A 217303-nucleotide genomic window follows, 5' to 3' on the forward strand; every position below is an offset into this window, starting at 1 on the left:
GACCCAAGCCCTGGTAATCCTCGCCCGCAAGCTCTGCCGGGTGGCATTCGCGCTGATGAAAAACCAGAGCGAATACCAACCGAACTTAAGGTTGCAGGGTTTACCTGCAACATAGAATCTCCCACATGAGATATGCGGTATTGCGTCGCACTGTTACCAAATCCGAAAGAATCCATCTTGCGATTAGCGCTTTCTCTCCCCGAGCCGGCGCTTTATCCTTGTCGGCAACAACCTGAAACGTTTCATCTGCCGCTCAAACCTGACGCGCTGGCACCCCCGCCGGTCGCCGTTTGCGTACTAAAACCAAAAACTATTAAGACCTGCCCTTGCCTATGCCTGCTTTCCCAACACTGCGCCTGTGCGCTGCGCTGCTGCCTTTGTGCCTGATCACCTGTGCCCAGGCCGCCCCTGCCTTTGACCGCGAGTCGCCGTGGATGCTGGGCGATTTCGGCGGTTCCCGGACAGCGCTGTCTGAACAAGGCTACGACTTCAAGATCGACTACACCGGCGAGATGGGCAGCAACCTGCACGGCGGCTCGAACCATGACCGCACCGCCCGCTACAGCGATCAATGGGCCTTCGGCAGTCACCTGGACTTGCAGAAGATCCTTGGCTGGCACGACGCCGAGTTCCAACTGACGATCACCGAGCGCAGTGGCAATAACATCAGCAACGACCGCATCAACGACCCACGGGTCGGTGGCTTTACCTCGTCCCAGGAAGTCTGGGGCCGTGGCCAGACCTGGCGCCTGACGCAGATGTGGTACCAGCAGAAATTCTTCGACCAGAAGCTGGATATCAAGGCCGGGCGTTTTGGCGAAGGCGAGGACTTCAACAGCTTCCCCTGCGACTTCCAGAACCTGGCGTTCTGCGGCTCCCAGGTGGGCAACTGGGTCGGCGGCATCTGGTACAACTGGCCCGTCAGCCAGTGGGCACTTCGGGTCAAATACCACCTGACGCCCGAGCTGTACGCGCAGATCGGCGCCTATGAACAGAACCCGTCCAACCTCGATCGCGGCAATGGCTTCAAGCTCAGCGGCAGCGGCACCCAAGGCGCCCTGCTGCCGGTGGAGCTGGTGTGGACGCCCAAGCTCAACGGCCTGCCAGGCGAATACCGCGCTGGCTATTACTACAGCAGCGCCAAGGCCAGCGATGTGTACAAGGACCGCAACGACCAGCCCGCCGCCGTCAGTGGCGAGGCCTATCGCAGCGCCTCCAGCAAGCACGGGGTGTGGCTGGGCGTGCAGCAACAGGTCACGAGCCTGGCCAGCGACAACAGCCGAGGCTTGAGCGTGTTCGCCAACGCGACGATGCACGATAAGAAAACCAACGCTGTGGATAACTATGTCCAGGCCGGGGTGGTTTACAAAGGCCCCTTCGATGCCCGCGCCAAGGACGATATCGGCTTTGCCGTGGCCCGCGTCCACGTCAACCCGGCGTACCGCAAGAACGCCCAGGCCAGTAACCAGGCCCGCGCGGTCTACGACTTTGACGACGCCGCCTACCTGCCGGTGCAAGACACCGAATACAGCGCCGAACTGTATTACGGCGTGCACGTCAGCAACTGGCTGACGGTACGCCCGAACCTGCAATACATCCGTCATCCAGGGGCCGTCGCCCAGGTGGATGACGCGCTGGTCGGCGGGATCAAGCTGCAAGCGTCCTTCTGAATCGCAATAAACGCAATTAGCCCTGAACCAAGCCCGCGTGCAAACGTCATCTACAGTGAACAAGCGCGGGACTACTTTAAACGTCACGGAGAATCACACTATGAGCACTGATGGTGCTTCAAGTCCAAGCCGCCTGCTGCCCAGGCTGCTGGGGATCTTGCTGCTGATCATGGGCCTGGCCTTGTTGGCCGGGGGCATCAAGCTGAGCATGCTCGGCGGGTCGCTGTACTACCTGCTGGCCGGTATCGGCATCACTCTGACCGGCGTCCTGCTGCTGGCTACGCGCCGCGCGGCGCTGGGCCTGTACGCTGTGGTGCTGTTCGCCAGTACGGTGTGGGCTCTGTGGGAAGTCGGCCTGGACTGGTGGCAGTTGGTGCCGCGCCTGGCCCTGCTGTTCGGCCTGGGCATCGTCATGCTGCTGCCGTGGTTCCGCCGCCCCCTGTTGCGCGGTCAACCTGCCCCGCTGGGCACCGCTGCGCTAAGCGTGGCCGTGGTGCTGGCCGGTGCAACCGCCGTCGCCAGCCAGTTCACCAACCCCGGTGAAATCAAGGGCCAACTGGACCGCGACGCGGTACCGGGCATGACCAATGCCGCGCCGGCCCAGGCCGATGGTGACTGGAACTCCTATGGCCGTTCGGCCTTCGGTGATCGTTACTCGCCATTGGCGCAGATCACCCCGGAAAATGCCCACAAGCTGGTACCCGCCTGGACTTATCGCACCGGCGACCTGCCTGGCCCGGGCGACCCCGGTGAAACCACTGCGGAAAACACCCCGCTGAAAGTCAACGGCATGCTCTACGTGTGTACGCCGCACAGCCAGGTGATTGCCCTTGACCCGGATACCGGCAAGGAAATCTGGCGTTTCGACCCTAAGCTCTCGACGCAAAAAGCCGCGAACTTCAAGGGTTGGGCCCACATGACCTGCCGTGGCGTGACCTATCACGATGACGCCGCCTATGCCGCCACCGAGCAAAGCCCGGCCACTGACGCCGCCGCGCCAGCCGCCAATGCCTGCCCGCGCCGGATCTTCCTGCCGACCGCCGACACCCGCCTGATCGCGCTGAACGCCGACACCGGCAAGATGTGCGAAGACTTCGGCGACAAAGGCCAGGTCGACCTGGGCGCCAACATCGGCACCTTCGCCCCAGGTGGCTACTACTCCACCTCGCCGCCTGCCGTCACCAAGAACCTGGTGGTGATTGGCGGTCACGTCACCGATAACGTCTCCACCGACGAGCCGAGCGGCGTGATCCGCGCGTTCGACGTGCACACCGGCAAGCTGGTGTGGAACTGGGACAGCGGCAACCCGGACGACACCACGCCGATTGCCGAGGGCAAGACCTACACCCGCAACTCGCCCAACATGTGGTCGATGTTCGCCGTCGATGAAAAACTCGGCATGCTCTACCTGCCGATGGGCAACCAGACCCCGGACCAGTTCGGTGGCTACCGCACGCCTGCGTCGGAACTGCACGCTGCCGGCCTGACCGCGCTGGATATCGACACCGGTAAAGTGCGCTGGCACTACCAGTTCACCCACCATGACCTGTGGGACATGGACGTGGGCGGCCAGCCAAGCCTGATCGACATCAAAACCGCTGCCGGCGTGAAGCAAGCCGTGATGACCTCGACCAAGCAAGGCAGCATCTACGTGCTGGACCGTGCGACCGGCGAGCCAGTGGTGCCGATCAATGAAATCCCTGTGCCGCAAGGCGCGGTGGCGGGCGATCACACCTCGCCAACCCAACCCAAGTCCGACCTCAACTTCATGCCACCGCCCCTCAAGGAACGTGACATGTGGGGTGTGACCCCGTTCGACCAACTGCTGTGCCGGATCGACTTCAAGTCCCTGCGCTACGACGGCCCGTTCACCCCGCCATCGCTGCAAGGTTCGATCGTCTACCCAGGCAACTTCGGCGTGTTTGACTGGGGCGGCATCTCGGTTGACCCGGTGCGCCAGATCGCGTTCGTCAACCCAAGCTACATGGCGTTCAAATCGACCATGATCCCGGCCGAGAAAATCGCCGCCATGGGCCCGCGTGTCAGCGAAACCGAAGGCGTGCAGCCGAACAAAGGCACCCCTTATGGCGTGGTCCTGGAAGCGATGCTCTCGCCCATGGGCCTGCCGTGCCAGGCTCCGGCCTGGGGTTATGTGGCAGCCGTGGACTTGACCAACAACAAGACCATCTGGATGCACAAGAACGGCACCGTGCGCGACAGCTCGCCGGTTCCCATCCCCCTGAGCATGGGCGTGCCAAGCCTGGGCGGGACCTTCACCACTGCCGGTGGCGTGTCCTTCCTCAGCGGTACCCTCGACCAGTACCTGCGTGCCTATGACGTGAAAAACGGCAAGCAGCTGTGGGAAGGCCGCCTGCCTGCAGGCGCGCAAACCACCCCGATGACCTACACCGGCAAGGACGGCAAGCAGTACGTGCTGGTCGTGGCGGGCGGTCATGGTTCCCTGGGGACCAAGCAGGGTGACTATGTGATGGCGTTCAAACTGGCCGACTAAGCCAGCCAGCCACAAAAAAGCCCCGGAATTCCGGGGCTTTTTATTTGCAATACAACTCAACTGTGGGAGCTGGCTTGCCTGCGGTAGGCATAGTTATCCACACCACTTTCAGAAACTGCCGAACTCTCTGTGGCGAGCGGGCTTGCCCCGCGCTGGGCTGCGAAGCAGCCCCAAACCAGCCGCTACGGAATATCTGATACACCTCATTCGGCTTGTTGGGGCTGCTTCGCAGCCCAGCGCGGGGCAAGCCCGCTCGCCACAGGAGAGTTCGGTAGTTCCTGAAAGTGGTGTGGATAGCTATGTCTATCGCACGCAACCCCACACATTTCAAACAGTGCTGCGGTCGCGGCGCATCCATATCTCAAAGGCCATGGCATTCAGCGGCCGGCTGATCAGGTAGCCCTGGGCCGTGTCGCAATTCCATTGTTTGAGCAGCCTCAGGCTCGGCTCGAACTCCACCCCTTCGGCCACGACCTTGAGCCCCAGGTTGTGGCTCATCTCGATGGTCGAACGCACGATCACCGCGTCGCCGCTGGTGCTGTCGAGGTTGCGCACGAAGGACTGGTCAATCTTCAGTTCCTGCACCGGCAGGCGCTGCAATTGGGCCAGGGATGAATAGCCGGTGCCGAAGTCGTCCACCGACAGGCTGATGCCGCAGCCGCGCAGTTGCTCGAGGATGCGCAAGGCTTGTTCCGGGTTGTGCATGATCGCGCTTTCGGTAATCTCGAAAATCAATTGCCCAGCCAACACCCCGTGCAATTCCAGCAGCTCAGTCACGCGCGGCGCCAGCCCTTCGTCGCCCAGGTCGTCCACCGAGATGTTCACCGACAATTGCACCTCCAGCCCCCGTAGGCTCCACTCAGCCAACTGACGGATAGCCTCTTCGATCACCCAGTGCGTCAGGCTGGCCATGCTGCCGGAGCGTTCGGCCAGGGGGATGAATTCGGCGGGGGACACCAGGCCCAGGGTCGGGTGCTGCCAGCGCAACAGCGCTTCGGCCTGGCGCACGTAGCCGTGGCGCAGGTCGAGCTTGGGTTGATAACACAGGAACAATTCGTCTTCGACGGCGGCACGCCGCAGGTCGCGAATCAGGCTGATCTGGCGTTGATGGGCAAGGTCACGGTCCTGTTGATAGATCTGCAAATAGCCGGGCAGCGCGGCGGCATCGTGGCGGGCAATGGCGGCGCGGCTGATCAGTTCTTCGACCTGCAGGCCATCTTCGGGGTAGGCGGCAATGCCCATGCTCACTTCGTGGCGCAGCTCATCGTCGCCGACCCGCTGCGGTTCGGTGAGCAAGCTGTAGAGGCGGTCGGCGCGGGCCACGGCGCTGTCGAGCTTGGTGTTTTCCAGCAACACGAGGAATTCGCTGCCGGTAATGCGCGCCGCCGAATCCCCCGCCGCCAGGCTCGACAGCAGGCAGCGACTGGCTTCACGCAGCATTTCCTCGACACCCTGGGGACCGAAGCCTTCGTTGATCACCCGGTAGTTTTCAATCCCCAGGTACAGCAACACCACAGGCCGCCGCGCACTGATCGCACTGCCCAGGCGCTCCATGGCCAGGGCGCGGTTGGGTAGCCCCGTCAGGGCATCGTGCAAGGCGTTATGGGCCAGTTGCCGTTCACGCACGGCGATGCCGCTCTGCATCGCATTGAAGGCACGGGCCAGCAGGCCGAACTCATCCTTGCCACGCACCGCAACGGGTGTGCGGTAATCACCGGCGCCGATGCGCTCGGCCGCCTGCACCAAGGCATCAAGCGGGCGCGATACGCGGCGCGCCATCAACAGTGCGCCCACCAGAGAAACCATCAAGGCCGCCAGGGCAATCCCGAGAAATTGCCGGTCCAGCGGCGCGAAGGATTGCAGGGCATGGTCCAGCGGGCTTTGCAGCAAGGCCATGACTTGCCCGCCATCGCCGGTGTTGGCCAGGGCCAGCACCTGGCTGAGAAAACGCTGGCCGTGCAATTCGCTCATCTGCGCCAATTCGTTGGTGCCCGAGTCCTGCAGCGCCTGGATGATAGCCGGGCGGTCGGCCACGGGCTGGGTGCTGAACAAGGTGCCTGGCTGGCCGTTGTCCACGCTCATGAACGACACTTCCAGATTGCTCAGGGAGCGTAGCTCGGCAGCGAATGCCTCATCCATGGAGAACCCCATGACCACCCGAGCGATGGGCAGCGGGTCGAGGACATCTTCCTGGACCAGCAAGAAAGGCTGACCGGCCAGGGCGACGATGAGCATTTGCAAGGCATTGCGCCGGGCATGGCGCAACGCTTGGGCATAGGGAAAGGCTTGTTGGGCGGGCACCCCATCGAGGGTACTGACGATCACCTGCCCATCGAGCCCCAGCACAAACACCTCGCTGCTGCGGATCCCCGTGCCATGGCGCTGCAGGGCCGCGAGGATCTGTGCCGGCTGGCCTGCGGCAACCGCGCGGCGAAACTGCTCGTCCACCGTGAGCCAGTCCAGCCCGTATTGCAGGCGGCGGCCACGCAAGTCCAGCAAGCGTTCGAACACTCGGCTGCCGGTCTCCAATTGCACTTGGGCCTGGTTTTCCACTGCGCGGGAGGTAGCGCCCTGGACGGCGAAATACACCGCGCCCACCACGACCAGCAGCAATAACGCCAACACCCCCGCCAGACGGGTCTGGAAGGCATGGCGCCATTTCATCCGCTTGCCTCCTGGCAGCGTGCCCGCGCCCCAGCTCAAGCGTCCTTTTGTCATACGCATCCCTCGCGACTGCAGAGCCGGTGTCAAATAAATGCCCGTTCACTCAAGGCATTCGGAAAACCCAGATTAGCCCTCGCAGGGCAGAAGTAAACCTAATAAACGCGGGAGTTTGGCTGACATTATTTTGACGACAGATCACCGTCTAAAAGGCCCGGGAAGGCCGCAAATCGCCCCTTGTTTTGTGTCGATACGGCGCGCCAATTCAACTTGCCCGCTCCCAAGGGATTAGTGCAGCGACATTCGAAAATGTCATGCAATTTGTTGCTAACCACGCGCGGCCATTGAAACCACCACTGACCTGCCCCATCTAACCTCCATACTTCACTATGCAGGTGCCCCATGAGCGACCAGCAAGAATTCCCCGATATCGACCTCAACGACTACGCCGACCCCGAAAACGCCGAAACTCCGTCGTCCAACACCGGCCTGGCCCTGCCTGGGCAGAACCTGCCGGACAAGGTCTATATCATCCCGATCCACAACCGCCCGTTCTTCCCGGCGCAAGTGTTGCCGGTGATCGTCAATGAAGAGCCCTGGGCCGAGACCCTGGAGCTGGTGAGCAAATCCGACCATCACTCCCTGGCCCTGTTCTTCATGGACACCCCGCCCGAAGACCCACGGCATTTCGACACCTCTGCCCTGCCGCTGTACGGCACCCTGGTCAAGGTGCATCACGCCAGCCGCGAGAACGGCAAGCTGCAATTTGTCGCCCAGGGCCTGACCCGTGTGCGCATCAAGACCTGGCTCAAGCACCACCGCCCACCGTACCTGGTGGAAGTCGAATACCCGCACCAGCCCAGCGAGCCGACCGACGAGGTCAAGGCCTACGGCATGGCGCTGATCAATGCGATCAAGGAACTGCTGCCGCTCAACCCGCTGTACAGCGAAGAGTTGAAGAACTACCTCAACCGCTTCAGCCCCAACGACCCGTCGCCCCTGACCGACTTCGCCGCCGCGCTGACTTCGGCCACCGGTAACGAGTTGCAGGAAGTGCTGGACTGCGTGCCGATGCTCAAGCGCATGGAAAAAGTGCTGCCGATGCTGCGCAAAGAGGTTGAAGTCGCGCGCCTGCAAAAGGAAATCTCCGCCGAGGTAAACCGCAAGATCGGCGAGCACCAGCGCGAGTTTTTCCTCAAGGAACAGCTCAAGGTGATCCAGCAGGAGCTGGGGCTGACCAAGGACGATCGCAGCGCTGACGTCGAACAGTTCGAGCAACGCCTGGAAGGCAAGGTGCTGCCAGCCCAAGCGCAGAAACGCATCGATGAAGAACTCAACAAGCTGTCGATCCTCGAGACCGGCTCGCCGGAATACGCGGTGACGCGTAACTACCTGGACTGGGCCACCTCGGTGCCGTGGGGCGTGTATGGCGAGGACAAGCTCGACCTCAAGCACGCGCGCAAAGTCCTGGATAAACACCATGCGGGCCTGGATGACATCAAGAGCCGCATCCTCGAGTTCCTCGCCGTCGGCGCCTATAAAGGCGAAGTCGCCGGCTCCATTGTGCTGCTGGTGGGCCCGCCGGGCGTGGGCAAGACCAGCGTCGGCAAATCCATTGCCGAGTCCCTGGGGCGGCCGTTCTATCGTTTCAGCGTCGGCGGCATGCGCGACGAGGCCGAGATCAAGGGCCATCGCCGCACCTACATCGGTGCCCTGCCGGGCAAGCTGGTGCAGGCGCTCAAGGATGTCGAAGTGATGAACCCGGTGATCATGCTCGACGAGATCGACAAGATGGGCCAGAGCTTCCAGGGCGACCCGGCGTCGGCGTTGCTGGAAACCCTGGATCCGGAACAGAACGTCGAATTCCTCGACCACTACCTGGACCTGCGCCTGGACCTGTCCAAAGTGCTGTTCGTGTGTACCGCCAACACCCTGGATTCGATCCCGGGCCCGTTGCTGGACCGCATGGAAGTGATTCGCCTGTCGGGCTATATCACCGAAGAAAAAGTCGCCATCGCCAAGCGTCACCTGTGGCCAAAACAACTGGAAAAGGCCGGTGTGGCCAAGACCAGCCTGAGCATCACCGACGGCGCCCTGCGTGCCCTGATCGACGGCTATGCCCGCGAAGCCGGGGTGCGTCAGCTGGAGAAACAACTGGGCAAACTGGTGCGCAAGGCGGTGGTCAAGCTGCTGGATGAGCCGGATTCGGTGATCAAGATCGGCAACAAGGACCTGGAAAGCTCCCTGGGCATTCCAGTGTTCCGCAACGAGCAAGTGCTGTCGGGCACCGGCGTCATCACTGGCCTGGCCTGGACCAGCATGGGCGGCGCGACCCTGCCGATCGAGGCGACGCGTATCCACACGCTCAACCGTGGCTTCAAGCTCACCGGGCAGTTGGGTGAAGTGATGAAGGAATCCGCCGAAATCGCCTACAGCTACATCAGCTCCAACCTGAAGTCGTTTGGCGGTGATCCGAAGTTCTTCGACGAAGCCTTCGTGCACCTGCACGTACCGGAAGGCGCCACGCCCAAAGACGGCCCGAGTGCCGGGGTGACCATGGCCAGTGCGTTGCTGTCGCTGGCACGCAACCAGCCGCCGAAAAAAGGCGTGGCCATGACCGGCGAACTGACCCTGACCGGGCATGTACTGCCGATTGGCGGCGTGCGTGAGAAGGTGATTGCGGCGCGGCGGCAGAAGATTCACGAGTTGATCCTGCCAGAGCCGAACCGTGGCAGCTTCGAGGAGTTACCGGACTACCTGAAAGAGGGCATGACGGTGCACTTTGCCAAGCGGTTTGCGGATGTGGCGAAGGTGTTGTTCTGATAGATCTGTAGCGTCGGCACTGGCCTCATCGCGGGCAAGCCCGCTCCCACACTTGAATGTGTTCACATATCAAAATGTGGGAGCGGGCTTGCCCGCGATGAGGCCAGCCGCCTCAACACAAAACCCCGCTGTAACACCTTGTCTCATCTTCGGTTATGCTCGCCCTTCGTCGCCAATAAACGGAGCCTTCATGACCGCTGCCCGCCTGCTTCTTCCGCTAAGTCTCGCCCTCCTCGCGGCTTGCGCCAGTGCACCGAAGCAAAACGTCACCGTCGAAAAACAGAGCACCTGCCCGCTCACACTCAAGGCCGGGCAAAACCTGACCCTGACCTTACCGAGCAACCCCACCACCGGTTATCGCTGGGCGATCCAGGATTCGGCCGGCGGCGTGCTGCGCAGCCTCGGCCCCGAGGTCTACAGCAATCCCGAGGACGCCGGTGTGGTCGGTGCCGCGGGGCAATCGACCTGGCGCTTCCAGGCTTTTACCGCCGGTAGCGGCCGCCTGCGCCTGACCTCCCAACAACCCTGGGCCCCGGAAGTGAATCCGGTGGATACCTTTGACTGCGCCATTACGGTGAACTGATATGCCATGGATGATTCTTGCGTTGATGGGTGCGGGTACCTTTATCTACGGTTTGAGCACGCACGCCACGTTACTTTGCCTGCTGGTCAAGCCGCTGCCGGTGCTGGCGATGTTGGGATGGCTGCATGACGCGCCGCCCAGCGACTATCGACGCTGGATCAGCCTGGGGTTGATCTTCTCCCTGGTCGGCGATGTGTTGCTGGCCTGGCCGGGCGATCTGTTTATCTTTGGCCTGGGCGCGTTTTTGTTCGCGCACCTGGCGTACCTCAAGGCCTATTTCAGCGACTGCCGGCGCCCGGCGCTGTTGCCGTTGGCCTTGGCGCTGGGGGTTGGGGCGATTCTGTTGAGCATCCTGATTTCCCACGGCCTGGGCGACTTGCTGATTCCGGTGGTGGTGTATGCGCTGGTGATCAGCGCCATGCTCTGGCGTGCACTGGCTCGCCTGGGCAGCGATGTGCCCAAGCGCTCGGCGCAGTTGGCGGCCATTGGCGCGGCGCTGTTTGTGTTTTCCGACACCCTGATCGGCATCAATCGCTTTGTGGTGACCTTCGATGCCGCGCCGTATCTGTTGATCATTACGTATTGGTTGGGCCAGTGGGGTATCACCGCGTCGGCGTTCCATCAGACAACCCGCGCATCCAAGGAGCAAGTTGGCTAAAATGCCGGCCTTTTCCCCTTCGTCGCCGGAACAGCCGTGAGCAAAGAACCCGATCGCCTATTCGCCCAGCCCTTGCCCCAGGTGCCGGACTTCGCCTTTAACGAGGACGTGGTGCGGGTGTTCCCGGACATGATCAAGCGCTCGGTGCCCGGCTACCCGACCATTGTCGAGAACCTCGGTGTGCTCGCCGCGCAGTTTGCCCAGCCCAATAGTGTGCTGTATGACCTGGGCTCGTCCCTCGGCGCGGTGACCCAGGCCCTGCGCCGCCACGTGCGCACCGACGGTTGCCGGGTGATCGCTGTGGATAACTCGGCGGCGATGGTCGAGCGCTGCCGCGAATACCTTAACGGCCAGGACTCGATGTTCCAGGAGCTGCTGCCGGTAGAGGTGATCGAAGGCGATATCCTCGCCCTGCAGTTCCAGCCGGCCTCGGTGGTGGCGCTGAACTTCACCCTGCAATTTATCGCTCCCGAGGAACGCCTGGCGCTGCTTGGGCGGATCCGCCAGGCGCTGCTGCCCGGTGGCGCGCTGATCCTCTCGGAAAAACTGCGCTTCAATGACCCCGAAGAACATGCACTGCTCACCGACCTGCATGTGGCGTTCAAGCGCGCCAACGGCTACAGCGAACTGGAAATCGCCCAGAAGCGCAGCGCCATCGAAAACGTCATGAAGCCCGACAGCCTCGAAGAACACCGCGAACGCCTGTTGGCGGCCGGGTTCTCGAAAGTCGTGCCGTGGTTCCAGTGTCTTAACTTTGCCTCGTTGATTGCCTTGCCATGATTGATCTGTCTCCCCTCGCCCGCCATCTGGTCGGCACTCCCCTGGCCGTCTGGGCTCAGGGCCTGCAAGCACAACTCGATGCAAAAATGGAAAAGGGCCATGGCGACCTGGCGCGCTGGCAAAGCGCGCTGGATGCCCTGCCCAAGATCCTGCCCAGCAAAATCGATCTGCTGAACGGCCTGATCCTCGACACCGATTGCGATGACGCGACCCGCACGCAGATGCATGCCGCGTTGATGGGCCTGAGCCCGTGGCGCAAGGGGCCGTTCGATCTGTTCGGGGTGCATGTGGACACCGAATGGCGCTCGGACTGGAAATGGTCGCGGGTCGCGCCGCACCTGAACCTCAAAGGCAAACGCATCCTCGATGTGGGTTGTGGCAACGGCTACTACATGTGGCGCATGCTCGGCGCCGGTGCCGACAGCGTGATTGGCGTCGATCCCAACTGGCTGTTTTTCTGCCAGTTCCAGGCGGTGCAGCGTTACCTGTCGGCTCCCAACGCCTGGCACCTGCCCTTCCCGTTCGAAGACCTACCGCCGAACATGGAAGGTTTCGACACGGTGTTCTCCATGGGCGTGTTCTACCACCGCCGCTCGCCGATCGAGCATTTGCTGGCGCTCAAGGATTGCCTGGTCAAGGGTGGCGAACTGGTGCTGGAGACCTTGGTGATCGAAGGTGATCAGCAGCAGGTGCTGGTGCCGGAAGACCGCTATGCGCAGATGCGCAACGTGTGGTTTCTGCCATCCGTACCGGCACTGATGCTGTGGCTGCGCCGTGCTGGCTTCAGCGATGTGCGTTGCGTGGATGTCAGCGTGACCACGGTCGAGGAACAACGCGGGACCGAGTGGATGAAGTATCAATCCCTGAGTGACTTCCTCGACCCTGAGGATCACAGCAAGACAATTGAGGGGCTGCCGGCGCCGATGCGGGCTGTAATCATCGCCAAGAAATAACCCTCAATCTCGCTGAAAAAATGAAGATCAAACATGTGGGAGCGGGCTTGCTCGCGAAGGCGGTGTGTCAGTCAATTGATTCGTTGGCTGATACACCGCCTTCGCGAGCAAGCCCGCTCCCACACTTGATTGGGTCTCACATTGAGGTCAGGTGTTAGTCAAGCGTGGGTTTAGCCCGGCGCGCCTTGAAGAACTCACTCAACACCGCCCCGCACTCCTCGGCCAGCACCCCGCCTTCATACATCACCCGATGGTTCAAAAATCCCTGGGTAAAGAACTGCCCCTGGCTCTGCACAATCCCCGCCTTGGGCTCCAGTGCGCCGTACACCACCCGGGCGATGCGCGAATGCACGATCAAACCTGCGCACATACTGCACGGCTCCAGGGTCACATACAGGGTGCTGCCCGGCAGGCGGTAGTTGCTGACGGCCTGGGCGGCCGCGCGGATGGCGACCATCTCGGCGTGGGCGCTCGGGTCGCTGCCGCTGATTGGGCAATTGAAGCCGCGACCGATGATTTCACCGTCCTGCACCAGCACCGCGCCCACCGGGACTTCACCCAGTGCTGCGCCTTGGGCGGCGAGGGCCAGGGCTTCGCGCATAAAGTCTTGGTCGCGGCTGCGGTCGATGATGGCCGTCGGGCGGATCTGGCGCATCACGCCACCTCGATGGCGGCCATCAGGCCGGTTTCCATATGGTCGATCACGTGGCAATGGAACATCCATACCCCGGGGTTATCCGCTACCAACGCCACACGGGCGCGCTCGTTCTTGCCCAGCAGGTAGGTGTCGGTGAAGTACGGCGTGACCTTGTGGCGGTTCGAGGCGATCACCTTGAAGCTCATGCCATGCAGGTGGATCGGGTGTTGGTACTGGGTCATGTTTTTCAATTCAAAAATATAGCTCTTGCCCAACTCGAGCTTGGCAATCGGCCGGTCGGCGCAGGTCTTGTCGGTGATATCCCAGGCCTGGCCGTTGATTTGCCACAGACTCGGCGGTTTGCCGTTTTCGACATTGACCGAGACCGAGCCGACCCATTCGAAATTGAAGTTGAGCTTCTCGGCATTGGCCAGGTCTGGCTCGGCAATCGGGTTGGCCGGCAAGGCTGGCGGCCACTCGCCGGGCGCATCGGTGTTGGCCACCGAGCGGAAGGTGCCCAGGCGCACCGGGCCATTGCGGATAGACAGTTCTTCGCCGGCCGGCGGGGCCTTGATCGCCAGGCAAATACGCATGCCAGGGCCCAGCCAGTACTCCTTGCCCAGGGGCCGTGGCTCGATGGGATTGCCGTCCAGGGCGTAGATCTGCGCCTCGGCGTTGGGGATATTCAGGCGATAGGTCAGGGTGTTGTCGAGGTTGAGCAGGCGCACCCGGGTGATTTGCCCGGCCGGCAGGTCAATGACTGCCTGAGGCACGCCGTTGATGGTCGACAGCCGTCCAGCGGTACCGCCACGCGCCGCTTCGCGGGGGATGCTGAACTCGACAAATTCACCCTGTTCGTCGATATGCCAGTTTTTCAGGCTCAGGGTGCGCTCATGCTTGAAGCCAGTGGGCTCGCGCTCTTCGACAATCAACGGGCCGACCAGGCCACGGCCCAGTTCTTCGCTGCTGCTGACATGGGGGTGATACCAGTAGCTGCCCGCATCCGGCACGCGGAACTGGTAGTCGAAATACTCGCCGGGCAATACCGGCAGTTGCGAGACGTAGGGCACGCCGTCCATTTCCAGGGGCAGACGGATACCGTGCCAGTGAATGGTGGTGGCGACTGGCAAGTGGTTGATAAACCGCACCCGCAGCCATTCGCCCTGGCGTACGCGCAACTCGGTACCCGGCGCCGAGGGGCCGAACGCCCAGGCCTGGGTTGTGTGCCCCGGCACCAGTTCCACGTCCAGCGGCGCGGCGATCAGTTCGTAATCGCGCCCGGCGCTGGCGTCCGCAACTTTCCCCAGCCAGTAGCGATAGGCGCCACCGGCACCCACGCCCACCACTGCCAGGCCGGCGAGGCCACCTAGGATTTGTCGACGGGAAAAGGATCGGGACACAACAACCTCACGTATCTGCGCGGGCGCAAGGCCCGCAAAGGGCAAATACGATACACCCCCACAGGCTAAACAGTAAGGCTTCGCATTGCCGCATGACACCTGTAGGAGCGAGCTTGCTCGCGAAGGGCGTTAACGATGACGCGGGGATTCTGGCCCCCCGCGCTGTTCTCAGGTTTTTCGCGAGCGAGCTCGCTCCTACAGGTTGATCGACGGTCAGGGCTTGGCGGCGGCCAGGATCAGCGCTTTCATCTCGGCAACCGCGCCTTTGAAACCGACGAACAGCGCATGGGCGACCAGCGCGTGGCCGATGTTCAGTTCGTTGATGCCCTTGATCGCCGCCACGGCTTCGACGTTGTGGTAGTGCAGACCATGACCGGCATTGACGATCAAGCCCTCGCGCAGGCCGCAGGCCACGCCGTCAATGATGCGTTGCAGTTCGTCGGCGACTTCGGTCGGGGTGGTGGCATCGGCGTAGCGGCCAGTGTGCAGTTCGATCGCTGGGGCACCCACGCGGCGCGAGGCTTCGATCTGCCGTTCGTCGGCATCGATAAACAGCGAGACTTCGCTGCCGATCTGCGACAGGCGTTCGACCGCTGCTTTAATCCGCGCTTCCTGGCCTGCCACGTCCAGGCCGCCTTCGGTGGTCAGTTCCTGACGGGTTTCCGGGACCAGGCAGATGTGCGCCGGGCGGATGCGCTCGGCGAAGGCCATCATTTCTTCGGTGATGCCCATCTCGAAGTTCATGCGGGTCTGCAGCACGTCCTTGAGCACCAGCACGTCGCGCTCCTGGATGTGCCGGCGGTCTTCGCGCAGGTGCACGGTGATCCCGTCGGCGCCTGCTTCTTCGGCGTCCAGCGCGGCCTTGACCGGATCAGGGTAACGGGTGCCCCGGGCCTGGCGCAGGGTGGCGACGTGGTCGATGTTGACGCCAAGAAGAATGCGATTGCTGGTGGTCACGGAAGCGCTCCTGAAAAGGGAAAGAATCGGCGCACAGCATACACGGGGATGTCAGGGCTTTCGAAACAACTCGCGACTGACCAGGGGCCGACCGCCCAGATGCACGGCCAGGGCCTGGCGCATCAGGCGCTTGGCGGCAGACAGGGCGCCAGGTGCGCTCCAGTCGGCCTCGGCCATTGCCAACAACTCAGTGCCCTGGAACAGGCCCGGTTGCAGCAGGTAAACCCGCTCCAGCCCGGCATCCACTTGCAGGCGGTACATGCCATCGCTGGCGATCGGTTCGCCGTGCAAGTCATTGCTCAATTCGAAGCCGTAGCCCAGGTCGTCAAGCAGGCGCCATTCGAACGCGCGCAACAGCGGCTCCAGCGGGCGGCCTTCGGCCAGGGCCAACAAGGTGGCGGCGTAGTGATCGAACACCGCAGGGTGCGGGTCTTCGGCGGGCAGCAGGCGGATCAGCAGTTCGTTGAGGTAGAGGCCACTGAACAGCGCCTCGCCATTGAGCCAGGCAGAAGTGCCGATGCTTTCCAGGCGCCCGACGTTTTTCAGCTCGCCCTTGCCACGAAACTCCACGTCCAGGGCCACGAATGGCCGTGCCAGCGTGCCCGCCTTGCCCCGCGCACTGCGCAACACCGCGCGCAGGCGGCCTTGGGGCGTGAGGAAGTCCACCAGGGCACTGGTCTCGCGGTAGGCGCGGCTGTGCAGCACGTAGGCGGGTTGGCTGGGGGGTGGAGTTGGGGACATTGGGTTCTCGCTGCGGGAACACGGTCTTGAAAACTACGACGATCCAATGTGGGAGCGGGCTTGCTCGCGAATGCGGTGGGTCAGCCAAAGCATCCGGTGACTGATCCACTGCATTCGCAAGCAAGCCCGCTCCCACATTTTGTCCTGCGATGTGACTGGAGACTGATTACAGGTCGCCGTAGCCCAGGGAGCGCAGTGCGCGCTCGTCATCGGACCAGCCACCCTTAACCTTCACCCACAGGTTAAGCATGATCTTGGAATCGAACAGCAATTCCATGTCCTTGCGCGCTTCGGTGCCGATGCGCTTGATGCGCTCGCCCTTGTCGCCAATGATGATTTTCTTCTGGCCGTCACGTTCGACGAGGATCAGCGCATGAATATGCAGGGTCTTGCCCTGTTGCTTGAACTCTTCGATCTCAACGGTGATCTGGTACGGCAGCTCGGCGCCCATCTGGCGCATGATTTTCTCGCGGACCAGCTCGGCGGCGAGGAAACGGCTGCTGCGGTCGGTGATCTGGTCTTCCGGGAAGAAGTGCTCGTTCTCCGGCAGGTAGCCTGCGATCACCCGCTCCAAGGCTTCAAGGTTGTGCCCGTGCTGGGCCGAGATCGGCATGATCTGGGCGTTCGGCAGTTGTTCCTGCAACCAGCTCAGGTGCGGCATCAACTCGGCTTTGTCTTCGATGCGGTCGGTCTTGTTCAGCGCGACGATCAATGGCCCGGTGACGTACTGCACCCGCTCCAGCACCATCTGGTCTTCATCGGTCCACTTGGTGCGGTCAACCACGAAGATCACCACGTCGACGTCTTTCAACGCCGCCGAAGCGGTCTTGTTCATGTAGCGGTTCAGGGCTTTCTCGCCGCCTTTGTGCATGCCTGGGGTGTCGACGTAGACCGCTTGCACGTTGCCTTCGGTCTTGATGCCCAGCATGTTGTGGCGGGTGGTCTGCGGCTTGCGCGAGGTGATCGCCAGCTTCTGCCCCAGGATATGGTTCAGCAGCGTGGACTTGCCCACGTTGGGACGGCCGACGATGGCAACATAGCCACAGCGTGTTGCGGTTGAATCAGTCATGGCCATTCTCCACGCCCAGGGCAATCAGTGCTGCAGCGGCCGCTACCTGTTCGGCAATACGACGGCTCACACCCTGACCTCGGCTTTTTTCGTTCAATAAGGTGACTTCGCATTCGACGAAGAACACACGGCAATGCGGCTCACCCTGGATATCCACCACTTCGTAGCGTGGCAGTTCGCAGCCGCGCGACTGCAGAAATTCCTGCAGGCGGGTCTTGGGATCCTTGTTGGTGTCCACCAGGGTCAGGCTGTCGATTTCCGACGCCAGCCAGGCCATGACCCGCTCCTTGGCCACTTCCATCCCGGCATCGAGATAGATCGCACCGATCAAGGCTTCCAGGGCATCGGCCAGAATCGACTCGCGACGGAAACCGCCGCTTTTCAACTCGCCGGACCCCAGACGCAGGTACTCGCCCAGGTCAAAACCACGGGCCAGCACAGCCAGGGTCTCGCCCTTCACCAGGCGCGCGCGCAGGCGCGACAGCTGGCCTTCACGGGCCAGGGGGAAGCGGTTGAACAAGGCTTCGCCAGCGGCGAAGTTGAGAATGGCATCACCCAAAAATTCCAGGCGTTCGTTGTTGCGCCCGGCAAAACTGCGGTGTGTGAGGGCAAGGACCATCAATTCCTGGTCCTTGAAGGTGTAGCCGAGCTGACGCTCAAGACGACTCAAAGAAACGCTCACGGTTTACCTACTTTCAGTACGTGGCGGCAAAGGCCATCGACGATTAACGCTGTGTTCAAATTCAAATCCTGGCAATGCTGTGTGTTGCTCGAGACCGGACCAATGTCCAAGCCCCAGAAAAGCATTCGGCGCTGTGTTCACAGCGCCGCATGGATTACTTGATCAGCCCCACCCGCGAGAAGTTCGGCAGGTGGCTGAGCTTGGGTTCCGGCCAGCTCATCCAGACCGCGAAGGCCTTGCCGACGATATTCTGGTCGGGAACCATGCCCAGCAGCTCCTTGGGAATACTTGGATCATCCCAGTAGCGGCTGTCATTGGAGTTGTCGCGGTTGTCGCCCATCATGAAGTAGTGCCCGGCAGGCACGGTCCACTGATTGTCGGGCGGCGAACGGTAGCGGCTCATTTCCTTGCGGATCTGGTGCTCTACCGCCCCGAGTTTTTCCTCGTACAGCTCGGCGCTGCCCAGGGTGTTCGGCTCGGAACCGATGAGTTTTTCAGCCACCGACTCGCCGTTGACGAACAGGCGCTTGTCGCTGGTGTAGCGGATTACGTCACCCGGCAGGCCGACCACACGCTTGATGTAGTTGACGTTCGGGTCGCTTGGGTAGCGGAATACCATCACATCGCCGCGCTGCGGATCACCCACCTCGATGATTTTCTTGTCGATCACCGGCAAGCGGATCCCGTAGGAAAACTTGTTCACCAGGATGAAGTCGCCAACATCCAGGGTTGGTTTCATCGAGCCCGAAGGAATCTGGAACGGCTCTACCAGAAACGAGCGCAGCACCAGCACGATGAACAACACCGGGAAGAACGACTTGCCGTATTCAACCAGCAAGGGCTCTTTGTTCAGTTTCTCGATCACCACGACATCGGGCTGGCTGACGCTGCCCTGATAGGACGCGATGGCCGCCCGACGACGCGGGGCGAAGAACAGCAGATCGAGCAGCGCCAAGAGACCACAGACGGCAACGGCGATGACCAGCAACAGCGGGAAATTTAGTGACATAGGACCTAACTATCCAACCTGAGCACCGCAAGGAAGGCTTCTTGTGGAATTTCCACGTTGCCCACTTGCTTCATGCGTTTTTTACCGGCCTTTTGCTTCTCAAGCAGCTTGCGCTTACGGCTCACGTCGCCACCGTAGCATTTGGCCAGTACGTTCTTTCTGAGAGCCTTGACGGAGGTCCGCGCAATGATCTGCCCGCCAATGGCGGCCTGGATCGCAACGTCGAACATCTGGCGCGGAATCAGTTCCTTCATCTTCTCGGTAAGCTGACGACCTTTGTAGTGCGCATTGTCCTTGTGGACGATGAGCGCCAGGGCATCCACCTTGTCACCGTTGATCAATACATCGAGCTTCACCAGATTGGCCGATTGATAACGGTCAAAATGGTAATCCAGCGAAGCATAGCCGCGACTGGTGGATTTGAGACGGTCAAAGAAGTCCAGGACCACTTCGTTCATCGGCAAATCATAGGTCACTTGGACCTGGGTACCGAGGAACAGCATGTCGTGCTGTACGCCACGCTTTTCGATACACAGGGTAATGACGTTGCCCAGGTGTTCCTGCGGCACAAGAATATTGGCGCGCACGATCGGCTCGCGCATGTCTTCGATGGACGACAGATCCGGCAGCTTGGACGGGTTGTCGACGTAAATCGTTTCACCGGTTTTCAGCGCCAGCTCAAAAATAACCGTTGGCGCGGTGGTGATCAGGTCCAGGTCGTACTCGCGCTCCAGGCGCTCCTGGATGATCTCCATGTGCAGCATGCCCAGGAACCCGCAGCGGAAACCGAAGCCCAGGGCGTCGGAGCTTTCCGGGGTGTACTGCAACGACGAGTCGTTGAGGGTCAGCTTTTGCAGGGCTTCGCGGAAGTCTTCGAAGTCGTCGGAGCTGACCGGGAACAGGCCGGCGTAGACTTGGGGCTGGATGCGCTTGAAACCTGGCAGCACGTCGACGTCCGGCGTCGAGCTGAGTGTCAGGGTGTCACCAACCGGTGCACCATGGATGTCCTTGATGCCGGCGATGATGAAGCCCACTTCGCCAGCTTTCAGGTCAACGGTGGCGGTGTGTTTCGGGTTGAATACACCGACGCTGTCCACCAGGTGGATCTTGCCGGTGGACTTGACCAGGATCTTGTCGCCCTTCTTCACCCGGCCATGGCGCACACGTACCAGGGAGACAACGCCCAGGTAGTTGTCGAACCAGGAGTCGATGATCAACGCTTGCAGCGGATCTTCGATGTTGCCGGTGGGGGCCGGAATGGTCTTGACCAGGCGCTCGAGCACTTCGTCGACGCCCAGGCCGGTCTTGGCGCTGCACTCGACGGCGTCGGTGGCGTCAATGCCGATGATTTTTTCGATTTCTTCCTTCACCCGGTCCGGATCGGCCTGTGGCAGGTCGATCTTGTTCAGCACCGGCATGACTTCCAGGCCCTGCTCGATGGCGGTGTAGCAGTTGGCCACGGACTGGGCTTCTACGCCCTGCCCCGCGTCCACCACCAGCAGCGCGCCTTCACAGGCCGCCAGGGAACGGCTGACTTCGTAGGTGAAGTCGACGTGGCCCGGGGTGTCAATGAAGTTCAGTTGGTACTTGATACCGTCTTTGGCGGTGTAGTACAGGGTAACGCTGTGGGCCTTGATGGTGATCCCGCGCTCGCGTTCGAGGTCCATGGAGTCCAGGACCTGGGCTTCCATTTCACGCTCGGCAAGGCCGCCGCACATCTGGATGAATCGATCGGCCAGCGTCGACTTACCATGGTCAATGTGGGCGATGATGGAGAAATTGCGGATATGACTCAAATCACTCACGGATCAACACTCAAAAAGGCTGCAGGCAGATTGCCCGCTGAAAAATAGCCGGGAATTGTACCTGATGCTCAGGCCAGACGTCATCTTTGGCGACCAATAACAAAAATGCCCCACTCTTGCGAACGGGGCATTTTTTGTTCAACACACGCGGATCAACCGGCCCGCCGCAGCAGCCAGAACCCGGCCAGGGCACAGATGCCGGTCGGCACCAGCACCGCAAACAGCGGCGAGAAGCCGAATACCAGGCTCGACGGCCCCAGCAGGTCCTGGGCAATGCGGAAGGTGAAACCGACCAATACCCCGGTAAATACACGCTGGCCCAGGGTTACCGAGCGCAACGGGCCGAAAATAAACGAAATCGCCATCAGCACCAGCGCGGCGGTCACCACCGGCTGCAACACCTTGACCCAAAATGCCAGCCAGTAGCGGCCGTTGTTCAGGCCCTGGTCCTTGAGGTAGTGGATATAGCTCCACAAACCGGAGATCGGCAGGCTTTCCGGGATCATCACCACGGTATTGAGCAGTTCCGGCTTTAGGGCAATGTCCCAGGCCTGGGTCGGCTCATTGATGACCTCGGTACTGGCCTCGGTGCCTTTGCCAGGATTGCGGAAATGGGTGGTAGTGACATCGCTCAACACCCACTGGTTGTCACTGAACTGTGCCCGTTTGGCAAAGCTCGACGACAGCATGTGGCGTTCTTCATCAAAGCGATAACGGGTGACACCCACCAGCAGGCCGCCGGGTTGCACCGCGTTGATGTGGATAAATTCGTCACCCTGGCGGTGCCACAGGCCCCGCTTGGAGCTCTGGGCATCGCCCGAGCCCTGGGCCAGCGCACGGTTGGCCTGGGCCGTGGTTTCAGCCGGTGGCGCCACATATTCGCCAATCAGCACGCTGGCAGCCATCAGCAGCAGCATGGGTTTCATCACGGCCCAGACGATACGGGCAATGGACACCCCGGCCGCGCGCATGATGGTCAGTTCGCTGTTGCTGGCCAGGCTGCCCAGGCCGATCAGGCAACCGATCAGTGCGGCCATCGGCATCATGTCGTAGAGCCGGCGCGGCGCGGTCAACGCCACGTAGCTCAATACGTCAGTGACCGTATAGGTATCGGTGACGTTGCCCACTTCATCAATAAAGGCAAACAACGAGGCCAAGCCGAGGATGATGCCCAATACCGCCAGGATGGCGACCAGTACGCTGCTGCCGATGTAGCGATCCAACTTACCCACGAGCCATCTCCTTCATGCCGCGACGGCTCTGCATTTTCAAACGAATCGGTTCCCAATAGAGCAGGCCCAGGCCAATCACCAGGAAGATGCCGTGGACCCACCACAACCCCAGGGTCGGCGACAGCTTGCCCTTCTCCAGGGAGCCACGGGCGGAAATCAGGATGGTCAGGTAGGCCATGTACAAAAGGATCGCCGGCAGCAACTTGAGGAAGCGGCCCTGCCGCGGGTTGACCCGGGACAGTGGCACCGCCATCAAGGTGACGATAAACACCAGCAACGGCAGGGAAATACGCCATTGCAGCTCGGCAATCGAGCGCAGTTCCTTGCTGCCGATCAGGGCCTGGGTCGGAATGGCATCGCGGTCGGTGACCTCGTTGCTCACATCCGGCCGGGCCAGCATGACGCCGTAGGTCTCGTACTTGATGGCACGGTAGTCGGCCTGGCCGGGGCTGCCGTCGTAGCGGTAGCCGTTTTCCAGGATCAGGTAGCGGCTGCCGTCCGGACGCACTTCCTGGCGCCCGCTATCGGCCACCAATACGGAAATGCCACGGTCTTTCTTGTCCTGGCCCAGGCGTTTCTCGGAGATGAATACGCCGCCGAGGTTGGCCCGATCATCGGTCATGCGCTCGGTGTAGGTCACCCGGGTGCCGTCGTTGAGTGCCTGGAAGCGGCCCGGCTCGAGGGTGTCGAACTCGGTCATGGCGTCCTGTTTGTTGAGCACCAGTTGGAATTGCATGGCGCCCTGGGGGGCCAGGCTCAGGCTCAGCCAGGCCACCACCAGCGCCACGCCGGTGGCCGGGACCATGGTCATGGCCAACAGGCGCTGCTGACTCATGCCGGTGGCCGACAGTACGGTCATCTCGCTTTCAAGGTAGAGCCGGCCATAGGCCAGCAGAATCCCGAGAAACAGGCCAAGGGGCAGGATCAGTTGCAGGAAGCCTGGCAGGCGAAAGCCCATGATCAGGAACAGCGAACCCGGATCCAGGGCACCCGAGGCAGCCTGGGCCAGGTATTTGACGAAGCGACCACTCATGATGATGACCAGCAATACCGCACTCACGGCACTCAGGGTCAGCAGGACTTCGCGGGACAGATAACGGAAGACGATCAAACCAGACACTCCAGGGTTGTCAGGCTAAGGCGGCCAAACAAGCAAGCATATCAAGTCGCCCCGTTGACACGGGCCGGCGAAAAAGATGGCGCATTATCCTGTGATTGTCGGCGCCTGTCACGGAGCTTGCTCACACCGGCGCACAAAGCTGGCTTCAAGGGTTGTCAGGCTCGGGCGGCGCGGTACAAACTGCGGGCTTTGTCGCGGTCACCCACAGGTGGCCCAGCCTACAGGCCGGAGTACAGACTCCAGGCTCTTTGACCTTATATAAGGGACCCGAACATGGAATTGGTTGTAAAAAGCGTTAGCCCCGAAACGTTGAAGACCGCCACCCTCGTGGTCGCCATCGGCGAAGGCCGCAAGCTCGGCGCTGCTGCCAAGCAAGTCGATGAGCTGAGCGGTGGCGCCATCAGCGCCGTACTCAAGCGTGGCGACCTGGCCGGCAAAGTCGGGCAAAGCCTGCTGCTGCAAAGCCTGCCCAACCTTAAAGCCGACCGCGTATTGCTGGTAGGCGTGGGCAAGGACGCGGAACTGGGCGACCGTCCGTTGCGCAAGATCATCAGCGCCATCCTCAGCACCCTCAAGGGCCTGGGCGGCAGCGATGCGGCACTGGCGCTGGACGAAATCGTAGTCAAGGGCCGCGACAGCTATGGCAAGACCCGCCTGCTGGCCGAAACCCTGCTGGACGGTGGCTACACCTTCGATCAGTTCAAGAGCCAGAAAGCCGAGCCCCGCGCCCTGAAGAAAGTCACCCTGCTGACCATCAAGGCTGCCCAGGCCGAAGTGCAGCGCGCCGTCACCCACGCCCAGGCCATTGCGGCCGGCATGGCGTTCACCCGCGACCTGGGCAATATGCCACCAAACATCTGCCACCCCACCTACCTCGGCGAACAGGCCAAGGCCCTGGGCAAAGAGTTCAAGGGCCTGAAAGTCGAGGTCCTCGACGAGAAGAAGATCAAGGAACTGGGCATGGGCTCGTTCTATGCCGTGGGCCAAGGCAGCGACCAGCCACCACGCCTGATCGTCATGCAATACAACGGCGGCAAGAAAGCCGACAAGCCGTTCGCCCTGGTCGGCAAAGGCATCACGTTCGACACCGGCGGCATCAGCCTCAAGCCGGGCGCCGGCATGGACGAGATGAAGTACGACATGGGCGGCGCCGCCAGTGTCTTCGGCACCCTGCGCGCCGTGCTGGAACTCAAGCTGCCGATCAACCTGGTGTGCATCCTGGCCTGTGCCGAGAACATGCCGAGCGGCGGTGCTGCGCGCCCAGGCGACATCGTCACCACCATGAGCGGCCAGACCGTGGAAATCCTCAACACCGACGCCGAAGGCCGCCTGGTGCTGTGCGATGCCCTGACCTACGCCGAGCGCTTCAAGCCGCAGGCAGTGATCGATATCGCGACCCTGACCGGTGCCTGCATCGTCGCCCTGGGCTCCCATACTTCGGGCCTGCTGGGCAACAATGACGAGTTGATCGAGCAACTGCTCAGCGCCGGCAAGGCTGCCGACGACCGCGCGTGGCAACTGCCGTTGTTCGATGAGTACCAGGAACAACTGGACAGCCCATTCGCCGACATCGCCAACATTGGCGGGCCAAAGGCCGGCACCATCACCGCCGCCTGCTTCCTGTCGCGCTTTGCCAAGAACTTCAACTGGGCCCACCTGGACATCGCCGGCACCGCCTGGACCAGCGGCGGCAAGGACAAGGGCGCTACCGGTCGTCCGGTTCCGCTGCTGACCCAGTACCTGCTGGATCGCGCCAAGGCCTAAACATCACGGCCCCTGCTTGACCCTGTAGGAGCGAGCTTGTCTCCTACAGGTAAAGCGTGCAGGCTGCTGCAGGACATGTAATGACCCAAGTCGACTTCTATATATTGCCCAGCGCCGATCCCTCGGCTCGCCTGGACTTTGCCTGCAAACTCACGGAAAAGGCCTGGCGCATGGGCCACCGTATCTACCTGCATTGCAGCGATGCCGCCCAGCGCGACGACCTCGATGCCCGCCTGTGGCGCTTCAAGGGTGAGAGCTTCGTGCCCCACGGCCCCGCAGAATCGGAGCCAGAGGGGCTGGTGGTGCTGGGCTTGGGCGACAGTTGTGGTGATCACCATGACCTGTTGGTCAACCTGGACCTGAAAGTGCCAGCCTTTGCCAAGGGTTTCGCCCGTGTGGCAGAAGTGGTGGTGGAAGACCCGGCTATTCGTCAGGCCGCGCGGGAGAGTTTCCGTTTCTACCGCGAACAGGGCTATTCTCTGCAAGATCACCGATTACAGCGACTCTGAGCACATGATGGACACTTCAAACCCGCTAAAACCCTCTGACCACCTGCTGGACGACCTTGAGTCGATCCGTCAGTTGCTCGGTGATGACAACCTGCAACCGCCGCTGCTGACCGATACCGTGGCGGAAGAGGTACAGATCCCCCTGCTGTTCGATATGGTCGGCGCCAAGCCCGCCGCAGCCGAGCCTGTCGAGCCGCCCGTCGTCCAGGCAGAGCCCGCCGCCGAAAAAGCCCCCGATGCCCTGCTGCTGCACCTGGACAACGAACTGCGCGCCGCTGCGCAATTGATCATGCAGGACGTGATCGACGACTTCGCCCCGCATATCGAAACCGAGATCAAGCGCCGGATGGATGCGCGCATGGAGCGGTTGCTTAGCCAGTACCAGTCCTAAGCCACATAGATATCCCCTGTAGGAGCGGGCAAGCCCGCTCCCACATTTGACCCGCGCCAGCCTTAGCCCCTCTCTTCGTCTCGCCCTCTCCCCTATCCCTCGTTATACTTGCCGGCTTTCCTGAATAAATGCCAACTAGGGTCCCGCCGCGCATGGATAAGACCTACCAGCCGCACGCTATTGAAACTTCCTGGTACCAAACCTGGGAGTCCGAGAACTATTTCGCTCCGCAAGGTGCGGGCGAGTCCTACACGATCATGATCCCGCCGCCGAACGTCACCGGCAGCCTGCACATGGGTCACGGTTTCAACAACGCGATCATGGACGCCCTGATCCGTTTCCGCCGCATGCAGGGTCGCAACACCCTGTGGCAGCCGGGCACCGACCATGCCGGTATCGCCACCCAGATGCTGGTGGAACGCCAACTGGAAGCCACCGGCCAGAGCCGTCACGACCTGGGCCGCGAGAAATTCCTGGAGAAGATCTGGGAGTGGAAGGACCAGTCCGGCGGCAATATCAGCCGTCAGATCCGTCGCCTCGGCTCGTCCGTAGACTGGAGCCGCGAGCGCTTCACCATGGACGATGGCCTGTCGGAAGCGGTCAAGGAAGCCTTCGTACGCCTGCATGAAGATGGCCTGATCTACCGCGGCAAGCGCCTGGTCAACTGGGACACCAAGCTGCACACGGCGATTTCCGACCTTGAAGTGGAAAACCACGACGAGAAAGGTTTCCTGTGGAACCTCAAGTACCCGCTGGCCGACGGCGCCAAGACCGCCGAAGGCAACGACTACCTGATCGTCGCCACCACCCGGCCGGAAACCATGCTCGGTGACTCCGCCGTGGCCGTTAACCCGGAAGACGAACGCTACAAGGCCCTGATCGGCAAATTCGTCGAACTGCCACTGGTTGGCCGGCGCATCCCGATCATCGCCGATGATTACTGCGACCCTGAGTTCGGCACCGGTTGCGTGAAAATCACTCCGGCCCACGATTTCAACGACTATGAAGTCGGCAAGCGCCACAACCTGCCGCTGCTGAACATCTTCGACAAGAACGCCGCCATTCTGCCGGCCTGCCAGGTGTTCAACCTCGACGGCACGCTGAACGACAGCATCGACGGCAAGATCCCGGCCCAGTTCGCCGGTCTCGACCGTTTCGAAGCGCGCAAGCAGATTGTTGCCGCCTTCGATGCCGCCGGCTTGTTGGTCAGCGTAGATGACCACGCCCTGAAAGTACCGAAAGGCGACCGTTCCGGCACGGTGATCGAGCCGTGGCTGACCGACCAGTGGTACGTGTCCACCAAGCCGCTGGCAGAACCTGCGATTGCTGCCGTGGAAGATGGCCGTATCCAGTTCGTCCCCAAGCAGTACGAAAACATGTACTTCTCGTGGATGCGTGACATCCAGGATTGGTGCATCAGCCGTCAACTGTGGTGGGGCCACCGGATTCCGGCCTGGTACGACGAGTCAGGCAAGGTCTATGTCGGCCGCGATGAAGCCGAAGTGCGGGCCAAGCACAACCTCGGCCCGGACGTGGCGCTGCAACAGGACAACGACGTACTGGACACCTGGTTCAGCTCAGGCCTGTGGACCTTCTCGACCCTGGGCTGGCCACAGCAGACCGAGTTCCTGAAGAAATTCCACTCCACCGACGTGCTGGTCACCGGCTTCGATATCATTTTCTTCTGGGTTGCCCGGATGATCATGCTCACCATGCATTTGGTGAAGAACGAGGACGGCACCCCGCAGGTACCGTTCAAGACCGTGTACGTGCACGGCCTGGTGCGTGATGGCCAGGGCCAGAAGATGTCCAAGTCCAAGGGCAACGTCCTTGACCCGCTGGACATCATCGACGGCATCGACCTGGAAACCCTGGTGCAGAAACGCACCTCGGGCCTGATGCAGCCGAAACTGGCGAAAAAGATCGAGAAGCAAACCCGCGACGAGTTCGCCGACGGCATCGCCAGCTACGGCACCGACGCCCTGCGCTTCACTTTCTGCTCGCTGGCGTCCACCGGTCGTGACATCAAGTTCGACATGGGCCGCGTCGAAGGCTATCGCAACTTCTGCAACAAGATCTGGAACGCAGCGCGCTACGTGCTGGACAAGGGCGAAGACTGCGGCCAGAACGGCGAAGCCTATGAACTGAGCCTGGCTGATCGCTGGATCATCTCGCAGTTGCAGCGCACCGAAGCCGAAGTGACCCGCCAACTCGACCAGTTCCGTTTCGACCTGGCCGCCCAGGCGCTGTACGAGTTCATCTGGAACCAGTATTGCGACTGGTACCTGGAACTGTCCAAGCCGGTGCTGTGGGACGAGAACGCGCCGATCGAGCGCCAGCGCGGCACCCGCCGTACCTTGGTACGCGTGCTGGAAGTGGCGCTGCGCCTGGCGCATCCGTTCATGCCGTTCATCACCGAAGAAATCTGGCAGCGCCTCGCGCCGCTGGCCGGTATCGAAGGCAAGACCATCATGCTGCAACCTTGGCCAGTAGCCAATGAAGCACGCATCGACGAGGCCGCCGAAAGCGATATCGAATGGCTCAAGGCCCTGATGCTTGGCACGCGCAACATCCGCGCCGAGATGAACATCGGCCCGGGCAAGCCATTGGCGGTGTTCGTGAAGAACGCCAGCGCCGAGGACCAGCGCCGTCTCACCGAGAACGACGCCCTGCTCAAGAAGCTGGCCAAGCTGGAGTCGATCACCGTATTGGCGGCTGGCGCCGAAGCACCGCTGTCCGCTACCGCACTGGTCGGCGAGATGGAAGTGCTGGTGCCGATGGCCGGCCTGATCGACAAAGGTGCCGAACTGGCGCGTCTGGACAAGGAAATCCTGCGTCTGCAAGGCGAAGTACAGCGCGTGGGCGGCAAGCTGTCCAACGCTGCCTTCGTGGACAAGGCCCCGGCCGAAGTCATCGACAAGGAACGCGCCAAGCTGGCCGAAGCCGAACAGGCGTTGGGCAAGCTGGCGGAGCAACATGCGCGGATTTCCAGCCTGTAAGGGCCGGCCTGCGTTAAAAAAGAGACCTTCGGGTCTCTTTTTTTGGGTGTTGAAAACCCAATCAATGTGGGAGCGGGCTTGCTCGCGAATGCGGTATATCAGACACATACCCAATAACTGACACACTGCATTCGCGAGCAAGCCCGCTCCCACATTTAACCGAGATCAACTTCGGAATGTGTGACAATACCCACCACTTTTGAAGCAACCCCAGAATCGACGTAGCCCATGACCGCCCCCAGCACGCCAAAACCTCCGCGCAAGAAGCCTAAAACCGCAGCCACGGCCAAGCCCGTCGTGCCGCGCAAGGAAGCGACCCTGCACCCGCGCAACCGCCACCAGGGCCGCTACGACTTCCCCGCGCTGATCAAGACCACGCCAGAACTGGCCCAGTTTGTGATCCTCAACCCCTACGGCAAGGAAAGCATCGACTTCGCCAACCCGGACGCGGTGCGGGTGTTCAACCGGGCGCTGCTCAAGGCGTTTTATGGTGTGCAGCACTGGGATATCCCGGCTGACTACCTGTGCCCACCGGTGCCAGGGCGTGCCGACTACGTACACTTCCTCGCCGACCTGCTGGCCAGCGTCAACGACGGCAAGATTCCCCGTGGCTCAATCGTCAAGGTGCTGGACATCGGCATGGGCGCCAACTGCGTCTACCCGCTGATCGGCTACATGGACTACCGCTGGAACTTCCTCGGCTCCGAGATTGACCCGACAGCCGTCGCCGCCGCCAAGGCCATCGTGCAGTCCAATGACCTGAGCAAGGTCATCCAACTGCGCCAGCAAACCAATCCCAAGCATATTCTGCTGGGGCTGCTGGAGCCGGGTGAGCGGTTTGACCTGACCATGTGCAACCCGCCCTTCCATGCCTCCATGGACGAAGCGACCAAAGGCAGCGAGCGTAAATGGCGCGCCCTGGGCAAGGCTGACCCCAAGCGCAAGTTGCCAGTGCTGAACTTCGGCGGCCAGTCGGCAGAGCTGTGGTGTGAAGGCGGTGAAGCGCGGTTTGTCACGCAATTGATCGCCGAAAGCGCGCATTTCGCCCATAAAGTGCTGTGGTTCAGCACCCTGGTGTCAAAAGCCTCCAACCTGCCTGCCATCGAGACCGCCCTGAAAAAAGCCGGTGTCCTGGAAAGCCAGGTAGTGGAGATGTCCCAGGGCCAGAAACAAAGCCGTTTTGTGGCCTGGACCTTCCAGACCAAGAACGAGCAGCAGATCTGGCGCCAGCGCTGGGTGCGCTGACCCCGCTCTTGTAGGAGCGAGCTCGCTCGCGAAAAACGCCAACGCACACGTGTCCATTCTGGATGAACGCGTCGTTCTCAGGTTCTTCGTCGGAACGCCGCCCGGAGACAAGCTCGCTCCTACAGATAAAACAGGAAATGCAGGCAACAAAAAACCGTGCCCGGATCGCTCCGGTGCACGGTTTTTTTTACTGCGTCTTACTTGTTGATCGCGTCGGTCAGGCCTTTGGCCACAACCAGCTTGATCACTTTCTTGGCAGCGATTTCGATGGCAGCGCCAGTCGAAGGGTTACGGCCGGTACGGGCTGGACGCTCGGTCACTTTCAGTTTGCCAACACCTGGCAGAGTGATTTCGCCACCGTTTTCCAGCTGGTCAGCAACAACTTGGCTCAGTTGGTCCAGCAGAGCGCGCACGGTAGTTTTCGGTGCGTCTACTGCTTCAGCCAGGTCAGCGATCAGTTGGTCTTTAGTAATAGCCATTGTGGTGTTCCTTCCCTATCAAATTCATTTGGATTGCAGAGTGCAGTGTCAGCCATCGAGCCCGACCGTCATGGCCTGGCACCCCTGGCCATAACCGCGAGAGATCGGGGTTATAGATGCTTGAAACGGGGTTTGGTTCGACCTGACAAATGCTGAATGCACGCTTAACGCCGAGACATCGCGTAAGACGGGGCAAAACTAGCACAGAGACGGGGAAATATCCGCTTCTACCTACCCATTTGGTCAGCTTTATCGCTCTAAACCGTGAAAAAAAGGCATATGGGCCGTCAGAGGCCTCCCGAAACCGCTTCAAACGACGCCGCGACCAACGGGTGCGGTACACTGGCGACTTTTTCCGGGAGGCCAACCGCTCCCGCTCAACCAGCCGAGAAGCCCATGCCGATCCGTCATTGCATCGTCCACCTGATCGACAAAAAACCCGACGGCACGCCCGCAGTTCTCCATGCCCGCGACTCTGAATTGGCCGAGTCCGCTGCCATCGAGAACATGCTCGCCGACCTCAACGAGAGCTATAACGCCAAACAAGGCAAGGCCTGGGGTTTCTTCCACGCCGAGTCCGGCGCGCACCCGTTCAGCGGCTGGTTGAAGGAATACTTCGATGGCGGCAAGGATTTCACCGCCTTCAGTCGGATTGCCGTGGAACACCTGCAAAAGCTGATGGAAGAGTCCAACCTCTCCGTCGGCGGTCACGTGCTGTTTGCCCACTATCAACAAGGCATGACCGACTACCTGGCCATCGCCCTGCTGCACCACAGCGAAGGCGTGGCAGTGACCGACGAGTTGGACGTGACGCCGTCGCGCCACCTGGACCTGGGCCAGCTGCACCTGGCAGCACGCATCAACGTGTCCGAATGGCAGAACAACAAGCAGTCCAAGCAGTACATCTCATTTATCAAGGGCAAGAACGGCAAGAAGGTCTCGGAGTACTTCCGCGACTTTATCGGCTGCCAGGAAGGCGTCGATGGGCCAGGTGAGACCCGCACCCTGCTCAAGGCCTTCAGCGACTTCGTCGAGAGCGAAGACCTGCCAGACGAGTCCGCCCGCGAGAAAACCAAGACCCTGGTGGACTACGCCAGCAGTCAGGCCAAGCTCGGCGAACCCATGGGCCTGGAAGAACTGTCGGGGCTGATCGATGAAGATCGGCCAAAAGCGTTCTACGACCATATCCGCAACAAGGATTACGGCCTGTCCCCGGAAATCCCGGCGGATAAACGCACCCTCAACCAGTTCCGCCGCTTCACCGGGCGCGCCGAAGGGCTGTCGATCAGCTTTGAAGCGCACTTGCTGGGCGACAAGATCGAGTATGACGAAGCCGCCGGCACCTTGATCATCAAGGGGCTGCCGACCCAGCTCACCGACCAGCTCAAGCGTCGTAACTGATGCTTGGCGGGGTTCTGAAGAAAGTCCTGCTGGTATTGCTGGTGGTGGTGGCGATCCAGAACTGGGGCAAGATCGAGCGGCTGTTCAACCCCTCGCAGGTGGTCCCGGAGCAAACCCGGGCGTCTGCGCGGGTGGTGCTTTATGCCACCGACTGGTGTGGCTACTGCAAGCAGATCCAGCGATTCCTGGATCAGAAGGGCATTCCCTACAAGAGCGTCGATATCGACAAGGATCCTGAAGGCCGCAAGGCCTATCAGGCGCTGGGCGGCGGCGGGATTCCGTTTGTGGATGTGAACGGCACGCTGATTCGCGACTACAACCCGGACGCGATCCTGTCTGCCCTCAAATAACTGTGGCGAGGGGGCTTGTCCCCCGTTGGGCTGCGCAGCGGCCCTAAACCCAGGCGCTGCGGTCTGCCTGATAAAAAGCGGCGGTCTTACTGGGGCTGCTGCGCAGCCCAACGGGGGACAAGCCCCCTCGCCACTGAAACATCCAACCTGCACCACAGATACACCTAACCCACACCACTGAACATCCAACCTACAGCTGCTGGATACCGAACCCCAGGCGCGGGAAGTGCACATGTACGGTGCCGCCGCGCTCGTCTTCGCGGCGCAGGATCAATTCTTCACGACCGGCAAACAGCAACTCGCCCGCCACCGGGTCCACACCGTAGTCTGTCGCGGCAATGGTCACTTGCTGGCCCACCTTGAACCCGTTGGGGTCTTCAAACACCTCGTCCGGCAACGCCGCAGGCGCGCTATCGCGGGCGATTTCCAGTGCCTGGCTGGCACTCATCTCGCTGGCGGTGCCATGCCCAAAGCCCAGCACCCGAGCAAGCCAGGCGCCGACAACCGGATAGTTATCCACCAGCGGCGACGTCACCGACGAGCCCTTGAGGAACCACAGCGGATGGGCCATGGAGAAGTCGGCAATCGACGGTTCGCCAAACAGGAAATCCCCCGACTGGCGCTGCAACTGTTGCTCCAGCCGCGCAATGATGGCCGGCCACTGGTGCCGGGCCACGTCCAGTTGCACACGGCTGGCGCTGCCATCGCCAAACATCTTGCTGCGGTCGGCAACCAGCACCTGCAGCAAATGCGGCGGCACCTTGGCAAATTTCACCGCCAGGGATTCGGGTTGGAACACCAGAGCCACGGCGTGGGAAAACACCACCGAATCGGCCCAGGCCGCAAAGCTCTGGCTGACCAGTTCCTGACCTTCGGGAAACAGCGCAGGCGTGGCCTTTTCCTGTTCCAGGCGGCGTGCGATCAGCGCAGTGTCACAATAAATATCCGCACCGACCTGCAGCACCGGTGTTTTGCGGTAGCCGCCGGTCAGGGCCGTCAGGTCGGGCTTGGGCATCACCGGAGGAATGGTCACCGATTGCCAGGACAGCCCTTTGAAGCCCAGGAGCAGGCGGGCTTTTTCCGCGAAGGGGGATTGGGGGTAGTGGTGCAGGATCAACTCAGACATGCCGGACTCCGCCAGATGAAGGAACCGCCAGCTTATCGTGCAAAAACCCAGGGGCCTACCCATTGGCCTGATGGGAACCGATCAGTCAGATTGATAAGCCCGCGCCAGACACTCCTTGGCGCTTTTCTTGAGCTTTTTTATCAAGCGTTCCTGGCGCAAGGCCTCGCCCTTGCTTGCGCAGGCCTCGGTGTACACCAGCGCCACCGCCGGGCTGGAAAGAAAGAACCGCGCGCCTTTGCCGCTTTGATGGGTCGCAAAGCGGCGCACTGGATCATTGCTGATCCCGCAATAGAGTGAGCCATTGGCGGCACGGACCAGGTAGACAAACCAGGGTTTCGGTACGGCGGGTTCAGGCGAACTGTTCACGAAGTATTGACCAGCGAAAAGAGCGTCAATCTTATCAACGACCGGCCTGGAACGCTTTCAAGCCTTTCAATGCCTGCGCCCGCACGGCGTTGCGTACCAGTGGCGTCCAGCCCAACAACAGGCCCTTGGTACCGAGTGCCTGGCGCGACCAGCGCCACAGGTCAAAGTGATCGTGGTGCTCGCAGATCTTGCCTTCACGGAACACGAAGCGTGCCTGGATATCGTTGACCACGGTGTTGCCGGTCTGGCTGAACAGGTATGTCGCCACCCAATGGGCGCTGCCGGTGGTGTCGTCGCTGCGCACTTGGTCAAAGGTCAGGGAAAAGTCCTTGGCCCGGGTGGTGAGCATGCGCCACATATCGCCGGCATCGCGTCCACGCAGTTCACCAAATGCAGGATCGCTGAACAGCACGTCGTCGGTGTAGCAAGCGCTCATGGCTTCAGCATCCAGACGTTCAAAGGCGCTGTAGAACTCGGCAATCAGGGCGTTGTGGGCATCACTCATGGGCAGCTTCCAAAAGAGAGGTAGTCAAGCCAAGCACTGTACCCGTGTCGAGCGGGCCGTGGCGAGCGGGCTTGTTGTGGCGAGCGGGCTTGCCCCGCGCTGGGCTGCGCAGCAGGCCCAAAACCAGCCAGCTCGGTTTGCCTGAAGAACCTCGGTGGGTTTGGGTTTGGGTTTGGGTTTGGGTTTGGGGCTGCTGCGCAGCCCAGCGGGGGACAAGCCCCCTCGCCACAAAAAGTCCGTTTAACCACAACAGCAGGCTTGCCAACATCCACCTAAGGCACCATCCCGCAGTTACGCGCATAGGCAAACAAATCCACATCGGTGGAAATGCACAGGCGTTGCATCGCGGTACTTTTCTGCTTGCTGATCGTGGAAATACTGCGATTGACCCGTGCGGCGATCTGGCTGACGGTCAAGCCGCTGGCCAGCATCCGCACCACTTCCCGCTCTTTGCCCGACAACTGCGGCAGTTGTGACTGATCCCCCGTCCCGGCTTCCACCAATTGCACCCGCAGGCACTCGCTGGCAAAGGTCTGGCCGCCGATCACGGCGTTGATGGCCTGCGGCAACTCCCTGGCCGACGCGCTCTTGGCCACGATGGCGCGGGCGCCATGGGCGAGGGAGGCACGCAGGGTGGCGACATTGGCGAACATGGTTACCAGGATGACCGGCAACTCCGGATACTGACGGGCCAGCAGGCTCAACAAGCCATAGCCGTCAGCCTGCTGCCCTCCAGGCATGGCGAAGTCGGTGACCAGAACATCGCACGGCGTAGTACTCAACAGCCTGAGCAGCGCGTCGGGGCCGTCGGCCTCCCCCACCACTTTGCAGCGACCGTTCGCCTCGATCACCACTCTCTGCCCGATACGGACAATGGGATGATCGTCAGCAATAATTACTCGAAGCATAGATACCCACGGATGATGGCTACTTGAATCCGCGCAAAATAACCCCGCTGGCGATCCTCAACAACCGTCCAGAATGAGCCCCCCAGGGCGGCGTCCCGTGTTTTGTAGTTACAAATTTTTTCCCTACATAACAAAAGGAAAATCCCTACAGCCAAAAACCAGACAGCCAGGTTGCCAAATACGTATCGACACAAGTTGCCGCCATCGCCCTTACAAACTGCGCAAAGACTCAAGACACCGCCGCAAATCCATCCGGAATGCCTGCAACGCTGGAGCGTGCACCAATACGCCATCGGCATGAACTTGCTCAATCAGCTTCACCCCTCTGAACTCAAGGTCCGTCCCGCCCAAAAACGCCAGACTGCCTACCAGGCGATGCAACCGCTGCGCGGTCAATCCAGCGTTCAGGGTGCAACAGGCTTGATCGAGGATCGCAAAGTCTTCCCAGGCCTCGTCCAGCAGGCTGGGGAGCATTTGTTCGACGACCTGCTCATTGCCGAAGGTTTGCACTAGGTGCGCACGCGTCGGCCATCCTCCGGCCCAGAGCCCGCCCCACGCCGGCGAAGTACCCGGCAACCAGCGCACCAACACCGCGTGCAGTTGCTCCAGCGCCAGCGGCTTGAGCAGCCAGGCGTCCATGCCGGCGTCGCGGCACCGTTGCGGGTCGTCATTTTGCAGATTGGCAGTCAAGGCAATGATCGGCACGCGCTTGAGCCCCTTGCGCTGCTCATGCTGGCGAATGGCGCGGGCCATGCGGTAGCCATCCATCTGCGGCATTTGGCAGTCGCTGATAATCAGGTCGAAAGGCCGGTTGAGAACCGCCAACAGCCCCTGGCAGCCATCGCCCACGGCTTCATGCCCGACGCCCAGCTTTTGTAGAAAGTAGCCCAACAGCGCGCGATGAGCGGAGTGGTCGTCCACGACCAAAACGTTCAGATGCGCGGCTGGGGGAGGCTCCGACGTTCGGCCCTCCCCGGCGGTTGAACGGACCAGAGAGCCCATGTACACCCCTTGCGCGCTATCGGACTGGAGACAGGCAGCCCCCTGAGATCACAACCTCCGGCAGCGCTGGCGTAATAGGCAAGACGACACGGTGCAGCACCGAGAAAAGAACGTATGTAACTATCATCGCCGCAAAAATATAGCCTTTCGGATGTTCCTACGCCGATACAACAACTACGAAAAACAACTTTCCTACAGCACTGAAAACCTATTCTTACAGACTTCCCGCAAGACGGCCCATTGTCGTATTTGTTGTATTTGCCCCCTGCCCCGCCCTCGCTAAATTGCGCCCCACCCCAGAGAGGGACGGCTCGCCACCCTTCGTGCCAGCCACCAATAAACCATGCTCTGCAAACCGCCCGCCCATTGAAGGCCAGGCCTTGCCGTGCATCTTTTTTATCGATCAGCCTTGCAGTGGACAATTGAAATGAACACCTCCCGACACCGGATGAGCGCCACCCCCAACGTCCTTTCGACACCCGCGAATCAGGCCCTGTGACCGTGAACACTTTTACCTCTCGCCTCATGGTTGCGTTGCTGTTCACACCGTCGGTATTTGCAGCCAGCTCCGTCGAACTGGCCGTCAGGGGGAAGATCACCCCTAGCGCCTGTACGCCCGCATTCGCTGGCAGCAACATTATCGAACACGGAAAAATCGCCGCCAAAGACCTGGTGCAGAACAACCCCACGCCCCTGCCCGTAGCCACCGTGAAACTGTCGATCACTTGCGAGGCCAGCACGTTTTTCGCGATCAAGCCCATCGACAACCGCAGCGGTACCTCCACCTCTCCCTTCAACTTCGGCCTGGGATTTGTCAACGGCGACAAAAAGCTCGGCAGCTTCAATCTGACGCCCAAGAACATGCTTGCCGACGGCATCGGCGTGCAGCCAATCGCATCAATGGACGGCGGCAAGACCTGGTATGCCGAGTGGGGATGGGAACTGTGGACGCTGTGGGGCGCGGGCGCCATGGACGACGCGTCCACCCCGCTGCCATCCAAAGTGTTGGAGATGGACATTGAGGTCGGTACCACCATCGCCCGCGCCGATAGATTTGACCTGAGCGAAGAGGTCGCCATCGACGGCTCGGGCACCCTGGAAGTGGTGTACCTGTAGCCCCCGTTTCACTCACAAGGAAGGTCCATTGGATGAAACTCTCCAGCGCAATACCTCTGGTTGCACTGTTGTTCGCCACATCGTCGGTATCGTTGGCCGCCAGTGACACAGAGCTGGTCGTCAAGGGGGCGATCACCCCCAGCGCCTGCGAACCGATGATCTCCGGTGAGGGGCTGATCGATTTTGGAAAAATGTCGGTCAAGCAACTCAATACCGACGCGTACACCACCCTCCCCCGGGAAACCCTGGATTTTCAAGTGCTGTGCGAGGGACCGACCTTTTTCACTTTCAACACCATTGATAACCGCTCTGGCTCCTCTGCCCACAACGAGGGCTATCACGGCCTGGGCATGACACCCAACGGTGAAAAACTGGGGGGGGCCGGATTTGGTATCTACCAACTGGTCGCCGATGACGTGAGCAGACGCCCCATTATCTCAACGGACGGCGGCGTGACCTGGCAGCGCGCCTCGCTTGTCAGCCCCCAGGTGTTGACGGCTGTCGCCACCGACGGCGAGCTGGCGCCCATTGCCGTGCGGGAGCTGAAGGCAACGCTTTCGCTATTCACCCACATCGCCCCCGCCGACAGCCTGACGCTAACTGACGAAGTCCCTCTGGATGGCAACGTCACCGTGCAAGTCAATTACCTCTGACGGCTTGAACAGACCCACTTAAAAGGAACTTATCCCGATGAAAACCCTGCTGACCACCCTGGCCACCAGCGCTCTGCTGCTCGGCTCCACCGCCACCTTCGCCGCCTCCACCGTCGACCTGGTCGTCAAAGGCAAGATCATTCCTGCGGCCTGCACCCCCGGACTGTCCAGGGGTGGCGTGATCGACCACGGCAAGATCTCCGCCAAAGATCTGCGACCGGATAACCCGACGCAAATCGGCAGCCACGTGCTCAATATGACGGTCGACTGCGACGCGCCGATCCTGTTTGCCCTGCATTCGATCGACAACCGCGCCGCCTCGTCATTGATGCCTGAGGTCTACGGCCTGGGTTTCATCAATGGCAACCAGAAACTTGGCTGGTACTCCCTGCAACTGCTCAACCCGGTGGCCAATGACGGCGTCGTGGTGCAACCGATTGCCTCCGGCAACCAGGGCAACACCTGGTACCGCGAAAAGAACTGGGAACCTGCCCTGTACATGTCGGTGGCCTCGATGGATGACGACACCCAGCCCCTGCCGGTCGAGAAACTGGAGCTGGACCTGCAGGTGTTCACTAGCATCGCCCGCACCGACGGCCTGGATCTGAGCAATGAAGTGACCATCGACGGCTCCGCCACCCTTGAAGTGAAGTACCTGTAACCATGCCCGCCCATGCCCCGGACTCGTGCAGGCATGGGCGGCGCCCACCTGTGCCAGTGACTGACCGATGAATACACGCACCCATGTCGTTGCAGTGCTGCTGTCTGTGGCCGTCACCACCCAGGCCAATGCGGTTTCCCATGTCGACCTCACGGTGACCGGTCGATTGACCCCGGATGCCTGCCATATCGAGCTGTCTGATCAGGGCACCATTGAGCATGGAGAAATCCCCACCTACCGGCTCAATACCCACGAACCCACGGTGTTGCCCAGCCAGAAGCTGGACCTCACGGTGAACTGTGCAAGGCCGATGCTGTTCGCGCTGGTCGGTATCGACAACCGCCAGGGCTCTTCGCCGGCTCCCGATACATTCGGCCTGGGCGTCAACCCGCATGCCCCGGACCAGGCCCTCGGTGCCGTGACCCTGACCTACCGCGCCACCCTCGGTGATTTACGGCCGATGCAGGTGCTGGCCTCCCGCGACAACGGCGAAACCTGGGCCCCCCAGGCCGAGGCACCTCCACAAGCCTATATGGGCTTTGCTGAGGCGGGTGCGCGCCAACCGGATTTCATCAGCCAACTGTTCACCCAACTGTGGGTGGACACCGCCATCAATGCCGCGCGCTACCTGACCCTGGATCAGGAGGTGCCGCTCGATGGTTCCATCGTCCTGGATCTGCGCTACCTCTGACGCTCGCCCCTTTATGTTGCCCCAACGGAACCCGCTGTCATGACCACGACATTTTCAACGACCGCTGTCGGTCTTATTGCCTTGCTGCTCATGCTCGGCAATCAAGTCAAAGCCGACGGGATGGTGCCCGACACCTCCGTGGTGATCGTTCACGAAGCCGACGGCGAAACCGCTGTGTCGGTGACCAATACCGACAGTCAACTCGCGCTGCTGCACGTCACCCTGCAGGACATCCCCGAAGACAAAGAACCCTTGCTGGTGGTGACGCCGCCCTTGGCCCGGGTGGAGGCGTCCAAATCGCAATTGGTGCGCTTCATCCTGCAAAACAAGACACCGCTGCGCACCCAGCGCCTCAAGCGCGTGGTGTTTGAAGGCATGCCCCAGGGCCGTGCCGCACCGGCTGCCGGGCATGCCCGGGTGGGTGTGACCGTGCGCCAGAATCTGCCGGTGATCGTGCATCCCAAGGGCCTGCCGCTCCACCGCACGCCCTGGACCGAGCTGACCTGGACCCTGCGCGACGGCCGATTGCACGTGCGCAACGACACCCCCTACGTGGTGCGTATGGCCCAGGACCTGCGCCTGCTGCCCGGCGACGGCAGGGCCATGCTGCCGCGCAACTATGTGTTACCGGGCGAAAACCTGAGTGTGCCGGCCACCGGCGGCCCAGCCACCAAAGTCCGACTGCAGCCGGCCACGGTGTACGGGTTTGCCGTCAAAGCCTACGAAGCACCGCTGAGCCTCTGACGGAACCACCACAGACGCCGCAGCAGATCGGCGCGGGATAAAGAAGTGGCGGCGCATCAACCGTTACCGCAACGCCCGCCAGCACCGGAATAACCGGGCCGGGACGTTCACCCTTTGAGTGCCTTGCGTGAAAACAGTATTGAATTACCGTGACGGCGTAGCCGTGCCCATGGCCGTGCTGCTGTGGCTACTGCCGGCTCCGGCCTGGGCCACCGGTTTTGACGCCCAGACCCTGCAGCAGCGCGGCATTGATCCGCAGTTGGCCAGCCTGTTGCTCGACGCTCCGCGTTTCACCGCCGGGCAACACGCCATCAGCCTGCGGGTCAATGGCCAGCGGCGCGGGCGGCTGCAGGTCAGTTTCGATCAACAGGGCAACCTGTGCTTCGATCGGACGCTGCTCGACGCGGCTAACCTGGTCATCCCTGAAGGCACTGCGCACTGCCATGACTTCCTCGCGCAGTATCCACAAAGCCTGGTGGAGCCAGACCCGGCCACGCTGACCGTGACGCTGGTGGTGCCCACCGACGCCCTGCGTCCGGTGCCACAGGATATATCGGGCTATGAAACCGGCGGCTTCGCTGGCTTGCTCAATTACGACCTCAGTGGCTTCTACAACCGCTATGGCGACGACGCCAGCCGGTTTGGCTCGGCCAACACCGAGGTGGGGTTCAACGCCGGTGACTGGATCGTGCGCAGCCGCCAGGTCCAGACCTGGCAGGATGGCCAGTCAAGCAGCACCCACCTGGAGGCCTATGCCCAGCGCACGTTCGCTAGCCACTAGGCGGTGCTCCAGGCCGGGCAGATCAGCCTGTACAACCCGGTGCTGGCCGGGGCGCAGATCACCGGCGTGCAGGTCCTCACCGAGCACGCCCTTCAAGAGCAAGGCCAGGGCGCCGTGATCGAAGGCATCGCCAACAGCCCTGCACAAGTGGAAGTGCGGCAGAACGGCGCGTTGATTCATTCCACCGTGGTGCCCGCCGGACCTTTTTCCCTGAACGATGTGCGCCGCCTGAATACCCGTTCAGACGTCGAAGTCACGGTCAGGGAAAGTGTCGGCGGCGACCGGCGCTTTACCGTGCCGGCCGCGATGCTCGGTCTTGGGTTGCCGGCACCGGGCTACGCGGTGGCGGCCGGTCGGGTGCGCAATGTCGGCGATACCGAAGGGGACGCGCCGTGGGTGGTGAGCGCCGGCTGGACAGGAACCGTGCATCCGCAACTGACCCTGGGCGCCGGGGTATTGGCGGCCAGCGAATACGGTTCGGCCGGTTTGAGCCTGGGCTGGCTGCCGTGGCTGGACAGCCAGTTGCAGCTGTCGACGCAACTGTCCAACACCCACTCGCGGGAAAAGGCCTCCGGGGTGCAGACGGACCTTGCCTGGTCCCAGCGCCTGAGTGAAAGTTGGTCATTGGGCGCCAGCAACTCCTGGCGCAGCATGGGCTATCGCGAGCTGGAAGAAAGCACCTACGAACGCAACGAGCAGTCGCAACGCTCACGCTACCGCGATCAACAAAGCCTCAATCTGGGTTGGTCCCATCCTCGGCTGGGCGCCTTCAGCGCCGGGCTCTCCCGCTCGGCCAACTTCGCCGGAGACAGCAGCCGCCGTGCCTTGTTGGCCTGGGGCACCAGCGTCGGCGCCGTATCGTTGTCGGTCAGCGCCGAATGGCAAATGGGCGGCTACGCGCAACAGGACAACGCGGTGTACCTGAACATCAGCGCGCCCCTGGGCGAGAAGCGCAGGGTACGCAGCTGGTCACGCTACAACGGCGGCGAGAACCGCACCGGCGTGGGGTTGAACGAGCAGATCGACGATCAACTGAGCTATCACGTCAGCGCCGAGCGCGATTCCCGCGACCGTCAGGTCGAAACCTCCGTCGGCCTTTCGGCACTGCCGCGCTACAGCCAGCTGGATGTGAGTTACAGCCGCTCCGATGCCGAGCGTTCAAGCTATCAGGGCGGTGCCCGGGGTGGGGTGGTGATGCATGGCAGCGGCGTGACGTTTTCCCCGTATCCGGTGCGCGACACCTTCGCCCTGGTCGCCGTGGGCGATATGAGCGGCATCCGCATCAGCACCCCCAGCGGCCCGGTCTGGACCGACTGGCAAGGCCAGGCCGTGGTGCCGCAGGTCACCGCCTATGGCCGCAGCCCGGTGGAAGTCCAGACCCGCTCGCTGCCGCGCAATGCCGATATCACCAATGGCCTGGCAATGATCTCCGCCGGACGTGGGGCGGTGGATCGGGTCGAGTTTGGCGTGGGCCTGACCCGCCGCGTCTTGCTGACCGTCAGCACCGAGCATGGCGCGCCGTTGCCGCCGGGCGCTTCGGTCAACACCGCCGAGGGTGAGTTCATCACCCTGGTCCAGGACGGTAGCCAGGTCTTCCTGCCCAATGTGATCGATCAACCGACCCTGTGGATAACACTGCCGGGGGGCCAACGTTGCCAGTTGCGCTACACACTTGCGCAAAAGGCCGACCCCTCGGTGTACTTCGAAACTGCCCCGGCCCGTTGCCACGCGCCTTGAGGACGACTGCCATGCCCCTTACCCGTTTGCGCCACTTGAGTTTCTGGCTATTGATCGGCGCTGCCGGCACCGCCCATGGGCTGGAGGAATGCCAACTCAACCTCAGCGAACCGTCGGTGGATTTCGGCCTGATGAGCCGCCTGTCCCAAAACGACAGCGCGCCCGAACGCCTGCTGGGCGAGCGTCGGCTGAACCTGACGTTCAATTGCCCCCAGGCCGGCGACTTGAGTCTGTTCTACCGCGCCCTCGCAGCCTCGACTGAGCGCCTGCAATTTACCGAGCACGGCAGCTACCAGATCGAGGTCAGTCACGGCGTCCTGGACGGGCAGGCGGTGGAGTTGGGCCTGATTCCAGGCCTGCGCCAGCCACCGGTGAGCAGCGGCACCGTGCTCAACTGGCGCAGCGGGCATGGGATCGCCCCGGTCGAACACGGGGCCGTGCGGGCGGGCAAAAACCTGTCGCTGCAATTGACCCTGCGCGCCTGGGCCGATCCTGCGGCCACCCATGTGCGTGACGCCACCACCTGGGAAGTCTCTGGCCTCTTCTTCAGCGCCAGCCACGGGCGCTATCGGGAGTTGGCGCTACGGGCGCACTTTGCACCGGTCGCCTGCCACCCGTCGTTGTCCGACCAGGGGGTGGTGGACTACGGAACTCTGTTCGCCAAGAACCTCAACCCCACCGACGAAACGCCCTTGCCCATCCGCACCCTGCGCCTGGGTGTGACGTGCGATGCACAAACACGCTTTGCCTTGCGCATGCATGACAACCGGGATGGCTCGGCCACCGGCGGCACCGATGAAACCTCCTATGGCCTGGACCTGGACGCCAGCCACAACAAAATCGGGCGCTTTTACATGACCATCGACCCCGCCGAGTTCAGTGCCGACACCCTGGGCACGCTGTACCGGACCGACTCCACCAGTAACGGCGCGGCCTGGAGCAGTTCCAGCGCACGCCAGATTCCCATGGGCGCCAACAGCTATATGGGCTTTACCGACAGGAGCGGCCTGACCACCGGCCCCGTGGCGATCCAGACCCTGGCCGGCACCGTGCGGATCAAGACCTACCTGGCCCCCATGCAGTCGCTGGACCTGCGCCAGGTGGTGCACATCAACGGTTCCGGCACTCTCGAAATCATCTACCTGTAACCCGACCCCACGAGGCGTGCGCCATGAAACTCGTTGCCCTATCCCACCTGTTGCTGCTGGCCTGTGCGCAATCGGCCCTGGCCGTGTCGACGGTGGACCTGAGCGTCCACGGCCAGATCATTCCCAGCGCCTGTACGCCGCTGTTGTCCAGCGGTGGTCTGATCGACTACGGCAAGATCTCCCGCCAAGACCTGAACCTTGCGCAAGGCACGCGCCTGCCGCTCAAAACCCTGCACCTGAGCGTCAACTGCACCGGGCCCAGTCGCTATGCCTTGCGCATGCGCGACAACCGCGACGGCTCGGCCACGGTCAATAGCGAGATTTACTACGGGTTGGGATTCGACACCGCCGGCAATCGCCTCGGCCTCTACTCCATGAGCTTCGACCCGCGCCAGACCCAGGCCGACAGCACCGCGCAGATCTACGGCACCGAATCCACCACCGGCGGCCTGGGCTGGCGCACCGCCAACCTGAACCCCATCGACATCGGTGCCAACAGCTACCTGGGCTTTACCGACATCGAGAGCAGTGTCGCCGGGCCGTCAGCCATCACCACCCTGAGCACCACCGTGCAGATCCACACGGTTATCAATGCCCGGCAGAACCTGGACTTGAGCGTTGAAACCGACCTCGATGGCTCGGCGACGCTGGAAGTGGTGTACCTCTAGAGCCTCTGGCTGGTGACATGAACATAGCGGGCGCGCCCGGCACCGAGGCCGGCGATGATCGCTCCCGCGCCCAGCAGCGCGAAGATCCAGCCGGTCGCCGCCCAGCCACCGGTCCAGTCATGCACCAGGCCCACCGCCAGCGGGCCAAGGGAGGCCAGGGTGTAACCGATGCCCTGGGCCATGCTCGACAGGTTGGCGGCCACATGGGCATCCCGTGAGCGCAGCACGATCAAGGTCAGCGCCAGGCTGAACGTACCGCCCTGGCCCAGACCCAAGACAATCGCCCAGCCCCACAGGCCATCGAGCGGCGCATACAGGCAACCGAACAGGCCGCCGAGGGTCAGCAGCATCACCACCACAATGGCCAGGCGCTGGTCCTTGCCACGGGTGGCCAGCCACGGCGCGGCCAGGGAACTGGCCAGTTGCACGATCACCGATCCCGACAGCACCAGCCCGGCCTGGGTCGCGCTCAAGCCACGGTCGATCAGGATCGACGGCAGCCAGCCAAACACGATGTAGGCCAGGGAGGATTGCAGGCCCATGTATAACGTCACTTGCCAGGCCAGGGGATCACGCAACAAACCGCGCACTCGATAGGCCACTTGATGGCCACCCTGCTTCTGTCCGACCTGAGGCAACCAGCACAGCGCCGCCAGCAGTGCCGGCACCATCCAGAAGCCCAGGCCGATTTTCCAGCTGTCGCCAAAATGCTGGCTCAACGGCACCGTGGCACCGGCGGCGAGCGCCGCGCCCAGGCACAGGGCCATGGTGTAGACACCGGTCATGACCCCTGCATGCCGGGCAAAGTCACGCTTGACGATCCCGGGCAACAGCACGCCGATGATGCCGATGCTGGCCCCGGCCAGCAGGCTGCCGGCGAACAACCCGACAGCGCCTAGCGAGCTGCGCAGGATGATCCCCGCCGCCAGTGTCAGCAAAATCCCCAGCACCACCCGTTCGGCGCCGAAACGGCGGGCCAGGACCGGCGCCAACGGCGCAAACAGGCCCAGGCACAGAACCGGCAGCGTCGTCAGCAACCCAGCCCTGGCCGCCGAGAGACCGAGGCTGTCGGACACGTCGTTGAGCAAGGGCGCCATGCTCGACAATGCCGGACGCAGGTTCAACGCCACCAGCACCAACCCCAGCAGCAACAGCCAGGCCCGGCTGACGACCGGCTGACTGTGCTGCACCTGGTCATCATCGGCTTCGGCGTCGATCAGCAATTCTTCAAGTGCATTTTCTGGGCGGGGCATGGTGCTCTCGGGTTCAAGGCGGGATTGTGCGCGAGGGAACCATGGTAATGCCCTGCACCACTTTGTGGCGAGCAGGCTTGTTGTGGCTAGCCCTCGGCCACAACAACAGGGATCTAGATCAATGCAGAACCCGGCTGAGAAACAACCGGCGCCGCCTGTTCGACGGGTTCACTCAGGTTTGCTGTGGCGAGCGGGCTTGCCCCGCGTTGGGCTGCGTAGCAGCCCCAAGAGCACCACCGAGGAGTGTCAGGTGTAACCAGGGGGGTGGTTTGGGGCTGCTGCGCAACCCAGCGCGGGACAAACCCGCTCGCCACAAGCAAGCAGGCTTACCACAGCGGGGGGTGGATTAATGCAGGATCTGACTCAGGAACAACCGGGTCCGCTCGTTCTGCGGGTTGTCGAAGAAGTCGTTCGGCGCCGCCTGTTCGACGATTTCGCCCTTGTCCATGAAGATCACCCGGTTGGCCACGGTGCGCGCAAAGCCCATCTCGTGGGTCACGCAGAGCATGGTCATGCCGTCTTCGGCCAGGCCGATCATGGTGTCGAGGACTTCCTTGACCATCTCCGGATCGAGGGCCGAGGTCGGCTCATCGAACAGCATGATCTTGGGCTTCATGCACAACGCCCGGGCAATCGCCACGCGTTGTTGCTGGCCACCGGACAATTGCCCCGGAAACTTGTGAGCCTGCTCCGGGATGCGCACGCGCTCCAGGTAGTGCATGGCAATTTCCTCGGCCTTGCGCTTGGGCATCTTGCGCACCCACATCGGCGCCAACGTGCAGTTCTGCAGGATGGTCAGGTGTGGGAACAGGTTGAAGTGCTGGAACACCATCCCCACTTCGCGGCGCACGGTTTCGATCTGCTTGAGGTCGTTGGTCAGCTCCACGCCATCGACCACAATGCGCCCCTGCTGGTGCTCTTCCAGGCGGTTGAGGCAGCGGATGGTGGTGGACTTGCCCGAACCCGACGGGCCGCACAGCACGATGCGCTCGCCCTGCTTGACGTTGAGGTTGATGTCTTTCAGTACATGGAACTGGCCGTACCACTTGTTGACGCCCTGCATCTGGATAATGCCTTCAGGGCTCACCGGCTGTTTGATCGCTTCGCTCATAACAACAACTCCTAACGCTTGTGGCCAGTGTCGAGCTTGTGTTCCAAATGAATGGAATAGCGCGACATGCCAAAACAGAAAATCCAGAACACCAGGGCCGCGAACACATAGCCTTCAGTAGCCATGCCCAGCCATTTCGGGTCGGCGGCGGCTTGCTTGACGCTGTTGAGCAGGTCGAACAGGCCGATGATGATCACCAGGCTCGTGTCCTTGAACAGCGCGATAAAGGTGTTGACGATGCCCGGTATCACCAGCTTCAACGCTTGCGGCAGGATCACCAGGCCCATGCTGCGCCAGTAACCCAGGCCCATCGCCGCCGCGGCTTCGTACTGGCCTTTGGGAATGGCCTGCAAGCCACCGCGCACCACTTCTGCCACGTAGGCCGACTGGAACAGGATCACGCCGATCAACGCCCGCAGCAGCTTGTCGAAGTTCATGCCTTCAGGCAGGAACAGCGGCAGCATCACCGACGCCATGAACAGCACTGTAATCAACGGCACGCCGCGCCAGAACTCAATGAAGGTCACACAGATCACGCGAATCGCCGGCATATTGGAGCGCCGCCCCAACGCCAGCACGATCCCCAGCGGCAAGGCGCCTGCGATACCGACGGTGGCGATCACCAAGGTGAGCATCAGGCCGCCCCACTGGCTGGTCGCGACGTTGGTCAGGCCAAAGAGCCCGCCATGCAGTAGGAAGAAGGCAATGATCGGGTACAACACCAGAAAGCCCAGGCCATAGATCGCCTTGGGTTTAAAACGCGAGATGAACAACGGCGCCACACCGACGATGGCCAGCCATACGGTCAGGTCCACGCGCCAGCGTAGGTCGCCGGGGTAATAGCCGTACATGAATTGCCCGAAGCGCTGCTGGACAAACACCCAGCAGGCGCCCTCCTTGGTGCAATCGGCCTGGGTAGTGCCGACCCAGTTGGCGTCGAGAATCGCCCAATGCAAAATCGGCGGCACCACCAGATAGACCAGGTAGATCGCCAACAACGTCAGCAGGGTGTTGAACCAACTGGAGAACAGGTTGGCGCGCATCCACGCCATCGGCCCGAACACTTTGTTCGGTGGCGGCATGTCAGGTTTGAAAATATGGGAAGTCATGCAGGTTTCCTCACCGCTCGATCAGCGCAATGCGCTTGTTGTACCAGTTCATCAACAGGGAAATGCTGATGCTGATCGCCAGGTACACGCTCATGGTGATGGCAATGACCTCGATGGCCTGGCCGGTCTGGTTGAGCACCGTGCCGGCAAACAGCGAGACCATTTCCGGGTAGCCGATGCCGGCGGCCAGGGATGAGTTTTTCGCCAGGTTCAGGTATTGGCTGGTCAGCGGCGGGATGATCACCCGCAGCGCTTGCGGGATGATGACCTTGCGCAGCGTAGGCCCCGGACGCAGGCCCAGGGAGCGCGCAGCTTCGGTCTGGCCGTGGCTCACAGACTCAATGCCCGAGCGCACGATCTCGGCAATAAACGCGGCGGTGTAGACGGTAAGCGCCAGGGTCAGTGCCAGCAGTTCGGGGATCAATACCCAGCCACCGACAAAGTTGAAACCCGCAAGCCTTGGCATTTCCCAGTGCAGCGGCACACCGAAGATCAGGACGCACAACGCCGGAATCACGATGAACAGCGCCAGACCCGCCCAGAACTTGTGGAACGGTACGCCGGTGGCTTCAAAACGCTTGTTGGCCCAACGCGCCATCAGCACGATTGCCACGATGGCCACCACTACACTGACCACAAACGGCCAGAAACCCTCAGCCGCCAGCGCCGCCGGCATGTTCAGGCCCCGGGCGCTCATAAAGAATGTATCGCCCAAGTTATGGCTGTTGCGCGGCAACGGCATGGTCAGGAACACCGCGAAGTACCAGAACAGGATCTGCAACAACGGCGGAATGTTGCGGAACACCTCCACATACACCGTCGCCAGTTTGTTGATCATCCAGTTCGGTGACAGGCGCGCCACCCCAATGATGAAACCGAGCAGCGTCGCCAGGACCACACCGATCACGGTCACCAGCAACGTGTTGAGCAGGCCGATCACAAAGACCCGGGCATAGCTGTCCGATTCGGTGTAGTCGATCAAATGCTGAGCGATGCCAAAACCGGCACTGCGCTCGAGGAAGTCGAAACCGGAGGTAATACCCCGGTGCTGAAGATTGGTTTGCGTGTTGTTGAACAGATACCAGCCCAACGAAACCACCGCCACGATGGTGATGATCTGGAATAGCCACGCACGCACTTTTGGATCACTGAAGCTGAGCTTCTGTTTTGGTGCGCCGATTTGAGTTTGCATTAAGTGCCCCAGAAGTAATGGAACAGAACATCACCCGGCGGTTGGCCCACCGGGTGATAGAACCATCAGCGATCAGCGCACAGGGGGTGCGTATTGAATGCCACCGTTGTTCCACAGCGCGTTCAGGCCACGGTCGATTTCCAGGGGAGTGCTCTTGCCCAGGTTGCGCTCGAACACTTCGCCGTAGTTACCGACCTGCTTGACGATCTGTACGACCCAATCCTTCTTCACTTTCAGGTCTTTGCCGTATTCGCCGTCCGCCCCGAGCAGGCGCGCGACGTCCGGGTTCTTGGTGGACTTGGCCTCAGCTTCAACGTTTTTCGAGGTGATGCCGGCCTCTTCAGCGTTGAGCATGGCGTAACCCACCCAGCGCACGATGGCCAGCCACTCGTCATCGCCATTGCGTACCACCGGGCCCAGGGGCTCCTTGGAAATGGTTTCCGGCAGTACCACGTAGTCCTTCGGCGCGGCCAGCTTGCTGCGCTGGGCGAACAGTTGCGACTTGTCGGAGGTCAGCACGTCGCAGCGCCCGGACTCCAGGGACTTGGCGCTTTCATCGGAGGTGTCGAAGGTGATCGGGGTGTACTTGAGGTTGTTGCCACGGAAGTAGTCGGAAACGTTCAGCTCGGTGGTGGTACCGGCCTGGATGCAGATGGTTGCACCGTCCAGTTCCTTGGCACTTTTTACGCCCAGCTTGCTGTTGACCAGAAAGCCGATGCCGTCGTAGTAGGTGATAAAGCCCGGGAATTTCAGGCCCATGCCCGCATCGCGGGAGCTGGTCATGGTGGTGTTGCGCGACAGGATGTCGACTTCGCCCGATTGCAGCGCGGTGAAACGCTCCTTGGCATTCAACTGGCTGAACTTGACCTTGGTCGCATCGCCAAACACGGCAGCGGCCACGGCGCGGCAGTAGTCAGCGTCGATCCCGAGGATCTTGCCGCTGGCATCCGGCACCGAGAAACCCGGCAGGCCGTCGCTGACGCCACATTGCACAAAACCTTTCTTCTGCACTGCATCCAGGGTGGCGCCGGCCTGGGCCAGGCCACTGATCCCTAATACGGTCGCCGCGGTCACGATGGCCAGGGTGGACTTCAATACCTTCATTCAAACCTCCAGTTGCTCTTGTTGTGTCGGAGCTCGAACCTTTGCGCACCCTTGTGAGGCGATATCGACCCGTGTTGGCTTTTTTTGGGGTCAAGCAGCAGAGGCTGTCGCTGTCATTGCAGCGGCTATCCCAGAGGCGGCAGTCACTGATAGTGTTACCGTCCTCGAATAGTTCTGACATCGACCTACCCATAGCAAGCGCCGTACCAGAGTGTCGGCTGAGCCGTTTCAGCCCAGGATCTATCGCAAAACAGTCAACCAGGCGACATCTTGTTAACTGAGCCACCTTCCACGCACCGCCCCGACGCCTCCCATCGGCGCGCACGCACTTTTTTGGAGCAAACATGACCGAACCCTTGATTCTTCAGCCCGCCAAGCCCGCAGATGCCTGCGTAATCTGGTTGCATGGCCTGGGTGCCGATCGCTACGACTTCATGCCGGTGGCCGAAGCGTTGCAGGAAACCTTGCTGTCCACCCGCTTCGTATTGCCCCAGGCGCCAACCCGTGCGGTGACCGTCAATGGTGGCTACGAGATGCCAAGCTGGTACGACATATTGGCCATGAGTCCGGCGCGGGCCATCAGCCGTGAACAGCTGGATGAGTCGGCCAAAATGGTCATCGATTTGATCGAGAAACAAAAAGCCGACGGGATAGACGCCTCGCGGATTTTCCTGGCTGGCTTTTCCCAGGGTGGCGCCGTAGTCCTGCACGCAGCGTTTTTGAAATGGCAAGGCCCCCTGGGTGGCGTGCTTGCCCTCTCCACCTATGCGCCCACTTTCAGCGATGAGCTGGAACTGTCCGCCAGCCAACAGCGCATTCCGGCCCTGTGCCTGCACGGCCAGTACGATGACGTAGTGCAGAACGCCATGGGCCGTAGCGCCTATGAGCATTTAAAGCAGCGTGGTATCAACGTGACATGGCAGGAATACCCAATGGGCCACGAAGTGTTACCCCAGGAAATACGCGACATCGGCACCTGGTTGTCCGCCCGCCTGGGCTGAAAACCGACCATTGTGTAGCCGCATGACCAACGCACTACGCCGCGCCCGATTCTTGCATTACACTGGCCGGCGTACATTCCTTAACCAATTGATGAGATGACCGTGCTCAAAGCACTCAAGAAGATGTTCGGTAAAAGCGAGGCTGAACCACTCGCCCCTGTTCCCAGCGCCCCTGTCCAAACGTTTGGCAGCCGCAATGACGGTAAACAGCCTGGCCGAACAGCGCCTGTTGCCTCGCCAAAACCGCCGCCCGCAACGCCTGCTGCCCCGGCCCCTGTCGCCGCCCAGCCCGCAGCAGAACCGGCGCGTGCAGAAAAACCGCGCCGCGAACGCGCGCCGAAACCGGTGGTAAAGCCGTGGAAGCTGGAAGACTTCGTGGTCGAGCCCCAAGAAGGCAAGACCCGCTTTCACGACTTCAAGCTCGCCCCGGAACTGATGCACGCCATCCAGGACCTGGGCTTCCCGTATTGCACGCCGATCCAGGCACAGGTATTGGGCTTTACCCTGGCCGGCAAAGACGCCATCGGCCGCGCCCAGACCGGTACCGGCAAGACTGCTGCGTTCCTGATCTCGATCATCACCCAACTGCTGCAGACCCCGCCGCCCAAAGAGCGCTACATGGGTGAGCCACGGGCCCTGATCATCGCCCCGACCCGGGAGCTGGTGGTGCAGATCGCCAAGGACGCCGCCGACCTGACCAAGTACACCGGCCTCAACGTCATGACGTTCGTGGGCGGCATGGATTTCGACAAACAGCTCAAGCACCTGGAAGCGCGGCACTGCGACATCCTGGTCGCCACCCCGGGCCGTTTGCTGGACTTCAACCAGCGCGGCGACGTGCACCTGGACATGGTCGAAGTGATGGTGCTGGACGAAGCCGACCGGATGCTCGACATGGGCTTTATCCCACAAGTGCGCCAGATCATTCGCCAGACCCCACCGAAAAACGAGCGCCAGACACTGCTGTTCTCCGCGACCTTCACCGAAGACGTGATGAACCTCGCCAAGCAGTGGACTACCGACCCGTCCATCGTCGAGATCGAAGCGCTGAACGTGGCCAGCGAAAACGTCGAACAGCATATCTATGCTGTGGCCGGTGCCGACAAATACAAGCTGCTCTACAACCTGGTCAACGACAACGGTTGGGAGCGGGTCATGGTATTTGCCAACCGCAAGGACGAAGTGCGGCGCATTGAAGAACGCCTGGTACGCGATGGCGTCAACGCCGCGCAATTGTCCGGTGACGTGCCGCAGCACAAGCGCATCAAGACCCTGGAAGGCTTTCGCGAAGGCAAGATCCGCGTGCTGGTGGCCACTGACGTCGCGGGCCGTGGGATTCATATCGACGGCATCAGCCACGTGATCAACTTCACCCTGCCGGAAGTACCGGACGACTACGTGCACCGCATCGGCCGTACCGGTCGCGCCGGCGCTGCGGGTGTGTCGATCAGCTTTGCCGGGGAAGATGACTCGTACCAGTTGCCATCGATCGAGACGCTGCTGGGGCGCAAGATCAGTTGCGAGACGCCGCCGACGCATCTGCTGCGTCCCGTGGAGCGCAAACGCCCTTAAGCTGGAGCGCGGAAAAAGATGTGGGAGCGGGCTTGCTCGCGAATGCAATGGATCAGTCAATATATCCAGAGACTGACACACCGCATTCGCGAGCAAGCCCGCTCCCACATTTGCCTTCAGCGCTTTCAAATTCAAGGAGGACCACATGAACCAGGCTGATTACCTCATCATCGGCGGCGGCATTGCCGGTGCCAGTGCCGGTTACTGGCTGTCCCGACACGCCCGCGTCATCGTGCTGGAGCGTGAGTCCATGCCGGGCTATCACTCCACTGGCCGCTCCGCCGCCCTATATATCGCCGCCTATGGCACGCCACAAGTGCGCGCCTTGACCCTGGGCAGCCGCGACTTCTTCGATCACCCACCTGAAGGCTTTACCGAGCACCCTTTGCTCACGCCCCGTGGCGAAGTGCTGGTGGATCTGCTTGGCGACCCAGAAGAGCTGCAACGCCAATACCTGAGCGCCAAGGCGCTGGTACCCGAAACACGCCTGCTGGACACCGAAGAAGCGCTGCAGATGCTGCCCATCCTGCGCCGGGAAAAAGTCCACGGCGCGATCTACGACCCGACGGTCTGCGATATCGACACCGACGCGTTGTATCAGGGCTATTTGCGCGGCATTCGGCGCAATGGCGGGCAGATCCACACCGACAACGAGGTACACAAACTGGCCCGCGACGATCAAGGCCAGTGGCAGGTACGCACCTCGCAACAGCGCTTCAGCGCGCCGGTGATCATCAACGCCGCCGGAGCCTGGGCCGATACCATCGGCGAACTGGCCGGCGCCCAAAAAATCGGCCTGCAACCCAAGCGCCGCAGTGCCTTTGTGTTCGCCCCGCCGGCTGAAATGAATATCCATGGATGGCCGGAGTTGGCCGCCCTCGACGGTTCGTTCTATATGAAGCCCGACGCGGGGATGTTCCTCGGCTCACCGGCCAATGCCGACCCAGTCGAGCCCCACGACGTACAGCCTGAAGAGCTGGATATCGCCACAGGCATCTATCACATCGAAGAAGCCACCACCCTGAGCATCCGCCGCCCGACGCGGACCTGGGCGGGACTGCGCAGTTTTGTCAGCGACGGCGATCTGGTCTGTGGCTTTGATCCGCAGGTAGAGGGTTTTTTCTGGATCGCGGCCCAGGGCGGTTACGGGATCCAGACCTCGCCGGCGATGGGCCAGGCCAGCGCGGCGCTGGTGCGGGGGCTCGGATTGCCCGAGCCTTTGCAGCGCGCCGGGTTGACCGAGGCGATGTTATCGCCTGGTCGCCTGGGTTGATCGTGCTGCTGAACTCGTCCAATACAGCGGCCAGACGATAGGGTGTGGCGGGCACACGGAGGGCCACTCACGCCTTCCAGCGATCAGCCGCCCTATGATCACTGGCCCGCCCTTCCACCCAGCGCGCCCCTTCGCTGGTGTTTTCCTTCTTCCAGAACGGCGCTCGGGTCTTCAGGTAGTCCATCACAAACGCACAGGCATCAAACGCCGCCTGGCGATGGGCACTGGCGGCGGCGACGAACACAATAGGTTCGCCGGGCTCCAGGGCGCCAATGCGGTGCAACACCTCGAGCTTGAGCAACGGCCAGCGTTGCTCGGCTTCGACAGCGATCTTGGCCAGGGCCTTTTCGGTCATGCCGGGGTAGTGCTCAAGGAACATTCCCGCCACGTCGAGGCCATCGTTGAAGTCGCGCACATAGCCAACAAAACTCACCACGGCGCCCACGCCAACGTTGGCGGCGTGCATGGCGTTGACTTCGGCGCCGGGATCGAACGGTTGGGCTTGCACGCGAATAGCCACGGTCAGCCTCCGGTCACGGGTGGGAAAAACGCCACTTCGTCGCCGGCCTGCAAAGGCTCGTCGAGGCCACACAACTCCTGGTTGCGCGCGCACATCAGGCTGGTCTCGTTAAGCACCTCGAAGCCCGGGTCAGCGGCCAACGCCTGACGCACCGCATCGACTGTGGCGAAGTCGCCTTCCACCTCCAGGGAATCGAGGCCCACCGCTTCGCTGTAGCGTGCAAAAAACAGTACGTTGATGCTCATGCCTGGTCCGCCTTGAAATGCCCGCTCTTGCCACCGAGTTTTTCCAGCAGGCGAATGTTTTCGATGGTCATGCCACGGTCCACCGCCTTGCACATGTCGTAGATGGTCAGCGCGGCGACACTGGCCGCCGTCAGCGCTTCCATCTCCACACCGGTCTGCCCGGACAGCTTGCAGCGGGCGACGATATGCACGGTATTTTCCCCTTCGGCGGCCAGCTCAACCTTGACCCCGGTCAGCATCAGCGGATGGCACAGAGGGATCAGATCACTGGTCTTTTTCGCCGCCTGGATCCCGGCGATACGGGCCACGGCGAACACGTCGCCCTTGGGGTGGGCGCCGTCGACGATCATTTGCAGGGTCTGGGGCAGCATGCGCACCCGCGCTTCGGCCACGGCTTCACGGAACGTCACGCTTTTTTCGGTGACGTCGACCATATGGGCACGGCCCTGGGAATCGAGATGAGTCAGCACGGGGATACTCCTGATCAGAAGCCCCGATTGTAAACCCAACGCCGACCAAAATGTGGGGGCTGGCTTGCCTGCGATAGCGCTGTGTCAATCAACCTATCATCGACTGAACCACCACTATCGCGGGCAAGCCCGCTCCCACACTGAACGCGGTTACAGGTGGGATTCGGCATATTCGGCCAGAATCGAGCGTGGTACCCCTTGCAGCGCAATATGCACGCCGTTCGGGAAGTCCTTGAAGCGTTCCGTCAGGTAGGTCAGCCCGGAGCTGGTCGCGGACAGGTAAGGGGTGTCGATCTGTGCCAGGTTGCCCAGGCACACCACTTTGGAACCGGCACCGGCACGGGTGATGATGGTTTTCATCTGGTGCGGCGTAAGGTTCTGGCATTCATCGATCAAAATCAGGCTCTGCTGGAAGCTGCGACCTCGAATGTAGTTGAGGGATTTGAACTGCAACGGCACTTTGCTGAGGATGTAGTCGACGCTGCCATGGGTGTTTTCGTCATCCATATGCAGGGCTTCGAGGTTGTCGGTGATCGCCCCCAGCCACGGCTCCATTTTTTCTGCTTCGGTGCCGGGCAAAAAGCCGATTTCCTGGTCCAGGCCCTGCACGCTGCGGGTGGCAATGATGCGGCGATAGCGCTTGGTGACCATGGTCTGCTCGATGGCAGCCGCCAGGGCGAGGATGGTTTTCCCCGAGCCGGCAGCCCCCGTCAGGTTGACCAGGTGGATGTCCGGGTCGAGCAGCGCGTACAGCGCCAGGCTCTGGTAGATATCACGCGGTTTCAGGCCCCAGGCTTCCTGGTGCAACAGGGGTTCCTGATGCAGGTCGAGGATCAGCAGCTTGTCGACCTGGATCTCTTTGATCCAGCCCACAAAACCCTGTTCGTCGATGATGAATTCGTTGATATGCACCGCCGGCAGGTTGTCGGTCAGCTGTACCTGGTGCCAGGTGCGGCCATGGTCCTGGCGGGTCTCGACCTTGCTGACGCGGTCCCAGAACGAGCCGGTCATGGTGTGATAACCACGGGACAGCATCGACACGTCATCGACCAGTTGGTCGGTACTGTAGTCCTCGGCAGCGATCCCACACGCTCGTGCCTTGAGGCGCATATTGATGTCTTTGGTCACCAGCACCAGGCGCAGGTCCTTGTCGCGCGCATGCAGGTCGATCAATTGGTTGATGATCTTGTTGTCGTTGAGGTTTTCCGGCAGCAGGCTGTTGGGTTCGCTGCGCTTGCTCATCAGGATCGACAGCAAGCCCTTGGGCCCGCTCTTGCCACGCTGGATCGGTACGCCGACTTCAACGTCCTCGGGCGAGGCTTCACCCAGGGTCTTGTCGATCAGGCGGATCGCCTGGCGGCATTCGGCGGCGACGCTGTGGTGCCCACTTTTGAGTTTATCGAGCTCCTCGAGCACGATCATCGGGATGGCGACGTGGTGTTCTTCGAAATTGAGCAACGCGTTTGGATCGTGGATCAAAACATTGGTATCAAGCACATAAAGGATTGGCTGGTCGGAAGAAGGGGTACGTCCATGATCATCCATACTCGGTCACCTTTGTGGGAGCCAGTCGACGCAATACCACAACAGTGCTGCGCCTCGATTCGACCACCGAATACACCTGAGGGACGTCAAGTGCATTGCCCACCTGAGGAGTCTGGGAAGACGCCACCTGTGGTGCAGGTTTCGGCGATCTGTCTTCGTAATACCGCAAAACCCATGACAGGAAAAAGCACTTTGACGCTTTTTTGAAGTTTATTTTTCAGGATGACGAATAGCACTGGCGGGGCGCCACTCACACCGCTAAAGTCGGAAGTCCGCCTGCATCGAAATGTCGCAGCAAATCGCCCCAAAAACCCCTCATCCCCAACAGGGCCGGGCATTTGCGCTTTTCAGCGAAACGCCTCCCGGCAATCCTGCCAACCCAGCCCGCTTTGCGCCGTTGCCTGTAGCAACAGGGGCAATGCCACCCGCGCCTTGTCCTGGGTGTCGTGGAATACAATCACCCCCTTGCGCCACAACAACATCAGCGTCAGCACCCGCTGGGCCGACTCGTCGGCCTTGAGCAGGCCGGGTTCATCCTGAGAGTCGATATCCCACAGCGCCACTTGCAGGCCCTGGGCCTGGAAGAAGCCCTGACTGTCGGCGCGACGCTGGCCATAGGGCGGGCGGAACAGCGGCACGTAGTTTTCCGGCAGCAGGTTCTGGGTCAAGGAGGCGCTGCGGGTGATGGAGCTTTGCCAGTCGAGCCAATGGCTGTGGGAGCGGTACTGCCAGCCCTGGATGCCCACGCACTGGCCTTGGTACAACGCCTGCACATCGGCGGCCGAGGTCTTTTCCAGGCGGGTTTGCAGGCTGTTGCCCAGGGCAAAGAAGGTCGCCGTCATTTTCTGCTTGCGCAGGTAATCGGCCAGCCAATCGGTTTGACCATTAAGCGGCGCCGGGCCGCCATCAAAGGTCAATAGAAACAGGCGATCATTGAGCTCATCGCCATTGCGCTCGAAATCCCCAAAACGCGCCACTTCGCTGCTGATTTGCGGGAACAAGGCGGCCTTGCGTAGCAGCTCATCCAGGTAGCGTTGGTGAAACGCGCGGCTGGGCCCGGCCCAGCCTATATAGAAGGACTGCTCGCCCACCTCGAATTTGCCGGCCTGCTCGCGCAGGTCGTCCATGTTGTCCACCAGGTAGCAGAACGAGGCGTCCTGTTCGCAGCTTTGCTGGGCAAATCCGTAGTTCTCCAGCAACCGTTGCCAGAGCTGGCGACGCAGGTCGTCGATGGCGCCCTGGTTGATGATCTTCAGCCCCAGGCGCTGCTTGAGAGCCGGTTCATCCAGGGCCTCGCTGGCCAGCAGCGTGTTGGCAAACATGAGGATTTCGGCGCGTGACGCCACATCAAACAGCGCCGGGCTGCTGAGTTTTTCCGGCCAGGTGCCGCGGTCCAGGCTCGCGACATCCACACTGGCTGCCTGAGCGCCCAGGCACGTCAGCCAGGCGCACAATAAAAGCGCAATTCGCACAACGGGTCCCCTCTGTAGGAGCGAGCTTGCTCGCGAAGAACGTCAACGATAACACTGGCATCCGGCATGCACGCGGTGCCCCGGCGCTTTTTGCGAGCAAGCTCGCTCCTACAAAAAAGCGTCGCTATTGGCGTGATAGGTGGAGTCCAACTCCCCAACCCCCTAGAATCCCCCGACGATTACAGGAGCCAACTTCATGCTGATGGTGATTTCCCCAGCCAAAACCCTCGATTTCGAGACTGCGCCTGCGACTCAGCGCTTTACCCAGCCGCAATACCTGGACCATTCCCAGGAATTGATCGAGCAGCTGCGCGAGCTGAGCCCGGCGCAGATCAGTGAGCTGATGCATGTTTCCGACAAGATCGGCGGCCTCAACGCCGCACGTTTCGGCAGTTGGACCCCAGCCTTCACCCCAGCCAATGCCAAGCAGGCGCTGCTGGCCTTCAAGGGCGACGTTTACACCGGCCTCAATGCCCAGACCTTCAACGACGCCGACTTCGCCTACGCCCAGGACCACCTGCGCATGCTCTCCGGCCTGTACGGCCTGCTGCGCCCGCTGGACCTGATGATGCCGTACCGCCTGGAGATGGGCACCAAGCTGGCCAATGCCCGTGGCAAGGACCTGTACGCCTTCTGGGGCACACGCATCAGCGAGTGGCTCAATGAAGCCCTGGCCGAGCAAGGCGATGACGTGCTGCTGAACCTGGCCTCCAACGAGTACTTCTCGGCGGTCAAGCGCCCGGCGCTCAATGCGCGGATCATCAACACCGAGTTCAAGGACTTGAAGAACGGCCAGTACAAGATCATCAGCTTCTACGCCAAGAAGGCCCGAGGCATGATGAGCCGCTTCGTGATCGAAGAACGCATCAACGACCCGGCCCAGCTCAAGCAGTTCGATGTGCAGGGTTATCGCTTCAATGCCGAGCAGTCCAAGCCGGATAACCTGGTGTTTTTGCGCGATCACGCACCGGATTGAGGCTGCACCCGGCTTAAAATGTGGGAGCGGGCTTGCTCGCGAAAGCGGTGCTTCAGTCAATCTATCCGGTGACTGATACACCGCTTTCGCGAGCAAGCCCGCTCCCACATTTGCCCTACATCCCTTCAGTAGAATCGTCATTATTTTGGCGTCAATAATATTTCTTCAGAATTCATAACGTTTCTTTCACTCGACATTCGTCAATTTTTTTCGTAGTGGCACCACTTTTTTAAAACAGTAGTGGCATAAAACTATATCCCCGCTCCAACTCCCTATATCTACTCGCCAAATCTGCAAGTGCTATCAATATAGTACTAGTGCCATCTTTCCTAATATTTCAAGAAATTTCGAGAAACAGGATGAGCGGCCAGGAACTATGCCAAAAAGTGCCGCTCATACCACCGGTAACGATTATCTCTGTTCTTGTGCGATATGACTTACACAGCGACCAACGGAAGTAGCAAAGTTGTCACATACAACTTTGACTCCTCGGTCTAATTACCAACTGTTTAGTTGAGGGCGGGCGATCAGGTTGCATGACCATCTCCTACAAGGCCAAGGCTAAAGCCTACCTAAATGGGTCAGTGACACAACCCAAGGCACTGATAGTTAAGGGCTAAACGTCCATATCAAGGCTTTGCGGCACTGACGCCAGATCCTTCTCAGCGAAGGCTGGCTGCATTTCAGGGCAAGCCCCAACAATAAGGCCAAGTTGCGCACAACTTGAGTGCATTAGTTAGTCACTCGACTTTTAACATGCCTGCACATGAGATTACCGTGTCTATTCACGGTATTACCTAGTGCATGAGTGACGCTTGAAAACATGAACTCCGGCCATCTAATGGCGTGATAAAGATAGAGGTAAATGCGATGCGCATCAGCATATTTGGTTTGGGTTACGTGGGCGCAGTCTGTGCCGGTTGCCTGTCTGCACGGGGCCATGAAGTGGTCGGTGTAGACATTTCCAAGGATAAGATCGACCTGATCAACGCGGGCAAATCCCCCATCGTTGAACCGGGCCTGGGCGAACTGTTGAGCCAGGGCATTGCCAGCGGCCGGTTGCGCGGTACCACCAACTTCGCCGACGCCATCCGCGATACCGACCTGTCGATGATTTGCGTCGGTACGCCCAGCAAGAAAAACGGCGACCTGGAACTCAACTACATCGAAGCAGTGTGCCGCGAAATCGGTTTTGTCCTGCGTGACAAGACCACTCGCCACACCATCGTGGTGCGCAGCACCGTGCTGCCCGGCACCGTGGCCAACGTGGTAATCCCGATCCTCGAAGACTGCTCCGGCAAAAAAGCCGGCGTCGACTTCGGTGTCGCGGTCAACCCGGAGTTCCTGCGCGAATCCACCGCCATCGCCGACTACGACCAGCCCCCGATGACCGTGATCGGTGAATTGGACAAAGCCTCGGGCGACGTCCTGCAGTCGCTGTACGAAGAACTCGACGCCCCGATCATCCGCAAGGACATCGCTGTTGCCGAGATGATCAAGTACACCTGCAACGTGTGGCACGCCACCAAAGTCACCTTCGCCAACGAGATCGGCAACATCGCCAAGGCCGTGGGCGTCGATGGTCGCGAAGTGATGGACGTGGTCTGCCAGGACAAGACCCTCAACCTGTCCCAGTACTACATGCGCCCAGGCTTTGCCTTCGGCGGTTCGTGCCTGCCCAAGGACGTGCGCGCCCTGACCTACCGCGCCAGCTCCCTGGATGTGGAGGCGCCGCTGCTCAACTCGCTGATGCGCAGCAACGAATCCCAGGTGCAGAACGCCTTCGACATCGTCTCCAGCCACGACAAGCGCAAGGTCGCCCTGCTGGGCCTGAGCTTCAAGGCCGGCACCGATGACCTGCGCGAAAGCCCACTGGTGGAGCTGGCGGAAATGCTGATCGGCAAGGGCTTCGACCTGAGCATCTACGACAGCAACGTCGAATACGCCCGTGTGCACGGGGCGAACAAGGACTACATCGAAGGCAAGATCCCCCACGTGTCGTCCCTGCTCAACTCGGACTTCGACGATGTGATCAACAACAGCGACGTGATCATCCTCGGCAACCGCGACGAGAAATTCCGCGCCCTGGCGCAGAACGCCCCGCACGGCAAGCAAGTGATCGACCTGGTGGGCTTCATGTCCCAGGCCACCAGCGTCAATGGCCGTACCGAAGGCATTTGCTGGTAACAGCAACGGCAAGTTTCAAGCTGCAAGTGTCCTGATCCCCAGCGCTTGCAGCTTGAAGCCTTCTTCACCTTCGGATGACGCTTATGTCCAAGTTAAAACACGTACTGCTCCAATCCGCCGGCTGGCTGTTCTTCCTGAGCCTGCTGATGGGACTCGCCCTGCTGCTACCGGCGAGTACGTTCGACTCCGAGTCGAAGAATTTTATTTTCCTGATTGGCGCCGTGGGTATCTGGCGCTACTCCATGGGTGCGACGCATTTCTTTCGCGGCATGCTGTTCCTGTACGTGGTCTACCCGCACCTGCGGCGCAAAGTGCGCAAGCTGGGCAAGGCGGCGGACCCCTCCCATGTGTTCCTGATGGTCACCAGCTTTCGCATCGACGCCCTGACCACCGCCCAGGTCTACAGCTCGGTGATTCGCGAGGCCATTGAGTGCGGCTTCCCTACCACCGTCGTCTGCTCCCTGGTGGAAATGTCCGATGAGCTGCTGGTCAAGAGCCTCTGGGAAAAGATGAACCCACCGGATCACGTCAAGCTCGACTTCGTGCGTATCGCCGGCACCGGCAAGCGCGATGGCCTGGCCTTCGGCTTTCGGGCGATCTCCCGCCACCTGCCGGACGACCGCGCCGTGGTTGCGGTAATCGACGGCGACACCGTGCTCGGCGAAGGCGTGGTACGCAAGACCGTGCCGTGGTTCCAGCTGTTCGGCAATGTCGGCGGCCTGACCACCAACGAGTTCTGCGAAGTGCGCGGCGGCTACATCATGAGCGAGTGGCACAAACTGCGCTTCGCCCAGCGCCACATCAACATGTGCTCCATGGCCCTGTCCAAGCGCGTGCTGACCATGACCGGGCGCATGTCGGTGTTCCGTGCCAGCGTAGTCACCGACCCCGGCTTTATCGCCGACGTGGAAAGCGACTCGCTGCAGCACTGGCGCCTGGGCCGCTTCAAGTTCCTCACCGGGGATGACAAGTCCAGCTGGTTCAGCCTGATGCGCCTGGGCTACGACACCTTCTACGTGCCCGATGCGGCGATCAATACCGTGGAGCACCCACCGGAAAAGAGCTTTATCAAGGCCAGCCGCAAGCTGATGTTCCGCTGGTACGGCAACAACCTGCGCCAGAACTCCCGGGCCCTGGGCTTGGGTATGCAGCGGTTGGGCCTGTTCACCAGCGTGGTGCTGTTCGACCAGCGTGTGTCGATGTGGACCTCGCTGCTGGGCCTGACCGTGGCGATCATCGCCACCTTCAAGTACGGCGGCGCGTTCATCCTCGCTTACCTTTTGTGGATTGGCATCACGCGCCTGATCCTGACCCTGTTGCTGTCGTGCTCCGGCCACAGGATCGGCCCCGCCTACCCGGCGATTCTCTATTACAACCAGATCATGGGCGCGCTGGTGAAGATCTACGTGTTCTTCCGCCTTGATCAACAGTCCTGGACCCGCCAGGACACCAAACTGACCCGCGATTTGGCCAGCTTTCAACGTTGGTTCAACACCTGGTCGTCTCGGACCATGACCTTCTCCGCCGGCAGCATTTTCGTCGCCGTGTTGCTGATGATGGTCTGACCCTGCCAAGCCTGAATTAACTTAAGGAAATGCCCTGATGAACAGTCAAGTAAACGCCAACGTTGTCCACGAATCCGAAGCCCAGCGCCAACATGCCCGGGTGAAAATCCCGGCCAAGCTGCGCTTCTTCGGTGCCGACCGCACGCCCATGGAAGTGCGGGTCATCGACCTCTCCGCCGGCGGCCTGGCCTTCAATGCCGCCCAGCAACCGCTGAAGGTCGGTGATGTGCATAAAGCGCGCCTGCAGTTTGTCATCGACAACCTCGGCCTGGCGATGGACGTGGAGCTGTTGATCCGCTCCCACGACCGCCAGACCGGCCGCACCGGCTGCCAGTTCCAGAACCTGGATGCCCAGGATATTTCCACATTGCGTCACCTGATCACCTCGCACCTGTCCGGCGATATCGTGACCATGGGCGACGTACTGGCGACCCTGCAGCGCGACAACTTCACCAAGGCGCGCAAGGTCAAGGACAGCGGCAGCGGCATGAGCGCCTTTGGCCGCCTGCGCGCCGTGACCTTCAGCCTGGCGATCTTCCTGGTGGGCCTGGCGGCCTTCGGGTTTGTGTTCAAGTCGGTGTACGGCATGTACTTCGTCAGCCATGCCCAGGCCGGCCTGGTCAGCGTGCCGGGGATGAACGTCACGATGCCCCGCGACGGTACCGTGCAAAGCCTGATCAAGGACAACGGCGTGGCCGCCAAAGGCGCGCCACTGGCGACCTTCAGCACCAGCATGCTTGATGTGCTCAAAGGCCATCTGGACGAAGACCAACTGCAACCGGCCAAGGTCGAAGAGCTGTTCGGCAAGCAAATGACCGGCACCCTGACCTCGCCTTGCGACTGCATCGTCGCCCAGCAGTTGGTGGCCGACGGTCAATATGCGAGCAAGGGTGATGTGATCTTCCAGTTGGTGCCGCGCGGCAGCCAGGCCAACGTCGAAGCGCGTTTCTCCTATCGCCAGTTTGGCGATGTGCGCCCAGGCACCCCAGTGCGCTTCCAGGTCGCCGACGAAGAACAAACCCGCACCGGCACCATCGTCAGCAGCACCAGCCTCAACAGCGCCGACCTGTCCTCGGATATCCGCGTGCAGATCAAGCCCGATGCCCCGCTGGACAGCGCCTACGCCGGCCGCCCGGTGGAAGTGACCAGCGACCGTGGCCCGTCCCTGAACTGGCTGATCGATAAAGCCATGGCTGCTGGTTTGTAAGCGAGGACATGCCTGTGATGACTCTCTCAAAAACACCAAAATACCTGTGGGAGCGGGCTTGCTCGCGAAAGCAGTGTGTCAGCCAACACATGCATCAACTGACAGGGCCTCTTCGCGAGCAAGTCGAAGCGTCGAACCGCCGCTCCCACATTGGAACGCTGTGCACATTAACCCTTGCCGTCACACTGGCCGGTTGCGCCGGCCTGCCCGACCAGCGCCTGGCCAATGAGGCCCTCAAGCGTGGCGACACCGCCACCGCTGCGCAGAACTACCAGCAACTGGCTGACCTGGGCTACAGCGAAGCCCAAGTAGGCATGGCCGACATTCAGGTCGGCAGCCGCGACCCGGCGCAGATCAAGCAGGCCGAGGCCACCTACCGTGCTGCAGCGGATACATCATCACGTGCCCAGGCCCGTCTCGGCCGCCTGCTGGTAGCCAAGCCCGGTGCCACCGAAGCCGAACACCATGAAGCCGAAAGCCTGTTGAAAAAAGCCTTTGCCAATGGCGAGGGCAACACCCTGATCCCGCTGGCGATGCTGTACCTGCAATACCCCCACGATTTCCCCAGCGTCAACGCGCAGCAGCAGATCGATACCTGGCGCACTGCCGGCTACCCCGAAGCGGGCCTGGCGCAGGTGCTGCTGTATCGCACCCAGGGCACTTACGACCAGCATCTGGATGACGTCGAAAAAATCTGCAAGGCCGCGCTCAGCAGCACCGATATCTGCTACGTCGAACTGGCCACCGTCTACCAGAAACGCGAGCAACCGGAGCAACAGGCCGAACTGCTCAAGCAGATGGAAGCCGGCTACAGCCGTGGCACCGTCACCGCCCAGCGGGTCGACAGTGTGGCTCGTGTGCTGGGCGATGCCTCACTGGGCAAGACTGACGAAAAAACCGCCCAGGCCCTGCTGGAAAAAATCGCCCCCGGCTACCCGGCGTCCTGGGTCAGCCTCGCGCAGTTGCTCTACGACTTCCCTGAACTGGGCGACGTCGAGCAGATGATGAAGTATCTGGACAACGGCCGCGCCGCCGACCAGCCCCGCGCCGAGCTGTTGCTGGGCAAGCTGTACTACGAAGGCAAGTGGGTACCGGCCGATGCCAAGGCCGCCGAAGCGCACTTCCAGAACGCCCAGGGCCAGGAAGTGGCTGCCGATTACTACCTCGGTCAGATCTACCGCCGTGGCTACCTGGGCCAGGTCTACTCGCAAAAGGCTCTGGACCACTTGCTGACCGCCGCGCGCAACGGCCAGAACAGCGCCGACTTCGCTATCGCCCAATTATTTTCCCAAGGCAAGGGCACCCGGCCCGACCCACTGAACGCCTATGTGTTCAGCCAACTGGCAAAGATCCAGGACACCCCGCAGGCCAATGAACTGGCCGCGCAACTGGAACAACAACTGCCGCCGGCCCAGCGCGCCGAAGCCCAGCGCCTGCTGCAACAAGAACTGGCCGCCCGTGGCGCCTTGAGCCAAAGCACGCTGCAACTGCACGCCCTGCAAGAAGAAGACGGCGAGGAATCCCTATGAAACTCAATCCATTCGTCAAGGCCGGTATTGGCCTGACCTTCGCCCTGCTGTGGTCGTGCCCGACCCTGGCCGCGCTGACCGAAGACAAGAACTTCGGCCTGGAAGTGAAAGTCACCGGCCAGTCCGAAGATGACCGCGACCTCGGCACGCAAAAAGGCGGCGACGTCAACGGCATCGGCCTGGATGTACGCCCGTGGATCTACGGTGAACGCGGCGCCTGGAGCGCCTACGCCATGGGCCAGGCGGTGGCCTCCAGCGACATCATCGAGACCGACACCCTGCAACAGTCCGATGGCGACACCACCGAGCAGTCGAGCAACAACGACCGCAAGACCAAGAAGAACTACCTGGCCCTGCGCGAGTTCTGGGTCGGCTACAGCGGTTTCACGCCCTACCCTGGCGAGATCCTCAAGCTGGGTCGCCAGCGCCTGCGCAACGACGACGGGCAATGGCGCGACACCAATATCGAAGCGCTGAACTGGACCTTCGACACCACCCTGCTCAAGGCCAATGTGGGCGCTGCCGAACGCTTCAGCGAGTACCGCACCGACCTCAAGGAACTGTCTCCCGAAGACAAGGACCGCCAGCACTTCTATGCCGATGCGGCCTACCAGTGGACTCCCGGCCATTGGGTCGGCCTGCGCGGGCATCACACCCATGACGACGGCAAGCTCGACTACCCGCAACCGGGTGTGGCCGCCGACTCCCTGGACAAGCGCCAGAATGGCGACCTGACCTGGCTCGGTATCGAGGCCAACAGCGACGCCTATAACTGGCGCAACACCAACACCGTCAACTACTGGGCCAGCGTCACCGGCATGCAGGGCGAGCGCAGCAACGTCAACGCCCTGAACAACGACGGCAGCCGCCCGGCCAGCGCCAAGCGCAACACCGATGTGGATGGCTGGGCCACCGACCTCGGCGTACGCCTGCGCCTCGACCCGCAGTGGCAAGTAGGTGCGGCCTATGCCCGCGCCAGCGCCGATTACGAACAGAACGGCCTGCAAAGCAACCGCTCGAATTTCACCGGCACACAATCGCGGGTGCATCGTTTTGGCGAGGCGTTTCGCGGCGAGATGAACAACATGCAGTCCATGAGCCTGTTCGGTTCCTGGCAGTTGCGCGACGACTACGACGCCAGCCTGGTCTACCACAAGTTCTGGCGCGTGGACGGCAACAAGCCGGTGGGCAGCAATGGCATCGATGCGCTGCAGAACAACTACGACGACGTCACCGGCGCCGTACTGCCCAGCGCATCCCTGCCGCTGCAAGACGGCAACAAAGACCTTGGCCAGGAGATGGACCTGGTGGTCACCAAGTACTTCAAGAAAGGCCTGCTGCCCGCGGCCCTGAGCCAGTCGATCGACGAACCGTCGGCCCTGGTGCGCTTTCGTGGCGGCGTGTTCAAACCCGGCGACGCCTATGGCAAGCAAGTCGACTCGTACATGCACCGCGCCTTTGTCGATGTGATCTGGCGTTTCTGATGGGAGCCTGCGCAATGAATCCTCACGCCCTCAAAGGCTCGGCCCTCCTCGCTGCGGCAATGCTGCTGGCGTGCGCCCCGGCCTTTGCCAATGTCGAGCCGCAGGTCAAGGCGCCCACCATCGCCAAAGAACTGCAACAGGCCAAGACCTACACCATCACCAGCCCGCCCACCGCGCCGCTGGAAATGGCCAAGCCTGAGCTACCGGACCTCTCGGGCTACACCGCACAAGCGGTGGCGAAGAAAATCGTGCGCAGCAAGGCCGGCAAGGTCAGCGTGCGCCGGATGATGCAGGAAAACGCCCTCAAGGACTTTATCGGCGGCGACAACAAGATGGCCGAATGGGTGGTGCGCCAGCACGGCATCCCCCAGGCGATCTTTATCGACGACGGCTACATGAACCTCAAGGACCTGCTCAACAAGGTGCCCAAGCAATACCTGAGCGAAACCTCGCCCGGGGTATTCCTGGCCAGGCTGCCGATTGTGGTCGGCGAAAAAGGCATCCTCGAAATCGATAACCAGACCCAGGAATTGCGCCTGTCCCAGGAAGCCGGTTCGTTCCTGGTCAACGACGGCCAGCTGTTTGTGCGCGACACCAAGATCACCGGCTGGCGCGAGAAAACCAACGGCCCGGCGACCTTCCGCTCGCCCAAGGAATTCCGCCCGTTCCTGCTGGCCTGGGGCGGCACCCAGACTTACATCGTCAACAGCAAGATGGCCAGCTTCGGCTACGCCAACAGTAAGTCCTACGGCGTGAGTATTTCCCAGTACACGCCGAACATGGCCAAGGTCCTCAAGCGCCCGGAACCTACCGGCTGGATCGTCGATTCCGAGTTCTCGGACATGTGGTACGGCTTCTACTGCTACGAGACCACCGGTTTTGTGATCAAGGGCAGCACCTACAAAGACAACATCGTCTACGGCATCGACCCCCATGACCGTTCCCACGGCCTGATCATTGCCGGCAACACGGTGTATGGCACCAAGAAAAAGCACGGCATCATCATTTCCCGTGAGGTCAACGACAGCTTCATCTTCAACAACCGCAGCTACGACAACAAGCTGTCGGGCCTGGTGATCGACCGTAACAGCGTGAACAACCTGATCGCCGACAACGAGATCTACCGCAACCACACCGACGGCATCACCCTCTATGAGAGCGGCGACAACCTGCTGTGGGGCAACAAGGTGATCAGCAACCGTCGCCACGGCATTCGGATCCGTAACAGCGTGAATATCCGCTTGTACGAGAACCTCGCCATGGCCAACGGCCTGACCGGCGTCTACGGCCATATCAAGGACCTGACCGACACCGACCGCGACATCGAGCTCGACCCGTTCGACACCAAGGTCTCGCTGATCGTGGTCGGTGGCGAGCTGGCGGCCAATGGCAGCGGACCGCTGTCCATTGACTCGCCGTTGAGCATCGAGCTGTACCGCGTGTCGATGCTCGCGCCGACCAAATCCAGTGGCATCAGCTTCTCCGGCGTTCTTGGTGAGCGCCAGGAAGAGATTCTCGACTTGCTGGTACGCCAGAAAAAAGCCGTGCTGATCGACCCTGTCGAACGCCAGACCCCATTGCAGGACTGAGGATGACCTTTATGCACCCACACATGATCAAGCTGCTCAGCCTCTCGGGTTTGACCCTCGGCATCCTGGCCGCCAGCAGCGGCGTGCGCGCCGATGAAATCAAGGCGCCGAACTTTACCGCCGAGCCGTGCTGCAACCTGTGCCCCGAGGCTCACGACGCAAAGAACTACACCACTCGCTACCAGCAGAACTTCACCACCCTGGTCCAGGCCCAGGGCGACTGGCTGTTCCGTACCCAGGAAGACCTGCGCACCGAATTCGACACCACCCCGGCCGGCTACAAGCGCATGCAGCAACTGCACGATGCGTTCAAAAGCAAAGGTGTGGAACTGGTGGTGGTCTACCAGCCGACCCGTGGCCTGGTTAACCGCAACAAGCTCAACCCGGCAGAAAAAGCGCGCTTTGATTTCGACAAGGCCCTGGGCAACTACAAAACCATGCTTGGGCGCTTTGCCAAGATGGGCTACGTGGTGCCGGACCTGTCGCCGCTGACCAATGAACAACTGCCGGACGAGATGCCGGCCCACGACTTCTACTTCCGTGGCGACCAGCACTGGACCCCGTATGGCGCCCAGCGCACCGCGAAAATCGTCGGGGCCAAGGTGCGGGCCATGCCTGAATTCGCCGGGATCCCCCAGCGTGAATTCGAGACCAAGAAATCCGGGCGCATGGGCAAGACCGGCACCCTGCACAACATGGCCGGGCAGTTGTGCGGCACCAGCTACGCGATCCAGTACATGGACCAGTTCAGCACCGAGCCCAAGGGCGAGGCGGCGGACGGCGACCTGTTCGGCGATTCCGGCAACCCGCAGATCACCCTGGTGGGCACCAGCCACAGCGGCAAGAACTACAACTTCGCCGGCTTCCTGGAACAGGAAATCGGCGCCGATATCCTTAACGTCGCCTTCCCCGGCGGTGGCCTGGAAGGCTCGATGATCCAGTACCTGGGCAGCGAAGAATTCCAGAAAAGCCCACCGAAGATTCTGATCTGGGAGTTCTCGCCGCTGTATCGCCTCGACCAGGAAACCATCTACCGCCAGATGATGGCCCTGCTCGACAACGGTTGCGAAGGCAAGCCAGCGCAGATGAGCGCCAGCACCACCCTCAAGCCCGGCAAGAACGAGCTGATGGTCAACAGCAAAAACATGGACCTGCGCAACAACCGTCATCAGGTCGACATTCGCTTCGCCGATCCCTCGGTGAAAACCCTGCAAGCCACCCTCTGGTACATGAACGGCCGCCACGAGGACATCAAGATCGACAAACCCGAAACATCCGAGACAGACGGGCGTTTCGCCTTTGAACTGCGCACCGATGAAGACTGGGCCTCGCAGAACCTGCTGGCCGTGGAAGTGCAGGGCCCCGAAGCGGGCGCTGCCGCGCAGAAAGTCGAAGCGAAAATTTGCACACGCAACGTATTCCCAAGCGGCGGTCAGCAGACCGCGCAACTTGGGCAATGAGGTTACCTATGCAGAAGTTACTGATTCCAACGCTGCTGGGCCTGGCGATGTTTGCAGGTCAAGCCAACGCCGCCGCGCCGCTGCGCCCGCCCCAGGGCTATTTCGCGCCGATTGAAGCGTTCAAGACCGGCGACTTCAAGAACGACTGCGACGCCATGCCGACGCCGTATACCGGTTCGCTGCAGTTTCGCAGCAAATACGAGGGCTCCGACAAAGCCCGCTCGACCCTGAATGTGCAGTCGGAAAAAGCCTTTCGCGACAGCACCGCCGATATCACCAAACTGGAAAAAGACACCAGCAAGCGGGTGATGCAGTTCATGCGCGACGGTCGCCCGGAGCAATTGCAATGCACCCTCAACTGGCTGGTGAGCTGGGCCAAGGCCGATGCGCTGATGTCCAAGGACTTCAACCACACCGGCAAGTCCATGCGCAAATGGGCGCTGGGCAGCATGGCCTCGGCCTATGTGCGCCTGAAGTTCTCCGAATCGCAACCGCTGGCCAAGTACCCGCAGGAGTCGCAACTGATCGAAGCCTGGTTCAACAAACTGGCCGAGCAAGTGGTCAGCGACTGGGACAACCTGCCCCTGGAAAAAACCAACAACCACTCGTACTGGGCCGCCTGGTCGGTGATGGCCACGTCCGTCGCCACCAACCGTCGCGACCTGTTCGATTGGGCCGTCAAGGAATACAAGGTCGGCGCCAACCAGGTCGACGCCCAGGGCTACCTGCCCAACGAATTGAAGCGCCAGCAACGGGCGTTGGCCTACCACAACTACGCCCTGCCGCCGCTGGCGATGATCGCCAGTTTTGCCCTGGTCAATGGCGTGGACGTACGCGGCGAAAACAACGGCGCGCTCAAGCGCCTGGGCGACAAAGTGCTGGCCGGGGTGAAGGACCCGGACATCTTCGAGCAGAAGAACGGCAAGGAGCAGGACATGCATGACCTGGAGCAGGACTCCAAATTCGCCTGGCTCGAACCCTTCTGCACCCTCTACACCTGCGCCCCGGATGTACTCGAACGCAAGCACGACATGCAACCGTTCAAGACCTTCCGCCTGGGCGGCGACCTGACCAAGGTCTACGACCCGGCGCACGAAAAAGGCCGTTGATGGAACGGGCTCCCAATGTGGGAGCGGGCTTGCTCGCGAAGGCGGTGTAACAGTCGCCTACTGTGTTGAATGACACACCGCCTTCGCGAGCAAGCCCGCTCCCACATTTTGAGCCGGTTTCGACAGTGAAAAAGTAATACCGCCCTCCCCGGTTTTTCGTGGGGGGTTTGGGGGGGCCGTTGGCCCTTGACTGTTGGTTAAACATGGAGAGATCGGGATGGTTTTCTCGTCCAATGTGTTCCTGTTTCTGTTCTTGCCGATCTTTCTCGGCTTGTACTATTTGAGCGGGCAACGCTATCGCAATCTGCTGCTGCTGATTGCCAGCTACGTGTTCTACGCCTGGTGGCGGGTGGACTTCCTGGCGCTGTTCGCCGCCGTGACCCTGTGGAACTACTGGATCGGCCTCAAGGTCGGTGCCGCTGGCGTGCGCACCAAGCCGGCGCAGCGCTGGCTGTTGCTCGGGGTGGCGGTCGACCTGTGCATCCTGGGCTACTTCAAGTACGCCAACTTCGGTGTCGACAGCATCAACATGATGATGAAATCGGCGGGCCTGGAGCCGTTTATCCTGACCCACGTGCTGTTGCCGATCGGGATCTCGTTCTACATCTTCGAGTCCATCAGCTACATCATCGACGTGTACCGTGGCGACACCCCGGCGACCCGCAACCTCATCGACTTTGCGGCGTTCGTGGCGATCTTCCCGCACCTGATCGCCGGCCCCGTGCTGCGCTTTCGCGACCTGGCCGACCAGTTCAACAACCGCACCCACACCCTGGATAAATTCTCCGAGGGCTGCACGCGGTTCATGCAGGGCTTTATCAAGAAGGTGTTTATCGCCGACACCCTGGCGGTAGTGGCCGACCATTGCTTCGCCCTGCAAAACCCCACCACGGGCGATGCCTGGCTCGGCGCGCTGGCGTATACCGCGCAGCTGTATTTCGACTTCTCCGGCTACAGCGACATGGCCATCGGCCTGGGCTTGATGATGGGTTTCCGCTTCATGGAAAACTTCAAGCAGCCGTATATCAGCCAATCGATCACCGAGTTCTGGCGGCGCTGGCATATCAGCCTGTCCACCTGGTTGCGCGACTATCTGTACATCACGCTGGGCGGCAACCGTAAAGGCACGCTGACCACCTATCGCAACCTGTTCCTGACCATGTTGCTCGGCGGCCTGTGGCACGGCGCGAACATCACCTACATCGTGTGGGGCGCCTGGCACGGCATGTGGCTGGCGATTGAAAAAGCCATCGGCCTCAACACCTCGCCACGCAGCTTCAACCCGGTGCGCTGGGCCTTCACCTTCCTGCTGGTGGTGATGGGCTGGGTGATCTTCCGTGCCGAAAACCTGCACGTTGCCGGGCGCATGTACGGCGCGATGTTCAGCTTTGGCGAATGGTCGCTGTCGGAACTCAACCGCGCCAGCCTGACGGGCCTGCAAGTGGCAACCATGGTGGTGGCCTACGCCACGCTGGCGTTCTTCGGCCTGCGCGACTTCTACAGCAATCGCCCGGCCGACAAGGCCAAGCCGGCTGACCCGAGCCTGATCAAGGCGGTGCCTGGGGATAACCCCGGCAGCATCCAGGAACCCGGCTTCAGCGTCGGCAGCAACGCCGCCGTGCAACCGGCCTACTGGACTGCCGACTGGCCACGCTATGCCATGCGCGCCCTGATTCTGCTGCTGTTCGTGGCGTCGATTCTAAAACTCTCGGCGCAAAGCTTCTCGCCGTTCCTTTACTTCCAATTCTGAGGGAGCCGACCATGACCCGCTCATTCCGCATCCTCTACACCGCGCTGTTCATGGCCCTGCTTATGGCCCTGGGCGCGTGGTCGGTGCGCAGTTTCTTCGGTTTCAATACCAACGCCGACGCCACCGTGCTCAACGGGCGCTGGGCCAAGGCGGTCGAGACCCATTACGACGATGAGTTCCCGATCAAGCGCCTGGGCACCAACCTCTGGGCGGCGCTGGACTACAAGCTGTTCAACGAAGGCCGCCCCGGCGTGGTGCTGGGTCGCGATCACTGGTTGTACAGCGACGAGGAGTTCAACCCCGCCGTCAACGAAGAGCAGAACCTGCAAGACAACTACGCCCTGGTCGAAGGCGTGCGCCAGACCCTCAAGGCCAAGGGCGTGCAGTTGGTGATGGCAATTGTCCCAGCCAAGGTGCGCCTGTACCCCGAGCACCTGGGTGAAGTGCAACCGGCGAGCATTCACGCCGGGCTCTACCAGGACTTCCATGCCCGGGTTGCCGCCGACAAGATCATCGCCCCCGACCTGCTGGGCCCGCTACAACAAGCCAAGCTCCACGGCCAGCAAGTGTTTCTGCGTACCGACACCCACTGGACCCCGGATGGCGCCGAAGTCGCCGCCAAACAATTGGCCAGTGCAATCAACGCCAAGACCCTGCTCAGCGGCGAGCCCCAGCGGTTTGTCACCGACGCCGAAAGCATCGCCCCCCACAGCGGTGACCTGCGCCTGTTCCTGCCTCTGGACCCGCTGTTCGAAAACCTGATGCCGCCCAAGGAGCCTCTGCAAAAACGCGTGACCCACGCGGTGCAGGCCCAGACGGCGGGCGACGATGCCCTGTTTGCCGACAGCGAAATGCCGGTGGCCCTGGTGGGCACCAGTTACAGCGCCAACCCCAACTGGAACTTCGTCGGTGCCCTCAAGCAAGCCCTGGGCAGCGAAGTGGTGAACTACTCCGAAGACGGCCACGGCCCGATCCTGCCGATGCTCAGCTACCTGAAAAGCGATGACTTCAAGAACAGCCCGCCACAAGTGCTGATCTGGGAGTTTCCAGAACGCTATCTGCCGGTGAACAACGAAATCGGCGAGGCCGACCCCAAGTGGGTTGCGCAACTCAAACAAGCCGGTACGCGCCAACAGAACATGGCAAGCAACACCCCCGTTAAAACCGAAAAATCCGAGACGCCCGACCGGGCGCAAAACTGAAAGAGAGGTAACTCACATGACTTTCACTACTACTCCGCGTCGTCTCGCCAAGACCCTGGCCCTGGCCGCTGGCATGAGCTTCGTATCGATGTCCGCCTTCGCCGGCGACGCCGCCCTCTACGGCCCCATCGCGCCGAAAGGCTCGAGCTTCGTGCGCCTGTTCAACGCCAGCAACCAGGAAGTCAGCGCCAGCGTCGGCAACACCGCGTTAAGCGATGTGGCACCCCTGGCCAGCAGCGACTTCAGCTTCCTGCCGGGCGGTGACTACAGCGCCAAGGTCGGCAGCCAGAACGTCACGGTCAAGCTGGCCGCCGATCATTACTACACCCTGGTCAACAGCGGCACTGGCCAGCCGCAACTGATCGAAGAACCACCGTTCAAGAACAAGCAGAAATCCCTGGTGCGCGTGCAGAACCTCAGCGACAAGGCCCTGACCCTGAAGACCGCCGACGGCAAGACCGACGTGGTCAAGGCCGTGGCCGCCAAAGGCCGCGGCGAGCGCGAGATCAACCCGGTGAAGGTCAGCCTGGCGCTGTATGACGGCGACAAGAAGGTCGGCGACGTGAAGCCGGTGGCGCTGGAGCGTGGTGAGGCAGCGGTGCTGTATGTCACCGGTTCCGGCAGCAGCCTGTCGCCAGTGTGGGTCAAGCGCCCCGTGTCGACCCGCTAATGATTTCCTGAATTGACGGCTACCCACTGTAGGAGCGAGCTTGCTCGCGAAAATCGCCAACGATAACGCGGGCATTCTGAATGAACGCGGTGTCTGGAAGTGCTTCGCGAGCAAGCTCGCTCCTACAGGGGATCAAGGTGGCAGTTCGGACCGAGACAAAAACAAGAGTGAAACGACTGAATTTCGTTGCTCTAACCCATACAGATTCAAGGAGAAACCCATGATCCCAGTAATCCTTTCCGGTGGTAGCGGCTCACGTCTTTGGCCGCTTTCCCGCAAACAGTTCCCTAAGCAGTTCCTGGCCCTGACCGGCGAACACACGCTGTTCCAGCAAACCCTGGAGCGCCTGGTGTTTGAAGGCATGGACGCACCGATCATTGTCTGCAACAAAGACCACCGCTTCATCGTCAACGAGCAGTTGAGCACGCGCAAGCTGGAAAGCCAGCGCATCCTGATGGAGCCCTTTGGCCGCAACACCGCGCCGGCCGTGGCCCTGACCGCGATGATGCTGGTCAACGAAGGCCGTGACGAACTGATGCTGGTGCTGCCCGCCGACCACGTCCTGGACGATCAAAAAGCCCTGCAACGCGCCCTGGCCCTGGCCACCGTGGCCGCCGAGCGTGGCGAAATGGTGCTGTTCGGCGTGCCGGCCACACGCCCGGAGACCGGCTACGGCTACATCAAGTCCACCAACGATTCACTGCTGCCCGAAGGCGTCAGCCGCGTGCAGCAGTTCGTCGAGAAGCCGGATGAAAAACGTGCGGTGGAGTTCGTCAAAAGCGGCGGTTATTTCTGGAACAGCGGCATGTTCCTGTTCCGTGCCAGCCGCTTCCTCGAAGAGCTGAAAAAGCACGACCCGGACATCTACGACACCTGCGTGCTGACCCTCGAGCGCAGCGAGCATACCGCTGATACCGTGACCTTCGACGAAGCCACCTTCGCCTGCTGCCCGGACAATTCCATCGACTACGCGGTAATGGAAAAAACCCAGCGCGCCTGCGTGGTGCCGCTCAGTGCCGGCTGGAGCGACGTGGGCTGCTGGGCCTCGCTGTGGGCGGTCAATGACAAAGATGCCAACGGCAACGTGACCAAAGGCGACGTGGTGATCCAGGACAGCAAGAACTGCATGATCCACGGCAACGGCAAGCTGGTGTCGGTGATCGGCCTGGAAAACATCGTGGTGGTGGAAACCAAGGACGCGATGATGATTGCCCACAAGGACAAGGTCCAGGGCGTCAAGCAGATGGTCAACACCCTCAACGAACAGGGGCGCAGCGAGACCCAGAACCACTGCGAGGTCTACCGCCCGTGGGGCTCCTACGACTCGGTGGACATGGGTGGGCGCTTCCAGGTCAAGCACATCTCGGTCAAGCCGGGCGCGTGCCTGTCGCTGCAGATGCACCACCACCGCGCCGAACACTGGATCGTGGTCAGTGGCACCGCTGAAGTGACGTGCGACGAGAACGTGTTCCTGCTGTGCGAGAACCAATCCACCTACATCCCGATTGCCTCGGTGCATCGCCTGCGCAACCCGGGCAAGATCCCGTTGGAGATTATCGAAGTGCAATCGGGCAGTTACCTGGGCGAAGACGATATCGAGCGGTTCGAGGATATCTACGGACGCTCGACGCCGGTTGAGCGTGGCGTGTCGGTGAAAACCATCGCGCAGTAAAACAGTCGTACGAGAAGCCCCTATCCAGCCCATTGCGTCCCCTATCCGCAGTGGGCTGGGTGGGGGCTTTTTTGGGGTTTTGGGTGATGCTGAGGGCCTTTTCGCGAGCAAGCCCGCTCCCACAGTTGGGCCGGGTCCATCCTTGGAATACGGTCAACCTGTGGGAGCGGGCTTGCTCGCGAAGGCGTCAGCCCAGCCAACACACCTCTTAAGGTAGCCAATCACGCCTACGCTTCAGTTAGGATGCTCGTTCCTTATTTGAGGTGGTCTCCATGTTCTTCGGCGTTCTACTGATCATCACCTGGCTGATCCTGCTGCTGCGCTACCCCGCCAAGGCCTTGCCGGTTTCCCTGGCGGCCGCCGTGGGCCTGGGGTTCGTGGCGATGTGGGTGGTGTGGCTGGACAGCCGCGAAGCCTCGCAGCTATCGCGCCTGGAGCTGCGCATCAGCTACGCCCCCGAGCAGTGCCCCGCCGACCGCCCCTTGCAGCTCAAGCTCAACAACGGCAACGACGTGCCCCTGACCGAATTGCGCTGGCGCGTCGCCGCCTACGCGCCGGGTGACACGGTGAACCTGGCCGATAACGTCTATGCGGCCCCCCGCTACCGCGGCCCCGGCGAGTTGCAGGCCGGTGCCGATTGGGAAGACTGCCTGCCCGTACCGCCGCTGCGCCCCGGCTATCGCCCGCAAACCCTGGAATTTCGCGCCGAGCACCTGCAAGGCAGCTTCGCCGACTGACCCGACATAGGATTGATCCATGCCCAACGTGCTTATCACCGGTTGCTCCAGCGGCATTGGCCGTGCCCTGGCTGACGCGTTCAAGTCCGCCGGCTTCGACGTGTGGGCCAGCGCCCGTCGTGAAGACGACGTCGCCGCCCTCGCCGCTGCAGGTTTTAATGCGGTGAACCTAGACGTCAACGACAGCGCCGCCCTGCAACACCTGGCCGAACAGTGGGGCGAGCTGGATGTGCTGATCAACAACGCCGGCTACGGCGCCATGGGCCCGTTGCTCGACGGCGGCACCGAGGCGATGCAGCGCCAGTTCGAGACCAACGTGTTTTCCATCGTCGGCGTGACCCAGGCGCTATTCCCCGCCCTGCGCGCAGGCAAAGGCCTGGTGGTGAATATCGGCAGTGTTTCCGGGGTGCTGGTCACGCCATTCGCCGGCGCCTACTGTGCCTCCAAGGCCGCCGTACATGCCTTGAGCGACGCATTGCGCATGGAACTGGCGCCGTTTGGCGTGCGGGTGATGGAAGTGCAGCCGGGGGCAATCGATACAAGCTTTGCGAAAAACGCCGGGGCCCAGGCGGAGTTGTTGATTAACGAAAAATCGCCGTGGTGGCCGTTGCGTGAAGGTATTCGTGCACGGTCCCAGGCTTCACAGAACAACCCGACTTCGGCCGAGCAATTTGCCGCGCAAGTGCTGAGGGCGGTGCAACAACCCAAGCCACCACGGCTGCTGCGTGCAGGCAATGGCAGCACCGCGTTGCCGTTGATGTCAGCGCTGTTGCCTAAAGCGTTACTGGAGAAAGTCTTGAAGAAGCGCTTCGGGCTCTCGGGTTCACTCTAGCCCTTCATAAAATCAATAAACGCCCGCACCTTCAGCGGCAAATGCCGCGTATCCGGGTACATGGCGTAAATCCCCTGTAGGGCGAAGCGATGGTCCGCCAGCAGGCGCACCAACCTGCCCGCCTCAAGATCCTCCTGCACCAGCCATTGCGGCAGCACTGCTACGCCATGGCCGCGCAGGGCAAACGCCTGAAGCACAGACGCGCTGTCGGCCGTCAGTGCAGTGGGGCCGGGGCGATATTGATGCTCGGCACCGGCCGGGTCGCTCAGGCTTAGCTCGGTCAGGCGGCCATGGCCCAGCTTGGGCACTTGTTCCAGCTCATCGAGCGTGCGAATCCCGGCAAACGCAGGCGCTGCCACCGCAAACACCTCGAACGTCGATAACTGCACCGCACGATGGTTGGAGTCGAGCAAGCGCCCCAGCCGAATCGCCACGTCAAAACGCTCCGAAATCAAATCGGCATGGGTGGAGGATGTGGATAAGTGAACATTCAGGTCCGGATGCAGGCGCCGGAAGGCTTCCACCCTCGGTGCAACCACGGCCAGCGCATATTCGACGGTGGTGGTGATACGCAGCGTGCCCTTGAGTTGGGCGTGTTCGCTGCGGGCCTCTTCCACCGCCAGCCGCGCTTCTTCGAGCATGCGGGTACAGCGTGAATAAAAGCGTTCGCCGGCGTCGGTGAGCGCCAGTTGACGGGTGCTGCGGGTCAACAGGGTAACGCCCAGCTCGGCCTCCAGGCGCTTGAGGTTGAAACTGACCACCGCACGGGTCTGGCCCAGCAGCTCGGCAGCGGCCGTCAACGAGCCGGCCTCGACTACGGCCTTGAATGTATCGAATCGGTCCAGGCTGACCATGGTCACCAGCCCCTTTGTCAAAATGAATTTGACAAACTAGCAGGCAAACCGAGGTATCCCAAGCCCTGCAGCACGCCTACCCTGCTCGCCTCACTCGCAGGATCATGTTCATGACCTACCGCTCGAAAATCACCTGGATCTTTTTGCTGGGCTTCGCCCTCGACCTGGTGAACATGTTTGTCGCCACCGTCGCCTACCCGGATATCGCCCGCGAGCTGCAGGCTTCGGTCACGCAATTGGCGTGGGTCAGCAATGCCTACCTGCTCGGGCTGACCGTGATCATTCCCTTCAGTGTATGGCTGGCGGCAATGCTCGGAGAAAGACGTTTGATTGCCGCCAGCCTGCTGCTGTTCGCGGGCGCTTCAGTAATGGTTGGTCAGGCCCGCTCGATTGAGGCGCTGATCGGTTGGCGCTTGCTGCAAGGTTTGGGCGGTGGCCTGCTGATCCCGGTGGGGCAGGCCTTGGCTTATCGACACTTTCCCGCCGCAGAACGCAGCCAACTCACCGCCCGGGTGATGTCGGTGGCACTGCTGGTGCCGGCGCTGTCACCGGCGTTGGGCGGGTTGCTGGTCGATAGCGTGTCCTGGCGCTGGATCTTCTACGCCAACTTGCCGTTGGCGTTGTTCACCCTGCTGCTGGCGTGGCTGTGGATAAAACCGGACGCGCCGGCAACTGCGCGCCCCACCCTGGAGATGGGCAACCTGTTCAAACAGATCAGCAACCCGATGCTGCGCATCGCGATGCTCGTCTACGTGTGCATCCCCGGTGTGTTTATCGGCACCAGCCTGATCGCCATCCTCTACCTGCGCGGCCAGGGCTATGACGCCACGCGCACCGGCGCACTGATGCTGCCGTGGGCATTGGCATCGGCGCTGGCCATCTTCCTCAGCAAGCAGCTGTTCAACCGCTGCGGCCCCAAGCCCTTGCTGCTGGCGGGCATGGGGCTGCAATGCGGCGGCATCCTGTTGCTCAACGAGCCGTCCCTGATCATTCTCGCCTACGGCCTGATGGGCCTGGGCGGCAGCCTGTGCAGCAGCACTGCACAGACCCTGGCCTTTCTCGATATCCCCGCCCAGCGCATGGGCCACGCCAGTGCGCTGTGGAATATCAATCGGCAACTGAGCTTTTGCCTCGGTGCAGCGGTACTCAGCGCCGTGCTATCGGCCTCGGATTCCTTCACCATGACCTTCTTGATCGCGGCAGCCCTGACACTGCTGCCGCTCTTGGCAGTGCTGAGCCTGGATACCTCCAGGGTTCGCGCACTGCTTCACCCAGCCAGCGAGCCTCAATGATGATTGATTACAGCGACTTTTTTGAAGAAGTGATCCAGACCCACATCGAGATCGAGCAATGGTTTGCCGGCACAGCCCCCGAAGGCACCCTGCAGAATCTGCTGGCGCGCTTCTCCCCCGAGTTCAGCATGATCGCCCCTGCCACCGGCGCGCGGGTCAATGCAGCCGGGGTCAACGCCCTGTTCACCCGCCTGGGCGGCATGCGTCCGGGGTTGAAAATCACCTTGAGCGAACTGACCGGCATTGACCGACATGCACGGGGCGCCACGGTGACTTACCGTGAACATCAAGTTGATGACAGCGGCACCCAGACGGACCGCCGCGCCACCGTAGTATTCGAGAAACAGGCAAGCGGCGCGTTGCTGTGGCGGCATCTGCACGAGACCTACATCCAAGGCCATTGACCCCTGTAGGAGCCGGCGAACCGATAGGCGATGTGCCTGATGCCCTTTGTTTAGTTCTGTGCCTGGTTAACGATCACGGTGCAGGTAATCCCCGCTGCCAACAACACGCCCTCCGGTACTTCATCGATATGAATGCGCACCGGCACCCGCTGCGCCAGGCGTACCCAGTTGAAGGTCGGGTTGACGTCGGCGATCAGTTCGCGGCTCTCGGGGTTGTCGCGGTCGTAGATGCCGCGGGAGATGCTTTCTACGTGGCCCTTGAGGGTCTCGCCGCTCATCAGTTGCATATCGGCTTTGTCGCCGACTTTGACGTGGGGCAGCTTGGTTTCTTCGAAGAAGCCATACACCCAGAACGAGTTCATATCGACCACGGCCATCTTGGCTTCGCCTATACGCGCGTAGTCGCCGCGATGCACGTTGAGGTTGGTGACATAACCATCCACTGCCGCCAGCACTTGCGTGCGTTTCAAATTCAGCTCGGCGGCTTCCAGTTGCGCCAGCGCGTGTTGGTAATCAGCCAGCGCAGAATCGGCGATGTTGCTCGCGTCGTCGCGGTTTTCCTTGGAGATCACCAAAGCATCAAGGTCGGCGCGGCGGTGGGCGTTGACCTTGCGCATTTCCCAGGTGGCTTTGCGTGAGGCGACCAGGGACTGCGCCTGTTTGACCGCGATTCGGTAGTGCTCGGGGTCGATCTGCATCAGCAGGTCGCCCTTTTTCACCAACTGGTTATCGCGCACCGGCACGTCGACCACTTCGCCGGTGACGTCGGCGGCGACGTTGATGATATCGGCACGCACCCGGCCATCGCGGGTCCATGGCGTCTGCATGTAATGCACCCACAAGGTGCGGCCAATCCAGATCGCCAGGGCCAACACCAGCAGGGTTGCGAGCAGGCTGAAAAACTTTTTCATCGGGGCATTCTCAACGGTAGACGGTCAGCGCCATGGCGCCGAAAAGACAGGTGAACAGGCTCAGGCGCAGCAACGCCGGGTGCCAGAAAAAACGGTACAGGTCAAAGCCGGCCAGGAAGCGATCCAGGGCCCAGGCCAGTCCCGCCGCGATGAAAAACATCAGGGTCATGGTCGGCATGTAGATGCCGTGGAAGGCGATTTCACGAGGCATGAACGGTTCCTTCAAGCTTGAGGGCGGCCAGGGGCGATTGCGGATCCAGCAGGGATGTGCGGATAAAGTGCAGGTAGCTTTTGACCCGGCGCAGGGCCGAGGTGTCGAAGTGCGGGGCGAAGGGTTCGTCGGTGGCTTGCACGCGGCTGATGGCGTGATCGACCGCGATCAGGGCGCGTTCCAGATTGCTCTGGCTCGGTTGCAGGAACAGCCGCACCAGCGAACGCCCCATCACCCGGATCGCCTGGCGCCACGGTTGGAACTCGGCATACGCCGGATGCACCGGCAGGATCGCCTGCTCCTTGCGTAGCTCAATGATCGCGTGACCGACTTCCAGCACCACGAACATCCAGCGCAGCAGGTTGCGTTGCACCTGTGGTTGGCCGGCGGCCAGGCCATAAGCCTGGTGCAGCAGGTCACGGGTGCGGCTCTCGAACCCCGAGGCCAGGCCCTTGAGCTTGCCGCTGATGGCAAACACCACTTGCTCACGCAGGTCGTGCTCCAGGCGGCGCCAGAGCCAAGGGCTGTTGGGCGGCAGGATAATCGCCCCCGCCGCTGCACACACCAGCATGCCGATGATCATGGCGATGTAGTCGTTGATAAAGGTGTAGGGGTTGTAGATCGTCAGGTTATCCGGCACGGAGCCGGTGCTGAAGAAAATCAGCAGGCCCAGGCCGACCCCGGCGTATTGCGGGCGTGAGGAGAGGAACGCGCCGAGCACGATCACCGGGGCGAGCATCACGCAGAGCAAAGGGAACCCGTCGATCCAGGGAAACACGAAGAACATCTCGACGAACCCCACCAGGGCGCCGATCAGGGTGCCGCAAGCCATTTGAAAAGCCATGCGCTTGGGGTTCGGCGTGGCAGCCGACAGGCCCACGGTGGCCGCTGCGATCAGGGTCATGGTGGCGCCACTGGGCCAGGCGGTGGCCACCCAGTAACTGCCCAGCACCACCAGAATGAATGAGGCACGAATCCCCGACGCGGCGCAGGCCAGCCAGTTGGTTTTCGGCGTGTAGGCCTCATCCCAGTCCTCACGCGCGTGGCTGTGTTCGGCCAGGGAGGCGTGGGTCTGCGCGTAGTTGTGCAGGTCGTCGACAAAGCGGTACAGCAGCTCATAAGCGGTGTGGAAATCCAACTGCTCGGCATCGCTCGGACCGCTCTCCTGGAACTGCGCCCGCAGGCTGCGGACCTTGGCGGGCAGGCTCTCTTTATAGGCCGTCAGTTGGCTCACCAGGCGCGTGGCATCGGGGCTGGTCAAGGCACGCCCACTGAAGCCATCGAGCAACTCGGCCAAGTCCTGCAGGCCGGGTTTGATCGCGGCCACCACATGGTCGGCAGCATCGCTGCGCAGGCGTTCAAGCAACTGGTGCAGGGCGTTGAAGCGCGTAGTGATGCCCATGAATTCGCTGTTCAAGCGGCTGAGCCGGCCATTGCGCCGACGCATATGCGGGTCTTCGAACACGGTGACACTGCGCAGCCCTTCAAGGCCCACGGCTTCGGCGATAAAGCGCACGTTACTGCTTTCAAAACCTTCGCGTTGGCTGCGGCCACGCAGGCCGTCGGTGACGAACAGGGCGAAGGTGCCAAAGCGCTGGTACAAGGCGTTGCGCATGGCCGCGCTGCTGGTCTGCGGGAGGATCGCGGCGCTGACCAGGGTCGCGCAGAGAATCCCCAGGGAGATTTCCAGCACCCGCCATACCGCCGCCATAAACGCGCCGTCCGGGTGGGCCAGCGCCGGCAGGCCCACCATCGCCGCCGTGTAGCCGGCCAGTACAAAACCATAGGCGCGGAAGTTGCGGTTGCGCGTGGCGCCGGCCGTGCACACGCCCACCCAGATCGCCAGCGCGCCCAAAAACAACTCGGTGTTTTGCGCAAACAGGGCGATCAACAACACCATCACCGCCGACCCCGCCAGGGTGCCGAGGAAGCGGTAGAAGCTCTTGGCAAACACCTGGCCGCTTTGCGGTTGCATCACGATAAATACGGTGATCATGGCGGTGCGCGGTTGCGGCAGTTCCAGGCGCATGGCCAGCCACAGGGTGAGGAACGCGGCGATCAGCACTTTGAAGATGTAGACCCAGGTCACGCCATCACTGCGCGCCCAGTCGAAAAAGCCACGGCGCCATTCCAGGGAATGCAGCCAACGCAGCGGTGCAGGCAAGGGAGTCATGGGAAACCTGATCAGTGATCGAACACGGCCAACGCCGCCGGGGTCTTGTTCGCGACGGTGGTGCCTGCCGCCGGCGCATCGTTGCCCGCACCCAGGCCGCCGCCCAGGGCGGTGACCAGTTCGGCATGGGCACTCAGGCGCGCGGCCTGGACCTGTTGCTCGACCTGTTGCTGGCGAAACAGCAAGGTCTGGGCATTGAGCACATTGAGGTAATCGGTCAGGCCACGCTGGTAGGCGATCATCGCGATGTCATAGGTTTTCTGCGCCGAGGCCACCGATTCGGCGGCGAAGGTCTGCTGCTTGGCCATGGATTCACGGCGGATCAGTTGGTCGCTGATGCCCTTGAGCGCATTGACCAGCGTCTGGTTGTAGCGGGCCACGGCAATGTCGTAGCCGGCGCTGGCTTCGCCCAATTGCGCGCGCAGGCGGCCACCGTCGAAGATCGGCAGGGTGATCGCCGGGCCGACGCTGTAGTTGAGCTTCTTGCCGGTGAGAAAGCCCAGCATGCCGCCGCCGGTAGCGACGTAGCCGAGGCTGCCCACCAGGTCTACATTGGGGTAGAAACCGGCGTGGGCCACGTCGATGCCCCGGGCCTGGGCCGCCACTTGCCAGCGGCTGGCGACAACATCCGGACGCTGGCCGAGCAATTGCGCAGGCAGTGCCGAGGGCAATTTCAGCGGCGCGCCGAGGACCAGGGTCGGCCGCTGCAATTTCGCGCCCTCCCCCGGGCCCTTGCCGGCCAAGGCCGCCAGTTGGTTGCGGGTCAGGGCGATTTCTTCGTCGAGGGCGTCCAGTTGCCGATGGGTTTCGGGCAATGGGGTCTGGGCCTGGCTGACTTCAAAGTGGGTGCCGATACCACCATCCAGGCGCTTTTGCGCCAGGTCGAGGATCTGCTGTTGCTGGGCCAGGGTGGCGGCGACGATATCGCGCTGGGCGTAATGCAGCGACAGTTGGATGTAGGCGCGTACCACGTTGTTCTGCAGCTCCAACTGGGCCTGGCGCGCCTGGGCGACGCTCATATGGGCCAGGTCCACCGCGCGCTCAGTGGCGTTGCGCTCGCGCCCCCACAGGTCGAGGGCGTAGCTCAGGCCCAGGGCGGCGTTGTTGTCCCAGGTGGTGGCGTTGTCCAGTTTGCCGGGGCCGTAGAATTGATCGCTGGGCCAGTTGTGGCGCTTGAGCGTGGCATCGCCGTTGATCTGCACGGCCTCGGCGGACTCGGCAAGCCCGGCCATGGCCCGCGCTTCGCGCACCCGGGCGGCGGCTTCGGCCATGCTGGGGCTGCCTTGAACGGCGAGGTCGATCCAATGGTTGAGTTGCGGATCACCGTAGGCTTGCCACCACTGGGTGGTCGGCCAGTTCGCATCCCTGGCGGCGCTCTGGATTGCGTCGTCGGTGGCCAAGGTATTGGCGGCGAGACTCTTGCCTTGGGGGGCAATTGCTCCGGTTCCGATGCAGCCGCTGATTGCTAACGATAAAGCCCAAACACTGAGAGTCTTCAGCTCTCTGCTGATGCGACGCGGCACTGCTGCGAATTCCTGAGGTGGTGTTGCGGGGACGGTGCGGCAATTCTAGGGGGCGCGAGGAATGGCGATAAGGTGGGATTCCTGTGAATCTTTGTTACCGTTCAGGCGATAATCCATTGGTCGGGGTCACTGGCCACCGTAACTTCGTGTCACAATTTGCCATCTCCCTTGAGAGCACCCCATGGACACTTTGCAAAATATGCGCGCCTTCAGTTGTGTCGCCGAAGCCGGCAGCTTCACCGCCGCCGCGGTGCAACTGGACACCACCACAGCCAACGTCTCGCGCGCGGTCTCCAACCTGGAGGCCCATCTGCAAACCCGCTTGCTCAACCGCACGACCCGCCGCATCGCCCTGACCGAGGCTGGCAAGCGCTATTTATTGCGTTGCGAGCAAATCCTGGCCTATGTCGAGGAAGCCGAGGCCGAGGCCAGCGACGCCCATGCGCGCCCCGCCGGGCAGCTCAAAGTGCATACCATGACCGGCATCGGCCAGCATTTCGTGATCGATGCGATTGCCCGCTACCGCCGCACCCATCCCGATGTGACCTTCGACCTGACCCTGGCCAACCGCGTGCCGGACCTGCTGGACGAGGGCTACGACGTGTCCATCGTGCTCGCCAGCGAGTTGCCGGATTCGGGGTTTGTCTCCCAGCGCCTGGGGATCACCTACAGCATCGTCTGTGCCTCGCCGGCTTACGTCAAAGCCAACGGCTGCGCGCAGCGGCCCAGTGATCTGCTCAACCATGCGTGCCTGCGCCTGGTCAGCCCGGTGATCCAATTGGACAAATGGGTGTTCAACGGCCCCGATGGCCAGGAAAGCGTGAGCATCAACAGCTCGCCATTTTTGGTGAACTCCGCCGACGCGATGAAGACCGCGATCATCAGCGGCATGGGTGTTGGCCTGCTGCCGGTCTACGCGGCCATCGAAGGCCTACGCAATGGCACCCTGGTGCGGATGATGCCGACTTACCGCTCCCAGGAACTGAATCTGTACGCCATCTACCCATCGCGCCAGTACCTGGATGCGAAGATCAAGACCTGGGTGGAATACCTGCGTGGCTCACTGCCGGAGATCCTCGCGGCGCACCAGGCGGAACTCGCGGCGTATGAGTTAAGCGGCAGTTTGGGGGCGGTGCGCCTTACAACCTGATTTGGAACACGGCCCCCCAATATTGAAAGTCCCCTGTGGGAGCGGGCAAGCCCACTCCCACATTGGTGATGCGGTGTCCTGACAAGTGGGTGCAGGAATGTTAGCTTGCTTGGCATTCTTCCCTGTCGATGAGCCCCACTTGCGATGAAAAAGACTGTCCTCGCCTTCAGCCGTGTCACCCCCCAGATGATCGAACGCCTGCAACAGGACTTCGAGGTCATCGTCCCCAATCCCAAGCAAGGCGATATCAACGCGCAGTTCAATGAAGCCCTGCCCCACGCCCACGGTTTGATCGGGGTGGGCCGCAAGCTGGGCCGGGCGCAGCTCGAAGGTGCTGGCAAGCTTGAGGTGGTGTCCAGCGTCTCGGTGGGTTATGACAACTACGACGTGGACTACTTCAACGAACGCGGGATCATGCTCACCAATACCCCCGATGTGTTGACCGAAAGCACCGCCGACCTGGCCTTCGCCCTGTTGATGAGCAGCGCCCGCCGGGTGGCCGAACTGGACGCCTGGACCAAGGCCGGGCAGTGGAAAGCCAGCGTCGGTGCGCCGTTGTTCGGCTGTGATGTGCACGGCAAGACCCTGGGCATCGTCGGCATGGGCAATATCGGCGCAGCCATCGCCCGCCGTGGGCGCCTGGGCTTCAATATGCCGATCCTCTACAGCGGCAACAGCCGCAAGACTGCGCTGGAACAGGAACTGGGGGCGCAGTATCGCAGCCTGGACCAGTTGCTGGCCGAGGCGGATTTCGTGTGCCTGGTGGTGCCCTTGAGTGAAAAGACCAAGCATCTGATCAGCCATCGCGAGTTGGGCCTGATGAAATCCAGCGCGATCCTGGTGAATATCTCCCGTGGCCCGGTGGTGGACGAGCCGGCGCTGATCGAGGCCCTGCAAACCCAGCGCATTCGTGGCGCCGGGCTGGATGTGTATGAGCGCGAGCCCCTGGCTGAGTCGCCGCTGTTCCAACTGAGCAATGCCGTGACCTTGCCGCATATCGGTTCGGCCACCCATGAAACCCGCGACGCCATGGCCAACCGCGCCCTGGACAACCTGCGCAGCGCCCTGTTGGGCCAACGCCCGCAGGATCTGGTGAACCCGCAAGTCTGGAAGGGCTAAGACACAACCCACTGTAGGAGCGAGCTTGCTCGCGAAAAACATTAACGATAACGCGTCTATCCTGAACAAACGCAGCGTACTCGGGTTTTTCGCGAGCAAGCTCGCTCCTACAGTTTTTTGGGCCGGCGTCGATAACCTGCCATAGAAGATTGTTATCGCCGATCCACAGAAGGTTTTTATGTCCACCACCAAAGCCCGCGCAGATTCACTCTCGCTTCTGCTCTTTACCTTGCGCAGCGGCAAGCTGATGGCCATCAACCTGCTGAAAGTCAGCGAAATCATTCCCTGCCCGCCGCTGACCAAGCTGCCGGAGTCCCACCCCCACGTCAAAGGCATCGCCACCCTGCGTGGTGCGGCCCTGTCGGTGATCGACCTCAGCCGTGCCCTGGGCGAGATGCCCCTGCAAGACCCCGACGGCGGCTGCCTGATTGTTACCGATGTCAGCCGCTCCAAGCAGGGCCTGCATGTGCAGGCAGTGAGCCGGATCGTGCATTGCCTGACCACGGACATCCGCCCGCCGCCCTTTGGCTCCGGCGGCACGCGCTCGTTTATCACCGGCGTGACCCAGGTGGACGGCGTGCTGGTGCAAGTGCTGGACATCGAAAAAGTCATCCACGCCATTGCCCCCGCGCAAATCGAAGTCGCGCCCACCGACCTGACCATGGAAGAAGCCGAAGTGCTCGGCCATGCGCGCATCCTGGTGGTGGACGACAGCCAGGTGGCCCTGCAGCAGTCGGTGCACACCCTGCGCAACCTTGGCCTGACCTGCCACACCGCACGCAGTGCCAAGGAAGCCATTGATGTGCTGCTGGAGCTGCAAGGCACCGCCGGGCAGATCAATGTGGTGGTGTCTGACATCGAAATGTCGGAAATGGACGGTTACGCCCTCACCCGCACCCTGCGTGAAACCCCAGACTTCCAGGACCTCTACGTGCTGTTGCACACCTCCCTGGACAGCGCGATGAACAGCGAAAAAGCGCGCCTGGCCGGGGCCGACTCGGTGCTGACCAAGTTTTCGTCGCCCGAGCTGACCAAATGCCTGGTGGTCGCGGCCCAGACCGTGGCGAAAAAAGGCCTGTAAATAGTGACAGCGTATTACCAACTGCTGCGCCGCGACCTCACCGGCAGCCTGCCCGCGCCGCAGTGGCCAGCCGACACCCGTCTGGATCATTACCGCAATGAGCTGGCCCCGGCGATCCATGCAGTATTGCGCATGACCCAGGCACAGGGCGGCGGCCACGTAGCCAACCTGGACACCTGGCGGCAGCAATTCATCACCGATGCAGAGTTCGACCCCACGCTGTGCCTGGTGGCGAGCAATGCCGACGGCATACTCGGCGTGGCCCAATGCTGGACCAGTGCCTTTATCGAACACCTTTGCATCCACCCTTGCGCCCAGGGCCAGGGCCTGGGGCGCGCCTTGTTGCTCCATAGCTTCCAGGTGTTCAAGCAGCGCGGCGAACCCTATGTCGACCTCAAGGTGCTGGAAAGCAATCAGCGCGCACGCCAACTGTATGAGAGCGCCGGCATGGTCTTGGTGCTGCGCGACGTGGTCAGCAAAGACTGAGCGGCACTGGCGCATAACTTGCTTCCAGAGTCTGTGAGCGGCGGATAGAGGTAAAAACCCGTCACCGCGCAAGAGCGCCCTCTGACCTGGCCTGGTAGCAGATCCTCCATGAATACCCATTTTTCCTGCGTTGGTTGCGGCAAATGCTGCACCGACCATCATGTCCCCCTGACCCTCGACGAAGCCCGCCAGTGGGCGGCGGATGGCGGCAATGTCATCGTGTTGGTGGAAGGTTTCCTGGGCAATGGCCTGGGCCTGCCACTGCAGCAACGCGAGCATGCCGAACGGCGTTCGGTGGTAGTGCCCAGCGGTAACACCCAGGCGTTCGTGGCGATCACCTTTGCCGCCTACAACGCCGGGCGCTGCCGGAATCTTGACGAAGACAACCGCTGTGGCATCTATGAGCGCAGGCCGCTGGTCTGTCGCATCTACCCGATGGAGATCAACCCGCATATCCCGCTGAACCCGGCCGCCAAGGATTGCCCGCCGCAATCCTGGGAACAAGGCCCGGCGCTGATCGTCGGCGGTGAACTGATGGACCAGGACCTGGCGGACCTGATCCGCCGCTCGCGCCAGGCCGACCGTGACGATGTGCAGACCAAGGAGGCGGTGTGCGCCCTGTTGGGTATTCGGACCACGGCGCTCAAGGGCGATGGGTTTACCGCCTACCTGCCGGATATGAGCGCCTTCGCCCAGGCCATTGAGTTGGCCGCAGAACAACCGGCCATGGCCCACGAATGGGTGTTTCATGTATCCGGGATAGATATTGCCGAACAGTTGCTGGACGCCGGCGCGCAGATAGCCACTGAAGTACCGGCCAACTATGCGTTTATCTCGCTACGCGCTGCCTGAGGGCCATCAACCTGTCATTGTGGCGAGCGCTTGCGGCAGGTCGAGATTTTTTTGGGGGTGGCTGCAGCACAGCAGTTTTTTTGGACTGTAGATTTCCTGTGGCGAGCGGGCTTGCCCCGCGCTGGGCTGCGTAGCAGACCCACCCCAGGCTCCGCGGTTGTTTCAGATACACCGAGCCAGCAGGTTTTGGGGCGGCTTCGCCACCCAGCGCGGGGCAAGCCCGCTCGCCACAACAAGTGCGCTCGCAGCAGGTCGAGATTTTTTTGGGGAGGGCTGCAGCACCGCAGTTTTTGGACTGTAGATGTCCTGTGGCGAGCGGGCTTGCCCCGCGCTGGGCTGCGTAGCAGACCCAATCCAGGCTCCGCGGTTGTTTCAGATATACCGAGCCAGCAGGTTTTGGGGCGGCTTCGCCACCCAGCGCGGGGCAAGCCCGCTCGCCACAACAAGCGCGCTCGCTCGCCACAGCCGCAGGTTAGCGGCGTTTGCCCCAGAACTCTTCCGCCAAGCGCCGCAGGTCTTCCGCCAGCGCGGCGACGTCGCCGGAGCTGAGCTGGCTCTGCTGGCCGGCGCTGACGGTCGCCTCGCCCGCATTGCGGATGCCGACGATATTGCGATTGATGTCCTCGCTCACCGCGCTCTGCTCTTCCACCGCCGCCGCGATCTGCACACTCATGGCCGTGATCCGGTTGACCCGCTGGCTGATGCCATCCAGGGCCGACGCGGCGCGCTGGGCATGCTCGACACTGACTTCAACATGCTGGCTGCTTTGCTCCATGGCCATCACCGCGTCGCGGGCGCCGCCCTGCAAGGTGCTGATCATGCGCTGGATTTCATTGGTGGATTGCTGGGTACGTTGCGCCAGGCCGCGCACTTCGTCGGCCACCACTGCAAAGCCACGGCCCTGCTCGCCAGCCCGCGCCGCCTCGATGGCCGCGTTGAGGGCCAACAGGTTGGTCTGTTCGGCAATCGCCCGGATCACTTCCAGCACGCTGGAGATATCCCCGCTGTGGCTTTCCAGTTGATGGATCACGCTGGTGGCCCTGGCCAGTTCCTGGGACAGGCGCAGTACCGCATCGCGGCTTTCGTCCACGCGCTGATGGCCTTCACGGGTCTCGCTGCCGGCCTGGTCTGCCGCTTTCGAGGCTTGTTGGGCGTGGTTGGCGACTTGCGCCACGCTGGCCGCCATCTGTTGGATGGCGGTCGCCACTTGGTCGGTCTGGCTCTGCTGGCCCAGGCTGCTGGCGTGGCTGCTGTCCAGTTGCTGGGCCAGGGCGGCGGCGTGCCCGGATAAACGCTGCGACGCATCGCCAATCCGCCCAACCACTGCGCCCACCTGGGCTTCGAGCATTTGCATGGCAAATTCGATTTGCCCCAGCTCGTCCGCGCGTCCGGTGTAGATCGCCTGGCTGACGGGGTTGTCGGCAATCTGCCGCGCCCGCTCGCTCAATTGCCTCAGGGGCCGCAACAACAGATTGATGCCCAAGACGCCTGCCGCGCCCACCGCAGCCAGGCCCAGCACCTGCAGCGCCCATGAATAACTGGCCAGCCCGGTCCCCACGCCCCAGGTCAGCGCGCACGTCGCGCCAGTGACCAGCGACAACTTCATAGGCATTTCCAGCACTGGCCGCAAGCGCCGGGAACCTGCGCGCAAACGCGCATAGGCGCGCTCCGCAGCCATCACCCGCCGCGCATCGGGCTTGGTGCGCACCGACTGGTATTCCACCGCCACACCGTCGCGTGTCACCGGCGAGGCATAGGCGCTGACCCAATAGTGATCACCGTTCTTACAGCGATTTTTCACCATGCCCATCCACGAGCGGCCACTTTTGAGGGTCTGCCACATGTGGGCAAAAGCCGCCGACGGCATGTCCGGGTGGCGTAGCAGATTATGTGGCGCGCCCAGCAGTTCCTCACGGCTGTAGCCACTGACGTCGATAAAGTCCTGGTTGGCGTAAGTAATCGAACTGCCTAGGTCAGTGGTCGAGAGGATGTTGGCGTCTTGGGCAATGTCCACACTTCGACCCGTGACCGGGAGATTGATCTTCATGGAAAGCGCGCTCGGGATTATTGGAGGAGTCGGCAGGGGCACCGACTCTAAGCGCACCGGTTGAGCAAATACTGATCCAGCTCATGTTCCACGCATTTAGTTGCCCGGTGCCCCGGCCATGGATCCGGGAGGGTCCTCGACCATGGCCACGCACTCGACCGCCACCCGCGCGCCTTGCGGCAGCCGGCGCACGGTCAGCACACTGCGGGCGGGCAGCCGACCTCGGGCGAAATACCCCAGGTACACGTCGTTGACCAGGTTCAGGTCCTCCAGCTCGACCAGCATCAAGGTGCACTTGACCACCCGGTCCAGCGAGGACTGATGACGCGCCAATAGTTCGCGCAGCGTGTTCATCACCTGTCTCATCTGCGCGCCCGTGCCGCCCTTCACGAGGTTGAGCCTGGCATCCACCCCCGCAATGCTGGAGGTGTACAGCATGTTACCGACCCGCACGGCCTCGGAAAACGGCAGGTCCAGGTCCCCGGGGTAAAACTGCGGCCCGTCCTGGTCCTGGGCGTTGGCGGCTTCGGGTTCCTCCTGTGGATAACCCTGGAGAATGCGCTGGTACTCGCCACTCTGCTTGAGCTGCTCCAGTGCGCGGTTCAGCTCGTTGCGCAACTCGGGGTCGGACTTGCGCACGCCGATGGCCACGGCGGTGCCCATCTGCTGGCCGGTCACCGGTGGGCCGACGAAATCAAAAGCCTGGCCCCGCTCAGTGTCGAGCAACTCCTGGCGGATTTCGGCCTTGCCTTGCAACGTGGCGTCGATATCACCGGCTACCAGGCTGCGGATCAACTGGTCGTTGAGCCAGAAGCTCTTGATGATCACCCCGGCGGGCGCCCATTGCGCCAGGGCGAAGGCTTCACGATTGCTGCCGGTCAGCACCCCGATGCGCTTGCCCTTGAGGGCGCGCACCGTGGGCAGCAGCCCGGAGTACTTGCGGGCCACCAGGTGGGTGGTGAGGGGATAGAGGTCGTCGGTGAAGTCGATCAACTGTCGGCGCTGGGGAGTGGATGCCATGCCCATGATTGCATCGAAACGCCGGCTTTCCAGGGCATCGATGCTGCGGGTAAATACCTGGTCGACCCAGGCGCAGCGCACGTCGAGCTGGGCGCACAGGGCATCGCCCAGTTCGATGTTCAAGCCCACCAACTGCCCTTGGGCATTGCGGCTTTCATAGGGCGGGAACTGCGGGGAGATTGCGAAGCGGATCTCGCTGCGCGGCGCAGTATCAGCCACCGCCCCCACAAAAAAGCCGCTCGACAGCAGCGACCCTACAGACAATACGAAGATCTTTGCCAAAGCCATGCAGACATCCCTTTCTTGAAAGATCAACGCCTTCAACCGGTACTGCTGCCAACCAGGCGCGGCAAAGGGGTATCAGGCAAGCTTTCAAGAAAAGGTCGTGGACCGACAAGACGAAAAGTCAGCAATGGCTGTAGGCACAACCGCCGTCAGCGTTTACCCATCGAGCGGCGGGTGCCTGGCGGCGCCATACCCGGGGTTTTGGTGTGGCCGTTCTTCGCGCCGTTTTTGTACCACGGCTGATTGCTGTCTTTCGCCCCGGCCAGCTCACCCGGTTTGAAAGGGAATTTGAAGGCCGGGATCACCGGTTTGGCTTCACTGTCGAGGCTGTCTGGATCAGCCAGTTCGGCGCTTTCAACAGGCGGTTGTGTGGGGCAGTTCATGGAAGCTCCGGAGCGTGCAAAAAATGACGCGGGCCCGACTTGCGGGCCACACTGGCGCGCAGTATACCTGCGCGCCCTGGTTCTTTAACCACTGCCCGTACGAATGGTCGACCTTTGCTGACAGCGCTGTCAGTTAACGGTCACTCTGCTGACCGGGTTTGCCGGCTATAAAGAGCCTTCACTCTTCCCTTTCTCTGTCCGGACGCCGCGAGCCCATGCACATTCAACGCAAAACCACCTTGATTGTGCTCGCCGTCGTGGCCCTGGCGGTCGTGGCCTGGGTCGCGACCCGGCCGGCCAAGACCAAGCTGTCCGCCGCCACCGCGATCCCGGTGCGGGTGGTCAGTGTCGCTCAGCAGGACGTTCCGCGGTTTGTCAGCGGCATCGGCTCGGTGCTGTCGCTGCACAGTGTGGTGATTCGCCCGCAAGTCGACGGCATCCTCACCCAATTGCGGGTCAAGGAAGGGCAACTGGTCAAAGCCGGCGACCTGTTGGCGAGCATCGACGACCGGGCGATCCGCGCCAGCCTCGACCAGGCCAAGGCCCAGTTGGGCGAAAGCCAGGCGCAGTTGCAGGTGGCGCAGGTCAATCTCAAGCGCTACAAGGAGTTGAGCATCGACGATGGTGTGTCGAAGCAGACTTACGACCAGCAGCAAGCCCTGGTCAACCAGCTCAAGGCCACGGCCCAGGGCAACCAGGCGGCGATTGATGCGGCCCAGGTCCAGCTTTCCTACACACAGATTCGCTCCCCCGTCAGCGGTCGGGTAGGGATTCGCAATGTGGATGAAGGCAACTTCCTGCGTACCAGCGACACCCAAGGCCTGTTCTCGGTGACGCAGATCGACCCGATCGCGGTGGAGTTTTCCCTGCCACAGCATATGCTGCCAACCCTGCAAGGCCTGATCGCCGCGCCACACCCGGCCAGTGTCGATGCGTTCCTGGGTGCCGACACCGATAGCCCGGCGGCGATCCTGCTCGGCGAGGGCCGCCTGAGCCTGATCGATAACCAGATCAGCGCCAGCACCGGCACCATCCGCGCCAAGGCCGAGTTCAGCAATGCCGCGCAAACACTGTGGCCGGGGCAATTGGTCACGGTGAAGATTCAGACCGCCCTCGACCAGGCCGCCCTGGTGGTGCCGCCGACGGTGGTCCAGCGCGGCATGGACTCGCACTTCGTGTACCGCCTCAATGGCAACAAGGTGGACGTGGTGCCCGTGCAGGTGACCTACCAGAACAGCGACCTGACGATTGTCACCGGCGTGCAGCCCGGTGATGTGCTGGTCAGTGACGGCCAGTCACGCCTCAAGGCCGGCGCCCAGGTGGAGGTGCTCAAGGAGCCGCCGCAAGTGATCCAGACCGCCCAAGCGCAGGCCCAGCCATGAAGGGCCGTGGCTCGGTTTCGGCCTGGTGCGTCGACCATCCAGTCGCCACCCTGCTGCTGACCTTTGCCCTGGTGCTGCTGGGGTTGATCGCCTTCCCGCGCCTGCCGGTCGCGCCGCTGCCGGAGGCGGAGTTCCCGACGATCCAGGTCACCGCCCAACTGCCCGGCGCCAGCCCCGATACCATGGCGTCTTCGGTGGCAACGCCGTTGGAAGTGCAATTCAGCGCCATCCCCGGCATGACCCAAATGACGTCCAGCAGTGCCCTGGGTTCCAGCCTCTTGACCCTGCAATTCACCCTCGATAAGAGCATCGATACCGCCGCCCAGGAAGTGCAGGCGGCGATCAACACGGCGGCCGGCAAGTTGCCCAGCGATATGCCCAACCTGCCAACCTGGCGCAAGGTCAACCCGGCGGACAGCCCGGTGCTGATCCTCAGCATCAGCTCCAACAACATGCCCGGCACCGAACTGAGCGACTACGTGGAAACCCTGCTGGCCCGGCAGATCAGCCAGATCGACGGGGTCGGCCAGATCAGCATCACCGGCCAGCAGCGCCCGGCGATCCGCGTGCAGGCCTCGCCGGACAAACTCGCCGCCATTGGCCTGACCCTGGCCGACATCCGCCTGGTGCTCCAGCAATCGAGCCTGAACCTGGCCAAGGGCGCGCTGTATGGGCGCGACAGCGTGTCGACGCTGTCGACCAACGATCAACTGTTCCACCCCGAGGAATACGGCGACCTGATCGTTTCCTACAAGGACGGCGCGCCGGTGCAATTGCGCGATGTGGCGCGGGTGATCAATGGTTCGGAGAACGCGTACGTGCAGGCCTGGTCCGGTGATACGCCGGGGGTCAACCTGGTGATTTTCCGCCAGCCGGGGGCCAATATCGTCGACACCGTAGACCGCATCCAGGCCCAGTTGCCGCGCTTGCAGGCGATGCTGCCGGCGTCGGTAGAGGTCAGTTCGCTGTCGGATCGCACCAAGACCATTCGCGCCTCGCTGCATGAAGTGGAAATCACCCTGCTGATCGCCGTGTTGCTGGTGGTGGCGGTGATGGCGCTGTTCCTGCGCCAGTGGTCGGCAACCCTGATTGTCTCCAGCGTGCTGGGAGTATCACTGGTGGCCACTTTTGCCTTGATGTACGTGATGGGCTTCAGCCTGAATAACCTGACGCTGGTGGCCATCGTCATCGCCGTGGGTTTTGTGGTGGACGATGCGATTGTGGTGGTGGAGAACATCCACCGTCACCTTGAGGCAGGCCTGGACAAGCGCGAAGCCGCGATCAAGGGCGCCGGCGAGATCGGGTTTACCGTGGTGTCCATCAGCTTCTCGCTGGTGGCGGCGTTTATCCCGTTGCTGTTCATGGGCGGTGTGGTCGGACGTCTGTTCAAGGAATTTGCCCTGACCGCAACCTCGACCATCCTGATTTCGGTGGTGGTGTCCCTGACCCTGGCGCCGATGCTGGCCGGGCAGTTTATGCGCGCCCCCACCCACCATCCCCATGACAAGCCGGGTTTTGGCGAGCGCCTGCTGGCCGGCTATGCGCGCAACCTGCGCCGGGCACTGGCCCATCCGCGCACGATGCTCGGTATCTTCACCGTGACCCTGGGCCTGGCCGTGGCCGGCTACGTGTTTATTCCCAAGGGGTTTTTCCCGGTACAGGACACCGGCTTTATTCTTGGCACCAGCGAGGCGGCGGCCGATGTGTCCTACCCGGATATGGTGGCCAAGCACCAGGCCCTGGCCGAGATCATCAAGGCTGACCCGGCGGTGGAAAACTTCTCCCACTCCGTGGGTGTCACCGGCAGCAACCAGACCATCGCCAACGGCCGCTTCTGGATTGCCTTGAAGGATCGTGGCGAGCGTGACGTGTCGGCCAGCCAGTTTATCGACCGGATCCGCGCCAAACTGGCCCAGGTCCCGGGGGTCGTGCTGTACCTGCGCGCCGGCCAAGACATCAACCTCAGTTCCGGGCCCAGCCGCAGCCAGTACCAGTACGTGCTCAAGAGCAACGACGGCGCGACCCTGAACACCTGGACCCAGCGCCTGACCGAAAAACTGCGCGCCAACCCGGCCTTTCGCGATCTGTCCAACGACCTGCAACTGGGCGGCAGCATCACCCACATCAGCATAGACCGCCAGGCCGCCGCGCGTTTCGGCCTGACCGCCACCGATGTCGACCAGGCGCTGTACGATGCGTTCGGCCAACGCCAGGTCAATGAATTCCAGACCGAGACCAACCAGTACCAGGTGGTGCTTGAACTGGATAGCCAGCAACGGGGCAAGGCCGAGAGCCTGAATTATTTCTATCTGCGCTCGCCGCTCAGTGGCGAGATGGTGCCGCTGTCGGCCCTGGCCAAGGTCGATCCGCCGACCGTCGGGCCGTTGTCCATCAGCCATGACGGCATGTTCCCGGCGGCCAACCTGTCGTTCAACCTGGCGCCGGGCGTGGCCCTGGGCGATGCGGTGATCATGCTCGACCAGGCCAAGAACGAGATCGGCATGCCAAGCACCATCATCGGTAACTTCCAGGGCGCGGCCCAGGCGTTCCAGAGTTCATTGGCCAGCCAGCCATGGCTGATCCTCGCGGCGCTGGTGGCGGTCTATATCATCCTCGGCGTGCTGTATGAGAGCTTCGTGCATCCGCTGACAATCATCTCGACCCTGCCCTCGGCCGGCCTGGGCGCGCTGATCATGCTATGGCTGCTGGGCCAGGACTTTTCCATCATGGCGTTGATCGGCCTGGTGCTGTTGATCGGCATCGTCAAGAAAAACGGCATCCTGATGATCGACTTTGCCCTGGAAGCCCAGCGCGTGCGTGGGCTGGCGCCTAGCGACGCGATTTATGAAGCCTGTGTCACGCGTTTTCGGCCGATCATCATGACCACCCTCGCCGCCCTGCTGGGCGCGGTGCCGCTGATGCTCGGCGCAGGCCCCGGCGCAGAACTGCGCCAGCCCCTGGGGATCGCGGTAGTCGGTGGGTTGCTGGTGAGCCAGGCGCTGACGTTGTTCACCACGCCGGTCATATACTTGTACCTTGAGAAACTTTTCCACAGACCCAAACCGGCCCTCGGGCTGGCGACCACACATTGAGGCGGGGTCATGCGTGTCCTGATTATTGAAGACGAAGAAAAAACCGCCGACTACCTGCATCGTGGGCTGACGGAACAAGGCTACACGGTAGACGTGGCCCGCGACGGCATCGAAGGCCTGCACCTGGCCCTGGAAAGCGACTACGCGGTGATCGTGCTCGATGTGATGCTGCCCGGCCTCGACGGCTTTGGCGTGCTGCGCGCACTGCGGGCACGCAAGCAGACTCCGGTGATCATGCTCACCGCCCGCGAGCGTGTGGAAGACCGTATTCGCGGCCTGCGCGAAGGTGCCGACGATTATCTGGGCAAGCCGTTTTCCTTCCTCGAACTGGTGGCGCGCCTGCAAGCCCTGACCCGGCGCAGCGGTGGGCATGAGCCGGTGCAGGTGACCATCGCCGACCTGTGGATCGACCTGATCAGCCGCAAGGCCAGCCGCGCCGGCTTGCGCCTGGACCTGACGGCCAAGGAGTTCTCGCTGCTCAGCGTCCTGGCCCGGCGTCAGGGAGAAATCCTGTCGAAGACAGCGATTGCGGAAATGGTCTGGGACATCAATTTCGACAGCGACGCCAATGTGGTCGAAGTGGCGATCAAGCGCCTGCGGGCCAAGCTCGACGGGCCATTCGAGCACAAGCTGCTGCACACCATCCGTGGCATGGGCTATGTGCTGGAGAACCGCAGTGTCGAGTAACTCCATTGCCCTGCGCCTGAGCGGCATGTTCACCCTGGTGGCGCTGGTGATTTTCCTGTTGATCGGTGGCGCGCTGTACCAGCAGGTGGACCGTGGCCTGGGCTTGTTGCCGGGGGCCGAACTGGATGCGCGCTACAGCGTGCTGGAGTCGTCGATCACGCGTTTCGGCACGCCGGATCATTGGGTGAAGATGGCCAGCAAACTCAAGCTGCTGGGGGAAGAGGACACACGTATTCGTTTCTGGGTGGTGAGCAGTGACCCGACCTATGAATACGGCAAACCCGACGCACGCATCCGCGAATTCGCCGCCGGCCCCACGGGCAAGCGTGATTTGTACCTGCCGGGCCACGCGTACCCGTTCAAGGTGCTGGTCAGCCAGTTCCCGGCCAAGGACCAGCGCCCGCCGCTGCGCTTTATGATCGCCATCGACACCGCCAACTTCCGCGCCACCCAGCACCATCTGCTGATGGCGTTGATCAGCCTGTCGTTTGTCGGCGTGGTACTGGCTTCGCTGCTGGGCTTCTGGGTCGCGCGCATCGGTCTCAAACCGCTGATCAAACTGTCGGATGAGGCGCAAAAACTGGCACCGCCAAAACTCTCGGGGCGCTTGCAGTTGTCGCCATTGCCACCGGAGCTCAAGCAGTTCGTCAACGCCTTCAACTCGACCCTGGAGCGGGTAGAAACCGCTTACTCGCGCCTGGAATCGTTCAATGCCGACGTGGCCCACGAACTGCGCTCGCCACTGACCAACCTGATCGGCCAGACCCAGGTGGCGCTGACCCGTGGCCGTTCGGCCGAGCACTACTTCGAAGTGCTGCAATCGAACCTGGAAGAGTTGGAACGCCTGCGCTCGATCATCAATGACATGCTGTTCCTGGCCAGTGCCGACCAGGGCAGCAAGGCCACCAAACTGATTGAGTGCTCCCTGGCCGATGAGGTGGCGACGACCCTCGACTACCTGGACTTCATCCTCGAAGACGCCCAGGTGCGGGTTGCAGTGATCGGCGATGCCCAGGTGCAGATCGAAAAGGCCCATTTGCGCCGGGCCCTGATCAACCTGCTGAACAATGCCGTGCAACACACCTCGCCGGGGCAGGTGATCGAGGTGCGGATTGAAGTGCAGGAGCAACAGGTGCTGATCGGCGTGACCAATCCAGGGGAGCCGATTGCCAGTGAACATCTACCCCGGTTGTTCGAGCGTTTCTACCGCGTCGACGCCTCGCGTAGTAACAGCGGGGCCAATCATGGGTTGGGGCTGGCCATCGTCAAGGCGATTGCATTGATGCATGGCGGGGATGTGTTCGTGCGCAGTGAACACGGTGGCAATACCTTTGGTATCACCCTGCCCATCTAATTTTTTTAAACCACTACACAATCAAAATGTGGGAGCGGGCCCATCCCCATAGGTAGATCGCCGTCTCGACTGTTGCGATTTGGGCAACAGTCATTATCTTGTTACACTCTGTACCGTACCGCTCGCCTGCGCCAATATGTCGCATCGACGAGCGAGACGGCAAAGACAGCCGACCCGCCCTGCTATTTCCCTCGACTTATTTCCAGGGCTCTACACTGGGAATCTGTCTTAAAGCCGCTGACTTCAGCGGCTTTTTTTTGCCGTAAAAAAGGCCAGGAACACCCCACAACATTGGCCATTTAGACTTACCCAAAGGAGCTCCCCCGGTGAAAACCGCGCTGACATTCACCCCGTTATTCCTCGCGATTGCAGCAACTATTTCCCCTCTCGCCCATGCCGCAGATGCCCCTCCCGCCGACGGATTCGTCGAAGGCTCCAGCCTTACTATCAACACCCGCAACTACTACATGAACCGCGACCGCCGCGACATCCACACTGATGACAGCAAAGAGTGGGGCCAAGGCTTTCTCGGGATCTTCGAGTCCGGCTACACCCAAGGCACCGTGGGTTTTGGCCTGGACGCCCATGCCATGCTCGGCCTGAAACTGGACGGTGGCGGCGGTACCGACGGCTCCAGCATCCTGCCGTACGGCAGCGGCAACGGCAAAGCGCCGGGCTCGTTTTCTACCGGTGGCGGCACCCTGAAAATGCGCGCCTTCGACACCGAACTCAAAGCCGGTGACCTGTTTCTCAACAACCCGGTGATTGCCGGTGGCATGACCCGCATGCTGCCCGAGACCTTTCGTGGCGTCAGCCTGACCAACCACAGCCTTGATGGCTGGATGTTCGAAGGTGGCCAGGCGAGTTTTGCCAAGCTCTATAACCAGAGCGGCCACGGGCGTATCGGCACCAGCTATGGCGCGCTGCCCAAGGGCCAGGACAGCCAGCACATGAACTGGGCCGGCGTGGCCTGGAGTGGCCTGCCAGGATTGACCAGCAACCTGTACGCCTCCGAACTCAAGGATGTGTGGAACCAGTACTACTACGACCTGGACTACACCTACGCGCTCAATGACCTGGTCAGCCTCAACCCCGGCCTGCACTTCTACCATACCCAAGAAACCGGCAATGCCCTGCTGGGGGATATCGACAACAACACCTACAGCCTGCATTTCACCGTGGGCGTGGGCAATCACGCCATCACGGCCGCGTATCAGCGGGTCAATGGCAACACCCCGTTCGACTACATTGCCCAGGGCGACAGCGTGTACCTGGACAACTCCCAGCAATACTCGGACTTCAACGGGCCCAACGAGCGCTCGTGGAAGCTCAAGTATGCCTATGACTTCGCAGGCCTCGGCGTACCCGGCCTGACGTCGGCGGTGTCGTACATCAGCGGCAAGACCGACTTGACCAAGGTCGACCCCAACAGCCGCGGCTACTCGGCCTGGTACAGCGCCGACGGTAAGAACGCCAAGCACTGGGAGCGGGACATCGACCTCAAGTACGTGGTGCAGGGTGGCAAGGCCAAGGACCTGGCGGTGCGCCTGCAATGGGCGACCAACCGTGGCAGCAATGACTACTCGGCGGTGGACCGTGATGTGGATGAGTACCGGGTGATCGTCGACTACCCGATCAATGTGTTCTGACGGCGAATTATCTTTTTCGGCGATGACTTAATTTCAGGCGCGCGGAATTAAACTGCCATTATCGTCACCGCCGAAGTCAGTCCGATGAGTCAACGCCGCGTCCTTAACCTGCCTGCACGCCCGGAGCTTTTGCTGATTCTGGGCAGTGGCCTCACCGCTGTGCTGATTCTGATCATCGTCGCTGTGCTGCTGATCCGCGAGCATGCCAGCACGCTGCAGACCGCCCAGCGCTCCACCAGCAATATCACCCAGTTGATCAATGCCGATGTGCTGCGCAATGTCGAGCTCTATGACCTGGCACTGCAAGGTCTGATTACAGCGGCAGGCAAGGACTTGTCGGGCCTGCCGAGCGATGTGCGCCACCAACTGCAATTCGACCAGTCCACCGCGGCGCCCTACAAAGGCGAAGTACTGCTGCTGGATGCACAGGGCGCAGTGCTTGCCGACTCGTCGACGCTGACCCCCACCCGGCGCAACTTCGCCAACCGCGACTACTTCCAGGTCCATCTGCAAAACCCCGAGGCCGGCCTGTTTATCAGCCGTCCGTTCAAGATCCGCTGTGACTGCGAGCAAATCTGGCGCATCGCTTTCAGCCGCCGTGTAACCGGGCCCTCTGGCGAGTTTGCCGGGGTGGCCGTGGCGACCATGCGCCTGGCGTATTTCGACCAATTGTTCAGCAGCCTGACCATCGGTAACGGCAACACCATCAACCTGCTGAACAACCAAGGCATTCTGCTGGCCCAGCAACCCCTGCTCGAACGGGACATGATCGACAAGGACCTGAGCTCGCGCCCCAACTTCAAGCGCATGCTGCAAGAGGGCAGCGGCAGCTTCCGGGCCATCTCTGCGATCAGCGGCACCCCACGGCTCTACACCTTTACCAATGTCGGCCAGTTGCCATTGATTGTGGTGGTGGCCTTGGCCAGCGACGACGTATTCGCCGCCTGGCAACGCGCCGCATGGCTGACGGCGGGCGCCACCGGGGTATTGTGTGTGGGCCTGTTGTGGTTGAGCTGGATGTTGCGCCTGGAACTACGGCGACGTTACCGCGCCGAGAAGGTGCTGTCAGAACTGGCAGCCACCGACGGCCTGACCGGCCTGGCCAACCGCCGTATCCTCGACCAGCGCCTGAGCCTGGAATGGGACCGCGCCCGCCGCTCGGCCGAGCCCTTGGCGCTGCTGATGATCGATGTCGACCACTTCAAGGCCTTCAACGACCGCCATGGCCATCAGGGCGGCGACGAAGCTTTGCGCAGCGTGGCACAGGTGATCGGCAGCCAAATCCGCCGCCCGGCCGACCTGGCGGCACGTTACGGAGGCGAAGAGTTTGCGGTGATCCTGCCACATACCGATGCCAGCGGTGCCAGGACGATTGCTGAGCATATCCGCCTGGGGATCCAGCACTTGCCGCCGGTTGCGGGAGATAGTGAGCCTATTACAGTGAGTATCGGCTTGAGCACGTGGGACAAACGCAGCAACGCGTCATTGGAAGAGTTATTGCTCAGTGCTGATCGGGCGCTGTATGAGGCGAAAAACAGCGGGCGTAACCGCGTCGTCGATGCGGCCACACTGCTGCCGACTTGAACCCAAACACTCCTGTAGGAGCCGGCTCCTACAGGGGTGTTTACCAATAAAAAAAGGCCACCCGAAGGCAGCCTTTAAAAACTAAAGAAAGAGAGTTGTTACTTACACCGCCGCAACGGGACGCATGTAAGAGATCGGTGCGGTGCTGGCATCTTCGAAGGTCACAACTTCCCAAGCATCTTTCTGCTCAATCAACTTGCGCAGGAGCTGGTTGTTCAGTGCATGGCCCGACTTGAAGCCTTTGAACTCGCCTATCAGGCTATTGCCCAGCAGGTAGAGGTCACCAATTGCATCGAGGATCTTGTGCTTCACGAATTCGTCTTCATAGCGAAGGCCGTCTTCGTTCAGTACACCATCCGCGTCGACCACGATGGCGTTTTCAACGCTGCCGCCGAGTGCGAGGTTGTGCTTGCGCAGGTACTCGATGTCACTCATGAAACCAAAGGTACGGGCGCGGCTGACTTCTTTTACGAACGAAGTGCTGGAAAAATCCACGCTTGCACTTTGGGTGCGGTCACGGAATACCGGGTGATCGAAATCGATCTCAAAGCTCACTTTAAAGCCTTCGAACGGGACGAAGGTGGCGCGCTTGTCGCCGTCTTCTACTGTCACTTCCCGCAGAATGCGAATGAACTTCTTGGCTGCGTCCTGTTCTTCCAGGCCGGCAGATTGAATCAGGAATACGAAAGGTCCAGCGCTACCATCCATGATCGGGACTTCAGACGCGGAGAGCTCGACGTAGGCGTTATCGATGCCCAGGCCAGCCATGGCCGAGAGCAAGTGCTCCACCGTGTCCACTTTGACGTCACCGTTGACCAATGTGGTCGACATGGTGGTTTCGCCAACGTTTTCCGCGCGAGCAGGAATCTGCACCACAGGGTCCAGGTCGGCACGAACAAACACGATGCCGGTGTCGACAGGTGCGGGCTTGAGGGTCAGGTATACCTTCTCCCCGGAGTGCAGACCTACACCTGTGGCACGGATAATATTCTTCAGGGTGCGTTGTTTAATCATGGCTTGGACCGCTTCAGCGCAAATTGCGAACTGGTATCAACAAAGGCTGGCGATAATAACAGACCAGACCTTTGCTGAACACCAATCACCTTCATAGCCCTGATACATTCCATTAATCGGCCTGACGACGCAAGAAAGCCGGGATGTCCAGGTAATCCAGATCATCTTGCGGATTCGGGCTACGGGACGCCGCAGCACCGGCCTGAGCCTGGTTGCGCATCACGGTCGGACGATCCAGGTCACGGTAGTTCACCGACGGCAGTTCCTGGCGAGCAGGTGCTGGAGCGGCGGCTGTGGCCTGGCTGGTGTGCACGGTATTGTCGATAACCTTCACAGGCTTCTCGATTTTTGCGCCCAGACCAGTGGCAACCACGGTTACATGCAGTTCGTCGCGCATGTCTGGATCGATAACGGTACCAACCTTGACCATCGCGTGCTCGGAAGCGAAGGCTTCGATGATGCTACCCACGTCGGAGTACTCACCCAGGGACAGGTCGGGACCGGCGGTGATGTTCACCAGAATGCCGCGTGCGCCTTGCAGGTTCACGTCTTCGAGCAACGGGTTGCGGATGGCCGCTTCGGTCGCTTCACGTGCACGGTTAGGACCGCTGGCGCAGCCAGTGCCCATCATCGCCATGCCCATTTCGCTCATGACAGTACGTACGTCGGCAAAGTCGACGTTGATCATGCCCGGGCGCTTGATGATGTCGGAGATACCGCGAACGGCACCGGCCAGTACGTCGTCAGCCTTGGCGAAAGCCGACAGCAGGCTTGCGTCTTTACCGAGGATGGTCAGCAGTTTCTCGTTGGGGATGGTGATCAACGAGTCAACGCTTTCAGACAGCAGACGGATACCTTCGTCGGCGATCTGCATGCGCTTGCGGCCTTCGAACGGGAACGGACGGGTCACGACCGCGACTGTCAGGATCCCCATTTCCTTGGCCACTTCGGCAATGATTGGCGCTGCACCGGTACCGGTACCGCCGCCCATGCCGGTGGTGATGAACACCATGTTGGTGCCTTGCAGCACTTCTGCAATACGCTCGCGATCTTCCAGGGCGGCTTGACGGCCGACTTCCGGATTGGCGCCAGCGCCCAGGCCCTTGGTCACCGCAGTGCCCAATTGCAGGATGGTCCGCGCGCCGATGCTCTTCAGCGCCTGGGCATCAGTGTTGGCGCAGATGAATTCAACGCCTTCAATGTTGCTCTTGACCATATGGTTGACAGCGTTGCCGCCGCCACCGCCGACACCGATTACTTTGATAACCGGGCTTGCGGGGATGTTGTCTACGAGTTCGAACATTTTCCCTCTCCTTTCATTTCTCTAGTTTTTTCGCCTACTGCTTGAAACGGTGTTGCGGTAAATCTTTAGAAATTGCCTTTCACCCAGGCTTGCAGGCGCTCCAGCAACGGCGCTTTAGGCTCGTCACTGCTATAGCTTTCGCGGCTGCCAATGCCCGACAGGGAAATGCCGTCGGTCTGCTTTTGCAGGCCGTACAACAGCAAACCCACACCGGTGGAATAAATCGGGTTGCGCACCACGTCGCCCAGGCCCTTGACGCCATGGGGCACGCCCAGGCGGACCGGCATGTGGAAGATTTCCTCGGCCAGTTCGACCGCGCCTTCCATCTTCGAGGTGCCACCGGTCAGCACAATGCCGGCCGGGATCAAATCTTCGTAGCCACTGCGGCGCAGTTCAGCCTGGATCAGGGTGAACAGTTCGTCGTAGCGCGGCTCGACCACTTCGGCCAGGGCCTGGCGCGACAACTCACGCGGTGGACGGTCGCCCACGCTTGGCACCTTGATGGTTTCACCGGCACCGGCCAGCTTGGCCAGGGCGCAGGCGTAGCGGATCTTGATTTCTTCGGCGTACTGGGTCGGTGTACGCAACGCCATGGCGATGTCGTTGGTCACCTGGTCGCCGGCAATCGGGATCACGGCGGTGTGACGGATCGCACCCTCGGTGAAGATCGCGATGTCGGTGGTGCCGCCGCCGATGTCCACCAGGCACACGCCCAGTTCTTTTTCGTCGTCGGTCAGGACCGAGTAGGCCGAGGCCAGTTGCTCAAGAATGATGTCGTCGATTTCCAGGCCACAGCGGCGCACGCATTTTTCAATGTTCTGTGCGGCATTCACGGCGCAGGTCACCACGTGGACCTTGGCTTCCAGACGTACGCCCGACATACCCAGGGGCTCACGTACGCCTTCCTGGTTATCGATCACGTAGTCCTGCGGCAGGGTGTGCAACACGCGCTGGTCAGCCGGGATCGCCACGGCCTGGGCGGCGTCAAGGACGCGCTCAAGGTCGGCCGAGCTGACTTCACGGTCGCGGATCGCCACGATGCCGTGGGAGTTCAAGCTGCGGATGTGATTGCCCGCCACGCCGACGAACGCCGAGTGGATCCGGCAGCCGGCCATCAGTTGCGCTTCTTCGATGGCGCGCTGGATCGATTGCACGGTGGATTCGATGTTGACCACCACGCCCTTCTTCAGGCCCCGGGACGGATGCGTGCCGATACCGACGATTTCCAGCGTGCCGTCGTCCGCGACCTCGCCTACCAGCGCCACCACCTTGGAGGTGCCGATATCGAGACCGACGATCATTTTGCCGCTTTGCACGTTTGCCATGGGTCCTGCCTCTTCTTAATTCTTCGCGACAGCGGGTTGCGCTGCCGTGGGCGCAGCCGGTTCGCGCCAGCTAACGGCCAGGCCGTTGGCGTAACGCAGGTCGATGCTCGCAATGTTCGTAATCTGTTCTTTCAGGGTTTTGTCGTAGATGGCGATAAAGCGGCGCATCTTCTCCACCAAGTGGTCGCGTCCCAGCAACAACTCGATGCCCGGGCCGGAACTGCCTGCCCCGGTGGTCAGGAACCAGCTGCCCCGCTCGCGCAATTCCAGGCGCGCAATGGAGAAGCCCAGTGGCCGCAGCATCTGGCTCAAAGCCTGGTACTGCTGCATCACTTGCTGCTGTGCCCGTTGTGGCCCGAACAACTGCGGCAAATGCTCGTAGTTGGCCAGCTCACGCGGGTTGAACGCCTGGCCCTGGTTGTTCAACAGCGCCTCGTCGCCCCAACGGGCTACAGGCAGTTGTTCTTCCAGGCGGATCGTCACTTGATCCGGCCACACGCGCCGTACTTCGGCGTGGGCAATCCACGGCATCTGTTCCAGTTCGGCACGCATGCCTGCCAGGTCGATGGTGAAGAAGCTCGCGGCCACAAAAGGCGCGATCCGCTGCTGCACCGCTTGCTGGCTGATGTAGCTCAAGTCGCCCTGCACGCTGATCTTGGTGATCGGGCGGTCGGCATACGGCAACAGGCGCTGCGCACCTTCATAGGTACCAAAGCCCAACGCCACCAACAGCACCGGCCAGAACAGGGCCTTGAGAAAACCAAAGTTGGCTTTCGGCAGGCGCGCCGACATCGGCTCTTTAGCCACCATTCGACTGGCACCACGCGGCACCGGCTTGCGGCCGGGAGCGGGTTGCTGATGACGAAGCGATGCGCCTTGCATGGTCTTAACCTCGTGCCTCTTCATTACCGGCCACATAACTGGCCGCCAGGATCGCCAGCACCAACTGCTGGAAGTCCAGGCCGGCTGCGCGTGCAGCCATGGGTACCAGGCTATGGTCGGTCATGCCCGGTGCCGTGTTGACTTCAAGGAACCAGAAATTCCCCTGGTCATCCTGCATCACGTCTGCCCGCGCCCAACCGGCGATACCCAACGCCTCACAGGCTTTCGCCGTGAGGTCCATCAATTCCTGCTCTTTGGTTGCATCGAGGCCGCATGGGATCCGGTACTGGGTATCGGAAGCCACATACTTGGCGTCGTAGTCGTAAAAGGTGTGGGGCGTGCCCAATGCGATGGGCGGCAATACCTGGCCACGCAGGGTGGCGATGGTGTACTCGGGACCCTGGATCCACTGTTCCACCAACACTTGCGAATCGTAGGTACTTGCCGCTTTCCATGCGTCGATCAATTCGGCGGCCGAGTTCACTTTAGCCATGCCGATACTGGAGCCTTCATGGGCTGGTTTGACGATCAAAGGCAGGCCCAGTTCCTTGGCCGCAGAAATACAATCGTCTTCGCTGCACAGCACACTGTGACGCGGCGTCGGAATGCCCAGGCTGTGCCACACCTGCTTGGTGCGCAACTTGTCCATGGCCAGTGCCGAGGCGAGGATGCCACTGCCGGTGTAGGGAATCCCGGCGCATTCGAGCAGGCCCTGCATGCTGCCGTCTTCACCGCCACGGCCGTGCAGGATGATGAAGGCGCGGTCGATCTTCTCGGCCTGCAGACGGGCGAGGAAGTCATCGCCCACATCGATGCCGAAGGCGTTCACACCGGCGCTTTGCAGTGCCTGGAGCACGGCATTGCCAGACTTGAGCGACACTTCGCGCTCAGCGCTCTTGCCGCCGAACAGCACGGCCACGCGGCCGAAGTCGGCAGGCGCGATGGTGGAGAACAGGGAGCCGTAGTTCGTAGTCATTTCGACTTCCCCTGGGCGGCAGCGCCAGCAAACAGCGGGCTCGCCAGCAATTTAGGGGCAAGGCCGCCGATATCACCGGCACCCTGGCACAGCAGGATGTCGCCGGCACGCAGCAGCGGCTTGACGATCGGCGCGAGGTCGACGCCGCGCTCGATATAGATCGGGTCCAGTTGCCCGCGCTGGCGGATGCTGTTGCACAGCTTGCGGCTGTCAGCGCCGGGAATCGGTTCTTCACCGGCCGGGTAGACTTCCATCAGCAGCAATACGTTGGCATCGGCCAATACATTGACGAAATCGTCGTACAGGTCGCGGGTGCGGCTGTAGCGGTGTGGCTGGTAGACCATCACCAGGCGGCGCTCCGGCCAACCACCGCGCACGGCCTTGATCACGGCCGCAACTTCGGTCGGGTGGTGACCGTAGTCGTCCACCAGCATCACGTCGCCGCCGTCTACCGGCAACTGGCCGTAGACCTGGAAGCGCCGGCCCACACCGGCAAAACCCGACAGGCCTTCGACGATGGCTTCATCGCTGACACCCTCATCGGTGGCGATGCAGATAGTCGCCAGGGAATTGAGCACATTGTGGTTGCCCGGCATGTTCACCGACACATCCAAAGGTTCGCGATCCGGACGCAGCACGGTGAAGAAGGTCTGCATGCCTTGCTGACGTACATTGATCGCACGCACGTCGGCGTCTTCGCTGAAGCCATAGGTCACGGTCGGACGTTTGACCAGCGGCAGGATTTCCCGCACCACCGGATCGTCCAGGCACACCACGGCCAGACCGTAGAACGGCAGGTTGTGCAGGAACTCGACGAAGGTTTTCTTCAACTTGTTGAAGTCGCCGTCGTAGGTCGCCATATGGTCGGCGTCGATGTTGGTGACCACGGCCACCAGCGGCTGCAGGTGCAGGAAGCTGGCGTCGCTTTCATCGGCTTCGGCGATCAGATAACGGCTGGTACCCAGTTGTGCATTGGTACCTGCTGCATTCAGCCGGCCACCGATCACGAAGGTCGGGTCCAGGCCGCCGGCGGCGAACACCGAAGCGATCAGGCTGGTCGTGGTGGTCTTGCCGTGGGTACCGGCGACGGCGATGCCGTGGCGGTAGCGCATCAACTCGGCCAGCATCTCGGCGCGAGGCACCACGGGAATGCGGCGCTCAAGGGCAGTGGCCACTTCCGGGTTGGAGGTATTCACGGCACTGGAGACCACCAGTACATCGGCTTGCGCGGCGTTCTCGGCACGGTGGCCGATAAAGATCTGCGCGCCGAACGATTCCAGGCGCTCGGTGACCGGTGAGGTCTTGAGGTCGGAACCGGATACCTGATAACCCAGGTTCAGCAACACCTCGGCGATCCCGCACATGCCCACGCCGCCGATACCGACGAAGTGGATGCGACGGATGCGGCGCATTTCCGGTTGCGGCATGGCTTTTTGATTCTCAACCATGGGCCACCTCCAGGCAGATATCGACCACGCTGCGGGTGGCGTCGGGTTTGGCCAGGCGGCTTGCGGTGCTCGCCATGCTGTTCAGTCGTTCGGGTTGCATCAAAACCTCAGTCAGGCGTGCAGCCAGATCGGCGGCGCCAGTCGTTCTTTGCGGCAGCAGGAAGGCAGCGCCCTCCGCGGCCAAATATTCGGCGTTGCGGGTCTGGTGATCGTCAATCGCATGGGGCAATGGCACCAGCAAGGACGGCAGACCGGCAGCAGCCAGTTCACTGACGGTCAACGCACCTGCGCGACAGACCACCAGGTCGGCCCAGCCATAGGCATGGGCCATGTCTTTGATAAAGGGCTCTACCGTCGCCTCGACACCGGCCTCGCGATAGCGGGCGGCAGTCACTTCATCGTGGTTCTTGCCAGCCTGGTGGAAGATCTCGGGACGCAGTTCCACCGGCAGTTGCGCCAGCGCTTCTGGCAGCAATTTGTTCAACGGCTCGGCGCCCAGGCTTCCGCCCAGGATCAGCAGATGCGCCTTGCGCCCGGTCAGGGCCTGGCGGGCAATGTCCATGAACAATTCGGTACGCACCGGATTGCCGGTGGTACGCCGCTTGTCCATGGCCGCAAACGTATTCGGGAACGCCTCGCAGACCCGCGCCGCCAATGGCGCCAACAAACGGTTGGCAGTACCGGCCACGGCATTTTGTTCGTGGACGATCACCGGTACACCGCTCAACCGTGCAGCGACGCCGCCCGGGCCGGTGACGTAGCCACCAAAGCCCAGCACGCACACAGGCTTCAACTCGCGGATGACCTTGCGCGCCTGCCACACCGCCTTGAGCAACACGAACGGTGCCTTGAGCAGGGACAATTTGCTCTTGCCGCGCAGGCCGCTGACATTGATCAGGTGCAGGCGCAAACCGGCCGCCGGGACCAATTCATTTTCAATGCCACGGGGCGTACCCAGCCAATGCACGGTGTAGCCACGGGCCTGGAACTCACGGGCACAGGCCAGCGCCGGGAACACGTGGCCGCCGGTACCGCCGGCCATGATCAGCACGTTAGCGCCCATGGGTCGGCTCCTCGGCAAAATCGCTCTCGCTGAATTCCATCTCTTCGCTGCCCAAGTGGGTTCGACTCTCCCATTCGATACGCAGCAACAAGCCCAGACAGGCACAGCAGATCACCAACGAGCTGCCGCCGTAGCTGAGAAACGGCAAGGTCAGGCCCTTGGTCGGCAGCAAGCCGACGTTCACGCCGATGTTGATCAGGAACTGGCCGATCCACAGGAAGGCCAGGCCGTAGGCCACATAGGCGGCAAAAAACTGTTTGGCTTTCTCGGCCCACAGGCCGATGTACATGGCCCGCACGCAGACGAACACGAACAGCCCGACGGTGGCCAGGGAACCGACCACGCCCAACTCTTCGGCGAGTACCGAGAACACGAAGTCGGTATGGGCTTCCGGCAGGTAGAACTGCTTCTGCACACTGTTGCCCAGGCCCACGCCCAGCCACTCGCCGCGACCGAAGGCAATCAGCGCCTGGGTCAACTGGTAGCCGGAACCGAACTGGTCGGACCACGGGTCGGTAAAGGTGATCAGTCGCGCCATCCGGTAGGGTTGCGCCTGCACCAGGATCGTCACGGCCGCCACGGCCAGCCCGACCATCAGGGCAAAGCGGAACAAGCCCACCCCGCCAAGGAACAGCATCGCGGCAGCGGCGCCCATCATCACGACGGTGGCGCCGAAGTCCGGCTCCATCAGCAACAGGCCCGCCATGGGCAGCAGCACGATGAAGGGCTTGAAGAAGCCCATCCAGCTTTCCCGCACTTCTTTCTGACGACGCACCAGATAACCGGCCAGGTAAATCACTACGAATACCTTGGCGATTTCCGAGGGCTGCACGTTGAAGGCGCCGAAGCCGATCCAACGCATCGAACCGTTCACTTCGCGGCCGATGCCGGGGACGATCACCATCACCAGCAGGCCGAAGGCACCGATCAGCATCAGCCAACCCAGGCGCTGCCAGGTGGCGATTGGAATCATCATGGTGACGACACAGGCGCCGAGGCCGATCACCAGGTAAATCAGGTGACGGATCATGTGGTACAGGGTGTTGCCCGACTGTACGGCGGCCACTTCCGAGGAAGCCGAGGTGATCATCACCAGGCCCAGGCCCAGCAATGCCAGGCAACCAGCGAGCATCGGGAAGTCGAGGTCGATCCCACGCCCGGTGATGATCGGCGATGGGTACGGCTTGATGATGTTCTTCAGGTCCAGACTCATGCCAAGCCCTCCACGGCACGGGCGAACAACTGGCCGCGCTCTTCGTAGTTCTTGAACATGTCGAAACTGGCGCACGCCGGCGACAGCAGCACGGCATCGCCGGGCTGGGCCAGGGCACGGCATTGGGCGATGGCGTCGTCCAGGGAGGTGGCGCGCACTTGTGGCACAGCGTCACCCAGGGCGGCGGCGATCAAGTCGCTGTCACGGCCCATCAACACCACAGCGCGGCAATGGGCAGCCACCGGACCCTTGAGGTCCTTGAAGTCGGCACCTTTGCCATCGCCACCGGCGATCAGGACCAGCTTGCCTTCGATATCGGCGCCCAGGCCTTCAATGGCGGCCAGTGCCGCACCGACATTGGTGGCCTTGGAATCGTTGTAGTAGCTCACGCCATCCAGGTCGCGCACCCACTGGCAGCGGTGTTCAAGGCCGGCAAAGGTGCGCAGGCTCGACAGCATCGCGTCGAACGGCAAGCCGACCGCATGCCCCAACGCCAAGGCCGCCAGGGCATTGGACTGGTTATGGGCGCCACGGATCTTCAGTTCACGTACCGGCATCAGGTTCTGGAATTCGAAGGCCAGGTATTTCTCGCCATTCTCTTCACGGATACCAAAGGCCTTGAAGTCGGGTTTGCTCAGGCCGAAGGTCCAGCATGGCAGGCCTTCGCCCATCAACGGACGGCTCAAGGCATCCTGGCGATTGACCACCACTTGCCGCGCACCCCGGAAGATCCGGTGCTTGGCCAGGTGATAAGCCGGCAGGCCGCTGTAGCGGTCCATATGGTCTTCGCTGACGTTCAACACGGTGGCCACTTCGGCGCCGAGGTGATCGGTGGTCTCCAGCTGGAAGCTCGACAGCTCCATGACGTACAGCTCGATATCGTCGCTGAGCAAATCCAGCGCCGGCGTACCGAGGTTACCGCCCACGGCCACGCGCTTGCCGGCCGCAGCCGCCATTTCGCCGACCAGGGTGGTGACGGTGCTCTTGGCGTTGGAGCCGCTGATCGCCACGATGGGCGCCTTGGCGTTACGCGCAAACAGCTCGATATCCCCAGACAACTTCACCCCACGCGCCGCTGCCGCTTGCAGGGCCGGGGTCGCCAGGGCCAGGCCGGGGCTCACGTAGAGCTCGTCGGCACGGCACAGAAACTCGACATCCAACTCGCCACAACGCACTTCCACGTGCGGGTAGTCACGGCGCAGCGTGACCAGCTCCGGTGGATTTTCCCGCGTATCGGCCACGGCAAACGACGTGCCCCGGTTCGCCAGGAAGCGAACCAGGGACATGCCGCTCTTGCCGAGGCCGACAACGATGCGGAAGTGGTCTGAAGCGATCAGGGACACTCGTTTCTACCTCAGTTTCAGGGTGGCAAGGCCAACCAGCACAAGAATCACGGTGATGATCCAGAAACGGACGATCACCCGAGGTTCCGGCCAGCCCTTGAGTTCAAAGTGGTGATGAATCGGCGCCATGCGAAACACACGGCGGCCAGTCAACTTGAAGGACGCAACCTGGATTACCACCGACAGGGTCTCCATCACGAACACACCGCCCATGATGAACAGGACGATTTCCTGGCGCACGATCACGGCGATAGTGCCCAGGGCCGCGCCCAGCGCCAGGGCGCCGACGTCGCCCATGAACACTTGAGCCGGATAGGTGTTGAACCACAAAAAGCCCAGGCCGGCACCGATCAGCGCGCCGCAGAACACAATCAATTCACCGGCGCCGGGTACATAAGGGATCAGCAGGTATTCGGCGAACTTCACGTTACCCGACAGGTAGCAGAAGATGCCCAGGGCGCCGCCCACCATCACTGTCGGCATGATCGCCAGGCCATCGAGGCCATCGGTCAGGTTGACCGCGTTGCTGGAGCCGACGATCACAAAATAGGTCAGCACCACGAAGCCAATGCCCAACGGGATGCTGGCATCCTTGAGCATCGGGAAAATCAGGGTGGTTTCCACCGCGCTTGGCGCCGTCATATAAAGGAAGATCGCCGCGCCCAGGCCGAACACCGACTGCCAGAAGTATTTCCAGCGACTTGGCAGGCCCTTGGAGTTCTTCTCGATCACCTTGCGATAATCATCGACCCAGCCGATGGCGCCGAACAGCAGGGTTACCAGCAACACCACCCACACATAGCGGTTGGCCAGGTCGGCCCAGAGCAAGGTGCTGATGCCGATGGACGACAGGATCAACGCGCCGCCCATGGTCGGTGTGCCGGACTTGGACAAGTGCGACTGCGGGCCGTCATTGCGCACAGACTGGCCGATCTGCAGGTTTTGCAGAGTACGGATCATCCATGGCCCGAGAAACAGCGACAAACACAGCGCGGTCAGCACACCCAGGATCCCGCGCAGGGTCAGGTACTGAAAGACCGCGAAGCCTTTGTGGAACTGTTGCAGATACTCAGCCAGCAGCAGCAGCATTAATGTTTCTCCGTACTTGAGCCACACAAGGCCGCGACGACGTTTTCCATCACCGCGCTGCGCGATCCCTTGATCAAAATGGTTGTGTGTTTGTCTTGTTCGGCCATACCCAGCGCCTGGATCAATTCAGCCTGGGTCGCGAAATGCCGCGCGCCTGCACCGAATGCGGCGACAGCGTGGGCCATGTTCGGGCCGACGGCGTAGAGCGCGTCGACTTTACCGCCGGCATAAGCACCGACTTCACGATGGGACTGTTCGGCCCAGTCGCCCAGTTCGGCGATATCGCCCAGCACCAGGACCTTGCGACCGTCGAAGCCTTTGAGCAGGTCAATGGCCGCGCAGACCGAGGACTGGTTGGCGTTGTAAGTGTCATCAATCACGCGCATGCCGTTGGTCGCCAGTTGCGCCACGGTGCGGCCCTTGACCGGCTGCACGGCGCCAAGGCCGGTGGCGATGCCAAACAGCGACACGCCCAGGGCGTAGGCGGCAGCCGCAGCGGCCAAGGCGTTGGCAACGTTATGGTTGCCCAGCAGGTTCAATTGCACATGCTCGTTACCTTGCGGGCTGTGCAAGGTGAAAGCCGGGCAGCCACGGGCATCGAGCGTGATGTTCGAGGCATGGAAATCAGCAGCAGCGTTGTGCACGGCGAAGCTCAGGACCTTGCGCCCGGCGGCGCGTACACGCCAGGTTTCGAAGGCTTTGTCATCGAGGTTCAGGACTGCAGTGCCGGAAGCATCCAGGCCCTCAAGGATTTCACCCTTGGCCTGGACGATCTTCTCGGGGCCGCCAAACTCGCCAACATGGGCGGTACCGGCGTTGTTGATAATGGCGACGTGCGGCCGGGTCATGGCCACGGTGTAGGCAATTTCGCCAATGCGCGACGCGCCCAACTCAATGACCGCCGCCGTGTGTTCCGGGGCCAGTTCGAGCAGAGTCAGCGGTGCGCCAAAATCGTTGTTGAGGTTGCCACGGGTGGCAAGCACCGGCCCGCGCGTGCGCAGGATGCCGGCGAGCAATTCCTTGACCGTGGTTTTGCCACTAGAACCTGTGATCGCCGCAACCGGGTTGGTAAACGCTGCGCGGTTAAGGGCTCCCAGTTGGCCAAGGGCCAGGCGGGTGTCAGCCACCAGCAACTGCGGCAGTGTCGAGTCAGCGACTTCACGTTGTACCAAGGCGCCGACGGCACCTTTGGCAGCCACCTCATTCAAATAGTCATGCCCGTCGAAACGCGGGCCGGCCAAGGCGACAAACAGTTGCCCCGGCTTGATGTTGCGACTGTCGATGCTGACGCCGTCAAAGCTGCAATCGCTCGACAACACACGGGCCGCCAGGGCCTGGGTCAGCTCGCTGAATTTCATGGCCTTAAGCATGGGCAGCCTCCCACGCAGTCAAGGCGTGATCGGCCTCGACCAGATCGGAAAAAGCGTGGCGCTCGCCGTTGATTTCCTGATAGTCCTCATGGCCTTTACCGGCCAGGACCACCACGTCGTCTGCGCTGGCGCTGGCGATCAACTGGGCAATGGCTGCACCGCGACCGGCAACAAAAGTCACTTGGGAGGCGTCTTTGAAGCCTGCACGAATATCATCGAAAATCTGGCTCGGTGCTTCGCTGCGCGGGTTGTCGTCGGTGACCAGCACGCCATCGGCCAAGCGCTCGACGATCTCGGCCATCAGCGGGCGTTTGCCGCGATCACGGTCGCCGCCGCAGCCGAACAGGCACAGCAACTTGCCCTTGGCGTGAGGGCGCAGGGCTTCGAGCACTTTTTCCAGGGCATCGGGGGTGTGGGCGTAATCGACCACCACCAGCGGTTGCGTCCCGCCGCCCAGGCGCTGCATACGCCCGGCAGGGCCTTCGAGCTTGGGCAGTACGCGCAGGATTTCGTCCAGGGCGTAATCCAGACCCAGCAAGGCGCCGATAGCGGCGAGGACGTTGCTCAGGTTGAAGCGCCCCAGCAGTGTGCTGCGCAAATGGTGTTCGCCCTGGGGCGTGACCAGCGTTGCGAGCACGCCTTCATCATTGAACTGTGCTTCACGGCAATACAGGTAGGCGCTGGAATCTTCCAGGCTGTAGCTGATCAGGCGCGCTTCGCTTTTTTCTGCGGCCAGTTGGCGACCGAATGCATCGTCCAGGTTCACCACCCGGCACTTCAGGTCGGTCCAGGCGAACAGCTTGGCCTTGGCGGCAGCGTAGGCCTCCATGCTGCCGTGGTAGTCCAGGTGGTCGCGGGACAGGTTGGTCATCACCGCCACGTCGAACGCCAGCGCGGTCACCCGGCCCTGATCCAGGCCGTGGGACGAGACTTCCATGGCGACGGCCTTGGCCCCGGCCTTTTTCAGGTCGGCCAGGGTCGCCTGCACGGCAATCGGGTTCGGTGTGGTATGCAGGCCGCTTTGCAGCGCGCCATAGAAACCGGTGCCCAGGGTACCGACGATGCCACAGTGCTGACCCAGCAGGTCCAGCGCCTGGGCCACCAGTTGGGTGACGCTGGTCTTGCCGTTGGTGCCGGTGACGCCAATCAGGTTGAGCTGGCGGCTCGGGTCGCCATAAAAACGCCCGGCGATATCCGACAACTGCGCTGCCAGGCCCTTGACCGGAATCAACGGCACATCGGTAATTGGCAATACAGTGGCGCCTTCGACTTCATAAGCCACCGCCGCCGCGCCGCGCTGCAAGGCGTCGGCGATATGGGCACGGCCATCGAACTTGCCACCCGGTACGGCCAAGAACAGGTCGCCGGCACGTACGTTGCGGCTGTCCAGGCTCAGTTCGCGAATCAACAGATCGCGGCCAGCGTGGGCGAAAATCTTGTTCAGGCTAAGAGACATCAGCCGCGCCCTCCATTGGCTTTTACAGCAGCGGCCGGTGGTCCGGCGTTGGCTTGTTGGGTCGGCGGCAGGTTGTCCGGCGTGATGTTCATCAAACGCAGGGTGCCGGACATGACTTTGCTGAATACGGGTGCCGAGACCAGGCCACCGAAGTAGCCAGCCTTGCTTGGTTCATCGATGACGACAACGATGGCGTAGCGCGGATCGCTCATCGGACCGAAGCCAGCGAACAGCGAACGGTAGGAGTTTTCCGCGTAGCCCTTGGTGCCCACAGAAGTCTTACGCGCAGTACCGGACTTGCCGGCCACGTGATAGGCCGGGACCTGGGCACGAAACACACCACGTGGCGCCTCGATCACTTGTTGCAGCATGGTCTGCATGGTCTTGGCGACGTTTTCCGGGATGACTTGTTCGGATTTCGGCGCTTCGTCGACGTGGATCAGGCTCAACGGGGTCATGCGGCCATTGTTGGCCAGCACGGAAAAGGCGTGGGCCAGTTGGATCGCGGTCACCGACAGGCCATAGCCGTAGGACAGGGTCGCCGTCTCGGCCTTGCGCCATTCACGGTAGTTGGGCAGGTTGCCGACGCGCTCGCCCGGGAAATCCAGGCCCGTGGGCTGACCCAGGCCGATCTTCTGTGCCAGGTGGTAGATGGTCTCGCCGCCGATATCAAAGGCGACTTTACTCATGCCGACGTTACTGGAGTTGATCAGGATGCCGGTCAGATCCAGCACCGGGCCTTCGCTACGGGATACGTCGCGGATGGTGTATTTGCCCAACTGCAGGGTGCCTGGATACACCTCGACCTTGTCGGTCGGCTTCCAGCGCCCGGACTCCAGGGCGGCACTCATGGAGATGGCTTTCATGGTCGAACCCGGCTCGAACACGTCGATCATCGCGCGGTTGCGCATCATCGCCGGTTGCAGGTTGCGACGGTTGTTCGGGTTGTAGGTCGGCTGGTTGACCATCGCGAGGATCTCGCCGGTCTTCACGTCCATGATCACCAGGCTGCCGGCCTTGGCGCCGTTCTCGATGATGGCGTTGCGCAGTTCGCGGTTGGCCAGGTATTGCAGACGCAGGTCAATCGACAACGCCAAGGGCTTACCGGCCTTGGCGTTTTTGGTGACCTGGACATCCTTGATCAGTCTGCCGCGACGATCCTTGATGACCTGTCGTTTGCCGGGAACCCCGGCCAGCCATTCGTCGTAGGCAAGTTCCACCCCTTCGCGGCCATGGTCATCAATGTCGGTGAAGCCAACCATATGGGCGGTGGTCTCGCCGGCCGGATAGAAACGGCGGAATTCCTCGATGCCATAGACACCGGGGATTTTCAGGTCGAGCACGCCTTGCCCCTGTTCCGGGGTGAGGCCGCGAACCAGGTAGATGAATTCTTTATTGGCCTGGGCTTCAAGGCGTTCCTTGAGAGCCTTGGGATCCTGGCCGAGGGCATGGGCCAGCTCGGTCCATTTGTCCTTGGCGACTTGCAGCTCCTTGGCGTTGGCCCACAGGGTGGTGACCGGGGTACTGACAGCCAGGGGTTCACCGTTACGGTCGGTGATCAGGCCGCGGTGCGCAGGAATCGGGATATGCCGCAGGCTACGAGCATCGCCCTGGCCGATCAGGAAGTCGCGATCCACCACTTGCAGGTCAATGATGCGCCAGGCAATCGCGCCCACCATCAATGCGAGCAAGCCCAGCACGACGCGGAAGCGCCACGGGTAGAGAGCGCCTTCAAGTTTCATCATGGCGCCACCATGCGGACTTCTGCTGCGCCAGGAATATGCATCTTCAGTTGCTCAGCGGCGAGTACTTCGATGCGGCTGTGGGCCGTCCAGGTGCTCTGCTCCAGGATCAAGCGACCCCATTCCGCCTGCGCCTTGTCGCGCACGCTCAATTCGCCGTACAGGCTATTGAGCAGCTGACGATTCCAGTGGGCGCTGTAGGACACCGCTATCGCGGACACCAGCACGCCGACATACAACAGCATCATAAAGAAGCTGCCGCCCGGAAGGGGCTTGGCGAAAAGCTTGCTCACCGCAGCTTCTCCGCAACGCGCATGACGGCGCTGCGAGCACGTGGGTTGGCCTTGAGTTCAGCTTCGGAAGCGAACTGCGCTTTGCCATGGATTTTGATTTTCGGCACAAAGGCTTCGAAACGTACCGGCAGATTGCGCGGCAGGTTATCGGTTTCGCCCTTGACCAGACGACGCATGAACAGTTTGACGATGCGGTCTTCCAGGGAGTGGAAGCTGATCACTACGAGACGACCGCCCACTTCCAGGGACTCCAGGGCAGCCTCAAGGCCAGCCTCCAGGTCACCCAGTTCGTTGTTGACGTGAATGCGCAGGCCCTGAAACGCACGGGTTGCCGGGTTCTTACCCTTTTCCCACGCTGGGTTGGCGACTTTCAGCACTTCAGCCAGGTCGGCAGTGCGTTCGAACGGCTGGATTTCCCGGCGCTCGACCACGGCACGGGCCATGCGACCGGCGAAACGCTCTTCGCCGTATTCCTTGAATACGCGGGTGATTTCTTCGTGGGGCGCGGTGGCGATGAACTGCGCGGCGCTGATGCCACGGCTCGGGTCCATGCGCATGTCCAGCGGGCCGTCGTTCATGAAGCTGAAGCCGCGCTCAGGGTCGTCCAGCTGCGGCGAAGACACGCCCAGGTCCAGCAAAACCCCGGCCACCTTGCCCGCCATGCCACGCTCGGCAACTTCCGCGCCCAGCTCGGCAAAGCTGCGCTGCACAACGACAAAGCGGCCGTCTTCGGCCGCTAGCGCTTGCCCGGTGGCAATCGCCTGGGGATCCTTGTCGAACCCGAGGAGTTTGCCCTCCGGGCCGAGCTGGCTGAGGATCAACCGACTGTGCCCCCCGCGCCCGAACGTGCCATCCAGATAGCAGCCATCAGGGCGCACGGCGAGAGCCTCGACGGCTTCGTCAAGCAGCACGGTGATGTGGTTAAAGCCGCTATCAATAGTCACAGGATCAAATCACGCAGTTCATCAGGCATGGCGCCCGGTTGTTGAATAGCAGCCAGGTCAGCTGCAGAAACAGCATCCCAGGCATCTTCGTCCCACAATTGGAACTTGTTCAGTTGGCCTACCAGCATCGCGCGCTTATCGAGCTTGGCGTATTCGCGCAGACGCGGTGGAACCAGGAAACGACCACTGCCATCGAGTTCGAGGTCGACGGCATTGCCAATCAGCAAACGTTGCAGACGGCGGTTTTCTTCACGTAACGAAGGCAGAGCGCGCAATTTGGTTTCAATCAACTCCCACTCATCGAGGGGGTAAACACACAAACATGGATCAACGGCATCAATCGTGATGATTAACTGGCCTGAACTTCGCGAAATGAGCTCGTCACGATACCGGCTCGGCATGGCGAGACGGCCTTTTGCATCGAGACTTATAGCGTTAGCTCCGCGAAACACAGATGCGTTTCTCCAAATTTTAGCGTTTTACGTTAAAAAAACCCACTTTGTGCCACTTTCCGCCACTTGCGCACACTATAGGAATGCGCCCACCACACCGTCAAGGCGCGGATTAAAGGAAAAGCCTTACAGAACGGAGATTTAGGAGCGTAAAAGGAGGAGAAACGAGAGTTCAGCGATGTTTTTGACTCAACAACCCCAAATAGCTCAGAGAGCTAGAGCCTGAACTTAAAGTAATTTATTAAGAGTAAGATTTTTTCGGTATTACGAAGACGCATCTGCCAATGATTTGGCAGGGAGGGATTCTTGCGTTACTACCTGGTTTCTGCCCGAGACTCGTGCAGAAGGAAAAAGGTGGAGAGTCGATCTATAAGCCGGGTTCTGTCTTGAACAGTCATTCGTCTACGATGGCCATCACTGGACATCTTTAGCAACCTACCCGGTTCCAGCGCGGGCCACGCCTTGGAACCCTATTTGGTCTTGCTCCAAGTGGGGTTTACCTAGCCACGAACTGTTGCCAGTCGTGCGGTGCGCTCTTACCGCACCTTTTCACCCTTACCGGCACCGAAGTGCTTAGGCGGTTATTTTCTGTGGCACTTTCCGTAGGCTCACGCCCCCCAGGCATTACCTGGCACTTCGCCCTATGGAGCCCGGACTTTCCTCCCCCCCCTAATTTTCATAGAGGGCAGCGACTGTCCAATCGACTCTCCGCGGCGAAGGTTAACGGCACGGCGGTCTTAGAACAAGTATTAAAAGACAGCATTGCCATCATGTTCCGACGTCGTGCACGTTAAACCCAGGAACTATTCGTTCTTTTGCTTATCAAGCGCGGCCTGATACAACACATTCTTGCGCACTCCGGTTATTTCCGCCGCCAGGGCCGCCGCACGCTTGAGCGGCATCTCCTTGAGCAGCAGATCCAGCACGCGCATGGCCTCGCTGCCCACGGCGTCTTCGCTTTGCGGTGCAGTCCAACCCGCGACCAATACGACGCACTCGCCACGCTGCTGATTGCTGTCACCCTCGACAAAGGCGCGCAACTCCTCCAGCGGCAGACCCTTGAGGGTTTCAAAGGTCTTGGTCAGCTCCCGCGCCAGCAACGCCAGACGCTCACCACCAAAAACCAGCTCCATGTCTTGCAGGCATTCAAGGATACGGTGCGGTGCTTCGTAGAAGATCAGGGTGCGCGGCTCTTCCTTCAACAACTCCAGGCGCGCCCGCCGCCCAACGGCCTTGGCCGGCAGGAAACCTTCGAAGATAAAGCGGTCGGACGGCAGGCCTGCCGCCGACAACGCCGCAATCAGCGCGCACGCCCCGGGAACCGGTACTACATTGATACCAGCGGCACGCGCCTGGCGCACCAGATGGTAGCCAGGGTCGGAGATCAGCGGCGTACCGGCGTCGGAAATCAACGCCACGTCGTCGCCCGCGAGCAGGCGGGTGATAAAGCGGCTGCCTTCTTCACGCTCGTTATGTTCATGACAGGCGGCCAATGGCGTGGCAATACCAAAATGCTGCATCAGGCGCTGGGAGTGCCGGGTGTCTTCCGCCGCAATCAACTTGGCCTCACGCAACACTTTCAGCGCCCGCGCACTGATGTCGTCCAGGTTGCCAATGGGCGTCGCCACCACAAAAAGCGAGCCAGCAGTGGAATTCAAAGGACCTGGAGCAGTCAAAGCGCACACCTCGAAGATTGGCAAAAGCCATATTGTAGCGCGTAGACGTCAAGAAAATGCGCCAACGAGGTCGCGTCCAGAGGGTCTGTTTGCAGTGGTTACCGACGCCCTGCAACATTTAAACGATCTAAATAGACGGTTTCACGCCACTAACATCGCGCCCCGGCCAGTGCTTGGGTACAATTCCACGCTAATTTGATCGGTATCAGGAACACTTACATGATCGCTTGCCTGCGGCTGTTCTCTGCCCTTTGCCTGGCTGCCCTGTTGGCGGCTTGCGCAAGCTCGCCCTCGTCAAGCCTTGGCGAACTCCCACGGACCCCGGATGCCACCATCGAGCAACTGCTCGAACAGGCGACTTCGGCCAAGACCCCGGAAAAAGCTGCACTGCTGCGCCTGAGCGCGGCAGACATGGCCTTTCATCAGAATAATCCCGGCCGCTCTGCGCAGATCCTCGCGCAAGTGCCACTGGACAGCCTCAAGCCGGCCGCCCAGGTCTTTGCCAGCACCCTTACGGCAGAACTGGCCATGACCCGCAACCAGCCGAAGGCTGCGTTGACGGCACTTGACCATCCAAGCCTGCAAAACCTCAAGCAATTGCCGCCAGAGCAACAGATCCGCACCGGCACCGTGCATGCTCGCGCCTATGAAGCCGACGGCCAGACCCTGGCTGCCGCTCGTGAACGCGTGGCCATGGCGCCGCTGCTCACCGGCGATGCCGCTGCCAGCAACCACGAAGCCATCTGGAGCCTGATTGCCGCCGTGCCTGGCGAGCAGTTGCAAGCCAGCGGCAACCCGACCCTCGACGGCTGGATCAGCCTGGCCCAGGCCGTGAAAAACGCCGGCACCCTGGAGCAGCAACAAGCTGCCATCGACACCTGGCGCGCGCAGAACCCTGCGCACCCGGCGGCGGTACAACTGCCGATGCAGTTGACCAAGCTCAAGGAACTGGCCAGCCAGCCACTGAATAAAATCGCCCTGCTGCTGCCACAACAAGGCCCGCTGGCCAGCGTGGCCAAGGCCCTGCGCGAAGGTTTCATGGCTGCCCACTACCAGGCGCAACAGGCCGGGCAGAAGCCGCCGGTCATCGAGGTCTATGACAGCTCGCGCGTCAGCTCCATCGATGAGTTCTACAAACAGGCCCAGGCTGACGGTGTGCAATTGGTTGTCGGCCCATTGGAAAAGCCGCTGGTCAAGCAACTCAGCGCCCGCCCGCAATTGCCTATCACCACCCTGGCCCTGAACTACAGCGAAGGCGATCAAGGCTCGGCCCAACTGTTCCAGTTTGGCCTGGCGGCCGAAGACGAAGCCCGTGAAGTGTCGCGCCGCGCCCGTGCCGACGGCCTGCACCGCGCCGCTGCCATGGTGCCCAAAGGCGAATGGGGCGAGCGCGTGTTCAGGGCATTCCGCCAGGACTGGGAAGCCAATGGCGGCACCCTGATCGGCGTCGAGTATGTCGACCAGCCTGTGGCCCTGGCCCAGCAGATCGCCGACCTGTTCAAGCTGCGTCAGAGCGAAGGTCGCGCCAAGAGCCTGCAAAGCACGGTTGGCGCTGACGTCGCGGCACAGCCATCGCGTCGCCAGGACATCGAGTTCATCTTCCTCGCCGTGACACCGCAACAGGCCCAGCAGATCAAGCCGACGCTGAACTTCCAGTACGCGGGTGATGTACCGGTGTACGCCACGTCCCACGTGTTTAGCGCCAGCGGCGACAAGAACCAGTACAACGACATGAACGGCATCATGTTCTGCGAGACGCCGTGGCTGCTCAACACCACCGACCCGCTGCGCAACCAGGTCACTGCACAATGGCCACAAGCCAATGGCAGCCTGGGCCGCCTGTATGCGATGGGTGTTGATGCCTACCGTCTGGCACCGCGCCTGGGCCAACTCAAGGCGCTGCCTGATACCCGTATCGATGGTCTTTCCGGCAACCTGGGCATGAGCCCGAGCCAACGTATCGAACGCCAGATGCCGTGGGCCAAGTTTGTCAGTGGCCAGGTCGAACGCCTGCCCGATACCCCGCGCTGATGCCACCACGCTCCAGCGCACAAAGCGGCAAGGATGCCGAACAACAAGCACTTGAACACTTGCAACAACAGGGTCTGCGCCTGCTGGCGCAGAACTGGTTGTGTAAACGCGGCGAGCTTGATCTGGTCATGCTTGACGGCGATACAGTAGTATTTGTCGAAGTCCGCTACAGAAAATACGCACAATGGGGTGGCGCGCTCGCCAGTATCGACGAGCGCAAACGCCAAAAGCTGATACTCGCCGCGCAGTTTTTCCTGCTCAGTGAACGTCGCTGGGCTGACTCCCCCTGCCGTTTCGATGTGGTTGCCATAGAAAGCACCGCCCACGGAACCGCTGATCTGAACTGGCTGCGCAACGCCTTCGATGGTTGAGCGCCAGCGGTACGGATCGGACATCTTCACCGCACACTTTTGCTCTTTGCTTTGCGGGCTGCACATTCGTGTGCCATATAGCCGCGCTACTTAAGGTCACACAGATGGACATGCAATCCCGAATTCGCCAGCTTTTCCAGGCCAGTATCGATACCAAGCAACAGGCGATGGACGTACTTGCACCGCACATCGAGCAAGCCAGCCAGGTCATGGTCAACGCCCTGCTCAACGAAGGCAAAATGCTTTCGTGCGGCAACGGTGGGTCGGCCGGCGACGCCCAGCACTTCTCTTCGGAGCTGCTCAACCGCTTTGAGCGCGAGCGCCCGAGCCTGCCGGCTATCGCCCTGACCACCGACTCGTCGACGATCACCTCGATCGCCAACGACTACAGCTACAACGAAATCTTCTCCAAACAAATCCGTGCCCTCGGCCAACCGGGGGATGTGCTGCTGGCTATTTCAACCAGCGGCAACTCGGCGAACATTATTCAAGCGATCCAGGCCGCACATGATCGCGAAATGATTGTCGTAGCATTGACTGGGCGCGACGGCGGCGGCATGGCCTCGCTGCTATTGCCCGAAGACGTGGAAATCCGCGTCCCGGCCAATGTCACTGCACGTATTCAGGAAGTCCATCTGCTGACGATCCACTGCCTGTGCGATCTGATCGACAGCCAACTGTTCGGGAGTGAAGAATGACCGTTAACCGCCTCAGCCTTATGGCCATCACGCTGTGCCTCGCTATCAGCGGCTGCACCTCGGCCATTACTGCGACCCGCGACACACCGATCCAGGACGACCGGGGCACACGCACCTTTGGCAGCAAGATCGATGATTCGCTGATCGAGACCAAGGTCGGCGTCAACGTAGCCAAGGCCGCTACCGATCTGGGCAACGGCGCATCGCGCATTGTCGTGACCAGCTTCAACGGCATCGTGCTGCTCGCCGGGCAAACCCCGCGCGCCGACCTCAAGACCCAGGCCGAACAAGCCGCCTCGACCGTACAACGGGTCAAGAAGGTCCACAACGAATTGCAGGTCGCACAACCCATCACCCTGCTGGCAATCAGCAACGATGCGGTGCTGACCACCAAGATCAAGGCGCAGATGCTGACCGACAGCGCGATTCCCGGCTCCCGGATCAAGGTCGTGACTGACAACGGCATCGTTTACCTGATGGGCCTGTTGACCCAACAGGAAGCCACCCGCGCGACCAACCTGGTCCAGGGTGTGTCCGGAGTACAGAAAATCGTGAAGCTGTTCGAATACATCGACTGATCTAATCACCCAGCCACAAAAAAGGGCGCCGTGCATTGACTGCACCGCGCCCTTTTTATTGGCGGGTTGTTACTGGTACTGCTGGTATGGATTGCCCTGGAACTGGTTGTTCTGCTGCTGTTGCTGCGCAGGTTGGCCATACTGCTGGCCAGGGATCGGGCCGAGATTGACCTCTACGCGACGGTTCTGAGCGCGACCATTGACGTCGGCGTTGCTGGCAATCGGGTTATCCGGGCCGGCACCACGAGTGGTCAAGTTGGTTGGGCTGACACCTTGGGAGGTCAGGTAATTGGCCACGCTTTGCGCACGACGCTGGGACAGGTCCATATTCAGCTGGCGACTGCCGGTGCTGTCGGTGTAGCCGACGATCTGGATGGTGTTCTGGTTAAACTGCTTGAGCGAACCGGCCAGGTTATTCAGTGGGGTATAGAAGCTGCTGGCAATAGCATCGGAGTTGGTGGCGAACGTGATGTTACCCGGCATGATCAACTTGATCTGATCACCCTGGCGTTGCACCTCGACGCCGGTATTGGCCATGCTTTCGCGCAGTTTCTTTTCCTGCTGGTCAGCGTAATAGCCATAACCTGCAGCACCGATACCCGCCACCGCTGCGCCGATCAGCGCACCCTTGCCACGGTTGTTATGGTCAATGGCCGCACCAGCCAGCGCCCCCGCCAGCGCGCCGAGGCCGCCGTACTTGGCGGTTTTGCTCATGCCTTGTGAACCGTTGTCCGCCTGTCCCTGGCTGCCATCGTAAGGATTAGGGGAAGCACAGCCCGACAATAGGGCTACCGCGGTAGCAACAACAAGCAGACGACGCGAAGTGAACATGAAGGAAGCTCCTACTTTTGCATTCTGTGATGCAGAGGACATTGGCAATGGACCTGTGCCGAGTTTGGAACGCGACAAACGGCAAAAATTCCATGACCGGCCTCTGTCCTGTAACAAAAGATGGAGGCCAGTGCACTTACCTAAACCCTAGCAGAGCCTCGCCCTATCAGGCCCTGACAAAGGGATTCTCGCGCATTTCATCCCCCAGGCGTGTATCCGGGCCATGCCCCGTCACCACGGTCGCATCCTCATCCAAGGTATACAGGCGCTGCTGGATCGAGCGCACGATGGTTGCCTGGTCGCCACCCCACAAATCCGTACGCCCTACCCCGCGCCGGAACAGGGTGTCCCCGGCGATCAGCAGCTTGGCATCGGCAAACCAGAAGCTCATGGAGCCCGGCGTATGCCCAGGCGTGTGCAAGGCCACCCCGCAGCCACAGGCCAACTCTTCATCATCGGCCAGCCAACGATCCGGCGCCGGCACCGGGGTGTAAGGCACACCGAACATCTGGCACTGCATTTCCAGGTTATCCCACAGGAACTGATCTTCCTTGTGCAGGTGCAGCGTGGCGCCGGTCTTTTCTTTTAACTGGCCGGAAGCCAGGAAGTGATCCAGGTGCGCATGGGTGTGAATGATGCTCACCACTTTCAAGCCCAGCGCGTCGAGCCGCGCCAGGATCAATTCATGGTTGCCACCCGGATCGACCACGATAGCCTTCTTGCTGATCGGGTCACCGATGATCGTGCAGTTGCACTGCAACGGGCCGACAGGAAAGGTTTCGCGAATCAGTCGGGGAGTTGTGGCGTGCATAAGGAATACCTTCTAGCTATTGGCCCGTGCGGCGTGCAGTTTTTTGTAGCTGTCGATCAACCGCAGGTGCCGGTCCAGGCCTTCGAGCTTCATGCTGGTCGGGGTCAAGCCATGGAACCGCACACTGCCCTCCACGGAACCGATGGCGGCATCCATGCGCTCGTTGCCAAACATTCGGCGGAAGTTGGCCTCGTAGTCTGCCAATTCCAGGTCCTCGTCCAGTTGCATCTCCAGCACCGCATTCACCGCCTGGTAGAACAGGCCGCGTTCGACGGTGTTGTCGTTGTATTGCAGGAACATCTCCACCGCCTCTTTCGCCTCTTCATACTGCTGCAAGGCGAGATAGATCAGCAGCTTCAACTCCAGGATGGTCAACTGGCCCCAGGCGGTGTTGTCGTCGAACTCGATGCCGATCAGGGTGGTGATATCGGTGTAGTCGTCCAGTTCGCTTTCCACCAGGCGCTCGACCAGCGCTTGCAAGCCGTCTTCATCCAGGCTGTGCAAGTTCAGGATATCGGCGCGGAAGAACAGCGCCTTGTTGGTGTTATCCCAGATCAGGTCGTCAACCGGATAGATTTCCGAATAGTCCGGCACCAGGATGCGGCAGGCCTTGGCGCCGATATGCTCGTAGACCGCCATATAGACCTGCTTGCCCATGCCTTCGAGAATGCCGAACAACGTGGCAGCCTCTTCGGCGTTGGAGTCTTCGCCCTGGCCGGAGAAGTCCCATTCCACGAACTCGTAGTCGGACTTGGCACTGAAGAAGCGCCACGACACCACGCCGCTGGAATCAATGAAGTGTTCAACAAAGTTGTTCGGCTCGGTGACCGCATGCCCTTCGAAGGTCGGCTGCGGCAAGTCGTTCAGGCCTTCGAAACTGCGGCCCTGGAGCAACTCGGTCAAGCTGCGCTCCAGCGCCACTTCCAGGCTTGGGTGGGCACCGAACGAGGCAAACACGCCCCCGGTGCGCGGGTTCATCAGGGTGACGCACATCACCGGGAATTCGCCGCCCAGGGAGGCATCCTTGACCAGCACCGGGAATCCCTGCTCTTCAAGGGCCTGGATACCGGCGAGGATGCCCGGGTATTTGGCCAGCACATGGGCCGGGACATCCGGCAGGGCGAATTCGCCTTCAATGATTTCGCGTTTGACCGCGCGCTCGAAGATCTCCGACAGGCACTGCACCTGGGCTTCGGCCAGGGTGTTACCGGCACTCATGCCGTTGCTCAGGTACAGGTTTTCGATCAGGTTGGAGGGGAAATACACCACCTCGCCGTCCGACTGACGCACGAAAGGCAACGAGACGATGCCACGCTCTTCATTGCCAGAGTTGGTATCGATCAGGTGCGAGCCACGCAATTCGCCATCGCGGTTGTAGATCTTCAGGCAGTACTCGTCGAGGATCTCAGGCGGCAGCGCATCTTTGCGGCCCGGCTTGAACCAGCGCTCATCCGGGTAATGCACAAACGCCGCGTTGGCGATGTCTTCGCCCCAGAACTGATCGTTGTAGAAAAAGTTGCAGTTCAGGCGCTCGATAAACTCGCCCAGGGCCGACGCCAGTGCGCCTTCCTTGGTCGCGCCCTTGCCGTTGGTAAAGCACATCGGCGAATGGGCATCGCGGATATGCAGCGACCAGACATTGGGCACGATATTGCGCCACGAGGCGATTTCAATCTTCATGCCCAGGCCGGCCAGAATCGCCGACATGTTGGCAATGGTCTGCTCCAGCGGCAGGTCCTTGCCCGCGATATAGGTGCCCGCTTCTGAAGCAGAAGCCGGCATCAACAATGCCTGGGCGTCGGCGTCGAGGTTTTCCACCTCTTCGATGACAAATTCAGGTCCGGCCTGCACCACCTTCTTGACCGTGCAGCGGTCAATGGAGCGCAGGATGCCTTGGCGATCCTTATCGGAAATATCCGCGGGCAACTCGACCTGGATCTTGAAGATCTGGTTGTAGCGGTTTTCCGGGTCGACAATGTTGTTCTGCGACAGGCGGATGTTGTCCGTGGGGATATTGCGCGTGCTGCAGTACAACTTCACAAAGTAAGCCGCGCACAACGCCGACGAAGCCAGGAAGTAGTCGAACGGACCGGGGGCCGAGCCATCGCCCTTGTAGCGAATCGGCTGGTCGGCCACCACGGTGAAGTCATCGAACTTGGCTTCAAGCCGGAGGTTGTCGAGAAAATTGACCTTGATTTCCATGCGGGATTACCAGAATAGCGGAGCAAACGAATTGGCCGCCATTATCCGGCTTTTGCGGCGCAAGTCTCCCCCTTACCCTAACAACCCCATCTCCTGCGCCCGCGCGACCGCCTGGGTGCGGCGCTCGACTCCCAGTTTGCTGTTGATATGACTGGCGTGGGTCTTGACGGTGTGCAGCGAGATAAACAGCTGGTTACTGATTTCCTGGTTGGAGCAGCCTTGGGCGATCAACTGCAGCACCGCCAGCTCTCGGGCGCTCAAGGTTTCGCTGGAATGGCTGGTTTCGACCGGCTCGCGCGGAGCAACCGCCGGCAGCAGGGCCCACAGGCTTTGCCGCAGCAGGTCATTCGGCGCCTGGCCCAGTTGCTCGCGCACCCAGTCGGGATAACGCTCCAACAGGCGCTGGAAGGGTTGCAACGCGCCGCCGCTCGCCACTTGCACGGCCCGGGCAAAAACCGGTCGGGCTGACGCTGCCTGGCCGTCATCCAGCAACAACAGCACGTGCTGGTTCAGGGCCATCACCGCGATCATCTGCTGGCCCTTGCCTTCAGCTTGCCGGGCGAGCGCATCGAGCCGACGCAGGGCGCTGTCGGAGTGACCACGAATGGCCTCCAGGGCCGCCTGTTGCAACTCGATATGTTGCGGCAGATGTGGATGAAACTCAGGGGCGGCGGCGGCCTGGTCGCCGTTATAGGTTTGCCCCAAGCGCACCAGCCAGGCATCGGCCAGGTCGGTACGTCCCTGGGCCAACCACAACTCGCATTTGATCAGGGTAATCATGGCCAGGTAGTAAATCGGCGGCACATCCCAGATATGCATCAGCCGCTCGGCTTCGGCCAGTTCGGCAAAGGCCTTGGGGAAGTCGCCACGGCGCCCCTCAAGATTGGCGATGACACAGTGGCCGATCAATACGCTGATATCCCGGCAGGCGCGGGCCTCGGCCAGCCCTGCGCGCAGGCGCAACAAGCCGGCTTCGGGCTGGCACCGCATCAACAACAGGAACCCTTCGTATAGCGATAGGCGCGCGCGCACCGCATACAGACGCTGGGATGCCAGGCCTTGCAAGCGTTGCAGACCCTCACGCACTTCCTCCAGGGAACGCAGGATTTCCCCGCGTGCCTGCAGCACCCGCGCCCGGTCGTAATGGGCCAAGGCCTCGAACAGCGGGTTGCCGACGCGTTGCGCCAGCTCCAGGGATTCGCGATTCAAGCCCCGCGCGCGCCACAGGTCAGCGTCGACGATGGCCAGGTTCGACAAGGTCGACAGGCACATCAAGCGCTGGCCATAACGCTTGTGCGGCAGGCTTTCCAGGGCTTCGCTGCAATACAGCTGGGTCAGTTCGCGATTGCCGCGCCCCCGGGCAATGATGCCGCTGAGGGCCAGCCATTGAGCGAGCATCGACTTCTGTGCCGTGGCGGACGGTGCCGGCAGGAAGCGGCTGAGATGGCTGGACAATTCTTCTGCGGCGTCCAACTGGCAGGCCAGCCCCAGCGCCCAGCTGTAGAGCACGATCAGGCGTGGCGTGCTGATCAACAGGCTATCGGGCAAGTCCATCTTCCAGCGCAGGAGCATGCCGACGTTCTGTTCGGCCAGCAGTTGCTCTTCGGACAGGTTCTGCACCAGGTTCGCCGCGACATCCAGATGCCCGGCGCGCAGGGCCTGTTCCACGGCCTCATCGAGCAAGCCCTGGGCATTGAACCAGCGACAAGCGCGCAAGTGCAGGCTGGCGGCCGGCAGCATCGCGTTCGGTGAGCGCCGGGTGCGCAGCAAATCGGAAAACAGGTGGTGATAGCGGTACCAGTGGCCCTGCTCGTCCAGCGGTACCAGGAATACCTGGTGGGCTTGCAGGTAACGCAGGATCTCCGCACTGTCATGGGCCTCGCGCACGGCGTCGCACAGCTCGCTGCAAAAACGCTCCTGGGACGCGGTGTCATAGAGGAAGGCCTGGACCTCTGGCGGCAGACAGTCGATTACCTCTTCCAGTAGATAGTCACGGATCAGCCCTTCCCCACCATGCAGGCCTTGGGGCAAGTCGGCCTCGCTGCCGGCTTCGGAGGCCGCCAGCAACCAAAAACGCAGGCCGGCAACCCAGCCTTCGCTGCGGCGGATCAGGTTGTCCAGCGCCTCACCGCGCAACGAACTGCTATGGCGGTCGAGCAAGGCCAGGGATTCATCGTTGGTCAGGCGCAGGTCCTGTTCGTGCAACTCCAGCAAGTGCCGGGACAAACGCAGCCGCGCCAGATGCCAATCGGGACGCTGGCGGCTGGTGACCAGCACCAACAGGCCATCGGGTAAATGGTTGAGAAAAAACTGCAGGCAGCGATCCAGCACCGGGCCCTGGGCCAGGTGGTAGTCATCCAGCACCAGTAACAAGGGCGCGCGCGTGGAAAGGCAGACGGTCAGTTCGTCGAGCAAGCCATCTAGCCACTCTTCAAAGGCAAAGGGCTGATGGCGCTGGCGCATTTTCAACAGGCCCAGGGCCTGGTTGCCTACCTGCGGGAAATACTGTTGCAGACCTTCCAGCAGACGCTCAAGAAAACGTCCCGGATCACTGTCCCGCGAACTGAGGCCCAGCCACAGACTTTGCCAGTGATCGGGCAGGCTTTGGCAAAACTCCACCGCCAGCGAGCTCTTGCCAAACCCGGCTGGCGCACTGACCAGCAGCAAACGGCCATCCAGGCCCGCGCTCAAACGCTCGCACAGGCGCGGGCGCAGCACATAGCCATCAGGCAGCGGGGGTCGATAGAAGCGCCCTTCCAGCGTGGGGATTACCGCACTGGCAGGCCCTTGAATAGGGGACAGATCAGTCATCGCCGGGCTCTTGTAGTAGGCTGTGGTCGGCATTGCAGATGTCCGCAGACTAGCGTTAAAAGCCGTCGCTTTGTAGATCTTTGCAACATTTGTCTGAAAAAGACTACAACAAGAAATAACCAGCGATGTTCAGGGCCCCCAAACAAATGTGGGAGCTGGCTTGCCTGCGATAGCATCGCCTCGGTATGTCAGATAGACCGAGGTGATGCCATCGCTGGCAAGCCAGCTCCCACAGGTGCGGACGTGTTTACCGCTGGTTAGCGAACACCCTCTTGGCGCAGGGCCGCCGGGGTGAAGTCTTTGGTGGTGGCAGTGAAGCCGAAGTCATAGGCCTTTTTCTCTTCGTTCTTCATGCCCAGTGCCAGGTAGCGGCCGGACTGCAGGTCGTAGAGGGTTTCGAGGGCGTACCACGGCACTTGCTTGTCGTAGTAGTTCTCGCCATGGGCTTCGGCCACGCGCCACAGTTGGCCACGACCGTCGTAATGGTCGATCACGGCCGCTTGCCAGGTGTCTTCGTCGATATAGAAGTCACGTTTGGCGTAGATATGACGCTGGCCTTCCTTCAGGGTCGCGACCACGTGCCAGACGCGGCGCAGTTCATAGCGTGCCAGGTCCTGGTTGATGTGGCCGGCCTTGATGATGTCGGCGTACTTGAGCTTCGGATCGTCGAGCTTGTAGCTGTTGGAAGCGATGTAGATTTCCTTCTTGCCTTCCAGCTTCCAGTCGTAACGATCCGGCGCACCGTTGTACATGTCGAGGTTGTCGGAGGTACGCAGGCCATCGGCAGCGGTACCCGGCCCGTCATAGGACACTTGCGGCGCACGACGCACACGGCGCTGACCGGCGTTGTAGACCCACGCCGCACGCGGCTCCTTCACCTGGTCCAGAGTCTCGTGTACCAGCAATACACCACCGGCCAGACGCGCCGGTGCAGTCACTTGCTGCTTGAAGTAGAACAGGATGTTGCCCGGGTTGGCCGGATCGTAGTCCTTCATCTTGTCGCGGAACACGAACTGATCCTGGAAGTACACCAGGCTGTACGAGCCGTTGGCCTGCGGCGTGGCCTGGGTCACCAGACGCGTCACGCTGCCGCCGCGATAGCGGGTGATGTGGTTCCAGATCACCTCGACCCCGGTTTTCGGGATCGGGAACGGAATCGCGGTCTCGAAATTTTCCAGGCCGTTACCGCCACCTACCAGGTTGGTATTGGTGGCGTTTTTCTTGATGGAGGCGAACACTTCCGCAGGCACAGTGGCGCCGCGATGGGTGGTGTACACCGGCATCTTGAAGGTTTCGGGGTAGCGCTTGAACATCGCGTACTGCCCCGGCGCCAGCTTGTCTTTGTACTGCTCGACGTTCTGCGCGGTGATGGTGAACTGTGGCTGTTCGCTGGCATACGGGTTGGCCAGGAAGCCCTTGGCATCCACGGCGCCGGCGTTGGTTGGCAGGGGTTTCCAGGCCGGGATAGTGCCGGCGGCGTTGCCGGCCATTTCCGCGCCCATCGGGGTCAGCGTGGTGCCCAGCTTGGCGGCTTCATCCGCCGAGACAGCCGCCATGACGCTGCTGGCCATGATCGACAGTCCCAGCACGCCCACGTGCAACAGACTTTTGGTTATTTTCATGTTCTGGTCTTCCTGAAATGCAGTGTGCTTAGAAGTTCGCGCCGAAGCTCAGGGCCAAGAAGTCGCGGTCCTTCGAGGTGTTGTAGTCGCCACCAAAGAAGTTGGTGTAGGCCAGGCTCGCGGTGTAGGTGTTCTGGTATTCCGCGTCCAGCCCCAGGCTCACCGCTTTACGACCTTCTTCGAAGTTGCCGCCAGGACCTGGCGAGTAACCGCTCACGTCATGGGACCAGGCCACACTAGGCTTGAGGTTCACACCGGCGAACACATCCGGGTATTCCCAGATGGCGCGGCCGCGATAGCCCCAGGATGTAGCAGTGGTGAAGCCGTCGTTGTTACAGTTCTTGGAAAGATTACTGGCGTCTGTGCCTGGACCCGCGCCACCGATGGTGCCGGTGTTCAGGATCTGCGAGCAGGTATTCGCGCCGCCCGTGCTAGGCAACGCGCCCGGGCCGTAGACCGGGTCACGGCCATAACGAATCTTCGATGAGCTCTCAAGCCCGCCGACATGCGTCACCCCTACTTCACCGACCACGGTCAGACGACTGGCACCCATTACCTGATCGAAGAAGTGGGTCAGCGTGGTCTGGAACTGGGTGATTTCCTTGCGACGATAACCATGCATATCCTCCCCAGGCACACCATTGAGCAGGGATGCGTTGCCGTAAATGCCCTTCAATGGTTTAACAGCGGAGTACAGGATATCGGTGGTGTTGAGCTGTACCGGAGCATTCGGGCGATAGCTCACCTCACCGCTCCATGCGGTGCCGGTAGGCAGTGTGGTAGAGAAGCTCAAGCCGTACAAACGGATGTCTTCCGGGTACTCGATGAAATACTTGGAGTTACCCGCAATGAACACGGGTGCCAACTGACCGAAGCCAGGTGCCATGGCATAAGCTGACGCAGGTGCTGCCGTCGCGCTGAAGATCGGCGCCCGGCTGTGGTAGTTCATGAAGTAAGCGCCGAATTCGGTATCCAGCGGCTCAAAGTTATAGTGCATCGCGGCGCCGAACTGGCCGCTGTCACGTGCATCCCGGTCAGCACTGCGACGAACCAGGGTGCCCTCGTTGTTAATGTCCATGCCCATGCGATCAAATACCGCCAATGCGCCGCGTCCTGGGGCCGTTGCCGCAATGGTCGAGCGCTTGGCCAGCAGGCGCAGGTTGTCGCTGCAACCATCAGACACCACATCCGGCTGGGAGAAGAACGTCCCGCAGTTATCGGTAACCGTCTGGTCCCATTCCAACTGATAGAAGGCTTCTGCCGACAGGTTATCGGTCAAGGATTGCGACACGTAGAACATGTTGACCGGAATCAGGCCTTCCTTGATTTCGGCGCCCGGACGACGGAACGCAGACACGTCGATCGGGTTGACGGAGTTGATACCGCCGCCGATGAAGGTACTTTCACCCCAGCTCACTACTTGCTTACCAAAGCGCACCGAACCCGGGGCATCGGCAATGGAATAGTTGTGATAGATGAAAGCGTCGAGGATCTGCCCGCCAGAGGACTTGGCGCCCTCTTTGCGGTTGTGATCACTGATGTCCTTGAACTCGCGGCTCTCATCCTTGAGTTCAAAGTCATACCAATATTTGCCACGCACAAACACACCGGTATCGCCGTACTTCAGTTCCAGGTCATGGATACCCTTGAAGATCTTCGAGAACGTCTCCCCACGCTTGAAGTTCAAGTGACCGTCATCGGAGGTCTGCGACAGCCCCTTGCCGCCGTTGTTGACACCAATCAGGTCGCGATCGGGCTTGGCCGTGCTCCAGCTGGCCCCCACCGACAGGGACGAGTCGAAGCTGCCTTCGACTTCACCGATGTTGAAACTAACGCCGAATGCGGGCCCGGCGAGGGTCGAGGCAAGACTGACCGCCAGGGGTAATCTCGCCCGGCGCCAGAACTGATTTACTGAGGTCATCGACGCTACTCCATGTGCATTTTATTGTTATGGCAGTGAGCCTTTTCAAACATGCTTGTAACAGCCGGAATACAACGATTCCAATGCCAGACAGCCGCCGGACCACCCAGGACCGCAGCGCCGCATACTTGAAAAACTCTGGGAGGGACTATAGCCAGCAGGGGGTATCGCTTGATCCCTCTAAAGTGTGATTTGCATCACCAACCCGTCTGCAACAGCCCTTTCGCCATGTCAGCGAAGGCTGACGCGAGAGAGGATGGCTCAAATCTGGGAAATGACAAGGCGAAGGCTTGTGATAGAGCATTGCCGTGCCCGAACGGGCACGGCGCAAAGGGTCAGAGCGTGGAAAGGAAGGTGCTGTTGTTGGCCTGCCATTCGATGATGTCGATACGGATACGTTTCTTGTCCAGCTTGCCGACGCTGGTCTTGGGAATTTCCGTAACAATGGCAATCTGACTTGGAATCGCCCACTTACTCAGGTGGCCCTGCTCGACATACGGTTTGAGGTGCTCTTTGAGTTCACGGGCGCCAATCCCGTGGCCTTCACGGACCACCAACAGCGCAAACGGGCGCTCGCCCCACTGCGGGTCGGCAATCCCGACCACCGCTACTTCGCGTACCGCCGGGTGCCGGCTGACCAGGTCTTCGAGGGCCAGGGAAGAAATCCATTCGCCGCCAGTCTTGATCACGTCCTTGATGCGATCGCGAATATCGATCACGCCGAAGGCATCCAGGGTGGCCACGTCGCCCGTGTGCATCCAGCCACCGTCCCAAAGCTCGGCGCCCTTCTGCGGCTCGTTGAAATAGCCTTCGCTGAGCCACGGCGCACGCAGCACCAGTTCGCCTTGGGACTCGCCATCGGCCGGGAGGAAATTGCCATCCCCATCGATGATCGCGGCCTCCACCAAAGGCCCCGGCACACCGGCCTTGATCCGATAGGTCGTGCGCTCGTCTTCGGTGCCGGCCATCAGCTCTTCATTGAGGTGGGCACAGGAAACCAGCGGCCCGGTCTCGGACATGCCGTAGGCCGCGGTCAACTGGATGCCACGGGCCTTGGCCGCTTCATACAGCGAGCGGTTGAGCGCGCTGCCGCCAATCACGATTTTCCAGCCGCCAAAATCCACACCCTGGGCGGCCTTGGCGTTGAGCAGCATCTGCAGGATGGTCGGCACGCAGTGGGAGAACGTCACCTTTTCCTTGCGCCACAATTCCACCAGGTATTCCGGATCGTAGCGGCCCGGGTAGACCTGCTTCAGGCCGAGCATGGTCGCCACATACGGCAAGCCCCAGGCGTGCACGTGGAACATCGGCGTGATTGGCATGTACACATCGTTGGTGCCCAGCAGACGCACGCTGTCGACGCTGCCCATGATGGTCGCCACGCCGATGGTGTGCAGCACCAGTTGGCGGTGGGTGAAATACACACCCTTGGGGTTACCGGTGGTACCCGTGGTGTAGAAGGTGGTGGCCACCGAATGCTCGTCGAAATCCTCGAAGGTGTATTGAGTGCTGGCAGCGGCCAGCAGGGTTTCGTACTCACCCACCAGGTTGGGCAGGTCGGCGGTTTTCTCGTCGCCATCGGTCAACAGCAGAGTCTTGTCGACCGTGGTCAACTGCCCGGCAATCGCCTGGTACAGCCCGACGAACTCGCTGTTGACCAGCACAAAGCGGTCTTCGGCGTGGTTCATCGTGTAGAGGATCTGCTCCGGCGACAGGCGCACGTTGATGGTGTGGATTACCGCGCCAATCATCGGGATGGCGAACATGCATTCCAGGTAACGGTGGCTGTCCCAGTCCATCACGGCCACGGTATCACCGGCCTTGACCCCAGCTGCGGTGAGCACATTGGCCAGGCGGGCGACACGTTCGATCAGGGTTGGGTAGGTGTAGCGCAGCTTGTCGCGGTAGACGATTTCCCGGGTTTTCTCGTAGCGGGCACCCGACATCAACAGGCGCTTGATCAACAGCGGGTATTGGTAGGCGCCTTCGGCGGGCGGGATAACACGAGTCTGCAACATACGAATCCCTTTTTATGACTGCACGGTCTTGGCTAAAGGATTTGCACTGTAGAGACGTTGCACGCCGGCCAAATCAGCCGAAGGAATGATTTGTAGAACGCAATGAATGCTAGCTTTGCGCCAGCATTCATTCACGAATGGCGCGCCTAGCGCTCGGTGAGAGCCACTTTCACACCGATGGCAATCAGCACCGCCCCCATGCTCCGATCAAACCAATGGCCCATGCGCGCAAAGCCGGCGCGCACGCGCTGTTGGCTGAACAACATCGCCACCATGCAGAACCACAGGGCGGTGGCCACGGCCAGGTACAGGCCATAACCGGCCTGGATTGCCAACGGCGTGTGAGGATTGATCACCACGGTGAACAGCGACAGGAAAAACAGCGTGGCCTTGGGGTTCAGGCCATTGGTCACAAAACCCGAGGTAAAGGCACCACGAGCACTGCGCTCACCCACTTCACGGTGCAGCTCTTCTTCACTGGCAGGCTTGGCCGGCTGCGCACGCAAGGCCTTGAAGCCGATATACAACAGGTAGGCCGCCGCCGCCCATTTCAAGGCGTTGAACAGCACAATGGACTGGGACACGATCAAGCCGATACCGAGCAGCGAGTAGCCAACATGGAGGAAAATCGCCGAGCCGACGCCCAGCGCCGTCCAGGTGCCAGCGCGTCGGCCATGGGTCACGCTCTCGCGCACCACCACGGCAAAGTCTGGCCCGGGACTGGCCACGGCCAGCAGGTGAATCAACGCCACGGTCAAAAACTCGGTGAGGTACATGCACACTCCAAGAAGTAACTGATTATTTCATCTGGTAGGCTCGGCAGATTACGCCTTCGAACCCTGTCGCAAAAGGTACAGTTGATGACGAACAATCGCCGCGCCGTCTTCCTTGATCACCCGTCCCTGGACCAGGGGGACCTTGACCTCAGCGAATTACGGGAAGTTTTCAGCGACTTGCAGTTGTGTGAGCAGACCTCGGCGGATCAGGTGGTCGAGCGCCTGCAAGGTGCCCAGGTAGCGATCAGTAACAAGATCCTGCTCAACGCCCAGACCCTGGCCGCCTGCCCCGACCTGAAGCTGATCCTGATCGCCGCCACAGGCACCAACAACGTCGACCTGGCCGCCGCCCGCGCCCAGGGTATTACCGTAAGTAACTGCCAGGGCTACGGCACGCCATCGGTGGCGCAACATACGATCATGCTGCTGCTCAACCTCGCCACACGCCTGAAGGACTATCAAAAAGACGTCGACGCCGGCCTGTGGCAGCAAGCCAAGCAGTTCTGCCTGCTGGATTACCCGATTGTCGAGTTGGAAGGCAAAACCCTGGGTTTGCTCGGCCACGGCGAACTGGGCGGGGCCGTCGCGCGCCTGGCCGAAGCCTTTGGCATGCGCGTGGTACTGGGAGCCATTCCTGGCCGCCCGGCCCGTGCAGATCGAGTGCCACTGGATGAACTGCTGCCGCAAATCGACGCCCTGACCCTGCATTGCCCGCTCAACGAACACACCCGTCACTTTATCGGTGTCCGCGAGTTGGCGCTGCTCAAGCCGGGGGCGTTCGTGGTCAACACCGCGCGCGGCAGCCTGATCGATGAGCAAGCCTTGGCAGACGCCTTGCGCGGCGGTCATCTGGGCGGTGCAGCCACCGATGTGCTGAGCGTCGAACCGCCAACCAGCGGCAACCCGCTGCTGGCCGGCGACATCCCACGGCTGATCATCACCCCCCACAGTGCCTGGGGCAGTCGCGAAGCGCGGCAACGGATCGTCGGCCAATTGACCGAAAACGCCCGGGGCTTTTTCAGCGGCGCACCGCAGCGCGTCGTCAGTTGATAAACTGCGCTCCTTTTTCAGGGAGCAGACCATGGATCCGCGCAGTGAAGTACTGCTTCGTCAGGCCGAACTTTTTCAAGGCAACGTGTTGCTGGCCGGCCTGCCCGCCGATGACCTGCTGGGGCGCCTGCCCAATGCCCATGGCTGGTGCTGGCATGCCGGCGATCAGGCGGCGCTGGATGCGCGGTTTGCCGAGCGCAGCCATTTCGGGGTGAATGTACCGCAGCGTCCATTCGACACGGCGGTGGTGTTCCTGCCCAAGTCCAAGGATCTGGCCGACTACATCCTCAAGGCCGTGGCGGCACGGCTGCCGGGTGCCGAGCTGTACCTGGTGGGCGAAAAACGCGGCGGCATCGAAAGCGCCGCCAAGCAACTCAACGCCTTTGGCAAACCACGCAAGCTCGACAATGCGCGACACTGCCAACTGTGGCTGGCCACCGTGGCCAACACTCCGGCGGCGCCGGAGCTGACGAGCCTGGCCCAAGTGTTTGAAGTACCACTGGCCGACGGCCCGCTCAAGGTCGTCAGCCTGCCCGGCGTGTTCAGCCATGGCCGGCTGGATCGCGGCACCGCCCTGTTGTTGGACCACCTGGACAAACTGCCCAGCGGTCATCTGCTGGACTTCGGCTGTGGCGCCGGCGTGTTGGGCGCTGCGGTCAAGCGGCGCTACCCGCACAACACCGTGACCCTGCTTGATGTGGACGCCTTCGCCACCGCCAGCAGTCGCCTGACCCTGGAGGCCAATGGCCTGGAAGGCGAAGTGCTGACCGGCGATGGCATCGATGCCGCGCCCATGGGCCTGGATGCAATTCTGAGCAACCCGCCGTTCCATGTCGGGGTGCACACGGATTATTTCGCAACGGAAAACCTGCTGCGAAAAGCACGCCAACATCTGAAAAACGGCGGCGAACTTCGGCTAGTCGCCAATAGCTTCCTGAAGTACCAGCCGCTGATCGAAGAGCACCTGGGCGTGTGCGCAGTCAAGGCTGAGGGCCAGGGTTTTCGTATCTACCGGGCCAAGCGCGGCTGACGGGCGTTTGAAAAAGAAGGCTTGCCGAATGGATTTTGCCAAGGCAGAATCCGCTCCGTCCTAGGGGAGTAGTCTCCCACGAGCAACATGCTCGTCCGGCATACGTCAACATACTTGGTCAGCAGACCATGGCGTATGCGACCCAGGAGTCCGCACAGACGGACCGGGGTTTGACAAGACCTATGACACGCACACCTTACCCGGGGCGGGAAGGCTGTACGTGTCATAGCCGTGTCGACCCGCCCCTGGAAACCTACCTGATGCTGGATTCACTTCTCGTTCCTACCGCAATCGTGGCCTTGGCCGAAATCGGCGACAAGACGCAGTTGCTCGCACTTATTCTCGCCGCACGCTTTCGCAAACCCTGGCCGATCATCGCCGGCATCATCGCCGCGACCCTGGCCAACCACGCCGCCGCCGGTGCCGTGGGCGCCTGGTTCGGCAGTTTCTTCTCGGATGCGGTGCTGCACTGGATCCTCGCCGCCAGCTTCTGCGCCACGGCCCTGTGGACCCTGGTGCCGGACAAGCTCGACGATGATGAAGCCAGTACTTCACGCAAGTTCGGGCCGTTCCTGACCACCCTGATTGCGTTCTTTATCGCGGAAATCGGTGACAAGACGCAGATCGCCACAGTGATGCTGGCGGCGCAATATCCGGAGTTGTGGCTGGTGATTATCGGCACCACCTTAGGGATGCTGATTGCCAACGTGCCGGTGGTTCTGGCGGGGAATTTCGCGGCGGAGAAACTGCCCTTGACCCTGATTCGGCGCCTGGCGGCCTCGGCGTTCTTCATCCTGGCGCTGGTGGCGGTGTACAAGGCCATGCAAAGCAGCGGCTGGATCTGACCTGCGGGCCTGTGTGGGAGCGGGCTTGTCCGCGATAACAGTGGCTCAGTTGATAAATACGTGACTGATACACCGCTATCGCAGGCAAGCCAGCTCCCACATTTGGAGCTTCACAAGGCCTGAATTATCAGGACTTCTTGGCCTGCTGGTACAGCGGCATCACCTTGGGAATCGCCGCCTGCAACGAGGCGATCCGGCTGCTGGAGGCCGGGTGAGTGCTCATGAACTCAGGCGGTGCGCCTTCCGAGGCCTTGGCCATCTTGTTCCACAGCGTGATCGCGGCGTTCGGGTTGTAACCGGCGCGGGCTGAAAGCTCCAGGCCAATCAGGTCGGCTTCGTTTTCATTGCTGCGGCTGTTGGGCAAGGTCATGCCGTAGTTGGCCACGGTGTCGGCCAGCGCCATGCTGTCCTGACCCAGGCCCAGCAATGCGCCGGCGCCCTGCTTGGCCATCTCGATGCCATAGGCCTTGGACATGGCTTCGCGGCCATGTTCACGCAGAGCATGGGCAATTTCATGGCCCATGACCGCCGCCAACTCGTCATCGGTCAACTTGAGCGTGTCGATCAACCCGCTGTAGACAAAGATCTTGCCGCCAGGCCCGCAGTTGGCGTTCATCTCGTCGCTCTTGATCAGGTTCACTTCCCACTTCCACTGCGCCGCATCCGGGCGGAAGGTAGGCGCCTGAGCGATCAGCCGCTTGGCGATGGCCTGCACGCGCTTGGCGTTGGCGCTGGTCTTGTCCACCAGGCCCTTGCCACTGGCTTCGCCCAGGGTCTGCTGGTACGACTGCGCGTACATCTGGTCGACTTCCTGGCTCGACAGCATGCTGAACATGTACTGCTTGCGCTCCACACCCACGGCACCGCCGCTGGTGGTGTTGACCGACTGGCAACCGGCGAGCAGCAAGGCTGCGCTCAATGCCGTTACCGCCAAATATTTTTTCATGCACATTCTCCCTGAAAACATGGCGCGTATCGTAGGCCCTCCTCTGTATCGGCGCCAGATACACCTGACGCTTAACCGTTAAATTTCAGACGACGCCTACGCCTACGACCATTCTATTTACGACATCCCGAACGCTTTTGCCGGACACCCCCTCATGTGTGTCAGGCCGGTGGCCGATATAAGGAGGCAGACCATGCCCCCAGCGCCCGGAGCCATCATGAAATTCAAGTCGATTCAGTTTTCTGTCGCAGCATTGGCCGGGGCCATTGTCCTGAGCGTCGTGGCGGCCCTGGTGCTGTACGCATTGTTTGCCGGCGCGCGGACCCAGGAAATGGTGCAGGAACGCACCCAGGCGCAATTCGAGCAAATCATCGAGCAACGCCTTACGGCATTGGCGCAAACCCAGGCCACGTTGATCCAGCGCGAACTGGAAGCGCCACTGGTGACCGCCAAGGGCCTGGCTACCACCAATGCGCTGATGGGCATGAAAGACCCAAGCGGCGCCGCCCCGTTGCAGGTCGGCCGTGAACAACTGATCAACTTGCTGCACGAAACCGTGGTGCGCAACCCGAAAATCCTCGGTTCCTATATAGCCTGGGAACCCAATGCCATCGACCACAACGACGCCAATTACCTGAACTCCACCGTCGTTGGTGTCGAACCCACCAACGGGCGCTTCATGCCCTGGTGGTTCCGCAACCAGGACGGCAGCCTGGGCCTGGAAAAACTTGCCGACCTGACTGACCAGAAAATCCTCTCCACCGGCATTCGCGCCAGCGAGTATTACCTCTGCTCCAAGGAAACCCTGAAGCCTTGCGCCATCGACCCCGCCCCCTATCGTGTAGGTAACACCACGGTGATGCTGGCCTCGTTTATCGAACCGATCATGATCGACGGCGCGTTCCAGGGCATCGTCGGCGCCGACCTGTCGGTGAACTTCATCCAGGAAATGCTCACCGCAGCCGACCAGAAGCTTTACAACGGCGCCGGTGAAATGGCACTGATTTCCAGTAACGGCCGCCTGGTCGCCTACACCAAGGACCCGAGCAAACTGGGGGAAAAGGCCAGCGATCTGCTCGCCAAAAAAGAACTGGAAAACCTCGGCCAACTGAAAATCGGCGACGTGCGCTACGACATCGACCAGGCCAACGGGCAAATCGAGTTGTTCCTGCCGTTCAACATCGGCCAGACCGATGCGCGCTGGACCCTGATGCTGCAACTGCCCCTGGGCGCGGTAATGGCCGACCTGCACACCCTGCAAAGCGACCTCGATGCCCAGCGCAAAACCGATATCTTCGGCATGACCATGGTCGGCCTGTTGATTGCGGGCATCGGCCTGCTGGTGATCTGGCTGGTGGGCCATGGCATTGCACGGCCGCTCAAGCAAATGGTGGCGATGCTCAATGACATCGCCCAAGGCGAAGGCGACCTGACGCGCCGCCTGACCAGTGACCGCGCCGATGAACTGGGCGCGATTGCCGCGGGTTTCAACACCTTCCTGATCAAGCTGCAGGGCATGATTACCCAGGTGGTCAGTTCGGTGCAGAAGGTCAGCGACTCGTCGGAGCACACCGCCGATATCGCCATCCGCACCAACCAAGGCGTACACAAACAAATGGCCGAGATCGACCAGGTCGCCACCGCCGTGCACGAAATGACCGCCACCGCCCAGGACGTGGCGCGCAACGCCACCCAGGCCGCACAAGCCGCCACCCACGCCGACCAGGCCGCGAGCCAGGGCATGCAGATTGTGCGCGACACCTCCACGTCCATCGGCGCCCTGGCCCTGGAGATCGGCAAGGCCGTTGGCGTGGTCCAGGCCCTGGCCAAGGACAGCGAAAACATCAATGCAATCCTGACCGCCATCCGCGGCATTGCCGAGCAGACCAACCTGCTGGCCCTCAACGCCGCGATCGAAGCTGCCCGGGCCGGCGAACAGGGCCGGGGGTTTGCGGTGGTAGCCGACGAAGTACGCAACCTGGCGCAGAAAACCCAGAAGGCCACCGAAGAAATCCAGACCATGATCCAGCAATTGCAGCAAGGCACGCGGGATGTGGTGCGGGTCATGGAAGACAGCCAGCAGCGCACCGATGAAAGCGTGCAACATGCTGCCAAGGCCGCCCAGGCTTTGGAGACCATCACCCAGGCCGTATCGGTGATCAATGACATGAACACGCAGATTGCCAGTGCGGCGGAAGAACAGAGCGCGGTGGCCGAGGACATTAACCGCAATGTGATCAATATCGGCCAGGTGGCCAATGAAGTGGCTGGTGGTGCCGATGAGTCCAGTGCCGCGAGTGCGGGGCTGACCCAGTTGGCGGAGCAGCAGCGGCGGTTGATCAATCAGTTCAAGGTCTGACGGCTGCAGCGGCCTTTAGGGCCTCATCGCTGGCACGCCAGCTCCCGCGTGTGATGTGTGAATACATTCAAATGTGGGAGCGAGCTTGCTCGCGATGAGGCCAGCCAAAACAACCAAGTACTGGCAGACTCACCCCGGAGTAAGGCATTCCGGGCCATTGAGCTTGGGATCATTGACCATATTTGCCAGCACCCGCTCACGCAACGCGGTGGGCTCACCGGCCAGCAATCCCTGCAACACATGCAACGGCGTCTCGGGGTCCAGCCACGCTTCCTGACCTGCCGCATCCAGAATCAACGGCCGGCGCTGGCTCTGCGCCGCCTGGGTGACCACCGCCGCACTCAGCCACACCTGCTCCTGCACCGGGTAAGCCTCCCAGATCGCCGCGAAAAACAGGGTCGAACCCTCCCCCGGCGTCAACCAGTAAGGGCGCTTGCGCTGGGTGCCGCGCCACTCATAAAAGCCATTGGCCGGCAGCAGACAACGGCGCAGACGAAAGGCCTCGCGAAACATCGGCTGTTCGGCCAGGGTTTCGGCGCGGGCGTGGGCCGGGGTGCGGGACAGATCGGTCAACCACGGTGGCGTCAGCCCCCAACGTGCCCGCGCCAGGGTGCGCTGGCCGTCAGTGGCGCGCTGGATCAGCACCGAATCATTGGGGGAAATATTCCACTGGGCCTGTTGATCCGCCGGGAAACCCGGCAAGGCGGCAAAGGCTTGATTCCAGCGAAACAGGGCATAACGTCCACACATGGGGCAACACGACTCTTGGGTAAACCGATCGACAGCCTAACAGACCAACACGTCGGGGTAGCTGTCGGGTTCATCGCCGGGCAACGGTTGCGCACCGATGTACGCAGTGATCAGCTCGCGGGCACAGGTAGCCTGGTCGTTCTCTACTTCCAGGCCCAACAGGCCGAAAATCGGCAGCTCCCCCGTGCCACCGAGCAAATGACGCCCCACCAGATGGGCATCAATGCCTTCGCTGGCGAGCATTTTTTGCAACAACTCACCTTCCATCAGGTTTTCCGGCTCGTAGATTCGTTGCATGGCCGCCCCCTTTACTCATTCTCGCTGCGTACTTCGAGCATCCATTCGTCGCCGTGAACCTGCAGGTCGAAAATGATCGGCCGACAGCACACCTGGCAGTCTTCTATATAGTTCTGGTCACCACCGGACAAGTCCACGCTTGTCTCGATCCGTTCACCACAATAAGGACAATCGTACAGCGCACTTTCGAGCATCGCGGTCTCCCAGGTGACTTGTGCGTATAATCGCCGGTCTATTTGCAGGGCTTTTTCGTTTGATGCCATTTGTTCAGACCTCGCCCTGTCACTTATCGATCCAAACCTTTACTTACCCTAGCCGTTTCTAACAAGAGAGCATGATGGGCGAATTCGATACCATCCGACCTTACAACGACAGCGAAGTCCCGGCAGTGCTGGCCCGGCTGTTCAGTGACAAGGCCTTTCTGGACATCCTGACCCACTTTCGCTTCCCGCGCTTTGCCGGTGCCTTTGGCTGGCTGCTCAAGCCGCTGATCGCCCAGAAGCTGCGCCGTGAGTTCGCCGGCGTCACCACCGTCGCCACCTTGCAGGACAAAGTCGAGTTTTACGTCGACCACACCATTGACCGGGCGACCGACGGCGTCACCTATACCGGGGTCGAGCAGCTCAAGTCCGGCACGGCCTACGTGTTCCTGGCCAATCACCGCGATATCGTGATGGACCCGGCGTTCGTCAACTATGCGGTGTACCACGCCGGCCTGCCAACACCGCGTATTGCCATCGGTGACAACCTGCTGCAGAAGCCGTTTGTCAGCGACCTGATGCGCCTGAACAAGAGTTTTATCGTGCATCGCTCCATCACCGGGCGACGCGAGAAAATGGCGGCTTATCAGTTGCTGTCGGCTTACATCAACCATTCGATCCGCAATGACTGCCAGTCGATCTGGATCGCCCAGGCCGAAGGTCGCGCCAAGGATGGGGATGATCGCACCGAGTCGGCGATCCTCAAGATGTTCCATATGAGCCGCAAGGACGAGCCATTCGCCGACGTCATCCTGTCGTTGAACCTGACACCCGTGTCCATCAGCTACGAATACGACCCGTGCGACGCGGCCAAGGCTCGGGAGCTGTACATCCGCGCCACTACCGGCACCTACACCAAGGCGCCAGGTGAGGATGACGTGAGCATTGCCCTGGGCATCACCGGCTACAAGGGCCGGGTCCATATCAACTTTGCGCCGCCGATTACCGAGCGTTTTGAAGACACCAAGCTGCTGGCCATCGAGATGGATCGGCAGATTCTCGGCGGGTATCGCTTGTTTCCAGTGCACTACCTGGCATATGCACAGTGGAGCGAGGCCGACCCGCAATTGCAGGTGCCGACGGCTGCCGAGGTATTCCCGGCGGACGAGCTGGCGAAAGCGAAAGCAGAGTGGGAACGGCGCTTGAATGCCTGCCCGGCAGAGCACCGACCGTATCTGGTGCTGCAATATGCGACGCCAGTGCGTAATCAGTACCGGGTCAAAGCAGGGATCCCCCTGTAAACACCCGTCTAAATGTGGGAGCGGGCTTGCTCGCGAAAGCGGTGGATCAGTCAAATCTGTACTAACTGATCCACCGCTTTCGCGAGCAAGCCCGCTCCCACAGTTGTTTTGTGGTGTTTTTACAGCCGAGTGCTGAGCCAGGACAGCAGCAGCGCCAGGCTAAGACAGGCAAAACCGATGCGATAGCCAAGGCGATGACTGCGCTCGGTGCGCACATCCAGAAACAACATCGGCTGGTCGATCGCCCGCTCTTCGCTCTGTGCGGCCAGATTGGCCATCGCGCGTTGTTCCCGCAGGCGCGTGACGAACAGCAGCCCGGCGCCAGGGCACGCAATCAGCAGTGCAGCGGTATTGATCAGTAGCGCAGGCAACGGCATTTCAGACCCCAGTGTGACAGTTATCCATCCAAATGCGCTCTCCCGCGCATTGCAGCTCCCTGCCCCCATTGACGACTAATGTATCGAGTAATTTACAGCGTCACCTGAACGTCACCTTAACAAGCCACCCTGTTGCCCTTCGTACACTCAGGAGCTTGTCATGTTGCATGCGCAGAACCAGGATCGGCTGTACCTGATCGCCCCAAGCGATGAGCAAGAGGCGCTGGTCGGTGGCCTGGCGTTCAATGTCCAGGACCGGCACTGGCTGGTGTATTGCGCCCTCGGCGGGCATCAACATGCCGACCTGCCGGAGCTGGATCTGCTGACTGGAGTGAGTGTGCTGGACTTTTATGTCGAAACGGCGGCATGACGCCAGCAGGCACAAAAAAGCCGGGCCCGTGACCGGGCCCGGCTTTTTTACTAGCGATTATTGCGAGCTGAGGATCTGGCCGATGCTTGGATCCTTGAACAGACGCGTCAGGGCATCACTCAACACGTCGCTGACCAGCTTGGTGTTGGTTTCCTGGTTCGGCGCCATGCCGAAGCGCTGGTCCAGGGACGCACCGTAACGGCCGCTGTAGCGGCGGTTGCCGGCCGACACATCAGAGCGGAAGGTCGCGCCAATGGTGGCTTCGGTCACGTACAGGCCTTCCTTGGGCGACTGGTACTTCAGCTCGGCCAGGGTCACGGTCAACTGCGGTGCGCCTGGCGAGTTGCTGGTCGGGGTGAAGCCCAGCAGACGCACAGCCGCTTCGGCCTGGGCTTGCAGCTTGGGCAGCACGTCGGCACCAGTCACCGTGATGGAGCTGGTTTCCGGGTACAAGCCACCGCGAGTGCCCAGGGTCGGCGACGGACGACCGTCAACCACCCGCACCGAGACCGGCTGGCCGTGGCCCACAGGCGCCAGCTGCGTAGTGAGCTTGGGTTGCGGGCTGAGTTGCTGCGGGCTGTGGGCGCAGCCAACCAGGGTCAAGCTGGTCACAGTGATCAAACCGAACAACAGGCGTTGCAACATGCTTTTCTCTCCAGAATTCAGGTACCGACAGGCCGGCAGTATAGCGGCGCGCCACTGTCGGGAACTAGCGCCAGTTACAACCTCAGACCCAGGCCCGCCGGCAGCGGTTCAGTGTCACCGATATGTCATGCTGGGCTGGCATGCTTGCCCCCATTCTCAGGAGGCCAACCATGCTCAATCTTCTCTGGCGCTTTTTCGCTCGCACACCCGCCCATCGCAACTTTGCCCTGCTCGACCAGCAAGGTCGCTGCCAGGCATTCAAGCAGTGCAGCCAGCCCCCCGTAGGCGAAGGCTGGGTCGAAGTCGCAGAGATCCGCCTGAGCTGGATGCACCATCCCCTGCCCGCCCGCGCACGCGTCAGCCCGCGTCGCGCACGGTCATCCCACCGCCTGCCGTTGACCGCCTGACCGAAGCGCTAATAAAAGTCATAAAACACGTCCATTTCCCCGCAGTTCTTCGCTACAATCTCCCCCCGATTATAAGGACGTCTCCTGATCGGGCCTCGCAGCATCGCTAATGCCTTGGTATTAGCTCCCCCGCACCGCCCACAGAGAGCCGCCCACACAGATCGAGTGAAGCTGGCGAGCTGGCTGTTTTGTCTGCAAACCTGCGCCTTTACCGAATCTGCCAGAGCTGCCATTGCGCTCGGCCACTTGAGTTGTTTGCCCGTTATGCCGCGTGTCGGCAGTGATTTCGGGCCAGGTGCCAGACTGGGCAGCCCTTTTTTGAGGTTCACGTCTTCAAAAGAGCGTGAAAAAAACGGGTTTTCACAACTTCACAAGAGTGTGGCGAGCAAATGAATAGTTTTGCGTTTGTACAAGCACCATCAACGTCTGGCACTGCCCAACCACACAGGACCGAGTACTCCTCAAAAACCGGAGCTTGAAGCCTGTCCGCTACGGATTTGGTTGCACGATCGGACGTACTTGACCATAAGTCGAATTGCCACAGGGCCCCTGAAATGCGTTCATATGCAGATAAGGCCTGGTCGGCAGCGTCCGCTGAAGTTGCAAAAAAATTGCGAAGAATCGGACATGGCGATCCTGGCCATGGGTAACCTGGGGCATCACGTGAACCGCCCCGTCACTCCTGGCAGCCATGCCGTCAATTTGGTGCTGCAGATTTTGGAGACGCGTTAAATGGCGCATAACGAAGCAGTCGACGTAGTACTGGTAGGTGCGGGCATCATGAGTGCCACCCTCGCCGTACTGCTCAAGGAGCTCGACCCCGGCCTCAAGCTGGAAGTCGTTGAGCTGATGGATTCGGGTGCCGCGGAGAGTTCCAACCCGTGGAACAACGCCGGTACCGGTCACGCCGGCCTGTGTGAGCTGAACTACACCCCGCAGGCGGCTGATGGTTCCATCGACATCAAGAAAGCCGTGCACATCAACACCCAGTTCGAGGTTTCCAAGCAGTTCTGGGCGTACCTGACCAAAAAAGGCACCTTTGGCTCGTCCAAGTCTTTTATCAGTCCAGTGCCGCACCTGAGCTTCGTGCAAGGCGAAAAAGGCGTGTCGTTCCTCAAGAAGCGCTTTGAGACACTCAGCCAGCACCACGCGTTCTCGGACATGCACTACACCGAAGACCGGGCAGAAATGGCCGAGTGGATGCCGCTGATGATGCCTGGCCGCCCCGCCGATGAAAAAATCGCCGCGACCCGCGTGATGAACGGTACCGACGTCAACTTCGGCGCCCTGACCAACCAATTGCTGGCGCACCTGAGCAGCTCCCCGGATGCCCAGGTCAAGTACAGCAAGCGCGTCACCGGCCTCAAGCGCAATGGCACCGGCTGGACCGTGAGCATCAAGGACGTCAACAGCGGCAACACGCGCAATGTCGACGCCAAGTTCGTCTTCCTCGGTGCCGGTGGCGCGGCCCTGCCGCTGCTGCAAGCCTCGGGCATCGAAGAAAGCAAGGGCTTTGGTGGCTTCCCGGTCAGCGGCCAGTGGCTGCGCTGCGACAACCCGGAAGTGGTCAAGCAGCACCAGGCCAAGGTCTACAGCCAGGCGGCCGTGGGTTCGCCGCCGATGTCGGTGCCGCACCTGGACACCCGCGTGGTGGAGGGCAAGAAGTCCCTGCTGTTCGGACCATACGCCGGCTTTACTACCAAGTTCCTCAAGTTCGGCTCGTTCCTTGACCTGCCCATGTCGATCCGCCTCGGCAACATCGGCCCGATGCTGGCCGTGGCCCGTGACAACATGGACCTGACCAAGTACCTGGTCAGCGAAGTGATGCAATCGATGGAGCAGCGCCTGGAATCCCTGCGCCGCTTCTACCCCGAGGCAAAAGCCGAGGACTGGCGCCTGGAAGTGGCCGGCCAGCGGGTGCAGATCATCAAGAAAGACCCGAAGAAAGGCGGCGTGCTGCAATTTGGTACCGAACTGGTCGCGGCCAAGGACGGTTCGCTGGCCGCGCTGCTGGGCGCCTCCCCTGGTGCTTCGGTGACTGTGTCGATCATGTTGGAATTGATCGAACGCTGCTTCCCGACCCAGGCGGCCGGCGAATGGGCGGCCAAGCTGCAGGAAATCTTCCCGGCCCGGGAAAAAATCCTGGAGACCGATGCCGAGCTGTATCGCCAGATCAGCGTGCAGAACAACATCAGCCTGGAGCTGGTTGAGCAAAGCAGCGAGACCCAAACCTACGCCTGACTCCTGTAGGAGCGAGCTTGCTCGCGAAAAACCTGAGGACGCCGCGTTTATCCAGAATAAACGCGTCATCGTTAACGTTCTTCGCGAGCAAGCTCGCTCCTACAGAAGCGCCATAAAAAACGCCCCGCTCTCGTCATGAGAGCGGGGCGTTTTTTTATGTCTTGGGCATTCAGCCGCGAGCGTTTTCGATCAGCTCGATGTACTCGTCCGAATTGCGCTGGTCCTTGATCAGATCCACGAAGGTCTGGCCATGTTCATCCTTGCCATCGAGGTCCAGCCCGGCTTCCTTGAAAAAGCCCAGGAACCGCTCGAAATCATCAATGCGCAAGCCGCGATAGGCTTTGATCAGTTTGTGCAGGGAAGGTGAAGTGGCGTCGACCGGTTCAAAATCCAGGAACAGCTTGATCTGATCGTCGCCGATCTCGTCACCAATCACTTGTTTCTTATCTTTACGCATTGCCGACTCCAGCCTGCAGACATATACACGGGGGTAAGAAGTCTACCTGCGGGACTCCAGGTTCGGAAGCCACGAAAATCGAATGCAGGTTCAGTCGAACTGACCCAGCATCCAGCGGTGATACTCAGCCATCCCAGCCTCACCCTCCCGGGGCGCCCAGGTGGCCAATTCGCCCTCGCCTACCGGGCGATAAGGGCCAGCCTTGCACTCGAACATCACCGTGTCGGGCTCAAGCACCACCAGGCCGTGGAAAACCCCGGGCGACAGATCAACGCCCTGGCAATCGCCACCCGCCTGCAAGACGCGCCGCTCCAGGACTTCGCCTGACTCGCTGAAGATCAGAATGCCCAGGCGCCCCTTGAGTACCAGCAGGGTCTCGGCCTTGTCAGCGGTAAGATGACGATGGGGCTGCACATAGGTGTGTGGCTGCAAGCCGACAGCCATGCGATGGCACGGCTCTTCCATCTGGTGGAAGTTGACGTTCTGCCGGCCCCGGGGGTTGGCGGCGGCTTTCTCGGCCAATTCGGTAAACAGCGATTGATCAAGAAAACGCGCCATGGCTTACATTCCCTTCACAGCGAAGATGCCATTGGCATTGCGCCAGTAGCCTTTGTAGTCCATGCCATAACCGAAAATGTAGCGGTCGATGCACGGCAATCCAACGTAATCGGCCTTCAGGTCCGGGCGGGCCTTGCGGTCATGGTCCTTGTCGATCAGTACGGCGGTGTGCACTTTGCGCGCACCGGCGTGTTTGCAGAAGTCGATGATCGCGCCCAGGGTATGACCCTCGTCGAGGATGTCGTCGATGATCAATACGTCGCGGTCGATGAACGACACTTCCGGCTTGGCTTTCCAGAACAGGTCACCGCCGCTGGTTTCATTGCGATAGCGGGTGGCGTGCAGGTAAGACGCTTCCAGGGGGAATTGCAGATGAGTGAGCAATTTGCCGGCGAAAATCAGACCGCCGTTCATCACACAGAACACCACCGGGTTGGTATCGGCCATTTCGCGGGTGATGTGCGCGCCGACCTTGGCGATAGCCTCTTCGACTTGCGCTTCGGTGTACAGGCAGTCAGCCTCGCGCATGATTTGACGGATATGCTCGAGATCAGCGGACATGGCGCTCTCCAGGGGTACTGTGGCAAGAAAAGCGGGCGAAGGTACGCCTCTGGGACGCAACGTTCAAGCCTTTATGGACTAACGTACTGGTTGTCTATAGGACAACACCCTCGGATAGATTAATCTAGGCCGGTTTTTTTGCCCGCCGCCGGAGCCTTTCCCCATGCCCATCCGTGAGATCCGCCACCCGCTGATCCGACACAAGCTCGGCCTTATGCGCCGCGCCGACATTAGCACGAAGAACTTCCGTGAGCTTGCTCAGGAAGTCGGAGCGTTGCTCACCTACGAAGCCACTAAAGATTTACCCCTGGAAAACTACGAGATCCCCGGTTGGTGCGGTCCCGTCCAGGTCGAGAAAATCGCCGGCAAGAAAATTACCGTGGTGCCGATCCTGCGCGCCGGTATCGGCATGCTTGAAGGCGTGCTGAGCCTGATCCCGGGCGCCAAGGTCAGCGCTGTGGGCGTAGCCCGCAACGAAGAAACCCTGCAGGCCCATACCTACCTGGAAAAACTCGTCCCGGAAATCGACGAGCGCCTGGCGATGATCATCGACCCGATGCTGGCCACCGGCAGTTCCATGGTCGCCACCATCGACCTGCTGAAGAAAGCCGGCTGCAAGGACATCCGCGCCATGGTGCTGGTGGCTGCGCCCGAAGGTATCGCCGCCGTAGAAAAAGCGCACCCGGATGTGGTGATTTACACCGCGTCCATCGATGAACGCCTGAACGAACACGGCTACATCATTCCGGGCCTGGGCGATGCCGGCGACAAGATCTTCGGCACCAAGCAGAAGGATGCGTGAACATGCAGGATGAATTCAACGACCCGCTTTGGCGCCAGATCCTGTCTGGCGCACAGATGCTCTTCGTAGCATTTGGCGCGCTGGTGTTGATGCCGCTGATCACAGGTCTTGATCCAAACGTTGCACTGTTTACCGCAGGTCTTGGCACGTTGCTGTTCCAGGTAGTCACGGGGCGCCAAGTGCCGGTGTTCCTGGCGTCGAGCTTTGCCTTTATCACCCCGATCATTCTCGCCAAGGGCCAGTTCGGCCTCGCGGCGACCATGGGCGGTGTGATGGCGGCGGGTTTCGTCTACACCTTCCTGGGCCTGGCCGTGAAGATCAAGGGCACCGGTTTTATCGACCGGTTGCTGCCGCCCGTGGTCATCGGGCCGGTGATCATCTCCATCGGCCTGGCCATGGCGCCGATTGCCGCGAACATGGCAATGGGCAAGTCGGGTGACGGTGCCGAGCTGATCCATTACCAGACAGCAATGTTGATCTCGATGCCGGCGCTGCTGACCACACTGATCGTGGCCGTGTTCGGCAAAGGCATTTTCCGCCTGGTGCCGATCATTGCCGGGGTGCTGGTGGGGTTTGGCATGTCGTTCTACTTCGGCGTGGTCGATACCGCGAAGATCGCCGCCGCGCCATGGCTCGCCCTGCCCCACTTCACCGCGCCGGAATTCAACTGGCAGGCGATTCTGTTCATTGTCCCGGTCGCCCTGGCACCGGCCATTGAACACATCGGCGGCGTGATTGCCGTGGGTAGCGTGACCGGTCGCGATTACCTGAAAAAGCCCGGCCTGCATCGCACGCTGTTGGGCGACGGCATTGCCACCACCACGGCTGGCCTGTTCGGCGGCCCGCCCAACACCACCTACGCCGAAGTGACGGGCGCGGTGATGCTGACCAAGAACTACAACCCGAAAATCATGACCTGGGCGGCGGTATTTGCCATCACCCTGGCCTTTGTCGGCAAGTTCGGCGCACTGCTGCAGAGCATTCCGGTGCCGGTGATGGGCGGGATTCTGTGCCTGTTGTTCGGCTCGATCGCCGCAGTGGGGATGAATACCTTGATCCGTCACAAGATCGACCTGGGGGAAGCCCGCAATCTGGTGATTGTGTCGGTGACCCTGGTATTCGGGATTGGCGGTGTGCTGATCGGCACCGGCACTGGCCCCGACGATTTCGGCCTGAAAGGCATCGCCCTGTGTGCGGTGGTGGCGATTGGCTTGAACCTGCTGCTGCCGGGCAATGACGGCTGGAAACACAAGAAGCCGGATGAGCCGTTGCTCTAAAGGCTACGGATGGTCGGTGTTGCTGTTGGCCTCATCGCGGGCAAGCCCGGCTCCCACATTGGAACGCATTTCAATGTGGGAGCCGGGCTTGCCCGCGATGAGGCCAGTGCAGCCAATATAGATTTAAGCCTTAAAGATCGCCCAAGCCATCGACCAGCGCCTGGTTCTGCTCCGGCGTACCGATGCTGATCCGCAGGAACTGGGCAATCCGCTCCTGCTTGAAGTGCCGCACGATCACCCCTTGCTCGCGCAGCTTGGCCGCCAGGCCGGCCGCGTCGTGCCGTGGGTGCCGGGCAAAGATGAAGTTGGCCGCCGAAGGCAGCACTTCAAAGCCTTTACTCTTCAATTGCGCAACCACCTTCTCGCGGCTATCGATGACCAACTGACAGGTCTTCTCGAAGTATTCACGATCTTCAAAGGCCGCCGCCGCGCCAACAATCGCCAGGCGATCCAGCGGATAGGAGTTGAAGCTGTTCTTGACCCGCTCCAGCGCCTCGATCAGGTCCGGATGGCCCACCGCCAGGCCTACGCGCAAACCGGCCAGTGAGCGCGATTTGGAGAGGGTCTGGGTAACCAGCAGGTTGGGGTAACGATCCACCAGGGTGATGGCGGTTTCGCCACCGAAATCGATATAGGCCTCATCGACCACCACCACCGAATCCGGGCTGGCCTTGAGCAACTGTTCCACCGCGTCCAGCGCCAGCACGCAGCCGGTCGGCGCGTTCGGGTTGGGGAAGATGATCCCGCCATTGGGCTTGGCATAGTCTGCCACACGGATCTGGAACTGCTCGTCCAGCGGCACCGGGTCGGACTTGATGCCGTACAGCCCGCAGTAGACTGGATAAAAGCTGTAGCTGATATCCGGAAACAGCAGCGGCAAGTCGTGCTGGAACAACCCGTGGAAGATGTGCGCCAGGACTTCATCAGAACCGTTACCGAGGAATACCTGATTCCCATCCACCCCGTAATACTTGGCCACGGCCTGCTTGAGCAGGTCGCTGTTGGGGTCGGGGTACAAACGCAGGTTGTCGTTCAACTCGGCCTGCATCGCCGCCAGCGCCTTGGGCGATGGGCCATAGGGGTTTTCATTGGTGTTGAGCTTGACCAGCTTGGTCAGCTTCGGCTGCTCGCCGGGCACGTAAGGCACGAGGTCCTTGACGAAAGGGCTCCAGAATTTGCTCATGTCTTACTCTCCCTTGACGATGCGGTATTCGGCGCTACGGGCGTGTGCGCTCAACGATTCGCCACGGGCCAGCACCGAGGCGGTCTTGCCCAGCTCGGAAGCGCCCTGGGGCGAGCAGAAGATGATCGACGAACGCTTCTGGAAGTCATACACCCCCAGCGGCGACGAGAACCGCGCGGTGCCGGAAGTTGGCAATACGTGGTTGGGACCGGCGCAGTAGTCGCCCAGGGCTTCGCTGGTGTGGCGGCCCATGAAGATCGCGCCGGCATGGCGAATCGACGGCAGCCAGGCTTGTGGGTCGGCCACGGACAACTCCAGGTGCTCGGGAGCGATGCGGTTGGCCACTTCGATGGCCTGCTCCATGTCCTGCACCAGAATCAGTGCGCCACGGCCATTGATCGACTTCTCGATGATCTCCGCACGCTCCATGGTCGGCAGCAATTTGTTGATGCTGGCCGCCACCTTGTCGAGGAACTCGGCGTCGGGGCTGACCAGGATCGCCTGGGCATCTTCGTCGTGCTCGGCCTGGGAGAACAGGTCCATGGCGATCCAGTCCGGATCGGTCTGACCGTCGCACACCACGAGGATTTCCGAAGGGCCGGCAATCATGTCGATACCGACCTGGCCAAACACATGACGCTTGGCGGTGGCGACGTAGATATTGCCGGGGCCGACCACCTTGTCCACCTTCGGCACGCTCTCGGTGCCATAGGCCAACGCGGCCACTGCCTGGGCACCGCCGATGGTGAACACGCGGTCAACCCCGGCGATGCAGGCCGCGGCCAACACCAGTTCGTTGATTTCACCGCGCGGGGTCGGGACCACCATGACCACTTCGGTCACACCGGCCACCTTGGCGGGAATGGCATTCATCAGCACCGACGAGGGGTACGAGGCCTTGCCGCCCGGCACGTACAGGCCGGCGCGGTCCAGGGGCGTGACCTTCTGGCCCAGCACCGTGCCATCGACCTCGGTGTAGCTCCAGGAATCCTGCTTCTGTTTTTCGTGGTAGCTGCGCACCCGCGCTGCCGCGACTTCCAGGGCTTCACGCTGGGGCGCCGTGATGCGCGTCAGGGCCAACTCCAGGCGTTCGCGGGGCAGGATCAGGTCGGCCATGGACTTGACGTCCAGGCCGTCGAACTGCCGGGTAAAGTCCACCAGCGCCGCATCGCCGCGCTCGCGCACAGCCTTGATGATGTCGAGCACTCGCTGGTTGACCGAGTCGTCGGACACACTTTCCCAGCTCAGCAGATGATCCAGATGATGGGCGAAATCCGGGTCGGCAGCGTTGAGTCGGGCAATTGCAGTGGACGTGGTCATAGCGAGGGCCTCAATAGAATTGGCAAAAACTCAGGCGCCCTAAACTAGCAGTCGTTTCCGCTTGGGCACCCGAGAATTCTGGCTATGAGGCGGATAGACGGGCGCGACCTAAGGCCGCGCAGGTGAGTCAACCGCGGTGTCGAGACTCCACTGCCTTGCGCAGGGTGTCGATCAACGCCTGAATACGGGCGTGCTGCATTTTCATCGAAGCTTTGTTGACGATCAGGCGGGAGCTGATGTCGGCGATAAAGTCCTGGGGTTCCAGGCCATTGGCACGCAGCGTGTTGCCGGTGTCGACCACGTCGATGATTTTGTCGGCCAGGCCAATCAGCGGCGCCAGCTCCATCGAGCCATAGAGCTTGATGATATCGACCTGACGGCCTTGCTCGGCGTAATAACGCTTGGCGACGTTGACGAACTTGGTGGCTACCCGCAGGCGGCCCTTGGGTTCGACGTCACCAACACGGCCGGCGGTCATCAGCTTGCACAGGGCAATACGCAGGTCCAGCGGCTCGTACAGGCCCTGGCCACCGTATTCCATCAGCACGTCTTTACCGGCGACACCAAGGTCGGCGGCGCCATGTTCAACGTAGGTCGGCACGTCGGTCGCACGCACGATCAACAGGCGAACGTCGTCCTGGGTCGTGGGGATGATCAGCTTGCGGCTTTTGTCCGGATTCTCGGTCGGCACGATGCCCGCTTCAGCCAGAAGCGGCAAAGTATCGTCAAGGATGCGGCCCTTGGACAGTGCGATGGTCAACATGGGAAACGTCAGTCCTTCATCAGGCTATTGCTGTCCGGTCGCAAACGGCGCCAGACACAGATCGAGGCCATGACAGCCTCGATTTGAAACAAACCAGTGTTTGTAGGAGCGAGCTTGCTCGCGAAGAACTCATGGATACCACGTTGATTCTGGATAAACGCGTTATCGTTGACGTTTTTCGCGAGCAAGCTCGCGCCTACAGTGCAGCTGGGACTAGCCCGGTACGCGGCGGATTTTTGCGCCGAGCATCTGCAGTTTTTCTTCGATGCACTCGTAGCCACGGTCTATGTGGTAGATGCGATCGATCAGGGTGTCGCCGTCAGCGCACAGCGCCGAGATCACCAGGCTGGCCGAAGCCCGCAGGTCGGTGGCCATTACTGGCGCGCCCTTGAGCTGCTCGATACCGGTAACGATGGCGGTGTTGCCTTCGACCTGGATCTTGGCGCCCATGCGGTGCAATTCATACACGTGCATGAAGCGGTTTTCGAAGATGGTCTCGATCACCGCACCGGTGCCTTCGGCAATCGCGTTCAGGGAGATGAACTGTGCCTGCATGTCGGTGGGGAACGCCGGGTACGGAGCAGTACGCACGTTGACGGCTTTAGGCCGCTTGCCGTGCATGTTCAGCTCGATCCAGTCTTCGCCAGTGGTGATTTCGGCGCCGGCTTCGCGCAACTTTTCCAGGACCGCTTCCAGGATAGTCGGATCGGTGTCCTTGACCTTGACGCGACCACCGGTGACGGCAGCAGCAACCAGGTAGGTACCGGTCTCGATACGGTCCGGCATCACTTTGTAGGTCGCCGAGTGCAGGCGCTTCACACCGTCGATGGTGATGGTGTCGGTGCCGGCGCCAGTGATGTTGGCACCCATGGCGATCAGGAAGTTGGCCAGGTCGACCACTTCCGGCTCACGCGCGGCGTTCTGCAGGACGCTACGGCCATTGGCCAGGGCAGCGGCCATCATGATGTTCTCGGTACCGGTCACGCTGACGGTATCAAAGAAGAAGTTGGCGCCACGCAGGCCGCCTTCCGGCGCCTTGGCCTTGATGTAGCCGCCTTCGACGTCGATGGTCGCGCCCATGGCTTCAAGGCCACGGATGTGCAGGTCCACCGGACGCGAACCGATGGCGCAACCGCCAGGCAGTGCCACTTCGGCTTCGCCGAAACGGGCAACCATCGGGCCCAGTACCAGGATCGAGGCACGCATGGTTTTCACCAATTCGTACGGTGCGATCAGGGTCTTGATGGTGCGCGGGTCGATTTCGACCGACAGTTTCTCGTCGATCACCGGCTCAATGCCCATGCGACCGAACAGTTCGATCATGGTAGTGATGTCGTGCAGGTGCGGCAGGTTGGCTACGGTAACCGGGCCATCGCACAGCAAGGTAGCGGCCAGGATCGGCAAGGCCGAGTTTTTAGCCCCGGAGATACGGATTTCGCCATCAAGACGGGCACCGCCGGTAATAATCAATTTATCCATAAGAATCTCGACGCCTTGGGGGCTCAGGTGCGCTCGGCCCAGGCCGCGCGGCTGAAAAATTTCATAGTGACCGCATGGATGCTGCCATCGGTGATCCACGGGTTCAAATGGGCATAGATCTGCTGCTGACGCTTGACCGGGCTCAATGCCGCCAGTTCATCGCTAATCACGTTCAGCTGGAAATTGCAGCCTTCGCCTTCAACTGCAACTTCAGTATTCGGCAGCTTTCCTTCAAGGAAGCTTTTAACTTCTAGGGCCTGCATGCTCAACCTCTATCGGCGCCCAGTGCGCGCGGGTCGCACATCATACAAAAAAGCCCCGCGCCTGCGAACCCCGCATAGCAGGACTCTGACGGGGGGCTTCTTCAATAATGTGTATTAAGGATGCGCCAACAGCTCGGTCAAACCGCTAACCTGGGCAATTTCACGCATATCCTCGGGTAATGCGCGAATACTGACAGGTTTGTTGACCTTTGCTGCGTCACGTAGGAAACACAAGAGCAATGACAAGCCAACACTGCTGGACTTCACCACCGCCGAGCAATCGATAACCAATGCCTGCGCGGTGCTGGCATTGATCAGCGCCTGGCCCTGCTTGCGCAGGACCGGCCCAGTGCTGTAGTCGAGCACGCCACTGAGGAGCAACTCGCCGGCCTGGCCTTGACGAACAGCCGACTCGGTCATGGGGCCTGCTTCTCTGCGGCTTCTTCGGTCACTTCCTTGGCCTTGGCCACTTCACCAGCCCAGCCATCAATGGTCTTGTCCAGGTCGTTGCCATTGCGCTGCATCGCATCGGCGAACTGATCACGGAACAACTTGCCGATGTTGATGCCGTTGATGATCACGTTGCGCACTTTCCACTCACCATTGATTTTCTCAAGGGTGTAGGAAACCGGATAGACCGAGCCATTGTTGCCCTTGACCTGCATATCCACGCTGGTGCGGTTGCCGGACTCATCCTTGGCCGGGGAAACGACGATGCCCTGGTTGTTGTATTCCAGCAGGGCGTTGCCATAGAACTGCATCAGGCTGCGCTTGAAGTTTTCCTGGAAGCGCTGCATCTGCGCAGGCGTAGCCTTGCGCGAGTACTTCACGGTCATGATGCTGCGGGAGATGCCATCAGCGTCGACCACCGGCCCCACGATACCGTTGAGGGCATCGTAGAACGCGCTTGGGCTTTGCTTGTACTGTTCCTTGTTTGCCGCAAGGTCAGCCAGCAGCTCCTTGGTGGTTCTATCAATAATGTCGTGCGCCGTAGGCGCCGCCACGGCGTTAGCCATCAATGGCAAGGCTGCCAACAGCACCAACAGGCCACGTCGCAAGGTAGAGATCATGAACAAACTCCTCATTTGGCGTCTTTGCTAACCGTATTAAGCAGGAATTTACCGATCAGGTCCTCCAATACCAACGACGACTGTGTGTCATGAATGGTCGAACCATCCTTGAGCAAGGCTTCTTCCCCGCCCACGCTGATACCGATGTACTTTTCGCCCAGCAGACCCGCCGTGAGGATAGACGCAGTGGAGTCAGTCGGCAGGTTATCCACCTTCTTGTCCAGCTGCAGGGTCACTCGGCCGGTGAAGCTGTCGCGGTCCAGATCGATTGCCGTGACCTTGCCGATGGTCACACCGGCCATGGTCACTTTGGATCTGACCGTCAAACCGGCGATATTGTCGAAGTAGGCGTAAAGTTTATAGGTATCGGCGGCCGGGCTGGCCGACAAGCCGCTGACTCGCAGGGCGAGCAACAGTAAAGCCAGGATGCCAGCCAGCAAGAAAAGGCCGACACCGATTTCCACAGTGCGGTTTTGCATCAGAAATCTCCAAACATCAAGGCGGTCAAAATGAAGTCAAGGCCCAGTACCGCCAGCGAGGCGTACACAACGGTCTTGGTGGTGGCTCGACTGATCCCTTCTGAAGTGGGCTCACAGTCATAGCCTTGGAATACGGCGATCCAAGTCACGACGAAGGCGAAGACGATGCTCTTGATAATGCCATTGAGCACGTCACCGCTGAAGGTCACGCTGTTTTGCATATTGGCCCAGTAGGAGCCGTCGTAGACTCCCAGCCAGTCCACCGCCACCCACGAACCGCCCCAGATCCCGACCACGCTGAAAATCATCGCCAGCAGTGGCAAGGAGATGAAGCCGGCCCACAGGCGCGGGGCAACAATGTACTTGAGTGGGTCCACGCCGATCATTTCCAGGCTGGACAACTGCTCGGTGGCCTTCATGTTGCCGATCTCGGCGGTCAAGGCAGAACCAGCGCGCCCGGCAAACAGCAATGCCGTAACTACCGGCCCCAGCTCACGCAGCAGCGTCAGCGCAACCATCTGCCCCACCGCCTGCTCGGAACCGTAGCTGGACAGGATATTGAACCCCTGCAACGCCAGCACCATGCCGATGAACACCCCGGAAACCACGATGATCACCAGGGACATCACGCCCACTGAGTGCAGTTGTTTGAGCAGCAAGGCAAAACCACCGCCGATACCACCGCGGCCTAGCAAGGCGTGAAACAGGAAAATCGTCGAACGCCCGAGCACTTCGACGAAGTCGATGGCGGAACGACCGAAAAGGCGGACCTTCTCGATTAAAGATGTCTTGCGCATCAGCGCTTCCCCAGAAGATCTGAGCGGTAGTCCGCTGCCGGAAAATGAAAAGGCACCGGGCCATCAGGATCACCGTTCATGAACTGGCGAATACGCGGGTTATCAGCGTTCATCAGTTCTTCAGGCGTACCCTGCCCCAACACCTGGCCATCGCCGACGACGTAGAGGTAGTCGGCAATGCTCGCGGTTTCGGCCAGGTCATGGGAAACCACGATGCTGGTGATGCCCAGCGCATCGTTGAGCAGGCGGATCAGGCGCACCAGAACGCCCATGGCGATAGGGTCCTGGCCGACAAACGGCTCGTCATACATCAGGATCTGCGGATCGAGGGCAATCGCGCGCGCCAGCGCCACACGCCGCTTCATACCGCCGGAGAGCTCATCTGGCATCAGGTCGATGGCACCGCGAAGGCCGACGGCCTGCAGTTTCAACAGCACGATGTCACGAATCATTTCTTCGGACAGCTGGGTGTGCACCCGCAGCGGGAACGCGACGTTTTCGAAAACATCGAGGTCGGTGAACAGAGCGCCGCTCTGGAACAGCACCCCCATGTGCTTGCGCGCATCGAACAGGTCGCTGCGCGACAGGGTCGGCAGGTTCTGGCCATTGACCCAGACTTCACCGGCAGTGGGACGCAACTGCATGCCCATCAGGCGCAGCAGGGTCGTCTTGCCGCAACCGGACGGCCCCATGATGCCCGTCACCTTGCCGCGGGGAATGCGAATATCGACATTATTGAAGATGCTGCGCGTACCGCGCTTGAAGGAAAGGCCCTTCAGCTCGACCGCGTAGGCGTTATCGGCACTCATCTAAACTCCTTGGGATGCAGCTACTCACTCAGACACCATGTTTGGGACAACTGCTTGCGACAGTTAGACACATGTGAGCTGCGCGGACCGAACTGGCGGCGAACTATATCACCGCTGACATAAAGCGCCCAAGGCCGCAGCAGCGCTTGTTCAGAAACAGGACAGGTAAAAGCGTATTTGAGAGCGTTCTCACATCCGAGCAGAACAAACCCTGACGAACTTGCGTGAGGGAATTGCTCATTACCGCTATAATCGCCGACTTTTCGTCAGGCTATACGATTTCAGACATGAGCCAATCCAGCGACCTTATTCAATCCGCACAACGCACCATCCGCCTCGAGCTTGAAGCCGTAGAAGGCTTGCTGGCCCATATCGACGCAGATTTCGTACGCGCCTGCGAGATGATCCTGGCCAGTAAAGGCCGGGTTGTCGTGGTCGGCATGGGCAAGTCAGGCCATGTTGGCAACAAGATTGCCGCCACTCTGGCCAGCACCGGCACCACGGCGTTTTTCGTGCACCCGGCCGAAGCCAGCCATGGCGACATGGGCATGATCACCCGTGATGACGTGATTCTGGCCCTGTCCAACTCCGGCACCACTAACGAAATCGTGACCTTGCTGCCCCTGATCAAGCGCCTGGGCATCAAGTTGATCAGCATGACCGGCAACCCGGACTCGACGCTGGCCAAGGCCGCCGAAGTGAACCTGAACGTGCATGTAGCCCACGAGGCCTGCCCGCTCAACCTGGCACCGACCTCTTCCACCACTGCCGCCCTGGTCATGGGCGACGCGCTGGCCGTGGCCCTGCTGGAAGCCCGTGGCTTTACCGCCGAAGACTTCGCCTTTTCCCACCCCGGTGGCGCCCTTGGCCGTCGCCTGCTGTTGAAAGTGGAAAATGTGATGCATGCCGGCGACGAACTGCCTCAGGTACAGCGTGGCACCCTGCTCAAGGACGCGTTGATGGAAATGACCCGCAAGGGCCTGGGCATGACCGTGATTCTCGAGGCCGACGGCCGCCTGGCCGGGGTCTTCACCGACGGCGACCTGCGCCGCACCCTGGACCGCACCATCGATATCCATACCGCGACCATCGATCAGGTCATGACCCCTCACGGCAAGACCGCCCGCGCCGAAATGCTCGCGGCCGAAGCCCTGAAGATCATGGAAGACCATAAAATCGGCGCCCTGGTGGTGGTCGATGATGCCGACCATCCGATTGGCGCCCTGAACATGCACGATTTGCTGCGCGCAGGAGTGATGTAAATGAACACCGACCTGTTGCAACGGGGCAAGGCCATTAAACTGGCAATTTTCGACGTCGACGGCGTACTGACCGATGGCCGACTGTACTTTCTCGAAGACGGTAGTGAATTCAAGACTTTCAACACGCTGGACGGCCAGGGCATCAAGATGCTGATGGCCTCTGGCGTGCAAACCGCGATTATCAGTGGTCGCAAGACCCCAGTCGTAGAACGCCGCGCACAAAACCTGGGGATTCCTTACCTCTACCAGGGCCGCGAGGATAAACTGGTGGTCCTGGACGAGCTTCTTGGCAAACTCAACCTAAGCTATGAGCAGGTTGCCTATCTGGGCGATGACTTGCCTGACCTGCCGGTAATTCGCCGCGTAGGCCTGGGCATGGCCGTGGCCAATGCCGCATCGTTTGTTCGCGAACACGCCCACGGCATTACCCAGGCCCGTGGCGGCGAAGGCGCCGCCCGCGAGTTCTGCGAGCTGATCCTGCGTGCCCAGGGCAGCCTTGAAGCAGCCCACGCCGCCTACCTATAGAGCCTTCTATGCTGAGCAAAAAGATTCGCAACTTCCTGATATTCGGGGCCATCGCCGCACTGTTCCTAGCGGTGGGCTACTGGAATATCAGCCCGGAGCGCTTCCTCGACCAGCCTGTCGTGCAGGCCGACCAGGGTGCTATCGACTATTACGCCACCAACGCCTACAGCGTTCAGTTCCTGCCTGACGGCAAGGTGCAGTACGAAATGACGTCGGACAAGGTCGAACACTTGAAGGCTTCGGAGGTCACATTGCTGACCAATCCGGACCTGAACCTGTATCGCGGCACCGAATTCCCGTGGCACGTCACCAGCAAGCGTGGCGAGGTCAACCCGGACGGTACCGAGGTGGAGCTGATCGACTCGGTGCGCGTTGCGCGTACCGACGCCCAGAACCGCGACACCATCATTACCAGCAGTCGCATGACCGTATTCCCACAGAAGCAATATGCGCAGACCGAGCAAGACGTTAGAATCGACGGCGCTGGCGGTGTATCGACTGGCAAGGGAATGAAAGCGTATTTGAAAGAAAGCAGGATACACCTGCTATCGAACGTAAGAGGACAGTATGAGGCTCGTTAAAACCCTCCCTATTTTGCTCGGTCTGGGCGCAGCACTGGGAAGCGTGAGCGCCTGGGCTCTGCCGAACGATAGCCAGCAACCGATCCACATCTCGGCTGACGATGCGCAGTTGGATGACAAGAAAGGCATCGCGACATACACCGGCGGCGTGATCATCACTCAGGGCTCAATGAAGATCACCGGCAATACGGTGACCCTGACGCGCACCCAGGCTGGCGATATTGACGTGGTGACCTCGGTAGGCAACCTGGCTTACTTCGAACAGAAGCAGTCCGATACCGACACCGGCCCGATGAAGGGCTACGGCAAGACCATCCAGTATCACGCCCAGCAGAACCGTATCGTGCTGATCGACCAGGCCAAGGTGCTCAGCCCCGATGGCAATTCCACGGAAGGTGAAAAAATCACCTATGACACCGTGAAGCAGATCGCCAATGCCGGTCGTGCCAATGGCAGCAAGGTGACCGCACCACGCCCACGTATCGACATGGTTATCCAGCCGAAGAAGAAGGCCCAGTAATGGCAACCCTGAAAGCCCAGCATCTGGCCAAGGCCTATAAAAGCCGACAGGTCGTGCGCGACGTCAGCCTGTCGATCGACAGCGGCCAGATCGTCGGCCTGCTTGGCCCCAACGGTGCCGGCAAGACCACCTGCTTCTACATGATCGTCGGTCTGGTCCAGGCGGACCAGGGTCGTGTATTGATCGACGACCTGGACGTCAGCCATCAGCCAATGCACGGTCGTGCACGGGCCGGTATCGGCTATCTCCCCCAAGAGGCGTCGATTTTCCGCAAATTGTCAGTGTCCGACAACATCATGGCGATCCTTGAAACCCGTAAGGAACTGGATCGCGACGGGCGCCGCCAGGAGCTGGAAAGCCTGCTGCAGGAGTTCCACATCAACCACATTCGCGACAACCTCGGCATGAGCCTGTCCGGCGGTGAGCGGCGTCGTGTGGAAATCGCCCGCGCCCTGGCCACAGCACCGAAGTTCATCCTGCTGGACGAACCCTTCGCCGGTGTCGACCCGATCTCGGTAGGCGACATTAAGCAGATTATCCATCACCTCAAGGCCAAGGGGATCGGCGTGCTGATCACCGACCACAACGTGCGTGAGACCCTGGATATCTGCGAAACCGCCTATATCGTAAACGACGGCCAACTGATTGCCGAAGGCGACTCCGCCACCATCCTGGCCAACGAACTGGTTAAGGAAGTGTATCTGGGGCACGAGTTCCGCCTGTAAACACTGTGGAGTCAGGACATTCGCCATCGAGCGCGGCAGTCAATAAAAACCTCATTATTTTTATTGTTACCGCGCTCTAGGCAAAGCCCCCGATATCAGGCATATAATTTGCTTATGTTTGGCGCTCACGCGCCCTGTCGTGGATGGCGCATTGCGCCGGCGAATAAGGTGTTAAGCCCCTGCCATGAAACCATCGCTAGTCCTGAGAATGGGCCAGCAGCTGACGATGACACCGCAGCTGCAACAGGCCATCCGCCTGCTCCAATTGTCGACCCTGGACCTGCAACAGGAAATCCAGGAGGCCCTGGAGTCCAACCCGATGCTCGAACGCCAGGAAGAAGGCGACGACTTCGACAATGCCGACCCACTGGCCGACAACATAGAGCAAAAACCCAATACCGACGTCCAGGAACCGTCCTACCAGGAAACCGCCCCCACGGTGGATAATCTGGAAGAAGGCGAATGGAACGAACGCATTCCCAATGAGCTGCCCGTGGACACCGCCTGGGAAGATGTCTACCAGACCAGCGCCAGCAGCCTGCCCAGCAACGACGATGACGAGTGGGACTTCACCACCCGCACCTCCGTCGGCGAAAGCCTGCAGAGCCACTTACTGTGGCAACTGAACCTGGCCCCCATGTCCGACACCGATCGCCTGATCGCCGTGACCCTGATCGACTGCATCAATAATCAGGGCTATCTGGACGAAACCCTCGAGGAAATCCTCGAGGCCTTCGACCCGGAACTGGACATCGAGCTGGACGAAATCGAAGCGGTCCTGCACCGCATCCAGCAGTTCGAGCCCGCCGGTATCGGCGCACGCAATCTGAGCGAATGCCTGCTGCTACAACTGCGCCAACTGCCCGCGAAGACACCATGGCTGGCCGAGGCCCAACGCCTGGTCACTGACTACATCGACCTGCTGGGCAGTCGCGATTACAGCCAGCTGATGCGCCGGATGAAGCTCAAGGAAGATGACCTGCGCCAGATCATCGAGCTGGTGCAGAGTCTCAACCCGCGCCCCGGCTCGCAAATCGAGTCTAGCGAGGCGGAATACGTGGTCCCTGACGTGATCGTGCGCAAGGACAACGAGCGCTGGCTGGTGGAACTGAACCAGGAATCGGTGCCACGCCTGCGGGTCAACCCGCAATACGCAGGTTTCGTGCGCCGGGCCGATACCAGTGCTGACAACACCTTCATGCGCAACCAGCTGCAGGAAGCGCGCTGGTTCATCAAGAGCCTGCAAAGCCGCAACGAAACCCTGATGAAAGTGGCCACCCAGATCGTCGAGCATCAGCGCGGCTTCCTGGAATACGGCGACGAGGCGATGAAGCCGTTGGTGCTGCATGATATTGCCGAAGCCGTTGGCATGCATGAATCGACCATTTCACGGGTAACCACCCAAAAATTCATGCATACCCCACGGGGTATATATGAGCTGAAATACTTTTTCTCCAGCCACGTCAGCACCTCCGAAGGCGGCGAATGCTCGTCCACGGCGATCCGCGCGATCATCAAAAAACTGGTTGCCGCGGAAAATCAGAAAAAGCCGTTGAGTGACAGCAAGATCGCTGGTTTACTGGAGGCACAAGGCATTCAGGTCGCCCGTCGAACCGTCGCCAAGTACCGCGAATCCCTTGGGATCGCGCCTTCCAGCGAGCGTAAGCGGTTGATGTGACGGGCGGGCCACAGCGTTCCAGTGGCGGGTATTCCTACCCGCCGCTTTATGCACTGGCAACGAAGGAGAAGCTGTATGCAAGTCAACATCAGTGGACACCAACTGGAAGTGACCGAACCGCTGCGCGCCTACATCAGCGAGAAACTCAAACGAATTGAGGGGCATTTCGACAAGATCACCAATGTGCAAGTCATCATGTCTGTCGAAAAGCTGAAGCAGAAAATCGAAGCCACCTTGCGTATACCCGGCGGGGAAGTCGTTGCCAATGCAGAGCATGCAGATATGTATGCCGCCATTGACGACCTGACCGACAAGCTGGATCGCCAAATCAAAAAGCATAAGGAAAAGCAGCAGAGCCTTCTTCAAGGCACAGGCCGCTAACACTCCCCACCCATGATTCGACTTGAAACCATCCTGACCCCCGGCCGTTCCCTCGTGGACGTGCCGGGCGGCAGTAAAAAGAGAGCCCTCGAACAGATTGCCAACCTGATCGGCCGTGAAGTGCCTGAACTGGATACGCAAGATGTGTACGAGGCCCTGATTGCCCGTGAAAAACTCGGCTCGACCGGTTTTGGCAACGGCATCGCAATTCCACACTGCCGCCTCAAAGGCTGTGAAACCCCGGTCAGCGCCCTGCTGCACCTGGAGGCCCCCATTGATTTCGACGCCATCGATGGCGCCCCGGTTGACCTGCTGTTCGTCCTGCTGGTCCCGGAAGCTGCTACCGATGCGCACCTGGAGCTGCTCCGGCAGATCGCCAGCATGCTCGACCGTGAAGAAGTACGTAAGAAACTGCGTAGCGCCAGCACCAATGAAGCGCTTTATCAGGTTGTCCTGGAAGAGCAAAGCGGGCAGTAATCATGCGTTTGATCATCGTCAGCGGGCGTTCCGGCTCAGGTAAAAGTACTGCCCTCAACGTGCTTGAGGACAACGGCTTCTATTGCATCGACAACTTGCCGGCCGGCCTGTTGCCCGAGTTGGCAGAACGCGCACTGATCCATACCGAGCTAGCGCAACCGCTGGTGGCCGTGTCGATTGACGCGCGCAACCTGCCCAGCCACCTCACACGATTCCCGGAATTGCTTGAAGAGGTACGCGCCAAGCATATCCATTGCGACGTGCTGTACCTGGATGCCGACGAAGAAACGCTGCTCAAGCGCTTCTCGGAAACCCGTCGCCGCCACCCGCTGAGTAGCCCGCACCGCTCGCTGGCGGAAGCCATTGAGGACGAGACCAAGCTGCTGGGGCCGATCATTGATTTGGCCGACCTCAAGATCAACACCACCAGCCTGAACCTTTACCAACTGCGTGACGCCATCAAGCTGCGCCTGCTGAACCAGCCGGAGCCCGGCACGGCATTCCTGGTTGAATCCTTTGGTTTCAAGCGGGGCATGCCGATAGACGCAGACCTGGTATTTGACGTGCGCTGCCTCCCCAACCCTTACTGGAAGCCGGAACTGCGCGATCAGTCAGGCCTGGACCAACCGGTTGCCGAGTACCTGGCGGCTCAACCGGATGTCGAAGAGATGTTCCAGGATATCTCCAGCTACCTGCTCAAGTGGCTACCGCGCTTTGCCGCGAGCAACCGGGCCTATGTCACCATCGCTATCGGCTGCACCGGCGGGCATCACCGCTCCGTCTACCTGACCGAGCGCCTGGGCCAGGTCTTGCAGAAAACCCTCAAGAATGTCCAGGTTCGCCACCGCGACCTTAGCTGAAAGGAACACCTTCGCGATGCCCGCTCTGGAAATTGAAATCATCAACAAACTGGGCTTGCATGCCCGCGCGTCGGCCAAATTTGTCGGGGTAGCGGGCCAGTTTCCTTGCCAGGTCCGGGCCGGGCGTACAGCAGAATCCATGGTCGACGGCAAAAGCATCATGGCGATGATGATGCTGGCTGCCGGCAAGGGCACCACGATTCACCTGAAGACCGAGGGTGAGCAGGAACAGGAAGCGCTGGAAGCGCTGGTGAAGTTGATCAACAACTACTTCGATGAAGGCGAATAGCCCCTTGCCCAACATAAATCCCATGTGTACGGGCTTGTGTGGGAGCTGGCAAGCCAGCTCCTAAATTGGTTTTGCGCTAAAAGTCAGCCCAACGCTGTATCCATCGCCATCATCAAGCAAAACCCGATGCACAATCCCAGGCTGGCCAGCTTGTCATGGCCATTACGCCGCGACTCGGGGATCACCTCATGAGTCACCACCAATAACATTGCCCCCGCCGCCAATGCCAGCCCCAGTGGCAACAGCATTTCGGCCAGACTGACCAACCAGGCGCAGAGCACGGCAAACACCGGCTCAACCAGCCCGGACGCCGCACCGATCAGGAATGCCTTGACCCGCGACATCCCTGCCCCCGCTAGCACCAACGCAATCACCAGGCCTTCCGGCACATCTTGCAAGGCGATGCCCATGGCCAGACTGTCGGCATCAGGCATGCCGCCACCGGCCGAGACACCTACCGCCATGCCTTCGGGAATGTTGTGGGCAATGATAGCGAACACAAACAGCCAGATGCGCGGTGGAATTACCGGTTTGTCAGGCGTGCCGACCAGCATCTCCGGGCTGGCACCGGAGACCTTGCGGTCCACTAGGAACAAACCGAAAGCGCCCAGCATGATGCCAAAACTGATCAACCCGCTGGAGGCCCAAGGCGTGAGCCCCAGATTTTCGGCAGCGGCGATTCCCGGCACGACCAGCGAGAACGCCGTCGCCGCCAGCATCACCCCAGCACCAAACCCCAGTAATGTATCGCTGACCGCCAGCGGCATCCGCCGGATTACCAATACCGGCACCGCGCCCAATGCCGTGCCCAAGGCACAGATTGCACCACCTTGCAGGGCCCGCAGGATGCGCGGCTCCAGGTCCAGCCAGGCCAGCCCGTGGGCCACCAGCAATGCAGTTCCCGCCAATAGCAGCAGCGAGCCAAACGCATAGCGGAACATTCGCACGCTGCTGATCGCCAGTGTTTCAGTGCCCATAGTCGGCCTTAGGTCTTGTTATGAGAGAGCATTAAGCCAATGCAGCCTGGTAGCGCTCAGCGACTTCCGGCCAGTTGATAACACTGTAGAAGGCATTGATGTACTCAGGACGGCGGTTTTGATAAAGCAGGTAGTAGGCGTGTTCCCACACGTCTAGACCGAGGATCGGCGTATTGCCGTTCATCAGCGGACTGTCCTGGTTACCGCTACTTTCGACCACCAGGGTCTTTTGCGGGTTCACGCTCAGCCAAGCCCAACCACTGCCGAATCGGGTCAGCGCGGCCTTGGTGAATGCTTCCTTGAACGCATCAAAACCGCCTAGTTGCGCATCAATCGCCTGGCCCAACGCGCCGCCGGGCTTACCACCTCCCTTGGGCGACATGACGGCCCAGAACAGCGAATGGTTGGCATGACCACCACCTTGGTTGATCACTGCAGCGCGCAGTTTTTCCGGCAGTTGCTGAACGCTGGAGACCAGTTTCTCTACCGGCCAGCCGGCAAACTCGGTGCCTTCGACGGCAGCATTGAGGTTATTGATATAGGTCTGGTGGTGCTTGGTGTAGTGAATTTCCATGGTTTGCGCATCGATATGCGGCTCCAGGGCATCGTAGGCGTAAGGCAAGGCAGGCAAGGTGTAGGACATATCAATGTGCTCCATAAAAAGGGCTGTTGCGGGTCGGCGCATCGGTCTGCGCCGTATGGCTGCCCAGCAAGCGATGGGTGCGGGGGTACTCGCCGTGATCGCTAATGAAATTCAACAGTTCGACGTAGGTCTTGCTGCTCTGGCGCAAGGCCGCCTCGCGCAAAGGCTGAGGCAGGCGGGTGTTCTGCATGGTCTGCAGCAAGCGCTGGTGAATGGCGCAGAGGTATTCGGCGCTTTCCTCAGGCTGGTTCAGGCGCAAGTGCAGGTCCGCCAGGTTGTGATGGGAAATAACGCAAGCTGCCACTGCCTCGTCGGCATCACCCCAGCGCGCGAACAACACTTGGGCCAGGGCCAGGGCTTGCAGGTAATGCTCGCGGGCATCCACCAGTTCGCCCTGCATAAAGCAGCGATTAGCCCGTTCGATCGTGCGTTTCCAGTGCTCCATGGTGAGCCTCCAAAGCAGGGTCGGTGATTACACGCCGCCCGCCGTGAGCTTTTCCGGATCCAGGAGGATTTCCAGTTGGCTGCGGGGCAGATCGGTGTGTTCGAGCGCCACATCAATCACCGGCCGGCCTTGTTGGTAGGCTTTCTTGGCGATTTCAGCGGCCTTTTGGTAACCAATGATCGGGTTGAGTGCAGTGACCAGGATCGGGTTGCGCGAGAGCGCTTCCTTGAGCTTGGGTTCGTTGACCTTGAAGCTGGCGATGGCCTTGTCCGCCAGCAGGCGGCTGGAGTTGGCCAGCAACTCCAGGCTACTGAGCAGGTTCTGGGCGATGATCGGCAGCATCACGTTGAGTTCGAAGTTGCCAGACTGACCTGCGATGGTGATTGCGCTGTCATTGCCGATCACCTGTGCCGCAACCATGGCCGTAGCCTCTGGAATCACCGGGTTGACCTTGCCCGGCATGATCGACGAGCCCGGCTGCAGGCCTTCGAGTTCGATTTCACCAAGACCGGCGAGCGGGCCGGAGTTCATCCAGCGCAGGTCGTTGGCGATTTTCATCAGCGACACGGCAATGGCTTTGAGTTGGCCGGAAACGGCAACGGCGGTGTCCTGGGAGCCAATCAAGGCGAACAGATTCTTGCCTGGCGTGAACTGCACCTGGGTCAGGCTGCTCAGTTGCTGACTGAAACGTGCAGCAAACTCAGGATGCGCGTTGATCCCGGTACCTACCGCAGTGCCGCCCTGGGCCAGGGCCTGCAGGCTTGGCAGCAAGCCCTGCAAGTGCGCGATATTGGCCTTGAGTTGCTGCGCCCATCCTTCGAGCACCTGACTCATGCGTACAGGCATGGCGTCCATCAGGTGAGTACGCCCGGTCTTGATGAACGGATGGACTTCTACCGCCTTGCGCTCGATCACCTCAACCAGGTGCAGCAAGGCCGGCAAAGTCTGTTCATGCAGCACCAGCGCGGCGCTGACGTGAATGGTGGTCGGGATGATGTCGTTGCTGCTTTGCCCGCAATTGACGTGGTCATTGGGGTTGACCGGCTCGCCCAGCATGCGGCTGGCCAGGGTCGCGATCACTTCGTTGGCATTCATGTTGGAACTGGTGCCGGAACCGGTCTGAAAGATATCCACCGGGAAGTGCTGCATGAAGTCGCCTTCCAGCAAGCCTTGGGCGGCGTCGACGATGGCTTTGCCCTGGCTTGCGCTGATCTGCTGGAGATCGACGTTGGCCTTGGCGGCCGCAGCCTTGGCCAGGATCAGGGCGCGAATGAACTGGGTCGGCATGCGTTGGTGGCTGATCGGAAAGTTGTTCACCGCACGCTGAGTCTGGGGGCCATACAAAGCCTCAGCGGGGACTTGCAACTCGCCCATGCTGTCACGTTCGATACGGGTATTACTCATCAGAAGATCCTTGCACCAAGTCGGAGTGAGAAATAGAAGGCAGCAATTCACAAGTCGCCAATTGCCAGGCAAAGGTCTGCCAGCGCTTGAGGCGGCAGGCGCAGTGAGAGAGGTTTTCCAAGTCGCGCAGTGGGCGCCAGGCCTGGTCCAGGCACGTGGAGCGCCAATGCAATGGCAAGGCGATATCGGTGGCGGTATCGATCAGCAAGCGGAACGAGGTCTCGGCGATGGTCCACGGGTGCGTGGCCGTGCAGCAGGCCAGGTAGCGACCTTCATTCAGGTAATGCTCGATCAGGCGTGGCTCGTCAGGGTTGAGTCCACAGCGAATCTGGCGACTCATCCAACGCCAGCTTTCCAGATAGGGATCCTCGTGCAGGACAGAACTCATGATCCACGCTCGCTCGATAATGAGATTTATTATTAAATGATATTAAGAATCAAAACAAGCTATTGAGCCAATACCTTTGTCGGCCTTGTAATATTCCAGGCAAAAAAAAGCGCCACCCTTGGGGTGGCGCTGCCATGTAACGATTAGGTGTCTAGCTGCCGGCAACGGTCATGCGTTCGATCAGCACCGAGCCGGTGCGAATATTGCTGCGCAGTTCCAGATCGTTACCCACGGCGACAATCTGCTTGAACATATCGCGCATATTGCCGGCGATGGTCACTTCCTGGACGGCGAATTGGATTTCGCCATTCTCCACCCAGAACCCCGCCGCGCCTCGGGAATAATCGCCCGTCACCATGTTCAAGCCGTGACCCATCAACTCGGTCACCAGCAAACCACGGCCCATGCGCCGCAGTAGCGCCGCCTGGTCTTCATCGCCATGGGTCACGAACAGGTTGTGAACGCCACCGGAGTTCGCGGTACTGGGCAAACCAAGCTTGCGCCCGGCATAGGTACCAAGCACGTAGGAAACCAGCTCACCATTTTCGACAAACGGCTTGGCGTAGGTCGCCAGGCCATCGCCATCAAAGGCCGAACTGCCCATGGCCCGCATCAGATGCGGGCGCTCATCCAGGGTCAGCCACTCAGGAAACAACTTCTGCCCCAGCGCGCCCTCAAGGAACGACGACTTGCGGTACAGGTTGCCCCCGGAAATCGCCCCCAGGAAGCTACCGAACAGACCGCCCGCCAACTCCGCCGAAAACAGCACCGGCACTTCGCAAGTCGGCACCGGGCGTGCGCCCAGGCGGCTCGCGGCCCGTTGCGCGGCGCGCTGGCCAATGCTCACCGGGTCCGCCAGCAACTCGCCCTGGCGACTCACGTCATACCAGTAGTCACGCTGCATCTGGCCATCGGCCTCGGCGATCATCACGCAGCTCAGGCTATGGCGTGTCGACGCATAGCCGCCGATAAAGCCATGACTGTTCCCATACACACGGCAACCCTGATGGGTGCTCAAGGTGGTGCCATCGGCATTCTTGATTCGGCTGTCGGTATCAAATGCCGCAGCTTCGCAGGCTAGGGCCTTTTCGATCGCCTGCTCGGGAGTGATATCCCAGGCGTGATACAGATCGAAATCTTTCAGGTCCCGCGCCATCAAGGCCGCATCCGCCAAACCGGACGCCTCGTCTTCGGAGGTGTGCTTGGCAATCGCCAGCGCGGCGGCAACGGTTTCGCGAATGGCTTCCGGACCGCTGGCCGAGGTGCTGGCCGAGCCTTTGCGCTGCCCCACATACAAGGTGATGCCAAAACCCTGGTCGCGGTTGAACTCAACGGTTTCCACTTCCCGCTGACGTACCGAAGTCGACAAGCCCTGCTCCAGCGACACCGCCACTTCACAGGCACTGGCCCCTTGGCGCTTGGCCTCGGCAATGATCTGCTCAACTTGTTCCTGCAGTGCCGGTAACGCTTGTGGACCGACGCTTTGGGCTGCACTCATGGTTTTCTCCACTCAAATTCTGCTTTCGGTTAAGGCCATCGAGCGACCGGGCCGGACAAGCGGCCCCCGACTGGTTATCATGGCGGCGTTTCTTTGCGGACTGCCACCATGGTTGATTCTTACGACGACTCCCTCGATGGGGAGAAAAGCAAAACCCAGGTCAAACGCGAGCTGCATGCTCTGGTTGATCTTGGCGAGCGCCTTACAACACTCAAGCCGGACTTGATTGCCAAACTGCCATTGACCGACGAAATGCGCCGGGCCCTGGCGGATGCACCCAAGCACACCGCGAATATCGCGCGTAAACGGCACATCATGTTTATCGGCAAGCTGATGCGCGACCAGGACACTGACGCCATTCTGACTTTGCTCGACCAACTCGATGCTTCCACCCGCCAGTACAACGAACGCTTCCATAACCTGGAGCGTTGGCGCGACCGCCTGATCGGCGGTGACGACGCTGTATTGGAGAAGTTCGTCCTGGACTATCCGGATGCCGACCGCCAGCAACTGCGCTCCCTGATCCGTCAGGCCCAGCACGAACTGGCACAGAACAAGGCGCCGGCCACCAGCCGTAAAATCTTCAAGTACATCCGTGAGCTGGACGAGACTCAACGCGGCCTGCGCTGATCCTCTTCCCCGGGTGGCGGTCTTCGCCACCCGAAGCTCCACGCCTTACGACCCCGTGCCACCCACGGTGATCGCATCAATTTTCAGGGTTGGCTGGCCGACACCGACCGGCACCGATTGCCCATCCTTGCCACACATCCCCACACCGCTGTCCAGCGCCAGGTCGTTACCGACCATCGACACCTTGCTCATGGCTTCCGGGCCGTTGCCAATCAGGGTTGCGCCCTTGACCGGCGCGGTGATCTTGCCGTCTTCGATCAAATAGGCTTCGCTGGTGGAGAACACGAACTTGCCGCTGGTGATATCCACCTGGCCACCACCCAGGTTGGCGCAATAGATCCCACGCTTCACCGAAGCAATGATCTCTGCCGGATCGCTTTCACCCGCCAACATGTAGGTATTGGTCATGCGCGGCATAGGTAAATGCGCGTAGGACTCACGACGACCGTTGCCGGTGCGCGCCACGCCCATCAGGCGCGCGTTGAGCTTGTCTTGCATATAGCCCTTGAGCACGCCGTTTTCGATCAGCGTGGTGCACTCGGTGGGCGTGCCTTCGTCATCGACGCTCAGGGAGCCACGGCGACCGGCCAATGTGCCGTCATCGACGATGGTGCAGAGCTTGGAGGCGACCATTTCGCCCATGCGCCCGCTGTAGGCGGAACTGCCCTTGCGGTTGAAGTCGCCTTCCAGGCCATGCCCCACCGCTTCGTGCAGCAATACCCCAGACCAGCCCGAACCCAGCACCACCGGCAGCGTACCGGCCGGCGCCGGGATGGCTTCCAGGTTGACCAGCGCCTGGCGCAACGCCTCGCGGGCATAACCCATGGCTCGGTCTTCGGTGAGGAAATAGCGATAATCCGTGCGCCCGCCGCCGCCATGACCGCCACGCTCGCGACGCCCGTTCTGCTCGACGATCACACTGACATTGAAACGCACCAGCGGCCGCACATCCGCCGCCAGGCTGCCATCGGTGGACGCCACCAGGATGCGCTCCCAAACACCGGCCATGCTCACACTCACCTGCTGGATGCGCGGGTCGAGGGCACGGGTTGCGGCATCCACACGCTTGAGCAGCTCGACCTTTTCGGCACGGCTGATCACTTCCAGCGGGTTGTCCGGGCCGTACAACTGGGTCACGTCCTGGGTGCTGAACGCCTGTACGGTGCCGTTCTGTCCGGCACGGGAAATCGAGCGCGCCGCACGGGCGGCCAGGCCCAGGGCTTCCAGGGTAATGGCATTGCTATAGGCAAAGCCGGTCTTCTCACCGGACTGCGCACGTACACCAACCCCTTGGTCCAGGTTGAAGCTGCCGTCCTTGACGATCCCATCTTCCAGGGACCATGACTCAGAGATCTGGCCCTGGAAATACAGGTCTGCTGCATCGATGCCCGGCCCGGCCAGGTCGCCCAGTACGGTTTGCAGACTTTCGATGGTCACGCCACCGGGCGCCAGGAGGTGTTCACTGACTGAGGACAACAACTCGCTCATAGGTTCGGCCTTAAATTCATCGTTCTGAAGCAGGTCGCTGTGCGCCCTGCGAGAAAAAGCGCCGGTGGCCTGCCACCGGCATACGCGCCCGTATCGACGCTTGTTCGCTGCTATCGCGTTCGGCCAACAACACCGCTTCGCCTTGATCCTGTTGTGCCAGCACCCGCCCCCACGGATCAACAATCGCCCCATGTCCATAGGTTTCCCGCGGCCCCGGATGCACGCCACCTTGCGCGGCCGCCAGCAGGTAACACTGGGTTTCAATAGCCCGCGCACGGATCAGCACATCCCAGTGCGCCGCGCCGGTCACCGCCGTAAAGGCCGAGGGCGCGGTAATCAATTCGGCGCCCGCCGCGCGCAATTCGCTGTACAGCTCCGGAAAGCGCAGGTCATAACAGACCGTCAGCCCCAGGCGCCCGACCGGCGTATCGGCCACCACCACGTGATTGCCGTAAGCATAGTCGTCGGATTCACGATAACGACCGCGCGCGTCAGCCACATCCACGTCAAACAGATGCAGCTTGTCGTAGCGAGCGACGATCTGACCCTGTGCGTCGATCAACAACGAGCAGGCATTGGACTTGGCGTCGGGGTGATCCTGTGGGGGCAACGGCAGTGTGCCGGCCACTATCCATAAGTTGAGGTCACGGGCGACCAGTTTCAACCAGGGCAGGATCGGCCCCTCGCCCAAGGCTTCGGCACGGCCGATGGCGGCCACATCGCGCCGCCCCATGGCGGCGAAGTTTTCCGGCAGGACCGCCAGTTGCGCGCCCCCTGCCGCCGCCTGCTCCAGCAAGCGCCTGGCCTGGGCCAGGTTGGCCAGGACATCGCTCTGGCTGACCATCTGGATTACCGCAAAGGACATGGGCCGACACTCCATAAAAAGCATGGGGCCATGCTACTCCACAGGCGCTTATTGTGGTTTTTCAAATGGCTTGTCGAAGGTGATTTTTGGATCTTTCCATGGCCCTTCCACCTTGTACTGGACGCTGGCAAAACGCGAAACCCGATCACCGATCAATTTGTCGATCAAAAACAACGCGCCGCCAATGGCCGGCGCGCCCACAATCAACGCTGCAATCGGCAGGTTGTTGGTCACCGGCAAGGTCACCAGCAACTTGGCATCGACACGATCAGCCACCAGGTCCAGGGTGCCGTTTAGCTCCAGATTGCTCGACGGCCCCGTGAGGATAATCGGCTCACGGGTCACAAACACACCATTGCTGGCAGCCAACAAGCCCTTGACCCGGTCATAGCTCAGGCCCTTGCCAAGCAAGTCCGAGAAGTCCAGGCGCAAACGCCGACCAATCGAGTTGAAGTTCAGCAGGCCAAACACCCGTAAAGCCTGGGCACCGCCCTCGACCTCGACGAACTGGCCCTTGCGGAATGACGCATCCAGGCTGCCGGAAAAACGCTTGGGCCCAACCCACGCAGGCGAACCCGGCCAGCGCCCATCAACATCCAGATGAAAATCCTGGCTAGTCACCGTGGGCGCAAAGCCCCAGCCCTTGAGCACATCGGCGATATTCTTGCCGTCCAGGCGTCCCTTGTACCAGCTGTTGCTCGCGCCAGGAGCCCCTTCCCAACCACCAGCGCCCTTGAGCTGCATGCCCTTGAGACCCAGATCGAGGTTGTTGAAGGCCATGCCCTTGGCGGTCGGGCGCACCTTCAACGACCAGGCGCCGATCAGGTCGGGGCCCTGGAACAACTGGGCAATGGCGATATCCAGCGCGGGAATATCCTTGGGATCGATGCCGGCCAGGGGATCAGGGGCGTTTTCATCGGCCTGTACCGTAGGGTCGACCGCCGGCAGCTTCACATACTGCAGGTTGATGGCAATGGGTGCGCCCTTGGCATCTGGCAGGCCAACAGTGCCCTTGGCCTGCTGGCTGTCGAGCTGCAGGCCCCAGGCGGCGGGCTTGCGGTCCAGTTTCAGAGTGACCTGATCGAGTTGCGTCCCAAACCCGGTCAGCTTGCCGATCTTGAAATCGGCACTGCTCAGCAGTTGCTTGGCATTGCCGCCCGGATCGTTGCCGGCGTAGCGATCCACCAGTTTCTTCCAGGGATCGATATCCAGCTCCGACAGCACCCCGCGAATCCGCAGGCCCTTGCCACCGGGCAGCAAGGCATCGCCATCACCAAGGAACAGCTCGCCACGGCCCTGGGCAAAGTTGTCCGCCGGGGCTGCAAAGGTAAAGTTCGCCAGCTCGCCATAATCAAACCAGTAGCGCCGCTCCGCGCCCTGCAAGGTCATGCGGAACACACTCTCACGGCCCTGGCTGGCGGACATGCCAAATGGCGCGGGCAAGTCCACTGCCACGCCCTTGAGGTTGGAGCTGACCCGCAACTGGCTGTCGGCACCATCCAGGTCCAGTTGCAGTTGGTACGGGATATCCCCGGATACCGGCAGCGGCTGGCTGACTTTCAGCCAATCGGTGAGGCGCTTGACCGTCACCTGGCCCTTGGCTGTGACCCGTGTGCTGAGGTTTCCTGGCTTGCCACCGGCAGCAATCTGCGCAGTGATCGGCCGGTCAAAGGCTTGGGCGGTGATGTTCTGGCCACTCAGGCCCTTGGCGCTGTCGAAGCGAAACTCGCCCTTGAGCTGGTTCAGGTCCAGGGTCGGCTCAGCCAGTTGCAGGCGCGCCTTGTCGGTCTTGAAGTCCACTACAATTTTCGGCTCGGTGCCCTTGGCCAGGGGAATATCCAGGTCCAGGGAACCTTGCAGGTCGCCCTCGCCTTTCCAGCCGGCAAACGTCGACGCCGTGCCGATGGGAGCCTCCTGGAGAATCTTCAGGCCGTCTCCCAACCCACCGGCAAACCCGCCCGTCAGCAGCAAATGGCTGTCATGGCCAGGCAGTGCATGGGGAATATTGACGTAGATATCCTTGACCTTGGTATCGAGCAACTGCCCCTTGCTGGCCAGGATACGCACGCCGGTCTCTTCGACGAACACTTCACCGGCCACCTTGCTGACATGGGGCCAGCCCGGCTGGAACGCCAGTTCGGCGTCATGCACCTTGAAGAACAGGCTGATATTGCGCGCCGCCGTCAGCGCATCGTGATTCAACGAGCCTTGGTACTGGAAGAAACCTTCATCGACCGCGCCCTTGAGAATCGCAGTACGCAGCCATTCATCCAGGGCCGGGCTCAACACCGCAGGCAAGTACTTGGGCGTAAAGCGCCCATCGCCATCGACCATGCCGACCCGCAGGTCCATGTAGTCTTCCTGGCTGTGATCGAAATGCAGGCGAATCAGGAAATCCGCCGCCACCTTGCCCTCTTCCCCGAGCACCTTGATATACGGTGCAATCAGCGTGAAGCCTTGCTTATCCAGCTTCCACGTCAGGCGAGCATTGGCCTGGATGTACTGCCAGGGCTTGGCGAAAATCGGGTCCAGGTGCAAGACGAAATCCTTGCTGTCCATGCGCAACTCGCCCTGGCCCAGATCGCCACTGATGCTCCCGGATACATTGCGGGCCGCCGGCGCGCCGAAATAGGCGTCAAAGCCCACGCGGTCGAGGTTGGCGGCGAAGCTGACGCGCTGGTCGCCCTCCTCCTGCGGACGATAATCCACTAGCACATTGCGCAGCACGCCCGTGGCCTTCAACGCCTCTACGGTCTTGGCAAAACCTTCCGGCAATGGCGCCAGAGCATTGAGCAAGGGGGTAATCGGCGTCAGATCCAGGCGGTCGGCCTGCAGATTCCAGATCTCCTGCGCCTTGTCGGTGGCCAGGGTTTGCTGCAATTGCAGGTGCGACTCCCAACGGGTGTCGCCCAGGTTCATGGCCAACGAGTCGAAGACCACCTTCAGACCGCTGTCACTGCGCTGCAGGTAGGCCGTGAGGCCCAGGTTCTGGATGCTCGTGGGCTTGCGCTGGGCATAACGGACCTTCACCTGCGGCGCATTGAGCCGGGTGGCGGCACTTTGCAGGGCGCCATTGGCCCAGGTCAGCCAGAACTCACCGCCGGCTTTCAACTCGCTGAGTTTCCAGTCCCGGGTCAACTTCGCCGGTATCCATTGCGCCCAATTGCTCTGGGGCAGGCTCAGGTACGCCTGGACTTCACCGTCGCGCCACTGGCTGGCACGGATCCGCGTACGCAGGCTGAGAGCCAGCGGTTGCCCATCGGGCAAGGTCAGGCGGGCATCCAGGCGCTGGCGAGTGGCACCGGTTTGCAGGCTCAAGCCCACGTAGGTCAAGGTCAGCGGTGCTTGTTCGAACGGCTGCAAGGTAACCTGGCTGTCCAACAGCGAGACCTTCGCCACCGCCTGCATGCGCTTGAGCAGTTGCTCCGGGTCCAAGGGTTGGTCGTCCTGCACCGGCAGGCCTTGCAACGCCCAATGGCCGTCCTGGTCTTCCTTGACGCTGAGCTGCAAGCCGCTGACTTCCAGATGGGCAATGCGCACATCCCAGGCCAGCAGGCTGGCCCAGAGATCGGGCACCACTTGCACCTGGTCCAGGCGCAGGGCACTGCTGCCTTCACCGACCATCACATCATGGGCGAGCAATACCGGGGCAAAGCCGCTCCAGCGCCCTTCCAGGCTGCCAATGCTCAGGGGCATGTCGACCGCCGCCTGTGCCTTGGCCTCGACTTCGCCACGGTACTCCGCCACCAATGGCGTCAATTCGCGGCCCAGGCTGACGTAGACCGCCGCCAGCACCAACAGCAATGCACACAGGCCAAGGCCCCAACGGGTCAGTGCGGCAAAAAAGCGTGGCAGACGCTCCATGTCAGGCGACCCTCAAGGTAATAGTCGGACGGCAGATCAAGGTTTGCCGGTCTCGTTGAAAAGGACTGATGCGGATCAGAGCAGCACCACGTCGTATTGTTCCTGGGAATACATGGTTTCGACCTGGAAACGGATGGTGCGGCCAATAAAGCCCTCCAATTCCGCTACGTTGCCTGACTCTTCGTCCAGCAAACGGTCCACTACCTTCTGGTTGGCCAGGACTCTATAACCCTCGGCCTGGTAAGCGCGTGCCTCCCGTAGGATTTCCCGGAAAATCTCGTAGCAAACCGTTTCCGGGGTCTTCAACTTACCGCGCCCCTGACAACTGCTGCACGGCTCGCACAGCACTTGTTCAAGACTTTCGCGGGTGCGCTTGCGGGTCATCTGCACCAGGCCCAACTCGGTGATACCGATGATGTTGGTCTTGGCGTGATCGCGCTCCAGTTGCTTTTCAAGGGTGCGCAACACCTGGCGCTGGTGTTCTTCATCTTCCATGTCGATGAAGTCGATGATGATGATCCCGCCCAGGTTGCGCAGGCGCAGTTGGCGGGCAATGGCAGTGGCGGCTTCGAGGTTGGTCTTGAAGATGGTTTCTTCAAGGTTGCGATGGCCGACGAAGGCACCGGTGTTCACGTCAATGGTGCTCATGGCTTCCGCCGGGTCCACCACTAGGTAGCCACCGGACTTGAGTGGCACCTTGCGTTCCAGGGCCTTCTGGATTTCGTCCTCGACGCCATACAGGTCGAAAATCGGCCGTTCACCGGGATAGTGTTCCAGGCGGTCGGCGATTTCCGGCATCAGTTCGGCAACAAATTGCGTAGTTCGCTGGAAGGTTTCCCGCGAGTCGATGCGAATTTTCTCGATCTTGGGGCTGACCAAGTCGCGCAGGGTTCGCAGGGCCAGACCCAGGTCTTCATAGATGACGCTCGGCGCGCCGATGGTCTTGATCTGGGCACCGATCTGATCCCACAGGCGCCGCAGGTAGCGAATGTCCATGAGGATCTCGTCGGCACCGGCGCCCTCGGCGGCGGTACGCAGGATAAAGCCGCCCGCTTCTTTGATGCCTTCGGCCGCCACGCAATCGCTGACGACCTTTTTCAAGCGCTCACGCTCGCCTTCGTCTTCGATTTTCAGGGAAATGCCGACATGGGCGGTGCGTGGCATGTACACCAGGTAGCGCGAAGGAATCGATAACTGCGTGGTCAGGCGCGCGCCCTTGGAGCCGATCGGATCCTTGGTGACTTGCACCACCAGGCTCTGCCCTTCATGCACCAGGGCGCTGATGCTCTCGACAGCCGGGCCTTCGCGCAGGGAGATTTCCGAGGCATGGATAAATGCCGCGCGGTCCAGGCCGATATCGACAAAGGCCGCCTGCATCCCCGGCAACACCCGCACGACCTTGCCTTTATAGATATTGCCAACGATCCCGCGCTTCTGGGTGCGCTCGACGTGCACTTCCTGCAAAACACCGTTTTCTACCACCGCCACGCGCGATTCCATCGGCGTGATATTGATCAGAATCTCTTCACTCATGGCTGGGTCTCGTTCAGGCGTTTTCACAATAGTGGCCGATCGCTTAAATGTGGCGCTGGAGTAAAGCGTTCAGCGCACGGAAAGGTGTTGCCAACAGGGTATGCCGAAATGGCTCAGCAGTTCTGCTGTTTCGCAGACCGGCAGGCCAACGACTGCGGAGTAGCTGCCATTGAGGCCGGCGACAAACACCGCCGCCAACCCTTGGATAGCATAGCCGCCCGCCTTGTCCTGGGGCTCCCCGCTGTGCCAGTAAGTCGTTGCTTCGTGTGTTGAAATCTTGCGAAAGCGCACGCGGCTACTGACCAGGCGCGTTTCGCAGCGCAGGCCATCGAGCACGGCAATGGCGGTGAGGACTTCGTGTTCACGATCAGAAAGGGCCAGCAACATGGCCAGGGCATCGGCCTGATCCAGAGGCTTGCCCAGGATCCGGCCATCGAGGATGACGGCGGTATCGGCGCCCAGCACGCAGGTATTTGCGGTGTCGGCCAATGTCGCCAAGCCTGCGGCGGCTTTGCCACAGGCCAGGCGTTCGACATAGGCCGCAGGTGATTCGTCGCCCAGGGGTGTTTCATCGATGGCGGCGTTGACCACGGTGAACGGCACGCCGATCTGGGTCAGCAGTTCACGCCGCCGAGGAGAGCCGGAGGCCAGATAAAGCGCATGCATTGCAGACTCTCCCTGTGGGTTCGATAACCAGGCAGAGCCTCGCGACCCACTCAATTGATTTTATAGCGGCGACGCAACCCACGCAGGCCGAAGCTGATCCATGGCCACAACAGCGCACTGACCAAGGCCGGCAAGACCAGCGCCAAGGTGGGTTGGCGGTTGCCGGTCAAGGCGCTGAGCCACAGCTGCACCAGCTGGGCCAGACCGAAGATCACCAGGATGACCAGGCACTGCTGCCACATCGGGAACATACGCAGGCGTTGCTGCAACGACAGCACCAAAAATGTAATCAGCGTAAGAATCAACGCGTTCTGCCCGAGCAACGTGCCATACATCACGTCCTCAGCCAGCCCCAGGCACATCGCAGTGACCATGCCGACCTTGTGCGGCAGGGCCAGGGCCCAGAATGCCAGGAGCAATGCCAGCCATAGCGGGCGCAGGATTTCCATGAATTGCGGCATCGGCGAAACGCTGAGCAGCATGCCGATGGCGAAGGTTAGCCAGACTATCCAGCCATTGCGCGAATGAGTACCGGCCATTATTGCGCCCCCTGTCGAGTGGTTGCCGGCGCGGGCGCCGCAGCAGGCGCCGTCGCCGCTGGTTTGACCGGCCGAGCAGGTTGGGCGACCGGCTTGGCAGGTGTCGCCGCGGCAGGCGTGGCGGGTGCAACCGGGGTCGCCACGGGTACCGCTGGTTTGGGTACGGTTGCCGGAATTATCGGCGTCGCGGTGCCGTCTTGCTTGTCCTGCGCTTCCTGGGCCTGGGCGGCTTCGTTGGCGCGCTCTTCTGGCGTGCGCGTGTCGCTGAACACCAGCAACAGGTAGCGGCTACGGTTCAGCGCGGCCGTCGGCACGGCGCGGACAATCGCAAAGGGTTGACCGGAATCGTGGATCACTTCCTTGACCGTCGCCACCGGATAGCCCGCTGGGAACCGCTGACCAAGACCGGAGCTGACCAGCAGATCGCCTTCCTTGATGTCGGCGGTGTCCGCCACATGCCGCAGCTCCAGGCGCTCGGGGTTACCCGTACCGCTGGCAATCGCCCGCAGGCCATTGCGGTTGACCTGCACCGGAATGCTGTGGGTGGTGTCGGTGAGCAGCAGCACGCGGGAGGTATAGGGCATCAACTCAACCACCTGACCCATCAGGCCACGGGCATCGAGCACCGGTTGGCCAAGGACCACGCCATCGCGCTCGCCCTTGTTGATGATGATGCGGTGGGTAAAGGGGTTGGGGTCCATGCCGATCAACTCGGCCACTTCGACCTTTTCGTTGACCAACGCGGAAGAATTGAGCAACTCGCGCAGCCGGACGTTCTGTTCGGTCAGGGCCGCCAGCTTTTGCATGCGCCCCTGCAACAGCAGGTTTTCGGTCTTGAGTTTTTCGTTCTCGGCCACCAGTTCGGTACGGCTGCCAAATTGGCTGGCCACACCTTGCCATAGCCGTTGCGGCAGGTCAGTGATCCAGTAGGACTGCATCAATACCAGCGACATCTGGCTACGCACTGGCTTGAGCAGTGTGAAGCGGGCATCGACCACCATCAGCGCGACCGATAGCACGACCAGCACCAACAAGCGCACGCCCAATGAGGGGCCTTTAGTGAAGAGCGGTTTAATAGGCCGCTCCTCCCGGGCAGATATTCTCTTTATTCATACGGCATCAAACCGGCCTGGATGCAGATTGAAGAAGATAAACGCCAACAGGCAGCACTGCAAAGTGCTGCCTGTTGGCGAAACATGGCGCAACCAACGATCTTATTCGCTGGAGAGCAGGTCCATGGTGTGTTTATCCATCATTTCCAGTGCACGACCACCGCCACGGGCCACGCAGGTCAGCGGGTCTTCGGCGACAATCACCGGCAGGCCGGTTTCCTGGGCCAGCAGCTTGTCGAGGTCGCGCAGCAAGGCGCCACCACCGGTCAGCACCAGGCCACGCTCCGCGATATCGGAAGCCAGTTCCGGCGGCGATTGCTCCAGGGCGCTTTTTACCGCCTGAACGATGGTGGCCAGGGACTCTTGCAGAGCTTCCAGCACTTCATTGGAGTTCAGGGTAAAGGCACGTGGAACGCCTTCTGCCAGGTTGCGACCGCGAACGTCGACTTCGCGCACTTCGCCGCCCGGGTAAGCGGTACCGATTTCCTGCTTGATGCGCTCGGCGGTGGATTCGCCGATCAGGCTGCCGTAGTTACGGCGCACATAAGTGATGATTGCTTCGTCGAAGCGGTCGCCGCCAACCCGCACGGATTCGGCATACACCACGCCATTGAGGGAGATCAGGGCGATTTCAGTGGTACCACCACCGATATCCACCACCATCGAACCGCGCGCTTCTTCAACCGGCAGGCCGGCACCGATGGCCGCAGCCATTGGTTCTTCGATCAGGAACACTTCGCGGGCACCGGCGCCAAGGGCCGATTCACGGATGGCGCGACGCTCCACCTGGGTGGATTTGCATGGAACGCAGATCAGCACGCGAGGGCTGGGCTGCAGGAAACTGTTTTCGTGAACCTTGTTGATGAAGTACTGCAGCATCTTCTCGCAGACGCTGAAGTCGGCGATCACGCCGTCTTTCATCGGACGAATGGCGGCAATGTTGCCAGGTGTACGGCCGAGCATGCGCTTGGCCTCGGTGCCCACGGCAACGACACTTTTCTGATTACCATGGGTCCGAATGGCCACAACCGATGGCTCATTCAGGACGATACCGCGCTCGCGCACGTAAATAAGGGTGTTGGCAGTGCCCAGGTCGATGGAAAGATCGCTGGAAAACATGCCACGCAGTTTCTTGAACATGGGAAAGGGACCCTAGGCAACGCGTGGGTAAAAAAGTGCGGCAAACTCTAACAACGACAGGGATTTTGGGCAAGGCGCCAATGTGCTAAATTGGCCGACTTTCTGTGCACCTAACCCCACAATCGCGGCCTTATGACCGTAGAAATGCGGTAGTGTTCCGACAATCTAACACACGGATAGCTTCCGTTCTGTTTTCCACTGGAGAATCCCATGGCGCTTGAACGCTCCGACGTGGAAAAAATCGCTCATTTGGCCTGCCTGGGCCTCAATGAAGCCGATCTTCCACAGACCACCGCAGCCCTGAACAGCATTCTCGGGCTGGTCGACCAGATGCAAGCGGTGAATACCGACGGCATCGAACCCCTGGCCCACCCACTGGAAGCCAGCCAGCGCCTGCGCGCAGACGTCGTGACCGAACGCAATAATCGCGAGGCCTACCAGTCCATCGCACCAGCGGTCGAAAACGGCCTGTACCTGGTTCCGAAAGTCATCGACTAAAGGGAAAGAGCCTGCAATGCATCAATTGACTCTGGCCGAGATCGCCCGCGGTCTCGCCGACAAAAAGTTTTCTTCCGAAGAGCTGACCAAGACCCTCCTGGCGCGTATCGCCGAGCTGGATCCGAAGGTCAACAGCTTCATCAGCCTCACCGAGGAGCTGGCCCTGGGCCAGGCCAAGGCCGCCGACGCCCGTCGCGCCAACGGTGAAAGCGGCGCGCTGCTGGGTGCGCCAATCGGTCACAAGGACCTGTTCTGCACCCAGGGCATCCGCACCAGCTGCGGCTCGAAGATGCTCGACAACTTCAAGGCGCCCTATGACGCCACGGTCGTCGCCAAGCTGGCCGAAGCCGGGGCCGTGACCCTGGGCAAGACCAACATGGACGAATTCGCCATGGGCTCGGCCAACGAATCGAGCTACTACGGCGCCGTGAAAAACCCGTGGAACCTGGAGCACGTGCCCGGCGGTTCGTCCGGTGGCTCGGCAGCAGCCGTTGCCGCGCGCCTGCTGCCGGCCGCTACGGCCACCGATACCGGCGGCTCGATCCGCCAGCCCGCCGCATTCACCAACCTCACCGGCCTGAAACCGACCTACGGTCGTGTTTCCCGCTGGGGCATGATTGCCTACGCGTCCAGCCTCGACCAGGGCGGCCCGTTAGCCCGCACCGCCGAAGACTGCGCAATATTGTTACAAGGCATGGCCGGCTTCGATGCGAAGGACTCCACCAGCATCGATGAGCCGGTGCCGGACTACAGCGCCAGCCTCAATACCTCGCTCAAAGGCCTGCGTATCGGCGTGCCGAAAGAGTATTTCAGCGCCGGCCTCGACCCGCGTATCGCCGAACTGGTGCACAACAGCATCAAGGAGCTGGAAAAACTCGGCGCGGTGATCAAGGAAATCAGCCTGCCGAACAACCAGCACGCGATTCCTGCTTATTACGTGATTGCCCCGGCCGAAGCCTCCTCCAACCTGTCGCGTTTCGACGGCGTGCGCTTTGGCTATCGCTGTGAAGATCCGAAAGACCTCACTGACCTGTACAAACGCTCCCGCGGCGAAGGCTTCGGCGTGGAGGTACAGCGCCGGATCATGGTCGGGGCCTACGCCTTGTCGGCTGGCTACTACGATGCTTACTACCTCAAGGCGCAAAAGATCCGGCGCCTGATCAAGAACGACTTCATGGCTGCCTTCAATGAAGTCGACCTGATCATCGGCCCAACTACGCCGAACCCGGCCTGGAAGATCGGCGCCAAGACCGGCGACCCGATCGCCGAGTACCTGGAAGACCTGTACACCATCACCGCCAACCTCGCGGGCTTGCCGGGCTTGTCCATGCCAGCCGGTTTCGTCGATGGCCTGCCGGTGGGCGTGCAGTTGCTTGCCCCGTATTTCCAGGAAGGCCGCTTGCTCAATGTGGCGCACCAGTACCAGTTGAACACTGACTGGCACACTCGCACCCCAACCGGCTTCTGAGGAGAACACTATGCAATGGGAAGTTGTGATCGGGCTGGAGATTCATACCCAGCTCGCCACCCAATCGAAGATTTTCTCCGGTAGCGCCACCACGTTCGGCTCAGAGCCCAACACCCAGGCCAGCCTGGTAGACCTGGGCATGCCTGGCGTATTGCCAGTGTTGAACCAGGAAGCGGTGCGCATGGCGGTGATGTTCGGCCTGGCGATTGACGCCCAGATCGGCCAGCACAACGTGTTCGCGCGCAAGAACTACTTCTACCCGGACCTGCCCAAGGGCTACCAGATCAGCCAGATGGAATTGCCGATCGTTGGCAAGGGCTACCTGGATATCCCCCTGGAAGACGGCACGATCAAACGTGTGGGCGTGACCCGTGCGCACCTGGAAGAAGATGCCGGCAAGAGCCTGCATGAAGAATTCAATGGCGCCACCGGCATCGACCTGAACCGCGCCGGCACGCCGCTGCTGGAGATCGTGTCCGAGCCGGACATGCGCAGCGCCAAGGAAGCCGTGGCCTACGTCAAGACCATCCACGCGCTGGTGCGTTACCTGGGCATTTGCGACGGCAACATGGCCGAAGGCTCGCTGCGCTGCGACTGCAACGTGTCGGTGCGGCCTAAAGGCCAGGTCGAGTACGGCACCCGCTGTGAGATCAAGAACGTCAACTCGTTCCGTTTCATCGAAAAGGCGATCAACACCGAGGTCCGTCGCCAGATCGAGCTGATCGAAGACGGCGGCAAGGTGATCCAGCAGACGCGCCTGTACGACCCGAACAAAGACGAAACCCGCGCCATGCGCAGCAAGGAGGAAGCCAACGACTACCGTTACTTCCCCGATCCGGACCTGTTGCCGGTGGTCATCGAGGACTCGTTCCTCAATGACGTGCGCGCCACCCTGCCAGAACTGCCACCGCAAAAACGCGAGCGCTTCCAGGCGCAGTTCGGTCTTTCGGTGTATGACGCCAGCGTCCTGGCGTCGAGCCGCGAGCAGGCCGACTATTTCGAAAAAGTCGTGAGCATCGCTGGCGACGCCAAGTTGGCGGCCAACTGGGTCATGGTCGAACTGGGCAGCCTGTTGAACAAACAGGGCCTGGAAATCGACGAAGCCCCGGTCTCGGCCGAACAACTGGGCGGCATGCTGCTGCGCATCAAGGACAACACCATCTCCGGCAAAATCGCCAAGACCGTGTTTGAGGCCATGGCCAGCGGTGAAGGCAACGCCGACGAGATCATCGAAAAGCGCGGCCTCAAGCAAGTCACCGACAGCGGCGCCATCTCGGCGGTTCTGGATGAAATGCTGGCGGCCAACGCCGAGCAGGTCGAGCAGTACCGCGCAGCGGATGAAGCCAAGCGCGGCAAGATGTTTGGCTTCTTTGTGGGCCAGGCGATGAAGGCCTCCAAAGGCAAGGCCAACCCGCAACAGGTCAACGAATTGCTCAAGAGCAAGCTCGAAGGCTGATAGCAATGAATGGTCCGAGCGGGATTTTACTTGCGACTCGGACCCCATGTGGGAGCGGGCTTGCTCGCGATGGCGGAGTGTCAGTCAATGTATTTGGCGACTGATTCACCGCTATCGCGAGCAAGCCCGCTCCCACATTTGTAATGGGGACACCTTGATAATGAAGCGTCTACTCGGCCTCTGCGCCCTGTTCTCCCTGCTCACCGGCTGCGCCAGCGGCCTGATAGACCCCAACGGATACGACGAAACCGGCACCGCGTCCTACTACGGCGCCAAGCACCATGGCAAGAAGACCGCCAGCGGTGAGCCCTTCAACCAACACGCCCTGACCGCCGCCCACCGGCGCCTGCCATTCGGCACGCGGGTCAAGGTCACCAATCTTGCCAGCAACAAAACCGTGGTGGTGCGCATCAATGATCGCGGCCCGCATACCCGTGGGCGGCTGATCGATCTTTCACGCCAGGCCGCCGAGCAGTTGGGTATGCTGCGCAGCGGAACCGCGCGCGTGCGCGTGCAAGCCCTGAGCAACTGACTGACGGAGCCCTGACCATTTTCGGATTAAGCGCCCTCTCGCCCCTGAGCCTGATTGAACTGATCAGCGGCCTGCTGCTGCTTATTGCCGGTGCCGAAATGCTGGTACGCGCAGCCGTGCGCCTGGCCGCCGGCCTCAAGGTCCGGCCACTGATCATTGGCTTGAGCATCGTGGCCTTTGGCAGCAGCGCGCCGCAAATCGCCGTCAGCCTGCAGGCCACCCTGGCCGGCAATACCGATATTGCCGTGGGCAGTGTGATTGGCAGCAGCATCTTCAATATCCTCGTCACCCTGGGTCTTTCGGCGCTGATTATTCCCCTGCGCGTCTCGCGGCAACTGGTGCGCCTGGATATCCCGGTGATGATCGGCGCCAGCATGCTGCTGTTTATTCTCGCCAGTGATGAAGCACTGACACCGCTCGACGGCCTGACCTTGCTTGCCGCCCTGCTCGCCTACCTGGGCCTGTTGCTGTACCAGACCCGCCATTCGCGCCGCCCGCGGACCCGCGACACGGTGGTGCAGGCGCCGTGGCTGAGCAGTTTGCTGTGGATGATCGGCGGGCTCGTGTTGCTGGTGTTCGCCGGGCATCTGGTGCTAGGCGCAGCGGTGGAAGTGGCCAGCGACCTGGGCCTGTCCGAGCGGGTGATCGGCCTGACCATCGTCGCCGTCAGCACCTCGCTGCCGTGCCTGGCGACCTCGCTGATCGCTGCCCTGCGCGGCGAGCGGGAGATTGCGGTGGGGAACGTGATCGGCAGCAACCTGTTCAACCTGTTGGGCGTGCTGGGCTTTACTGCCCTGGTGGCACCGTCGCCCTTGTCGGTTTCACCCAATGCCCTGGCTTTCGACCTGCCCGTGATGCTTGCCGTCGTGGTGTTGTGCCTGCCGGTGTTCTATACCGGCTACCGCATCACTCGCGCCGAAGGCTTGCTGCTGCTGGGGCTGTACCTGGCGTATGGGCTGCACGTGATCTCATTCACCACCGGCATGCCACTGGCCAACAAACTGGAACAACTGATGCTGTATTACGTCCTGCCAGCGCTGGTGGCTTTCCTGTTGTTCACCTCGCTGCGAGCCTGGCACCGCCAACACAAGAGGGAGTCGCAATGACCGATCAAGCGAAATCCGGCGTAGAAATGCGCCGTCAGGTAATGGGCGATGCATTTGTCGACCGTGCCCTGGGCAATGCCACCGAGTTCACCCAGCCGTTGCAGGACTTCGTCAACGAACATGCCTGGGGCGGGGTATGGAACCGTGAAGGCTTGCCATTGAAGACTCGCAGCCTGATCACCCTGGCCGCGCTGACGGCCTTGAAGTGCCCGCAGGAACTCAAGGGCCATGTACGCGGGGCACTCAACAATGGCTGTACGGTTGAAGAAATTCGCGAGGCGCTGCTGCATTGCGCGGTGTATGCCGGCGTGCCGGCGGCGATCGATGCGTTTCGGGCGGCGCAGGAAGTGATTGAGGCGTATCAGCCAGGCCCGCAGTGACTGTTAGATCGCCCACACACTTGAAGGTGTTCACAACTCAAAATGTGGGAGCGGGCTTGCCCGCGATTGGCCCTCAAAGACAGCACCGATTTCAGATCCAGCCACCCGCCTGCAACACGAAAATCCCGAGATTGGTGGTCACCGCCGCCATCAAGGTGGTGATCACAATAATCGCCGCCGCCAGTTCATGGTTGCCCTGTGCCGCACGGGCCATGACGAAACTGGCAGCGGCCGTTGGCGCGCCAAAATACAGAAACAGAATCCCCAACTCCGGCCCCCGGAAGCCATACAGCCAGGCTCCTGCGGTGGCCACGATAGGCAAGCCGATCATCTTCATCAGGCTGGCGCTCAGTGCCATGTTGCCGCTTTGGCGCAAGGCGGCCAGCGACAGAGTGCCACCAATGCAGATCAATGCCAGGGGCAAGGTCATGTCCGCCAGGTACTGGCCGGACTTCTCCAGCCAGGCGGGTAAGCCAATCTGGAAATAGGCAAACGGGCTGGCGGCGATAACGCTGAGGATCAACGGGTTGGCCAGTACGCTCTTGCAGATGCTCCACGGGTCAGACTTGATCACCGGGCTGTAGACCGCCAGCACAATAGTGGACAAGGTGTTGTAGAACAGAATCACCAGGCCAGCGAGGATCGCCCCGAGGGAAATCCCGTAGTCGCCGTACATGCTGGCCGCCAGCGCCAGGCCGATCACCCCGTTGTTTCCGCGAAATGCGCCCTGGGCATAAATACCTCGGTCTTCACGCGGGCAGCGGAAAATCGCCCAGCCCCAGGCCAAGGCAAAACTGACGACCGTGGCTACGGAGAAATAGATCAGCAACTCTGGCTTGAGCGCCGAATGCAGGTCGGCGTGCAGAATCCCCAGAAACAGCAACGCCGGCATGGTGACGTTGAACACCAGGGCCGACGCGGTGTGGATAAAGCTGTCGTTGATCCAGTTGATCCGCCTGAGCAAGACCCCCAGGAACAGCATGGCAAATACCGGCGCGGTAATGGTCAGGGTTTGCAGGAAGATTGCCAGCATGCAGGGGAGCACCTTGGGTAAGCGTCGGTAGGTGGCTAATGATAAGCCATAGAGCCCAGCGCCGCCCGGCATCTATATCGATCAAGTCCGACCAGCGCTACGCCAACTCCTTACAGTTCGAGACCTTCACCAGCGGTGCCATCGCCAAACCATAGGGGGGCAGTCACTCCAGGCGCTTGATACAACCCGCCTGGGTGAAATCACCCTGGGCATTGAAATCGGTGACCGGGAAAGACAACAGACCGCGGTAAAGGATGGACTTCAGTTCTTGTGGATTCATTATTCGAACACCCTGGATAACGACTGGTACTGGGAATTGGTTTTTATTGTCGTACGTCATCGCACAACTACAAAAACATTCGTCAACACCAATTCGTTGGCTTGCGCGGGGTTCGAGTGCGTTTACAACCCGCCCCTTGACGTAGGAATTTGTTCCTCTATTCTCTCGTTAGCTGTATATACATACAGTTAACAAGGAAGAATCCTACGACATAGCAAGGAGCTAACATGTCAGAACTTGAATCAGTCATCACCTGCAAGCCACTCCCCTCCCTGCGCTTCGAAGGCGGCGAGCACACCGCCATTGGCGACGAGACCCTACTGCGGTTCGTGCAAGGCGAGCCCTCTATTCCGGGCGCACAAGTCAAACTGCACCTGCCCAATGGCCTGGCCCTGACCTATGGCCAGATCATCGCCCTGGGCGGTGATTTCTATGGGATCCCCGGCCAGCCCATCAGCGACGGCGCATCGCCAGCCGAGCGCGTTCAGCGCTTTACCGCGGCCTTCAACTCCCTGGCCACCCTGCCGGCGTCGCGAGACGAAGCGGGCAAAATTCTCGCGGTCATGCAAAAGGAGATCAATGCGGTCAAGAAGGCCATCAACGAGGGCAAGCAGGCCCATGAAGCCTACGACGCACTCGCAGATACGTTGTCTGAAGAGTGGAACCGCATTACCGGCGGAGGCAGCGTCGTTTCGGCCATGGTGCCCTTGGGGCGCTACCTGAAACTGGCCGCCGACAACGCTGACCACTTCGGTGAATGGGCGCTGTCAGCCTATTTGGCTGGGCATACCGGCGCCCTGCAACAAGCGGTCGTCGCCCACCAAAGTGGCAGCGACCAGCAATTGGAGCTGGCTTATGCAATGAACAGTTTTGCTGATCACTTTTTGACCGACCTGTTTTCAGCCGGACACCTGCGCGTACCACGCAAGCAATTGGCTGGCGTAGTGACACCGGGTGAGTTGGGGTCGTTGATCAGTCGCTTCATGCATGACGAAGACAGCAAGTTCGGACTCAAGGTACGCAACGCCTTGGGCGATGAGTGGCACGCCTATGGCGACAAACGCTATTTCGACAGCAATGATGCGGCCAACCGAGCTCAGGTCAAACGCGCGGTGCAGGCCTCGGCCGATGAGATTTTCGAGGCCTATGTCAGCGGCATCCTGCCCTCCCCGGCCACGTATAAGGCACCACTGTACGTGCCGGATTTGAATGCGGCGAACAACCCTGCCACTAACTTCTCACCGCTGTTCAAGGCCGAGGGCGATAAGGTGCTGCGACGCAAGGACGTCAACAACCTCAACGACAAGCAGTGGACGAACGATTGGTGGGGCTGGAGTACCTACCTTTTGCTGCAAAACTACACACCCAATACGCCAGCCTGAAGCCAGGCGTGGGCGCCGGGACTCCGGCGCCTGCAGGCGCGAGATCGCCTCGCGTACCACCGTGCGGCTGAGCCCATGGGCCTCCATGATCGCTGACTCGGCGGGCAATTTGTCCCCAAGATTGAGCTGGCCGTCGCGGATTTGCTCGGACAACACCGTGACCCGTTCCCGGGCAAGGCTGCGACGCTTGCGGGGGAGACGCGGGGCGGTGCTGAGGTTTTCCATGGGTAACCAATTATCTCGATGATCTGAGGGGGCATCACAGCCCAAGCGGGTTATACGATCACCGTTCAGCGTGACGTTGTACCGCGCAAAAAAATACCCCGGCCAAAGCCGGGGCACTTTTTCAGCACTTGCCCGCAGGCTCATGCTCCGTCACTTCACCACTTTCAAGCTCGGCCGGCCGGTAGGGCGCGGCGGCTCGGAGTCAGGCGGCGGCAGGTCGTCATCTTCAACTTCGATCGCTTCGTCGTCATCAAGCGACGACTCCAGATCAAACACCATGCCTTGGCCATTTTCCCGGGCATAAATCCCCAGGATCGCGCCGATGGGCACATAGAGCGTATGGGGAACCCCACCAAAACGCCCTTCAAAGCTGACCGCTTCATTGTCCATGTGCAGTTGGCGTACGGCACTGGGCGAAACGTTCAGGACAATCTGTCCGTCGCTGGCAAAACCTTGTGGCACCTGCACCGCAGGAAACTCGGAATTGACCAGCATGTGCGGGGTGCAATCGTTGTCCACAATCCACTCGTAGAGCGCGCGGACCAGGTAAGGTCGACTGGAGTTCATCAACGGCTCCTTAAGCCTTAGCGCATATCACGTTCGACGCCAGACAGACTTGCCTGGAAAGCCTCACGCGCAAACTGGCGCTCCATGTAATCAAGCAGCGGCTTGGCAGGCCGCGGCAGTTCAATGCCCAGAATCGGCAAACGCCAGAGTATGGGCAATAGGCAGCAATCCACCAGGCTTTGTTCCTCACTGAGGAAAAAAGGTTTGTCGGCGAATAACGGTGAAACGCCGGTCAGGCTCTCGCGCAATTCCTTGCGCGCCTGCACACGGGCCGCTTCTTTGCTGCGTGTATCCAGAATCAGATCCACCAGCCCACACCAGTCACGCTGGATCCGATGGATCAGCAAGCGGCTGTTGGCACGCGCCACCGGATACACCGGCAGCAAAGGTGGATGGGGGTAACGCTCATCCAGATATTCCATCACCACGGTTGACTCCCACAACGCCAGGTCACGATCGACCAGGGTGGGCAAGCTGCCGTAAGGGTTCACTTCGATCAGTTTCGGCGGATGACGACCCACCTCCACACTGATGATCTCGGCGCTGACACCCTTCTCTGCGAGCACGATGCGTACTCGGTGGGAATAGTGGTCGGCGGGGTCGGAGTAACAGGCCAACCGGTTGGTCACGCCCATGGCGGTCCTCCTCGCTTGTTGAAATTATCGAAAGCTCAAAAACGAGCGCGCCCAGAAAGCATCTCCCGTAACACCTGGATCAACCAGAGCGTTACCCGTTCAGAGACGTCGCTGGGCGCGCAAGATTAACAGCAATTGCCTAAGGTTGGATCAATGCACATCCTTCCAGTATTCACGCTTGAGCAAATAAGCGAATACGAAGAAGAAAGCCAGGTACAGCAACACATAGGTACCGATGCGTTGATGCTCCAGTTGGACCGGGTTGGCGGAGTACGCCAGGAAGGTCACCAGGTTCTTGACCTTCTCGTCGAACTGCTCCTCGTTCAGCGCACCGCTCTTGGGCACGATGGTCAGTTGATCACATGCCTCATGGGTCAACGGCGTGCCGGTCAGCGGGTCATATTGCTTCTTGCCGTTTTCCACGACTTGAACCTGCTTGCATCCTACCACCTGGCGCCCTTGCAGGCCGACCAGCACGTTAGGCATACCGACGTTCGGGAACACCTTGTTGTTCACGCCCCAGGGACGTGTAGGGTCTTCGTAGAACGACTTCAGGTAGCCATACAGCCAGTCGGTGCCACGTACGCGTGCTACCAGGGTCAGGTCGGGCGGTGCAGCCCCGAACCAGGCCTTGGCGTCGGCCGGTTGCATGCCGATGTTCATGTGGTCACCAATCTTGGCACCGGTGAACACCAGGTTCTTGAGCATCAGCTCGTGGGGGATACCCAGGTCATCGGCTACCCGCTCATAACGCTGGAACTTGGCGCTGTGGCAGCCCATGCAGTAGTTGGCGAACGTGCGGGCGCCGTCTTGCATGGCTGCCTTGTCAGAAACGTCGATGTCGACTTTTTCCAGTTCAACCCCTGCGCCGGAAGCAAAGGACAGGGCCGGCAGGGCAGCAAGAATCAATGCAGCAAATAATTTTTTCATCAGCCAGTCACCCTTTCCGGAACCGGTTTTGTCTTCTCGAGCCGGGTGTAGAACGGCATCAGAATGAAGTAGGCGAAGTACAGGAAGGTGCAGACCTGCGACAACAACGTCCGCTCAGGGGTTGGCGCCAATACGCCCAGCACGCCCAGGATCACGAACGAGATGCAGAACACCCACAGCCAGATCTTGCTCAGCCAGCCTTTGTAGCGCATGGATTTGACCGGGCTACGGTCAAGCCATGGCAACACGAACAGCACGGCAATGGCTGCACCCATGGCGATGACGCCCATGAGCTTGTCGGGGATCGCCCGCAAAATGGCGTAGAACGGCGTGAAGTACCAGACCGGGGCAATATGTTCCGGGGTCTTGAAGGCGTTCGCCTGTTCGAAGTTCGGCTTCTCTAGGAAATAGCCGCCCATTTCCGGGAAGAAGAACACGATCGAGCAGAACACAAACAGGAACACCACCACGCCGACGATATCTTTGACGGTGTAGTAAGGGTGGAATGGAATGCCGTCCAGCGGAATGCCGTTCTCGTCCTTGTGCTTCTTGATGTCCACGCCGTCCGGGTTGTTGGAACCCACTTCGTGCAGCGCCAGGATGTGCAGCACTACCAGGCCGAGAATCACGATCGGCAAGGCCACCACATGCAAGGCAAAGAAGCGGTTCAGCGTGATGCCCGAGATCAGGTAGTCACCACGGATCCACTGGGTCAGGTCGTTGCCGATGACCGGGATCGCGCCAAACAGCGAGATGATCACCTGGGCCCCCCAGTAGGACATCTGGCCCCAAGGCAGCAGGTAGCCCATGAAGGCCTCCGCCATCAGCGCCAGATAGATCAGCATGCCAAACACCCACACCAGCTCACGTGGCTTCTGGTACGAGCCGTAGAGCAAGCCACGGAACATGTGCAGATAGACCACGATGAAGAACGCCGAAGCGCCGGTGGAGTGCAGCAGGCGCAGGATCGAGCCGTACTCGACGTCGCGCATGATGTATTCGACGGAGGCAAATGCTTCTTCCGCCGACGGGGTGTAGCTCATGGTCAGCCAGACACCGGTAACGATCTGATTGACCAGTACCAGCAATGCCAGGGATCCAAAGAAATAGAAGAAGTTGAAGTTCTTCGGCGCGTAATACTTGCTGAGATGGTCTTCCCACATTTTGGTGGCGGGGAAGCGCGCATCCACCCAATCCATGAACTTGCTCATTACGCGCTCTCCTTATCGACACCAATGACAATAACGTCGTCAGATTCGTAGTTGTGCGGCGGAACCGGCAGGTTCAACGGAGCAGGCTGGGACTTGTAGACGCGACCGGCCAGGTCGTAGTGGGAACCGTGGCAAGGGCAGAAATAGCCGCCGACCCAGTCCTTGCCCAGGTCCACCGGCGCGACTTCCGGGCGGAAGGTCGGCGAGCAGCCCAGGTGGGTGCAAAGACCGACCAGCAGCAGAATCTCTGGCTTGATCGAACGCACTTCGTTTTGGGCGTAGGCGGGTTGGTCAGAATTCTTGGACTCGGGGTCAGATAGCTGGCCCTCGATCTTCTTCAGATTCCCCAGGATTTCCTCGGTACGACGAACGATGAATACTGGCTGGCCGCGCCACTCAGCAATCATCTGCTGGCCTGGCTCGATCTTGCTGACATTCACCTTCACCGGTGCACCTGCGGCTTTCGCCTTGGCACTGGGAAACCATGACCCCACGAACGGGACCGCAGCCCCCACCGCTCCTGCAGCACCCACCACGGATGTGGCTGCTACCAAGAAGCGACGCCGGCCTGCATTCACGCCGTCATTGCTCATTCAGTCCTCTCCCATCAGCTTTTTGGCCTGTTAAATCAGGCGTCTACTAAGTATTAAATCTGAACTTATAAAAATTTTGCCGAATGGTAATGAAAAGCCCCACCTCTGACAAGGTAATTACCCGGAGCTGGAGCCCCAAGCCTTGTAGTATAGGGGGTCTACGGATGTGGCAAGTTGTCACACAGAAAAAACCCGCACAAAACGCAGACAATAAAAAACGCCCAGCTCCGCGAGGAGGCTGGGCGTTTTTGTGGAACGTAAAGCGAATTAACGCTTCGAGTACTGCGGACGCTTACGCGCTTTACGCAGACCGACTTTCTTACGTTCAACTTCACGGGCATCGCGAGTCACGAAGCCAGCTTTGCGCAGAGCGCCGCGCAGGGTTTCGTCGTACTGCATCAGAGCGCGAGTGATACCGTGGCGGATTGCGCCAGCTTGACCACTTACACCGCCACCGATAACGGTGACGTAGATGTCGAACTTTTCAACGGTCTCGGTCAGTTCCAGCGGCTGACGAACTACCATGCGGGCAGTTTCGCGGCCGAAGAAGTTGTCCAGAGTGCGGTTGTTGATCGAGATGTTACCAGTGCCCGGACGCAGGAAAACGCGTGCGGTTGCGGTTTTGCGACGGCCAGTGCCGTAATTTTGAGTCGCCGACATAATGAACTATTCCGTTAAAACTTCAGTTCTTGGGGCTGCTGAGCAGCATGAGGGTGAGCAGCGCCCGCATAGACTTTCAGCTTGCGATACATGTCGCGACCCAGTGGGCCCTTCGGCAGCATACCTTTAACCGCGATCTCGATCGGGGCTTCAGGCTTCTTGGCAATCAGGCCTTCGAAGTTCGAAGACTTGATACCGCCTGGGAAACCGGAGTGACGGTAGTACATTTTGTCGCTTGCTTTGTTGCCGGTTACACGAACCTGCTCAGCGTTGATGATTACGATGTAGTCACCGGTATCAACGTGAGGGGTGTACTCAGGCTTGTGCTTGCCACGCAGACGGCTGGCGACTTCAGTGGCCAGACGACCCAGGGTCTGACCAGCGGCGTCGACGACAAACCAGTCGCGCTGAACTGTTTCCGGTTTTGCAGTAAAAGTTGTCATTCTTTAATAGCCTCAGGGGCCGCCCTGTAAATTAGACGGCGGATCTTACTGAATAGTGCGTACTTTGACAAGTCAAAGGCAGCCGGATACAGACGCTATCGGGGGCTCGGGTCAGCGCGTCCGTTCAACGGCAAGATTCTTCGGCAGGCGGCGCATCACTTCCACTGCAGAAAGAGGTGGGCAATTATGCAGATTGCGAAAAAAAATTCAACCTGCTTTTATGATTGTTTTCCCCAAAGGAGTACCCGATGGATTATCGACAGCTGGGCCGGACCGATCTGAACGTAAGCGCGATCTGCCTCGGGACCATGACCTGGGGCGAGCAGAACACCGAGGCAGAGGCCTTCGCCCAGATTGAGCGGGCCAAAGGCGCGGGGATCAATTTCCTCGATACCGCAGAAATGTACCCGGTACCGCCCAAGGCCGACACCTATGCCACCACCGAGCGCTACATCGGCAATTACTTCAAGAGCCGTGGCGACCGCGCCGACTGGATCCTCGCCAGTAAGATCGCCGGCCCCGGCAATACCATTGATTACATCCGCGACGGTCAGCTCAAGCACAACCGCAAACATATCGTCGACGCCCTGGATGCCAGCCTCAAGCGCCTGCAGACCGACTGGATCGACCTGTACCAGTTGCACTGGCCGGAGCGCAGCACCAACTTCTTCGGCCAACTGAGCTACAAGCACCAGGAAGAGCCCGACCTGACGCCCCTGGAGGAAACCCTCGAAGCCCTCGACGAGCAGGTCAAGGCCGGCAAGATCCGCCATATCGGCCTGTCCAATGAAACGCCTTGGGGCACCATGAAGTTCCTGGCCCTGGCCGAAGCCCGTGGCTGGACCCGTGCGGTGTCGATCCAGAACCCCTATAACCTGCTCAACCGCAGCTTTGAAGTGGGCCTGGCGGAGATTGCCATCCGTGAGCAATGCGGCTTGCTGGCTTATTCGCCCCTGGCGTTCGGCATGCTCAGCGGCAAATACGAAGGCGGCGCACGGCCGGCCAAGGGCCGCTTGAGCCTGTACAGCCGCTTCAGCCGCTACTTCAACCCGCAATCGGAAGCTGCGTGCAGCCGCTACGTGGCCCTGGCCCGCGAGCACGGCCTGGACCCGGCGCAGATGGCCCTGGCGTTTGTGACGCAGCAGCCGTTTGTGACCAGCAATATCATTGGCGCCACGACACTGGAGCAACTCGATAGCAACATCGCCAGTGCTGACTTGAAGCTGTCGAAAGAGGTGTTGGAGGGGATTGAGGCGATTCAGAAGGAGCATCCCAATCCTGCGCCTTGATTGACCTTTAGGCCGCCTTCGCGAGCAAGCCCGCTCCCACATTCGAATGTATTCACACATCAAAATGTGGGAGCTGGCTTGCCTGCGATGAGGCCCTCAAAGGCACTGAAGATTTACAATGCCCGCGCAATGATTTCCTTCATGATCTCATTGGTCCCCGCATAAATGCGCTGCACCCGCGCATCCGCCCAGGCCCGGGCAATCGGGTATTCCCACATGTAACCGTAGCCACCGTGCAACTGCACGCACTCATCGAGCACTTTGCATTGCAGGTCAGTGGTCCAGTATTTGGCCATCGCCGCCGTGGGCACATCCAGCTTGCCTTGCAGGTGCTGCTCCAGGCACTTGTCGACAAACACCCGACCAATCTGTACCTCAGTAGCAATCTCCGCCAGCTTGAAGCGGGTGTTCTGGAAGTCCGCAATCGCCTTGCCGAACGCCTTGCGCTCACGGGTGTAGTCCAGGGTCCATTGCAGCGCCGCTTCGGCCGACGCCAGGGCGCCGATCGCCACGGTCAGGCGCTCCTGAGGCAGCTCCTGCATCAGGTAGGCAAAACCCATACCCGCCTGGCCCAGCAGGTTCTCCTTGGGCACGCGCACATCCTGGAAGAACAGCTCGGAGGTATCCTGGGCCTTCATCCCGACCTTCTCCAGGCGCTTGCCCTTGTCGAACCCCGGCGTATTGGCCTCGACCAGAAACAGGCTGGTGCCCTTGGCCCCCGCCTTGGGATCGGTCTTGGCCACCACGATCACCAGGTCCGCCAGGAAGCCGTTGGTGATAAACGTCTTGGAGCCGTTGATCACATACTCATCGCCATCCAGCACCGCTGTGGTCTTGACCCCTTGCAGGTCAGACCCGGCACCCGGCTCGGTCATGGCAATGGCCGTGACCATCTCCCCGGACACCAGCCTGGGCAAATACTTGAGCTTCAGCGCCTCGCTGCCGTAATGCAGGATGTACGGCGCAACAATGTCCGAATGCAGAGAGAAACCGATCCCGGTCAGCCCCAGGCGGCCGATCTCTTCGATCACCACGGTGCTGTAGAGAAAGTCGACGCCCAGACCGCCGTACTCTTCCGGCAAATGGGAACAGAGCATGCCCGCCTCCCCCGCCTTGCTCCACAGATTGCGATCAATATGCCCCTGCTTTTCCCATTGCGCATGGAACGGCACCGCGTCCTTTTCAAGGAAGGTGCGCACGCTCTGACGGAAGAGTTCGTGCTCGGAGCTGAACAAGGTTCTGGGAATCATGGGTCACCTGCGTCGATTGTCAGACAAAAACAAGATCACAGAGCCTAAGCTGCACGGACGTCACAGGACACTGGACACATGCGACAAAAAATAAGACGATCCAGCCGTTAGTTGACCACTTTCCCCTATAAGAATAATCGAAATTATGTCTACCCTCGTCTCCACGCCCTTGCGGCGCGTCAGCATCCTGGCCATTGATCGGGTGTTTGCTTCCACCCTCATGCAAGCCAAGGATTTTTTCCATCTCGCCAGCCTGCGTTACGGCAAACAGCAAGGCCTGGGCCTCACGCCAGCCTTTGAAACCCGCCTTGTCAGCCCCGACGGGCAATCGGTATGTAGCTTCAGCGATGTGATCATGCCGGTGGACGGCGGCCTGGAAAACGCCGACATCATTGTGCTCCCTGCCTTCTGGGACGACTTCGATGCCCTGAGCAAACGCTACCCGCAGATCCTGCCGTGGCTACGCGAGCAGCATGCCCGGGGTGCGGTGCTCTGCGGTGAGGCCACCGGAGTCTTCTGGCTCGCCGAAGCCGGCCTGCTCGATGGCAAGGAGGCGACCACCTACTGGCGCTTCTTCAATGCCTTCAGCGAGCGCTTCCCCAAGGTGCAGCTCAATCAGGACAAGCACCTGACCGACGCCGACAACCTGTACTGCGCCGGCGGCACCACCTCAGCCTGCGATCTCTATATCTATCTGATCGAGCGCTTCTGCGGCGCCAACATCGCCCAGGCCGTGGCCCGCGACATTCTCTACGAAGTGCAGCGCAACTACGCGCCGGGGCGCATCGGGTTTGGCGGACAGAAGCTGCACCAGGACGTGATCATCCTGCAGATCCAGCATTGGCTCGAAGAACACTTCGCCGACAAATTCCGCTTTGAAGACGTCGCCCGCGAACACGGCATGAGCATCCGCAACTTTATGCGCCGGTTCCAGACCGCGACGGGCGACAAGCCGCTGCATTACCTGCAACGGCTGCGGATCGAGACGGCCAAGGGGCTGTTGTCGGGCAGCCGCAAGAGCATCAAGACCATCAGCTACGAGGTCGGTTACGACGATGCGAGCTTCTTTGCGCGGCTGTTCAGGCAGCACACAGAGTTGTCGCCGAACCAGTATCGCCAGCAGTTCCAGCAGGCCGCCTAACTAACGCCGGGCACAATCAAATGTGGGAGCGGGCTTGCTCGCGAATGCGGTGTGTCAGTTAACGAATAAGTCGACTGATACACCGTTATCGCGGGCAAGCCCGCTCCCACATTTTGGTTCGGTGTTTACCTAAGGCTTGTGCGCCCGCGCCAGGAACTCGTGGGACTGCATTTCCAGCAAGCGACTCAAGGTGCGTTGAAATTCGAAGTTCAAGCGACCGCCGGTGTAGAGGTCCTTGAGTTCGACTTCAGCTGAAATGATCAGCTTGACGTTACGGTCGTAGAACTCATCGACCATGTTGATAAAGCGCCGGGCGATGTCGTCGGTGGTGACGCTCATTTGCTCGACGCCACTCAAGATCACCGCATGGAAAATCTTGCCCAGTTCGATGTAGTCGTTCTGGCTGCGCGGGCCGTCGCACAGTTCGCGGAAGTCGAACCAGGCCACGTCATCGCAGGTACGCAGGGCAATGATCTGGCGATTTTCGATGATCAACTTATCGTTTTCCACCGCCTGGGTGCATTCCGGCGTCAGCGCGCGGAAGCTCTTGCGCAGGCTTTCGTGGGCCGCTTCGTCGAGGGGGAAGTGGAACAGCTCCGCCTGCTCAAGGTGACGCAGGCGGTAATCGACGCCGCTGTCGACGTTGACGATATCGGTGTGCTGCTTGATCAGGGCAATGGCCGGCAGGAAGCGCGCGCGTTGCAGGCCGTCCTTGTACAGGCCGTCGGGCACGATGTTTGAGGTGGCGACCAGGGTCACGCCGTTCTTGAACAACTCTTCCATCAAGGTGCCAAGAATCATCGCGTCGGTGATATCGGACACGAAGAACTCATCAAAGCAGATCACCCGCGCCTCTTGGGAGAAGCGCTTGGCAATGATGGTCAGCGGGTTCTTCTCGCCGTGCAGGGTCTTCATCTCTTCGTGCACGCGCTTCATGAAGCGGTGGAAGTGAGTACGTGACTTTTCCTTGAACGGCAGCGCTTCGAAGAAGGTGTCGACCAGGTAAGTCTTGCCGCGACCCACGCCACCCCAGAAGTACAAGCCCTTGACCGGCACCTGGTCTTTCTTGCCAAACAACTTGCTGAGCATCCCCGGCTTGCTCTGGGAAGAGGCGACCAGGTCTTCGTACAGGCGCTGCAAATGGCGCACCGCCGTTTCCTGGGCAGCATCATGGAAGAAGTCGGGGCGCTTCAGATCAGCTTGATATCGTTCTAGGGGCGTCATAATTTCGTTAGCAAGGCAACAAAAACGGGCCGTCACTGTAACGACGGCCCTGAATAATGGCAATCAACCCTTGGTCGGGTCAGTCCTCGATTGGGGTCAACGCCACGCGCACAGCTTCGATGGCGGCATCCCGCGCAGCACTGTCGGCGAAGGCCGGGCTGTCGGCGATACAGGCTCCTTCAAGCCACACACTGAAGCCCAGGGCCTCACTGCGCACATCCAGCGCCTGGCCGGACTGCAACTGCTTGGTGGCTGCACCCGCCGCCTTGCCGTCGGCAAAGTTGCGCGACAACAACAGTTGCTCGCCGTCAGCCGCCAGCAGGCGGAAGCGGAAGCTACCGTCGTCTTCACGGAAGCTGACAAAACGCGCAGCCTTCACCGCCTTCTTCTTGGTGCTGACCGCCTCGCTGACCGGGTTGACGAACGAACGCAGGCCCACCGCTTCACGCAGCTCTTGCAGGAATGGACCGGCAACGGCCCGAGCCTTCTTGGCACCGATCAGCAGCAGGTCTTCCATGTCCGAAGGGCGCGACATCAATTGATGGTAACGCTCGCGAGCCTCGCCCAACTGGCCGTCCAGCAGTTGGAACAGACGGTTCTTCGCCTCGCCCCAACCCAAGCCGTCGAGCAGTTCGCTGCGCAGTTGCTGTTCCTGCTCAGGGGTGGCGAACGCCTGGTACAGGGTGAACAGGTGGGAGTTATCTGGATCCTTGGCTTCGCCCGGCGCGCGGGAGTCGGTGACGATCCGCGAGATCGCGTCTTTCATGTCCTTGGCGCTGGTGAACAACGGGATGGTGTTGTCATAGCTTTTCGACATCTTGCGCCCATCCAGGCCCGGCAAGGTGGCGACGCTTTCTTCGATCAACGCCTCGGGCATGGTGAAGAACTCTTTGCCCTTGCCGAACAGATGGTTGAAACGCTGGCCGATATCACGGGCCATTTCCACGTGCTGGATCTGATCGCGGCCGACCGGCACCTTGTGCGCGTTGAACATCAGAATGTCCGCCGCCATCAGCACCGGATAGCTGTACAGGCCCATGCTGATCCCGGCATCCGGGTCTTCGCCGTTTTCCAGGTTTTTGTCCACCGAGGCCTTGTAGGCGTGGGCACGGTTGAGCAGGCCCTTGGCTGCAACGCAGGTCAGCAGCCAGGTCAGCTCGGGAATTTCCGGGATATCGGACTGACGATAGAACGTCACCCGGTTCACATCCAGGCCACCGGCCAGCCAGGTCGCGGCGATTTCCATACGCGAGCGCTGGATGCGCTGCGGGTCATCGCATTTGATCAGGGCGTGGTAATCGGCCAGGAAGTAGAACGAATCGGCATTGGCATCCTGGCTGGCGAGGATCGCCGGGCGGATGGCACCGGCGTAGTTGCCCAAATGCGGGGTGCCGGTGGTGGTGATGCCGGTGAGGATACGGGTACGCGTCGTCATGGGTAATCGCTTATCAGACTGCTATCAATTCGAAAGGCGCGGCAGCACCAGATCCTTGAGATCGGTGAGCTTGCCATGAAAAAAGTGCCCGCATTCTGCCACTTTCAGCAGCTCATGGGGGCGTTTGAGGGCTGCAGACCAGTCGTAGACCCGTTGCGGCTCGACCACTTCGTCGGTTTCCGGCTGGATCACGGTCAACGGGCAGTCCTGTGGCAGCACATCCTCATCACGCAAACGCATGACGGCCGCAGCCACCATAAACAGATGCGAGAGTTTTTCGCCCTTGGCCTCCAGGCGCCCGCCAAGGCTTGCGGCAACAAATCCACCGAACGAGAAACCCAGCAAGGTGATGGGCAGGCTCGGGTGTTTTTCACGCAGCCAAGTGATGGCGGCTTCGGCATCGTCCACTTCACCGCTGGCCATATCATGGCTACCAGCGCTGGCACCCACGCCACGGTAATTGAAACGCAAAGTAATCAAACCGGCATCGCGGGCGGTGCGTTGCAGGGTCGATACCACTTTATTGAGCATGGTCCCGCCCTGCACCGGATTAGGGTGGCAGATCAGCGCCAGGCCACGTGGCTCGGGGTGATCCAGATACAAGGCTTCCAATTGGCCTACCGGGCCATCGATCAAAACAGGGGTTTCACGCATGAGCAAGGAATGAACTCCGTGACCTCTCAAGGGGTCGACTCGTCTAGCTAAAGTCTGTGCATGGCATCATTGCGAGCTTAATCGCGGTATACAGCGCAGGTCCGAGCCGTTAACGTAAAGCAAAGCCGTTTATAGAGGAAGGACTCGTGGAACACTCGCTCTTAGTTTGGTTGTTGCCGACTCTTGCCCTGGTTGCCGGTGTCGCCATTGGATTCCTGGTTGCTCGCCTGCTGCCGAATGCCGCGCCTAACCGCACGCAGCGTCAGTTGGATGACATTCAGGAACGTTTTGACAGTTATCAGAACGAGGTTGTTACCCACTTCAACAGCACCGCGACCCTGGTCAAGAAGCTCACCCAGAGCTACCAGGAAGTACAGGATCACCTCGCCGATGGCGCCAACCGCCTGGCCCTGGACGACATCACTCGTCAGCGCCTGCTGGCCGCGCTGCATTCCGATGCCACGCAAGCCCCACGGGAACGCCTGACCCCGCCACGGGAAAATCAGGAGCCACCACGGGACTACGCGCCAAAAACGCCGAACGCCCCCGGCATGCTGGATGAGCATTACGGCTTGAAGAAGTAATAAGGTTTCAAGCGATAAAAAGCCCGCCACCGATCACTCGGTGGCGGGCTTTTTTATTTTCTCAAGGCTGGCACGCTGTCCGACGTTGACGATGCTCAAGCCCAGCAGTTCAGCAATCAGCGCCTGGTACAACGTCGCCCATCCTCTTCGTCCATGCCCGAGGAATACTCAGCGTCCTGGTTCATTGCTCAGGTTCAGGGCTCCGTGCAGCCTGAGGAAAACTGTTCAGTCGCCGTTCAGCGCCAGACTGAGCGCCTTGCAATCTGCACTGCGAACCTGGTGGAGAAAGACCTGCAAAACTTCTGACAAGGGAAATGTATTCTCCATAGCTATTCCTGGAACTCTTCCTACGTACGCGACCACACAACGGACGAAACTAAGCCCTACTCCTCCGACATGCGCTACGAGTTCCCTTTTATGCAAATCAAGACCGCCTCAGCCACTCTCTGGAATCACTCAGCCAACGATCAACCAACTGCATCGAATACGGGCAATCGCAACAAACGTTCAATTGATTCCAGCGCGCAGGCGGATCAGCAATTAGTGCAGGAAGTCAGGCCAGCCCCCGCAACACAAGGTGGAGGTTACACTGAGGTGAGCGTTGACCCCACCCCAGGCAAAGATGTCGAGAATAGTCAAAAAGTACCACCCCCCATTGATGTGGGCCTCAACATAAATGTTGACCCCGTTGCAAAGCATATTTCCAGTGCATTTAAAACTGTCGAACAAGAAGCATCTGACTTTCTCAAAGAAAAATTTGCAGAGTTGAAAAAGAAAGACCCCGCTAACAAGGAGAAATGGGATATTGATCCCGACAATACCTACCTAGTGACCTACGACTATAACAGTGTGGGGGAAGAGCCTTACCCGGCAAAGGTTATCCAGCGTATTTCACTGACGCAAGCGCTGATCAAAAATGCGCAAGATACTCCCACTGGGAAGGGATACAAGATCCCATTCTTCGCTGGCGGTCCTAATGTAAAAATCCAGAACAGTTTACCCATGAATAACCCAGGTATCTTTGACTTCTCAACCCGGTTTTCCCCTTATCGAAAAGACGCGGATGTTACCCATACTTATCAAGGAATTTATGTAGAATCGTCCGACGCTCCCTCACAGACATATAACGCTGCCAACCAGAGTTCAATTACCCCGAAAGAGTTCAAAAACCTTGTTTGGCAGGCTGACTTTCAACAGCCTTATACTAACTTTCTGGATGAGTTCTGGAGCACCCACATAGAAAAATACCCGGTGCTGGCCAAAGCGTCATTCGTCAAGTCAGCCATGACTCAACATCAAGAAGGCAGCTTGACTACTGATGGTCGAGAACTGATCATGCGAGCCGCCGGATTATCAGGCAACCAGGAATCATGGCCTGACATTACTTATGATGACTTACAAAAAAATCCCCCCAAGGCCCCCAACATTGAAGTCGGGTTGCTCAAGCTCGGAGAATATCAATCGACCGACCTCATATACATTACTGATAATAAGGTAACGTTTGACAGCGACGGGAAGAGGATCCCTCCCCTCACACTTCTTTATATACCCGGAAACTCCTCACCCATTCACAGTTTCAATAGCCAGGCAGAGATGAAGAAGTGGCTCGCCGAACAAATGGCTGATCCTGCCAAACGCGATGCCCTGGCCTCACACTTTAAGCTTGAAGACAAGCCCAACGGCTGGGAGCGAGCCGGGTTAGACGAGACACTGATCGGCCTCGGTACCTGGCCTGAAACACGTGAAACCCCGGGAGGAATACTTTCCTATGACCATCGGGCCTTTAGCGGTAAATGGGATCCTGAAAAATTCATCACCACAGAACCTAACAACCTACCGTTCCAAGAAGTCACCAAACGCCAGAAAGATCGCTCTTATGCAGATGCGGCTGTCAAAATAACCAGTGACAGAGACGAGACCAAGAAGAACATCATTGATGGCCTGACAAAGACTTCGAAAGTTGCTCTATTTTTAACTCCACTGGCTTTCGTGGTACCTGAAGTCGCATTGGCCCTGGACACTTTTTATCTCGCCAGTGGCGGCGTAACTGCCAGCATCGGAGTTGATGACAACCTACATAACAAGGCGAAAGGTACTGATCGAATTGTATTCGGCCTGTTCAACGCAGCAACAGTGGCGATACCCAAAGTCATAGGTAAAGCCCGGGAGCAGTCTATCGGTGAATTCAAAGCCCCAGGAGAGACTGCATCGCCCCCGGACCAAGAACCACCCCAACCTCCAGAGAACCCTGACAATGGGGTGATTGGTACGGACATAGCGAGCGAAACAGGTCCGATTACTGTCGTTCAAATGGGCGGCCCGATGAATGAACTAAAATATGTCTCCAACGAAGTTCATACCTATGTAGACACCTACAAATCCGGAAAGCGACTTAACATTGTTGCCCATGGTTCCAAACCAAGTTGGGCTGATAAGTTCTTAGGCAATGGATCGCAGGTTGTCATCGATGGAAAAGGCTACACACCTCAAAAATTAGTCGCCCTATTGAAAGACAAAGGCATAGACCCGGAAAGATATGACTCTGTGCGTCTTATAATGTGTCACTCTGCGGAGGGGCGAGGCAATTCGTTTGCGGCAAAATTTCAAAAAGAGATCAATAAGCCAGTAAAAGCTTATGATGGGACGGTGACCCTCAGTTTCGGTTCAACAGCCATGAAAAAAATTCGAGATCAGGTCGTGACTCAAATCATGCAGTCAGATCCAACAATCTCTCTTGAAAATGCAGAGAACCTGGCTGAAATAAAACTGCAAGATGCTTTGAATGGCTATGCAGTTCCAGAACTCAAAAAAGCCAATGGTCAGTTGGTCCAAATAAATACTGCGCCTGCAGAGGATCCGCCGAAATATGAGATTGTTAGAATTGTATACAAGCCGATTCACTTCCCAAAGACCGGCTCATGAGCCTTATTTCGCAATGTTCTGAACGTAGCATATGACGCTATATTTTGACGGCTGAAAAAACCCCGAAAAGCTTTCAGCCGTCATTGAGACGCGCAGTACCCAGCGCTCTGATTCGCCGTTCAGCGCCGAACCGGGCGCTTTTGCAGTTTGCGCTGCAGTGTCCGGCGGTGCATGCCAAGAGCACGGGCGGTGGCCGAGATATTACCTTCATGCTCGGTCAACACACGCTGGATGTGCTCCCACTGCAGACGGTCCACCGACATCGGGTTTTCCGGCACCAGGGTGTCGAGGTCGGCATGCTCGGAGAGCAGCGCAGCCAGCACATCATCGGCATCGGCCGGCTTGCACAGGTAATTGCAGGCACCGCGCTTGATCGCCTCGACGGCGGTGGCAATGCTGGAATACCCGGTAAGGATCAGCACGCGCATTTCCGGGTCCAGTTCCAGCAACTTGGGCAACAGCACCAAGCCCGAATCACCATCCATTTTCAGGTCCAGTGCCGCATAGTCCGGCAGGTCGGCCTGGGCGATAGTCAGGCCTTCTTCGGCGGAGCCTGCGGTGCTGACGCGAAACCCACGACGGCTCATGGCTCGCGCCATCACGCGGGTAAAGGTGGCATCGTCATCTACCAGCAACAGGTGCGGCAGTTCTTCGCCTTCGACTTGGATCTCGTCACTCATCGATGTCTCCTCGTGCAGCACGGGGCAGGCGCAGCTCGGTGAGCGTGCCGCCTTCCTCATGGGGGTAAAGTTTCACCGAGCCGCCAGCGCGGGTCACGCTGGCCTTGCTCAAGAACAGGCCCAGGCCGAAGCCTTTGCCCTTGGTGGTAAAAAATGGCTTGCCGATCTGTTCGGCAATGGCCAGCGGCACACCGGCGCCGTGGTCGCGAATGCTGATGGTGAGGTTTTCCGCATCCCAGTCCAGCTGCACTTCCAGGCCTTCCGGGCAGGCGTCGGCTGCATTGTTCAACAGGTTCAGCAACGCCTGGGTCAGATCCGGCGGTGGCGCCATGCGAGGCACTGCGCCCTGCCCCAGCAGATGGAAACGGTAACTGGCTTCGGGACGCATCAGGTGCCAGCGGTTCAGTGCTTCGTCCAACCACTGGGTGACATCTTGCATATCCACCGCCAAGCGCCGGTTGGCTTCGGCGGCGCGCACCAGTTGCTGCAAGGTTTGCTTGCACTGCTTGACCTGTTCCTGCAGCACGCTGAGGTCGTCTTGCAGCGCCGGGTCGTGATGGTCCTGGCGCATTTCCTTGATCAGCACGCTCATGGTTGCCAGCGGCGTACCCAGCTCATGGGCCGCGCCGGCGGCCTGGGTCGCCACTGCCAGCAGTTGCTGGTCGCGCAGGCCCTCTTCGCGGCGGATAGCGCGCAGTTCTTCCTGGCGCCGCAGCTCTTCAGCCATACGCGCAGCAAAAAAGGTGATCACCGCCGCCGACAGCGCAAAGCTCAGCCACATGCCGTAGATCTGCAGGTTTTCCCGGGCGATCGGGAACGTTTCCAGGGGATAGAACTGCGCCAGCAGCAAGGTATACAGCGCCAGGGCAATACCCGACAGGATCACCGAATAGCGCCACGGCAATGTCACCGCGGCGATGGTCAGCGGCACCAGATAATAGGAAACGAACGGGTTGGTAGAGCCGCCAGAGAAATACAGCAACACACTATGGATAAACAGGTCGCAAGCCAGTTGCAGGGCGTATTCCAGCTCCGTCACCGGCCACGTGGTGCGCAGGCGGATGGCGGTGAACACACACAGCACTGTGGAAAACGCCAGGGTCACCCACAGTTGCAGCCAGGGCAACGGCAGCAGCTCAAACCAATAGGCGAGCCCGACGGAGCCGGCCTGTGCGGCCAGTACCAGGGTGCGGATAAACGTCAGGCGCCAGAGGTTCTGGCGAGTGGCGGAAGTCAGTTGTACGGGGGCGAGCATGAGCTCTCCTGATGAGCGCTCCAGGCGGATCGCAGCAAGTATAAACGAAGCGACGGTACAGGCAGCGCGTGTGTGGCCCTTTGACGCAGGTCATGGCTTTATGACGGCTCGAGGCGAACTTGACCGTTCGTCGGCATCGTACCCAGATGTAGAGAATTTGTAACCCGACGAACCCAAATCCCCCGTCTACAGTCTTACCGAACACGATCACACTCAAGGAGCTTCCATGTCACGTTTCACTCGCAGTGCCGCCGTTATCGCCCTCAGTGTTGGCAGCGTCGCCAGCCTGCCCGTGCTGGCTGCCGATCAACTGCACTACAACCAGATCTCCCTACGTGCCGAAGTCAGCCAGGAAGTGGCCCGTGACCAGATGATCGTTACGTTGTACACCGAGTCCCAGAACAGCGACCCGGGCAAGCTGGCCGCCGAAATCACCACCACCATGAACAAGGCGCTGGCCCAGGCCCGCGAAGTCAAGAGCGTGACCCTGCGCCAGGGCAGCCGCAACAGCTACCCGATCTACGACAACAAGAACCAGAAGATCACCGGCTGGCGTGAACGCGCTGAACTGCGCATGGAAAGCTCGGACTTCGCTGCGCTGTCCAAACTCACCGGCGAGATGCTGACCAACCTGAAAATGGACAGTATGGACTTCGCCATCGCCAACCCAACCCGCAAGGCCAGCGAAGATGCACTGCTCAAGGAAGCGGTCAGCGCGTTCAAGGCCCGTGCACAACTGGCCACCGACGCGCTGGGCGGCAAGGGCTACAAGATCGTCAACCTGAACTTCAATACCAATGGCTATCCACAGCCCTACGCTCGTGGCGGCATGATGATGAAGGCTGCGGCGATGGATTCGGCGCCGACACCTGAAGTCGAGGCTGGCACCAGCCAGGTCAGCATGAGTGCGGACGGGGTGATCGAAGTCTTGCAGTAACCGCTTCAACCTATAAAGACGGCACAGCCTAATAGCTTGTGCCGTTTTTTTTTGGCCTGCTGTTGCGTCGCAAGATCAACGGCTGCGCAATGCAGATTAAGGAACAACCCGATCGATGTAGGCCTTTGCTTACAATATCAATTGCGCCAAAAACCCAAGCATAAAAATTGAACCATCCCCCTGCACATCGCCACCTAGCTAAGCCAACTTTAGCCAGCTCATTAGATATTTAATAGGCCCCCTTACAGGAACTATCCATACCTATTTGGCGCTCCGGCGCAGTGCAACAAACCTCACTGAAGAGACTTGATCCAAGGACAGGGTAGCCAGGCACTATCAGGATGACTGGTGCAAATACCTATGCCTGAGATACCGATATAGAGGCAACTTTATACGGGCTTTCATAGGGATGAAGGGGTTCCCCAGAAGATCCACGAAATATGATCTGACCCCACATCAAAATACTGGCAGCTGATAAAGCAACCTGCACATCGATGCTATTGCTTGGCGACAGACGAATAACACTATGAAACCCACGAATAAAGCGAGGCCTTCATGAATATAAATCCTGCGTCCGCTCTACCACACTCCACAACAGCTAATTCATTATCAGCCGTCAATCTACTGCCCGCGGATATCACCCCCACTGAAACGTCCGTCCGCGCACATCATCGGCAGAGTCGTGCAGTCAGCACATCCTCTCCACAGAATGCAACGGGAGGAGAAAGGAGTCGGTCGCTGGCTACTACGAATCCTGAAATAGCAGTCCACAAAAGAGTTATCTACGGTTCAGATACTGCTGCTTCGCCCTCGGCTGACTACACCCTGCAAGAGCGCAAGCAGCGTATTGATGACTATGCTTTTCGCGTAACGACGCTGATTTCAGAAATACCCAGCATCAACCAAGGTGAAAGGAGCGTCAGGTTCCAGAACGCCCGCCTGTTCATGGAGCCGGCCGGCTACTTCAGCGGTGGTTTATTGGCCGCAGGCTATGACCCGCATGAAAAAATCACGGTGACGTTCTCCTCATACACTGGCATAGGGAAACCCGAAAATCTGAGTAGCACCTCAAAGCGCACCTACTTTGCATGGGAAATCGCAGCAGGTGCTCTAGTGTGCTGTTCGCGAAATAACCTACTCTACTTGCACGATCTCAAGCGCCTCACGAGCCCGTTGGATTTTGCTCAAAATCTCCTCTCCCTTTGCGTTCCAAACGTACCGGGTCGGCTGAGCATTT

Annotated in this window: 196 protein-coding genes, 1 other RNA gene, 6 pseudogenes and 1 riboswitch; of the genes and pseudogenes, 93 read left to right on the forward strand and 110 right to left on the reverse strand. The window is 60.7% G+C overall.

Annotation, left to right across the window (positions count from 1 at the left end):
* The 3 genes and pseudogenes from HBO09_RS28660 to HBO09_RS12855 all read left to right on the forward strand — a co-directional run.
* Window positions 1-115: pseudogene (locus HBO09_RS28660) on the forward strand (IS110 family transposase); the annotation flags it as partial.
* A gap of 217 nt (window positions 116-332) precedes the next feature.
* Window positions 333-1670, forward strand: a complete 1338-nt coding sequence (locus HBO09_RS12850; protein WP_169994703.1) for a carbohydrate porin — start codon at window positions 333-335, stop codon at window positions 1668-1670.
* A 100-nt stretch (window positions 1671-1770) separates the two neighbouring features.
* Complete coding sequence (locus HBO09_RS12855; RefSeq protein ID WP_169994444.1) at window positions 1771-4182, forward strand: glucose/quinate/shikimate family membrane-bound PQQ-dependent dehydrogenase; 2412 nt, start codon at window positions 1771-1773, stop codon at window positions 4180-4182.
* Between the two features lie 327 nt (window positions 4183-4509).
* Here HBO09_RS12855 and HBO09_RS12860 read toward each other — a convergent pair whose 3' ends face one another.
* Entirely contained in the window at window positions 4510-6846 is a 2337-nt protein-coding gene (locus HBO09_RS12860; RefSeq protein WP_169994446.1) for a bifunctional diguanylate cyclase/phosphodiesterase, read from the reverse strand.
* A gap of 399 nt (window positions 6847-7245) precedes the next feature.
* On the opposite strand from HBO09_RS12860, the gene lon reads away from it, so the two are divergent.
* The 5 genes from lon (at window position 7246) to cmoB (ending at window position 12640) form a co-directional block, all read left to right on the forward strand.
* Window positions 7246-9666 (forward strand): endopeptidase La, encoded by a 2421-nt coding sequence (gene lon / locus HBO09_RS12865; protein WP_169994448.1) that lies wholly within the window; start codon window positions 7246-7248, stop codon window positions 9664-9666.
* 190 nt (window positions 9667-9856) lie between these two features.
* On the forward strand, window positions 9857-10249 hold the full coding sequence (locus HBO09_RS12870) for a protease inhibitor I42 family protein (protein ID WP_169994450.1): 393 nt from the start codon (window positions 9857-9859) through the stop codon (window positions 10247-10249).
* Window position 10250: 1 nt separating this feature from the next.
* Window positions 10251-10907, forward strand: a complete 657-nt coding sequence (locus tag HBO09_RS12875; protein ID WP_169994452.1) for a lysoplasmalogenase — start codon at window positions 10251-10253, stop codon at window positions 10905-10907.
* A 36-nt stretch (window positions 10908-10943) separates the two neighbouring features.
* Entirely contained in the window at window positions 10944-11687 is a 744-nt protein-coding gene (gene cmoA / locus HBO09_RS12880) for a carboxy-S-adenosyl-L-methionine synthase CmoA (RefSeq protein WP_169994454.1), read from the forward strand.
* Entirely contained in the window at window positions 11684-12640 is a 957-nt protein-coding gene (gene cmoB, locus HBO09_RS12885; RefSeq protein ID WP_169994456.1) for a tRNA 5-methoxyuridine(34)/uridine 5-oxyacetic acid(34) synthase CmoB, read from the forward strand. Before cmoA ends, cmoB begins: the two co-directional genes overlap by 4 nt.
* Window positions 12641-12794: 154 nt before the next feature.
* Here the strand turns inward: cmoB and tadA are convergent, their stop codons facing one another.
* Entirely contained in the window at window positions 12795-13295 is a 501-nt protein-coding gene (gene tadA / locus HBO09_RS12890; RefSeq protein ID WP_169906201.1) for a tRNA adenosine(34) deaminase TadA, read from the reverse strand.
* Window positions 13295-14677, reverse strand: a complete 1383-nt coding sequence (locus HBO09_RS12895; protein ID WP_169994458.1) for a multicopper oxidase family protein — start codon at window positions 14675-14677, stop codon at window positions 13295-13297. Before HBO09_RS12895 ends, tadA begins: the two co-directional genes overlap by 1 nt.
* 92 nt (window positions 14678-14769) lie before the next feature.
* On the opposite strand from HBO09_RS12895, the pseudogene HBO09_RS29200 reads away from it, so the two are divergent.
* A pseudogene (locus HBO09_RS29200) lies at window positions 14770-14877 on the forward strand (outer membrane lipoprotein carrier protein LolA); the annotation flags it as partial.
* Window positions 14878-14890: 13 nt separating this feature from the next.
* Here HBO09_RS29200 and pdxJ read toward each other — a convergent pair.
* The 8 genes from pdxJ to lptF all read right to left on the reverse strand — a co-directional run bounded on the left by pdxJ (window position 14891) and on the right by lptF (window position 23283).
* Complete coding sequence (pdxJ, locus tag HBO09_RS12900; RefSeq protein ID WP_169994460.1) at window positions 14891-15634, reverse strand: pyridoxine 5'-phosphate synthase; 744 nt, start codon at window positions 15632-15634, stop codon at window positions 14891-14893.
* Between the two features lie 51 nt (window positions 15635-15685).
* Window positions 15686-16375 carry a DNA repair protein RecO gene (gene recO, locus HBO09_RS12905; protein ID WP_104910860.1) on the reverse strand — a complete coding sequence of 230 codons (690 nt, stop codon included), beginning with the start codon at window positions 16373-16375 and terminating at the stop codon, window positions 15686-15688.
* 166 nt (window positions 16376-16541) lie between these two features.
* On the reverse strand, window positions 16542-17444 hold the full coding sequence (gene era, locus HBO09_RS12910; protein ID WP_029297473.1) for a GTPase Era: 903 nt from the start codon (window positions 17442-17444) through the stop codon (window positions 16542-16544).
* Window positions 17437-18126, reverse strand: coding sequence for a ribonuclease III (gene rnc, locus HBO09_RS12915; protein ID WP_029297476.1), 690 nt, complete (start codon window positions 18124-18126; stop codon window positions 17437-17439). The genes era and rnc overlap by 8 nt, the downstream gene beginning before the upstream one ends.
* 154 nt (window positions 18127-18280) lie before the next feature.
* Window positions 18281-19135 (reverse strand): signal peptidase I, encoded by an 855-nt coding sequence (lepB, locus tag HBO09_RS12920; RefSeq protein WP_169994462.1) that lies wholly within the window; start codon window positions 19133-19135, stop codon window positions 18281-18283.
* A gap of 5 nt (window positions 19136-19140) precedes the next feature.
* A complete protein-coding gene (lepA, locus tag HBO09_RS12925) occupies window positions 19141-20940 on the reverse strand; it encodes a translation elongation factor 4 (protein WP_029297480.1) in 1800 nt (599 codons plus the stop codon).
* 152 nt (window positions 20941-21092) lie between these two features.
* Window positions 21093-22172 (reverse strand): LPS export ABC transporter permease LptG, encoded by a 1080-nt coding sequence (gene lptG, locus HBO09_RS12930; protein ID WP_169994463.1) that lies wholly within the window; start codon window positions 22170-22172, stop codon window positions 21093-21095.
* The gene (gene lptF / locus HBO09_RS12935) at window positions 22165-23283 is read right to left on the reverse strand and encodes an LPS export ABC transporter permease LptF (protein WP_169994464.1); all 1119 of its coding nucleotides are present in this window, start codon (window positions 23281-23283) and stop codon (window positions 22165-22167) included. Before lptF ends, lptG begins: the two co-directional genes overlap by 8 nt.
* A gap of 282 nt (window positions 23284-23565) precedes the next feature.
* Between lptF and HBO09_RS12940 the strand changes: the two genes are divergently transcribed.
* The 5 genes from HBO09_RS12940 (at window position 23566) to rlmF (ending at window position 30200) form a co-directional block, all read left to right on the forward strand.
* Complete coding sequence (locus HBO09_RS12940; protein ID WP_169994466.1) at window positions 23566-25056, forward strand: leucyl aminopeptidase; 1491 nt, start codon at window positions 23566-23568, stop codon at window positions 25054-25056.
* 80 nt (window positions 25057-25136) lie between these two features.
* Window positions 25137-25565, forward strand: a complete 429-nt coding sequence (locus HBO09_RS12945) for a DNA polymerase III subunit chi (RefSeq protein ID WP_029297488.1) — start codon at window positions 25137-25139, stop codon at window positions 25563-25565.
* Window positions 25566-25572: 7 nt separating this feature from the next.
* Window positions 25573-25956 carry a hypothetical protein gene (locus HBO09_RS12950; protein ID WP_038443104.1) on the forward strand — a complete coding sequence of 128 codons (384 nt, stop codon included), beginning with the start codon at window positions 25573-25575 and terminating at the stop codon, window positions 25954-25956.
* A 152-nt stretch (window positions 25957-26108) separates the two neighbouring features.
* Window positions 26109-28955: a valine--tRNA ligase gene (locus tag HBO09_RS12955; protein ID WP_169994468.1), complete on the forward strand. Its 2847-nt coding sequence runs from the start codon at window positions 26109-26111 to the stop codon at window positions 28953-28955.
* Between the two features lie 228 nt (window positions 28956-29183).
* Window positions 29184-30200 (forward strand): 23S rRNA (adenine(1618)-N(6))-methyltransferase RlmF, encoded by a 1017-nt coding sequence (rlmF, locus tag HBO09_RS12960; protein ID WP_169994471.1) that lies wholly within the window; start codon window positions 29184-29186, stop codon window positions 30198-30200.
* Between the two features lie 197 nt (window positions 30201-30397).
* Here rlmF and HBO09_RS12965 read toward each other — a convergent pair whose 3' ends face one another.
* Window positions 30398-30679, reverse strand: coding sequence for an HU family DNA-binding protein (locus HBO09_RS12965; protein ID WP_122427998.1), 282 nt, complete (start codon window positions 30677-30679; stop codon window positions 30398-30400).
* 396 nt (window positions 30680-31075) lie between these two features.
* On the opposite strand from HBO09_RS12965, the gene yejK reads away from it, so the two are divergent.
* Entirely contained in the window at window positions 31076-32080 is a 1005-nt protein-coding gene (gene yejK / locus HBO09_RS12970; protein ID WP_029297499.1) for a nucleoid-associated protein YejK, read from the forward strand.
* Window positions 32080-32430 carry a glutaredoxin family protein gene (locus HBO09_RS12975; protein WP_169994473.1) on the forward strand — a complete coding sequence of 117 codons (351 nt, stop codon included), beginning with the start codon at window positions 32080-32082 and terminating at the stop codon, window positions 32428-32430. The genes yejK and HBO09_RS12975 overlap by 1 nt, the downstream gene beginning before the upstream one ends.
* A 190-nt stretch (window positions 32431-32620) precedes the next feature.
* Here the strand turns inward: HBO09_RS12975 and HBO09_RS12980 are convergent, their stop codons facing one another.
* From HBO09_RS12980 to HBO09_RS13000, 5 genes are all read right to left on the reverse strand, one after another.
* Entirely contained in the window at window positions 32621-33556 is a 936-nt protein-coding gene (locus HBO09_RS12980; protein WP_169994475.1) for a glutathione S-transferase family protein, read from the reverse strand.
* A gap of 81 nt (window positions 33557-33637) precedes the next feature.
* Window positions 33638-33922, reverse strand: a complete 285-nt coding sequence (locus tag HBO09_RS12985) for a GIY-YIG nuclease family protein (RefSeq protein WP_029297505.1) — start codon at window positions 33920-33922, stop codon at window positions 33638-33640.
* Window positions 33923-33956: 34 nt separating this feature from the next.
* Window positions 33957-34427 (reverse strand): nuclear transport factor 2 family protein, encoded by a 471-nt coding sequence (locus tag HBO09_RS12990; protein WP_169994477.1) that lies wholly within the window; start codon window positions 34425-34427, stop codon window positions 33957-33959.
* Window positions 34428-34699: 272 nt separating this feature from the next.
* Window positions 34700-35335: a response regulator transcription factor gene (locus HBO09_RS12995; protein WP_169994479.1), complete on the reverse strand. Its 636-nt coding sequence runs from the start codon at window positions 35333-35335 to the stop codon at window positions 34700-34702.
* Between the two features lie 210 nt (window positions 35336-35545).
* Complete coding sequence (locus HBO09_RS13000; RefSeq protein ID WP_346266431.1) at window positions 35546-36256, reverse strand: response regulator; 711 nt, start codon at window positions 36254-36256, stop codon at window positions 35546-35548.
* A gap of 582 nt (window positions 36257-36838) precedes the next feature.
* On the opposite strand from HBO09_RS13000, the gene HBO09_RS13005 reads away from it, so the two are divergent.
* From HBO09_RS13005 to HBO09_RS13040, 8 genes and pseudogenes are all read left to right on the forward strand, one after another.
* On the forward strand, window positions 36839-37453 hold the full coding sequence (locus tag HBO09_RS13005; protein ID WP_346266432.1) for a DUF1120 domain-containing protein: 615 nt from the start codon (window positions 36839-36841) through the stop codon (window positions 37451-37453).
* Between the two features lie 32 nt (window positions 37454-37485).
* A complete protein-coding gene (locus HBO09_RS13010) occupies window positions 37486-38106 on the forward strand; it encodes a DUF1120 domain-containing protein (RefSeq protein ID WP_169994483.1) in 621 nt (206 codons plus the stop codon).
* Window positions 38107-38143: 37 nt separating this feature from the next.
* On the forward strand, window positions 38144-38767 hold the full coding sequence (locus HBO09_RS13015) for a DUF1120 domain-containing protein (RefSeq protein WP_169994485.1): 624 nt from the start codon (window positions 38144-38146) through the stop codon (window positions 38765-38767).
* 67 nt (window positions 38768-38834) lie between these two features.
* Window positions 38835-39458, forward strand: a complete 624-nt coding sequence (locus tag HBO09_RS13020; RefSeq protein ID WP_262381231.1) for a DUF1120 domain-containing protein — start codon at window positions 38835-38837, stop codon at window positions 39456-39458.
* 39 nt (window positions 39459-39497) lie between these two features.
* On the forward strand, window positions 39498-40202 hold the full coding sequence (locus HBO09_RS13025) for a fimbria/pilus chaperone family protein (protein WP_169994487.1): 705 nt from the start codon (window positions 39498-39500) through the stop codon (window positions 40200-40202).
* A 127-nt stretch (window positions 40203-40329) separates the two neighbouring features.
* Window positions 40330-42720: pseudogene (locus tag HBO09_RS13030) on the forward strand (fimbria/pilus outer membrane usher protein).
* A gap of 11 nt (window positions 42721-42731) precedes the next feature.
* Window positions 42732-43868 (forward strand): DUF1120 domain-containing protein, encoded by a 1137-nt coding sequence (locus tag HBO09_RS13035; RefSeq protein WP_169994489.1) that lies wholly within the window; start codon window positions 42732-42734, stop codon window positions 43866-43868.
* A gap of 23 nt (window positions 43869-43891) precedes the next feature.
* Window positions 43892-44536: a DUF1120 domain-containing protein gene (locus HBO09_RS13040; protein ID WP_169994491.1), complete on the forward strand. Its 645-nt coding sequence runs from the start codon at window positions 43892-43894 to the stop codon at window positions 44534-44536.
* Here HBO09_RS13040 and HBO09_RS13045 read toward each other — a convergent pair.
* The 5 genes from HBO09_RS13045 to HBO09_RS13065 all read right to left on the reverse strand — a co-directional run bounded on the left by HBO09_RS13045 (window position 44533) and on the right by HBO09_RS13065 (window position 50305).
* Window positions 44533-45789: a CynX/NimT family MFS transporter gene (locus HBO09_RS13045; RefSeq protein ID WP_169994493.1), complete on the reverse strand. Its 1257-nt coding sequence runs from the start codon at window positions 45787-45789 to the stop codon at window positions 44533-44535. The two genes, HBO09_RS13040 and HBO09_RS13045, sit on opposite strands and share 4 nt — an antisense overlap.
* Before the next feature lie 346 nt (window positions 45790-46135).
* The gene (locus HBO09_RS13050; protein WP_169851116.1) at window positions 46136-46900 is read right to left on the reverse strand and encodes an amino acid ABC transporter ATP-binding protein; all 765 of its coding nucleotides are present in this window, start codon (window positions 46898-46900) and stop codon (window positions 46136-46138) included.
* 11 nt (window positions 46901-46911) lie between these two features.
* Window positions 46912-48009 (reverse strand): amino acid ABC transporter permease, encoded by a 1098-nt coding sequence (locus HBO09_RS13055; RefSeq protein WP_169994495.1) that lies wholly within the window; start codon window positions 48007-48009, stop codon window positions 46912-46914.
* A gap of 10 nt (window positions 48010-48019) precedes the next feature.
* Window positions 48020-49201 (reverse strand): amino acid ABC transporter permease, encoded by a 1182-nt coding sequence (locus HBO09_RS13060; RefSeq protein ID WP_169994497.1) that lies wholly within the window; start codon window positions 49199-49201, stop codon window positions 48020-48022.
* Between the two features lie 72 nt (window positions 49202-49273).
* On the reverse strand, window positions 49274-50305 hold the full coding sequence (locus HBO09_RS13065; RefSeq protein WP_169994499.1) for an amino acid ABC transporter substrate-binding protein: 1032 nt from the start codon (window positions 50303-50305) through the stop codon (window positions 49274-49276).
* A 344-nt stretch (window positions 50306-50649) separates the two neighbouring features.
* On the opposite strand from HBO09_RS13065, the gene HBO09_RS13070 reads away from it, so the two are divergent.
* The 3 genes from HBO09_RS13070 (at window position 50650) to HBO09_RS13080 (ending at window position 54151) form a co-directional block, all read left to right on the forward strand.
* A complete protein-coding gene (locus HBO09_RS13070) occupies window positions 50650-51306 on the forward strand; it encodes an alpha/beta fold hydrolase (RefSeq protein ID WP_169994501.1) in 657 nt (218 codons plus the stop codon).
* A gap of 96 nt (window positions 51307-51402) precedes the next feature.
* Window positions 51403-52878: an ATP-dependent RNA helicase RhlB gene (gene rhlB / locus HBO09_RS13075; RefSeq protein WP_169994503.1), complete on the forward strand. Its 1476-nt coding sequence runs from the start codon at window positions 51403-51405 to the stop codon at window positions 52876-52878.
* 145 nt (window positions 52879-53023) lie between these two features.
* A complete protein-coding gene (locus HBO09_RS13080; RefSeq protein WP_169994505.1) occupies window positions 53024-54151 on the forward strand; it encodes an FAD-binding oxidoreductase in 1128 nt (375 codons plus the stop codon).
* Window positions 54152-54218: 67 nt separating this feature from the next.
* Here the strand turns inward: HBO09_RS13080 and moaE are convergent, their stop codons facing one another.
* The 5 genes from moaE to HBO09_RS13105 form a co-directional block, all read right to left on the reverse strand.
* Entirely contained in the window at window positions 54219-54671 is a 453-nt protein-coding gene (gene moaE / locus HBO09_RS13085; RefSeq protein WP_092238136.1) for a molybdopterin synthase catalytic subunit MoaE, read from the reverse strand.
* A gap of 2 nt (window positions 54672-54673) precedes the next feature.
* Window positions 54674-54916 (reverse strand): molybdopterin converting factor subunit 1, encoded by a 243-nt coding sequence (gene moaD / locus HBO09_RS13090; protein ID WP_169994507.1) that lies wholly within the window; start codon window positions 54914-54916, stop codon window positions 54674-54676.
* Window positions 54913-55386, reverse strand: a complete 474-nt coding sequence (gene moaC / locus HBO09_RS13095) for a cyclic pyranopterin monophosphate synthase MoaC (RefSeq protein ID WP_169994509.1) — start codon at window positions 55384-55386, stop codon at window positions 54913-54915. The genes moaD and moaC overlap by 4 nt, the downstream gene beginning before the upstream one ends.
* 150 nt (window positions 55387-55536) lie before the next feature.
* Window positions 55537-56931, reverse strand: a complete 1395-nt coding sequence (locus HBO09_RS13100) for a PhoH family protein (RefSeq protein ID WP_029297919.1) — start codon at window positions 56929-56931, stop codon at window positions 55537-55539.
* Between the two features lie 347 nt (window positions 56932-57278).
* The gene (locus HBO09_RS13105; RefSeq protein ID WP_169994511.1) at window positions 57279-58403 is read right to left on the reverse strand and encodes a polysaccharide deacetylase family protein; all 1125 of its coding nucleotides are present in this window, start codon (window positions 58401-58403) and stop codon (window positions 57279-57281) included.
* A 196-nt stretch (window positions 58404-58599) separates the two neighbouring features.
* Here HBO09_RS13105 and yaaA point away from each other — a divergent pair, with 196 nt between their 5' ends.
* The 15 genes from yaaA (at window position 58600) to HBO09_RS13180 (ending at window position 78372) form a co-directional block, all read left to right on the forward strand.
* On the forward strand, window positions 58600-59379 hold the full coding sequence (yaaA, locus tag HBO09_RS13110) for a peroxide stress protein YaaA (protein WP_159908762.1): 780 nt from the start codon (window positions 58600-58602) through the stop codon (window positions 59377-59379).
* An 870-nt stretch (window positions 59380-60249) separates the two neighbouring features.
* On the forward strand, window positions 60250-61566 hold the full coding sequence (locus HBO09_RS13115) for a nucleotide sugar dehydrogenase (protein ID WP_169994514.1): 1317 nt from the start codon (window positions 60250-60252) through the stop codon (window positions 61564-61566).
* 83 nt (window positions 61567-61649) lie between these two features.
* On the forward strand, window positions 61650-63131 hold the full coding sequence (gene alg8, locus HBO09_RS13120; protein WP_178120295.1) for a mannuronan synthase: 1482 nt from the start codon (window positions 61650-61652) through the stop codon (window positions 63129-63131).
* 37 nt (window positions 63132-63168) lie between these two features.
* Window positions 63169-64338 (forward strand): alginate biosynthesis protein Alg44, encoded by a 1170-nt coding sequence (locus tag HBO09_RS13125; RefSeq protein WP_169994518.1) that lies wholly within the window; start codon window positions 63169-63171, stop codon window positions 64336-64338.
* An 8-nt stretch (window positions 64339-64346) separates the two neighbouring features.
* Window positions 64347-65867 (forward strand): alginate biosynthesis TPR repeat lipoprotein AlgK, encoded by a 1521-nt coding sequence (algK, locus tag HBO09_RS13130; protein ID WP_169994520.1) that lies wholly within the window; start codon window positions 64347-64349, stop codon window positions 65865-65867.
* Window positions 65864-67351: an alginate export family protein gene (locus HBO09_RS13135; protein ID WP_169994522.1), complete on the forward strand. Its 1488-nt coding sequence runs from the start codon at window positions 65864-65866 to the stop codon at window positions 67349-67351. The genes algK and HBO09_RS13135 overlap by 4 nt, the downstream gene beginning before the upstream one ends.
* Complete coding sequence (gene algG / locus HBO09_RS13140) at window positions 67351-68940, forward strand: mannuronan 5-epimerase AlgG (RefSeq protein WP_169994524.1); 1590 nt, start codon at window positions 67351-67353, stop codon at window positions 68938-68940. Before HBO09_RS13135 ends, algG begins: the two co-directional genes overlap by 1 nt.
* 11 nt (window positions 68941-68951) lie before the next feature.
* On the forward strand, window positions 68952-70400 hold the full coding sequence (locus tag HBO09_RS13145; protein WP_169994526.1) for an alginate O-acetyltransferase: 1449 nt from the start codon (window positions 68952-68954) through the stop codon (window positions 70398-70400).
* 8 nt (window positions 70401-70408) lie between these two features.
* Entirely contained in the window at window positions 70409-71509 is a 1101-nt protein-coding gene (locus HBO09_RS13150) for a mannuronate-specific alginate lyase (RefSeq protein ID WP_169994528.1), read from the forward strand.
* A 217-nt stretch (window positions 71510-71726) separates the two neighbouring features.
* The gene (locus tag HBO09_RS13155) at window positions 71727-73259 is read left to right on the forward strand and encodes an MBOAT family protein (protein WP_169994530.1); all 1533 of its coding nucleotides are present in this window, start codon (window positions 71727-71729) and stop codon (window positions 73257-73259) included.
* A gap of 11 nt (window positions 73260-73270) precedes the next feature.
* Window positions 73271-74461 carry an alginate O-acetyltransferase gene (locus tag HBO09_RS13160; protein WP_169994532.1) on the forward strand — a complete coding sequence of 397 codons (1191 nt, stop codon included), beginning with the start codon at window positions 73271-73273 and terminating at the stop codon, window positions 74459-74461.
* 16 nt (window positions 74462-74477) lie between these two features.
* Window positions 74478-75131 (forward strand): alginate O-acetyltransferase AlgF, encoded by a 654-nt coding sequence (locus tag HBO09_RS13165; protein ID WP_029297892.1) that lies wholly within the window; start codon window positions 74478-74480, stop codon window positions 75129-75131.
* Window positions 75132-75351: 220 nt separating this feature from the next.
* Window positions 75352-76803, forward strand: a complete 1452-nt coding sequence (locus tag HBO09_RS13170) for a mannose-1-phosphate guanylyltransferase/mannose-6-phosphate isomerase (protein WP_169994534.1) — start codon at window positions 75352-75354, stop codon at window positions 76801-76803.
* A gap of 272 nt (window positions 76804-77075) precedes the next feature.
* Window positions 77076-77540 carry a multidrug transporter gene (locus HBO09_RS13175; protein WP_169994536.1) on the forward strand — a complete coding sequence of 155 codons (465 nt, stop codon included), beginning with the start codon at window positions 77076-77078 and terminating at the stop codon, window positions 77538-77540.
* Between the two features lie 19 nt (window positions 77541-77559).
* Window positions 77560-78372 (forward strand): SDR family oxidoreductase, encoded by an 813-nt coding sequence (locus HBO09_RS13180; RefSeq protein ID WP_169994538.1) that lies wholly within the window; start codon window positions 77560-77562, stop codon window positions 78370-78372.
* Here HBO09_RS13180 and HBO09_RS13185 read toward each other — a convergent pair.
* Window positions 78369-79226: a LysR family transcriptional regulator gene (locus HBO09_RS13185; RefSeq protein ID WP_169994540.1), complete on the reverse strand. Its 858-nt coding sequence runs from the start codon at window positions 79224-79226 to the stop codon at window positions 78369-78371. The two genes, HBO09_RS13180 and HBO09_RS13185, sit on opposite strands and share 4 nt — an antisense overlap.
* Window positions 79227-79336: 110 nt before the next feature.
* Between HBO09_RS13185 and HBO09_RS13190 the strand changes: the two genes are divergently transcribed.
* Together HBO09_RS13190 and HBO09_RS13195 are read left to right on the forward strand one after the other, a co-directional pair.
* Entirely contained in the window at window positions 79337-80518 is a 1182-nt protein-coding gene (locus tag HBO09_RS13190) for an MFS transporter (RefSeq protein ID WP_169994542.1), read from the forward strand.
* Complete coding sequence (locus tag HBO09_RS13195) at window positions 80518-80922, forward strand: DUF4440 domain-containing protein (RefSeq protein WP_169994707.1); 405 nt, start codon at window positions 80518-80520, stop codon at window positions 80920-80922. The genes HBO09_RS13190 and HBO09_RS13195 overlap by 1 nt, the downstream gene beginning before the upstream one ends.
* 50 nt (window positions 80923-80972) lie before the next feature.
* On the opposite strand, the gene HBO09_RS13200 is transcribed toward HBO09_RS13195, so the two are convergent.
* From HBO09_RS13200 to HBO09_RS13215, 4 genes are read right to left on the reverse strand one after another with little or no spacing between them, the layout of a single operon-like run.
* Window positions 80973-81833, reverse strand: a complete 861-nt coding sequence (locus HBO09_RS13200; protein WP_070995625.1) for an HlyD family secretion protein — start codon at window positions 81831-81833, stop codon at window positions 80973-80975.
* Window positions 81834-81843: 10 nt separating this feature from the next.
* Window positions 81844-82044 carry a DUF1656 domain-containing protein gene (locus tag HBO09_RS13205; RefSeq protein ID WP_029297878.1) on the reverse strand — a complete coding sequence of 67 codons (201 nt, stop codon included), beginning with the start codon at window positions 82042-82044 and terminating at the stop codon, window positions 81844-81846.
* On the reverse strand, window positions 82034-84217 hold the full coding sequence (locus tag HBO09_RS13210) for an FUSC family protein (protein ID WP_169994544.1): 2184 nt from the start codon (window positions 84215-84217) through the stop codon (window positions 82034-82036). The genes HBO09_RS13205 and HBO09_RS13210 overlap by 11 nt, the downstream gene beginning before the upstream one ends.
* A gap of 11 nt (window positions 84218-84228) precedes the next feature.
* The gene (locus tag HBO09_RS13215) at window positions 84229-85740 is read right to left on the reverse strand and encodes an efflux transporter outer membrane subunit (protein ID WP_169994546.1); all 1512 of its coding nucleotides are present in this window, start codon (window positions 85738-85740) and stop codon (window positions 84229-84231) included.
* Between the two features lie 181 nt (window positions 85741-85921).
* On the opposite strand from HBO09_RS13215, the gene HBO09_RS13220 reads away from it, so the two are divergent.
* From HBO09_RS13220 to HBO09_RS13240, 5 genes are all read left to right on the forward strand, one after another.
* Entirely contained in the window at window positions 85922-86890 is a 969-nt protein-coding gene (locus tag HBO09_RS13220; protein WP_029297870.1) for a LysR family transcriptional regulator, read from the forward strand.
* Between the two features lie 144 nt (window positions 86891-87034).
* Complete coding sequence (locus tag HBO09_RS13225) at window positions 87035-88009, forward strand: D-glycerate dehydrogenase (RefSeq protein WP_169994548.1); 975 nt, start codon at window positions 87035-87037, stop codon at window positions 88007-88009.
* Window positions 88010-88187: 178 nt separating this feature from the next.
* Window positions 88188-89090 carry a chemotaxis protein gene (locus HBO09_RS13230; protein WP_169994550.1) on the forward strand — a complete coding sequence of 301 codons (903 nt, stop codon included), beginning with the start codon at window positions 88188-88190 and terminating at the stop codon, window positions 89088-89090.
* A 3-nt stretch (window positions 89091-89093) separates the two neighbouring features.
* Window positions 89094-89576, forward strand: coding sequence for a GNAT family N-acetyltransferase (locus HBO09_RS13235; protein ID WP_169994552.1), 483 nt, complete (start codon window positions 89094-89096; stop codon window positions 89574-89576).
* Window positions 89577-89684: 108 nt separating this feature from the next.
* A complete protein-coding gene (locus tag HBO09_RS13240; protein WP_169994554.1) occupies window positions 89685-90428 on the forward strand; it encodes a YkgJ family cysteine cluster protein in 744 nt (247 codons plus the stop codon).
* A 472-nt stretch (window positions 90429-90900) separates the two neighbouring features.
* Here HBO09_RS13240 and HBO09_RS13245 read toward each other — a convergent pair whose 3' ends face one another.
* From HBO09_RS13245 to HBO09_RS13255, 3 genes are all read right to left on the reverse strand, one after another.
* Window positions 90901-92475, reverse strand: coding sequence for a PAS domain-containing methyl-accepting chemotaxis protein (locus HBO09_RS13245; RefSeq protein ID WP_169994556.1), 1575 nt, complete (start codon window positions 92473-92475; stop codon window positions 90901-90903).
* A gap of 96 nt (window positions 92476-92571) precedes the next feature.
* Complete coding sequence (locus HBO09_RS13250; protein WP_169994558.1) at window positions 92572-93783, reverse strand: transporter substrate-binding domain-containing protein; 1212 nt, start codon at window positions 93781-93783, stop codon at window positions 92572-92574.
* A gap of 146 nt (window positions 93784-93929) precedes the next feature.
* On the reverse strand, window positions 93930-94163 hold the full coding sequence (locus HBO09_RS13255) for a hypothetical protein (protein WP_029297855.1): 234 nt from the start codon (window positions 94161-94163) through the stop codon (window positions 93930-93932).
* Between the two features lie 215 nt (window positions 94164-94378).
* Here HBO09_RS13255 and HBO09_RS13260 point away from each other — a divergent pair, with 215 nt between their 5' ends.
* The 6 genes from HBO09_RS13260 to HBO09_RS13285 all read left to right on the forward strand — a co-directional run bounded on the left by HBO09_RS13260 (window position 94379) and on the right by HBO09_RS13285 (window position 103911).
* Window positions 94379-95545 carry an efflux RND transporter periplasmic adaptor subunit gene (locus HBO09_RS13260; RefSeq protein ID WP_169994560.1) on the forward strand — a complete coding sequence of 389 codons (1167 nt, stop codon included), beginning with the start codon at window positions 94379-94381 and terminating at the stop codon, window positions 95543-95545.
* Window positions 95542-98637, forward strand: coding sequence for a multidrug efflux RND transporter permease subunit (locus HBO09_RS13265; RefSeq protein ID WP_169994562.1), 3096 nt, complete (start codon window positions 95542-95544; stop codon window positions 98635-98637). Before HBO09_RS13260 ends, HBO09_RS13265 begins: the two co-directional genes overlap by 4 nt.
* A gap of 9 nt (window positions 98638-98646) precedes the next feature.
* Complete coding sequence (locus HBO09_RS13270; protein ID WP_169956339.1) at window positions 98647-99324, forward strand: heavy metal response regulator transcription factor; 678 nt, start codon at window positions 98647-98649, stop codon at window positions 99322-99324.
* The gene (locus HBO09_RS13275) at window positions 99314-100678 is read left to right on the forward strand and encodes a heavy metal sensor histidine kinase (protein ID WP_169994564.1); all 1365 of its coding nucleotides are present in this window, start codon (window positions 99314-99316) and stop codon (window positions 100676-100678) included. Before HBO09_RS13270 ends, HBO09_RS13275 begins: the two co-directional genes overlap by 11 nt.
* A 326-nt stretch (window positions 100679-101004) precedes the next feature.
* Complete coding sequence (locus HBO09_RS13280) at window positions 101005-102327, forward strand: OprD family porin (RefSeq protein ID WP_169994566.1); 1323 nt, start codon at window positions 101005-101007, stop codon at window positions 102325-102327.
* An 84-nt stretch (window positions 102328-102411) separates the two neighbouring features.
* Window positions 102412-103911, forward strand: a complete 1500-nt coding sequence (locus HBO09_RS13285; protein WP_169994568.1) for a sensor domain-containing diguanylate cyclase — start codon at window positions 102412-102414, stop codon at window positions 103909-103911.
* Between the two features lie 102 nt (window positions 103912-104013).
* Here the strand turns inward: HBO09_RS13285 and lpxC are convergent, their stop codons facing one another.
* From lpxC to rsmI, 18 genes are all read right to left on the reverse strand, one after another.
* Complete coding sequence (gene lpxC, locus HBO09_RS13290) at window positions 104014-104925, reverse strand: UDP-3-O-acyl-N-acetylglucosamine deacetylase (RefSeq protein WP_029297841.1); 912 nt, start codon at window positions 104923-104925, stop codon at window positions 104014-104016.
* Window positions 104926-105037: 112 nt separating this feature from the next.
* Window positions 105038-106228 (reverse strand): cell division protein FtsZ, encoded by a 1191-nt coding sequence (gene ftsZ, locus HBO09_RS13295; RefSeq protein WP_169994570.1) that lies wholly within the window; start codon window positions 106226-106228, stop codon window positions 105038-105040.
* Window positions 106229-106293: 65 nt separating this feature from the next.
* Window positions 106294-107553: a cell division protein FtsA gene (gene ftsA / locus HBO09_RS13300; RefSeq protein ID WP_029297837.1), complete on the reverse strand. Its 1260-nt coding sequence runs from the start codon at window positions 107551-107553 to the stop codon at window positions 106294-106296.
* Between the two features lie 15 nt (window positions 107554-107568).
* Entirely contained in the window at window positions 107569-108435 is an 867-nt protein-coding gene (locus HBO09_RS13305) for a cell division protein FtsQ/DivIB (protein ID WP_029297835.1), read from the reverse strand.
* Between the two features lie 4 nt (window positions 108436-108439).
* Entirely contained in the window at window positions 108440-109411 is a 972-nt protein-coding gene (locus HBO09_RS13310) for a D-alanine--D-alanine ligase (protein WP_169994572.1), read from the reverse strand.
* The gene (murC, locus tag HBO09_RS13315; protein ID WP_169994574.1) at window positions 109408-110859 is read right to left on the reverse strand and encodes a UDP-N-acetylmuramate--L-alanine ligase; all 1452 of its coding nucleotides are present in this window, start codon (window positions 110857-110859) and stop codon (window positions 109408-109410) included. The genes HBO09_RS13310 and murC overlap by 4 nt, the downstream gene beginning before the upstream one ends.
* A complete protein-coding gene (murG, locus tag HBO09_RS13320) occupies window positions 110852-111922 on the reverse strand; it encodes an undecaprenyldiphospho-muramoylpentapeptide beta-N-acetylglucosaminyltransferase (RefSeq protein WP_169994576.1) in 1071 nt (356 codons plus the stop codon). Before murG ends, murC begins: the two co-directional genes overlap by 8 nt.
* A complete protein-coding gene (gene ftsW, locus HBO09_RS13325; protein WP_169994709.1) occupies window positions 111912-113123 on the reverse strand; it encodes a putative lipid II flippase FtsW in 1212 nt (403 codons plus the stop codon). The genes murG and ftsW overlap by 11 nt, the downstream gene beginning before the upstream one ends.
* Window positions 113124-113131: 8 nt before the next feature.
* The gene (murD, locus tag HBO09_RS13330; protein WP_169994578.1) at window positions 113132-114478 is read right to left on the reverse strand and encodes a UDP-N-acetylmuramoyl-L-alanine--D-glutamate ligase; all 1347 of its coding nucleotides are present in this window, start codon (window positions 114476-114478) and stop codon (window positions 113132-113134) included.
* A 6-nt stretch (window positions 114479-114484) separates the two neighbouring features.
* On the reverse strand, window positions 114485-115567 hold the full coding sequence (gene mraY, locus HBO09_RS13335) for a phospho-N-acetylmuramoyl-pentapeptide-transferase (protein WP_029297824.1): 1083 nt from the start codon (window positions 115565-115567) through the stop codon (window positions 114485-114487).
* A complete protein-coding gene (murF, locus tag HBO09_RS13340) occupies window positions 115567-116937 on the reverse strand; it encodes a UDP-N-acetylmuramoyl-tripeptide--D-alanyl-D-alanine ligase (protein WP_169994580.1) in 1371 nt (456 codons plus the stop codon). The genes mraY and murF overlap by 1 nt, the downstream gene beginning before the upstream one ends.
* Window positions 116930-118393 (reverse strand): UDP-N-acetylmuramoyl-L-alanyl-D-glutamate--2,6-diaminopimelate ligase, encoded by a 1464-nt coding sequence (locus HBO09_RS13345; protein WP_169994582.1) that lies wholly within the window; start codon window positions 118391-118393, stop codon window positions 116930-116932. The genes murF and HBO09_RS13345 overlap by 8 nt, the downstream gene beginning before the upstream one ends.
* Window positions 118393-120135, reverse strand: a complete 1743-nt coding sequence (locus HBO09_RS13350) for a penicillin-binding protein 2 (protein ID WP_169994711.1) — start codon at window positions 120133-120135, stop codon at window positions 118393-118395. The genes HBO09_RS13345 and HBO09_RS13350 overlap by 1 nt, the downstream gene beginning before the upstream one ends.
* The gene (gene ftsL, locus HBO09_RS13355; protein ID WP_029297818.1) at window positions 120135-120428 is read right to left on the reverse strand and encodes a cell division protein FtsL; all 294 of its coding nucleotides are present in this window, start codon (window positions 120426-120428) and stop codon (window positions 120135-120137) included. Before ftsL ends, HBO09_RS13350 begins: the two co-directional genes overlap by 1 nt.
* Entirely contained in the window at window positions 120425-121366 is a 942-nt protein-coding gene (gene rsmH / locus HBO09_RS13360; RefSeq protein ID WP_092238453.1) for a 16S rRNA (cytosine(1402)-N(4))-methyltransferase RsmH, read from the reverse strand. The genes ftsL and rsmH overlap by 4 nt, the downstream gene beginning before the upstream one ends.
* A 2-nt stretch (window positions 121367-121368) precedes the next feature.
* The gene (gene mraZ / locus HBO09_RS13365; protein ID WP_003171868.1) at window positions 121369-121824 is read right to left on the reverse strand and encodes a division/cell wall cluster transcriptional repressor MraZ; all 456 of its coding nucleotides are present in this window, start codon (window positions 121822-121824) and stop codon (window positions 121369-121371) included.
* A gap of 354 nt (window positions 121825-122178) precedes the next feature.
* An RNA gene (gene rnpB / locus HBO09_RS13370) (RNase P RNA component class A) lies at window positions 122179-122532 on the reverse strand.
* 95 nt (window positions 122533-122627) lie between these two features.
* Complete coding sequence (gene rsmI / locus HBO09_RS13375) at window positions 122628-123500, reverse strand: 16S rRNA (cytidine(1402)-2'-O)-methyltransferase (RefSeq protein ID WP_169994585.1); 873 nt, start codon at window positions 123498-123500, stop codon at window positions 122628-122630.
* Window positions 123501-123719: 219 nt separating this feature from the next.
* Between rsmI and HBO09_RS13380 the strand changes: the two genes are divergently transcribed.
* From HBO09_RS13380 to HBO09_RS13395, 4 genes are all read left to right on the forward strand, one after another.
* A complete protein-coding gene (locus HBO09_RS13380) occupies window positions 123720-125531 on the forward strand; it encodes a penicillin-binding protein activator (protein ID WP_169994587.1) in 1812 nt (603 codons plus the stop codon).
* On the forward strand, window positions 125531-125902 hold the full coding sequence (locus HBO09_RS13385) for a YraN family protein (RefSeq protein WP_029297812.1): 372 nt from the start codon (window positions 125531-125533) through the stop codon (window positions 125900-125902). The genes HBO09_RS13380 and HBO09_RS13385 overlap by 1 nt, the downstream gene beginning before the upstream one ends.
* A gap of 104 nt (window positions 125903-126006) precedes the next feature.
* Window positions 126007-126600 carry a phosphoheptose isomerase gene (locus HBO09_RS13390; RefSeq protein WP_003171862.1) on the forward strand — a complete coding sequence of 198 codons (594 nt, stop codon included), beginning with the start codon at window positions 126007-126009 and terminating at the stop codon, window positions 126598-126600.
* Window positions 126597-127178, forward strand: a complete 582-nt coding sequence (locus HBO09_RS13395; RefSeq protein WP_169994589.1) for a BON domain-containing protein — start codon at window positions 126597-126599, stop codon at window positions 127176-127178. Before HBO09_RS13390 ends, HBO09_RS13395 begins: the two co-directional genes overlap by 4 nt.
* Window positions 127179-127247: 69 nt before the next feature.
* Here the strand turns inward: HBO09_RS13395 and HBO09_RS13400 are convergent, their stop codons facing one another.
* The 8 genes from HBO09_RS13400 to HBO09_RS13435 form a co-directional block, all read right to left on the reverse strand.
* Entirely contained in the window at window positions 127248-128009 is a 762-nt protein-coding gene (locus tag HBO09_RS13400; RefSeq protein WP_029297808.1) for an OmpA family protein, read from the reverse strand.
* 166 nt (window positions 128010-128175) lie between these two features.
* Entirely contained in the window at window positions 128176-128820 is a 645-nt protein-coding gene (locus HBO09_RS13405) for an MBL fold metallo-hydrolase (RefSeq protein ID WP_169994591.1), read from the reverse strand.
* Window positions 128821-128832: 12 nt separating this feature from the next.
* On the reverse strand, window positions 128833-131022 hold the full coding sequence (locus HBO09_RS13410; protein ID WP_169994593.1) for an OsmC domain/YcaO domain-containing protein: 2190 nt from the start codon (window positions 131020-131022) through the stop codon (window positions 128833-128835).
* A 72-nt stretch (window positions 131023-131094) separates the two neighbouring features.
* On the reverse strand, window positions 131095-133833 hold the full coding sequence (locus tag HBO09_RS13415; RefSeq protein ID WP_169994596.1) for a LuxR C-terminal-related transcriptional regulator: 2739 nt from the start codon (window positions 133831-133833) through the stop codon (window positions 131095-131097).
* Window positions 133834-134090: 257 nt separating this feature from the next.
* Window positions 134091-135455, reverse strand: a complete 1365-nt coding sequence (locus HBO09_RS13420; protein WP_169994599.1) for a DUF1329 domain-containing protein — start codon at window positions 135453-135455, stop codon at window positions 134091-134093.
* 28 nt (window positions 135456-135483) lie between these two features.
* Window positions 135484-137376, reverse strand: coding sequence for a DUF1302 domain-containing protein (locus tag HBO09_RS13425; protein ID WP_169994601.1), 1893 nt, complete (start codon window positions 137374-137376; stop codon window positions 135484-135486).
* Window positions 137377-137711: 335 nt separating this feature from the next.
* The gene (locus HBO09_RS13430; protein ID WP_169994604.1) at window positions 137712-139394 is read right to left on the reverse strand and encodes a fatty acid--CoA ligase; all 1683 of its coding nucleotides are present in this window, start codon (window positions 139392-139394) and stop codon (window positions 137712-137714) included.
* A gap of 146 nt (window positions 139395-139540) precedes the next feature.
* Window positions 139541-140170: a LysE family transporter gene (locus tag HBO09_RS13435; RefSeq protein ID WP_169994607.1), complete on the reverse strand. Its 630-nt coding sequence runs from the start codon at window positions 140168-140170 to the stop codon at window positions 139541-139543.
* 84 nt (window positions 140171-140254) lie between these two features.
* On the opposite strand from HBO09_RS13435, the gene HBO09_RS13440 reads away from it, so the two are divergent.
* From HBO09_RS13440 to HBO09_RS13450, 3 genes are all read left to right on the forward strand, one after another.
* Window positions 140255-141220, forward strand: a complete 966-nt coding sequence (locus HBO09_RS13440) for a 2-hydroxyacid dehydrogenase (RefSeq protein WP_169994609.1) — start codon at window positions 140255-140257, stop codon at window positions 141218-141220.
* A gap of 31 nt (window positions 141221-141251) precedes the next feature.
* Window positions 141252-142250, forward strand: a complete 999-nt coding sequence (locus tag HBO09_RS13445) for a class I SAM-dependent methyltransferase (RefSeq protein ID WP_169994611.1) — start codon at window positions 141252-141254, stop codon at window positions 142248-142250.
* 51 nt (window positions 142251-142301) lie between these two features.
* Window positions 142302-142421, forward strand: a riboswitch (yybP-ykoY riboswitch).
* Window positions 142422-142510: 89 nt separating this feature from the next.
* Entirely contained in the window at window positions 142511-143095 is a 585-nt protein-coding gene (locus tag HBO09_RS13450; RefSeq protein WP_029297789.1) for a TMEM165/GDT1 family protein, read from the forward strand.
* A gap of 127 nt (window positions 143096-143222) precedes the next feature.
* Here the strand turns inward: HBO09_RS13450 and HBO09_RS13455 are convergent, their stop codons facing one another.
* Window positions 143223-144041, reverse strand: coding sequence for a M48 family metallopeptidase (locus HBO09_RS13455; RefSeq protein ID WP_029297787.1), 819 nt, complete (start codon window positions 144039-144041; stop codon window positions 143223-143225).
* Window positions 144042-144258: 217 nt separating this feature from the next.
* Between HBO09_RS13455 and HBO09_RS13460 the strand changes: the two genes are divergently transcribed.
* Entirely contained in the window at window positions 144259-146400 is a 2142-nt protein-coding gene (locus HBO09_RS13460; protein ID WP_169994614.1) for a methyl-accepting chemotaxis protein, read from the forward strand.
* A gap of 129 nt (window positions 146401-146529) precedes the next feature.
* On the opposite strand, the gene HBO09_RS13465 is transcribed toward HBO09_RS13460, so the two are convergent.
* From HBO09_RS13465 to HBO09_RS13475, 3 genes are read right to left on the reverse strand one after another with little or no spacing between them, the layout of a single operon-like run.
* Complete coding sequence (locus tag HBO09_RS13465) at window positions 146530-147150, reverse strand: SOS response-associated peptidase (RefSeq protein ID WP_169994617.1); 621 nt, start codon at window positions 147148-147150, stop codon at window positions 146530-146532.
* A gap of 36 nt (window positions 147151-147186) precedes the next feature.
* On the reverse strand, window positions 147187-147447 hold the full coding sequence (locus tag HBO09_RS13470; protein WP_169994619.1) for a DUF2007 domain-containing protein: 261 nt from the start codon (window positions 147445-147447) through the stop codon (window positions 147187-147189).
* 11 nt (window positions 147448-147458) lie between these two features.
* Window positions 147459-147641, reverse strand: a complete 183-nt coding sequence (locus tag HBO09_RS13475) for a CPXCG motif-containing cysteine-rich protein (RefSeq protein WP_029297780.1) — start codon at window positions 147639-147641, stop codon at window positions 147459-147461.
* A gap of 143 nt (window positions 147642-147784) precedes the next feature.
* On the opposite strand from HBO09_RS13475, the gene HBO09_RS13480 reads away from it, so the two are divergent.
* A complete protein-coding gene (locus HBO09_RS13480) occupies window positions 147785-148948 on the forward strand; it encodes a 1-acyl-sn-glycerol-3-phosphate acyltransferase (RefSeq protein WP_169994622.1) in 1164 nt (387 codons plus the stop codon).
* Between the two features lie 119 nt (window positions 148949-149067).
* Here the strand turns inward: HBO09_RS13480 and HBO09_RS13485 are convergent, their stop codons facing one another.
* Window positions 149068-149325 carry a hypothetical protein gene (locus HBO09_RS13485; RefSeq protein ID WP_169994625.1) on the reverse strand — a complete coding sequence of 86 codons (258 nt, stop codon included), beginning with the start codon at window positions 149323-149325 and terminating at the stop codon, window positions 149068-149070.
* A 160-nt stretch (window positions 149326-149485) separates the two neighbouring features.
* Here HBO09_RS13485 and HBO09_RS13490 point away from each other — a divergent pair, with 160 nt between their 5' ends.
* Complete coding sequence (locus tag HBO09_RS13490) at window positions 149486-149695, forward strand: hypothetical protein (protein ID WP_008434269.1); 210 nt, start codon at window positions 149486-149488, stop codon at window positions 149693-149695.
* A 57-nt stretch (window positions 149696-149752) separates the two neighbouring features.
* Here the strand turns inward: HBO09_RS13490 and HBO09_RS13495 are convergent, their stop codons facing one another.
* Window positions 149753-150340, reverse strand: a complete 588-nt coding sequence (locus HBO09_RS13495) for a YajG family lipoprotein (RefSeq protein ID WP_169994627.1) — start codon at window positions 150338-150340, stop codon at window positions 149753-149755.
* A gap of 170 nt (window positions 150341-150510) precedes the next feature.
* Here HBO09_RS13495 and HBO09_RS13500 point away from each other — a divergent pair, with 170 nt between their 5' ends.
* Together HBO09_RS13500 and mqo are read left to right on the forward strand one after the other, a co-directional pair.
* Window positions 150511-150747: a hypothetical protein gene (locus tag HBO09_RS13500; protein WP_169994630.1), complete on the forward strand. Its 237-nt coding sequence runs from the start codon at window positions 150511-150513 to the stop codon at window positions 150745-150747.
* Between the two features lie 732 nt (window positions 150748-151479).
* Entirely contained in the window at window positions 151480-152988 is a 1509-nt protein-coding gene (gene mqo / locus HBO09_RS13505) for a malate dehydrogenase (quinone) (RefSeq protein WP_169994632.1), read from the forward strand.
* A gap of 169 nt (window positions 152989-153157) precedes the next feature.
* On the opposite strand, the gene HBO09_RS13510 is transcribed toward mqo, so the two are convergent.
* From HBO09_RS13510 to HBO09_RS13520, 3 genes are all read right to left on the reverse strand, one after another.
* Window positions 153158-153445 carry a PA4642 family protein gene (locus tag HBO09_RS13510; protein WP_169994634.1) on the reverse strand — a complete coding sequence of 96 codons (288 nt, stop codon included), beginning with the start codon at window positions 153443-153445 and terminating at the stop codon, window positions 153158-153160.
* A gap of 90 nt (window positions 153446-153535) precedes the next feature.
* Window positions 153536-154003, reverse strand: coding sequence for a WbuC family cupin fold metalloprotein (locus tag HBO09_RS13515; protein WP_169994636.1), 468 nt, complete (start codon window positions 154001-154003; stop codon window positions 153536-153538).
* A gap of 3 nt (window positions 154004-154006) precedes the next feature.
* Window positions 154007-154564 carry a hypoxanthine-guanine phosphoribosyltransferase gene (locus tag HBO09_RS13520; protein ID WP_025856323.1) on the reverse strand — a complete coding sequence of 186 codons (558 nt, stop codon included), beginning with the start codon at window positions 154562-154564 and terminating at the stop codon, window positions 154007-154009.
* Window positions 154565-154727: 163 nt separating this feature from the next.
* On the opposite strand from HBO09_RS13520, the gene upp reads away from it, so the two are divergent.
* Together upp and HBO09_RS13530 are read left to right on the forward strand one after the other, a co-directional pair.
* Complete coding sequence (gene upp / locus HBO09_RS13525) at window positions 154728-155366, forward strand: uracil phosphoribosyltransferase (protein ID WP_029291751.1); 639 nt, start codon at window positions 154728-154730, stop codon at window positions 155364-155366.
* Window positions 155367-155368: 2 nt separating this feature from the next.
* A complete protein-coding gene (locus tag HBO09_RS13530) occupies window positions 155369-156643 on the forward strand; it encodes a uracil-xanthine permease family protein (RefSeq protein ID WP_169994638.1) in 1275 nt (424 codons plus the stop codon).
* Between the two features lie 130 nt (window positions 156644-156773).
* Here HBO09_RS13530 and hisC read toward each other — a convergent pair whose 3' ends face one another.
* The 10 genes from hisC to HBO09_RS13580 form a co-directional block, all read right to left on the reverse strand.
* Window positions 156774-157826, reverse strand: a complete 1053-nt coding sequence (hisC, locus tag HBO09_RS13535) for a histidinol-phosphate transaminase (protein WP_169994640.1) — start codon at window positions 157824-157826, stop codon at window positions 156774-156776.
* Window positions 157827-157829: 3 nt separating this feature from the next.
* Window positions 157830-159146, reverse strand: coding sequence for a histidinol dehydrogenase (gene hisD / locus HBO09_RS13540; RefSeq protein WP_169994642.1), 1317 nt, complete (start codon window positions 159144-159146; stop codon window positions 157830-157832).
* A gap of 127 nt (window positions 159147-159273) precedes the next feature.
* Complete coding sequence (hisG, locus tag HBO09_RS13545) at window positions 159274-159909, reverse strand: ATP phosphoribosyltransferase (protein WP_003188599.1); 636 nt, start codon at window positions 159907-159909, stop codon at window positions 159274-159276.
* Between the two features lie 213 nt (window positions 159910-160122).
* Window positions 160123-161388, reverse strand: coding sequence for a UDP-N-acetylglucosamine 1-carboxyvinyltransferase (gene murA, locus HBO09_RS13550; protein WP_029291769.1), 1266 nt, complete (start codon window positions 161386-161388; stop codon window positions 160123-160125).
* 23 nt (window positions 161389-161411) lie between these two features.
* Window positions 161412-161651, reverse strand: a complete 240-nt coding sequence (locus HBO09_RS13555; protein ID WP_010567702.1) for a BolA family protein — start codon at window positions 161649-161651, stop codon at window positions 161412-161414.
* A gap of 114 nt (window positions 161652-161765) precedes the next feature.
* Window positions 161766-162071, reverse strand: a complete 306-nt coding sequence (locus HBO09_RS13560) for an STAS domain-containing protein (protein WP_169994644.1) — start codon at window positions 162069-162071, stop codon at window positions 161766-161768.
* Complete coding sequence (locus HBO09_RS13565; protein WP_092238257.1) at window positions 162068-162721, reverse strand: ABC transporter substrate-binding protein; 654 nt, start codon at window positions 162719-162721, stop codon at window positions 162068-162070. Before HBO09_RS13565 ends, HBO09_RS13560 begins: the two co-directional genes overlap by 4 nt.
* Window positions 162722-162732: 11 nt before the next feature.
* Complete coding sequence (gene mlaD, locus HBO09_RS13570) at window positions 162733-163200, reverse strand: outer membrane lipid asymmetry maintenance protein MlaD (RefSeq protein ID WP_169994647.1); 468 nt, start codon at window positions 163198-163200, stop codon at window positions 162733-162735.
* Window positions 163200-163997: a lipid asymmetry maintenance ABC transporter permease subunit MlaE gene (gene mlaE / locus HBO09_RS13575; RefSeq protein ID WP_169994649.1), complete on the reverse strand. Its 798-nt coding sequence runs from the start codon at window positions 163995-163997 to the stop codon at window positions 163200-163202. The genes mlaD and mlaE overlap by 1 nt, the downstream gene beginning before the upstream one ends.
* On the reverse strand, window positions 163997-164806 hold the full coding sequence (locus HBO09_RS13580) for an ATP-binding cassette domain-containing protein (protein WP_169994651.1): 810 nt from the start codon (window positions 164804-164806) through the stop codon (window positions 163997-163999). Before HBO09_RS13580 ends, mlaE begins: the two co-directional genes overlap by 1 nt.
* Before the next feature lie 287 nt (window positions 164807-165093).
* Between HBO09_RS13580 and HBO09_RS13585 the strand changes: the two genes are divergently transcribed.
* The 10 genes from HBO09_RS13585 to HBO09_RS13630 all read left to right on the forward strand — a co-directional run bounded on the left by HBO09_RS13585 (window position 165094) and on the right by HBO09_RS13630 (window position 172104).
* Window positions 165094-166068: a KpsF/GutQ family sugar-phosphate isomerase gene (locus tag HBO09_RS13585; protein ID WP_115128986.1), complete on the forward strand. Its 975-nt coding sequence runs from the start codon at window positions 165094-165096 to the stop codon at window positions 166066-166068.
* Window positions 166069-166593: an HAD family hydrolase gene (locus tag HBO09_RS13590; RefSeq protein ID WP_029291786.1), complete on the forward strand. Its 525-nt coding sequence runs from the start codon at window positions 166069-166071 to the stop codon at window positions 166591-166593.
* A gap of 8 nt (window positions 166594-166601) precedes the next feature.
* On the forward strand, window positions 166602-167174 hold the full coding sequence (lptC, locus tag HBO09_RS13595) for an LPS export ABC transporter periplasmic protein LptC (RefSeq protein ID WP_029291788.1): 573 nt from the start codon (window positions 166602-166604) through the stop codon (window positions 167172-167174).
* Window positions 167161-167694, forward strand: a complete 534-nt coding sequence (gene lptA, locus HBO09_RS13600; RefSeq protein ID WP_169994653.1) for a lipopolysaccharide transport periplasmic protein LptA — start codon at window positions 167161-167163, stop codon at window positions 167692-167694. Before lptC ends, lptA begins: the two co-directional genes overlap by 14 nt.
* On the forward strand, window positions 167694-168419 hold the full coding sequence (lptB, locus tag HBO09_RS13605) for an LPS export ABC transporter ATP-binding protein (protein WP_029291791.1): 726 nt from the start codon (window positions 167694-167696) through the stop codon (window positions 168417-168419). Before lptA ends, lptB begins: the two co-directional genes overlap by 1 nt.
* A 184-nt stretch (window positions 168420-168603) precedes the next feature.
* Window positions 168604-170097 (forward strand): RNA polymerase factor sigma-54, encoded by a 1494-nt coding sequence (locus HBO09_RS13610; protein WP_032860084.1) that lies wholly within the window; start codon window positions 168604-168606, stop codon window positions 170095-170097.
* 75 nt (window positions 170098-170172) lie between these two features.
* Entirely contained in the window at window positions 170173-170478 is a 306-nt protein-coding gene (raiA, locus tag HBO09_RS13615; protein ID WP_029291794.1) for a ribosome-associated translation inhibitor RaiA, read from the forward strand.
* 12 nt (window positions 170479-170490) lie between these two features.
* Window positions 170491-170955 carry a PTS IIA-like nitrogen regulatory protein PtsN gene (gene ptsN, locus HBO09_RS13620; protein ID WP_169994655.1) on the forward strand — a complete coding sequence of 155 codons (465 nt, stop codon included), beginning with the start codon at window positions 170491-170493 and terminating at the stop codon, window positions 170953-170955.
* Between the two features lie 2 nt (window positions 170956-170957).
* Entirely contained in the window at window positions 170958-171815 is an 858-nt protein-coding gene (rapZ, locus tag HBO09_RS13625) for an RNase adapter RapZ (protein WP_169994657.1), read from the forward strand.
* Window positions 171816-171831: 16 nt separating this feature from the next.
* Entirely contained in the window at window positions 171832-172104 is a 273-nt protein-coding gene (locus tag HBO09_RS13630; protein ID WP_169994659.1) for an HPr family phosphocarrier protein, read from the forward strand.
* Window positions 172105-172187: 83 nt separating this feature from the next.
* Here the strand turns inward: HBO09_RS13630 and HBO09_RS13635 are convergent, their stop codons facing one another.
* The 6 genes from HBO09_RS13635 to pmbA form a co-directional block, all read right to left on the reverse strand.
* Entirely contained in the window at window positions 172188-173081 is an 894-nt protein-coding gene (locus HBO09_RS13635; protein ID WP_029291803.1) for a ZIP family metal transporter, read from the reverse strand.
* 31 nt (window positions 173082-173112) lie between these two features.
* Window positions 173113-173724, reverse strand: coding sequence for a superoxide dismutase (locus HBO09_RS13640; protein ID WP_169994661.1), 612 nt, complete (start codon window positions 173722-173724; stop codon window positions 173113-173115).
* Between the two features lies 1 nt (window position 173725).
* Window positions 173726-174169: a hypothetical protein gene (locus HBO09_RS13645; protein ID WP_169994663.1), complete on the reverse strand. Its 444-nt coding sequence runs from the start codon at window positions 174167-174169 to the stop codon at window positions 173726-173728.
* 27 nt (window positions 174170-174196) lie between these two features.
* Complete coding sequence (locus tag HBO09_RS13650; RefSeq protein ID WP_169994665.1) at window positions 174197-175573, reverse strand: class II fumarate hydratase; 1377 nt, start codon at window positions 175571-175573, stop codon at window positions 174197-174199.
* Window positions 175566-175961: a FagA protein gene (locus HBO09_RS13655; protein ID WP_169994668.1), complete on the reverse strand. Its 396-nt coding sequence runs from the start codon at window positions 175959-175961 to the stop codon at window positions 175566-175568. The genes HBO09_RS13650 and HBO09_RS13655 overlap by 8 nt, the downstream gene beginning before the upstream one ends.
* Window positions 175962-176112: 151 nt before the next feature.
* Window positions 176113-177459 carry a metalloprotease PmbA gene (gene pmbA / locus HBO09_RS13660; protein ID WP_169950896.1) on the reverse strand — a complete coding sequence of 449 codons (1347 nt, stop codon included), beginning with the start codon at window positions 177457-177459 and terminating at the stop codon, window positions 176113-176115.
* 108 nt (window positions 177460-177567) lie between these two features.
* Between pmbA and yjgA the strand changes: the two genes are divergently transcribed.
* Entirely contained in the window at window positions 177568-178089 is a 522-nt protein-coding gene (gene yjgA, locus HBO09_RS13665) for a ribosome biogenesis factor YjgA (RefSeq protein ID WP_029291815.1), read from the forward strand.
* 45 nt (window positions 178090-178134) lie between these two features.
* Here yjgA and tldD read toward each other — a convergent pair whose 3' ends face one another.
* The 8 genes from tldD to mreB all read right to left on the reverse strand — a co-directional run bounded on the left by tldD (window position 178135) and on the right by mreB (window position 189296).
* The gene (gene tldD, locus HBO09_RS13670) at window positions 178135-179577 is read right to left on the reverse strand and encodes a metalloprotease TldD (protein WP_029291818.1); all 1443 of its coding nucleotides are present in this window, start codon (window positions 179575-179577) and stop codon (window positions 178135-178137) included.
* Between the two features lie 16 nt (window positions 179578-179593).
* Complete coding sequence (locus HBO09_RS13675; protein ID WP_169994670.1) at window positions 179594-180442, reverse strand: carbon-nitrogen hydrolase family protein; 849 nt, start codon at window positions 180440-180442, stop codon at window positions 179594-179596.
* A gap of 48 nt (window positions 180443-180490) precedes the next feature.
* Window positions 180491-184306 carry a YhdP family protein gene (locus tag HBO09_RS13680; RefSeq protein WP_169994672.1) on the reverse strand — a complete coding sequence of 1272 codons (3816 nt, stop codon included), beginning with the start codon at window positions 184304-184306 and terminating at the stop codon, window positions 180491-180493.
* A 75-nt stretch (window positions 184307-184381) separates the two neighbouring features.
* Window positions 184382-185839: a ribonuclease G gene (gene rng, locus HBO09_RS13685; RefSeq protein WP_038443347.1), complete on the reverse strand. Its 1458-nt coding sequence runs from the start codon at window positions 185837-185839 to the stop codon at window positions 184382-184384.
* Between the two features lie 69 nt (window positions 185840-185908).
* Complete coding sequence (locus HBO09_RS13690) at window positions 185909-186505, reverse strand: nucleoside triphosphate pyrophosphatase (RefSeq protein WP_169994674.1); 597 nt, start codon at window positions 186503-186505, stop codon at window positions 185909-185911.
* 50 nt (window positions 186506-186555) lie between these two features.
* Window positions 186556-187044: a rod shape-determining protein MreD gene (gene mreD, locus HBO09_RS13695; RefSeq protein WP_133714597.1), complete on the reverse strand. Its 489-nt coding sequence runs from the start codon at window positions 187042-187044 to the stop codon at window positions 186556-186558.
* Window positions 187044-188120, reverse strand: a complete 1077-nt coding sequence (mreC, locus tag HBO09_RS13700) for a rod shape-determining protein MreC (protein ID WP_169994713.1) — start codon at window positions 188118-188120, stop codon at window positions 187044-187046. Before mreC ends, mreD begins: the two co-directional genes overlap by 1 nt.
* Before the next feature lie 138 nt (window positions 188121-188258).
* Window positions 188259-189296 (reverse strand): rod shape-determining protein MreB, encoded by a 1038-nt coding sequence (gene mreB / locus HBO09_RS13705; RefSeq protein ID WP_002555108.1) that lies wholly within the window; start codon window positions 189294-189296, stop codon window positions 188259-188261.
* Between the two features lie 210 nt (window positions 189297-189506).
* Here mreB and gatC point away from each other — a divergent pair, with 210 nt between their 5' ends.
* The 6 genes from gatC (at window position 189507) to HBO09_RS13735 (ending at window position 194736) form a co-directional block, all read left to right on the forward strand.
* The gene (gatC, locus tag HBO09_RS13710) at window positions 189507-189794 is read left to right on the forward strand and encodes an Asp-tRNA(Asn)/Glu-tRNA(Gln) amidotransferase subunit GatC (RefSeq protein WP_003216077.1); all 288 of its coding nucleotides are present in this window, start codon (window positions 189507-189509) and stop codon (window positions 189792-189794) included.
* Window positions 189795-189810: 16 nt separating this feature from the next.
* A complete protein-coding gene (gene gatA / locus HBO09_RS13715) occupies window positions 189811-191262 on the forward strand; it encodes an Asp-tRNA(Asn)/Glu-tRNA(Gln) amidotransferase subunit GatA (RefSeq protein ID WP_169994676.1) in 1452 nt (483 codons plus the stop codon).
* Between the two features lie 10 nt (window positions 191263-191272).
* Window positions 191273-192718: an Asp-tRNA(Asn)/Glu-tRNA(Gln) amidotransferase subunit GatB gene (gatB, locus tag HBO09_RS13720; RefSeq protein WP_169994678.1), complete on the forward strand. Its 1446-nt coding sequence runs from the start codon at window positions 191273-191275 to the stop codon at window positions 192716-192718.
* Between the two features lie 160 nt (window positions 192719-192878).
* On the forward strand, window positions 192879-193250 hold the full coding sequence (locus HBO09_RS13725; RefSeq protein WP_169994680.1) for a septal ring lytic transglycosylase RlpA family protein: 372 nt from the start codon (window positions 192879-192881) through the stop codon (window positions 193248-193250).
* A 59-nt stretch (window positions 193251-193309) separates the two neighbouring features.
* Window positions 193310-194356, forward strand: a complete 1047-nt coding sequence (locus HBO09_RS13730) for a calcium/sodium antiporter (RefSeq protein WP_169994715.1) — start codon at window positions 193310-193312, stop codon at window positions 194354-194356.
* Window positions 194353-194736 (forward strand): carboxymuconolactone decarboxylase family protein, encoded by a 384-nt coding sequence (locus HBO09_RS13735; protein WP_169994682.1) that lies wholly within the window; start codon window positions 194353-194355, stop codon window positions 194734-194736. The genes HBO09_RS13730 and HBO09_RS13735 overlap by 4 nt, the downstream gene beginning before the upstream one ends.
* Window positions 194737-194827: 91 nt before the next feature.
* On the opposite strand, the gene HBO09_RS13740 is transcribed toward HBO09_RS13735, so the two are convergent.
* Window positions 194828-195769 carry an AEC family transporter gene (locus HBO09_RS13740; RefSeq protein WP_169994684.1) on the reverse strand — a complete coding sequence of 314 codons (942 nt, stop codon included), beginning with the start codon at window positions 195767-195769 and terminating at the stop codon, window positions 194828-194830.
* A 166-nt stretch (window positions 195770-195935) separates the two neighbouring features.
* Window positions 195936-196049 (reverse strand): annotated as a pseudogene (locus HBO09_RS13745) (5-dehydro-4-deoxyglucarate dehydratase); the annotation flags it as partial.
* A 227-nt stretch (window positions 196050-196276) separates the two neighbouring features.
* Between HBO09_RS13745 and HBO09_RS13750 the strand changes: the two are divergent.
* Window positions 196277-197431, forward strand: coding sequence for a phospholipase (locus HBO09_RS13750; RefSeq protein ID WP_170060913.1), 1155 nt, complete (start codon window positions 196277-196279; stop codon window positions 197429-197431).
* A 27-nt stretch (window positions 197432-197458) separates the two neighbouring features.
* Here HBO09_RS13750 and HBO09_RS13755 read toward each other — a convergent pair.
* The 8 genes and pseudogenes from HBO09_RS13755 to rplM form a co-directional block, all read right to left on the reverse strand.
* Window positions 197459-197656, reverse strand: a pseudogene (locus HBO09_RS13755) (GntR family transcriptional regulator); the annotation flags it as partial.
* Between the two features lie 150 nt (window positions 197657-197806).
* Window positions 197807-198223: a ClpXP protease specificity-enhancing factor gene (locus tag HBO09_RS13760; protein WP_029291899.1), complete on the reverse strand. Its 417-nt coding sequence runs from the start codon at window positions 198221-198223 to the stop codon at window positions 197807-197809.
* Window positions 198224-198240: 17 nt separating this feature from the next.
* Window positions 198241-198858 carry a glutathione S-transferase N-terminal domain-containing protein gene (locus HBO09_RS13765; protein ID WP_027604841.1) on the reverse strand — a complete coding sequence of 206 codons (618 nt, stop codon included), beginning with the start codon at window positions 198856-198858 and terminating at the stop codon, window positions 198241-198243.
* 150 nt (window positions 198859-199008) lie between these two features.
* Window positions 199009-199788, reverse strand: coding sequence for a cytochrome c1 (locus tag HBO09_RS13770; RefSeq protein WP_169994686.1), 780 nt, complete (start codon window positions 199786-199788; stop codon window positions 199009-199011).
* A complete protein-coding gene (locus HBO09_RS13775; RefSeq protein WP_003188526.1) occupies window positions 199788-200999 on the reverse strand; it encodes a cytochrome bc complex cytochrome b subunit in 1212 nt (403 codons plus the stop codon). The genes HBO09_RS13770 and HBO09_RS13775 overlap by 1 nt, the downstream gene beginning before the upstream one ends.
* Window positions 200999-201592, reverse strand: coding sequence for a ubiquinol-cytochrome c reductase iron-sulfur subunit (gene petA / locus HBO09_RS13780; RefSeq protein ID WP_038443372.1), 594 nt, complete (start codon window positions 201590-201592; stop codon window positions 200999-201001). The genes HBO09_RS13775 and petA overlap by 1 nt, the downstream gene beginning before the upstream one ends.
* Before the next feature lie 267 nt (window positions 201593-201859).
* On the reverse strand, window positions 201860-202252 hold the full coding sequence (rpsI, locus tag HBO09_RS13785; protein ID WP_003171743.1) for a 30S ribosomal protein S9: 393 nt from the start codon (window positions 202250-202252) through the stop codon (window positions 201860-201862).
* 14 nt (window positions 202253-202266) lie between these two features.
* Complete coding sequence (gene rplM, locus HBO09_RS13790; RefSeq protein WP_029291908.1) at window positions 202267-202695, reverse strand: 50S ribosomal protein L13; 429 nt, start codon at window positions 202693-202695, stop codon at window positions 202267-202269.
* Between the two features lie 248 nt (window positions 202696-202943).
* Here rplM and HBO09_RS13795 point away from each other — a divergent pair, with 248 nt between their 5' ends.
* A complete protein-coding gene (locus tag HBO09_RS13795) occupies window positions 202944-203984 on the forward strand; it encodes an NADP(H)-dependent aldo-keto reductase (protein WP_169994689.1) in 1041 nt (346 codons plus the stop codon).
* A gap of 113 nt (window positions 203985-204097) precedes the next feature.
* Here HBO09_RS13795 and HBO09_RS13800 read toward each other — a convergent pair whose 3' ends face one another.
* Entirely contained in the window at window positions 204098-205234 is a 1137-nt protein-coding gene (locus tag HBO09_RS13800; RefSeq protein WP_169994691.1) for an acyl-CoA dehydrogenase family protein, read from the reverse strand.
* Between the two features lie 220 nt (window positions 205235-205454).
* Between HBO09_RS13800 and HBO09_RS13805 the strand changes: the two genes are divergently transcribed.
* A complete protein-coding gene (locus HBO09_RS13805; protein ID WP_169900987.1) occupies window positions 205455-206375 on the forward strand; it encodes a GlxA family transcriptional regulator in 921 nt (306 codons plus the stop codon).
* A gap of 129 nt (window positions 206376-206504) precedes the next feature.
* Here the strand turns inward: HBO09_RS13805 and zapE are convergent, their stop codons facing one another.
* The 3 genes from zapE to HBO09_RS13820 form a co-directional block, all read right to left on the reverse strand.
* Complete coding sequence (gene zapE / locus HBO09_RS13810; protein WP_169994693.1) at window positions 206505-207599, reverse strand: cell division protein ZapE; 1095 nt, start codon at window positions 207597-207599, stop codon at window positions 206505-206507.
* Window positions 207600-207678: 79 nt separating this feature from the next.
* Complete coding sequence (locus HBO09_RS13815) at window positions 207679-209034, reverse strand: tryptophan--tRNA ligase (protein WP_169994695.1); 1356 nt, start codon at window positions 209032-209034, stop codon at window positions 207679-207681.
* 24 nt (window positions 209035-209058) lie between these two features.
* The gene (locus HBO09_RS13820) at window positions 209059-209688 is read right to left on the reverse strand and encodes an alpha/beta fold hydrolase (RefSeq protein WP_169994717.1); all 630 of its coding nucleotides are present in this window, start codon (window positions 209686-209688) and stop codon (window positions 209059-209061) included.
* Window positions 209689-209834: 146 nt separating this feature from the next.
* Here HBO09_RS13820 and HBO09_RS13825 point away from each other — a divergent pair, with 146 nt between their 5' ends.
* Window positions 209835-210272, forward strand: a complete 438-nt coding sequence (locus HBO09_RS13825) for a DUF1043 family protein (protein WP_029291922.1) — start codon at window positions 209835-209837, stop codon at window positions 210270-210272.
* Between the two features lie 417 nt (window positions 210273-210689).
* Window positions 210690-213194, forward strand: a complete 2505-nt coding sequence (locus tag HBO09_RS13830) for a DUF6543 domain-containing protein (protein ID WP_169994697.1) — start codon at window positions 210690-210692, stop codon at window positions 213192-213194.
* A gap of 119 nt (window positions 213195-213313) precedes the next feature.
* Here the strand turns inward: HBO09_RS13830 and HBO09_RS13835 are convergent, their stop codons facing one another.
* Together HBO09_RS13835 and HBO09_RS13840 are read right to left on the reverse strand one after the other, a co-directional pair.
* Window positions 213314-213874: a response regulator transcription factor gene (locus tag HBO09_RS13835; RefSeq protein WP_029291924.1), complete on the reverse strand. Its 561-nt coding sequence runs from the start codon at window positions 213872-213874 to the stop codon at window positions 213314-213316.
* Entirely contained in the window at window positions 213867-215129 is a 1263-nt protein-coding gene (locus tag HBO09_RS13840; RefSeq protein ID WP_169994699.1) for an ATP-binding protein, read from the reverse strand. Before HBO09_RS13840 ends, HBO09_RS13835 begins: the two co-directional genes overlap by 8 nt.
* A gap of 226 nt (window positions 215130-215355) precedes the next feature.
* Here HBO09_RS13840 and HBO09_RS13845 point away from each other — a divergent pair, with 226 nt between their 5' ends.
* Window positions 215356-216066 carry an SIMPL domain-containing protein gene (locus HBO09_RS13845; protein WP_169994701.1) on the forward strand — a complete coding sequence of 237 codons (711 nt, stop codon included), beginning with the start codon at window positions 215356-215358 and terminating at the stop codon, window positions 216064-216066.
* 555 nt (window positions 216067-216621) lie between these two features.
* Window positions 216622-217179 (forward strand): annotated as a pseudogene (locus tag HBO09_RS13850) (hypothetical protein); the annotation flags it as partial.
* Between the last annotated feature and the right edge of the window lie 124 nt (window positions 217180-217303).

It is taken from the genome of Pseudomonas sp. WS 5027, from assembly GCF_012985695.1.
GTDB classification, from domain to species: Bacteria; Pseudomonadota; Gammaproteobacteria; order Pseudomonadales; family Pseudomonadaceae; genus Aquipseudomonas; species Aquipseudomonas hygromyciniae.

Excerpts from the sequence above, each read along its gene's own strand:
- HBO09_RS12850 (WP_169994703.1), top strand. The coding sequence starts at position 333 with ATGCCTGCTTTCCCAACACTGCGCCTGTGCGCTGCGCTGCTGCCTTTG.
- HBO09_RS12855 (WP_169994444.1), top strand. The coding sequence starts at position 1,771 with ATGAGCACTGATGGTGCTTCAAGTCCAAGCCGCCTGCTGCCCAGGCTG.
- HBO09_RS12860 (WP_169994446.1), bottom strand. The coding sequence starts at position 6,846 with ATGAAATGGCGCCATGCCTTCCAGACCCGTCTGGCGGGGGTGTTGGCG.
- lon (WP_169994448.1), top strand. The coding sequence starts at position 7,246 with ATGAGCGACCAGCAAGAATTCCCCGATATCGACCTCAACGACTACGCC.
- HBO09_RS12870 (WP_169994450.1), top strand. The coding sequence starts at position 9,857 with ATGACCGCTGCCCGCCTGCTTCTTCCGCTAAGTCTCGCCCTCCTCGCG.
- HBO09_RS12875 (WP_169994452.1), top strand. The coding sequence starts at position 10,251 with ATGCCATGGATGATTCTTGCGTTGATGGGTGCGGGTACCTTTATCTAC.
- cmoB (WP_169994456.1), top strand. The coding sequence starts at position 11,684 with ATGATTGATCTGTCTCCCCTCGCCCGCCATCTGGTCGGCACTCCCCTG.
- tadA (WP_169906201.1), bottom strand. The coding sequence starts at position 13,295 with ATGCGCCAGATCCGCCCGACGGCCATCATCGACCGCAGCCGCGACCAA.
- recO (WP_104910860.1), bottom strand. The coding sequence starts at position 16,375 with ATGTCCCCAACTCCACCCCCCAGCCAACCCGCCTACGTGCTGCACAGC.
- era (WP_029297473.1), bottom strand. The coding sequence starts at position 17,444 with ATGACTGATTCAACCGCAACACGCTGTGGCTATGTTGCCATCGTCGGC.
- lepB (WP_169994462.1), bottom strand. The coding sequence starts at position 19,135 with ATGTCACTAAATTTCCCGCTGTTGCTGGTCATCGCCGTTGCCGTCTGT.
- HBO09_RS12940 (WP_169994466.1), top strand. The coding sequence starts at position 23,566 with ATGGAATTGGTTGTAAAAAGCGTTAGCCCCGAAACGTTGAAGACCGCC.
- HBO09_RS12945 (WP_029297488.1), top strand. The coding sequence starts at position 25,137 with ATGACCCAAGTCGACTTCTATATATTGCCCAGCGCCGATCCCTCGGCT.
- HBO09_RS12950 (WP_038443104.1), top strand. The coding sequence starts at position 25,573 with ATGGACACTTCAAACCCGCTAAAACCCTCTGACCACCTGCTGGACGAC.
- HBO09_RS12955 (WP_169994468.1), top strand. The coding sequence starts at position 26,109 with ATGGATAAGACCTACCAGCCGCACGCTATTGAAACTTCCTGGTACCAA.
- rlmF (WP_169994471.1), top strand. The coding sequence starts at position 29,184 with ATGACCGCCCCCAGCACGCCAAAACCTCCGCGCAAGAAGCCTAAAACC.
- HBO09_RS12965 (WP_122427998.1), bottom strand. The coding sequence starts at position 30,679 with ATGGCTATTACTAAAGACCAACTGATCGCTGACCTGGCTGAAGCAGTA.
- yejK (WP_029297499.1), top strand. The coding sequence starts at position 31,076 with ATGCCGATCCGTCATTGCATCGTCCACCTGATCGACAAAAAACCCGAC.
- HBO09_RS12975 (WP_169994473.1), top strand. The coding sequence starts at position 32,080 with ATGCTTGGCGGGGTTCTGAAGAAAGTCCTGCTGGTATTGCTGGTGGTG.
- HBO09_RS12980 (WP_169994475.1), bottom strand. The coding sequence starts at position 33,556 with ATGTCTGAGTTGATCCTGCACCACTACCCCCAATCCCCCTTCGCGGAA.
- HBO09_RS12990 (WP_169994477.1), bottom strand. The coding sequence starts at position 34,427 with ATGAGTGATGCCCACAACGCCCTGATTGCCGAGTTCTACAGCGCCTTT.
- HBO09_RS12995 (WP_169994479.1), bottom strand. The coding sequence starts at position 35,335 with ATGCTTCGAGTAATTATTGCTGACGATCATCCCATTGTCCGTATCGGG.
- HBO09_RS13010 (WP_169994483.1), top strand. The coding sequence starts at position 37,486 with ATGAAACTCTCCAGCGCAATACCTCTGGTTGCACTGTTGTTCGCCACA.
- HBO09_RS13015 (WP_169994485.1), top strand. The coding sequence starts at position 38,144 with ATGAAAACCCTGCTGACCACCCTGGCCACCAGCGCTCTGCTGCTCGGC.
- HBO09_RS13020 (WP_262381231.1), top strand. The coding sequence starts at position 38,835 with ATGAATACACGCACCCATGTCGTTGCAGTGCTGCTGTCTGTGGCCGTC.
- HBO09_RS13025 (WP_169994487.1), top strand. The coding sequence starts at position 39,498 with ATGACCACGACATTTTCAACGACCGCTGTCGGTCTTATTGCCTTGCTG.
- HBO09_RS13035 (WP_169994489.1), top strand. The coding sequence starts at position 42,732 with ATGCCCCTTACCCGTTTGCGCCACTTGAGTTTCTGGCTATTGATCGGC.
- HBO09_RS13040 (WP_169994491.1), top strand. The coding sequence starts at position 43,892 with ATGAAACTCGTTGCCCTATCCCACCTGTTGCTGCTGGCCTGTGCGCAA.
- HBO09_RS13045 (WP_169994493.1), bottom strand. The coding sequence starts at position 45,789 with ATGCCCCGCCCAGAAAATGCACTTGAAGAATTGCTGATCGACGCCGAA.
- HBO09_RS13050 (WP_169851116.1), bottom strand. The coding sequence starts at position 46,900 with ATGAGCGAAGCGATCAAACAGCCGGTGAGCCCTGAAGGCATTATCCAG.
- HBO09_RS13055 (WP_169994495.1), bottom strand. The coding sequence starts at position 48,009 with ATGACTTCCCATATTTTCAAACCTGACATGCCGCCACCGAACAAAGTG.
- HBO09_RS13060 (WP_169994497.1), bottom strand. The coding sequence starts at position 49,201 with ATGCAAACTCAAATCGGCGCACCAAAACAGAAGCTCAGCTTCAGTGAT.
- HBO09_RS13065 (WP_169994499.1), bottom strand. The coding sequence starts at position 50,305 with ATGAAGGTATTGAAGTCCACCCTGGCCATCGTGACCGCGGCGACCGTA.
- HBO09_RS13070 (WP_169994501.1), top strand. The coding sequence starts at position 50,650 with ATGACCGAACCCTTGATTCTTCAGCCCGCCAAGCCCGCAGATGCCTGC.
- rhlB (WP_169994503.1), top strand. The coding sequence starts at position 51,403 with ATGACCGTGCTCAAAGCACTCAAGAAGATGTTCGGTAAAAGCGAGGCT.
- HBO09_RS13080 (WP_169994505.1), top strand. The coding sequence starts at position 53,024 with ATGAACCAGGCTGATTACCTCATCATCGGCGGCGGCATTGCCGGTGCC.
- moaD (WP_169994507.1), bottom strand. The coding sequence starts at position 54,916 with ATGAGCATCAACGTACTGTTTTTTGCACGCTACAGCGAAGCGGTGGGC.
- HBO09_RS13100 (WP_029297919.1), bottom strand. The coding sequence starts at position 56,931 with ATGGATGATCATGGACGTACCCCTTCTTCCGACCAGCCAATCCTTTAT.
- yaaA (WP_159908762.1), top strand. The coding sequence starts at position 58,600 with ATGCTGATGGTGATTTCCCCAGCCAAAACCCTCGATTTCGAGACTGCG.
- HBO09_RS13115 (WP_169994514.1), top strand. The coding sequence starts at position 60,250 with ATGCGCATCAGCATATTTGGTTTGGGTTACGTGGGCGCAGTCTGTGCC.
- alg8 (WP_178120295.1), top strand. The coding sequence starts at position 61,650 with ATGTCCAAGTTAAAACACGTACTGCTCCAATCCGCCGGCTGGCTGTTC.
- HBO09_RS13125 (WP_169994518.1), top strand. The coding sequence starts at position 63,169 with ATGAACAGTCAAGTAAACGCCAACGTTGTCCACGAATCCGAAGCCCAG.
- algK (WP_169994520.1), top strand. The coding sequence starts at position 64,347 with ATGCCTGTGATGACTCTCTCAAAAACACCAAAATACCTGTGGGAGCGG.
- HBO09_RS13135 (WP_169994522.1), top strand. The coding sequence starts at position 65,864 with ATGAAACTCAATCCATTCGTCAAGGCCGGTATTGGCCTGACCTTCGCC.
- algG (WP_169994524.1), top strand. The coding sequence starts at position 67,351 with ATGGGAGCCTGCGCAATGAATCCTCACGCCCTCAAAGGCTCGGCCCTC.
- HBO09_RS13145 (WP_169994526.1), top strand. The coding sequence starts at position 68,952 with ATGCACCCACACATGATCAAGCTGCTCAGCCTCTCGGGTTTGACCCTC.
- HBO09_RS13150 (WP_169994528.1), top strand. The coding sequence starts at position 70,409 with ATGCAGAAGTTACTGATTCCAACGCTGCTGGGCCTGGCGATGTTTGCA.
- HBO09_RS13155 (WP_169994530.1), top strand. The coding sequence starts at position 71,727 with ATGGTTTTCTCGTCCAATGTGTTCCTGTTTCTGTTCTTGCCGATCTTT.
- HBO09_RS13160 (WP_169994532.1), top strand. The coding sequence starts at position 73,271 with ATGACCCGCTCATTCCGCATCCTCTACACCGCGCTGTTCATGGCCCTG.
- HBO09_RS13165 (WP_029297892.1), top strand. The coding sequence starts at position 74,478 with ATGACTTTCACTACTACTCCGCGTCGTCTCGCCAAGACCCTGGCCCTG.
- HBO09_RS13170 (WP_169994534.1), top strand. The coding sequence starts at position 75,352 with ATGATCCCAGTAATCCTTTCCGGTGGTAGCGGCTCACGTCTTTGGCCG.
- HBO09_RS13175 (WP_169994536.1), top strand. The coding sequence starts at position 77,076 with ATGTTCTTCGGCGTTCTACTGATCATCACCTGGCTGATCCTGCTGCTG.
- HBO09_RS13180 (WP_169994538.1), top strand. The coding sequence starts at position 77,560 with ATGCCCAACGTGCTTATCACCGGTTGCTCCAGCGGCATTGGCCGTGCC.
- HBO09_RS13185 (WP_169994540.1), bottom strand. The coding sequence starts at position 79,226 with ATGGTCAGCCTGGACCGATTCGATACATTCAAGGCCGTAGTCGAGGCC.
- HBO09_RS13190 (WP_169994542.1), top strand. The coding sequence starts at position 79,337 with ATGACCTACCGCTCGAAAATCACCTGGATCTTTTTGCTGGGCTTCGCC.
- HBO09_RS13195 (WP_169994707.1), top strand. The coding sequence starts at position 80,518 with ATGATTGATTACAGCGACTTTTTTGAAGAAGTGATCCAGACCCACATC.
- HBO09_RS13200 (WP_070995625.1), bottom strand. The coding sequence starts at position 81,833 with ATGAAAAAGTTTTTCAGCCTGCTCGCAACCCTGCTGGTGTTGGCCCTG.
- HBO09_RS13205 (WP_029297878.1), bottom strand. The coding sequence starts at position 82,044 with ATGCCTCGTGAAATCGCCTTCCACGGCATCTACATGCCGACCATGACC.
- HBO09_RS13210 (WP_169994544.1), bottom strand. The coding sequence starts at position 84,217 with ATGACTCCCTTGCCTGCACCGCTGCGTTGGCTGCATTCCCTGGAATGG.
- HBO09_RS13220 (WP_029297870.1), top strand. The coding sequence starts at position 85,922 with ATGGACACTTTGCAAAATATGCGCGCCTTCAGTTGTGTCGCCGAAGCC.
- HBO09_RS13225 (WP_169994548.1), top strand. The coding sequence starts at position 87,035 with ATGAAAAAGACTGTCCTCGCCTTCAGCCGTGTCACCCCCCAGATGATC.
- HBO09_RS13230 (WP_169994550.1), top strand. The coding sequence starts at position 88,188 with ATGTCCACCACCAAAGCCCGCGCAGATTCACTCTCGCTTCTGCTCTTT.
- HBO09_RS13240 (WP_169994554.1), top strand. The coding sequence starts at position 89,685 with ATGAATACCCATTTTTCCTGCGTTGGTTGCGGCAAATGCTGCACCGAC.
- HBO09_RS13245 (WP_169994556.1), bottom strand. The coding sequence starts at position 92,475 with ATGAAGATCAATCTCCCGGTCACGGGTCGAAGTGTGGACATTGCCCAA.
- HBO09_RS13250 (WP_169994558.1), bottom strand. The coding sequence starts at position 93,783 with ATGGCTTTGGCAAAGATCTTCGTATTGTCTGTAGGGTCGCTGCTGTCG.
- HBO09_RS13255 (WP_029297855.1), bottom strand. The coding sequence starts at position 94,163 with ATGAACTGCCCCACACAACCGCCTGTTGAAAGCGCCGAACTGGCTGAT.
- HBO09_RS13260 (WP_169994560.1), top strand. The coding sequence starts at position 94,379 with ATGCACATTCAACGCAAAACCACCTTGATTGTGCTCGCCGTCGTGGCC.
- HBO09_RS13265 (WP_169994562.1), top strand. The coding sequence starts at position 95,542 with ATGAAGGGCCGTGGCTCGGTTTCGGCCTGGTGCGTCGACCATCCAGTC.
- HBO09_RS13270 (WP_169956339.1), top strand. The coding sequence starts at position 98,647 with ATGCGTGTCCTGATTATTGAAGACGAAGAAAAAACCGCCGACTACCTG.
- HBO09_RS13285 (WP_169994568.1), top strand. The coding sequence starts at position 102,412 with ATGAGTCAACGCCGCGTCCTTAACCTGCCTGCACGCCCGGAGCTTTTG.
- lpxC (WP_029297841.1), bottom strand. The coding sequence starts at position 104,925 with ATGATTAAACAACGCACCCTGAAGAATATTATCCGTGCCACAGGTGTA.
- ftsZ (WP_169994570.1), bottom strand. The coding sequence starts at position 106,228 with ATGTTCGAACTCGTAGACAACATCCCCGCAAGCCCGGTTATCAAAGTA.
- ftsA (WP_029297837.1), bottom strand. The coding sequence starts at position 107,553 with ATGGCAAACGTGCAAAGCGGCAAAATGATCGTCGGTCTCGATATCGGC.
- HBO09_RS13305 (WP_029297835.1), bottom strand. The coding sequence starts at position 108,435 with ATGCAAGGCGCATCGCTTCGTCATCAGCAACCCGCTCCCGGCCGCAAG.
- HBO09_RS13310 (WP_169994572.1), bottom strand. The coding sequence starts at position 109,411 with ATGACTACGAACTACGGCTCCCTGTTCTCCACCATCGCGCCTGCCGAC.
- murC (WP_169994574.1), bottom strand. The coding sequence starts at position 110,859 with ATGGTTGAGAATCAAAAAGCCATGCCGCAACCGGAAATGCGCCGCATC.
- murG (WP_169994576.1), bottom strand. The coding sequence starts at position 111,922 with ATGGGCGCTAACGTGCTGATCATGGCCGGCGGTACCGGCGGCCACGTG.
- mraY (WP_029297824.1), bottom strand. The coding sequence starts at position 115,567 with ATGCTGCTGCTGCTGGCTGAGTATCTGCAACAGTTCCACAAAGGCTTC.
- murF (WP_169994580.1), bottom strand. The coding sequence starts at position 116,937 with ATGCTTAAGGCCATGAAATTCAGCGAGCTGACCCAGGCCCTGGCGGCC.
- HBO09_RS13345 (WP_169994582.1), bottom strand. The coding sequence starts at position 118,393 with ATGTCTCTTAGCCTGAACAAGATTTTCGCCCACGCTGGCCGCGATCTG.
- HBO09_RS13350 (WP_169994711.1), bottom strand. The coding sequence starts at position 120,135 with ATGAAACTTGAAGGCGCTCTCTACCCGTGGCGCTTCCGCGTCGTGCTG.
- HBO09_RS13380 (WP_169994587.1), top strand. The coding sequence starts at position 123,720 with ATGATCGCTTGCCTGCGGCTGTTCTCTGCCCTTTGCCTGGCTGCCCTG.
- HBO09_RS13385 (WP_029297812.1), top strand. The coding sequence starts at position 125,531 with ATGCCACCACGCTCCAGCGCACAAAGCGGCAAGGATGCCGAACAACAA.
- HBO09_RS13390 (WP_003171862.1), top strand. The coding sequence starts at position 126,007 with ATGGACATGCAATCCCGAATTCGCCAGCTTTTCCAGGCCAGTATCGAT.
- HBO09_RS13395 (WP_169994589.1), top strand. The coding sequence starts at position 126,597 with ATGACCGTTAACCGCCTCAGCCTTATGGCCATCACGCTGTGCCTCGCT.
- HBO09_RS13400 (WP_029297808.1), bottom strand. The coding sequence starts at position 128,009 with ATGTTCACTTCGCGTCGTCTGCTTGTTGTTGCTACCGCGGTAGCCCTA.
- HBO09_RS13405 (WP_169994591.1), bottom strand. The coding sequence starts at position 128,820 with ATGCACGCCACAACTCCCCGACTGATTCGCGAAACCTTTCCTGTCGGC.
- HBO09_RS13410 (WP_169994593.1), bottom strand. The coding sequence starts at position 131,022 with ATGGAAATCAAGGTCAATTTTCTCGACAACCTCCGGCTTGAAGCCAAG.
- HBO09_RS13415 (WP_169994596.1), bottom strand. The coding sequence starts at position 133,833 with ATGACTGATCTGTCCCCTATTCAAGGGCCTGCCAGTGCGGTAATCCCC.
- HBO09_RS13420 (WP_169994599.1), bottom strand. The coding sequence starts at position 135,455 with ATGAAAATAACCAAAAGTCTGTTGCACGTGGGCGTGCTGGGACTGTCG.
- HBO09_RS13425 (WP_169994601.1), bottom strand. The coding sequence starts at position 137,376 with ATGACCTCAGTAAATCAGTTCTGGCGCCGGGCGAGATTACCCCTGGCG.
- HBO09_RS13430 (WP_169994604.1), bottom strand. The coding sequence starts at position 139,394 with ATGTTGCAGACTCGTGTTATCCCGCCCGCCGAAGGCGCCTACCAATAC.
- HBO09_RS13435 (WP_169994607.1), bottom strand. The coding sequence starts at position 140,170 with ATGTACCTCACCGAGTTTTTGACCGTGGCGTTGATTCACCTGCTGGCC.
- HBO09_RS13440 (WP_169994609.1), top strand. The coding sequence starts at position 140,255 with ATGACGAACAATCGCCGCGCCGTCTTCCTTGATCACCCGTCCCTGGAC.
- HBO09_RS13445 (WP_169994611.1), top strand. The coding sequence starts at position 141,252 with ATGGATCCGCGCAGTGAAGTACTGCTTCGTCAGGCCGAACTTTTTCAA.
- HBO09_RS13450 (WP_029297789.1), top strand. The coding sequence starts at position 142,511 with ATGCTGGATTCACTTCTCGTTCCTACCGCAATCGTGGCCTTGGCCGAA.
- HBO09_RS13455 (WP_029297787.1), bottom strand. The coding sequence starts at position 144,041 with ATGAAAAAATATTTGGCGGTAACGGCATTGAGCGCAGCCTTGCTGCTC.
- HBO09_RS13460 (WP_169994614.1), top strand. The coding sequence starts at position 144,259 with ATGAAATTCAAGTCGATTCAGTTTTCTGTCGCAGCATTGGCCGGGGCC.
- HBO09_RS13465 (WP_169994617.1), bottom strand. The coding sequence starts at position 147,150 with ATGTGTGGACGTTATGCCCTGTTTCGCTGGAATCAAGCCTTTGCCGCC.
- HBO09_RS13470 (WP_169994619.1), bottom strand. The coding sequence starts at position 147,447 with ATGCAACGAATCTACGAGCCGGAAAACCTGATGGAAGGTGAGTTGTTG.
- HBO09_RS13475 (WP_029297780.1), bottom strand. The coding sequence starts at position 147,641 with ATGCTCGAAAGTGCGCTGTACGATTGTCCTTATTGTGGTGAACGGATC.
- HBO09_RS13480 (WP_169994622.1), top strand. The coding sequence starts at position 147,785 with ATGGGCGAATTCGATACCATCCGACCTTACAACGACAGCGAAGTCCCG.
- HBO09_RS13485 (WP_169994625.1), bottom strand. The coding sequence starts at position 149,325 with ATGCCGTTGCCTGCGCTACTGATCAATACCGCTGCACTGCTGATTGCG.
- HBO09_RS13490 (WP_008434269.1), top strand. The coding sequence starts at position 149,486 with ATGTTGCATGCGCAGAACCAGGATCGGCTGTACCTGATCGCCCCAAGC.
- HBO09_RS13495 (WP_169994627.1), bottom strand. The coding sequence starts at position 150,340 with ATGTTGCAACGCCTGTTGTTCGGTTTGATCACTGTGACCAGCTTGACC.
- HBO09_RS13500 (WP_169994630.1), top strand. The coding sequence starts at position 150,511 with ATGCTCAATCTTCTCTGGCGCTTTTTCGCTCGCACACCCGCCCATCGC.
- mqo (WP_169994632.1), top strand. The coding sequence starts at position 151,480 with ATGGCGCATAACGAAGCAGTCGACGTAGTACTGGTAGGTGCGGGCATC.
- HBO09_RS13510 (WP_169994634.1), bottom strand. The coding sequence starts at position 153,445 with ATGCGTAAAGATAAGAAACAAGTGATTGGTGACGAGATCGGCGACGAT.
- HBO09_RS13515 (WP_169994636.1), bottom strand. The coding sequence starts at position 154,003 with ATGGCGCGTTTTCTTGATCAATCGCTGTTTACCGAATTGGCCGAGAAA.
- HBO09_RS13520 (WP_025856323.1), bottom strand. The coding sequence starts at position 154,564 with ATGTCCGCTGATCTCGAGCATATCCGTCAAATCATGCGCGAGGCTGAC.
- upp (WP_029291751.1), top strand. The coding sequence starts at position 154,728 with ATGCCCATCCGTGAGATCCGCCACCCGCTGATCCGACACAAGCTCGGC.
- HBO09_RS13530 (WP_169994638.1), top strand. The coding sequence starts at position 155,369 with ATGCAGGATGAATTCAACGACCCGCTTTGGCGCCAGATCCTGTCTGGC.
- hisC (WP_169994640.1), bottom strand. The coding sequence starts at position 157,826 with ATGAGCAAATTCTGGAGCCCTTTCGTCAAGGACCTCGTGCCTTACGTG.
- hisD (WP_169994642.1), bottom strand. The coding sequence starts at position 159,146 with ATGACCACGTCCACTGCAATTGCCCGACTCAACGCTGCCGACCCGGAT.
- hisG (WP_003188599.1), bottom strand. The coding sequence starts at position 159,909 with ATGTTGACCATCGCACTGTCCAAGGGCCGCATCCTTGACGATACTTTG.
- murA (WP_029291769.1), bottom strand. The coding sequence starts at position 161,388 with ATGGATAAATTGATTATTACCGGCGGTGCCCGTCTTGATGGCGAAATC.
- HBO09_RS13555 (WP_010567702.1), bottom strand. The coding sequence starts at position 161,651 with ATGCAGGCCCTAGAAGTTAAAAGCTTCCTTGAAGGAAAGCTGCCGAAT.
- HBO09_RS13560 (WP_169994644.1), bottom strand. The coding sequence starts at position 162,071 with ATGACCGAGTCGGCTGTTCGTCAAGGCCAGGCCGGCGAGTTGCTCCTC.
- HBO09_RS13565 (WP_092238257.1), bottom strand. The coding sequence starts at position 162,721 with ATGATCTCTACCTTGCGACGTGGCCTGTTGGTGCTGTTGGCAGCCTTG.
- mlaD (WP_169994647.1), bottom strand. The coding sequence starts at position 163,200 with ATGCAAAACCGCACTGTGGAAATCGGTGTCGGCCTTTTCTTGCTGGCT.
- mlaE (WP_169994649.1), bottom strand. The coding sequence starts at position 163,997 with ATGCGCAAGACATCTTTAATCGAGAAGGTCCGCCTTTTCGGTCGTTCC.
- HBO09_RS13580 (WP_169994651.1), bottom strand. The coding sequence starts at position 164,806 with ATGAGTGCCGATAACGCCTACGCGGTCGAGCTGAAGGGCCTTTCCTTC.
- HBO09_RS13585 (WP_115128986.1), top strand. The coding sequence starts at position 165,094 with ATGAGCCAATCCAGCGACCTTATTCAATCCGCACAACGCACCATCCGC.
- HBO09_RS13590 (WP_029291786.1), top strand. The coding sequence starts at position 166,069 with ATGAACACCGACCTGTTGCAACGGGGCAAGGCCATTAAACTGGCAATT.
- lptC (WP_029291788.1), top strand. The coding sequence starts at position 166,602 with ATGCTGAGCAAAAAGATTCGCAACTTCCTGATATTCGGGGCCATCGCC.
- lptA (WP_169994653.1), top strand. The coding sequence starts at position 167,161 with ATGAGGCTCGTTAAAACCCTCCCTATTTTGCTCGGTCTGGGCGCAGCA.
- lptB (WP_029291791.1), top strand. The coding sequence starts at position 167,694 with ATGGCAACCCTGAAAGCCCAGCATCTGGCCAAGGCCTATAAAAGCCGA.
- HBO09_RS13610 (WP_032860084.1), top strand. The coding sequence starts at position 168,604 with ATGAAACCATCGCTAGTCCTGAGAATGGGCCAGCAGCTGACGATGACA.
- raiA (WP_029291794.1), top strand. The coding sequence starts at position 170,173 with ATGCAAGTCAACATCAGTGGACACCAACTGGAAGTGACCGAACCGCTG.
- ptsN (WP_169994655.1), top strand. The coding sequence starts at position 170,491 with ATGATTCGACTTGAAACCATCCTGACCCCCGGCCGTTCCCTCGTGGAC.
- rapZ (WP_169994657.1), top strand. The coding sequence starts at position 170,958 with ATGCGTTTGATCATCGTCAGCGGGCGTTCCGGCTCAGGTAAAAGTACT.
- HBO09_RS13630 (WP_169994659.1), top strand. The coding sequence starts at position 171,832 with ATGCCCGCTCTGGAAATTGAAATCATCAACAAACTGGGCTTGCATGCC.
- HBO09_RS13635 (WP_029291803.1), bottom strand. The coding sequence starts at position 173,081 with ATGGGCACTGAAACACTGGCGATCAGCAGCGTGCGAATGTTCCGCTAT.
- HBO09_RS13640 (WP_169994661.1), bottom strand. The coding sequence starts at position 173,724 with ATGTCCTACACCTTGCCTGCCTTGCCTTACGCCTACGATGCCCTGGAG.
- HBO09_RS13645 (WP_169994663.1), bottom strand. The coding sequence starts at position 174,169 with ATGGAGCACTGGAAACGCACGATCGAACGGGCTAATCGCTGCTTTATG.
- HBO09_RS13650 (WP_169994665.1), bottom strand. The coding sequence starts at position 175,573 with ATGAGTAATACCCGTATCGAACGTGACAGCATGGGCGAGTTGCAAGTC.
- HBO09_RS13655 (WP_169994668.1), bottom strand. The coding sequence starts at position 175,961 with ATGAGTTCTGTCCTGCACGAGGATCCCTATCTGGAAAGCTGGCGTTGG.
- pmbA (WP_169950896.1), bottom strand. The coding sequence starts at position 177,459 with ATGAGTGCAGCCCAAAGCGTCGGTCCACAAGCGTTACCGGCACTGCAG.
- yjgA (WP_029291815.1), top strand. The coding sequence starts at position 177,568 with ATGGTTGATTCTTACGACGACTCCCTCGATGGGGAGAAAAGCAAAACC.
- tldD (WP_029291818.1), bottom strand. The coding sequence starts at position 179,577 with ATGAGCGAGTTGTTGTCCTCAGTCAGTGAACACCTCCTGGCGCCCGGT.
- HBO09_RS13675 (WP_169994670.1), bottom strand. The coding sequence starts at position 180,442 with ATGTCCTTTGCGGTAATCCAGATGGTCAGCCAGAGCGATGTCCTGGCC.
- HBO09_RS13680 (WP_169994672.1), bottom strand. The coding sequence starts at position 184,306 with ATGGAGCGTCTGCCACGCTTTTTTGCCGCACTGACCCGTTGGGGCCTT.
- rng (WP_038443347.1), bottom strand. The coding sequence starts at position 185,839 with ATGAGTGAAGAGATTCTGATCAATATCACGCCGATGGAATCGCGCGTG.
- HBO09_RS13690 (WP_169994674.1), bottom strand. The coding sequence starts at position 186,505 with ATGCATGCGCTTTATCTGGCCTCCGGCTCTCCTCGGCGGCGTGAACTG.
- mreD (WP_133714597.1), bottom strand. The coding sequence starts at position 187,044 with ATGGCCGGTACTCATTCGCGCAATGGCTGGATAGTCTGGCTAACCTTC.
- mreB (WP_002555108.1), bottom strand. The coding sequence starts at position 189,296 with ATGTTCAAGAAACTGCGTGGCATGTTTTCCAGCGATCTTTCCATCGAC.
- gatC (WP_003216077.1), top strand. The coding sequence starts at position 189,507 with ATGGCGCTTGAACGCTCCGACGTGGAAAAAATCGCTCATTTGGCCTGC.
- gatA (WP_169994676.1), top strand. The coding sequence starts at position 189,811 with ATGCATCAATTGACTCTGGCCGAGATCGCCCGCGGTCTCGCCGACAAA.
- gatB (WP_169994678.1), top strand. The coding sequence starts at position 191,273 with ATGCAATGGGAAGTTGTGATCGGGCTGGAGATTCATACCCAGCTCGCC.
- HBO09_RS13725 (WP_169994680.1), top strand. The coding sequence starts at position 192,879 with ATGAAGCGTCTACTCGGCCTCTGCGCCCTGTTCTCCCTGCTCACCGGC.
- HBO09_RS13735 (WP_169994682.1), top strand. The coding sequence starts at position 194,353 with ATGACCGATCAAGCGAAATCCGGCGTAGAAATGCGCCGTCAGGTAATG.
- HBO09_RS13740 (WP_169994684.1), bottom strand. The coding sequence starts at position 195,769 with ATGCTGGCAATCTTCCTGCAAACCCTGACCATTACCGCGCCGGTATTT.
- HBO09_RS13750 (WP_170060913.1), top strand. The coding sequence starts at position 196,277 with ATGTCAGAACTTGAATCAGTCATCACCTGCAAGCCACTCCCCTCCCTG.
- HBO09_RS13760 (WP_029291899.1), bottom strand. The coding sequence starts at position 198,223 with ATGAACTCCAGTCGACCTTACCTGGTCCGCGCGCTCTACGAGTGGATT.
- HBO09_RS13765 (WP_027604841.1), bottom strand. The coding sequence starts at position 198,858 with ATGGGCGTGACCAACCGGTTGGCCTGTTACTCCGACCCCGCCGACCAC.
- HBO09_RS13770 (WP_169994686.1), bottom strand. The coding sequence starts at position 199,788 with ATGAAAAAATTATTTGCTGCATTGATTCTTGCTGCCCTGCCGGCCCTG.
- HBO09_RS13775 (WP_003188526.1), bottom strand. The coding sequence starts at position 200,999 with ATGAGCAAGTTCATGGATTGGGTGGATGCGCGCTTCCCCGCCACCAAA.
- petA (WP_038443372.1), bottom strand. The coding sequence starts at position 201,592 with ATGAGCAATGACGGCGTGAATGCAGGCCGGCGTCGCTTCTTGGTAGCA.
- rpsI (WP_003171743.1), bottom strand. The coding sequence starts at position 202,252 with ATGTCGGCGACTCAAAATTACGGCACTGGCCGTCGCAAAACCGCAACC.
- rplM (WP_029291908.1), bottom strand. The coding sequence starts at position 202,695 with ATGACAACTTTTACTGCAAAACCGGAAACAGTTCAGCGCGACTGGTTT.
- HBO09_RS13795 (WP_169994689.1), top strand. The coding sequence starts at position 202,944 with ATGGATTATCGACAGCTGGGCCGGACCGATCTGAACGTAAGCGCGATC.
- HBO09_RS13800 (WP_169994691.1), bottom strand. The coding sequence starts at position 205,234 with ATGATTCCCAGAACCTTGTTCAGCTCCGAGCACGAACTCTTCCGTCAG.
- HBO09_RS13805 (WP_169900987.1), top strand. The coding sequence starts at position 205,455 with ATGCAAGCCAAGGATTTTTTCCATCTCGCCAGCCTGCGTTACGGCAAA.
- zapE (WP_169994693.1), bottom strand. The coding sequence starts at position 207,599 with ATGACGCCCCTAGAACGATATCAAGCTGATCTGAAGCGCCCCGACTTC.
- HBO09_RS13815 (WP_169994695.1), bottom strand. The coding sequence starts at position 209,034 with ATGACGACGCGTACCCGTATCCTCACCGGCATCACCACCACCGGCACC.
- HBO09_RS13820 (WP_169994717.1), bottom strand. The coding sequence starts at position 209,688 with ATGCGTGAAACCCCTGTTTTGATCGATGGCCCGGTAGGCCAATTGGAA.
- HBO09_RS13830 (WP_169994697.1), top strand. The coding sequence starts at position 210,690 with ATGCAAATCAAGACCGCCTCAGCCACTCTCTGGAATCACTCAGCCAAC.
- HBO09_RS13835 (WP_029291924.1), bottom strand. The coding sequence starts at position 213,874 with ATGAGTGACGAGATCCAAGTCGAAGGCGAAGAACTGCCGCACCTGTTG.
- HBO09_RS13840 (WP_169994699.1), bottom strand. The coding sequence starts at position 215,129 with ATGCTCGCCCCCGTACAACTGACTTCCGCCACTCGCCAGAACCTCTGG.
- HBO09_RS13845 (WP_169994701.1), top strand. The coding sequence starts at position 215,356 with ATGTCACGTTTCACTCGCAGTGCCGCCGTTATCGCCCTCAGTGTTGGC.